The sequence below is a fragment of the Haloferax sp. SDI50 genome (genome assembly GCF_059802635.1).
Genome location: NZ_JBPULL010000003.1, coordinates 55,948 through 284,807, shown reverse-complemented (window position 1 = coordinate 284,807; position 228,860 = coordinate 55,948). Strand labels below are relative to the sequence as shown.

The following is a 228,860-nucleotide window of genomic DNA, read 5'->3' as shown; positions in this document are numbered from 1 at the left end:
CCCAGAACCGTGACCGAGGAGCCGCTTCCCGCCGAGCATCTCTCGCCGCTCGCCGCGCTCGTCGACGAGGTGCTCGCGGGCGTCGGTTACGAGATGGCCGCAGCCACCGACGCCATCGACGACGCGGTATCCGGCTACGGCGGCCTGTTCGACCCCGAGACGACACGGGGAGAGCTGCGACGCGCGCTCGGTGAACTGTCGGCAGCAGAACTCGCCAACCCGCCCGTCGCTGAGTCGATTGACGATTCGTTCGTCCTGTACGTCGACGGCAGTTCACGCGGTAACCCCGGCCCCGCGGGCGCGGGCGCGGTCATCATGGACTCGGAGGAGACCCAACTCGCCCGACTCGGTCGCCCCGTCGGCTCTCGGACCGGGAACAACACCGCCGAGTACGTCGCCCTCCAACTCGGCCTGTCCGAACTGCTGTCCCGCTACGAGCCACACAGCGTGGACGTTCGAATCGACTCGATGACCGTCATCCGCGATGTCTGGGGCGGTAACGACCCTACCGAGGCCGGCGTCGAGACGTACAGCGAGTCCATCGCTGCGGCGCTCTCGGAGGTTCCGAACCACCGGTACACGCACTTGGCCGATAGCGACCCGAACCCCGCCGACGCGCTGGCGACGGTCGGTGCCGATATCGCGGCGTTGGGACCTTGACGGGGGCGACGACACCGCGAACTCCGCGGAGAGCAGAACGATTGTGCCGATTCGGTCGGGTGCTGTCCGCGTCCTCCGACATCCCTTTTCGCCACCCCTCGACGGCTCGTTCCGAGCCTCCCTATTCACGACCCGGGCGCGAACGGCGGCGGCGACGGGTCGAACTCGGCGAGGCGGCCGACGAGCGTGCGCACGGGCATACACTCTGCCTGGGAGAGCGTGCATAAACCAGTATCGGGACGCTGATATATAGGGGACTAAACGCTACATAATCTATGAAGACCAACATATCTGTTGTTGCTGTTACGTACTCTACTGAGCCACACGGACTCGAATGAGTGGTACACATTCAACCGTACCGACCGGACTATCACAAAATATACTTACCCAAACATATCAAAATTACATAACATATATCAGTAGTCAATCCTGCTGTCCACTCGATGACAGACGATAACGGCAGGCGACGGCGGACGTTTCTGAAGACATCGGCGGCCGCGCTCGCCGCTGGCTTTGCGGGTTGTTCCGCGTCCGGCGGCGGAAATAGCGACTCCGGCGGTTCCGGCGGCTCCGGCGGCTCCGGCGATTCCGGTGGTTCGGAGTCCAGCGGTTCCGGCGGCGACCCGATGCTCGCGTCCGCGAGCAGTTTCGACCCGGCGAACCCAGCCTGGGAGGAAAACAACTACTTGTCGACGGCGCTGGTCGACGAGGACTACCAGCGCGGGTCGACGGTCGACCTCGAAACCATGCGTAACCGCGAGGTCGAGGAGATTCCTCACGGCCAGCCCGTCCAAGAGACGCCCGACAACGAAGACGAGTGGCTCGACCCCGACACCCTCGTGTTCACCGAGAGCCCGAGCGAGGACGTTCAGGGCCGGTTCGAAGACGACTTCCGGGCCGTCTTCGACCGCATCGAAGAGGAGACCGGCAAACCCGTCGAGTTCAGCAAGGTCAACAGCTACGCGGCGTCCGTCGAAGCGATGCGCTCCGAACGGGCTCACATCGCGAATTTCTCGACCGGGACGACGGCCTTCGCAGTCAACCTGGCGGGGGCGGTCCCGTTCGCGGCCGGTCTCACGCCCGACGAACTGTTCGGATACCGGCTGTTCGCGACCACGCGCGCCGACGCCGACGACATTCAGAGCGTCGAGGACTTCGCCCGCGACGACGTGAGGGTCGGCCACTCCGAGCCCGCGTCGAACTCCGGACATCAGGCACCGTCGGCGCTGTTCGACCAATACTTCGGCGTGACCGCCGAGGAGGACTACGAGGTCAACTTCTCGGGCGGGCACGGCAACACGACCCGCGGCATCGCCGCCGGCGACTACGACGCCGGCCCCATCTGTTCGACCTGTATGGTGGACACCGTCGAGGCCCAAAGCGACCTCAGCTTCGACGACTTCAAAATCGTGTGGGCGTCCGCGCCGTTCCCGAACGGCCCGGTCGCGTACCGATACAACCTCAAACCCGAGATACAGGAGGGAATTCGGCGGGCGTACCTCGAATCGGACTTCGCGGGGACGGCTTTCGAAAACCGAACCGGCTACGACCAGTTCGTCCCCATCGACTACCGGACGGTGTTCAAAGACATCATGATTATCCAGGGATACAACGGTGTCGAGTACACCGAGAGCGCGCTCGGGTCGTAGATGCTCCGGGTAACCGACCTCCGGAAGACCTACCCGACGGGCGACGAGGCGCTGAAAGGCGTCACGCTGTCCGTCGAGGGAAGCGAGACCGTCGCCATGATCGGCCCCAGCGGGGCCGGCAAGAGCACGTTCATCCGGTGTATCAACCGGCTGACCGAGCCCGGCGACGGCGAGGTCCACCTCGACGACACGGAGCTGACCGAACTGGGCGACGATGCGCTTCGGTCGGCCCGCCGGGACATCGGGATGATATTCCAGGAGTACAACCTCGTCGAGCGGCTGACCGTGATGGAGAACGTTCTCACGGGCCGGCTGGGGTACGTGTCGGCCTGGAAGGCGTTCCGTCGGTCGTTCCCGGCGGAAGACATCGAACGAGCCTACGAGGTTCTCGAACGAGTCGGCCTCGACGGCATGGAGAACAAACGCGTCGACGAACTGTCCGGCGGCCAGCGCCAGCGCGTCGGCATCGCGCGGGCCGTGATTCAACAGCCCAAGATTCTGCTGGTCGACGAGCCGACATCGAGTCTCGACCCGGAGACGTCCGAGACGGTGATGCGGCTGTTGACGGATATCGCCGCCGAGCGCGAAGTCCCGGTGCTCATCAACATCCACGAGGTCGACCTCGCGATGGAGCACGCTGACCGCATCGTCGGCCTCCACGACGGCGAACTCGTCTTCGAGGGACCCCCGGAAGCGCTCGACGACCGCGGGTTAGATCAGGTGTACCGCGGTGCGGAGGTCCCCGACAACGCCGGTGGGAACGCGGACGCACCCGCCGAATCGGGCGAAAAAGAGGCTGTCCTCGCTAATGTTGACCGGTCGCTGCGGGGGGAGACCTAACGTGGCGGCCGGCGAACGAACCTGGGAGCGCCCGACCGTCTTTCGGCGTCGAGAGCTGAAGTGGGCGGTCTACGCCGGCGTTCTCGGCTTCTTCGTGTGGTCGGGGTTCGGAGTCGGTGCCGACCCAGGACGGATCGCACAGGGACTCGGAAGCGCCGTCTCCCTCGTCGGTGATTTCTTCCCCCCGTCTGCGACCCCACGACAGGCCGACCGAATCGTCGGGAAGATGCTCGAAAGCGTCGCGATGGCAATGGTCTCGACGCTCACCGGCATCGTCCTCAGTGTCCCGATTGCGTTCATGGCCGCGGAGAACCTCTCGCCAAAGCCGTTGTACGCGATTAATCGGGGAGTCATCTCAATCTCCAGGGCGTTCAACGCCATCATCATCGCCATCATCGCGGTCAAGGCCATCGGGTTCGGGCCGCTGGCGGGCATCCTCACGATTACGTTCAAGACGGTCGGCTTCTTCTCGAAACTGCTCGCCGAGGACCTCGAAGACATCGACATGGGGTCCGTTGATGCGGTGCGGGCCTCCGGGGCATCGCCGGTTCAGACGCTACTGTACGGGGTCGTCCCGCAGATTATCCCGCGGTTCGCCGGGCTGTCGGTGTATCGGTGGGACATCAACATCCGCACGTCGACTATCATCGGTATCGTCGGCGCAGGTGGAATCGGGTCGGTCCTCCTGACCGCGTTCAACCGTTACGACTACCAGTACGTCACGGCTATTCTGCTGGCCATCATCGCGGTCGTGCTGGTGGCTGAAGGCGTGAGCGCGGTCGTCCGACGGAGGTACAGCTGATGGCGACCGACGAGCGCCGATGGGAACGGTTCGACCGGCGGCGGCGAATCAGCCGCTTCGTCCTCACGTTGGTTGCCGCCGTCGCCGTGGTCGGGTCGTGGCAGTTCATGGACATCGGCATCGTCAGACCGGACACGATTCCTCGGGAGGTAGCCGACCTCCTCACCCGAATGTACCCGCCGGATGTGGCGTACACCACTCGCATCGTCGAACCGCTGGTCGAGACGATTCAGATCGCCGCGCTTGGGACCATCGGGGCGCTGGTACTCTCAGTCCCGGTGGCGCTGCTCGCCGCCGAGAACACGACTCCGAACGCCGTGACCTTCTGGCTCGGAAAGCTCATCGTGACCGTGAGTCGGTCGGTGAACACCATCATCTGGGCGCTGTTCTTCGTCGTCATGTTCGGGTCGGGACCCCTGGCGGGCGCGGTCGCCATCGCGTTCCGCTCGGTCGGGTTCCTTGGGAAACTGCTGGGCGAAGAAATCGAGGAAATCGACTTCGGCCAAGTGGAAGCGGTCCGTGCGGCCGGCGCGTCTTCGGTGCAGGTGTTGCTCTACGGCATCCTTCCGCAGGTGAAACCCGCGTTGGTCGGGCTCTCGATTTACCGGTGGGATATCAATATCCGCGACTCGACCGTACTCGGGTTCGTCGGCGCGGGCGGAATCGGCGTCCAACTGTTCCGAGCGGTCAACGCGTTCGCGTGGCAATCGGTCGCGACAGTGCTGCTCGTCATCCTCGGCGTGGTCGTCGCGACCGAGAGCCTCTCGGCGTACACGAGGGCACTCGTCCGGTGACGGGCGAGACTCCCCGTCGTCCTGTTCGCTGTGGACGGCGTAATGGAGAGCCACGCCGCCGACGCCGCCAGACGAGGCAGTACTGAAACGGAGTCTCCACACCTCTCCCCGTTCGCGTTTGTCCATCGTTGCCTGCCGGATGCACCGTCCGGGACCCGTTTGCTCTCGTTTTGTGCCCCTCAGTCGTGGTTTGTACGGAGCCTGATCCGTTGTTACCCTTCCCTGACGTGGCGAACTCCGTACTCCGCTCCACCCACGACAAGAGCCAGTCCGACGACGATAACCCATCCAGTCAGATACCACCCGAAGGGTGTTGGACCAACAGGGGTCGGAGTAATAGGCGGGGAAACATACACAGACTAGGTTTCATACGCCGAGACAGTACGACGCACCCCGACATTTGGTATAGCGATATATAATTCATCACCTGAACTCGCAGACCTGCCGATATTTTGCTAATCCTCGTTGTCTCTGGACGACAATGAGGTAATCGAAAATAGTAATTCGTTGTCACATTTACGCTAACTCCGAAAACCTTGGTTCTTAGAACGAGTCACTAACGAGCGACGCTTGTTTCCGTGCGATGAGTTGCTCGACCGGTCGGGAGGTTCGAGCTGTGACTTACCTTTGTAGGCTGTCGGTTTTCGCTACCGGACTGTCTGTGAGCGGCTTTTCTGGAATCGGATAGTCGATTTCAGCTTACTGGCACGTCAAGTCGGTACTGTTCCCGATGAGGCCCAGTTGGCCGTCGATGTAGCCGTTGTTGTCGGTACGGACAATCCGGCAGGGGAACGTGTACGTGGTCAATCTCGTCGAGAACGATAATCACGGTCCCGAGAGCTTGTTGAGTGTTGTTGAGTGCATCCCAGAGAAGACGACGGACCTCGAATTGGGGACGACCGATTTCGGTGGATAGTGTTCGAGTCACACGGTCGGCCCACGAGAGGAAATAAACGGTCGAGTTTGGGGGACGGCTGTCGCGTCGCGTCCTGGTCGACGAGGTGACTCGCGCTGTCCGCGAGAGTTAGCGACGTAGTTCCACCAGTGACTCGTCACACTGCGGGCACGTGAGTCGCTCGACGGTCACGGACGCACAACACGTCTCGTGAGTCACCTGCTCGTATTCGGTCGGTTCGTCACACCGAAGACAGCGGTCAACCGTTGCGCGGACGCTTCGGAGGAGGGCGGCGATTTCGTCCGGCGGACGTTCGTTCCACCCAGTATATTGCTCCGAGAGAACCGCTTTCGCCCGAAGGTCCGCGTCAAGCGCAAGCGAGGACGGCCACGCTGCGATAGGGTCGCCGTCGTCCGAAAGCGTGTAGCGACCCTGCTGGCTGGTGAACGAGCCGTCGGTCGGAGGGAGTTCGAGGACGTCGCGTGCGAGCGAAGCCGATGGCGACTGCGGCGGGTCAACCGCGGCCAGCGACGCTTTGAACTCCGGGTCGAGAGCGAAGTCTCCATCCGAGGACTCGCGTAAAAGCCCCTGCGAGAGAAGCCATGCGTCGGTGCTCTCCTCGCGTGACACCGTCAGCGGCTGCTTGCCGAACCACGCGAGGAGCCGTGACGGCAGGTAGCGCTTTGTCAGTTCCGGCGTGCCCGGAACGAGGTAGCCTCGAAAGTACACCGTCGCGAGCGCCCCGGTCAACGCCACAAGGGCCGCGACACCGGACAGCGGAATCAAGACGACCGCGACGAGTGCCGAGAGAGCAACGTTCACCGCCGTACAGGCCCAACACCGATTCGAGCCAGTGTACTCGTCTCGACGCAGTCGGCTACCGAGGTCGTTCGTAACGCGGGATAGAGGCACGTATGTCACTGCCCCTACTTAGCACCAGTTCGTCCGGTCAGCACAGACCTCTTCAGCGACGGCTTCGCCGCATCCGGAGAGGGCGTCGGCCACGTCGCAGATGATACCGACGAAGCCGACACAGGTCAGGCCGGCGATGGGGACTGCAATCCCGGTGAGCCCGCAGATGAACGCGCCGGTCGCCGCGCAGCCGACGCTACAAGTGAGGCCGACGGCGAACCCACAGGCGTAACAGCCGTCGACATCGACGTCGTCGTCGAGGAGGTCCCACGCGAGGTTCGTCAGGTCACTCCCCGTGGTGAACCCGTCGTAAATCTCGTCGATGACGGCGTTCGTGTCGACGTTGTTGACGGCCCGCCGAGTCGCATCGGCATCGAGGTCGAGTTCGGTAGCCACCAAGCCATCGGAGCTGTGTGCGGCGGACACCGTCTGTTCACCAGCCCCGGCGTCGAATCGCTCGATACGGGTGGTGAATCCGTCTTTCGTCTTGTGCGTGTAATCGAGAACGCTCAGAATGAGCGAACCCGACGTGGCGTCTTCGGCGAGCACGACGGCGGCTTCGGCGTCGTCGTTCGGGTGCTTGACCGGGTACTCGACGACGTACCGGTGAATCTTCTCGCCGTCCGGCGCGTCGTCGGCGGCGACCTCGACTTCGCCGACGGTGACCGACTCGCCGCGAGACACCGTCCCGTCACGGGACTTCGCCTTCGCTTCGAGACGGTCGAACTCGTCGCTCTTCGCCAACCGAGTCGCCACTTTCGCCTCGGCTTTGCCGTCGAGAATGCTGATGTTCTCGGCAGCGACGGCGTTCCCGGCGGCGACAGGGGACAACGCGAGCCCCGTCCCGACCGCGCCGGCGCGACGAACGAAACTGCGTCGGTTGAGTCCGCTCGTCTCCTGTTCGTTACTGTCGTGTTCGTTGTCGTTAGCTCGGGTCATCGTGTTACCCAATCGACACCATGGGAGGGACACACATTGCGTCATGGACCGTTAGAGAGCCGCACCGACTGCGGTCGCCGCGCACGAGGTGACGTAACGACACAGCAACTGCACGAATCCGTCGCGCTCTGCGGAGACGGTGCAGTTCGGAAGTGGTGACTGTAATCCGGATTTCAGTCAACAGAAATGTCAAGTAATGAAGGTCAAAAGTTGTCGGTGATGCCGTCTCCAACCACCGAAGAGATAATCGACCTCGTCACCCGCCGGTGGGACGTCTTAGAGTCGCTTTCGGATCGCGCATTATCCAAGCCGGAATTAGAGGTGACGCTTGGGGTCTCTCGTTCGACGGTGGACCGGGCAATCGGTGAACTCGAAGCGGCGTCGATGGTCGTCCGCGACCCGTCGAGCGGCTACCGGCTGACGGAGCTCGGTCAGCCGGTGTATCGGCTGTGCAAACGGACTCGACGGTGTCTCGATGCCGTGACCGAAGCGTACTCCCTCGGGTCGGAAGTTCCATCAGGCGCGAACGGCGAGCTACCGATGTACGACGGGGCGACGCTCGTGTCCTCGGAGCCGCACGTTCCGGACAAGCCACTGCAACATCTCCTCGACACGATGCGCGAGGCGGAGTCGCTACGCGGCTACACCCCGGTCGTGTTACAACAGTACGTCGAGGTGTGCCACGAGCACGCCACGCGCCGAGAGGCCGATGTCGAACTCGTCGTGCCTCCGCAAGTCCATCAGTGCCTGCGGACGACGTATCCTGACGAGTACCGACGCGCGCGTCGGGCCTCATGCGTCCGCCTCCACGAAACGTCGGCCTCGCTGCCGTTCGGACTGCTCCTGTTCGGTGAGGGGGCGGACCGGACGTGCGCGCTCGTGTCGTACTCGAAGGCCGGTGCGACGGGCGTGCTGTTCAACGATACGGCCTCGGCGATTGGTTGGGCGACGCAGACGTACCGCGAGCTCAAGGCCGATTCGACCCCGGTCGACCAGCCGAAAGCGACGCAGTAACCGTGCGCTCATCCGTCGAACTCCGGTGTAAACAGCTCTTCGACGGAACAATCGAAATAGCGCGCGAGCTTGAACGCGAGTTCGAGCGACGGGTCGTACCGCGAGTGTTCGATGGCGTAGATGGTCTGTCGGCTGACGCCGACCGCAGTCGCCAGTTCCTCTTGAGTGATGTGTTCTTCGGCCCGCTTCACTCGGATGTCGTTCTCCATCGGTGTCAGACGCGCTGTCGGAACTCGGTCGCGCCGAGGACACAGAACATCGTCCCGAGACCTGCGACCGCGAGGAAGGTGACTGCGCTCGGGACCGGCCGGGTACTGAGGGCGTACGACGCGAACACGCCGACTAACGACGCGAGCATGACTCCGCCGGTCGTACTGAGCGCGCGGTCGATGTTGCGCACGTCGCGTTCGTCGACCACGCTGTCGGAGGACGACCCGCTTCGAACCGCGTATCCGACGTTCGCGAAGACGGCGATGACCGCGGGAACGACGACTAACGCACCGACTGAGGGTGAGGGTTCCGCACCGAGAAAGGGAGAGACAACCGCCGACAGGAGCGCCGGAACGACGAACAGCAGGAAACTGTACGTCGGTGGGAGCCACCGCGACATCTCACCGCCCCCCACTTCCGAACTCGCTCGACAGGATTCCGGGGAGGTCGGTCAGCCAACTGACGACCGCACAGACGATCATCACGCCGACAGCGGCCATATAGCCCCACACCGTAACCGTGTCGAGCACAAAGTCGATTGCGACGAATCCAGAGAGGATGACGGCGCCGCTGACCGCCGCCGCGACGACGACGAGCAGCGCACCATAAGCGCGCACCGGACTGTTTACCATACGAAAAACGTGTGCCTCCAACAACATAAATGTAAAGGAAGCTTTGCATAATGTCAAGCGGACACGTCACCTGCTCGATGACGACGGCAGTCACAGCGGCGACTCTCGTCGGGTTCGAAATCCCGACAGACTACCCGATACGAATCCGATGAGTCGCCAGACTGCGGTTGATTTGGCTCTGTTGCGGCACGGTTGGCGTTATGAGCGACGCAGTTCAAGACGAGTTCGCGAAATTCTCGGTCGGATGCCGTCGCGGCTCCAGCCGAGAGTACTAGATGGGGCGGTACCACCGTTGAGAGTACGAGACGGGATGGTGCCACCGTCGTGCGTCCTCTCAGATGCCGCGGTCGTGCATCATATCGAGGTTAGAGTCCACCGAGTCACGCGTTGCTTATTTGTAACGTCCCGTCCCGCCAGCGGATATACGCGAGAAGCAAGAGACCACCGAGAATCACGAAGGAGACACGGACGAGCCCCTCTTCGCCGATCAATGTATCCGGGCCAGCGAGATCGAGAACGACGAGTTCGGGCGTGACTTGTGAGACGCCGAGTCCGAGGAGACCCTGTGAGAAGTTGTAGAACACGTGAAAGCCGATTGGAAGTGCGAGGTCGCCGGTGAGCGCGTACGTCCCCCCGAGTACGAGACCCGCAATCGCGTAGTAGCCGTACTGACTGACGTGGGTGACCTTCCCAGCGTGTAGCGCCGCGAAAACGAGCGTACTGAGCAGGACAGCCAGAAGGGCTGCCGGCTTCCGTCCCACATATCCAGCCCCGCCTTCCGCGAGGTTTTTCAACATGGTCGCTCGGAAAATGAACTCCTCCCAGATTGCTGCGACAGCGATCAACGCAAACGTGACGACCACCGCCGGAACGAACGGGAGTACACCGGAAGTTTCGGTGAAGCCTGTCACGAACGCCCAGCCGGCGTAAATCGACACAAGGAGCTCCCCGGCGTTGACTGAGATTCCTATCACGCTCCCGACGGCGACCGCCGTCCACCAATCGCGGTCGAGCGACAGGCCGTAGTCGACGACCGGTCGTCGGTCGATGAGCCTCGCGGCGACGAGGAGTCCACCAGCGAGAACGACTGTCAAGCCGAGCAGTTCGAGCAACTCGCGAATCGGATGCTCGAACCGGGCTCGAACCGCCGTCTGGATAACTGCAAGTGCCGGAAACGTTAGGACGAGCGGGAGCAGAGCCCGGAACGGGGCCCGAAGTCGTCGATCGTCGTGGTTCCAAACCGGCCAAGTAAGCCAGTAACGGACCCGCCACGGAGTCCTCTCTTGGGGTTTTGTGGGGGGCATACTCGACTGGAAGAGCGGTATCACGGTAGCACCCCGGTATCGGCTTCCGATCCAGAAGTCGGGAGGGATTTTTATGTGCCACCGTTTGCAGAGGGACAATATGGACGAGGACGGCGACGATGAACTCCTCGCGTTGCTCGACGACGAGTACGCGCGAGCTATCCTCGTCGAACTCACCACTGAACCGATGTCCGCCTCCGAGCTCTGTACGGCCTGTGAGATGTCCGATCCGACCGCGTACCGTCGCCTCGACCGATTGCGGGAGGCCGGCCTCGTGGCCGAAGCACAGACGGTCGATCCCGATGGCCACCACTACAAACGATACGTGGCGACCGTCGACGAAGTGTCGGTCACGTTCGAGGACGGTTCGTACGAGGTGACTGTGACGAGATCTGCGAAGAACCCAGCCGACCGATTCACCGACCTGTTCGAGGGGTTGTCCTGAATGCTGGGTGTACTGTTACAACTCCGCTCGCCGTCGGCTGACCCGGTGATTGCACTCGCCGTCATCGGGCTAACCGTCCTATCGATTAGTCTGTCGGTCGTCATCGCGATCGTTCTCTTTCGCGGCTATCGTCGGGGGCCAGGACAGTCCGGGATGCTCTACCTCGCGCTCGGCCTGATTCTGCTCACGACTGTTCCGGAGCTCCTTCGGGTCGGATTACCAACCCTCACAAGTGTGGGCCCCATCGGTCGTACCGCATTCGTGAGCGGGTGCGAACTCGCCGGGTTAGGGGTCATCCTCTGGACCGTCTACGGAGGTGGGTCGAAATGACGGGCCTCCCGGAGACAGCGGCGCTTTCCCCCGAGAGTATCGTCTGGCTGTCGCGGGGAGTGACTGCGCTCGTTGGGCTCTTCGTTTCGATTCTGGCGTATCGTGGCTTCAGGCGAAACGACGCTGCAAAAATGCGCTCGCTCGCCGTCGGAATCGGTCTCCTAACGACAGGCGTGTTCCTCACAGTGACCGTCGCCAATTTTGCAGGTGCCAGTACAGGAAGTATCCTACTCGCACGGGGGCTCGTGACCACGGCTGGCCTCTGTGTCGTGCTATTGGCTCTTCTGTATCAATAGCTCAGGCTGGAAACGACTCCCGAGAACAAGTCAGCCGACTGCGCCACGGCTCTTGCAGGTCGTTCGTCACTCGTACTTGGAGCCGCCTCGAATCAAACGACGGCGTATATCGCACACTCGACGGCTCGAACAACCGCTCGTCGAGACGTTCGCTATCAGCTCATTCGACAGCGTTCCTCGCTGCTCCCTCGCCAGAGTGCTGTGAATCCGCTGCCCCATCAGCCCAGTAGTCGGCTAGCGGACCGTCAACACCGGTGAGTTGAATCCACGCCTGCGAAGTAATCCCGAGAATGACGATCGAGATGATCGACGATTCCACCGAGAGTGCCGTCTGAGTGAGTAAGAAGGTCGGTGAACCGAACGTCGCATCCGGCATGACCTGTCCGAGAAGCAGACTGAACGCCATATTGATTCCGTAGGGAACGATGAGGGCGGCACCCAGTCGGAGGCGGTTCCCAGCGACGGTGCGCCAACTTTGGACGAACGCCGTCGTGACCGTCGCATCGCGAACGGCGATTTCTTGCTCGACAAACGCAAACGTCAGCAGGACGAACCCGACTGGCAGCAGACCCACCAGTATCGCTGGAACGACGAGGAGAGGTGTGTACCACGCACCGACGAGCGTCGTGCGCAGTGATTCGGGAAGCACGGCGAAGACCCCGACCGTCCCGAGAGTGACGACGATCACAACGAGGAAGATCAGAACGAACATGGCCAGTACCCTGAGTAACGTGGCGATGAACAGTCGCAGCGTCGCCCAGCCAAGATTTCGGAACACAAGCTGTTCCGGGAGGTGACCGCGCCCGTCGTCGACGAGCGAACGAACCGCAACGATCTGTATCGGTACCGTCAGTACGCCGCCAGTGAGCCCGCCGAGGAGTGCGGCGCTCGCTGAGACCAGCGACGGGAGGGCCGTCCCGGGTGCCGGCGTCCCTGGTGGTGACGCCGCTCCGGCCATCCCGAGCGGGACGTACGTGGTCGCCAACACCCAGACAAACGCGCTTTGGAGAACAGCTGCAACGAAAAACGTCGTCATGAGGAGGACGCCATTTCGCGTGAGAACGCGTCCGAGTCCGTCGGACACAGTCTGTCGAACGTGGAGGACCATGCACCGCGCTTCTCCGTCCCGTGAGTTCAAACCCACGGGTGCTTTTCCGGTTCGGAAAATATCGCGTGCGGGGGAAGGAGGCCCATTCTGGGGGCCTAACGAATGACAGGAGGACCGATACGGAGACCGGCAGGTGGGACGATGGCAGCGAGACGCTAAAGTGGGGCCGTCGACTTTCTGGTCTGGAAAAAGAGTAGAGGGTATTAATTGCTCCGCCCTGAAGTGTTCGACGTGAGTGAGGAGCCCTCCGCCGAGGAAATCTTCGCGCTCCTCGATGACGAGTACGCGCGTGCGATCCTCGCTCAGACGAGCATCGAACCGATGTCCGCCAAAACCTTGAGCGATCGATGTGATGCCTCCCTACCCACGATATACCGGCGCACGGAGCGGCTCATCGACTGTGACTTACTCGCAGAACGGACCGAAATCGGTGAAAGTGGCCACCATTACAGCGTCTTCGAGGCGCGACTCGACAGTCTTACCGTCGAAGTGGACGAGGGAGACATCTCAGTGAGTCTCGACACGGGGCGGGCCGAAGACCCGGCCGACCGCTTCACCGACCTCTGGGAGGGAATCTGAAATGGTTCAACCCAGCATGGACCTGTACGTGAACTACCTCGTGTTGCTGGCGGTGACGCTACTGGCGTTGGTTCTCAGCCTTGCCATCGTTTTTCAAGCCTACCGCGGATACCGACGCAATCGAAGCCAGCCGATGCTGTGGCTCGCGGTTGGACTGGTCCTCCTCACGGTCGTGCCGTTCGTGATATCGTTGACGGTCGCATCGGCCGGAACCGCGCTCGGGTTCGGCCCGGTTGTGTACGCGTACTACGTCCCCATATTGAACAGACTCATCGAAGTCGTCGGACTGGCCTGTATCCTCTATTCGCTTTATAGCCGACCCTGAACCACTGCTATCGCTTCGAGTTCCGCTCGATAGTGCCGTCATCCCGGAACTGTGGCGTCGTTGTATCCATCGACAGGTGATAGCGCCCGGAGGTCGTCCGACAGACCGGAAACGTCTCTCTTGAGGGAGTTGTCTCAATTCTCCGATAAGGAGACATCAGTCAGTAACGGAGGTTCGTCGTTCAGGTCGACCGCTCGTTCGAAGCGACAATCCGCTGGAATCAGAAGTACAAGATAGGGCTCTCCTTGCCGTCGGGTCGTCGCTTGAACGCTCGTACTGCTCCGCACTCGCGTCACGCCGCCCTCGATAAGAGAGCCAGACGACCACGGTCAACGGAACGAACACGATCGCAACGGTAGCCGCCGGTAGAACGGAAACGAAGAGAGCGAACACCGTCCATGAACTGATAGCGTCGCAGGACACGGAGGAAGTGCGTTCGTCGCAATAGACAGGGGCCAATGCGCGCGTTCGAGATAGGAAATCCGTCGAAACCGCTACGCTGAGAAGATCAATAATCTGTTCCACCAGACGGGAACAGAGTGCTTGCGGGCGAACGAACGACTGCGTAGTGCGCCGTGGTTCACCCGGTCAGTTCGTCGTAGACGGCGACGGAGAACGTGAGCATGAACGCCGACGCGACGCTACCGATGACCGCCGCGAGGAGACCCACGACGACGAGGAGGGGCGTCGAGAGCGTCGGCAGACCGGCCGCCGAGGCGGCGTCGGCGCTAGCCAAGAGCGAGACGCCGGCGTAGACACCACCGGAAAGCGCGCCGATGACCAGTGCGAGAAGCAGGTACCCGGCCGTCGCCAGAAGGTTCCCCCGGACCACGCGGTAACTCCGCTTGAACGAGTCGATTGCGGACGCACCGTCGATGACGATGGCCTGGCCGTAGAACTGGACGAAGAACGCCACGACGAGATACAGGAGTCCCGCAATGGCCGCCAAACCGATAAACACCGTCCCGATGGAGCCGTGAGTCAGGAACGCCCCGAAGCCGGCCGCGACACCGACTGCACCGATGACGCCGTTGACGACGAGCAAGAGGACGTAGGCGATCAGCAACGAGAGATAGTTGGCCTTCCCGTCGGCGACGAAACGGGAGAGCGAGCTACGGGTGGTCAGGGCCTCGTCGGCCATCCCGAACATGCCGCCCTGGATGAAGGGCGTCACGAGGAGGAGAACCGCGGAGATACCCAGCGAGTAGAACGTCGAGACGAGTGGATACGACGACTGCAACAGCAGCTGGGGTACTAGCAGCGCGAACACGATCAGTTGTGGGACCAACAGACCCGGAGCACGCTTGAGCGCACCCGGTGTCCGTCGGAGGGCTTGGAGGACTCCCATGGATGAGAAAAAGAGGCCCGATGGTATAACCGCCGACGCTGGTTTTCTGGCTCGGAAAATAAGTCATCAGTGCCGTTGTTTCGGGGGAGGAGAGCGCCACCGAGGAGGAAGGTGAACGGTCTCGACGTGAATTCCGTCAATGAGACGGCTCATTGGAGAGGTCACTCACGGAGACGTTCCCGGCCCCGAATCAGCGTCCGTGGGCATTCACTATCGCCTCCTGATTAAGAGAAACTCTGGCCGTGAATCGCTCAGCTCGTTTCATACCCCTGAAACCCCAGACTGTCCATCGTTGGGGCGGAAGAGACGGCCGATTCGTCGGGCTAGAGTGCCGAGGGCGAATCCAAGGATTCCGATGGGGATACCCCAGAGTAGTGCGAGGAACAGCGCAGTTGCGAGCGTCTCGACGGCACCGACTGTCTCGAAGTGCATCGCCGTCGTGCCGAAAAGCCGATGAAGGTTACTCGGTGAGAAGTGCGCAATCGGCAGTCCGTATCTCGAGAGACCAATCCCGAAGATGGGGCCCATCACGAGAGCTATCGTCGGCACCAACCCCGAGTTTTTCGTCGAGAGGATTGTCGCGAGCGCCACGAGCGTAATCAACCCGAGGAGGGCGACAGCAGTGGGTCCAGTGGTGCTCCAGAGACCTGCAACCCACTGACTGAGGCTGTGGGTGTCACCGATGAGGACGTGCTCGACGTGGCGATACCCATACGTACTCCAAATCAGGAGACCGACAACACTCGCGGTTATCGGTGCCGATAGAACTGCGATAAGCGAAGTCGTTCGGTGTCGTCCGACGATTCCCGTCCAAATCCGTTCAACCGATGGATAGGAGGTTACGACTGCGCTGAACACGGCGTACAGCACCGAAAGCGCGGCGACAAGATGTTTGAACGCGGCGACCATGTGGCTGCGTGCTGTTCGTTCAGATGGGTTTCTCGGAGGGTCGTCATTGCGGGGGGACACGGCGGCAAAACGCGTTCAAAGAAGTAAAAATCTTATTCCGCTTCGGAGCCGGGCCCCCGATACATCGAACAAACAGGATTTTTGTGACGGCTTCGTGTCTCTCTAGTCATGCGGTGGTCCCCGCTTGCACGCAGCGAATACCGGACAGTGCTCACCTCCAAGGGGGCGTGGATACTCGCGCTCGTTGTCGTCCTCTGGGGGTTCCGACCGACATACGCCGGGTGGGACGCAGTCGGGCGAAACATCACCATCGGGTACGTCCAGATCGGCGTCGATCTGTTCCTCCCCATCGGTGCCCTCCTCCTGTCGTATCAGTCGCTCATCAATGAACGAACCACGGGCAGTATCAAGTTCCTCCTCGGGTTGCCGCTGACGCGGACGCAGATTCTCCTCGGGAAGACGGGTGGCCGGTTCGTGGGCGTCGGGACGGCGGCCGTCGCGGCGACGCTCGTTCTCGCCGCTATCGGCCTCATCGAACACGGCACGTTCGCGCTGCTTCCCTTCCTCGGGACGCTCGTCGCGACGCTGTTATTCGCCGGAGTGATGGTCGCAATCGGCGTCTTCGTCTCGACGGTCGCCCGGCGGACCGTGACCGCTGCGACGGGAGTGTTCGCGTACTTCCTCGCGACGGTGTTCTGGAGTCGGATCGTCACGTCGCTCTATACGGCCGTCACCGGCGTTCCGGTCGACCCATACGACGCGCCGGCGAGCGGGCCACTATTTCTCGCGCTCAGACTGACCCCCGACGGCGCGTACAACGTTCTGACGAACTGGTTTCTCGGCGTCGGCAACTCGACGGAGCTATTCCACATCGTCTACACCAAACTCGAACCGGGGGTTTCGGTGAACGCCTTCGTCGTCGAAGCGGCGTTCGACGGCGGTGGCCCGTGGTACCTCCATCCCGCACTGAGCCTGGTCGTCCTACTCGTCTGGGTGGTAGTGCCAGTGGCCCTCGCCCGACGTGCGTTCACCCGGGGTGACGCGCTATGAACTCGGCGGAGCCCGCAATCGAACTCGAAACGGTGACCAAGAAGTACGGCGACGTTCGCGCCGTCGACAGCCTCGACCTCGTGGTCGAGCGCGGCGAAACGTACGGATTTCTCGGCCCGAACGGCGCTGGGAAATCGACGACGATCGGTCTGTTGCTCGATTATCTCCGACCGACTTCGGGAACGGTTCGCGTCCTCGGCCACGACCCACGACGCGATGTCGTGGAGGTTCACGACCGCGTAGGGGTGCTTCCGGACCGATTCGGCCTCTACGAGGACCGTTCCGCACGTCAGCACGTCGCCCTCATCGCAGAGACGAAGCGGGCCGGCGACGACCCGGAGAACCTCCTCGAACGCGTCGGACTCGGTGATGCCGTCGACGACGAGGTGGGTGGCTTCTCCAGTGGAATGGAACAACGGTTGGCGCTCGCGATGGCGCTCGTCGGCGACCCGGACCTGCTCATCTTGGACGAGCCGTTCAGCGGGGTCGACCCACACGGCGTCCGACGCGTCCGGGAAATCGTCCGCGAGGAGAACGAGCGTGGTGCGACCGTGTTCTTCTCCAGTCACGTTCTCGGGCAGGTCGAACTCGTCTGTGACCGGATCGGCGTCCTCCACGGGGGACAGTTGGTCGCCGAGGGAACGCTCAACGACCTCCGAGCACGGACTGCATCACCCAACGACGCGACGATGGAAGACGTGTTCGTCGAACTCACCGACGCCCGTGTCGACGACGGGGGTGACCGGCGATGAAGCGTCGGACGTTCGTGACCGCGAGCACACTGTCGGTCGCTGGTCTCTCCGGGTGTCTGGGTGATACCGAGTATCGAATCGCCAGCACGGCTGTGGAGACGTCTCTGGAAGGGCTCTCGCTGTCAGTGGACCTCGCGGTCGCTGACGCGACGATCGAACATCCTGCGGCGCTCACGCTCTCGCTGGAGAACACGGCCGACAACCCGATTCGAATCCGGAGCTACGGCGTCTGGCCGTTCGGCGTACTCGCACTCGCACCCTCGCTGACGCCAGGCGAAGACACGTGGAAGACGACGCTGTTCTCCCCGTCGTACGAGGCTAGCACCCGCGTCGAAGTCGGTCGCGGCGGGTCATCACTATCGCTGGACGGGACGCCGATAACCCGGCCGCTCGATGCCGGTGAGAGCGTCAGCAGGCGATACGAACTCCGCGGCGACGACCTCTCGGGTGCGGGGACGAAATACGTCATCGATCGGTTCGAGCGCAAAGCGACACGGTACGCGACGGGTGACGACTGGAATGCACTCGATTACCGGCTCCGTCTCAGTATCGACGAGAAGAGACGGTTGCCGTTCTAGCTGAGAGGGAATCATAGCGCAGTTCGGCTTCGTCGGATTCCTCGAAAGGGAAGTCACGTGAATTTTCGAGATTATTTTGCATAGATAGTGCAATACTCTAGCTTCAATACCCCACATCACCATCAGGCCATATTTTATAAATAAAACAATACTAGACAGCTCAGAGTGGTTCAGCAGTGAGCAGACAGCTGATTCGTTCAAACGAGTACATCGCGAGTAGCTCGCATTGATATCGTCTGAGTTCCATTAGGTTTGAGTAATCTGATTGTCCACATATATATTGAATATCCCACATTTAGTGGCCAAAATATCTCAAGATGTGTTGTTATAGTACGTGCGCCCTCCTTCTGGAAATCACCACAACGTTGTGCGACCTCATTGGGCCTCGCAGAGTATATTGTATGATTGTGTCGATTATCGGGGAAAAGAACTAGAATAACGGCAGGCCCCGAGTAGAATAGTGCTCAATAAGTACAAATCCACTTACCGTTCGGCGGGTCGACCTCCTGTCGAACCGCGAGGAGTGGCAGACTGAACAACGAACCAAATGTTACAAGTCTATCTTTGTAACACACCGTGCCACGGAAGCACGACGGAGTAGCCCAGATGCGCTTTGCATACTATCCGAATGCGGAGGTAGCTCAAGCACTGCGGATGAGATAGTGACCCCGTCTGCGTAGCATCTTACAGCGACACCGGACTTTCGTCCGGCCAGTCCGTTATATCGCCCCGTAGATGGGACGAATCAGTCTATCCGCGGGTCCAACGACCCGATAGTCGCGGTCACACGACCGAGCCGTTTGAAACCCGCTGGCGGTATCGACACCGAAGTGTTAGCCCACAGTGAACAATCTACATGGCTAGTCCATCGCCGCGTTCGACGAACCATCGGTCGCGACCCGAACGATGGTCGAGTCGGTCTCGCCGACACTATTGACGGCCGTGAGTCTGTACTCGTAGTCACTGCCCGAATCCACGCCGGCGTCGGTGTACTGGGTGTAAAACGAATTTTCCGCGATTTCGTCCGCGACGACCTCGAAATCACCGTCGGGTGGCCGCCGATGGAGCGTGTAACTCTCCGCGCCTCGCGCCTCGGTCCACGACAGTTCGACACTCGACGACGACTCGTTTGACACCGACAACGAGGGTGCGGACGGGTCGTTCGGTCCCACGATCGAGTACTCCTGCAGTACGAACGCCGTGCCGTTCTCGCGGGGCCGTTCGAGTGGTATCGACAGGACGCTCTCGTTTTCCCACCGATATCTATCGTGTTTTCGACCGTCCATTCCACAGAACGGGCCCTCGTGGAGACAGTAGAGCGTCCAGTCGGTCCACCCCGAGGATGCTGTCGCAACCCCGGCGTAGAGTTGCCCGTCGACGACGGTGTACACGTGGAGCGCGTCGTTGTCGTCGAACAGCAAATCACCGCGGTTTAGCAAGATATCTCCCGCCCGCGTTGGGTCGATTCCGACCGTCGAAAGGTCGACGCTCGTGTCGTCGATGTACTGTTCGTGCCACTGCCCGTCCGTCGTTCGCCAATAGTGAATATAGTGCCGGTTGGTGTCGTCGAAGTCGGTCGTCGAGTCCGTCGAGCGCGACGTGAAGATGTGTGGTTGGTCGCTCGAATCGAGCGCCTGCGTCCCCTGATTTAGTAGCCACGAACCCTCCGGACTGTCGACGACGACGGTCTCATCGTCCACGCGGATCGGGTCGTCCGCGTTCACGTCACCGATGACGGTACCGTCGTTGTTGCACCACGTGTAGCCACCGTCGTCGCTGTACGCGTAATGGATGTCGTGGTTAGAGCGCCACGTCTCCCACGTCTCGCGCCACGTCCAGGTGACGTGGAGGCGGCCGGTGTCGTCGAAGGTCCAGTCGTGATGGTACGCGTTCCGAGACGGGGAACCGTTCCACGGCTCGTACGTCCCCGCACTCGAAAACACCGTTCCGATGCGCGTCCACGAGTTCGACGACGAATCGTGGACGTGAAGGTACGAATCACCGTCGCCAGACGAGCCAATCCGGTACTCGCAGAACAGCGTTCCGCGCTGATCGTTGAAAAACCGAGGGTAGGTTACTGGGTGCTCCGGACCGCTCAGACCCATGTCAGTAGTCTCTGAGAAATCACCGGTGGAGATGTTTGACGGCGGGTCCGTCAGGAATCCAGACGACGAGTATCGGTAGTGGAACGGGTCGTCGTGGTGGTCGTACGCGAGATGAAGACGACCGTCGTTGTCGGTCCCGAGTGCCGTGTTTCTGTGCGAATCCTCGTCTGGAACCCGCCAGTCGAACTGGATGCACTGAACCGAGTCAGTTGACAGCGCTCGTCGAGCGAGTGAGAGAACGCCGTCGTCGTTCCAATACGGAACGTACTGGAACTCACCGGCAGTAACGACTTTCCGTTGGTCCCACGGCGCGTTGTTGAACGCCCACGCCTCACCGCTCAGGAGTCTCTCGCGCGTCAATGAGAACATCTTCCCGGCACTCTCCGTTCCGTCCTGCTCGGCCTGCGTCTCGTTTTGGTCCTCGTGAGTCATTGGCACTCCGGCGCATTCGCGTTATGACGACGCACCTGTGAGGGGATTTACAATTCGTGAGCCATCGCTTAAAACGTTGTGTCCGTCGAGGCCGCTCTCGTCTTCGAGCACGCGATATCCGCCGCTCAGGTCGCGATTCGCCACGTAGCACGCCCGCCGGAGTAACTACCTCCGTCGGCAAATCACCCCACCTAACCAAATCAACTCTCTACACTCATACTGAACGTCAGTCATATATTATCTCATACACCACATAATCAAATATCCAGTCATCTGACCGATTACCACAGAATTAATGATAGATATTTCAGCAGTCAGTCAAGATTGTTCGGCCATCCTGACTACGTGTACGTAATGTTGAGTTCGATGATGTTCGCGACGTTCTGTAATTTCTCCGGGAGCGTTTCTCGGAACCGTTCGTCTTGAAACCGACTTTTCGGGCCCGAGACGCTGATCGCTCCCTCGACCTCGTCGTTATTGTTGATTATCGGGACCGCAACGCACCGGAGGCCTTTGACGCGGGTTTCGTCATCCAGTGCGTAACCGTCTTCAGCCACTCTGTCGAGAGTCTCGAACAGCTCCGAGCGCTCCGTGATGGTGTTTTCGGTGGACGCCGGCATGCCGTGTCGATCGAGGATTTCGTTCACGCGCTCCCGGGGGAGGTGCGCCAATATCGCGTTTCCGAGGCCGGTGTTGTGGAGGTAGACCGCCTGTCCGATGTACGAGTCCGTTTTAACCGCGTCGGCGCCGTGTGCTCTGTGAAGGTAGATGCCCTTCCCGTGTTCTTCCACGAGGAGGTTCGTCAGTTCTCCCGTTTCCTCGGCTAATGCGGTCACTTCGTCTTTTGCGACTTCGTAGAGTCGCCGTCTGTGTCGCGCGTGGCCGCCCAAATCGAGCAACTTCAGACCGACACGATAGGTGTTGTCCTCTTTCACGATGTACCCGTCCTGTTCGAGCGTGTTCAGGTAGTTGTGTATGCTACTCTTCGACAGGTCGAACTCCTGGGTCATCTCGGTGACGGTCGCCTCGTTCTTCTCTTTGAGCACTTCGAGTATCCGGAACGTCGTCCGCGCGGTCTTCACGTGATTCGACTGTTCTCTGTCTGACATACTCTCCCTAACAAGGGGAGCATTGTAAATGTATATCATCAATAAAGGGATGTAATTCATCGATACTGAATCTCGTTCCGAATGACGCGGCGTGAACCCCTGAGAGCGTCGTTCCGAGTCGGAGTGAGAGACGGGCCGGTGGCTTGACGATGGCTTTATAGCGTCTGCCAAGGGAACTGTAGCCACATGGCACGAAAGCCAGCCGCGCTACTGCGACGTATCGACGACACCGGTCTGCCGGACCGATACGCGACGAGACCGGACGTCGCACAGAGCGATATCGAACGGGCGCTCGCTGTCGCAATCGACCGCATCGATGAGAATCTCGACGAGTTCTACGACCGATTTCCCGGACCCTCGAGTGAGAACCTCGTTTATACCCCCACCGACAACACGGACGGCTGGACGACTTCGTTCTGGACGGGACTCTGTTGGCTCGCGTACGAGGTGACGGGCGACCGCGCGTTTCGAGACGCCGCCGAAGCCCAATTGGCGACGTTCGAACGGAGGTTGACGGCCGGTGACGTGAAGACGCACGACCTCGGGTTCCTCTATACGCTCTCTGCCATCGCCGGCCATCAGTTGACGGGCCTCGAACGATATCGGTCGGCGGCCCTCACCGCCGCCGACCATCTCGTCGCACGCTTTTGGGATGCACCCGGGCTCATTCAGGCGTGGGGCGACCCCGAGGAACCCGAGGACTCGTGGGAGCGCGGTCGAATGATCGTCGACTCGATGATGAACCTCCCGTTGTTGTTCTGGGCGAGCGAGGAGACGGGTGACCCCACGTACGCCTCCATCGCCGAGACACACGCGCGGACGAACGCACAGCACGTCGTTCGCGACGACGGCTCGACGTTCCACACGTTCAAATGTGACGTCGAAAGTGGGTCGCCGCTCGGCGGCGAAACGGCGCAGGGCTACGACGCCGGCTCTTGTTGGTCACGCGGCCAGACGTGGGCCATATACGGGTACGCCCTCGCGACGGAGTACACCGACGAGGCCGCGTACGCGCAACTGTCCGCAAAGCTGGCGAACTACTACCTCTCGAACGTCGAAGCGGACCACGTCCCGCGCTGGGACTTCGATGCGCCCGACGAGCAGAACTACCGTGACACCTCCGCCGCGGCGATCGCGGCCTGTGGACTCGACGAGCTTGCCACGAGGCTCCCGCTCGCAGATACTCGCGCCCGGCGCTACGAGAACGCGTCACTCGTAATCCTCCGCAGTCTCACGGAGAATTACACGGCCGACGGAAACCAGTCGAACGGATTGCTGACTGACGGGGCTTACGACCCGACCGAGGGGGACTACGACGAGTGTTGCATCTGGGGAGACTACTTCTACGTCGAAGGGCTCGTTCGAGCCACCCAACAGTGGTCCCGCTACTGGTGAGCGGCCCGCCACCCGCCGTTTCACAGCGACGTAAATTCCCGGTCGGGGCAGGGAAACGCTATTGATGCATGCGATCAACGCACAAACTAGATGAATCCAACGACAGGTAACCCGCTCCAGACACGACGGGATTTCGAACGAGCAGTGTCTCAACTCGTCGAACCGTTGCTCACGCACGCCAGTCCCGGTAACGCGCGGGTGAGGCCCACGGCGACCGGCGCTCACTTTCCAGCCGTCGCAGCCGAACTGGAAGGATTTGCCCGCCCGCTGTGGGGTGTCGTGCCGTTAGGCGTCCACAGTGACATCAACCATTGGGCGTTTTTTCGGACCGGGCTGACCAACGGGACGGACCCGTCTCACGAGGAGTACTGGGGGGACGTAGACGACCACTCACAGAAGCTCGTCGAGATGGCCGCTATCGGCGTCGGCCTCGCGCTCACACCGGAACACCTCTGGGAACCCCTTTCGGAGCCGGAACGCAACCGACTGGTCAGTTGGTTGAACCAAATCAACGATGCAGAACTCTATGACTGTAACTGGCTGTTCTTCCGCGTGATGGTGAACGTGGGGCTTCGGTCGGTCGGGGCGCGCCACGACTGGGAACAGACCCAGTCCGCGCTCGACCGACTCGAAACGTTCTATCGCGGCGACGGGTGGTACACGGACGGTCCTGATGACGAACACAACCCCGTCGATTACTACGTCCCGTGGGCGATGCACGTGTACGGACTCCTCTACGCCGCCGTCGCTGGCGAGGACGACCCCGAACGGGCGGACCGCTTTCGGGCGCGGGCTGAGAAATTTGCGAATGCTCACATCCACTGGTTCGACGAGACCGGGCGAGCGCTTCCGTACGGCCGGAGCCTGACCTATCGTTTCGCGCAGGCGTCGTTCTGGGGGGCACTGGCGTTTGCTGGCGTGGAATCGCTCTCGTGGGAGGTCGTCCGCGGACTCTGGGCCCGGAACATCCGCTGGTGGCTCGACCAACCGATATTCACCGACGGCGGGTTGCTGTCGGTCGGATACCGCTACCCGTCGCTGAAAGTATCCGAAACCTACAACTCGCCGAATTCGCCGTACTGGGCGATGAAGGCGTTCCTCCCGCTGGCACTTCGGCCGACCCACCCATTCTGGCAGGCCGACGAGGAGCCACTCCCGGAGCTTCCGGAGACGACGGCACAGCCCGAAGCCGAGAAAGTCGTGTGCCGCGACGACGACCACCTCTTTGCGCTCTCTCTCACTCGGGACAGCCACCACGGACGAGAGAAATACACGAAATTCGCGTACTCGACGCAGTTCGCGTTCTCCGTTGCTGGTCGGACGCCCGGACCGGGACAGGCGGGACACGACAGCGCCCTCGCGCTCAGCCTCGACGGCGACCAGTTCAAGATTCCCGCGTCGTTCACGCAGACGCGCGTAAACGGGTCGACCCTCGCCGCCCGATGGAACCCGTGGGAGGGTGTCAGCGTCGAGACGTGGCTCGCGCCCGACCTTCCGTGGCACGTACGCGTCCACCGACTGCAAACGGACCGGGTCGTACACAGCGAAGAGGGTGGGTTCGCAGTAGACAAAACCGGTGACGACACCGCGGCCAACGTTACGCACGACAGTCAGAATGGAACGGCGCTCGCCAGATACCCCAACGGTGTTAGCGGTATCTCCGACGGGTTCGGCGACCGCACGCCGGCCGTCGTGGTCGACGACCCTAACACGAACCTGAACTACGCTCGCACGGTCGTCCCGACACTGCGAGCGACGCACGAACCGGGGGCACACTGGTTCGCCTCAGCGGTCATGGCTAGCCCCGACGGGAGCACACCGTGGGAACAGGGGCCGACGCTCGAACGAACTGCAACCGGTGTCGTGGCCGAAACCACGAACGGCGAGAAACTCCTCGATTGCCGGCCTGACGACTTCTGACACCGTCGGGTTACCGGGCTTAGATTTATACTGGTCAGCAAGGCGAATACCCCGACCCACCGTGGTCGGGGATGAAGCCGACAACTCGTGATACAAACCATTAACTGAACACATCGCTAATCAAGAGACAGCGATGGAATGCAGTCACCGCTACCACGCTTACCCAACGCAGGAGGTAGCGGAAGGACTGGAACACCATCTAGACGTTCATCGTCAACTCTACAACCACGTCCGATGGGACTACCAGAACAGTCCCGAGGACGACAAACCGAGCGAGTACGACCAGAACAACAAACTCCCCGAATGGAAACGCAAGTGGTCGGTGTTCGGTGAACTGTACTCGAAAGCCGCACAGACCACCGTCGCTCGTTTCCACCGTAACCTCTCGAATCTTCGCAAGAAGAAAGAGAAGGGGTACAAGGTCGGTTGTCTCAAACGGCAAGCACCTAGCGATTACCGGAGCGTGACGTACAACCAGTCTGGTTTTGACCTCGATGAAAAGAGGGGCCACGACAAGTACGCATACGTGCGCTTCAGCAAAATCGGGTGGGTGAAAATCCGGTACTCTCGCCCGGTTCCCGACCACGCCACTATCAAAGAGGCCACGTTCAAGAAGGAGACGACTGGCGAGTGGTTCGTCTCTTTCGGACTGGAAACCGGAGACGCCGACTTGCCAGAGAAGCCCGACGTGGACTCGCTTGACACGAGCAACAGCGTCGGGATAGACCTCGGCATCCAGAACTACATCCACACCTCCGACGGGAAGACCGTGGATTGGCTTGACCTCGAAGACGACTACGAGCGTCTTCGCCGCGAGCAACGCAAACTCTCGCGGAAGGAGAAGGGGTCGAACAACTACGAGAAACAACGCCAGAAGGTCGCCACGGTCAAACGCCACATTCGTCGGGAGGTACTGGACTACCAGCACAAACTCACAACGTGGCTCGTCAAAGAGTACGACGCCGTGTTCGTGGAAGACCTTGACGTTGCTGGAATGCTTCAGGGCGACGGGAACGCCCGGAACAAGCAGGACGCGGCGTGGCGACAGTTCATCACGCTCCTCGAATACAAGGCCGACCTGTACGGCTGTCACGTCAAACAGGTCGAAGCACGAGGCACGACGAAGGAGTGCGCTCGGTGCGAGGTGGAGACGGCAAAGCCTATCTGGGTCAGGGAACACTCCTGTCCGGCGTGTGGGTTCGAGACGGATAGGGATGCGAATGCGGCGATGAACGTCTTGCAGAGAGGCTTTTCTGAGTTAGGGCTGGGATGGCCCGAAGATACGCCTGTGGAGACTGTGACCGCTACGGACACGGCTCAGTTTGAGTCTGTGTCTGCAAGTCACGTCATCGAAACAGGAAGCCTGACCTCGTGAGAGCAGGATTCCCCGCGCCACCGTGCGCGGGGTAACATTCAATACGTGTGGTAGTATTGCATCAATTAGCGATTGAATACTCGCGCTGGAAGCGGTCCGTCTACCGTGTGGTGGCGGTTCTGCGACTGGACGTGGAGAGTGATCAAGGATGACTTACAGAGCAGGCGTGATCGGAACTGGCGGTATCGCAGGTATGGGTATCCTCGGAATGCACGACGAGGAGGTGATCGGCAAAGAGAAAATCGACGCGAGTCACGCCGGCGGGTACGCCGACGCCGACGAAATCGAACTCGTCGCGATTGCGGACGTCGACTCGGAGAAACTCACCACGTTCGGTAACGCGTGGGACATCCCGACCGACCGGCGGTACGACGGCCACGAAGCGATGTTGGCACGGGAAGACCTCGATGTCGTCTCTATCTGTACCCCGTCTTTTCTCCACCACGAACACACCGTCGACGCGGCGAAATCCGCCGCCGACCCGTCGGTCATCTGGTGCGAGAAACCGATCGCATCGGAGGTCAGCGCCGCCGAAGAGATGGTCGAGGTGTGCGAGGAAACGGAGACGGAGTTGGTCGTCAACCACTCGTTCCGGTTCACCGAGAAGCTACGGCGACTCCGCGACCTCATTCACGAGCGAGACCTCCTCGGAGACGTACAATCGGTCAGTACGCAGTACAGGATGGAGTTGATGCGTAACTCCACACACGTGCTCGATACGCTCGTGTATCTCCTCGACACGCGTGCGGAGCGTGTCAGCGGATACATCACCGGCGAGAACGAAGCGATCGACTCGCTCGGAACGGCACGGGACGTAGTCGATGCGGGCGGCGGCGGCCACGTCGTGATGAACGACGGTTCGTTCGTCACCGTCGATTGCACGATTCCGCGGGACATCTCGTCGATGTCGCTGACCTTCATCGGCACCGAGGGCAAGCTCTACATGAACAACGACGACGGCGAGTGGCGCTACTGGTCGCTCGAAGACGGCGAGCACGTCGAACGACAGTTACCGGGAATCGAAGGAACGTGGACATGGGACGAAGACTACAAGCGGTCGTTTGCGAACGCCGCGAACCACATACAGGACTTACTGAACGGGGACGGACAGAACTACTCGCCGGGAGTCGAAGCCGCCCGCTCGCTCGAAATCATCGTCGGGTTCTACATCTCTCATTATACCGGGTCGACGGTCGATATTCCGCTCGCAGAGCCGCTAAAAGACGTCCCGATAAAGTCGTGGTGAGTCACGGACAGCCGTCGTTTCGGCGCGGGGAGACGTGTTCGGCGGGACGACTCAGTCGTCGAGCCACGGAGCACCCTCTCGCTCGACGAGTCGGTCAGTTCGGCCGATGGCATCGATTCGCTCGATGTCTCGGTCGTCGAGGTCGAGAGACAGCGCGTCAACGTTGTCTCGGAGGTGCGGTTCGCCCGTCGCCTTCGGGATAACGGAGACCGGGTTCTTCGAGAGGAGCCACGCGAGGCTGACCTGTGCCGGGCTCACCCCGTGTTTGTCGGCGATTTCGACCACTTCCGGGATATCGAAGACGGTCCCGCGGGCGAGCGGCGAGTACGCGACGTGGTGGTATCCCCGGCTCTCCGCGTGCGCGATGAGGTCGTCCTGCTGGAGGAGTGGGTGGGTCTCGACTTGGTGTGCGAACAGCGGCGTCTCCAACTGTTCTATCGCCTCTTCGAGAAGGTCGATATCGAAGTTACAGACACCGACGTGGTTGATACGTCCCCGGCCGACGAGTTCGTCGAAGGCGGGAAGCGTCTCCGTCGAGTCGTAGTTCCCGACCGGCCAGTGGACGTACAGCAGGTCGAGATGTTCGAGGCCGAGGCGGTCGAGCGTGGCCGCCAGTCCCTCGATGACCTCGTCGTACGCGAGTCCGAACTTCTCAGCGTGCACCTTCGACGCCACGAATATCTCCTCGCGGGGGACGTCGGCCGCTTCGATACCGTCGCCGACAGCCGCTTCGTTTCCGTAGTACTGTGCGGTGTCGACGTGTCGATACCCCATCTCCAGCGCCGTCCGAACGCTTTCACGACAGGTTTCCGGGTCCGTGTTTTGCCACGTACCGAGTCCGAGCTGTGGGAGACTCATACTCACTTGTCTCCGGTGCGATTCAAATTTCTTTGGATGGTTTGCATCGAAAGCGGGCGTGGTGTCGACGAGTCGGGGGTGGGTCCGACACGGCGGGCAGTCTTGTCAACAAGGCCAAATTATATATATGGAGCCAGTAATTTGCTAAACGTTCGCAATGAAAGATCAAGTAGAATCTCTCAACCGACGGAACGTGCTACAAGCGATTGGTGGTCTCGGTGCCGCGACTCTCGCCGGTTGCGTGGGGACTGGGTCCGGTCCGCAGACCGACGCGACGCAGACGACCAACAGCGACTCTTCCGTCGACGGCACCGCCGACGAGACCGCAACGGAAGCGGCGACGGCCGCTCCGATGGCGGACTCGATAGAGTTCTGGGAGATGGCCGGCTCCTACGGCGGACTCATGGACCGCTACGCTCAGGAGACGGGAACGGAGATATCCCACACGAACATGGGGTATTCGGAGATTATAAACAAGATGCAGACGCGGCTCATCTCCGGACAGGGTGCCCCGAGTACCGCGCTCATCGAACAGAAAAAGACGCTGAAAATCGCGTCGACCGGCGGCCTGCGGGACCTGCGGCCGCGAATGGAGGACGCCGGCATTATCGACGAATTCAACGACGGGGTGTTGTCCGCCGTGACCGGGGACGAGGGACAGATTTACTCGGTCCCGGACGACATCGCACCGACCACGCTCTACTACCGCCGAGACGTGTGGGACGAGCACGGACTCGCACCGCACGACGAAATCGAAACGTGGGACCAACTCATCGAGGAGGGAAAGAAGCTCCCGGACGACGTCTCGCTTCTCTCGCTTCCCGCGTCCGGGTCGAACCTCTACTGGCGGTTCCTGAACCGGATGCAGGGCGGACAGGAGTTCAACGAGAACGGGGAGGTCGTCCTCAACGGTGAGGAGGGCCTGAAGGCGGCCCGGATGATGAAGCGCCTCTCGAACGAGGGGCTCATCGACCGGGGCGCAAACTGGAGCCAACAGTGGTTCTCCGGATTCCAGAACGGGACTATTACCGGCTACGCGACCGGGTCGTGGTTCTACGGAACCATCACCTCCTCGATGCCGGAGACCGAGGGTAACTGGCGCGGCTTCAAGCTTCCCGCGCTTGAGTCGGGCGGCAACCGGGCGAGCAACCGCGGCGGTTCCGGCCTCGTCATTCCGCAGCAGGCGTCCGAGGAGGAGGCGAATCGAGTGTGGGACTACATTAAGTTCGTCACCGCCACCCCCAAACAGAACGCGCTCAGTTACAAGAACGAAGGCCAGATGACGGCACACGAGCCGTCGTGGGACCAAAGCGCGTTCTCGAACGCCGAATTCGACTTCTTCGGCGGACAGCAGCTCGCCAACATCTGGATCGACACCGTTCCGGACATCCCCGGATACCGATTCACCGTCGATTCCCCCATCGTCTCCAGTATCATAAACGAGGAGATGCGAAACATGATCGACGAGGGCGACTCTCCGAAACAGGCCTTAGACCGTGCGGCACAGCGCGTCGCTGACCGAACCGGTCGCGACATCGCATAGAAGATGAGCTCGGAGTCCATCGTCAAACTGTCTGACCGCCTTCGCTTCCAGCGACAGCGGTTCAAGGAGGTGATGCCGACGATTCCCGGGACTGCATACATCTTCCTCGCGCCCTTCTTCATCACGTTCGTCCTGTTCCTGGCGTTCCCGATCTTCTACACGGTCTACCTCTCGTTTTTCACGTATCAGGGCGTGGCGAGTGATCCGCTGTTCTGGGTCCAGTTCGGAAACGTCTACCTCGAAATACCGAAAATCGCGAGCCTAGAGTTCGTTGGACTGGCGAACTACCAACGACTTCTTCGTGATAGTGTGTTCCATCAGTCGATGTTCAACACTATCTACGTCTTCGCAATCGAACTTCCGCTGATGGTCGGGGTCGCGCTCGGGCTCGCCGTGATACTTAACGCGGGGTTCACCCGGTTCAAGGGCGTCTTCCGGAGTCTGATGCTCCTCCCGGTCTCGGCAAACACCGTCGCGTACTCGGTCGTGTTCGTCGTCATCGTCGCCGAGGGCGGACTGCTCGACTTCATCTTCCAACTGTTCGGCATCGCGCCGCTGAACTGGCTCGGCAACGGATTCTGGTCTCGGAACCTGATGGCGTTCATGGTCGTCTGGCGCTGGACGGGGTACAACATGATAATCATCTTGGCCGGTCTCCAGACGATCTCCGAGTCGCTGTACGAGGCCGCGGAAATCGACGGTGCGTCACGCCTCCAAAAGTTTCGGTACATCACCATCCCACAGCTCAAACCAGTGTTGCTGTTCGTTCTCGTGACGACGACCATCGGCAGCTTCAAGAAATTCTCGGAGCCGACGATTCTCATCGGCGCGGGCGCGCCGGTAAAAGAGACCCGAACGGTCGTTTACTACATCTACGAGGTCGCCTTCCAGAACCTTCAACTCGGGTACGGAAGTGCGCTGACCGTCGTTCTCGTTGGAATCGTCATGTCGCTGTCGATAATCCAACTCAAGTGGAGCTAACCATGCACGAAAAATCGAAAACCGAGGCGTTGTGGCGGTTCGGCGGCTACGGGTTCCTCATCGCGGCCGCGCTGTTCATGATCGTCCCGATATACTGGATTGTTATCGCATCCACCCTACCCCAGTCGGCGATTCTGTCGAGCAGCGGTGCGCTTCCGCAGCTCCTCCCCGGCGGGCACTTCGTGGAGAACTTTCAGGCGTTGCAGTCGCGCCAGTACGTCAACTTCATGAGCAGTGTCTGGAACAGCATCTTCATCGCAATCGTCTACACGGTCCTCGCGTTGATGCTGTGTTCGATGGCCGGCTTCGCGTTCGCCAAGTACGAGTTCCGGTTCAAAAAGTCCATCTTCGCCGGTATTCTGGCGACGCTTATCATCCCGGTCAATCTGTTGGTCATCCCTCTGTTCCTCGTCATGTCGACGGCGAACATGACCAACACGTACGCCGCGGTCATCCTGCCGTGGGCCGCGTACCCGGTTGGAATCTTCTTCATGCGTCAGTCGATGCAAGCGATACCCGACGCGCTGTTGGAGTCCGCCCGGATGGACGGTGCCTCGGAGTTCCAACTGTTCTACCGCGTTGCGATACCGTCGATGAAATCGTCGATGGCGGCGCTCGCTGTCATCCTCTTTCTCTTCCAGTGGAACATGTTCCTCTGGCCGTTGGTCGTTCTCGACACGGATAAGTTCACAATTCCGGTAGCGATTACCAAAATCATGGGACAGCAGGTCGTCGCGTTCGACCAACTGATGGTCGCATCGGCGGTCGCAATACTCCCGATGTTCGTGGTGTTCCTCGCGCTTCAGAAGTACTTCGTGCGAGGCATCCTCTCGGGAGCCGTCAAGGAGTAATTCAACATGACACAGATTGACATCGAAGGACTCGTCAAAACGTACGAAGCGAGCGAAGACCACGACGTCGACGGAAACAAAATCGTCGCCGTCGACCACGTCGACCTCCAGATTCGAGACGAGGAGTTCCTCGTTCTCGTCGGGCCGTCGGGGTGTGGAAAGACGACCTTGCTCCGCTGTATCGCGGGTCTCGAAAGCATCACCGACGGGGACCTCCGATTCAACGGCGATCAAGTGAACCACCTGCGGGCGAGCGAACGAGACGTCGCGATGGTGTTCCAGAACTACGCGCTGTACCCGCACATGACCGTCAGGGAGAACCTCGGATTCGGTCTAAAGCTGTCGACGAAACTCCCATCGGACGACATCGACAGGCAAGTCGTCAGCATCGCTGAGCTAATGGGAATCGAGGACCTGCTTCCGAAGAAACCCGGCGAACTCTCGGGCGGGCAGCAGCAGCGAGTCGCGTTAGGTAGGGCAATCGTCCGAGAGCCGGAGGTGTTCCTGATGGACGAACCGCTGTCCAATCTCGACGCGAAGCTTCGCTCCGAGATGCGGACCGAGATTCAGGAACTCCAAAACGAACTCGGCGTGACGACCGTCTACGTCACCCACGACCAAACGGAGGCGATGGCGATGGGCGACCGAATCGCCGTCGTAAACGACGGGCGACTCCAACAGGTCGGTGTCCCGGAGGAGCTCTACCGGAATCCGACGAACGAGTTCGTCGCGGACTTCATCGGAAGCCCGAGCATCAACCTCATCAGCATGGACATCGAGGGCAACCGTCTCGTCTCCGAGTTCGGCTTCGAGTACGAGTTCTCCGACTACCAGGTCGACGACGTCGCGACGGTGCGGCTCGGAATTCGACCCGAAGACCTCGAAATCGACAGCGGCGGGACCGACATCGAGATATCCGTCGTCGAAAAGATGGGGAACGAGAACTTCATCTACGGGAAACTCGGTGACAAAGAGATTGTCGCCCGAACCGACGCGTCGATTCGCCCCGAAACCGGCGACCGCGTCGGAATCAGCTTCCGAGACGAGGCGGCCTACCTCTTCGACGCGCAGTCCGGGACGGCGCTCAAGACGAAAACGGACACCCTCAACGCCCCACAGACGCAGTTGTGACGCGCGTCTGCGGTGACCACGCGAGGAATCAACTTCCCAGTACACCGAAGTCGGCGGCGACAACCAGAAGTGGACGTTCAACGCGCCGTAACGGCGAACCGGCGTCCGGTCGGTGCCTCGTCGGAGCACGGTCCGGTCAGTATTCCTCCGACGTTCGAGAACACGGCGAGCGAGAGCCGCGTTGGCGAGTGGTTCCGTGCCGACTCACTCGGACGCGAGTCCGACGCCTCCGATAGACCCGTCGAGTACCGCGATATCGAACGCGTCGACGGTCGACTCACCGAGCAGGAACCCGGTGGAGTCGGGGACGGTCAACGTCACCGGGTCGCTCGTGAAATTAAGCGCCCACGTGTAGCCGTCGCGCTCCATCACGCGCACGCCGTCCGGGAATCGCTCAGTGTACTCGACGCCGGCGGCGTCCAGTAACTCCGTGACGAGCGCGTCGGCGAGGTCGTCCCCCGGCCAGCAGCCACAGTACGTCACGGTCCCGTCTCCGGCGTCGTTCCGCACGATTGCGGCGTTTCCGGCCGCTTCGCCCGTCCGGTACGCTCCTCGTTGCACTCCGTCTTCGGGAGCCAGCCACGAGGCCCACGTTCGGAACTCGTACGTTGCACCGTCGTAGGAGAGTCGCGTCTCGATGTGGTCGGGCAGCGTTTCGTGACGCGCCACCCGTGCGCCGGTGAGGGAGGTGAGCGGTCCCGGTGCGAGCGACTCGTGAAGCTGGTTGTACGGGTCTTTCTCCCCCGTCCGGGCTCCGAGGAGGAGACTACCGCCCGAATCGACGTAGTCGGTCAGGGCGGTCGACAGTTCGTCGCCGACGAGGTACAAGGTCGGTGCGACGACCGCGTCGTACCGTTCGAGACGCGCGTCCGGCGAGACGATGTCGACCTGCACGCCGCGGGACCGAAGCGCATCGTAGTACGTCCGTAAGTGGTTCCAGTAGTCCCAGTCGGGCGAGAGAGGTTGCGAACGCGTCGCCCACAGGCTCTCGTAGTCGTGGACGAGCGCGACTGACGCATCGACCGAGTCCAAGTCGAACAGCTCGTCGGCGGCGGTCGATGCTTCGCGGTACCCGCGGTCAGGGGAGCCGTCCTGCCGCCGAAGCCCGGCGTGGTACTGTTCTTGCCCCTGACGGCAGCGACGCCAGCGGAAGTAGACGACGGCGTCCGCCCCGTGAGCGACGGCGTGGTGCGCCCACAGGCGCATCGCCCCGTCGGCCGGTTGCGGCGACTGCGGCGGCCAGTTGATGTCTCCCGGCTGTTGCTCCATCACCCAGAACGGCTTTCCTTTCGCGCCGCGCTGGAGGTCGTGGTTCATGCTCACTTGGTCGGGGTTCCCGGCTCGTAGTTCGTCGACCGTCGGCGTGTCCGGCTGTCGGTCCTGCACGAACCCCGTCGGATAGGAGTCCCACGAGAGGAAATCGAGGTCGTCGGCGAGGCGAAAGGCGTCGAGTGAAAAACCACCCATGAAGTTGTGCGTGACGAACCACTCGTCGTTCGCTTCGCGGATGAGGGCTGCGTGCAGGCGGTTGTACTCGGCCACGCTGTCGTTACTAAACCGTTCGTAGGCGAGTACCCGCGAAGGGTGGTTGGCGGCCGGTGTCGGTTTTGGGGGGTCGATACTCTCGAAATCGTCGTACTGCTGGCTCCAAAACGTCGTTCCCCACGCGTCGTTGAGGTCGGCAACGCTCTCATAGCGGTCGGCGAGCCATTCGCTAAACGCCTCGCCACAGTCCTCGCAGTAGCAGGTAACCGTCTCGTGACAGCCGAATTCGTTGTCAGTCTGCCACCCGGCGACGTGGGGGTTGTCGGCGTATCGGTCGGTCAGCACGCTGACGATGCGTTCGGTCTCGGAACGGTAGGTGGGCGAGTTGAAACAGGTGAACCGACGGCTCCCCCACTCACGCGGCGTGCCGTCTTTCTCTCGCTGTCGAACGTCGGGATGTTCGTCGACGAGCCATTTCGGCGGCGTCGCTGTCGGCGTACACAGGACCGCTTTCATCCCGAACTCCCCGATGAGTCCGACGGCCTCGTCTAACCACGCGAAATCGAACGTCCCTCGCTCCGGTTCGATTCGTCCCCACGCGAACTCCCCCATTCGAACGTATTCAATCCCGGCTTCGGCCATCTGACTGATATCGGTCTCCCACCGCTCTCGCGACCAGTGCTCCGGGAAATAGCAGACACCAACTGTCATACACAATGATCAACGTGGTGAGATATAGTTCTTTCCGGTGTCCGGGCACTGGCTGATACCCACCCGTCGAGTCCTGCGCACCAGGCCTGCCGTACGGGGGTGCCATCACAAATTTCGGCCCCACCGCCCGCACTTATGTACCACTGTGAGAGACAGTCGTGCGAACACATGAACGGCTTAACTGTCGGTGTGAACGCCTCCGCTATCGAACGCGAGACCCGGTCGCAAACCGCCGAGGGGCGTCGATGACGGCTGAACTCGTCACGTTCGGCGAGACGATGATTCGGCTGAGCCCGCCGGAGGGCGAGCGAATCGAGACCGCCCGGTCCCTCGAATTCCGGACCGCCGGTGCGGAAAGCAACGTCGCGGTCGCCGCCTCCCGTCTCGGCTGCTCCGCCGCGTGGCTCTCGAAGCTTCCAGACTCGCCGCTCGGTCGACGCGTTACCACGGAACTCCGAACGCACGGCGTCGAGCCGTACGTCCGCTGGGACGACGACGCTCACCAAGGCGCGTACTACATCGAACAGGGGCGCGCGCCGCGTCCGACGAACGTCATATACGACCGCGCCGATGCGGCAGTCACGACCGCGCGACCGGACGAACTCGCTGTCGACATCGTGGAAGACGCGGCGGCGTTCTACACCAGCGGCATCACGCCGGCGCTTTCCGAGACGCTTCGGGAGACGACCGGCAGGCTTCTGCAAACGGCGACCGAAGCGGGGACGACGACCGCGTTCGACCTCAACTACCGGTCGAAGCTCTGGTCGCCGTCCGACGCACGCGACGCGTGCGAATCGCTCTTTCCAAAGGTCGACATCCTCGTCGCCGCAGAACGAGACATCCGCACTGTTCTGGAACTCGACGGCGACGCGCTGACACTCGCATCGGAGTTGGCCGGCGATTTCGATTTCGAGACGGTCGTGGTCACTCGCGGGGAAGACGGTGCACTCGCCCGACACGGCGGAACGGTGTACGAGCAGCCGGTCTTCGAGACGGACACGGTCGACGCCATCGGGACCGGCGACGCGTTCGTCGGCGCGTTCCTGTCGCGGCTCATCGCGGGCGAATCAGTCCAGACCGCGCTCGCCTACGGTGCGGCGACCGCCGCGCTCAAACGGACAGTTCACGGCGACCTCGCGGTCGTGACGCCTGACGAGGTCGAACGCGTCCTCCGCGGAGGCGACGCCGGAATCGACCGATAACGACCACCTTCGCTGAACGTTTCGGTTCGCCGCGCGGACCGCGCTGAGACGGGGAGCGCCGAACTTCTGAGCGGTGGGTGTGCGTCAGTCGCGGCGTGCGTTTTCGACCGCTTCGACGAAGGAACGCGCGTTGTTCTCGATGGTCGCGAAATCGCCGCGCGAGACGGCGTCGTTGTCTACGATTGCGCTTCCGACACCAACGGCAGTCGCTCCGGCATCGAAGAACTCGTCGACGGTATCGAGGTCAACGCCACCCGTCGGAACCGTCGGGATGTGTCCGAGCGGCCCGCCCAGTGCGGAGACGAACCCGGGGCCGAGCGTTCCGGCCGGGAACACTTTCACCATCTCGGCACCGGCTTCGTAGGCGTTGACCGCCTCCGTCGGTGTCGCGATGCCGACCATCGAAGGGGCACCGTACCTGTTACCGGTCCGGATGACCCCCTCGTCGAACGTCGGCGTGACTAAGTACTCCGCACCTGCGAGCAGCGCCGCGCGAGCGGTTTCGCCGTCGAGGACGGTTCCCGCGCCGATGGTGACCTCGTCCGCCGTGAACGACGCGGACACGTCGCGGAGCATGTCGAGGACGCCGTCCGTGTTCGCGGTGATTTCGACGGTCGAGACGCCGCCGCGCGTGAGCGCTTCGACGGTTTCTATCGCCGTGTCGGCGTCGGTTCCACGGATGATGGCGATGAGGCCGGTCTCCCGAATGCGGCGTGCTGGGTGGTGGCTCATACTAGCTCCTCTCGGACGAACGGTTTAAACGCGGTGGTCGCCCCGTCTCTCGATACCATCTCGACCCGTCGAGCCGACGGCTCAGTCGAGCGTGACCACACGGCCGGACTCGCCTGCTTCGTAGATGGCCTCGATGAGTCGCATATCGAGAATGCCGTGTTCGCCGTCGGGACCGATCGGCGCGTCGGTCAAGATGCGGTCTGCGGCGTAGTCGAACAACTCGGTCATCTGATTGACCTGCGGCGTGTCGAGCGTGACCGAAACGTCGTCGCGCGTCACTCGGATTTCGGTTTCCATGTGGAAGGCAGGCTCGACGAGAATCTCGCCGTTGGTCCCGACGATTCGGAGGCTCGTCGTCGCTTGGGCGTTTTGACTGGCGGTCGCGGCCAAGTACGTTCCGTCGTCGAACTCCACCATAAACGAGCTGTGCTCGTCGGGCACCTGGTCGAACGCGTCGTGAGAAGATTGCATGAACGCCTGCGCGGCAACCGGATCGGAATCGAGCAGGAACCGGCAGGTGTTGAGTGGATAGATGCCGATGTCCGTGACGGTCGCCCCCGGCCCCGCCAGTTCGGGGTCGAGCCGCCATTGATTCGGGTCGGAAACCAGTTCGAGCATCGCTTGCGAGTTCGTCCCGATGGCGTGGACCGGGTCGCCGATGACGCCGTCTCGAATCAGCTTTCGCGCGCGTCGAATCGCGGGTTCGGTGTGCATGCGGTAGCCGACGATAAGCGGAACGCCCGCCTCGTCACACGCATCGACCATCTGCTGCCCGCGTTCACTACTGGCTTCGATCGGTTTCTCGCAGAGGACGGCCTTTCCCAACTCGGCGGCCGTCTGCGCGTACGGGAGATGAAGCGCATTGGGCGAGCAGATGTACACCGCGTCGTAGGCGTCGGCGGCGTCGCCGGCGTGGAACTCGTCGTACGAGAGACCGTGTGTCGCCGTTTCGACGCCGGCCGCAACCCGTTTCGCTTTCTCCGAGGTACTACTGACGGTGACGGTCGTCTCGCACAACTCGGACGCGTCGATAGCCGGAATCGCTTGGTCGACGGTCCACCACCCGAGCCCGATGACTGCGATGCGGACCGTCCCGTCGGAAACACGCTGCCAGTTACGGCGCTCGAAATCATCGAGGAACGCTTCTAACGACATACGAGTTCCACATCATGGACGAGTAGGTATAATATCGAGGGTTCGAGGGTGGGCACCGACATCACAGTCCGAGAGAAAGATTTTTTCGAGGGACACCCCAACGCATGCGTATCGAACCCCATGAGTAAGATTACAGAGTATGAACTGTTCGAGGTGCCACCGCGATGGCTGTTTCTCAAGTTGGAGACGACCGACGGCGTCGTCGGCTGGGGCGAACCAGTCGTGGAGGGACGCGCTCACAGCGTCAGGGCCGCCGTCGAGGAGCTGATGGACAACTACATTCTTGGAACGGACCCCGCGGCGATAGAAGACCACTGGCAAGCGATGTACCGGGGTGGGTTCTATCGCGGCGGTCCGGTGTTGATGAGCGCGATTGCGGGTATCGACCAGGCGCTGTGGGATATCAAAGGGAAGCGCTTCGGAGCACCGGTCCACGAACTGCTCGGGGGGGCGACGCGAGACCGAATGCGTGTCTATCAGTGGATTGGCGGGGACCGCCCCTCGGAGGTCGCAGAACAGGCCGAACTGAAAGTCGAGGCGGGGCTGACCGCCGTGAAGATGAACGCTACGGCGGAGCTCGAACGGATTGACACGCCCGCGTCGGTCCAAGCGGCGGTCAATCGACTCGAAGAAGTCAGAGAGGCCGTTGGCCCCGAAATCGACATCGGCGTCGACTTCCACGGGCGCGTCTCGAAGCCCATGGCGAAGCGGCTGGCGAAGGCGCTCGAACCGTACGAGCCGATGTTCATCGAAGAGCCCGTTCTCCCCGAACACAACGACGTGCTCCCGGAAATCGCACACCACACGACGATTCCGATTGCGACGGGCGAGCGAATGTACTCGCGCTGGGATTTCAAGCAGGTGTTCGAGAACGGCGCGGTCGATCTGATTCAGCCGGACCTCAGCCACGCGGGTGGCATTACCGAAGTCAAGAAGATCGCAGCGATGGCCGAGGCGTACGACGTCGCGCTCGCCCCGCACTGTCCGCTCGGGCCGATTGCGCTCGCCTCGTGCCTCCAGGTGGACACCTGTTCTCCCAACGCGCTCATCCAAGAACAGAGCCTCAACATCCACTACAACCAACGGAACGACGTGCTGGATTATCTCGAAGACGAGAGTGCGTTCGAGTACGAAGACGGCTACGTTGCGGTTCCTGACGAACCCGGGCTCGGAATACAGATGGACGAACAGTACATCCGAAAGCAGGCCGAACGCCCGGTCAACTGGCACAACCCCGTGTGGCGTCACGAAGACGGCAGCGTCGCCGAGTGGTGACCGGCCGCCGCGGTCGTTCACTAACTGTTAACAACTTATTTGTACGTCGGTCGAGTGTCGGAGGGTATGCCCAGCGCAGACGACTACGGAATCAAGGCGACGATGACGAGCCATCGAATCCTCGATACGATACGGAGTCGCGACCGGCCGACGTTGACGGAGATTGCGCGGGCGCTCGACCTCTCGAAACCGGCGGTCCACAAGCACCTCGCGACGCTCGAAGCTATCGGCTACGTGATGCGACGCGACGGGGGGTACGAAATCGGACTCGAACTCGTGAGTTTCGGCGTCTACGCGAGGCGACGCCAGCGGATATACGAGGTCGCCCGGTCACGGGTGGTCGAACTGGCCAACACCATGCGAGAGCAGGTCTGTCTGGTCGTTCCGGGACAGGGTAGTGAGTGGAACTGCCTCTACATGTTCACGGCCGTGCCAGCGGATGTAGACACTCCGGACCAAGAGGGAGAGAGACGACCATTGCACGCGACGGCGGCCGGGAAGGTAATCCTCGCCAATATGGACAAAGACGAGGTTGCGGAGTTTCTCGACCACGACTCGCTCTCCTCGGAGACTGCGAATACGATTACCGAACGCAACGAGTTGCAGTCCAAGCTCCAAGCGATTCGCGACCAAGGAGTCGCATACGACAGACAGGAGCAATCGGATGACTATCGCGGTGTCGCCGCACCGGTCCTCGACGACGACGGTCGCCCGTTGGGCGCAATCGAAGTCCTCGGCCCTCCTCCGCGAATGAGCGGAAAGCGTCTCGAAGAGGACACCGTCGGCTTGGTCGTCAGCGGAGCGAAGGACGTGGAGAATAAACTCTCTATCGACTGATGGGTTTTCTATTAGTTAACAACCCCGGCGCGAGAGGTAGAGATACGGGTACGGAGACCCGAATAGAGGCCTATGAAGTTCATGAGGGACAAGATAGTGGACAGATAGGCCGGTCGTGGGTCGGAGAGTATTCTCTAATGGTGAACAACGATGAACTATCTGTATATGTGGCTCTGTGGGGTGGTCGGTGGAAAAAAGGCGAATCAAATTACACGCATAGATATGTAATTAGACATCGTGGATTCGAAGTCGAACTCGTGAACCGGGCAAGTGAGTTTGACAGGTCGTTCGAAGGGGTAGTATTTTGATTAATATACACACGTATAGGCACCACGCGCGCGGCGACTGGCTTACGGTTGTGGGACTGAGTGACTCGCATGTGGTGAGCGTGGGATGCGTTTGGATGAACTTTCGCTCAACGTAGCCAAACAGACTGACCAAGCAAAATCGAAGGGCATCAGTCAACTGATTCCGTAATCTCCCCGAGAGATACGTCGGTTGAGAGGGCGTGTTTCTCCGGGAGTCAGCAGAGAACCGGAGCAGTCTACCGGTGCCATACAGTCCAAACGCTGCATCGTCAAGCAGCAGTTCACGCCAGACACTATTGCTCATTTTAGACAATAATACACCGTGAAGATGTGCCAGCCTGTCCGGTACTGGCGGTCGACATCGACAGTGAAACCTTAATCACGAATATCGTTCAGGTATTCAGTCATGAAGGCTACTGCTCGACTAGCCGAAAAATACTCACAGTCAGTCAGATAGTAACAACTGACGGTCTACAAGGGTAAGTCACAACTCGAACCCACCGACCGGTCGAACAAGTCTTCGATACCAAGAAAACGAGCGTCGCTCGTTAGTGGTTCGTTCTCAGAACCACGGGTTTCGGAGGTAGAATCGAAATGTCACCTTAGTAAATATCTCAAATATCTCACTTTCGAAGGTAGGTACGCATCGAAATGTGAAAGTTGACGTATTAACCCCGAAACCCACATTTCGCGAACACAGCCTCGGCAAGGAGAAGGCTGGCAACCGCCCCCCGCGCGAGACCTCAGCGAAGGCCGTGGTCACTGCGAGACCAAGCCGGCGCCAACAGAACGCTCAGCGGAGGCGAAACAGCCATGACCGTCGGTTTCGAACGGCGAACCCGAGCGTGACCCACGGAACGAAGCGGGCGGCCGAAACGTACGACGCAGTCGAGAGTCACGAGGAGTTGATTCGGTGGTCTCGGGCGTACTGCACGCGCGCGGTCGCAGCGCACGGTTTCGACGTGATGCTCGGCCCCGTCTGCTGGGAAGTGTCCACGCGGGCGAAACGTCGCGCGGCCGCGGTGAAGACCCCGACTATCGAGAACGTCAGCGTCGGGAGGGCTATCGACTGGAGTACACGGGCGAACGGGGTCGGGGAGTCGACGCCGCCCGAATGCACGATGTCGCTGTCGTGGCGGGCGTTCGAGTCGTTCGACCGCGAGGAGTGGTCCGCGACGCTCCGGCACGAACTCGTCCACGTCGAGCAGTTTCAGGCGTTCGGCGCGACCGACCACGGACCGGCGTTCAAACGCCGCGCCGAGGCGGTCGACGCCCCGGTTCGCGTCCGCCGGTTCGCGGAGCCGAAGTACACCCTCTCTTGCGAGGCCTGCGGCGCTGACGTGGCCTACCGCTACCGCGAGTGTAAACTGGTCCGCGAGTCGTCGGCCTATCGCTCCGCGTGTTGCGAAGCGCCGCTACACTGTCGAAAACGGCAGGAGTAGCAGGCGGGAGTCGCTCGCGGGGCGAGCGACTATCGGCTCGGCGGGTGCGCCCGCGCCTCCCGAATCGCCACGAAGGCGACCGCGAGGACGAACACGAGCGCCAAGAAGAACTCGACGCCGGGAACGGTCCCGGCGATAGCCCAAACGTACACGTCCTCCGCGCCGAGGATGACGAACAGCGCGACGAGAATCACCACGCCGGTTCGACCGATGCCGAGTCTCATACGTCGATTTTGCCACCGCGACAACATAAGCGTTGGAGGCGACTGTCGTCTCGTGAGAGACAGCAGTATTGCTGAGTTCGCGAATACTACTCAGCTATTGAAGACAAGAGAGTTAGAGTGTGGCAATAAAATAGATATATGAGAAGAATACAAATATTTGAGGCGGATAGAAAAATATTCGAGTTGAAATAGGTCATGTCTGAGAAATGATTTCGTTAAGAATTGGTGTTTATTCGAAATACTACGAAGTCTGTGAGAAGCGAGAAGAGACTCGAACCCGACGAAATCGGGAGGCCGCCATCGTTACCACGCGCTGCGAGAGGAGAGTATTTACCGCGCGAGCGTGACCGGAAACCAGTATCGAACCCATGCGACACGTCCCAGGAACCTTCTCGATAGCGACGCGCGACACCGAGGCGAACGTCTACGGCGCGGCGGTGACGACCGGCACCGTCGCCGTCGGCGCGACCTGCCCCTACGTGAGCGCCGGCGGCGCGGCGGTCACGCAGTCGTACACGAAGCCCGAACACGGCCGCGACGCGGTCGCCCGCGCGGAAGCCGGCGAGCGCATCGACGGCGCCTTCGAATCGCTCCTCGACGACGACGACCACGCCGCCTACCGACAAGTCCACGGCGTCGGCGCGGGCGGCGAGTTCGCCTTCACCGGCGGCGAGTGCGTCTCGTGGGCCGGCCACCGCGTCGGTGACGACTACACCGTCGCGGGCAACATGCTCGCCGGCGAGGCGGTCGTCGAGGCGACCGCCGAGGCCTACGAATCCGCCGACGGCGACATGGCCGACCGACTCGTCTCGGTGCTCGAAGCCGGCGAGGCGGCCGGCGGCGACGACCGCGGCGAGCTGAGCGCCGCGCTGCTCGTCCACGCGCCGACACCGGAGTTCTACCACAATCTCCGGGTCGACCTCTCCGACGAACCGGTGGCCGACCTGCGCGACCTGCTCTCGGAGGCGCGGCGCGCGAAAGCCCGGATTCGACGAGAGACGGACGCGCAGTTCGGTGACTACCCAGACGAGATTCTGGAGTTCGGCGTCAAGTACTGAGTCGACTGCGGCGCTAAAAAAGTGACCGCGCGGGCGGCGTCAGTCCGAGTCGGCCGGGCTGGTCTCCGCGCGCTTCGACGGCGTGATAAACGAGTCGCGTTGGCTCATCTCCTCTTCGGAGAGGTGACAGGAGATGTAGTGGTCGCCGTCGTCGACGGCTTCGAGCTCCGGAAGCTCCTGTTCGCAGACGTCGCCGATTTTCTTCGGACAGCGCGTCTGGAACGGGCAGCCCGACGGCGGGTTGATGGGACTCGGGACGCTCCCCTCGAGGAGGATGCGGTCCGTCTCGCGGTCCGGATTCGCGTGCGGGACCGCCGACAGGAGGCTCTCCGTGTAGGGGTGGAACGGCGGCGAGAACACCTGCTCGATGCTCCCGAACTCCGCGATTTTTCCGAGGTACATCACGGCCACGCGGTCGCAGATGTGCCGGATGACGCCGATGTTGTGCGAGATGAACAGGAACGAGATGTTCTCGTCGTCCTGAATCTCGTTCAGGAGGTTGAGAATCTGCGCCTGCACGCTCACGTCGAGCGCCGAGACGGGCTCGTCGCAGACGATGAGCTTCGGTTCGACCGCGAGCGCGTGCGCGATGGCGACGCGCTGTTGTTGGCCCCCAGAGAACTCGTGGGGGTACTTGCTCGCGGCGGCCCGCGACAGGCCGACGCGTTCGAGCAGGTCGCCCACGCGCTCGCGCTTTTCCTCGCCGGTGGCGATGCCGTGTTTCTCCATCGCGCGCCCGACGATTTGGCCGACGGTCTTCCGCGGGTTGAGCGAGCTCTGGGGGTCCTGGAATATCATCTGCATCTCGCGGCGCAGACTCCGAATCTCCGAGGAACCGAGCTCGTGGAGCGGCTGTCCCTCGAAGTACACCTCGCCGTCGGTCGGTTCGAGGAGGCGGAGCGCGGTGCGGGCGACCGTGGACTTCCCGCAGCCGGACTCGCCGACGAGCCCGACGGTCTCGCCGGGGTAGACGTCGAAGCTCACGTCGTCGACGGCCTTGACGTGCCGTCGCTCGACGGTCGGCAGGCCGCCGCCCTCCCACGAGAGGTGGACGTTGCCGAGGATTCCCTCGCCGGCGTCGAAGTATTTCTTCAGGTTCCGCACCTCGAACAGCGGTTCGCCGGTGCGGTCGATGTCGCGGCGACCGGCCCCGGCTTCGGGGACCGTGCTCTCCGAGAGGTCGAGGTCGTCGGCGTGGAGACACGCCGCGCGCGAGGAGTCGTCGCCGACGGCGTCGAGCGACGGGTCGCCGCCGGTCCGACACGCCTCGGTGGCGTGGGGACACCGCGGCGCGAAGTTACAGCCGCTCGGGAGGTTCCCGAGGTCGGGCATCGCGCCGTCGAGCGTCGGCAGTTCGTCGTAGTCGGTGTCGACCTCCGGGATGGAGTCGATGAGCGCGCGGGTGTAGGGGTGTCGCGGCCGGTCGAACAGGTCGCCGAGCTCGGCCGTCTCCACGAGGTTGCCGGCGTACATCACGCCGACGTGGTCGCACGTCTGGGCGACGACGCCGAGGTTGTGGGTGATCATCAGCACGGCCGTCCCCTCGCGCTCCTGCATCTCGTTGAGCAGGTCGAGAATCTTCGCCTGCGTCGTCACGTCGAGCGCGGTGGTCGGCTCGTCGGCGATGATGAGATCCGGCTCGCAGGAGAAGCCGATGGCGACGAGGACGCGCTGGCGCATCCCCCCAGAGAACTCGTGGGGGTAGTCGTCGATGCGCTCTTCGGCGTCGGGAATGCCGACGTCGTCCATCGACTCGACCGCGAGGCGACGCGCCTCGGATTTCGTGACATCCTGATGGCGGCGAATCGTCTCCGTAATCTGCTCGCCGACGGTCATCACCGGGTTGAGCGACGACATCGGGTCCTGCGGAATCATCGCGATGCGGTTGCCGCGGATGTCGCGCATCTCGGCTTCCGTCTTCTGCAGGAGGTCTTCCCCGTTGAAGATGACCTGCCCGCCCGTGATTTCGCCGGGCGAGTCGATGAGGCGCATGAGCGACCGCGCCGTCACGGACTTGCCCGCGCCCGATTCACCGACGAGACCCATGGTCTCGCCGCGGTCGAGCGAGAACGACACCTCGTTGGAGGCGACGATGGGGCCGCCCTCGGTGCGGAACTCGGTTCTGAGTCCGCGCACGTCGAGCAGCGGGCCGTCGTCGGCCTCGCCGTCGGTCGCGGTACTGGGTGCGCTCATTCTATCGCCTCCACTTTGGGGTCGAGCACGTCACGCAGTCCGTCGCCGAGCATGTTGAACCCGACGACGGCGATGCCGATAGCCAGCGCGGGGAACAACAACATCCACGGCGCGGTCTCCATGAAGCCGCGACCGGTGTTAATCATCAGCCCCCACGACGGCCGCGGGGGTTGCGCGCCGAGACCGAGGAACGACAGGCTCGCCTCCGCGAGGATGGCGAAGGAGACGTTCAGCGAACCCTGCACCAGCATGGGAGCCATGCAGTTCGGGAACACCTCGCTGAAGACGATGCGCGAGTCGCTCTCGCCGCGGGCGACGGCGGCCTCGACGTACGCCTCGTTGCGTTCGGCCAGCGCCGCGCTCCGCGAGACGCGGGCGATGTACGGCGTGTAGACGAACGCCAGCGCGATGACGACGTTACTCAACTCCGGGCCGAGAACGACGAGGAGCGTGAGCGCGAGCAACACCGGCGGGAACGCCATCGCGGCGTCCATGACGCGCATCAGTATCTCGTCGGTTAGCCCGCCGGCGTAGCCGGCGACGACGCCGACGACCGCGCCGACCGCGAGCGCGCCGGAGATAGCGCCGAAGCCGACGTACAGCGAGATGCGACTCCCCATAACGACGCGGCTGAAGATGTCGCGGCCGAGGTCGTCGGTGCCGAACGGGTGTTCGACCGACGGGGCCTGCGAGCGGTCTTCGATGTTCGTCGCGTCGATTGGGTACGGCGCGATAATCGGCGCGAAGATGGCGACGAGCACGAGCAGCACCACGATGGAGAAGCCGAGCATCGCCTTCGTGTTGCTCCGGAACTTCCGGACGAACCGGGCGATGCGGTCGCGCTGTGACTGCGTGATGGTGAAGCGACCGCGGTCGGTCTCCTGTTCGGTCGCCATCAGTCGTCACCTCCGTAGCGGATACGGGGGTCGAAGTACGCGTACAGCAGGTCTGCGGCGAAGTTCGAGAACATGTAGATGAGTGCGACCACGAGGATGCACCCCTGAATCAGGGGGATGTCGCGGCTCTGAATCGCGGTCAGCGTCAGCCGACCGATGCCGGGCCAGAAGAACACCTCTTCTAACACGACGACCCCGCCGAACGCGTAGCTGAACTGGAACGCGATGACCGTGATGACGGGGATGATTGCGTTCTTGAGCGCGTGTCGGAGGACGATGACCCGTTGGCTCATCCCCTTCGCACGCGCGAGATTGATGTACTCCTCGCTCAGCACCTCCAGCATCGACGACCGGGTCATCCGCATGATGTAGGCGGTGAGCGCGAAGCCCATCGCCCCCGCGGGGAGGACGAGTCGCGTCAGCGACCCGACGAGGTCCTCGCTCGGGGAGACGTACCCCCCGGTCGGAAAGAGGTTCAGCCAGACGGCGAACACCAGGATGAACACCAGCCCCCACAGGAAGATGGGCATCGAGATGCCGACGAAGGCGAACATCGAGGCGCTCACGTCGGGCGCTTCGTTCTGGTTGACGGCGGCGTAGACGCCGAGCGGGACCGACAGCACGACGGCGATGAGCGTCGCTGCGACCGCGAGCATCATCGACCGGGGAAGCCGCTCGGCGATGAGCTGTGCCACGGGCTCACCGAACCGGAGCGATTCGCCCATATTCCCCTGGAGGAGCCCGACGACCCAGTCGATGTACTGCACGTACAGCGGGCGGTTGAGTCCCAGTTGGGTTTGGAGCGCTTCGAGCGATTGTTCGGTCGCGTTGGGGCCCAAGATGAGCAGGGCCACGTCACCGGGCAGGATGTTGGTGACGGCGAAGGCGATGAGCGTGACGAAAAACAGCGTCACCGCCATGAACCCGACGCGCCGAACGACGTAGTTGTACATCGACATTGTGTGGAATCTCTGTTAGCGGTCGAGCCAGTTGTCTCCGAACTGGAGCGTCGACCCGTCGGGCGCGCCGATGTCGCCTTTGTACTGCGAGGCGGCCCCGTAGAGACTCGGCTGCCACCACAGGAAGAGGTGGCCGGCGCGCTCCTCGTGGAGAATCTCCGTCGCCTGGTGGTAGAGGTCGGCGCGCTCCTGTTCGTCGTAGATGGTGCGAGCCTCCTCGACGAGCGCGTTGTACTCGTCGTTCTCCCAGTTGGTGAAGAAGAACGCCCCGTTGGGGTGCAGGAACTTGTAGAACGACACGTCGGGGTACCAGAGCGCGAGGTAGGAGCTCGTCGTCGCCTGGAAGTCGCGGTTGGAATAGACGTCCGAGAGCCACGTGCTCCACGTAATCTGCTGGATTTCGAGGTTGATGCCGACCTCGGCGGCGTCGGCGGCGATAACCTCCGCGGCCTGCACCTGCGTCGGGTAGGACTGCGGAATCTTGAACGTCGCCGTGAAGCCGTCGGACATGCCGGCGGCGTCGAGGTGCTCTTGGGCCTTCTCGAGGTCACGCGGGCGCGGTTCGATGTCCGGGTTGACCCACGGGCTGCCGGGCGTCGCCGGGGACGCGGTGGTCTGGCCGGTGCCGTAGAGCGCCGCTTCAGCGACCTTCTCCTTGTCGATGGTGTAGTCGAGCGCGAGGCGGGCGTCCTTGTTGTCGAACGGGGCCACGTCGCAGTTCAGGCCGAGGTAGACGAGCGATTTCGGGAACTGCTTCTCGAATCGAACGTCGGGGGCCTGCTCGACGCGAGAGACGTCCTTCGGCGCGATGCCGTTGATGAAGTCGTACTCGCCGGCGAGGAACGATTGGAGACGGACGCTCGGGTCCGGCACCTCGCTTTTGACGATGGTGTCGATAAACGGGCCGTCCTCGTCGGACGCGCCCCAGTAATCCTCGTTGCGCGACATCGTGAACGAGGTCTCGATTTCGCGGCTCTCGAACTTGTACGGGCCGGTCCCGATGGGCTCTTCGACCATGTCCTTCTCGGCGTTCTCGGCGGGCATGACCGACAGTTCCGCCGTCGCCATCTTCGCGAGGAACGGCGCGAAGGGTTCGGTCAGTTGGACTTCGAAGGTGTAGTCGTCGGGGGCGCGAAGCTCCTCGACGTAGTCGAAGAAGCCGGTGGCGAGGTAGTCGCCGTTCTGGACGCGCTCGTAGCTCGCCAGCACGTCCTCGGAGGTCATCTCCTTGCCGTTGTGGAAGGTGACGCCCTGCCGGAGGTTGAACGTCAGAACCGTGTTGTCGTCGGACTGCTCCATCGACTCCGCGAGGTGCGGCTCGATGGAGTAGTCGTCCTGCAGCGCGACGACTTCCTCGTAGATGTTCTCAAGAACGCGCTTCGAGGCCGCAGAGGTGTCGATGTGCGGGTCGAGACCCTGCACCGGCACCGCGCCGCCCCACTGGAGCGTGCCGCCCTGCTTCCCGCCGCTCGCGGCAGTCGTCTCGGTGCTTTCGGTGTCGTCGCTTCCGCCCGAAGTGCCCGAATCTGCGGTCGTGCTGTCGTCTGAACCGCCGCCCGTACACCCGGCGAGCGCCGCCGCGCCGGTCGTCGCCGCCGCCCCGAGGAAAGTGCGGCGGTCGAACCGACTGCGACGCACGCCGTCGCCGGTGCTGTCGGAGGAGTCGCTCCCCTTGCCATTCTCTTGCATACAGACCCTCAAATCCGCTACTGTGTGATAAAAATTGTGGTTGTGTGAGTAGGATCATCATATCGAGACGAGAGAGGTGTAACAGCAGATACCATTTCGAGCGCCGGACGAGAGGGAACTGTGGAATGACCAATTCTACCCAGTCACGTCCGGGATTACTCCCAGAACGTCAACCCACCTCCTCACAGGCGACGGTCCAAATCGACGACCCGACGACGGTCCGCAGGTCGGTCGCGAGCGACCGAGCCGTGCCGACAGGCGTCTTCGAGCGACATGGGCGGGGCAGAGTCCGAAAACCCACGTCCAACGCACCGTGCCTGCTGATTTCGGAGAGTTCGCGACTGGTCGGTACTGTCATGCATGTGACCGAATTCCAAACAATAAAATAGGGTGAGTCACGAATCCGGGAACCATGCGAGTCAATCAGCAGCGACTCCGCAGCGACATCGAGTCGAACGCGGAGTTCGGGGCCGTCCCGACGGACGAGGGTCGGGGGCGGACGGTCCTGACCGGCAGCGAGGCGGACCGGCGGGCGAGAGAGTTCTTCTGCGAGCGCCTCCGGGACGCCGGTCTCTCCATCACCATCGACGAGGTCGGCAACATCGTCGGCCGATGGGAACCCGAGAGCGCGGACCCCGAAGCGGCACCCGTCGCCACGGGGAGCCACCTCGATTCGGTCCCCGAGGGCGGCATCTTCGACGGCCCGCTCGGCGTCTACGCGGGGCTGGAGAGCGTCCGCGCGATGCAGGACGCCGGCGTCGAGCCGGTCCGCCCCGTCGAGGTCGTCAACTTCACCGAGGAGGAGGGCCAGCGGTTCGGCGGCGGCCTCATCGGGTCGGCGGTCGCCGTCGGGGAACTCGGCGTCGAAGACGCGCTCGATATCGAGGACGACGACGGGATTCCGCTCGGTGACGCCCTCGCTGACATCGGCTACCGGGGCGACGGGCGCGTCGACGCCGCCGACTGGGACGCGTGGATAGAGCTCCACATCGAGCAGTCCGAGCGCCTCGAAGACGCGAACGTCCCCGCCGGCGTCGTCACGAGCATCGTCGGCCTCTCGCGCTGTGCCGTCGAAATCACTGGCGAGGCCGACCACGCCGGGTCGACGCTCATGGACGACCGCTCGGACGCGCTCGCCGCCGCCAGCGAGTTCGTCCTCGACGTGGAGCGCGCGACGAACGAGCGCGGCGAGGTCTCGGAGACCGCGGTCGGAACCGTCGGCAAACTCGAAGTCTCGCCGAACGCGCCCAACGTCATCGCCGGGAAAGTCGACCTGACCGTCGACATCCGCGACGTGGCGTACGACTCCATCGAGTACGTCATCGACGAGGCGGAAGCGAGCCTCGACCGCATCGAGGCCGAGCGCCCGGTCGAAACCGCGCTCTCGCACCCGTGGGACCGCAAGCCCGTCGAGATGAGCGAGCGCTGCCGCGCCGCGCTCCACGACGCAGGGGCCGACGCCGACCTCGACACCCTCGACCTCCACTCCGGGGCGGGCCACGACACCATGCACGTCGCGGCCGTCACCGACGCCGCGCTGCTCTTTGCCCCCTCCCGCGACGGCATCTCCCACAACCCCCGCGAGTGGACCGACTGGGCGGACTGCGCCGACGCGACCCGCGTGCTCGCCGGGGCGCTCACAGACCTCGCGACCGAGTGACGAGGCCGCCGGACGACGACTGTGTGTTCGTTTCCGTGCTCCGATGGACCGCTGCGACTGGCGAGTCCGAGTCGGTGACTCCCGCATCTCCGCGACGGCCGCGTCGTCGAAACCGCTCGCTCGGGCGAAACACGAATCATCGAGTAGAGCCGCTGAAGACCCGATATTCTCACAATTCGAGGCGAATCGAGTCACGTAACACATCGCATCGTTTGTGGAATGAGAACAGAACTAATTAGCGGTCGAATTCGCTGTTTCAGCCCGTGACAATACCGAATTCAGTTTTATTGACCCCGAGATAGCGCTACGTTGCGGCAATCAGTGCGATTCACCGGTTCTCTCGAAAGTGAACGTTTGTCAAATACAAACATCTATGACGCGGGAGCTTCGAACTGGACTATGGCAGACGAACACACGACCGGTTCGCCGCGGACCCTGAAGACGGTGTCTCGTGCGTTCGATGTCGTTCGGGCGCTCGAGGAGTTGGACGGCGCGCGGGTGACGGAGTTGGCAAACCATCTGGACCTCTCGAAGAGCGTCGTCTACAACTACTTGAGCACGCTGCGGGCCGAGAAGTTCGTCGTGAAGGAGGAAGACACCTACCGGCTGTCGCTGCAGTTCCTCCTCGTGGGCGAGTACGTCCGGTACCAGAACATCCTCTACCGCATCGGCAAGCCCGAAATCGAGGAACTCGCGGAGAAGACCGGCGAGTACGCCCACTTAGCGACCGAACAGCACGGGCTGGGCGTCAACCTCTACAAGGTGAGCGGCGAGAAGGCCGTCGGGAGCGACTACCAGGTGAACAAGCTCCAGCGCGCCGACTACCTCCACTTCTCGGCGACCGGAAAGGCGATTCTCGCCCACCTTCCCAAAGAGCGCGTCGAGTGGATTATCGACCAGTACGGCCTGCCGGGGAAGACCGAGGCGACCATCACGACCCGCGAGGAGCTCTTCGAGGAGTTGGAGACGATTCGCGACCGGGGCTACTCGCTCAACGACGAGGAGGAAATCAAGGGCCTGCAAGCCATCGGCGCGCCGGTAACGAACCGCCACGGACGCGTCCTCGGCTCCATCAGCGTCTCCGGGCCCGTCCGCCGGATGAAACAGCCCGAGTACCACGAACAACTCATCGAGAGCGTCGTCAACACCGCCAACGTCATCGAGGTCAACGTCAACATGGAGGAGTCCGACGACGACTTCCCGACGTTCAGTTAGTCGGTCGCGTCCTCGCCGGACATCACGCCGGAGTCGTCTTCACGTCGGCACCTCCCGTCCGGTTCACAAACGGAGAACCGGCGGTCTCGACCGCGTCGCGGTCGAGTCGGAGACCCCGAAATGGGACGAGCGGTGGGCCGAGGACTCCCCCCGCTCTCAAATCTCGGCGTTGCGATGTCGGAGCCGCACTCGGACCGTCGACGCCGTCCGTCAGCCGAGAGTGACGTTTTCGACCATCGGACGGTCAACACGCCTCGAAAAGTTGCGAGAGCGGAACATCGAGGAGTCCAGAGACAACAACTGACAGCCCGCAGTATTAACTATATAAGAACGCGAATAGATAATCAGTCGACGAATATCCGACGAGACACGAGATTCCAGCTAGTCTCCGAAATCGTCACCGCAACCGAGACGCCTCACCGAAGGGCGGACGACGACTATCACCCCGACGGACGAGACGAATCCGATTACGAGGCTATGTGTGTAATGCAAGTGTGGTCAGCGACGCAGTTCCGCACGCCGAAGTCCGAATGTCGTCCGCGCACGACCGGACCGGCCGAGTTCGTCGTCGGTAGACGAACACTCCGCACCGACCGGACGAGTCGAGACGCGGAAGAGCAGTCTAACACGGTCTTCTGGTCGCGATAATGTTGTATATTATAAGCAACAGTGCGGTGCCAGATAGGGTTTATCCGTCGCCTGGATTTCCAACTGTTTCGAACGGTAACGGCGATACGAGCGGACCGACCCAGTGGTTTATACTAAAAGTACTAAAATGAAATTTCTACAAATTGTGAAATTTGTGAAGTGTCCAAAATTTCTAATTCTTTCTCATCAATCAATCCTCTCCATTAGAAATGTTTTGTTGTTGTAATACTATAACGAGAGTGTCGGAGAGAGACGAAGTGGTTCCCTCACGCCGGGTCGGCGTTGTCGCCGGGGTCGCCGGAGGCGTCAAGTTCGTCGGAGTCATCGGATTCGGTGTCGAGCGGTCGCCGGACCACGAGCACCGGACCGACCGTCTGTTCGGCGACGCGGTCGGACGTTTCACCGAACAGCCGGCCGCGGAGCGTGGGTTTCTCCTCGCCCATCACGACCACGTCGTGGTCGTCCGCGGCCTCGATGAGCGCCTGAAGCGGGTTCTGGGCGACGACGACGACGCGCGAGATGTGTTCGCGGCAGACCCCGAGGGCGGTCAGTTCGTTGGCGACCTCGCTGAGCAGGTCTTCGCCGTCCGAGACCACGGTGTCCTCTTCGGCGGCGTGGAACAGCGTGAGCTCGATATCCTCGTGTCTCCCGACGGCCGCGGCGACCTTGGTAATCGTTTCGAGGTTGATGTCCTCTTTTATCGGGACGATAACGCGGTCGATAATCGGGGCGGGGTTCGAGAGCAACACCGCGTCGCAGTCCGCCTCCGTGGCGATGCGCTCCATCGTCTGGTCGGCGTCGTGGGTGAACACGAGCCGCGTCTCGACGGTCGCACCGGCGGCTTCGAACACCGAGACGAGCTCGTCGAGCTCCTCGCGCGCCTTCGGTTCGAACTGTTCTCTGGCCTGTTCGGGGGCCGTCTGCTCGGGAATCTCGTGATACGCGAGGATGACGACCGTCGTTCCCGAGAGCAGACGGGTCAGTTGGTCAGGAATCACCTGTCCTTCGAGCACCGCGACGGGGACGAGCACGCGAACGTCGTCGGAGTTACGCATCGGAGCTCACCCCCTTGAGGCGCACGTCGCGGGCGTAGATGAAGTACCACGCCAGCGCCGCGAGCGCGACGACGACGCCGACCGCCTGCGAGAGCGGTTGCATGAACGCGACGAGGCTGAAACTCGCGAGCGCCCCGAGCACCGGGACGACCGGGTAACCGGGGACGCGAAACGACGGGTCGTACCACGCGGGGTTCGACCGACGGAGCGCGATGAGCGCCACGCAGATGAGCCCGTAGGTGACGAGGTGCAGGAACGACGCGACCTCTGCGAGCACCTCCGTCCGGCCGACGGCGACGAGGACGACCGTCGGCCCGCCGACGAGCGCGAGCGCGACGTGGGGCGTCCCGTACCGGAGGTTGATTCGCGCGAGCTGCGGCGGGACCAGCGCGTCGCGGCTGAGCGCGTAGAGGGCGCGCGACGAACTGAGAATCGAGGCGTTCGCGCTCGACACCGTCGCCAAGAGCCCGGCGAGGAGGATGGCGACCGCGCCGGGGAAACCGAGGTACGAGCGGGCGACCTCGACGATGGCCGTCTCGCCGAAGGTGGCGAGTCTAGCGCTCCCGAACGCGCCCGTCGAGACGAGGATGGTCACGACGTACAGCACCCCGACGACGACCACGGACCCGACCATCGCCAGCGGGAGGTTCCGGCCGGGCTTCGTTATCTCGCCCGCGACGGTCGCCACCTGCGCGAACCCGAGGTACGAGGTGAACACGAGCGCCGCCGTGGTGAAGATGCTGAGCGTCCCGTAGGGCATGAACTCCTCGGGGACGGTCTGGCGGCCGAACAGCCCGAGCGTGTCGAGCGACCCGTAGACGAGGAACACGAGGAGAATGCCGAGAAGCAGGCTCACGATACCGTTTTGCAGCTTCGTCGCGTTCTCGGTTCCGAACATGCTGAGCGCCGTCAGGACGAGCCCGAAGCCGACGCCGAGCACCGCCACGAGCGGCAGGTCAGAAACCATCGACGCCGCGCCCAACTCCGCCAGCACGGCGATGGCGTACTGCGCGAAGCCGACGAGGTAGAACGCCGAGGCGAAGACGAGCCCCAACCAGAGACCGATACCGACGACCGCGCCGAACGCCGACCCCATCCCGCGGGAGATGAAGTAGTACGCGCCGCCGCTTTTCGGCATCGCCGTCGCCAACTCGGAGGTCGGAAGCGCGACCAACAGGGCGATGACCGCCCCGAGCGCGAACGAGAGCGCGGCCGCGGGGCCCGCCTGCCCGGCGGCGAGACCGGGGAAGACGAAGATACCCGCGCCGACCATGGTCCCGATACCGATTGCCAACCCGCCGCGGAGGCCGATTGTTCGCTCCAACTCGGTCCCGCTTTCGAGGACCGTCACCTCGTCGGCCGCGGCCCCGACATCGACCGCCGGGTCCGCGTCACCGACCGGTTCCCCGCCGTCGGGCGGGTCCGCCCCGAGCACCGAACCGCCGTCGTTTCCATCGGACATTGTAACGCCCTGTTATCACGGCTCCCCAATATATCTAATACCCATCATATTGAGGGTAGTCGGTCGGCCGGTGGGTGCGACACCGCCGCCGACGCGTCGTCGCCCGCGACGAGAGAAAGTGTTAATCCGCCCGCGCCACGCCTCGAATACAGAACGATGGCGCACGGAACGCAACGCGGCGGACGGGTCGGGCGGGGTGAGCCCCGGTGAACTGGTCGCGGAAGTCGCTCGAAGAGCTCGAAGCGTTCTACTGGGAGACCATCGCGCCCGCGATGGACCGCGACGGGATGGACCCGACGCGGGACGTGCCGACCTACGCGTGGCTGACCGAACGCGGCTGGTCGGGCATCGCCTACGCGCTCCGCGAGAAACACGACCTCACCCCGCGGGAGTTCTTCGTCGAGGTCGTCGGCCTCGGCGACGGAGACGACGAGAGCTACGACTGGGGCGTCGACGACGACCGCACCGTCGAGGCGTTCGAGTCCTATCTCGACATGCTCGAATCGCGGCGCGGCCTCGCGGACTCGACGCTGCCGACCCGCCGCACCCACCTCGCGCGGTTCGCCCGAATCTACCGCGACCGGTACGGGTCGGCGGACCTGCTTTCCCGGCTCGACGACCGCGACGCCGAGCCCGACGAGATAGACCGCTGTCTCGCGGTCCTCGACGAGTTCGACGCCGAACTCGCCACGGACGGAACGAAGCTCAAATACCTCCAGACGGTCCGGTCGTTCTACGAGTACCTCGTCGACTTCCGGCGCGCGCGGTACAACCCCGTCGAGAACGCCGCGAAACAGTTCCGCTGGGAGCAGGGCCAACCCGACAACCGCACGATGACGGCCGACCAAGTGAGCGACGTGTACGCCGTCGCCGACGACCTCGAAGACCGGCTTCTCGTCCTCGGACTCGCCGGGTGGGGGCTGCGACCGAACGAACTCGCGTCGCTCCGCGCCTCCCAGCTCGCCCTCTCCGGCGACGACCCCCACATCGCGTTCGACGAGCGCAAAAACGGGCCGGGAACCGTCGCGCTCCTCTACGGCGTCGACGCCGTCGCCGCGCGCATCGACGCGCTCGCCGCGGACGACGACTGGAACGGCGCGCTGTTTCCCTCCTCGCGGGCCGCCTCGGGTCACATCGCCCGCGAGACGGTCAACCGGCGGTTCAAGCGCCTCGCCGACGAGGCGGGCGTGACCGTCGACGGCGAGGTTCCGACCGCGAAACTCTGTCGGCGCTTCTGGTACACGGCATATCAGGAAGCGGTCGACGAGATGCTCGCCCAGTTAGAGGGCGTCGCCGCCGACCAAGGGTCGAAAAGCGCCGGCGTCGTCATGTCGAACTACCTCTCCGAGGAGCGCCGCCGGTCGTTCCGCCGGCAGGCGATGCGCGAGACGTTGGCAGCGGTGTTCGAGTCCGCCGGCGAGTCTGCGACCGTCGAGACGCAGATGCCGCAGTGACTGTCGCGCCGGTCGCTGCGTGAGACACGAGGTGGGTCGGCGGCCTATAAATCATATATCGCGATATACAACTATCTCGTGGTGGGAGTCTCCGAGGGTATGCAGACCGACAGCGACGCGACCGCATTTCTGTACTGAAAAGCCGCCAGCGTTCGGAACGGACCGGCGGTTCGACGGAGACGCTCTGCTCAGTCCAGAGAGACGTTCTTCTCACGAATCGCTGGCAGACTACGCACCCGTCGGACACTCGTCCACCCCCGATAATGATGGCTCACCGACGTTTTTGTTACGCGACTACCTTTGTAAAGTATAGTGACTCTCGTTCCGGGGAGTAAGACACTTGCGAGCGTCGAAACGTCCGTCTGAGGCGGTTCACAGATATTCGTCGCACGTCTCCGAGAGAACGGGACGAGCGGGAATCGCGAAAAGAGTAAACTAACCGCTCCGGAGTGTCCGGCGCACACGTCGTCAGGCGTGGGCGACGCTCTCGGCACCGCGCAGACGGTCACCTGTGGCCGTTCGGAATCTATCCCGCAATCTCCTCGGCGGCGAACGCCTCACGAAGTCGGTCTTCGTCCTCGGGCGAGAGGTTCGTCTCGATAATCTCGAACTCGTCGTCCGACAGTTCCGCCTTGATTCGGTCCATCTGGGCGCCGCGGGACAACAGGAACAGCGCGGAGGTTCCGGGTTCGACCGTGTTCGCGACCTCTTTGATGAACGAGTCGTCGATGCCGATATCCGTGAACTTCCCGCTGAGCGCGCCCGTCACCGCTCCGACCGCCATCCCGAGCCACGGCATCCAGAAGATGACGCCGATGAGGAGCCCCCAGAACGACCCCCCGAGCGCGCCCACGCCGACGAGGCTCTGTGCCTGTTTGACCTTCACCTGCCCGTTCTCTTTTCGAACGGCGATGGCGGCGTCCTCTATCGTAATCAGTTCGCGCTTCTGGAGGTGGTACAGTTTCTCCCGCATATTCTCCGCGCCGTCCATCGTATCGAACGCGAGTACGACTAGTGAACTCATCTCATCAACTCACTCACACGTAAGCGGGAAAGCATAATAAACTGCGTTTACCGCGTCGCTGACTGTCTCGGAGCCAGTAATTCGTCGCGTTCGAAACAGTCAGCCGACGGTCCCCCGAACGAGTGTTTCCCGCGAAGTTCGAAGGATGGCCACCCGGCCCGTCACGGCCTACGCCTCTATACTCGTCGCCCGCCAACGATCCGGTATGACTAGTCGGAACTCGTTCACGCCCGCAGAGTGGCGGACGCTCGCGCAGACGCCGGTCGAGGTGATGTTCGGCGTCGTCGTCGCCTCGAACGGCGGCCTGCGGCGAGAGTTGAAGACGATTCGTCGGACTCTCCGACACACCGACGAGTTCGGTCCGGAGTCGGAGCTCGTCACCCACGTCGCCGGGTTCGTCCGGGTGAACGCCGACCGGGTGCGACGCGACGCGGAGACGCGAGATTTCACTCGCCCGGTGGCAATCGCTCGCGCGCACGACCACTGCCGGGAAGCGACGGCAATCGTCCGAGCGCGGGCGACCCCGGCGGAACGAGACGAGTACGGACGGTTCGTTCGCTGGTGCGCCGAACGGGTCGCGGACGCCGGGGTTGAAGGGGGGATACTCCGACTGGGCAGCCGGCGGGTCAGCCCGGCCGAGCGGGCGTTCATCGACGCCATCGGAGAGACGCTCGCCGTTGCCGATACGCCGAGCGAGACAAGCGGGTGAGCTATCCTATCAAAGCACTCATATTTTTTGTTGCTTCGTGACGTTGGAGTTCGTATGCGGCTCGTTCAGGTGTTAATACCGCGGGGGAGACGAGAGAGCGTGCTGGAGTCGCTCGACGGACAGGGAGTCGACTACGCCGTCTTCGAGGAGGTCGGGCGGGGCGACTTCGAGGCGATGGTGCAGTTTCCGGTCCCACCCAGCGGCGTCGAGACGGTGATGGAAAAGCTGACGAACGCGGGCGTCCGAGACGACAGCTACACCATCGTTCTCCCCACGGAGACGGTCGTCTCGCAGCGGCTCTCGGCTCTGAAAGAGCGCTTTCCCGGGCTCAGAATCTCCCGCGAGGAACTCCACGCCAGAGCCGAGGACCTCGCGCCGGCGAACTCGACGTTCTTCAGTTTCCTGATACTCAGCACGGTCATCGCCGCGACGGGATTGCTTCTCGACTCCGCGGCGACGATTATCGGCGCGATGGTCGTGGCCCCCCTGATGGGACCGGCGGTTTCGGCGTCCGTCGGAGCGATACTGGCCGACCAACGGATGGCGACTCGCGGCGTCGTCCTCCAGGTGACGGGCCTCGCGGCGGCCATCGCGACGGCCGCGGTGCTCGGAGTGGTGCTCCAGCAGACGATTCTCATTCCGCCGGGCGTCGATATTCAGGAGATACCGCAGGTCGCAGAGCGAACCAGTCCGAACGTCCTGTCGCTGTTTCTCGCGTTGGGGTCGGGTATCGCGGGGGCGATAAGCATCATGCGCGGGTCCGGGTCAACGCTCGTCGGAGTCGCCATCGCCGTCGCGCTCGTCCCGCCGGCGGCGACGTCGGGGCTGGGTATCGCGTTCGGACTCCCCGGAGTCGCCGTCGCGGGCGCGGTGCTCGTCGTCGTCAACCTCCTCGCCATCAACCTCTCGGCGCTGATTCTGTTCTATCTGTCGGGGTTCAAACCGCTCGACGCCGACGAGCGGGAGGGCGTCAGAACGTCGGTCGCCACCCGAATCGCCGTCATCGGTGTGGGCATCGCCGTGCTCTCGCTCGTCCTCGCCGGGGTGACGTACGCGTCGTTCCAGACCGCGTCGTTCGAGCAACAGACGCAGGCCGAACTCCAGCGGCAGTTCGACGAGGCGGACATCGAGGGCGTCGAACTCGTCAGCGTCACGGTCGACTACCGGCCCATCGATTACCTCCTCGGGAACCAGCCGCGAGTCGACGTGCTGGTCGGGATTCCGCGGGACCTGCAAGCGCCGCCCGACCTCGCACAGCGGTTCGACGACCGACTGACCGCGGAGTTGGGCCGGGACGTGGTCGTCAGAGTCGGCTTCGTGGAAGCGCAGGTCTCCGACGACACGGCAACACAAGCCTCGACCGGTGTGCTTGCTCCCGTGAATATCGCTCTCGGCCGCCCGTCAGCCCTCCTCGACCGACCCCCGTTCGCCCGCACTCCGGAGGGACGGCCGTGACCGACGCGTACTACTTCATCAGCGACCTCCACATCGGCGGCGACGAGCAACTGGGGAAGGTCGACTTTCTGGACGAACTGCTGTCGTTCCTGCGGACGCTCGAAACGACCGACGAGGACGCCGAGCTAATCATCAACGGCGACGCGTTCGGGCTGTGGGAGTTCACCGATGTCGACGGCCCCGACAAGTTCGACGCGCTCGTCGAGCGCTATCCGGAGCTGTTCGACCAGTTCGAAGCGACCGGCGACCGAGTCCCCATCACGCTCATCCCCGGAAATCACGACTACGAACTCGCCGCCTACCCGGAGTACGTCGACCGGTTGGCCGAGTTCAACGTCACGCTCCGGCAAGAGGTCTCGATAACCCGGCGCGTCGGCGACGCCGTCGTCTACGTCGAACACGGGATGCAGCGGGACCCCCACAACCGGATTCCGGACTTCGGAAACCCCCACGCGAACCCGCCGGGCTACTTCGTCAACAGACAGGTCACGAGCCGCGCCGGCCGGCTCTCCGAGCGCGGGAAGTTCAACTGGCTCAAGGACGTGCAGGCCGTGACGCCGATGACGCAGATTCCCGCGTGGATGCTGTCGAACTACTTCTATCGGGAGATGAGCCCGTGGCTCAGATACGTCTCCGCCCCGTTTCTCCTCCTGTTCAACGTCGGATTTCTCTACGTGCTCGCGTTCGCGCTCGACGCCGCCGGCGTCTGGTCGCTCCCGATGGACCTCATCGAACGGTTCCTCGGGCTGTTCGGCCCGGTCGGGACGCTGGTCGACCTGCTTTTGACCGCGAACCTCGCCGTCACGCTGTTGCTGCTGCTCGTCGCGATACCGCTTTTCGTCCTCGCCAGGGACGTTCGAAAGACGCTCCGGCGGTTCGGCATCGACCGACCGGAAGAACGGGGGTCGGCGGCGGACACCTACCGAGAGGCCGCCAGCGAACTGTTCGCGTCCGACCCGTCGGTCGTGGTGTTCGTCTACGGCCACACCCACCGGCCCGCGGTCACCGAACTCGACGGTGGGGTCGTCGTCAACACGGGAACGTGGCTGAAGCGACTGCGGCGCGTCGAGTCCGCGTTCGGCGTCCTCCCGCCCGTCTTCTACTCGTGGTACCAACTCAACTACGTGCGCGTGTCCGCGACGGAAGACGGCGGGGTCGCCGTCGACTACGAACGCGTGGCGAAGGACGCACCGAACGAGGAGACGTGGTTCCAACGGCTCGTCACACCAGCGCCGAGGCGGGAAGACGATATTCCGTCCCGGACGGTCGTCCGACCGACCACCGAATCAAGCGGCGCGGCCGCAACTCACCCGAGTGGCGGTGACGCGACTACTGAGGCTCCGAGGCGTCCGGTGCGCAGAGAGGGTTATCGAACGAGACGTGGTATCGAGGACGATGGACTCTGACGCGAACGCGCACGTTCTCGACGAGAGGGGAGCGAGGACCGACCCGGCGAGCGGGCTGGCGTACTGGGGGCCGGCCGTGGCGGTGAGTCTCGCGATGTTCATCGGGGTCATCGACTCGACGCTGATGAACGTCGCGATTCCGTCCATCGTCACCGACCTCGACACGACCGTCACGGTCGTTCAGGGCGCGATTTCGTTCTACGCGATGGTCATGGCGGCGCTGATTCTCCCCGGCGGCAAGCTGTCGTCGATGTACGGGGTTCGACGGCTGATGACCGCGACGCTCCTCGTGTACGGCGTCGGGACGACGCTGGCGGCGCTGAGTTGGAACGTCGTCGTGCTCTACGTCGGCTGGTCGGTCATCGAGGGGGCCGCCGCCGCCGTGTTGCTCCCGCTGACGTTCACCGTCCTCCTCGTCAGCTACGAGGGCGCGGACCGGGCGAAAGCGCTCGGCATCCTCGCCGGCGTGAACGCGGCGGGTGCCGCGTTCGGGCCGCTGCTCGGCGGCGCGGTCACGACGTTTGCGAGTTGGCGCTGGGGGTTCGGCATCGAGGTGCTAATCGTCCTCGTCGCGCTCGCGTTCGTCAGGTATCTCCCGGAGGCGTCCCTGAACGAGACGCCGACGAAACTGGACATCGGCGGCACGCTCCTCTCGGTAGTGGGGACGACCGCTCTCGTCGCCGGCGTCCTCTTGGCCGGGCGGTACGGCTGGCTAGCGGCCCGCCGGCCGTTCGTCGTCGACGGCGTGCAACTGGACCTGTTCGGCGCGTCTCCGACCGTCTGGCTCGTCGGCATCGGCGTCGGCGTCTTCGCGGCCTTCGTCCAGTACGAGCGCCGCGTCGAGCGCGACGGCGGGTCGCCGCTCGTCCCGGTCCGCCTCCTGTCGAACGGGGCGTTCACCGCCGGCATCGCCACGAACGCCGTGCGGTCGTTGGTCCTCGCGGGGTTCATCTTCGTCGTCCCGGTCTTCCTCCAGACCGGGGCCGGGTACACCGCGTTCGAGACCGGCGTCGCGATGCTCCCGTTCTCGGTTGCGACGTTCGTCGCGTCCGTCTTCACGACCGGCTGGCGGCGGTTCGTCGCGCCGAAGCTGCTGGTTCAGGCCGGCGTCGTCCTCATGGGAATCGGCGTGCTCGCGCTCGCGTCGCAGACGGCGCTGGACGCGACAGTCGCACAGCTCGCCGTGCCGATGGCGCTCGTCGGCCTCGGGCTCGGCCTCGTGATGGCACAGCTCATCGATATGACGCTCTCGGCGGTCGACCAGCGGGACTCGGCGGCGGCGTCCGGGCTGTTGAACGCGACGATGATGCTCGGCTACTCGTTCGGGACCGCTATCGTGGGCACGTACCTGCTCAGGCGGTTCTACGACGGCGTCGTCGACGGCGTGTTGGCCGCCGCGGGCGCGAGCGTGTCAGCGAGGGAGCGAGGGGCGCTCGTCGCCGCGCTGGAAACCGCCGCCGAGACCGCGACCGAAGGAACCCAACGGGCGTTTCTCGCCGGCCTCACGCCGGCGCAACGGGAGCTACTGGCCGACGTGTTCGACGCCGCGATAGTGCAGGCACAGCGGGCGACGCTGTTCCTCCTCGCCCTTTTCGTGTTGCTCGTGCTCCTCGTTTCGACGCTTCTACCGGACGAAGGGACCAGCGGCGGCCCGTGAGCCGTGAGCACAGCGTCGCTCGCTGCCGTCGCTCTCATCGCTGTCGGCGTCGTGACCAACAGTGCGTCGAATGAGCAGACTGGCGGGAGAGACCACATTCAGAATATCCGTTCTGATAATCTCACTCTGGTTAGTATAGTATATATTAAGCTATATTGAGTTCTGAGTGACTTGGGAATATCATCTGAGAAAGCAATTATAGCCCTCTCAAAGCACAAATTTTAGAATTTGTGAAATTTTTCTAGGAGCGATCATGTCATAATCCGACACAATTATATCTGATTCAAAAATGCTTTTGAAATATTTATATTTAAAGAGTTGCGTTTATTCGATATTATTATATGGTATTCTAGACAGTCTGTATCGCCTAATTATCGGACGTGAATCCGTATTTGGCAGTAGTATGAGATTTCAGGGAATCAGGGGCCACGGCAGGACGGACAGAGAGGCGAACACTCGATGACGAGGGGGGTCGGGATAACGCGATAGCGGGTGAGTACAGTCGCGTTGGCGTTGGTAACGGTGATGTCGCTCGTCGCGTGGGTGCCGGTCGGCGCGGCGGCGGGCGACGAAGCGGCCGCCGGGGCTGACGGCGGTGAGACCGCCAACGGTGAGGCCGACGGCGATGGGAGTGACGGCGGTGACGACGGCGGCAACGCCGCCGGATGGACGCTCGCCGGCGTCGACGTGCTACTCGCCGCCGGGGCGGGCATCGCCTACCGGCGGCGGGAGCGCGACGAATAGCCCCCGAAGTGACCCGATTTTCCGGTGGTTCGTGAACAGAACTATTAGATGGCAGACACGAATACGCGTATGACCGGATTTCGCGCGCCGTCCGACCGCACGTGGCGACGGCGGTACAGTCTCGTCGGCGGACTCGTCGCGGCGGCGTTCGTCTCGTGGAGCTATCTGGACGGACGGTCGTCGATGTCGCTGACCGCGGTGTTCTTCGCCGGCCTCGTCGTCGGCGCGCTGGCGAAACGGCGGCACGGAACGGCGACCGGCGTCGGCGTCCGCACGGGACTCGTCGGCGGCCTCCCCATCCTATGGATACTGGCCACCGTGTTCGGGGCCGCCACCGCGCTGTCCGGCCCGGCGTGGTTCGTCGCCGCGGGCTGGCTGATGGTGCTCGGCGGGGTCGCCACCGTCGGCGTGCTCGGGTTCGGCCTGTCGGCGCTCCTCGGCGAAGCGGGCGCGAGGGTCGGCGCGGCGCTGACGACATATGACCCGCCGTGGCCGGCGACGAGCGAGTGAGCGCGTCGGCGAGCGAGAATCCGCAACCGCCCCGAGTCAGGACGAGAAGAGAGTCCGGGAGTGAGTCCGTCGTCAGCGCTTCTCGCGCGCGGCTTCGACCGACGCGAAGAAGCCGAAGTACGCGACGACGCCCGCACCCATACAGAGGTAGAACGCCCACTGCGGCCCGTCGAGCACGTCGAACAGGACCGAAACGACCGTCACCCACGCCAGGGCGAACAGCAGGTCGGTCAGCATTCCCGAGCGGTGTTCGCGTACGTGGGTTCGAATCGTCTCCGTGAGGCTCATCGGCGGGTCACCTCGCCGGGAGCCGCGGGCGACGTGCTCGTCTTCGCGCGGGTGGTGTCGGACATCGTTACGCGTCCGCTTCCGCGTCTGGTTCCGCGTCCTTTTCGTGGACGTCGACGACGAGCACCGGGAGTCGAGTCCGCCGGAGGACGCGTTCGGTCACGCTTCCGAGAACGACCCGGGAGAGGCCGGAACGGCCGTGGGAACCCATCACGACGAGGTCGATGTCGTTGTCCTCGACGAACTTCCTGATGGCGCGCGCCGGTTCGCCCGGGACGACGTGTTCGCGGACGGCCAGTCCGTGTTCGGCGGCGGCGTCGGCGACGTAGCCCGTGGCCGCGTCGGCCGCCTCCTTCACTTCGGGCATGTCGTCGAGGTGACCCTGCCGGATGCGGTCGACCTGTTCCGTTCCCAGCGAGTAGCTTGTGGCGTCGACGTCGACGACGTACAGCGCGTGGACCGTCGCGCCGTACTTCGAGGCGAGGTCGACCGCCTGTTCGACGGCGTACTCCGCCGCGTCGCTTCCGTCAGTCGGAACGAGAATGTGTTCGTACATTGGTTAATCGTCCGCGGGGGACTGGCCCCCGTCGGCGCTCATGACGACGTCTTCTGCGGACTGTTGCTGACCCATCGGTTCGGGGCTGTGACACTGCCGGACCATCTTCTTGATTCGCTCGGGCGGTTCGTCAGTCGCCATCGAGACGGCGATAGTGACGACGAACACGAGCGGCGTGCCGACCAGCGCCGCGCCGATGGCCGGCACGAACTCGGCAAAGAGGTCGCTGAAGTGGAAGATGAGGTCGTTGACCACGGCGGCGACCCAGAGCGTGAGACCGACGCTCATGCCCGCGAGCGCGCCCTGACGGTTCGTGTTCTCCCACCAGAGACCGAGGAAGAACATCGGGAACAGCACGATGGCCGCAAGGGAGAACGCGAGCGCGACCAGTTCGCCGACGAGCGCCGGCGGGTCGAACGCGGTTACCGTCACGATGATGCCGAGCGCGACGATGGTCGCGCGACCGACGAACACCTGCTGACGCTGGGTCGCGTCGGGGTTGATGATGTTCGTGTAGATGTCGTGGGAAACGGCGGACGAGGCGGTGATGAACAGCCCCGCCGTCGTGGCGATGGCGGCGGCGATGCCGCCGGCGGCGACGAGGCCGACGAACCACGTCGGCAGGTTCGAAAGCTGCGCCGCGAGCACCACGATGAGGTCGCCCTCACCGCCGCTCATGCCGCCGTTGGCCGCGAACGTCGGGCCGTACTGGGAGGCGTCGTAGAGGTCGACGCCGAACGCCGCCAGCGCAGGGGCGCTCCAGTACAGGAGCAGGATGAAAAACAGCCCCCAGACGGTCGACTGCCGCGCCGTCTTCTCGTTTTCGACCGTGTAGAACCGCACTAACACGTGCGGGAGTCCGCAGGTTCCGAAGATGAGCGAGAACGCCGTGGCAATCCAGAGATAGAACCCCGCGTTGACGAACGGTTCGGAAAACTCGGTTGACAACTCACCGATAAGTTGGCCGTATTCGATGTGCGGGAGGACCGTCGAGTAGCCGCCGGTGAAGCCGACGACGTAGACGGCCGTCAGGAACGCGATGATGAGGATGACGTACTGGACGGCCATGTTCTTCGTCGCGCCCATCATGCCGGAGATGGTCAGATAGCCCACCGTAATCGCCATCATCACGATGACCATCGTGACGTAGTCGGTCCCGAAGACGTACAACCCGACGAGACCCATCCCGCGGGCCTGCCCGACCGAGTAGACGAACCCGATGAGGATGGTCGTCAGCGCGCCGATTGCCCGCGCCGTGTCGGAGTTGAATCGGTCGCCGACGAAGTCGGGTGCGGTGTACTTCCCGAACCGGCGCATCTGCGCGGCCAGGAAGATGAGCAGGACGAAGTAGCCGGCCGTCCAGCCGATGATGAACGCGAGCCCGTAGAAGCCCGAGAGGGCGACGAGCCCCGCTAACCCGAGGTACGACGCCGCAGACATCCAGTTCGCGCCGATTGCCATCCCGTTTTCGATGTTGCCAATCGACCGGCCGGCGACCCACATTCCCTCGGTGTCGGCGACCTTGAACACGTAGCCGATGGCGAGAAACAGGGTCAACATCCCGACGACCATGATAGCCGGCACGAGTTTGAACGAGATGTTGAGCGCCTCGGGGAGCAGGTCGCCCGACTGGAGGAACACGCTCGGCGTCATTCCACGCGCCCTCCGTCGGCGACGGCGGCCTCGCTCTCACTCGTCGAGCGCGTCTGCGAGGCGGTGTGGTCGATGCCGTAGCGCTCGTCGAGCTGGTCGCGCTTGCGGGAGTAGATGAACGCGAGCACGAGCGAACTCGTCGGTGACAACACGGCGACGAGGAAGTAATGCATCGGGAAGCCGATGACCGGAAGCCGTGCGGTCATCGTCGCCGGTGCGAAGTAGGTGAGCACCGGCGGTCCGAACGTGAGAAGCGCCCACGCGATGAAGCCGGTCCAGATTACTTTCAGGTGGTCTCGCATGAACGGGGTGCTCGGCTTCAGCAGGTTCACCTCCCGCGACAGGTAGTCTATCTCGTCGTGTCTCGGAGCCGTACTCCGGTCGGTGCTCGCGTCGTGTGAGTCAATCTCTGACTCGGTAGATTCGCGTGACATGGATTCGTGGTCTGGTGGTTACTCTCGATACGTCGGCCGACGAGGGCCGTTCAGTCGCCCCTCGCGCGGACCTTCGCCGCGATTTCCTCGACGATGTCGGGGTTCCGGAGCGTCGAGGTGTTCCCCAGTTCCGCGCCGTTCGCCACGTCTTCGAGCAGGCGACGCATGATTTTGCCCGAGCGCGTCTTCGGCAGTTCCGGCGTGAACACGACCTGTTCGGGTCTGGCGATGGGGCCGATGGCGTCCTCGACGCCCTCGATGATGCGCGAACGAAGGTCTTCGCCCTCCCCGTACCCGTCTTCGGTGATGACGTAGGCGTAGACCGCTTCGCCCTTCACCTCGTGGTTGCCGCCGACGACCGCGGCCTCCGCGACGCCCTCGACGCCGACGATGGCCGACTCGATTTCCATCGTCCCGAGGCGGTGGCCCGAGACGTTGATGACGTCGTCGACGCGGCCGAGGACGGTGATGTAGCCGTCGTCGTCCACTTTCGCGCCGTCTTCGGGGAAGTAGACCCAGTCGTCGGGGTCGTCGCTGTCGGTGTCGGAGTACTCCGCCCAGTATTCGGAGATGTAGCGCTCGTCGTTGTCATAGAGCGTCCGGAGCATCCCCGGCCACGGCTTGTTCACCGTGAGATAGCCCGCCCGGCCGGGTTCGACTTCGTCGCCGTCGGTGTCGACGATTTGGGCGTCGATGCCCGGCAGCGGCGGCCCGGCGGACCCGGGTTTCATGTTCTTGACGCCCGGGAGGGTCGTTATCATCATCCCGCCGGTCTCGGTCTGCCACCACGTATCTACCACCGGGCAGTTCTCGTTGCCGATGTGTTCGTAGTACCACTTCCACGCGCGCGGATTGATGGGCTCGCCCACGGTGCCGAGCAGGCGGAGACTCGATAGGTCGCGCGATTCGGGGTATTTGCTGCCCCACTTCATGAACGCGCGAATCGCCGTCGGAGCGGTGTAGAAGATATCGACCGCGTACTTCTCGACGAGTTCCCACATCCGGTCGCGGGTGGGGTAGTCGGGCGTCCCCTCGTACATCACCGTCGTCGAGCCGAGCGCGAGCGGCCCGTAGACGATGTAGGAGTGACCCGTAATCCAGCCGATATCGGCCGAACACCAGTAGGTGTCTTCCTTCTCGATGTCGAGGACTGCGTGGGAAGTCCACGTCGCGTAGGAGAGATAGCCGCCGGTGGTGTGTTTGACCCCCTTCGGCTGTCCCGTCGTGCCCGAGGTGTACATGAGGAACAGCATGTCCTCGGCGTCGCGCTCGACGGGGTCGACGCGCTCGCCGGCGTGCTCGTCGAGGAGGTCGTCCCAATCGTGCTGGTTGCCCTTCAGGTCGTGGTCGAAGCCGTCGTCACCCAGTCGGTCGACGACGACCGTGGCATCGACGCCGTGGTCGACGCCGTCGAGACCCTCGTTGGCCTTGTCGAGGTGGTCGAGCGGGTCGCCGCGGCGGTAGTAGCCGTCGCAGGTGACGAGGAACCGAGAGTCCGCGGCGTTCATCCGTGTCGCCAGCGCCTCGGCGGAGAATCCGGCGAAGACGACGTTGTGGGGCGCGCCGATGCGGGCGCAGGCCAGCATGGCGATGGGGAGTTCCGGAACCATCGGCATGTAAAGCGTGACCACGTCGTCTTCCTCGACGCCGAGGTCGCGCAGCGCCGCCGCGAACTCGTTGACCTCTCGGTAGAGGTCCTGATAGGTGTACGTCCGCGTCTCGCCGTGTTCGCCTTCCCACTTGATGGCGACCCGGTTCTTGTCCCCGTTTTCGACGTGGCGGTCCACGCAGTTGTAACAGGCGTTCAGTTCGCCGCCCGTGAACCACTCGTAGAACGGCGGGTTCGAATCGTCCAGCACCTCGTCGTACTGTTCGTCCCAGTCGAGCAGGTCGGCCGCGCGCTCCCAACACTCGGGCCAGTTCTCCTCGAACTCGTCGTAGATGTCGGCGTCCGAGACGTTCGCCTGCGCGACGAACTCCTCGGTGGGTTCGAACTCATCTTGTTCTGCCAGCCGTGCCTCCAGTTCAGCGTCACCCTGTGCCATAGTACGTGCTAACGAGTCTCGACAAAGGGCATAAGTAGGGTAACTAATTATCGAAAATTAACACCACGATTATACATAATGGGCTGTGAGCGCGTGTATAGGCTTCAGAGCCACAGATGAACGGTACACACTATTGTCTATAAATTTTGATAAGATATCAATTAATAACGGACGTTCGTGTGCTAATTCGTCGCACGCCTAAGGGTCTAGGGTCGAAGCGCGTTCGTCGGTGTCGTCGTCGAAGAACGCGGTCATGAGTTTCTGCTGTGCGGTTCGGAGGTGCTGGTGGAGCGTCGGCGACGAGATGTCTATCGAATCGGCGAGGTCTTCGGCGGTACTGCCGCGGGGCCACTCGAAATAGCCGGCGAGGTAGGCCGCCCGCAGGACGGACTCTTGCTTGTCGGTGAGTCGCGCCACGAGCGATGCCCGGAAGTCGGCGGTGTTTCGCGTGGGGCGCTCGACCTCCTGTTTCGCGACGAGTTCGGTGGCGGGATACGCGTCGGTCAGGTCGGATAGCACGTCTCGGAGCGGCGTTTCGTTCGAGAACTCGCCGACGAAACGGGCGACGCCGTCCTCCGCGACGAACCGCGAGACGGTGCCGTCGTAGGAGGTGAGCGTCGTAATCGTCGACCCCGCGGAGAGCGCGACTTCGAGGAGCGACTCCGTCCCTCGGTCGCGAATGAGGCGGATGTGCTCGACGGCGTCCGTCGTTTGCAACTCGTCGAACACCGCGTCCGTCGTCGCCTCTCGGACGGTGAGGAAACACAGCAACGACCGCTCTTCGATGGGGACGACGCCGCGGAGCCGAACCGAACAACCGAGGGTCGCGGAGAGTCGAACGAGCACATCCCGTTCGTCAGAGGATTCGAACTCCAGTTGGACGACTGTGTCGGCGAGGAGTAGCTTCCGACGCTCGGCGGCGGCGATTGCCTGTCCGACGTGGCGACCAAGCGTCACCAGTACGTCCGCCTCGGCGTCGGGAACCGCTTGGCCGTCGAGCGCGACGTAGAGCGCTCCATAGGCGGTGTCGCCGTGCGCCAGCGGAACGACCGCAATCGGCCCGGGTTCCGAGTTCGGGAGCGAGTCGGGACGCACCGTCTGCACGTCGCGGGTGTCGCACGCGCGTCGAGTGAAGTCGGTGCCGCGACCGGCGAGCGACCCCCGGACCGCTTCGAACGACATCTCGTCGAGACCGGCGGCGGTGCGCGACGTTCGCGCGTCGGTTTCGCCCGATTCAATCCAAGCGAAACGGTAGCGGTCTGAATCGGTGAGCCGGTCACAGACGGCCTGTTCGACCTCACTTCGCGTGTTCACCGCCGAGAGCGCCGACCCGACGCTTCGCGCGGCTTCGATGATCTGACGCGTTCGGTCGGGGTCGCCGCTGACGGCACGACCGCCGCCGTCCGCGGGGTCCGGCGAGAGCGCATCGAGCACCTCGTCTTCGCTCGGTTCACCGAGGAGCGGCGCGAGGGTCTCGAGACGGTCCCAGCCGCCGATTCGCATGACGACGCTCGGCGGGACGCCGTCGGCGAGCATCGTTCGGGCGAAGTGCCGTCGCAGGTCGCGAGTCGAAACCTCAGCCAGTTCCTCGCGGCCGGTCTCCTCGGCGGCGCGCGTGCCGACCGACGCCACGAGCATCTGGAGACGCCGCGGCGTGACCGGAAGCACTCGCTCCGTCTCGTCGATGCCGGTCGTCGTGACGTACTTCCGAACGTCGTGTTCGACCTCGCTCGGCAGATACGCCTCCCGTCCGTCGGTCGGGACGGCGAGGAAGTAGAGCTCCGTTCCCCCGTGTCGCCGCTGAGTCACGTGTGCGGGTTCGAACCGGCTCATCTCGGCCGGCGTGAGTCCGACTTCCGCGCCGAGACGAAGCACGAGGTCCTCGCGGTACGTCTCGGTCGCCCGTCGCAGTCGCTCGTACCCGTCCGCCGACAGCGGCGTCGGTTCGGAGTTTTCGTCCCGCATCCGTTTCGCAACACTGTCGATAAGCGAACTAAAGCTTCCGATGATAGCACAGAACCGACATGGTGAAAGCGACAATCAGCGTGGAAGTCGCTCCCGAACGATAGTCACTGCGTTTCGCTTAGAGAGAATTGCCCGAAACGTCATCAGCCGTCACGGACGATAGATTCGAGTTCACCGACGATTTCCGGGTTCTGGAGCGCGGACGTGTCGCCGAACTCCTCGCCGTTAGTGATGTTTTCGAGGAACCGGCGCATAATCTTCCCGGAGCGCGTCTTCGGGAGGTCGGGCGTGAAGACGACGGCGTCCGGCGTGGCAATCGGCCCGATGCGCTCGCGGACGTGTGCGGCGATTCGCTCGCGGAGGTCGTCGTCACCGGAGACGCCCGTCTCCAGCGTGACGTAGGCGTGGATGCCGCCCGCCTCGGCGTCGTCGACGCTGACGACGGCGGCTTCGACGACGCCCTCGACGCCGACGATGGCCGACTCGATTTCCATCGTCCCGAGGCGGTGGCCCGAGACGTTGATAACGTCGTCGACGCGGCCGAGGACGGTGATGTAGCCGTCGTCGTCCACTTTCGCGCCGTCGCCGGTGAAGTAGTGCCAGCCGTCCACGTCGAGTTTCGCCGCCTCCTCGCCCCAGCGGTGGCCGTGTCGCAGGGCGAGCGGCATCCCGGGCCACGGGCGCGTGAGAACGAGATAGCCGGCCTCGTCCACGGGGACCTCCTCGCCGCGGCCGTCGACGACCCGCGCGCCGACGCCGGGGAGCGGCGGTCCGGCTGAGCCGGGTTTCATCTTCTCGACGCCCGGCAGAGTCGTAATCATCATCCCGCCGGTCTCGGTCTGCCACCACGTATCGACGATGGGGCAGTTCCCGTTGCCGATGTGTTCGTAGTACCAGTGCCACGCCCGCGGGTCGATTGGTTCGCCGACGGTTCCGAGCAGGCGGAGGCTCGACAGGTCCCGCGACGCCGGGAGCGACGTGTCCCACTTCATGAACGAGCGAATCGCCGTCGGAGCCGTGTAGAACACGTCGACGGCGTTCTCCTCGATGAGGTCCCAGATGCGGTCTCGCTCCGGGTAGTTCGGCGTCCCCTCGTACATGACCGCCGTCGCCCCGAGTGCGAGCGGCCCGTAGACGACGTACGAGTGGCCGCTAATCCAGCCGATGTTCGCCGTGCAGAGATACGTGTCCTCGGGGGTGAGGTCCAACACCGTCTGCGACGTCCACGCGACGTGAGCGAGGTAGCCGCCGGTAACGTGTTCGACCCGCTTCGGTTCGCCCGTTGTTCCCGACGTGTGGATGAGAAACAGCACGTCGTCGGCGTCGCGTTCGACCGGGTCGACCGCCGCGCCGGCGTGGGCGTCGACCAGTTCGTCGTAGGTGTGCTGTCCCGCGCCGAGGTGTTCGGTCTCCCCGAGGTGCTCGACGACCACCATCTCTTCGAGGTCGTGGGCGGCCTTGAGACGGGCGTCGTCGGCCTTGCTCTTCAGGAAGATGGCGCTCCCTCTCCGGTAGTAGCCGTCGCAAGTGACGAGGAACGCCGAATCCGCGCTCTCCAGTCGCGTCGCGAGTGCGTCCGCCGACAGCCCCGCGAAGACGACGTTGTGGGGCGCGCCGATGCGGGCGCAGGCCAGCATGGCGATTGGCAGTTCCGGAATCATCGGCATGTAGAGCGTGACCACGTCGTCCTCCTCGACGCCCTGCGCGCGGAGCGCGGCCGCGAACTCGTTTACCTCGCGGTAGAGGTCCTGATACGTGTACGTCCGCGTCTCGCCGACGTGGCTCTCCCACTTGATGGCGACGCGGTTTTTCGCCCCGGCTTCGACGTGGCGGTCCACGCAGTTGTAACAGGCGTTCAGCGTCCCGCCGGCGAACCACTCGAACGGGGGTTCGTCGTCCGGAAGCACCGACTCGTACGGGTCGAACCAGTCGAGCGTCGCCGCCGCTCGGGCCCAGCAGTCGGGCCAGTTCTCCTCGAACTCGTCGTAGACCGAGTCGTCAGTGACGGTGGCCTGCTCGACGAACGACGACGGGGGTTCAATCTCCTCGTCTTCGGCCATCCTCGTTTCGAAGTCCGGCCCACGACGGTTCGACATACAGGAGGTACGTCGGCCTCATCGCATTAAAACGTTCGTCGGGGTGGGCGACCCGGCGCGTCGAGCGCGTCCGCCAAGCTTCTTGTGGCAGCCGGTCCCAGCCCACGTATGCCGACACCGTCCCCCTTTTCTCGACGCATCGGGAGCGAGCGCGTCGCGGGAACCCGCGAGTCCGTCATCCGAGAGATGACCCGCGAGGCGCACGAACACGACGCCATCAACCTCTCGCAGGGTATTCCCGACGAGGACGAGACGCCGGCGAGCGTGAAGGAGGCCGCCAAAGGGGCAATCGACACGTCGAGCCAGTACACCATCACCTGGGGGCTGCCGGAACTCCGCGAGTCGGTCTCGGAGCGCTACGCCGACTGGAAGGGCGTCCGCTACGACCCCGAAACGGAGGTCACAATCACCACGGGAACGAGCGAGGCGGTCGTCTCGACGCTCCTCGCGCTCTGCGACCCCGGCGACGGCGTCATCTACTTCGAGCCGACCTACGAGAGCTACATCCCGGCCGTCCAGTTCGCCGGGGGAGAGCCGATGCCGCTCGACATCACAGACGGTCTCGAACTCGACGCCGACGCGCTACGGGACGCCGCCGAGGACGCGTCCATGCTGATTCTCAACCACCCGCACAACCCGACGGGGAACGTCTTCTCGCCCGACGAACTCGAACTCGTCGCGGAAGTCGCCGAGGCGGAGGACCTCGTCGTCGTCACCGACGAGATATACGAGCACATCGTCTACGCCGACGACTACGTCAGCCCCGTCGAAATCGACGGCCTCGCCGGGCGGACCGTCGTCTGCACGGGGCTGTCGAAGACGTACTCCGTGACGGGGTGGCGCGTCGGGTTCGCGCTCGCGCCCGAACCGCTGTCGGCCGAGTTGCGGAAGGTCCACGACTACACGAGCATCTGCGCGCCGACGCCGTTCCAGCGGGCGGGCGTCGAGGCGCTGTCGCTCCCGGCGGACTACTACGACGACCTCTCGAAGTCCTACGAGCGCCGCGGCGAACTGTTGTACGACGGCCTCCGGGAGGTCGGCCTCGACCCCGTGAAACCGGACGGCGCGTACTACATGCTGACGCGCTACCCGGGCGACGACGACGACACCGAGTTCGCCCACAGACTCGTCCGCGAGGCCGGCGTCGCGGTCGTCCCCGGGAGCAGTTTCTACACCGAGGGCTCCGCCGACTGGGTCCGGTTTACGTTCTCCCGCAACGAGGCGACCATCGAGGAGGCGCTGCGGCGGCTCGACGAGAACCGCTTTTGGTAGCTCGGCGGCGGTCCAGTAGCGGCCAACTCAGCCGTCGTCAGGCGTCGTCGGACGACGCCGGACTCGGCTCCTGCGCCGAGTCCCCGGCGCGCTCGACGCCGCGAATCACGAACCGCGCGCCGGCGTCCGCAACGTCCTCGTAGCCGACCGACCAGCCGTGAGCGTCCGCGATGGTGCGGACGATGGCGAGGCCGAAGCCGGTGCCGTCGTCGGCCGTCGTGAATCCGGATTCGAAGAGCTTCGGGCGGTCAGCCGGCGGCACCCCGGGGCCGTCGTCCTCGACGTAGAAGCCCGCGTCGTCGTCGAGTCGGCCAACGGTGACGGTCACGCCGTCGCCGACGTGTTCGATGGAATTTCGAAACAGGTTCTCGAACAGCTGGAGCAGTCGGGTTTGGTCCGCGTCGAACGACACGCTCTCTTCGATATCGAGCGTCGCGGCCCCGGTTTCGACGTTCGTCCACGCCTCGGCCGCGACGGCGTCGAGCGAGACCGTCTCGTGTTCGTCGACCGTCCCGCCGCGGGCGAGCGCGAGCACGTCGGCGATGATTTCGCCCATCCGCTCGTGGGCCGACTCGATTCGCTCGACGTGGTCCGGGTCGGGGCGGTCGGCCTCCTTCACCAGTTCGAGGTAGCCCTCCGCCACGTTCAGCGGGTTCCGCAGGTCGTGGGAGACGATGTTGGCGAACGTTTCGAGCTGTTGTTCGTGCTTCAGTCGGTCGGTCACGTCCTGGGCGTTGACGACGACGCCGCCGACGACGGGGTCGTCGAGGAGGTTCCGACACCGGACGTCGAAGATGCGCCACCCGCGGGTCGAACTGCGGAACCGGAGTTCGGCGGTGGCGTCCTCGTCGGGACGCTGCAACGCCTCCCGAAACGTCTCGATGGCGGCGTCCTCGTCGTCGGGGTGGAGGAACCGCCGCAGCGACTGCACCTCGCTCGGGTCCTCGTCGGTCCCGAGCGTCTGGGCGGCCGAGTCGCTCAGATAGGTGACCGAGCCGTCGGCGTCGAGGACGAAGATGAGGTCGGAGGCGTTCTCCGTGAGCGCGCGGAACCACCGCTCGCGGACGCGGCGCTCGGTGATGTCGTGGAGGATGTGCAGGTGGCCGCGAACCGCGTCTCGACCGTCGGTCACGGCCGACCGGTCGACCTCGAAGTGCCGCGCCTCGCCGTTGTCGTCGACGACCCGCAGTTCCCCGCCGGATTCGAGCGCCTCGACGGTCTCCGGGTCGAACGCGTCGGCAACGGGCGAGCCGAGCGACGAGTGTGAAACGTCGAACAGCGCCCTCGCCGCCGGGTTGCTGTCGGCCAGCCTAGCCTTTCGGTCGACGACGATGACGGGGTCGGCCATCCGCTCGATGACGAGGTCGCGCGCGATTGGGCTGATGTCGAGGATGCGGTACCGCGAGAGCCCGACCGCGAGCAGCGACGACGTGACGGCGAACGAGACGGCGATGGGGTTGGCGGGCATAAATGGTCGCAGGAGATAAACGGCGCCGACGACGGCGGGCGTGAGGATTGCGACGAACAGGACGAGCGCCTGTTTCCGGTATATCTGTCGGCTCCGGAGGCAGTGGATACCGAGGACGACGAGCGCGGCCCCGATGGCGACGTAGCTGTAGACCACGTCGGCCCAGAACAGCGGCCCGGGAACGACCTCGGTCGCGGTGATTCCGCCGACGGTCGCAAACGACAGCGACTCCCACAAGAGCGCGTGGACGCCGAGGGCGTTCGTCGTCACTCCCGTGATGGTCAACACGGGCCACACGGCGAGCAGCGCGGCGGTCCGCCGCGAGACCCACCGCTCGTAGCCCGCGATTTCGAGGGCGAAAAGCAGGGTGAAAAACACCGACGATTCCGCGGGAACCGACTCCAAAACGAACCACAGGAGCCGGGTGAACGGCGAGTCAGCGAGGAGGAAAAGCGCCTCGAAAAGCGACCAACAGCCGGCGCTGACCGTGAGGGCGATGAACCACCTACCGCTCGGTTCGTCTCGGTATCGCCACCCGTAGCTCGCGACGCCGGCGGATATCGCGGCCGCGAGGAAAAGCGCACCCACGTACGGTGACAACGAGAAGGTCACTACTACGTCGGTAGCCGACTCGGCTACTTAGAGACACCGGCAGCCGGACGACTGTGGGGTTCTCTGACGGGGAGATTCGCGGTCCAAAGCCTCTTAACTGACCGGTTAGTAAGCCCGACAGAAGATGGACGCAGAGACCAGAGCCGAGATACTCGAAGCGACCAATCGGGCGCTCTGCGAACACGGGTACGCCGGCCTCACGGTACAGCGAATCGCGGACGAGGCGTCGGTGACGAGCGCCGCGATTCACTACCATTTCGACACGAAAGAGGAGCTTTTGAACGCGTTTCTCGACGACTTAATCGGGCGGTTCGAGTCGGAGCTGTCGTGTGAGTCGGCCGACCCGCAGACGCGTCTGGACACGGTTCTCGACGCGGTGTTCAGCCGGAAGAACCCCGGAGCGGACGGCTTTCCCGTGGCGGTCATGGAACTGAAGGCCCAAGCGCCCTACCACGAACTGTTCCGCGAGCGCTTCCTCGACTTCGACGGCGTGATGCGGGAGGTCGTCGCAGACATCGTCCGCGACGGCGTCGCCGGCGGAGAGTTCGACGAGACCGACCCCGAGGAGATTGCGCGGCTCATCACGACCATGAGTAACGGCGCGCATGCCCGCGTCGTCGCGCTCGACGAACACCCCGCCGAGACCCGACGAATCGTCGAGGACGCCCTCGAACTCCACCTCGGCTGGCGGCCGGACGCGAGGGTGGACGAATGAGTCTGTTCAAGGGGCAAGACGAGCTCAACCTCACCGAGGGCGGCATCATCAAGCCGCTTCTCTATCTGTCGCTGCCCATCGTCGTCACGAACCTCCTCCAGACGGCGTACAACCTCGCGGACACGTTCTGGCTCGGCCAGTACTCGACGGAGGCGCTGGCCGCCATCTCGTTCGCCTTCCCGATGGTGTTTCTCCTCATCTCGCTCGGGATGGGGCTGTCCGTCGCCGGGAGCGTCCTCGTCGCCCAGCACACCGGGGCCGAGGAGACGGACAAAGCCGAGTACGCGGCCTCACAGACCGTCACGTTTGCGTTCCTCGGCTCCGCGATGCTCGGCGCGTTCGGCTACCCGCTCGTCCGACCGTTCCTCGATTTCCTCGGGGCCTCGCCGGACGTGTTGCCGGGCGCGACGGCCTACATGCAGGTCATCGCGCTTGGCCTGCCGTTCATGTTCGGCTTCTTCGTGTTCATCTCGCTGATGCGCGGGGCGGGCGACACCATCACGCCGATGCTCGTGATGTTCGGGACCGTCGTCCTCAACGTCGTCCTCGACCCGTTTTTCATCAACGGATGGGCGCTCGGGCCGATACAGTTCCCCCGACTCGGGATTCAGGGCGCGGCCATCGCCACCGTCATCTCGCGAGTCCTCGCGATGGTCGTCGGCGTCGCCATCATGGTGTCGGGGTCCAGAGGCATCCAAATCCACCTCACTGACATGCGCCCGGACTTCCGATATCTGCGGAAGATTCTCCGCATCGGCATCCCCGCCAGTGTCGAGGGGACGGGTCGCGCGCTCTCCATCAACGCGCTTCTCATCGTCGTCGGGCTGTTTTCGACCTCAGTCGTCGCGGCGTTCGGTATCGGGACCCGCGTGTTCTCGGTCATCTTCCTCCCGGCTATCGCCGTCGCCCGCGGCGTCGAGACGATGTCCGGCCAGAACATCGGCGCGGGGAAGTACGACCGCGCGGAGCAGGCGAACTACGTCGCCGCCAAGGGGCTGTTTTTCGTCCTCGGCCTGCTCGGCGTCGCCATCTTCTTCGTTCCCGAACCCATCGTCTCGGTGTTCACCACCAACGCCGAGGTGCTCGACGTGGGCGCGGAGTTCCTGCGATACGTCTCGCTGTCGTTCGGCTTCATCGGCATCATGCGGGCGTTCACCGGCGGCTTCCGCGGCGCGGGCAAGACCCTCATCGCCGCGGTGATTTCGGTCGTCACGCTCGCCGGCATCCGGCTTCCGGTCGCCTTCGTCGCGTCGCAAGGGCTCCTGCCGACCGACTTCTGGTTCCTCGGGAGCACCGACGTTCGGGGCATCTGGATCGCCTTTTTCGTCTCGAACGTCGTGGGCGCGGCCATCGCGTGGCTCTGGTTCCGCCGGGGAACCTGGCGCGAGGGCGACGTGCGCGGGACGCCCACCGGCGGCGAGTTGGAGAACGACGACGTGGAGCTATCGAGCGGGATGGACTAACGAAGAAGAACGGTCCGGCCGAACCCGCTACTCGGCCGAGATACTGAACCCGGAAAGCGAGTCCTTCGCGTCCTTGACGAACGTGTGTTTTCCCGTGATTCGGGCCGACCCGGTGATGCGCGGCGTCGTCAGCGTCACGCCGTCGCGTTCGTCGGCCGCGATGAGTCTGCCTTCGAAGCGCGTGCCGACGATGCTCTCGTGGATGTACGACTCGCCGATGTCGAGCGCGCCCGCGTCGTGGAGGAGCGCCATCTTCGCGCACGTCCCGGTCCCACAGGGCGAGCGGTCGACCTGTCCCTCACCGAAGACGACGATGCTCCGGTCAACCTCGTCAGGCGTGCCGTATATCTCGGTAATCGAGACCGACCCCTCCTCGCCGGTGAGCGGGTGGACGATATCGAGGCGTTCGTTGACGGCGTCGCGGATTTCGAGGCCCCAATCGACGAACGTCGCCGCGTGCCGCGGTTCGACGGGCAGGCCGAGTTGGTCGCTGTCGACCAGCGCGAAGAAGTTGCCCGCGTAGACGACGTCGACGCGGAGCGGCGAGTCGAGAAACGAGACCGAGACGGTCGCCTCGTCGTAGACGAACGACCGGACGTTCTCTATCGTGACGCGCTCGACGCCGCCGTCGGACGCGTATTCGGGCGTCGCCTCGACGAGTCCGGCCGGCGTCTCGACGCGGACGGTCTCGCGTCGGTCGAGTCGGCCCAGTTCGAGGAGCGCGGAGACGACGCCGATGGTCCCGTGGCCGCACATATCGAGGTAGCCTCGACTGTCCATGAAGAAGACGCCCACGTCCGCGTCGGGGTGGTCGGCATCGACGACGACGGCCCCGAACATGTCGTCGTGGCCGCGGGGCTCTCGCATCAGCAGGTCGCGCACCCAGTCGTGGGTCTCGGCGAACGAGTCCCGGCGCTCCCGAACTGAATCGCCCGCGAGCGCCGAGCGGTCGATGCCGTCGACGACGATGCGAGTCGGCTCGCCTTCGGTGTGCGTGTCGATGGTCGTAAACGACGCGTCCGTGGTGAGGTCGTCGAACGCGAGGTCGTCGCGCTCGCGGACGGAATCGGTGTCAGCGTCGGCGTCGCGCCCGTTCATTCGTCCACCAGTTCGAGCCGGGCGATTTCCTCGTCGGACCAGTCGTAGTGCGGCTCGTCTATCCCCCGAAGCGACCGCACACATTCGTTGTAGCGGCGACGGGCAATCGGCGCGTAGGGGTCGTCGGGGTTCGCGCGAATCCACTCGCGGAGGTCGGAAAGCGCCCGCGGCGAGTAGCTATCGATGTCGCCCTGTTCCCGTAAGAGCGCGAGTTTGCGCTCCTCGGTGCGGAGCGACCTGACGAGGACCGCGGCCGCGACGCCGGGCAACAGGAGGAGCGAAACGAGCATCGAGACCCACGTGAGCGTCGAAAGCGCCATGTCAGTCGTCACCTCCCGGGACCGTCGCGGAACCGGACGGTGGCTCGTCGCCGACGACGCTCATCACGAGCGTGCTCACGACGACGAGTCCGGCCATGAACGCGACGCCGAGCAACATCAACCGCTGGTTCGCGGTTCCGATGCTGGAGTAGACGCCGTAGCCGAGGATGAACACCATCACGACGGGGATGACGTACTTCACGACCGGGTTCCACCACGGGCCGACGTAGACGCCGGCGTTACGGTTGAGGTCGAGGACGCGGGCGCGCTCGGGACCGAACTTCCACGCGACGAGCGCGATGATAGACAGCGTCGCCAGCGGGAGGCCGAAGCTCCCGAACATGAAGTCCATCTGCCCGAGGAACGCCGACGAGTAGGCGCTCGGGAGGCCGAACAGCCAAATCGCGCCGCAGGACGCGAGTACGGCCCCCGTCCGCGAGAGGCGCGTCTCCTCGGAGACCGTGGTGACGGCGACTTCGGTGATGCCGAGGCCGGAGGTGAACGTCGCGAAGAAAAATGAGACGAAGAACACGATGGCCCACAGACTCCCGCCGGGGAGTTCGGGGAACACCTGCGCCATCGAGATGAAAAGCAGGTTCGACCCGGCGCTCGGTTCGAGTCCGAACGCGAAGACGACGGGGAACGTGGCGAACACCGCGAGCAGGCCGATGCTCGTGTTGCCGATGGCGGTGAACAGGCCGCCGCCGAGCGGCACGTCGTCGTATCGGCTGAGGTAGCTCCCGTAGGTCAGCGCGATTCCCCACCCGAGGCCCGTCGAGAACAGCGCCTGACTGAGCGCCGCGACCCACGTACTGCCGCGGGTGAGATAGCCCCAATCAGGCGTGAAGACGAACGCGACCCCCTCCATACCGCCGGGAAGCGTGATGCCGCGAATCGAGACCGCCACGAGCGCGACGACGAGCAGCGGAATCATCCACTTCACGACGCGCTCGATGCCGCGGCGGATGCCGAACACGAGGACACCGGCCAAACCGGCCATCGTCACCGTGTGCATCCCGACGACGAGCGCCGGGTTACTGATAAAGCCGTCCCAGAACGCCTGCGGCTGGAATCCCGGCTGAGTGAACGTCATGAGTACCGAATGGCCGGCGTAGTAGAGCGCCCAGCCGATGATGGGCGCGTAGTACGACATCAGCGCCACGTTGACGATGAGGACCACGAGGCCGAGGCCCTGCGCCCGCTTGCTCCCGAGGACCTTCCTGAACGCTCCGATGACCCCGTGGTTCGTGTAGCGGCCGATCATCGTCTCGGCCATCAACCCGGGAACCGCGATGAGATACAACAGGAGAATGTAGGCCACGAGGAAGGCACCGCCGCCGTTTTCGCCCGTCGTAAACGGCATGCGCCAGATGTTGCCCGCGCCCACCATCGCGCCGAGCATCGCCATGAGGAAACCGAACCGGCTTCCCCACTCTTCTCTCGCCGTTCTCGCCTCTGAGTCTGACATGATAATCCTACCCAAACGCTTGAACAGAAGGTAGTTATACGGATGTTCTACTATGGTCGGGGTTGTCAACGAAAGATGTATTGGAACGCTGTTGGGACGATTCGGTAGTTATTGGTAGATACCGGAAATCAGCATGTTTCAGACACCCGAAGCAGAGTCTAAGAGTTCGACATCGAGTGTCAGATAGTGAGAGATTTTCGACCCGAACAGCCGACCGAACCGTATCATAGTCGGGGATGTGTATATAACCGCGAAGCGGGCACCACCGGTATGGTCACGACCAGCGACGAGCGAGTCGAAGACGACCGGACACCGAGGGACGAACGCGGAACGAGACGCGACTCGGAAGCGCGTCGGTGCGCGTGAGAGACGAGCGGACCGACGAGGTCGAGCGGGCGGTGCTCGCGCTTCTCGACCGCCGAGGCCCGACGCCGATAGACGAGATACTCGCCGAGGTGGACGGCCATCCGATCGAGATAGAACACGCCTGTACCCGACTCCAGCGCGCGGGCGAACTCCGAAGTCGGAGTTGCGGCGTGTACGACCGCCCGAGCGACGACCGCGAGCGGCGACGCGCGCGGTGAACGAGCCCTCACGAGGTGCACCCTCCCATGGACAGACACTAGTATAACTCACCCTCCGCCGAGAATCCAGCTATGAGGAACGCGACCACGGAGCGACTGTCGGGCCAGCGGTGCCCGGAGTGCGACTCGGAGACGCAGGTGAGACACGGAATCGAACGCTGTACGGACTGCGAGTGGCGCGCGCCACAGGGGGCCGACTGACCGCAAAGACGCGGCCGCGACCCGGCGATCGGACACCACCGTGTCCGGAGTAATCCGGCGGTTTAGTTATCGAATCGAATAACGAGCGGCGGCGGCGGCGTTACGTAGTTGACTCCGCATACTGGTTGAGGAGTTTCGCCTCGGCCTTCCGGAGGTGTTCGAGCAGCGTGGTCTTCGAGATGTCGAGTTCGTCGGCCAACTCTCGCGTCGTCGTCTCCCGCGGCCACGCGTAGTAGTCGCGCCGGCAGGCCAGTTCGAACACCTCGCGCTGGCGGTTCGAGAGCTTGTCCAGTTGGTGCGAGACGTGGTTTTTCGCGCCGGCGACCGAGGTAACCTTGGTGACGATGATTTCGGCCTGATTCGCCGCCTCCAGCGAGTCGAGGCGTTCGCGGAGGTCGGCCCGGTCGGCGGTGTCGATGACCGGCCAGTACTCCCAGCCGTCGTCGACGCGGACGGGCGCGTCGTGGACGAAGCCGTGTGACAGAAGCGAGTCAGTCATACTGTTTTCGGGGTCGTACTCGACCATCAACTCCCGCGTCGTGTTGCCGACGTTCGACGCGCCGTTGTCGAACTCGTGGCGAGGGCTCAACTCCGAGACGGAGTCGGTCAGCCGCGACCGCTCGGTCGCGCAGACGAAGTCGTCGATGTCCTCGACCCGGTCGGCGTAGACCGTGAAGTGTCCCTTGACGGTGTCGTCGGGCGTGTTGTACACGGTGTGAGCGGTGACGCCGGCGTCGACGTTCTCCGTCACCTCCAGCGTCCAGCAGTCCGGGTGCCAGACCTTGAGCGTGAGTCTGGTCGGGCCCGTGAGTTCGGAAGTCGGTGCGCTAGCGTTCGACATACGAGACGGTCACGCCCCCACGTAGTATATATTCAACCGACCATGGGAGGCCGGTAGTGGAGCGCGACCGACCGTGTTCGTCGGCGGGAGCAGGCCGAGCCGCATATCACATTCGAGAACCGCAAGCCAGTGCGACCGCGGCCACCGGTTAGGGCCCACCTGGTCGGCGGCGGTCACCGGGTCCGCGTTCCGGCGGAGGGAAGCGTTGATAACGACCGCTCGAATAGGGGCGAGTGAATGCCCGCAGACTCTTTAGAGACGTTACTGGACAATCCGGCGATGCGGGAGGCGGTCTCGGTCGTCGTCGAACGGTCGAAACGGGGGACCGAAGAGCTCCGCTGGCGCGACGTGAACGACGCGCTGTCGAGCGGTCAGTGGGGTCGCCTCATCGAGCGGGGCGTCCTGGCCGACGCCGCGGCCGGCGGCTTCGTCCTGTCCGACCCGGACCGAATCGCCTCGAAACTGCAATCGCGCGACCCCGGCGTCGAGGGCGGGAGCGACGACGCCGACTCGTCGTGGTCTCGAAGGGACAAGTTCGGCGCGCTCGGCGTCGTCGTCCTGTTCGCTGGCTACTGGAACGCCGGCGTTCGAAACGCGGTCGCCAGCATCGACAACGTCGTGCTCGGGGCACTGGCGCACTCGATACCGTTCTACGCCGTGGTCATCGTCCTCGCCGCGGCGACCGGCCTCTACTCAACCGTGATGCAGGACCGGCTGAAGGACACGGAACTCCTCGAACGCCACCAGGCCCGGATGGACGACCTGAAGTCGCGCCGGGAGGCGGCGAAAGAGCGCGGCGACGACGATGCGCTCGAACGCATCGAGGCGGAGCAGATGGAGGCGATGGGCGACCAGTGGAGCGTCATGAAAGCCCAGTTCAAGCCGATGGTCTGGATAATGCTCGTCACCATCCCGGCGTTTCTCTGGATGCGCTGGAAGGTCCGCGGCGGCCACGTCGCCGCCGGCTCTGCGCACGTGATTCTCCCGCTCGTCGGCCGAGTGGGCTGGCAGGACGCCGTCTTCGGCCCCATGCCCGCGTGGATCGTCTGGTACTTCCTCTGTTCGTTCGCCGCCAGACAGCTCTGTCAGAAGTTCCTCGGTATCGACCCCTCCGGGACCGCTCGCTCGGACTCGGAGTCCACGACCTCTTCCTGAGCGACGCGAACTGCCCTCGAAACTCGCATCGAGGGGGTTGTGACAACCCCTAAGTGATTTTCAAATCGGTTCGTATAAACCGACGCCGCGACGAGAGTTCGACATGGACCGCGACGAACCCGAGCGGCGAGAGCCCAGCGGCTCGCCCGCGACGACGCCCGAACTCGACGAAAGCGAGATCGAAGCGCTCGTCGAGTACGTCGAAAACGGTCGGGCACGCGGAGCGCCGAGCGGACGCCGCAACAGGGGCGAAAACCGCGACGGCGACGGGGAAGGCGGAGGCGGAGACGGGGGCGAAGGCGACGATCCCGGCGACCGAAGCGGCCACGCGCTCGACCGTGAGGCGGCGATAGAGCGCGTCCGCGGGCCGGACGAGGTGCTCACGCGAGTCGTGCCGCACGCGGGCTACCTCGAAATCCACAAGCGCGCGCCGTGCGCCGAAGGCTGTGCGTCGTGCCCGCACGGACCCGCCGTCTACCACGTCCGGTGGGAGCGCCACCCCGGCGGAGAGGACCGACTCCATTGGATTCTCATCGGCCCCGAGGTCGGCGCGAACTGAGTTTCCGTCGCCGGCTCCGGGGTCGACTCAGCGGTTGAGCGCCGCCCGCGAGGCGGACCGCACCAGCGCACCAGCGCTCGCAGGGGAGACGCATCGCTCGCGTTGTGGAGCATTCGAGTCACTCGCGCGCGAGAAGGCGTGTCTGTGTCGCGTCGAACAGCCGGGCGACGAGCGGCCGCGAAGCGGGTCAGGGGGTGGCACGCGCGAACGCGGCGTGCGTCGTGATGACGCAGCCGCCCGCGACGACGCCGACCCACATCAGGAGGTGACCCGCGCCGGGGTCGAACGACACGCCGACGAGCCACAGACCGATGAGGACGCCCGCGGACTTCGTGGCGTCGGAGAGGCCGCCACGCGCCGCGAGCGGTAACGGGCCGGTACAGGCGACGCCCAACAGGAGGACGCTGACGACGGCGTCGGCGTCGTCCGCCGGGGCCGCGGAACACGACGGCCGCGACGGCGAGCGCCGCCGCCGACGCGAGGTCGGCACCGAGCGTCGTTCGCGCGAGCGAGCGTTCGACCGGCAATCGCGGCTGCGGACTCGTCATGGCTGTCGACCGCGCACCCGCCGACGCGATGCCGAAACAAGGGGGAGTGCGCCGGATGGGGTGTCGCGTGTCGAAGCGGTCAACGGTGGCGACACCGGGCAGGCTAAACCACCGAAGGGGCTGTCAGATCGAAGACGACGGATAGCAGTTGGCCGCTTCGTGGCCGTGAAACACGGCAATCGGTGGTTTGGCGTGGACGCTTATAGTCTTTTTCAAGTACTAGTCTTTCGAAACAGCCGACAACCACTTAGTGATTGTCAAACCGAAAACGACACCGCGGCTGCCCGACCACAGCACACCGATGAACCGCGCTTCCGTCGCCCGTTTCGCTCGTCTCGTCACCGCGGTCGGGGTCGCCCTCGTCCTCGCCGGACTCGCCGTGCAGGTCACGACGCTTCGACTCGGAATTCCGCACCTCCAGTGGGGGCTCCGAGCCGCGAGCGACGCCGAGGTGCTGGGCGTCGGCCTCTGGTGGGTCGCCGTCGCCACCCGCCTCGTCGGACCGTGGCGCACTCAACGACGTGTCGGCCCGGAACGCGACCCGACGCGTCAGGCGGTCTACGTCACTCGCGGACTGCTCGACGCGCTGTTGGACCGGGCCGCGCGGGCCGAACCGAGCCGCGAATCGTTGTCGCTCGGCACGACCGCCGCGGGCGAGTTAGACGGGGCGGAGTCGCTCGACGCGACCCGACCGGTGTTCAGCCATTTCGTCCACCCGAGCGCCGGCGCGGCGGTCCGGGGTGTCTTCGGCGTCGACCTCTCGACCGCGCCGGGACGGACGCCGGGGCAGTTCGTCTCGCACCCGTGGGGACCGCTGGCGGCGACGAAGCGCGACACGCTCCGCGAGGTCGTCCTCGTCGCGGTCCCACCGTGGGACGACGACTGCGTGGCCGCGTTCGACCGAGCGGGGCGGCGACGCCCGCTCCGCGTCGTCGACGCCGAACCGAGCGAGTCGTTCGACGAGGCGGTTTCGGCGGCCGGTCCCGCGGCGTCTCCGCCGACACCGACGCCGGCGGACGGATAGTCACCGCATCGATACAGTTATACACGACGGCTGGCCACGACTGACTGAACCGCCGATTCGCGAGCACAGCGACGGCGTCCGGTGCGGAGTCAGTGCGGAGTCCGCGCAGACGCCGCTCGCGTAGTGACGACGCCGGTCGGCGCGACAGACCATGCAATCGCCAACAGCCACTCGCAATCGACCATGAGTTGGAAAGACACCGCAGCGCCAGTGCTGAGTCGGATGCCCGCCGTGGCCCGCCCGGAGAGTCACGTCCCGTTCCGCCGAAAGCTCGGCTGGACCGCCGGGATTCTCGTCCTGTACTTCTTCCTGACGAACGTCACGCTGTTCGGCGTCGGGACCGGGAGCCAGGACGTTTTCGGACAGTTCCGCTCCATCCTCGGCGGGGGACAGGGAACCATCCTCCAGTTGGGTATCGGTCCCATCGTCACCGCGAGCATCGTCCTCCAACTGCTGCAAGGCGGGGACTTGCTCGGCCTCAACACGGACGACCCGGGCGACCAAATCCTCTATCAGGGCCTCCAGAAACTGCTCGTCTTCGGGATGATTGCCCTCCAAGGTCTCCCCATCGTCTTCGCCGGGGGCTACCTCCCGGCCGACCCGGCGGTCGCGAGCGCTCTCGGCGTCGGCGCGGTCGGCGTGAAGTGGCTCATCTTCGCGCAGATATTCGCCGGCGGCGCGCTCGTGTTGTTCATGGACGAGGTCGTCAGCAAGTGGGGCGTCGGCTCCGGCGTCGGCCTGTTCATCATCGCCGGCGTCAGCCAGCGTCTCGTCGGCGGCCTCTTTGCCGACCCCGCCATCGGCGCGTCGACGACCGGCATCGTCTCCGAGTGGGCCCACGTCCTCGCCGGAACCGAGGCGGTCCCGTCGCTCGCGACGGCGGGCGGGGTACAGGCGCTCCTGTTCGGCGTGGGCGGCGTCGTCCCGCTCGTCACGACGCTTCTCATCTTCGGTATCGTCGTCTACGCCGAGAGCGTCCGCGTCGAAATTCCGCTCTCGCACGCCCGCGTCAAGGGCGCTCGCGGTCGCTTCCCGGTGAAGCTCATCTACGCGAGCGTCCTGCCGATGATTTTCGTCCGCGCCCTGCAAGCGAACGTCCAGTTCGTCGGGCGCATCCTCAACAGCCAGTGGGCCGGCATGCCCGCGTGGCTCGGCCGGTACACGAGCGGGCAGGTCACCGGCGGCCTGTTCTACTACCTGAACCCGATTCACGCGCCCAGCCAGTGGATGTGGTGGCTCGGGTCGGCGTCCCAAGAGCCGTGGCAGATTCTCGTCCGCGTCGCCATCGACCTGACGCTGATGCTCGTGGGCGGGGCCATCTTCTCCATTTTCTGGGTCGAGACCGCCGACATGGGCCCGGAAGCGACCGCGCGGCAGATTCAGAACTCCGGGATGCAGATTCCCGGCTTCCGCCGCAACCCGCAGGTGATAGAGCGGGTCATGGAGCGGTACATCCCGCAGGTGACGGTCGTCGGCGGCGTCCTCGTCGGCCTGCTCGCCGTCATGGCGAACATGCTCGGCACCATCGGCGGCGTCTCGGGGACCTCGCTCCTCCTCACGGTCTCCATCACGTACAAGCTGTACGAGGAGATCGCGGAGGAACAGCTCATGGAGATGCACCCGATGATGCGGACGATGTTCGGCGGGTAGCGCGCCGGAACGCACCCGGTCGAAAAACACCCGCATTCTGCGGGTGAGAACCCAGCGACGGCGGCTCGAACGGGGCCCGTCGCCCATCGGGCTTTTTCTATCCGGCCTTCGAGGGTTCACCTGATGGCCGACACGCAATCGACCTCGGGGAGCGGCGACGCTCCCCCCGAGGAGTCGGTGGAAACGGAGCTCTCGCGCGACATGAGTCTCGCCGACATCACGTTCATCGGCGTCGGCGCGATGATTGGCGCGGGCGTCTTCGCGCTGACCGGATTCGCGGCGGGGCTGGCCGGCCCGGCGCTCACGGTGGCGTTCGTACTCAACGGACTGGTGGCGATGTTCACCGCCGTCTCCTACGCCGAGCTCGGGGCGGCGTTCCCCGAGGCCGGCGGCGGCTACCTCTGGGTGAAAGAGGCGCTGGCCGACCCCAACGGCTTCTACGCCGGGTGGATGAGCTGGTTCGCCCACGCCGTCGCGTGCGCGCTCTACGCCGTGACGTTCGGCGTCTTCCTCACCGAGTTCTTCGTGGTGTTCGCCGGCCTACCCGACGGGTTCGTCCTGTTCGGATTGCTCGACCGCCTGCTCGTCGAGAAACTGCTCGCGGTCGCGATGGTGCTCGCGTTCGCGTACATCAACTACCGCGGGGCCGAGGAGACGGGGAAGGCGGGCGTCGTCGTCACGACCATCAAGATACTCATTCTCGGTGTCTTCGTGGCGTTCGGCATCCTCGCGACGGTGCGCGAGCCGAACTGGACGGCGACGTTTCTCGACAGTCCGTCGTTCGCGCCGAACGGCCTCGTCGGCGTCATCGGCGCGATGGGATTCACCTACATCGCCTTCGAGGGCTACGAGATAATCGTCCAGTCGGGCGAGGAGGTCGTCGACCCCGGCACCAACGTCCCGAAGGCGGTGTTCTACTCGATGGCAATCGTGGTCCCCATCTACGTCCTCGTCGCCTTTGCGGCCATCGGCGGCATCGACGTGACCGCCGAACTCGCGAGTCGCGCCGGGCTCTCGACCGCCGCGCCGACGTGGCAGGTCCTCGGGAACCTCGGCGAACTCGGCATCATCGAGGCCGCCGGGCAGTTCGTCCCGTACGGCGTCCCGCTCCTCCTGTTCGCCGGGCTCGCGGCGACGATGAGCGCGCTCAACGCGACCATCTACTCCTCGTCGCGGGTGTCGTTCGCCATGGGCCGCGACCGCGTCCTTCCGGGCTTCGTCGGGCGCATCCACGGCGACAAGCGGACGCCCCACTGGGCAATCGGGCTCTCGGCGGTCCTCATCGGCCTCATGGCCGTGTTGCTCCCCATCGAGAGCGTCGCGGCCGCCGCCGACATCATGTTCATCTTCCTGTTCATTCAGGTGAACTGGACCGTCGTCAAGATGCGGGCGACCCACCCCGACCTCCCGCGGACGTACGAGATTCCGTACATGCCGTGGCCCCCGCTCGTCGGCATCGTCCTCCAGTTCATCCTGACGCCGTTTTTGCTCCTCGAACTCGGGCTGACGCCGGGGCTCGGCGCGGGCTCCGAGGGCTTCGTCGCGCTCGTGACCACGGCCGTCTGGATGGCGCTCGGCCTCGTCGTCTACTACGGCTACTCCGAGGGCAAGGAGGCCGAAAAGCTCGAAGCAGAGACGCCGACCGTCGTGACCGAACGCGCCCCCGAGCGGCGCGAGTCGCAGGTGCTCGTCCCGATTGCCAACCCCGACAACGCGGCGCAGTTGATGCGGACCGCCATCGACGTGGCTCGCGACCGCGACGCAGAGATTCTCGTGATGAGCGCCGTCGAGGTGCCGTCGCAGACGCCGATTTCGGAGGGGCGGCGGTTCGTCGACGAGAAGCGCGAGACCATCGCCGCCGTGATGGAGCTGGCGACCGACGCCGACGTGCCCGTCAGCGGGACGGTCAGGCTGGGCCACGACGCCGGAACGGCCATCCTCAACACCATCGAGGAACACGACAGCGACGCGGTGTTGATGGGCTGGCGCGGCCGGGGTCGCCGCCGCGACTACATCCTCGGGAGCAACGTCGACGAGGTCGTGACCAAGGCCCCCTGCGACGTGCTCGTCGAGCGCATCGGCCCGACGGACGGCGAGGTGGACTCGATTCTCCTGCCGACCGCGGGCGGCCCGCACGCCGAACTCGCCGCCGAGGTGTGCCGCGCCATCGCGCGGACCAACGACGCCACGGTGCACGTCATGAACGTCGTCGCGGCCGACGCCGGCGAGCGCGACCGCGAGGACGCCCAGCGCCGGGTGGACTCGACGGCCGCGGCGCTCGGTGACGACGTGTCGGTGACGACCTCGGTCCGCGAGGGCGACGACGTGGCGGCGACCATCGTCGCCGCGACCGAGGCGTTCGACCTGACGGTCATCGGGGCGACGAGAGAGGGACTGCTCCAACAGCTCGTCTTCGGCGCGATTCCGGAGACGGTCGGCCGCGACGCCGCGAGCACGGTCATCATGGCGAAGCGCGACCTCGGGGTTATCTCGTGGGTGACGCGGTGGTTCGAGCACCGGCGCGACGACTACCACGTCCCGAACAGTGGCGGCGAGTGAGCGGTCTCACTCACGCCACGGAAGCAGTCGCGCCGAGAGCGCGAACAGCGCGACGGTGAAGCCACAGAGGATAGCGAGGTCGAAGACGGCGGTCAGGAGTTCGCCGCCGGCGACCGTGGTGCGCACGCCGCGCGCGAAGTAGGTGAGCGGGAGCGCGTCGATAACCGGGCGGAGCGCCGCCGGAAGTCTGGAGGCGGGGACGAACGTGTCCGCGAGGAGGACCATCGGGATGCCGACGGCGTTGCTGGCGGCGATGACGCCGTCTTCGGAGTCCGCGAGCGAGCCGACGAGGGAGCCGAGCCCGCAGAACAGGGCGATGCCGACGACGAGAAAGGCGACGACCAGCGCGTCGCCGCCGAGCGAGGGGGCCGCGCCGAGGTCGCCGACGGCGGCGAGGACGCCGACAAGGAAGACGCCCGCGAGGCCGATGAGCGCGACGTTCACGGCCGCGTGCGCGGAGAGCCACTCCAGACGCGAAAGCGGCGTCGTCGCCAGCTTCTCGAAGCGGCGGGACGCCCGGTTTCGCGCGACGGTGCTTCCGACCCGCGACAGCGGCGTCAACACGACGACGACGCCGAGATACGCGGGCAGATAGTAGGTGTCCGAGCGGGAGAACAGGCCGCCGGTCGCGCCGGTCTTCACGAGGACGCCGAAGATGAGGACGATGAAGACGGGGAAGAAGAACGTGAAAAAGACCGCCGTCCGCCGCCGGAGAAAGGCGCGCGTCTCGGCGACGGCCTCCGAGCGGACCCGTCGGGCCGCCTCGGCGAGGGCGCGCGACCGACCGCCGTCGCCCGTCCTTTTCGTCTCGGCCGCCGGGGGCGTCTCGTCCGTTCCGCCCGCCTCCGTCGCGCTCATCGCGTCACCCCCGCGTCGCCAGCGACGCCCGCCGGACCGGCGCTCGCGATGCAGTCGTGGCCGCGCTCGCTGGCGAGGTTGAGGTACACGTCCTCCAGCGTCGGGCGGACGAGGCTCACTTCCTCGTAGGCGACAGCGGCCGCGTCGAGATGGTCGAGCATCGCGGTCAGGTCGTCGGGACCGGCGTCGAAAAAGCGGTACTCGTAGTCGCCGTACCGGCGGCCGTCGAGGGGCGTCGCGTCGAGGTCGAGCGCGCGAGGTCGCTCGGTCCGGACCGCGAGTCGGGTCTCGCCGCCGAAGCGCTCGACGAGGTCCCGCGGCGGACCGACGCGGACGAGTTCGCCGTCCGTGAGGAGTCCGACGCGGTCGGCGAGGTGTTCGGCTTCGGCCATGTAGTGCGTGGTGAGCACGACGGCGGTCCCGTCGTCGGCCAGCGAGTCGACGAGGTCCCACACGTCGCGGCGGCCCGCGGGGTCGATGCCGGTGGTCGGCTCGTCCAGAAACAGGAGCTCGGGGTCGTTGACGAGCGCCGCGCCGACGCAGACGCGGCGCTGTTGACCCCCCGAGAGGTCGGTGTAGGCCGTCGCCGCGTCCTCGTCGTCGAGGCCGACCCGGTCGAGCACCTCGTCGACCGGTCGCGGGTCGGGGTAGAGCCCGGCGTAGTAGGAGACGAGTTCGCGGCCCGTGAGCCGCCGGTGAGGCGAGAACTCCTGCGGGAGCACGCTCAGCCGCGAGCGGTCGACCGCGGTCGGGGACTCACCGAACACCCGAATCGAGCCCTCGGTCGGGGTTCGCGTCCCTGTCAGCAGACCGATAAGCGTCGATTTCCCGGCTCCGTTCGGACCGATGAGCCCGAACACCTCCCCGTTGTGAACGTCGAGCGACACGTCCCGGACCGCAACAGTGTCGCCGTACTGTTTCCGCACGGCCGTCGCCGTGACCGCCGGGCGCGTCGACTCGGCGGCCGCGTGTCTGGACATACTCGTGTTCGAGTCGATATTGACAACGGCTTAGTCCTTGTCAAATAGGCCGGATACGTGTCGGTGACACAACTATATCAACCGTCGGGACGACCGTATCGTAGACAATGCCAAACCGGCGACACCGGCGGACGGCCCCGACGCACCGCGAGTTGCTCTCGGTGACCGACGAGTTAGCGCTCGCGCGGAAGGGAGAACGCATCCTCGAACGCCGACGCGACAGTCTCGTCTTCGTCCTCCTCGACCTCTTGGACCGGTGGACGGAACTGCGCCGCGAGACCGACGAGGCGTTCCGCGAGGCGACGGACCTCCACGTCTGGGGCGCAGAGCGGGAGGGCGAAATCGCGCTTCGCACGCTCTCGGAGGCGCGGAGCGCTCACACGGAGCTCATCATCTCCGAGACGAAGCTCGTCGGGCTGACCGTCCCGTTCTTTCTGAGCACGTCGGCGCGGCGGTCGCTCGACGGGCGAGGGTACGGCGTCCTCGGTACGAGCGCGCTCGACGACGAACTCGTCGGCTCCTACGAATCGGTCGTGGAGGACGCCGTCAGGCTGGCGGAGATGCGGGCGGTTCTCCTGCGCCTCCTCGCGGAGATTCGGCGGCTCCGGCTCCGCGTCAACTACCTCACCCAGCGGCTCATCCCGGAGTTGGAGGTGGAAAAGCGGTATATCCGCCGGTACCTCGACGAGCGCGAACAGGAAGAGCGCTTCCGACAGTTCCGGACCAAACAGCGCAACGAACGACGGCAAGCGGAGCGACGGGAAGCCGAGCAACGAAAAGCAGAACAGCAAGAAAACGAGCGGGGGGTGGAGACGCGACGAACCGACGGCGGCGACCGCGACTGAGACGAGGTCACCCGCCAAGCGTAGTCTTATTACCGTCGCGCCACCAGTTTCGTGCAACGAGACAATGTGCAAGGTCGACGTGGCAATCGAACGGTACGGACTCGCCGCGCCGACCGGCAGGTACGACTCCGTCGACGACTATCTGCTGGCGCGGTGGACCGGGGCCGGCGGCGGCGAAAGCGAGGGGTACAAGTCGCTCACGACGTGGTTCAACAAGCGACTGCTCGCGCGCGTCTACGAGCGGAACGGTCGCGACGTGACCGACGTACGCCTCGACGCGGAGTACGAGGCACTCGTCGGTGACGACGAACTCGACTACGGCGACGTGGCCGCCGACCTCGCCACCGACGACATCGACGCCGACGAGGTGACGGGCGCGATGGCGTCGTGGAGCACGATGCGACGCCACCTCAACGACTGCCTCGACGGCGAGAAGCCGACCGTCGAGGCGTCCTCGGACTGGGAGCGAAACAGCGTCGATATCGCGCGCGAGACGGTCGCAGAGAAGGCCGAGTCGGCGCTCGCGTCGCTGGGGAAGAAAGGGCGACTCGCCGGAGCCGAGGACGCCGGCGTTGACGTGCAGGTGAAGGTGTCCTGCGCGGAGTGCCCGACGCGGGTCCCGCTCGAAGACGCGCTCGACCGCGGGTTCGTCTGTCAGGAGCACCACGCCGGTGCCGACGAAATGGCCGAGGAGGCCGTCCGCGAGACCGGCGTCGCGCCCGACGGCGGGGCCGACTCGGGCGGGCGGCTCCGGGCGGTGCTCCCCATCGGCGCGCTCTCCAGCGCCGGCCTCGCGCTCAGCGAGTACACCGGGACGGCGCTCGAACTCGTCGCGGCCGCCGGAATGGCATGAGCTGGCACCTCGACGTGGAGCACGTCGCCGGGATTCGACGCGGGAGCGCGACGCTCGAACCGGGGTTGAACGCCGTCCGCGCGAGCAATTGGCAGGGGAAATCGAGCTTTCTCGCCGCGATAGCGACCGTCCTCGGGACGGCGTCGCCGCTGACCGAGGGCGCGACCGAGGGGCGCGTCTCGCTTTCGACCGACGACGGAGAGTACGCGGTCGAGTTGGCCCGAGACGGGAGGAACGTCCGGACGACCGGCGAGCCGTATCTGTCCGCCGAGGCCGACCGCGTCTGCGCCGACCTGTTCGCGTTCCTCGGCGAGGAAAACGAGATTCGGCGGGCCGTCCGCGAGGGAGACGACCTCGAACCCCTCCTCACGCGACCGCTCGATTTCGAGGATATCGACGCGAACATCGCCGAGGCGCGCCGCGAGCGCGACCGCGTGGACGAGGCGCTCTCGGAGGCCGAAGACGCGGCCGACCGCCTGCCGACGCTGGCCGGGCGGGTGTCGGAACTCGAAGCCGAGGTCGAGGAGTTAGAGGCGAAGCGCGCGGCGGCCGACGCCGCCGGCGGAGACGAGACGCGCGAGGCGCTCAGCGACGCCCGCGCGGAGCGCTCCCGCGTCCAGAGCCGCATCGACCGACTCGAATCGACCGCCGAGCGGGTCCGAGAACAACTCGACGCGCGCGAGGAGGAACTCGACGGACTCGACGTGGAAGACGACGAGGAACTGGCGCGCGAACTCGACGCGGCGAAGCGGGAACTCGACCGGCAGGAACGCGATATCGAGCTTCTTCGGGGCGTCTACGACGCGAACCGCCGCGTCGTGGCCGAAGACCGAACCGAACTGCTGACCGACGTGACCCACGGCGTCGTCGACGACGAACTCGCGTGTTGGGTCTGCGGTGCCGAGACGGACGCCTCGTCGGTGACCGAGCGGCTCGACGACCTCGCCGAGCGTATCGAACGCCGAACCACGGCGGCCGAAGCCAGCCGAGAGCGCGTCGAGGAACTCACCGAGCGCGTCGAGTCGCGCGAGAAGCGACGCCGACGCGAACGGGAACTTCAGACCGAACTCCGAGAGCTCCGCGAGCGCCGGTCGGACCTCGAACGCCGCCTCGACGACGCGCGCGAACGCGACGCCGAACTCGCCGAGCGTATCGAAGACCTCCGCGAGCAAATCGAATCAGATTCCGAACAGGTAACCGATATCGAAAGCGAGCTGAAGTACGCGAGCGCGCGTCTCGACGACGCGAGGTCTGAACTCGAATCGGCAGAATCGGAGGCCGAAAAGCTCGAATCGCTGCGTTCACAGCGACAGTCGCTGACCGAGGAGATAACCCGCCTCCGACGGCGAAAACAAGAGATAAAGAAAGAGACACGAGACGCGTTCGACGACGCGATTCGCGAAATCGTCCCGCTGTTCGAGACGGGATTCGAGAGCGCGCGGCTGACGAGCGAGTTCGACCTCGTCGTCGCCCGCGACGGCCGCGAGGCGTCGCTCGGCGCGCTCAGCGAGGGCGAGGTCGAACTCCTCGGGCTGGCGACGGCGCTCGCGGGCTACGAGGCGTTCGACGTGGCCGAGCGAGTCCCGGTCATGCTCGTGGACCGCCTCGGCGGCATCGCCGACGAGAACCTCGGGCGATTGACCGACTACCTCTCCGGGAGGGCGACGTATCTCGTCATGACGGCGTATCCCGAACACAGCGCCGTTGCGGGCCGCGATATCGACCCCTCGGACTGGTCTGTCGTCTCGGACTCGGCTGCACAGTGAGCCGAGTGCCGAGACACCCGCGACCGGCTCACTCCAGCGTGAGCGAGAACCCCCACGTCGCCTCCCGTCTCTCGTCGTCGGACCCCGAGAGCCCGCCGGTGGCGAAGTCCGCCTCGAAGCGGAACTCCCCGACCGGGAGACAACTCGCTTCTTCGCCCTTGGACTGGGCGACGCCGTAGAGGTCCACCAGTGCCGACTGTGACTCGCCGGGTTCGAGCGAGAGAACCCGGTACTCATCGGTCACGGCGATGTGGTCTTCGAGCCGCCAACAGCCCGCCTCGGCGGGGTACTCGCCGTCCGCGGGGAGGAAGATGAGGTCGTTCGTCGCGTCCGAGACGTACTGGAAGAGGACCGTTCTTCCCTCACCGACCTCGACGACCTCGTCGCCGGTGTTCGTCAGCGTGATGCGGACCTGCGGCGGGTGCTCGTCGGTCGCGAGGTCCTCCGTTATCTCGATGTCGTGTTCGACGGGCACGTCGGGGGTGTCGTCGACGCTGACCAGTGAGATGCCGGGACCGCCGGACGGGCGGGTGCCGCCGGCTCCGTCGTCGGTGCCGTTTCCGTCCGGAAGGTCGTCCGTCGTGTCCGTCGGCTCGTCGGTCGTGGGGTCGTCAGTCGGCGTGTCCGTCCGTTCGTCGTCAGTCGTCGCGCCGTCGTCCGACCCGCCGTTGCCGACACAGCCGGTGAGGAGGCCAAACGAGAGGAGGGCAGTCGAACCGAGGACGGTGCGTCGTGTCAGGGACATACCTGGAAGTCGTCGCGGACGGAAATAATCCTACGCGAGAGTCAAATCGCGATTTGAGTCACGGGGCGGCGTCGCGGTGGCGGCGGTAGTGCTCCCACTCCGCGTCGGTACCGTAGTGGACGACCAAGTCGGTTGCCGTCCGTTCGGCGACACCGGACGCGCGCCTGAGCGCGGCCGTGTCCCGTTCGAGCACCGCGGCCGCGACGGCGTCCGCGCTCCCGAAGTGGTCGAAGAGCGCCCGCGAGACGCGGTCGCCGGCGTTCGGGACCGGCGCGCAGGCCGTCCGGATGCGCGCCCGCTCGGCCCGGTCGTCCACGCGCTCGACCCACGTCCGCGTCCACGCGGCGACCGCCCCGCGCTCGGCGTCGGACGCCGGCGGGTCGAACTCGCGGACCGAGTCGTCGACGACCCCGCCGAATCGGGCCGAGACGGAGAGACCGCCGGGGTGCGGGAGGACGTGGACGCCCGGCGAGTCGCCGGAGTCGACGCCGACGAGCACCGCGGGGACGGCCTTCTCGAAGCGGAGCGCGAAGTTCGCCGGCCGCGGCTCGCCGGGCGGGTAGATGACCCACTCGTCGCTCGGCAGTTCGACGCGCTCCGGAAGCCAGCCGAGCGCGTCGCTCTCGGCCGGGGTGGCGTCGTCAGTCGCCGGGTCTGTGTCGCGTGTCACGTCGGTTCCTCGGTCCGGGGCGTCGGCAATCGACGCCCCGACGTTCGTCGGGTTGAGGGTCCGACGGAGAACTGATAAGACACGCGGTTGTGACTGACGCGCGACGCGGAGTGTCGCTCCCGACGACAGCTCACGGCCCGACCCCACGACGCGATTACTCACACCCGGTCGCTCAAGTATGTCGAGCACGAACGCGTCTCTATGCCCGTCGTAGAAGTCAATCTCCCGGACGAACTGCTCGTCGAGTTCGAACAGCTCGTCGACGAAGAGTTCATCAGCGAAGAACAGGCCGTCGAGGAGCTCCTCTCGATGGGAATGGACGCCTACGGTGCCCCCGTCGACGACGAGGACGGCGTCCAGTCCGACTTCGTCCAGAGCGCCCAGAACAACCTCTTCGACACCGCCGGCGACCCCGGCGGCCTCGACGACGACGTGCTCTGAGGCGGCGGTCAGGCCGCGCCATCTGAGTCGTCGCCTCGCGCGGCACCGCGCCGAACTGCTAACTGTTCTTTGTCTTTCGGTCGAGAGCGACTGCCTCGCCAACTCGGTCGGTTCGTCCCGGGGCGACAGTTTCGCCAGTGCCCCGGTATGCTGTGGATAACCGACCCGAAACCGTCGGATTGCTCGACGTTCACGAATCGAATCCGGTTCGTCGCGTCCGAATCCACAGTTCGGTCGCCACGGAGATGCTCGCCCGACGGCGCGGTCCGACCCCGTCACGGGTGGACGAGGGCGGCCTGGTCCCCGAGCCACCCGGGACAAATCGGCTCCCGTCACCGACCCCGAATCCGTTAGCAGACCCATACTAATTCGGTCATCGCGCGACGGTTCAAGCATGTCCAAACGCGCGAACGCCCGGGAATCGGTACTCGTTCCGTCGGGCAACTACACCTGCGTCCGGTCGCTCGGCGAGCGGGGCGTCCACACGGTCATGGCCTCCGAACACGACGACACGCCGGCGGCCTCGTCTCGCTTCTGCGACGAACTCGTCCGCATCCCCGCGCCGAAAGACGACCTCGTGGCCTACAAAGACGCCCTCGTCGGTATCGCCGCCCGCCCGGACGTGAAGACCGTCATCCCGACGCGACCGGAAGACGGCTACGTCTTCTCGAAGTACCGCGACGAGTTCGAGCAGTACGTGGACCTCGTCGTCCCCGACTTCGAGACGCTCCGCCGGGTCCACGACCGAGCGCTCCTCTACGAGGCCGCCGTCGAGGCCGGCGTCCCCATGCCGCGGACCCGCCTGTTCAGCGAGGTCGAGGCGTTCGACGAGCCGTCGATTATCAAGCCGCGGTACAACGTCGTCGCCGGCGAGTACGTCGAGAGCTACGACCCCCACGAGTACGACATCGTCAAGAGCGTCCGCCACGTCCGGCCCGGCGACCGACCCGACGCCGACGAGATATACGCCGAGATGAAACACGACCCCATCGTACAGGACTACGTTCCGACCGAGGACAAGTACATGTTCGCGGCGCTGTACGACCACGGCGAGCCCCTCGCGACGTTCCAGCACCTCCAGATTCGAGGGAACTCCTACACCGGCGGCGGCGGCGTCTACCGGACTTCGGTGTACGACCCCGAACTCGAATCAGTCGCGCGAAAGCTCCTCGGCCACATCGACTGGCACGGCCTCGCGTGCATCGAGTACCTCAAAGACGCCGAAACGGGCGAGTTCAAACTCATCGAAATCAACCCCCGGATGTGGCAGTCGCTGCCCTCGACCGTCCGCGCCGGGGCCGACTTCCCGTACTACTACTGGCTCCAGGCGACCGGGCAGAAACACCGCATCGAACCGGGCTACGAACTCGGCGTCGGCACCCACTACCTCTGGGGCGAACTCGGCTACGTGCTGAGCGTCCGCCGCGACGACTCGCCGCTCGTCGAGCGCCCGTCGTTCCTCAAGACCGTCTGGGAGGTCGGCGCGTCCATCTACCGCGAACCGAGATTCGACCTCGCGCGCCTCGACGACCCGGTCCCCTTCGCCCGCTACGTGCACCACGCGCTGTTCAACCGGGGCGACGACGATGGCGACGAGGGAGTGACCGCCGGCCGCGACCGCGGCGGCGACGGGTCAGAAGAACCGAGGACCGGTATCACGCTGACGCCGGGACTCAACGTCAGGGGCCGGTGAGTCATCCGGGTGTCATTACCCGGGCGCCCGCTGCGGCGCTGTGGAACGCCGCGGAACACGGGTAGCAGTCGGTTCGCGTCAGGAGCGCGCCTTCGCGCGCTCGTGATACCATCCGCCGAACGCGCCGAGTGGAACGACCAACCAACCGGCAGCGATAACGGCGAAAACCACGCTCACTGGCAGCAGTAGCGCGGTGAAGACGACCGCGTCCAGTAGAACCATCTCACCGCGGGTGAAGTTCGAGACGCCGACGAGGAAGGCGGGCCCGAATCCGCCCGTGACAAGACTTCCGAGTGCAGTCAGTCCGCCGAAAAGCGCACCGTATCGTTGGCGGTCGTCGTCGGGTCGCAGCCGTCGCCAGAGTAGCGTGCCCACGATAAACGAGGTCGGTATCGCCACCGGAACGGCCACCAGTCCGAGACCGAAGACGAACCCGAGCGTCCCGTTCATCGCGCCGACGAGAGTCAGCAGCCCCGCAGCACCGAACCAGAGGGAGATTGCCAACAACCCGGTTGCAGCCATCGCTATCCCGCCGCCGACGTCGTTTCGCCCGGCGTACGGGAGCCGTCCGGGACCGTACCGATGACAGAGCCGAACCATAGGTCGAACTGCGGCGCACGTCCGGATAAATGTTATTGAAAATACATTTGTCGGTTTGCAGCGGGACCGAGGGACCGACATCACGCTGACGCCGGGACTCAACGTCAGGGGCCATTGAGCGGACCGCTCGTTTCTCTGTCGGCGCTCGTCGCGGCGCTGTTAAACCTAGCGGTACCCCGGTTCGATGCGGTCGACGAGCCCATCGAAATCCGTGTCGAAACTCAACACGGCGTCGATGCCACGAGACTCACACAGCGAGACGATGGTCGCGTCGGTGAAGCTGAGGTCGTGGTCCTCGTATCGACGGAGCGTCTCCAGCGACGCCCGGACGTCGTCCGGTTCGACGTGAAGCGTCTCGAACACGTTCGGAAACGGGTCCTCGCCGAGAATACGACTGGCGACGGTGTCCGCAGCCTCGAACGAACCCGTTCGAGCGCGCGTGAGCGTGACCGTCTCGTCGAGAACGTAGTCGTTCGTGTACGGCTGTCCGAACTCCCCGTCGAACAGTTCGTCGAACGCGCTGACGGCTTGGTCGTGCCGGTCGGCATCCGTATCGTGGTGGGCGAAGAACACGCCGGTGTCGACGAAGACGCTCATCCGTAGAGCACGTCGTCGATGTCTTCTTCCGTCGTCGTGACGCCGGACGAGACCATCCCGTCGTGGAACTGTTCGCGCTCGGACTCCGAAAGCGGGACGCGCTCCTCGCGGAACGAGTCGATGAGGTCCGCCTTGGACTCGACGGCGTTCTCGACGAGTCGTGCCAAGACCTCCTGCTGCGTCACTCGTTTCCCGGTTTGCAGCCGAATTTCGGCCTGTAACCGTTCGAGGCGGGATTTCGTGTCGTCGTCCATCTTCACCGACGTGGCCATATCCGTTGGTAGAACATGCTACTGGGTAAGGTTTGCTACCAGTCCGACGGGAGGAATACGGACCGACGCCCGCTCACTCGTCGCGGAACGCGCAGGTGGCGGTGTAGGACACGTCGTCGAGCGCGAGTTCGACGCCCCGGGCCCGGGTCGGCGGGCCGCTGACGTTGATGCTGGAGTGCTCGATAGCGCAGTCGGACGCGCGGTTGACGAGCACGCCGCCGACCCGGCCGTTCGGCAGGTAGATACAGCTATCGACGATGCGAGAGCCGTTTCGGTTCTCGTCGACGACGACCGCAGAGCCGTAGGGCTGACTCTCGCACGCCCCCGAGATGGTGACGTTTTCGAGGACCACCCCCCACGGCTCCCGCGCGATGTCGGTGTCGACCGGGCCCGCGTAGATGGTCTGGACGCCGGTGTCGTTGATGATGCGGCAGTTACGCATCGTGAAACCGCCGTGGCTCCCGTAGGTCGGGACGGTGATGATGCCCGGCGAGGACGGACTCGACCGGTAGACGAAGTCGCAGTCCTCGATGAGAACGCCCGTGTAACCGTGTCCCGTCGAGTCGATGCGGAGCCCCTCGGGGCTGTCGAGTCGGTCCCCATCCCGGGCGTGCTCGTTGAGGTTGTCGGCGTCGACGATGACGGTCGCACCCTTAATCCACGAGGTCTTAGTCGGGTGGTCGCCCGCGGAGATGCGCATGTTGGTGTTGTCGTTGTTCTTGAACAGTCCGCCCTCGACGCGGAGGACGCCGCGGGTGTGGGTCGCGCGGAACGACGACGACCCGCGCTGTTCGATGTGGCAGTCTATCATCCTGACCTCACCGACCGACCGCTCGGTGATGCGAATCCCGGCGACGCCGTTCGGGTAGCCGGGGAGCGCCGCGCCCTCGCGCATGTAGACGCGCCGGATGACGTTGACGCCCTCGACCGAGGTGCAGTCGAACAGCAGTAGTTGGTCGCGCGCGTGGCTGTCGGTGGGAGTGCGGCCGAGCCACTCGACGTCCTCGATGAGCGCGCCGTCGTCGTTGGCGAGCCAGATGTCGGCGCTCGTGGTGTCGTCGTCGGTCTGCTGGATGGAGAAGTTCTTCAGGACGTGGTCCGTCCCGCTCGTGATGCGGAGCATCCGGAACCGCTCGCCGGGGTCCGCCGGCGGGAAGACGAACTGCACGTCCGTGTGCGAGTCGCCGAGGCCGACGAGTTGGAAGTTCGAGACGCCGCGGTCCCAGTCGTGCTCGCGGGTGATGAGGTACTCGCCCGGCGGAAACTCGACGGCCGTATCGTCGCCGTACGCCCCGTCGAGGATGTCGTCGACCGGCTCTTGGCCCGTCGGGTCCATCCCGAGGTCGTCGACCGCGTCGAAGACGGTGAGTTCCGGCTCCGGCGTGGGCGTCTCCTCGGTCGGCCTCGGCGTCTCGGTCGGCGTCTCCTCGTCCGGCGTGTTACAGCCGGCGAGCGCGGCCCCGACGCCGACCGCGCCGAGCGTCCGCAGATAGGTTCTGCGCTTCACCGGCGGGGAACCTCCGTGCGCTCGCGGCGTTCCGGGCGACTATCGGGCGCCCGTGCATCGGCGTCGAGTCGTCTCGAAGGGCGAGATGAAAGCGGGAGAGAGAGGGACCAACATCGGTTGCACATGTTTCCCGTCAGTTGGACGGGGAAGGTGATTGGTAAACGGTGTGTAACCGCGGCTGACGGCGCGAGGGGCGCGGAATCAAGGCTCGTCGGTGGCGGCGAGTCCGGGGAAGGAGACGTACGAAAACACGGGACAAAACCGGCGTCGCCGCAGTTTTCGACGCGTTCAGTCCGGGGCGACGGAAATTACGAGTCGCATTACTATCCACTCGTGGCGACAGTTATCCGTATGAATCTGTCACGGCGTTCATACCTCGGACTGGGCGCCGCCGTGCTCAGCGGCTGTGTCGCGAGGGGTGGAGAACCGGCCGGAACGCCCGAGGCGACCGCGACCAGCGAGCCGCCAGTTCCGACCCCACGCTTCAACTACGACGACCCGAGCGTCGGCGCGCCGGGCGACCCGCTTGCGGTCGCGTTCAACAGCCGCGAGCGGTTCAGAGACGTGGGATGGCTCGTCGACGACTTCGAGGACGAGCGCCGGTGGGAGACGTTCGCGGGGCGGCTCGCCGTCGAGGAGGACGTCGTCTACTGCGGGTCTCAGTCGCTCCGGCTCGAAGCGACGCCGGCCGACGAACGGGTGTGGATTTACCGGACGTTCGACGGCGGTATCGACCTCTCCGGGGCGGACCTCTCGCTGGCGGTCAACCTCGAAACGCCCGATACCGAGGGCATCACGGTTCGCCTCGCCGCACCCGACTACGACAACACGCTGCTTCTCGGCCGCCACATCTGGCGGGCGGGCTGGCAGCGCCTCGACCTCGGGCCGCGGCGCGTCACCGGGTCGCCGGACCTGACGAACGTCACCGAGATAAGCATCCAGTTGTACACCGGCGGCGGCACGACGGCGCGGTTCTACGTCGACTCGCTCCGTGCCAAACCCCGGGCCGACGCGGGTAAGGTGATGATAACGTTCGACGACAACACGCGGAGCCAGTACGACACGGCGTACCCGATACTGGAGTCCCACGGCTTCCCCGGCGTCGTCGGCGTCATCCCGTGGACCGTGGGGTCGAGCCACCGCATCCCCCGGGACGGGATGGACGAGATGGTCGACGCCGGCTGGGACATGGTGAGCCACCCCCAGCGGTCGGACTCGTTCCGCGACCTCTCGCCGGTCGACCAGCGCGCGAGCATCAGAGAGTCGAAGGCGTGGCTCGTCGAAAACGGGTTCGAGCGCGGGGCCGACTTCATCATCTGGCCGTACGGCCGGTACGACGAATCGGCGCTCGACGCCGCGAGCGACTACCACTACCTCGGGTTCGTGACGGTCGGCGGGCCGACGGGTGCGATTTCCGACCCGCAAATCGTCGGCCGAACCGACGGCGACGACGTGAAGACGGCGAAGCAGGCGCTCGACTTCGCCGCGCAGTACAACCAGCTCGCGGTGCTCATGTACCACGACGTGACCGGGGAGGGGCGCTCCGTCAGCCCGGCGGCGTTCGCCGAGACGATTGACTACGTGGACGAACTCGGGCTGGACGTGGTCACCGCGTCGAGCTACTGGGAGTCGATTCGAGACACGGTCTGACGCGGCGACTCGCCCGGAACGCTGACCCGTGCAGCGCGGGAGACCGATTCGAGCACGGCCGACATATTGATTTTCGGGACAGTCTCGACGGACGTGATACGGATGCTGTCAGTCACGCCTCGCTGAACGTTAGACGGTCGTTCCGACCGTCAGAAACGCCTGAAAGTCGCATTTACGTACGTGTTGCTGACGACTAACAAAGACCCGAACCGCCCAATCTGCGGGTCGAAGTACCGATGTTCCTACGCACACTCCAACTCGATTCGCGGCCGCGGGACGACGCGCCCGGCGGCGGCGGACCGGTCGACACGCCGCGTTCAACACAGGGGTCGCACGCGAGGGGCGATGTACCGCGGTAACGCCGTGGGCGTCGTCGTCCCCGCGTACGACGAGGCGCGGTTCGTCGGCGGCGTCATCGACACGCTCCCCGCGTTCGTCGACCGCGCCTACGTCGTCGACGACCGCTCGACCGACGGGACGTGGGCGGTGATTCGGCGGCACGCCGCGCGCGCGAACGAACGGGAGGCCGCGCCCGTCGTCGCCGCGGCCGACGGCGGCGCGTCTCTCGACCGGCGCGTCGTCCCGATTCGACACGCGGTCAACCGCGGGCGCGGTGCGGCCGTCAAGACCGGCTACGAGCGTGCCCTCGCCGACGGGATGGATATCGTCGTCGTGATGGACGGCGACGGCCAGATGGACCCGGACATCATGCCCGCCATCATCGACCCCGTCGTCGACGGGGACGCCGACTACGCCGTCGGCGACCGGCTCGCGGCTCGGGACACCCGCCGGGGGATGCCCCCGTGGCGGCTGTTCGGCAACCTCCTGTTGTCCGGGCTGACCCGCATCGCCAGCGGCTACTGGCACATCCGCGACCCGCAGAACGGCTACACGGCCGTCTCGGCGGACGCGCTCTCGGAGTTGGAGTTCGACCGGCTGTACGACCAGTACGGTTTCCTGAACGACCTGCTCGTGCACCTGAACGTCGCGGGAAAACGCGTCGCGACCGTGCCGATGCGCGCCCGCTACGGCGACGAGGAAAGCGGCATCAGGTACTCGACGTTCGTCCCCGGACTGTCGTTCCTCCTGCTCAGAGACTTCCTCTGGCGGCTCCGCGTTCGATATCTCGACGGGGGGGTCCATCCGGTGGCGGTCCTCTACGCGCTCGGCGTCGTGGGCGTCCTCGCCGGCGTGCTCCGACTGGTCGGCGGCGTCGCGTCGAAGGACCGCGACGGTGCGGGGCGAGCGACCCTCGCCGGGGTCATCGGGGGGGTTGCGTCCCTGGGCGGTGCAATGTTCCTCGACAGCCGCGCGAACGAACCGCTGCGAATCGCGGCGGCACCGTCCGCGTCGTTCGAGCGGGACGAGCCGAGCGACTCGCAGTCGTCTCGCGTCGGCGGCGACGACGGGAGCGACCAGCGGGGAGACAGCGAGACCGACGGTGTCGCAGACCGCGAGGTAATCGGAGGTTAGTCACCTCGTACCCCCGGAATCGGGGGCGTGAGGCGCTCAATAACAACAGCCTAGTCGCGTCATCTATCCAGTAATGGGGTCCACATCACACAGCAAAGGGCGGTTAAACCGGGCGCTCGGCGAACTCTCGCTGGACGTGCCCTTCGCGCTGGTAATCGTCGTTGCGAGTAGTCTCGTCGCGGCGCTCAACGTCGTTCCGACCGTCCAAGCGCTCGTCGGACTCCCCGTACTGCTGTTTCTCCCCGGATACGCGCTGTTGCTCGCGCTGTTTCCCGCCGGGTCGTCGGACGCGCCCACCGAGGGACCGTCGTTCGGTCGGTTCGAGTGGCAGCCCAACCTCAGCCTCACGGAGCGCCTCGCGCTCGCCTTCGGAATGAGCGTCGCGCTGCTGCCGGTCGTCGGGCTGACGCTCCTCTGGACCGGCGTCGGGCTGGACACCGCGCCCGTCCTCCTCGCTCTGGCGGCGGTCATCGTCGTCGGCCTCGCGGCCGGCGAAGCCCGGCGGCAGCGACTCCCCGAAGCAGAGCGGTTCCGCGTTCCGATTCGTCGCTGGTACACCGACGTGGTTCGGTCGTTCGACCAGCCCTCGCGGGTGGACTCGCTTCTGAACGTCGCGCTCGCTTTCGCGGTCATCGTGGCCGTCGCGAGCCTGAGCTACGCGCTCGTCGCGCCGGGGACGGGCGAGTCGTATTCGAGCCTGTCGCTTCTCACGCAGGACGCCGGGGGCGAGTTCGTCGCCGCCGACTACCCCGAAGCACTGACAGTCGGCGAGCAGACCTCCCTGTTCGTCTCCGTCGAGAACGTCGAGGGCGAGGCGACGAGCTACACGCTCGTGTCCGAACTCCAGCGAGTCGAGCGAGCGAACGGCGAGGTGACGGTCGTCGAGCGGCAAGTCCTCGGGTCGCGGACGGAGACCGTCGAAGACGGCGAGACGTGGCGGACCCGCCACAGCTTCGCCCCGGCGCTGACCGGCGAGGACCTCCGGCTCACCTACTTCCTGTACGAGGGCGACGCGCCGGCGGAGCCGAGCACCGAGACGGCGTACCGCTCGGCGTACGTCTGGGTCACCGTGACCGAAGAGCCGACCGCCGGCGGCGCGGACGACGCGGGCGACGACGCGTAACACGAACTCGCCCGCGGCTCGTCGGCCCCGGCGAAGCTGGCGGTCGCTCGGTCGTCGAGTAGAGCATCGAAAAAACCGCGTCGGAATGCGAACGTGGGTGCCTCTGTCGTCTGCGGCGTCACCGCGCGAGCGGCGCGCCGCGCGTAGTTTCTGTGTCCGTGCTGTGCCGTCGTGTCGTTTTCCTGCGTCGCCTCAGCCGTCGTTGTCTTCGAACGTCAGCGCCGCGTCGCCGGCCAGGTTCATCTTCGTGATGTCGCCCGAGAACCGGAAGGCGTCGATGCCGTCCGTGACCGACCCCTTCGCCTTGCCGTTGGTGAGGCTGTCGTCGCTCTCCGTCGGCCCGACGAGCGGGTCGTTCAGGATGTCGCCGGAGACCATGAAGTCGTACGTCGTCTCCGTGCCGTCGCCCTCGACGACGAGGGTGTTCGGCAGGGAGAACACGGCGGGGTCGACCCGCGTGCCGTTGACGTAGACCTCGGCCTCGCCTTCGAGGAACGACAGCGACGTAATCGTGCCCGTGAAGGCGTACACGTCCTCGACGCCCTCGGTGGTCACCCAGCCCGTCGCGGAGCTTTCGGACACGTCGTCCCACTGTTCGATGGTGTCGCCCGAGGCTTCGAGCGTGCCGCTAACGGTGACCTCGTACTGCGTCTCGGCACCGGTGCCGACGAGGCGCAGTTCGTTCTGGCTGTCGGCGGTGTCGTCGGTCGAATCCGTCGAACCGTCCGTGCCCGAGTCGGTCGAACCGTCAGTGCCCGAGTCCGTCACGGCGTCCGTGACGGTACTCTCGGTCACCTGCTCGCCGTCGACGTAAATCTCGGCCTCGCCCTCGACGAAGCCGAAGGAGGTGACGCTTCCAGCGAAGTTGAACGTGTCCTCGACGCCCGCGGTCGTAATCCACCCGCTGGCGGAGGTTCCGTCGATGGTGTCCCACGTCTCGACGGTGTCGCCCGAGGCTTCGAGCGCGTCGCTGACGGTGAACTCGTACTGGGTCTGCGTGCCCGTACCGACGAGGCGCAGTTCGTGCGAGAGGTCGGTGGAGTCGGTCGTGGAGTCGTCGGTCGAATCCGTCGAGTCGTCGGTGTTCGAATCGGTGGAGTCGTCGGTCGTGGCGTCCGTGACGGTACTCTCGGTCACCTGCTCGCCGTTGACGTAAATCTCGGACTCGCCTTCGAGGAACGAAAACGAGTCGATGTCGCCGGAGAACGTATAGGCGTCTTCGACGCCGTCGGTCGTAATCCAACCGGTCGCGGTGCCGCTTTCGATGTCGTCCCACTCCTCGATGGTGTCGCCCGACGCCTGGAGCGAGTCCGTCACCGTGAACTCGTACTGGGTCGTCGTGCCCGTGCCGACGAGGCGAAGCTCGTTCGGGAGGGGCTCGGTCGTGGAGTCGTCCGTCGTAGAGTCGTCCGTGCTCGAATCCGTCGTCGACGAGTCGCCGCCGGTGCTCCCGTCGGCGCTGGGAAGCGGACAGGAATCGCCGCTCGTGATGTTGCTCGTGTCCACGTCGGCCCCGCTGAACACCGTCGCCTGCCCGGTGACGTTGATGTTCGAGTCCACGATTTCGCAGTTCGTGGCGTCGTTGACGAGGACGCCGTCCACGTCGCCGTTCGGGAAGTGGATACAGCTGTTCTGGACGGTCGAGCCGTTGCGGTCGTTGTCGATGCAGACCGCCGCGCCGGCGGGCTGAGACCGCGTGCTGCCCGTGATGGAGACGTTTTCGAGGTTCACACCCCACGGCTTGTCCGCGGTGTCGGTGTCGACGGAGTCGGCGTGAATCGTCTGGACCGACGTGTCGTTCCGGATGCGGCAGTTGCGCAGGGTGAAGCCGCCGTGGCCGGCCCACGTCGGCGACGAGACGATGCCGCGCGAGGTGGGGCAAGACTTGAAGATGAAGTCGCAGTCCTCGATGAGGACGCCCGCGTACCCGTTGCCGGTGGAGTCGATGCGGAGCCCCTCGGGGCTGTCGAGACTGTCGCCGTCGCGGGCGTGCTCGTTGAGGTTGTCCGCGTCCATGATGACGGTCGCACCCTTAATCCACGAGGTCTTGGAAGGATGGTCGCCCGCGGAGATGCGCATGTTGGTGTTGTCGTTGTTCTTGAACAGCCCGCCCTCGACGCGGAGGACGCCGCGGGTGTGGGTCGCGCGGAACGACGACGACCCGCGCTGTTCGATGTGGCAGTCCACGAGGCGAATTTCGCCGACGGAACCGCCCTGCACGCGGATGCCAGCGACGCCGTCGGGGTAGCCCGGAAGCTCGGCCCCCTCGCGCATGTAGACGCGGCGGGCGACGTTGACGCCGTCGACGGAGGAACAGTCGTACGCGAGGAGCTGGCGGCGAGCGTCGTTGTCGGTGGGGGTGCGGCCGAGCCACTCGACGTCCTCGATGAGCGCGCCGTCGTCGTTTATCATCCAGATGTCCGCCGTGGTGGTGGAGTCGTCGGTCTGCTGGATGGAGAAGTTCTTCAGGACGTGGTGGTCCCCGCTGGTGATTTCGAGGAACCGGTACTTCTCGCCGTTGTTGCCCGACGGGAAGACGAACTGCACGTCCTTGTGAGAGCTACCGGTGCCGACCATCCCGAAGCGGGATACGCCGTCGTTCCAGTACTGCGTCTCGGTGGCGAGATACTCACCCGGAGGGAATTCGATGAGCGTCCCGCTCTCGTACGCGGAATCGAGTTGGTCGTCTATCGGGTCGTTTCCGTTGGGGTCCATTCCAAGGTCGTCCACCGCGTTGACGACGCGGTCCCATTGGATACCGAAGCGCTCCTCTGGTCCAGACGCAGCCGACGCGACGCCGGCAGAGAGGGCAGTCGATGCGGCCATCGCACCGAGTTTGAGGTAGTTCCGCCTGTTGAGTTGCGATTCGAGGATGGAGTCCGAATCCGCGGCGGATTCGTCGTCGTCTCCATCGGTTAGTCGTACCATATCTCAGGAAAGCCCTCGTTAAGGTGATAATCATTATTGCAAGGTATAATCTAATTAGCTGTGATTACTTACGGGATTGGTTCGGATGGAGGCCAGTTAATTACCAGTTGCATTCCAAAGCCACACAATATATTCACCCGGTTAAATATCAACTAAATCGTAGTATATCGCCAATTCGAAGCCCGAAAACAACCGCTTAATCGGGGCGATAGGGGAAGAATCGGCATCCCGTACCGAGCCGCAGTCTCTCCGTGAAACGTCTCTGAGCCGCAAATAATCAGTCGATGAACTGGTAATTACGCTCCCGGCGAGTCTTGCGGGGTGGTTCGTTTCATCGCACCCACATTTTTTGACGGAGTTCTGATAGGTTTGATTCACGGCGAAGCTTCAGCTAGCAATGAGAGTCCGCCGAATCGACTACTCGTCGGTCCCGCCGCGGCGGCCGAGCGCCGCGCCGCCGGCCCGCGTCGCCGGCGTTACTTCGACATCACCGAGACGAGCTCGCGGAGGTTCTGTTTGACCCGCCAGTCGAAAAGCGTCATGAGCGACGCCGCGCTGACGACGTAGGCGACGACGCCGATGGAAACGAGGAGCGCGAACTCGACGAGCGGCGAGCCGACGCGGTTCTGCGCCGCGAGGACCGCCAGCGCCATCGCGCCGCTGGCCGCGACGGGATAGGAAAGTTCGCGGAGGAACCGGCGGTAGGTCGTGCCGAGCGTCCGTTTCATCTCGCGCGCGTAGAGCGGGACCATCGGGAACGCGAGGATGCCCGTGACCGCGAGGGCGGTTCCCTCGATGCCGTAGACGCTCGTCGCGGGAACAATGGCGACGGCGAGCAGGACGACCCTGAGGAAGCCGAGTTTGGTCTGTACGTCGGGACGGCCGACGGCGCGCCAGACGGGGTTGAACGTCGCGAAGAGCGTCCGAAAGAGCCCGTAGGCGACGAGAATCTGCATGGCGAGCACCATCGGAAGCCAGTCCGCACCGAGGAACGCGCCGACGAAGGCGGGCGCGACGAGGTAGATGCCGACCGACATCGGCAGGGCGACGAACGCCGTGAGTCGGAAGGTGCTGAAGAACGCCTCGCGGAGGGCGCGCTGGTCCTCTTGGAGCTTCGAGTACGTCGAGAACATCACGCTGGAGACGACGACGGCGATTTCGGTCGCCGGCGCGTTGGAGATGCGGTAGGCGAGCTGGTAGTAGCCGAGCGAGGTCGCGGTCAGGAGCCAGCCGACGACGGCGTCGTCGCCCTGCCCGTAGAGGAACTCGACGATGGACGACCCCGTGACCCACTTCCCGTAGCCGATGAGCTCGGCGGCGTACGCCCGGTTCAGCGCGGGACGCGGGCGGTACGGATGCAGGAAGTAGGTCGCGACCGACCGGACGCCCGCGTCCGCGAGGTAGCCGAAGACGAGCGCCCAGACCGTCGGGCTGACCGCGGCGTAGCCGAGCGCGACAACGACGTAGGCGGTCGTGCCGCTGACCCGGTAGGCGAACTCCTTGTGGAACGCGAGGTCCTTCTTGAAGTAGACCATCGCTGGGTTCCGGAGTGCGAGGAAGATGGGGACCAGGGCGATGGCGCGGATGAGGTCCCGCGCGGCCGGCTCGCCGAACAGCGAGGCGAGCGACGGGGCGGCGAGATAGAGAACCGAACTCATCAGCAGGCCGCGGAGGAGTTCGAGCGTGAACGTCGTGTTCAGGTAGTCGTCGACGTCGTCGTCGACGCGCTGGATGAGCGCGGCGTCGATGCCGAGGTTCGTCAGGCTCAGAAGCGCAGAGATGGTAAGCAGCGCGATGCCCATCAGCCCGATGGCCTCGGGACCGAGCAGTCGCGCGAGGACGATGAACATCACGACCTTCAGCACCCGGTCGAGGACGTTCATCGCCGACACCCACATCCCGCTTTTCACCGTTCGCTCCGTGAGGTCGCCGTCGTCGTCGCCGGGGACGAACCGGCGGCGAATCGTCCGGACGACCGAGCGTATCCTATCTCTCATCGAAGGCACCTCTCGGGCCGCCGCTTCGACGACGACCCGGCGTATTCACGAACGGTAACACTCGGCTACACATCGGCTCACGAGGCGATTAATTATTGACTCGCTACTGGATTCCGCGGGGGGCGGGGCTCCCGCGGCCGCGGAAATTAGGCGCTGTTTGACGGGACGACGGACCCGACGGCCGGACGGCGAGTGACGGCGACCGAGGGAATCGAGATGGTGGGCGACCGGACGACAACGCCCACGGACGCCGATGAGTGTGGGGGCTCTCGGAGTCGAAGCGGAAGTTGAAAGTCGCGGAGTTTTAGGCCACGCGAAAAATGATAAGAATCAGAGTATAAAATATTCGTGTCGCCTAAAACCGTGCTGCAAGCGCTATGACTGCCTAATTTAGGTACCCCTAATAGACCAGATTTATTACAAATAAAGCCGTACGTTCACCTGTAATATGAGCGCGCAATCACTCGAGCGACGAACCCGGAACTACCTGAGCAACAACGTCCCGCAGATTCAGGAACACGGCGGGCACTTCGAAATCGAAGACGTGAACGACGAGACGGGCGAGGTCACCATCGCAATCGGCGGGGCGTGCTCCGGATGCGGCATCGCGCCGATGACGATGAAGGCCATCAAACAGCGCATCGCCGCCGAGGTCGACGACATCTCCGAAGTGACCGTGCGACAGGCCAGCGGCCCGCGGGCCGCCGTGATGCCGTCGAAGACCGACGAGATGGACCAGATGGAGGAGTACGAGGACTACAACCCGCCGTTCTGAGCCGGTGGGGCGTCGACACCTCCCCTCGTTTTTCTGACCCGCAGGTCGAAGCGGGCGAGCGACCGAACGGAAGAGACAGCGGCGGCACCGGCCGGAGCGGCGAAATCGACGGCAGCAGCTACGGCGGCGAAAAACGAAAACTCGGACTCGGTGTCGCTACCCGGACACGTAGTAGAGGTCGGCCGCGCCGTTCGACATGACGCGGTTCACGTTCGGCTGATTCTGGACCGCGGTGAGGTTCGCCTCGGAGTAGCGGAGCTCGCGGTACGCGACCACCTCGCGGTCGTGATCGGTTTTCGAGACCATCAGATATCGCGGGCCGTCGTAGTAACTCGGCAGGTCGGTGAGTGCCTCGTCCGGCGTCGTGAAACCGAGCGCCGGCGTGGGGCTGTCGGGCAGCGCGTCGACGAAGCGGTCGGGGTTCCCGCGGATACCCACGTACCGAATATCCTCGTCCGACATCCCGAAGGCGGTGTCGTACGCCCCCATCTGCTGGGCGGGGACGTGATTCGACGGCAGGTAGATGTACGGCGACGGGAACAGCACCATGAGCGTGAGCCCGATGACGAGCGCCGACGCGACGGGCGCGCCCGTCCTGACCGCCGCCCCGTACTTCGACCAGTACTCCGTCCCCGAGAGCCACTCGAAGGCGTAGAACAGCCCGACGCTCCCGACGACGGTCGACAGAATCATCGCGAAGCCGACGTGTCGGAAGAAGAAGTTCGTCTCCGAGATGACTCCGAGGAGGTGCGCGAAGAAGTACGGCACCAACACGACGAGGCTGAACGTCAGCGTCCGCAGGACCGACCGGCCCTGAGACGACAGCCGCGAGAACCGCCCGAACAGGACGCCGAGGAAGACACCGAGAGTTATCAGGGCGTACACCGCGTTCACGAGGAACAGCTTCACGAACACGTCGAAGATACCGCCGCCGACGGCGGTGACGGAGCCGGTGCGCTGGGAGATGGCCGTCCCGGCCTCGGAACTTCCCGAGAGGATACCGAGCACCCCTTCGACGAACAGGCCGCCGGTCGAAAAGCCGACCGTGTACTGCGTCAGCCAGTAGACGAACGCCGCGGCGAAGACGAGCGTCAGGCCGTACACCGGGCGCTGTTCAGCGACGGCGTCCGGGGTCCGCCAGCGCTGGACGAGCTGGATGCCCGCGGCGACGGCGAACAACACGAGATAGTTGACGGCGACTTGCAGATGGTACGACACCAGCGCGACCGTCCCGATGGCGAACAAGACGGAGACGGGCGTGACGTGGCCGCGCCACCGGCTCTCGACGGCGTCGGTGCCGGAGAACTGGTGCTTGAAGAAGAGGTACAGAAGCACCAAGCCGAGGAACGAGGCCATCGAGTACGGGAAGAACATGAGCTTGAAGCCGTTGAGGTTCACCGGCAGGAACAACAGCGCCGAGAACACGGCGATGAGAACCGCCCGCCGGTCGGAAACGACGAGCGAGACCAGGAGCGGGACGAACACGAGGTAGACGGCCGAGACGAAAAACACCACCAGCATCATCGCGGTAGTGATTTCGACGCCGAGGGCGGCGCTGACCATCCCCGCCGAGACGTGACCGCTCGGGTAGACGATGTCCAGCGGCGTCAGCGTCTCGGAGACGAGCGACTTCGCCCAGCCGAGGTGCGTCAGCGAGTCGTTGAACCCGTAGAAGTGGTACGCTCGGACGAGCGGGAGGGCGGAGACCGCGGCTATCGCGAGCGCCGCCAGCGCCACCCCGCCGGCCGCGAACCGACTGTTCGGGGCGCGAACGACTACGACCAGCGCGGTCAACACCGCCACCGCCACGCCGACCCAGAACACCGCCGGGGTCGACTGGTAAATCGAGACCTCGTAGGCGCTCGCCGGCGACGAGCGAGCGACGAGGATACCGACGGCTATCGCGAGAAATCCGACGAGGAGGAGCGTTCTCGTGAGCCGCGAATCACGTTGCGTCATCCCGTGAGAAAAGGCGAGTTGCGTAGTTTGTTATTGAGCGTGTAATCGACTCAGACGGCGTTATAGGCGTTCTTCCCGGTGTTTTCTTCGGGCATCGAGCGCCGAGCGGACGAACGCCGAGGGTCCGGCCGGCACAGAGGCCCGATAAAGCCGAGCTACCGTTCGGTTCGGCGGCGTTTGACACCGCCACGCGGCCGTATAGGTGCGTGATAACAAAACCCGACGCACGCGGATATCGGACAACGATGTCACTCACAGCAGTCACGCCGCAGACCGCCGAGCGAACCGAACGCGAGGGCCGTCGATGACCGGCTTCGTCGGCGGCGCGCTCGACGCGGCGACGCTCGACGCCTGCGCGGCCGAACTCCACCGCGAAGACTGGTACGAGTCGGCGGCGCGGTCGACCGGCCGCTTCGGCGTCTCGGTGCTCCACCACGGCGCGAGAGACCCCGGGGGCTGTACCGTCTGGGAGGACGGCCCGCGCGTGGGAGCGATATACGGCGCGGTGACGAACCTCGACGAACTCGAACTCGACGTAGACGGGCTGTTCGCCCGACTGTTCGAGGACCCACACGCCCTGCTGCCCGAACTCGACGGCTCGTTCCTCGTCGTCGCCGTCGACGGCGACGCGGAGCGCGTCGTGCTCGCCAGCGACAAACTCGGGACGCGACAGTGTTTCTACGTCGCGGGCGAGCCGTTCGCCTTCGGGACCGAAGTCGGCGCGCTGACGACCCTCCTCGACGACCCGCAGGTCGACGAACGCGCCATCAGCGACCTGCTCATGATCGGGCACGTCTGGGGCGACAAGACGCTCGTGCAGGGCGTGAAGTTCCTCCCCTCGGGGACCGTCCTCGACTACCGGGCCGACGCGGGGCCCGAACTCGACTCCTACTGGCACCACACGTTCGAACAGAGCGCCGACGACTCCTACCTCGACGACCTCACCGAGGCCTACCGCGAGGTCATCGCCGACATGGCCGACACGATAGACGGCGATATCGGTCTGTGGCTCTCCGGCGGCCTCGACAGTCGCTCGATGGCCGGGGAGCTCAGCCGCTACCACGACCTCACGACCTACACCTACGACTCGAACCCCGCGAACGGGAGCAACCTCGAACTCGCCGCGAAGGTTTCTGCGGTGCTCGGCCTCGAAAACCGGCGCGTGCCGGTCGAGTCCGACGCCCTCGTCGACTCGCTCGACAAATCGGTCCAACTGACCAGCGGGATGGTCGGTCTCTCCACGTTCGTCAACCTCGCGAACGTGTTCAACATCGAGGACATGCCCGACGTGCTCATCGAGGGCTGCGGACAGGGCGGGATGATGGGCGACGGCATCGGCCGAGCCGCCGTCGAGGGGAGCAAGTCGCCCGAGGCGGCGCTCTACCGCGCGAAACACCGAATCGACGTGGACGACGCCCGCCGCCTCCTGCGGACGGAGTTCGACCCGATGACGACCTACCGCGAGGAGGTGCGCAAGAGCGACCAGCCGGACCTCTTCAGCACCGCGATGGACTGCTACTACCGCAACTACTTCCCGCGGTGCGACTTCGCCAGCAACCCCATCGCCGAGAGCCAAGCCGGCACCCGAGTCCCGTTCAGCGACACCGAGTTCCTCGAAGCCGTGACGCGGATGCCGCTGTCGCACCGCGTCGGCTCGATTCCACTCACCAACGGGAAGGTTCCCGCCGGAACGGCCTACCCGAAGGTCGAACTGGTCCGCCGCCTCGACAGCCGACTCGCGGCCATTCCCTACGAACGGACGAAAGTCCCGCCGGCGCGCCCGATGTGGCAACACGCCGCCGGCTTCGTCGTCGGCACCTCCGTCGACCGCATCCGCGAGCGCCTCGTCGGTGACGTCCACACCTACGGTGGCCGCTCCACCATCGGCGACTGGTACCGGACGAACCGCGCGCTCCGCGAGCGCATCGACGACCTACTCGACTCCGCGTGCGAACGCCCGTACTTCGACGCCGACGAGATTCGCCGCCTCCAGCGCGAGGAACGCACGGGCGAAGCCGAACACATGAGCGCCATCTCCGGCATCATCACCGGCGAACTCTGGGTCCGCAAGTATATCGACCGCGAAGGTCGCGGCGTCGAGGAGGGTTCCGTCGGTGCGGCGGAAGCCGAAGACGCGCCGCAACCGGCCGACTGAGTTACTCGAACCACTCGATGGACTGTCCAGTCGTGTGGAACTGCGATTCGTTTCCGTCGACCCCCCGGGAAGCGAGGACTACTGAGGGTCGACGGAAACGTTCTTTTGAATTCGGTTCGTACGCGATGTTACGCCCGTGATTTCGGGATGGTTTCAGACGAACCCTTGTGGGATTGAAGCGCCCGACGCGTTAGTGCCGAGGATGCTGTCCGTCTGTTTCAGACGAACCCTTGTGGGATTGAAGCAGCTGCTCGTCGTACGAAAAGACGAGGTCGTAGGCGGTTTCAGACGAACCCTTGTGGGATTGAAGCCATACGCTTAGAGGTATCGCCACCAATCGCCTGCAGTTTCAGACGAACCCTTGTGGGATTGAAGCGGCACCCACTCCTGCCCGGCGTGCCCGACCGACGACGGTTTCAGACGAACCCTTGTGGGATTGAAGCTCCTCGATGTAGTCGAGAGCGGCGTACACGTCGCTGGTTTCAGACGAACCCTTGTGGGATTGAAGCCTCCGCCGGGTCGTGCATCTCCGGCTCGGTCTCGTCGTGTTTCAGACGAACCCTTGTGGGATTGAAGCCAGAGAAACAGGTTTTCGTCGCTCTGGAGGTCGATAGTTTCAGACGAACCCTTGTGGGATTGAAGCAGCATACTCCCCCGCGGGGGGTACTGACTTTCTGGCTGGTTTCAGACGAACCCTTGTGGGATTGAAGCCACGCCTGGAGTCGCTTTTCTTTGAACGGGTTGTAGTTTCAGACGAACCCTTGTGGGATTGAAGCGGACCGGCGGGCGGACGCGACGAACTCCCGAACGGTTTCAGACGAACCCTTGTGGGATTGAAGCCGTTTACAGACAACGACCTTGATACTGACGACCCAGTTTCAGACGAACCCTTGTGGGATTGAAGCCTCGCGAGCGCCGGCCTTAGCGCCGCCGAGGCGATGTTTCAGACGAACCCTTGTGGGATTGAAGCGACTCGGTCGTGAGCTCCGTCCGGCTCGACGACGCGATGGTTTCAGACGAACCCTTGTGGGATTGAAGCGAGATGACCGCGATGGAGATGTCCGGGTGGGTGAGGTTTCAGACGAACCCTTGTGGGATTGAAGCCCTCCGGGATGGGCGCACAGGCGATGGCCGATGGCGTTTCAGACGAACCCTTGTGGGATTGAAGCGACTTCGATGCGGCAGACATCGTCGGCTCGACCGGTTTCAGACGAACCCTTGTGGGATTGAAGCGTAATCGGCGCGCTGGGTATGTCCGGCATACTCAGCGGTTTCAGACGAACCCTTGTGGGATTGAAGCATCCGAAATGTTGGGTTTGGGGGCGTCTCGTATGCGTTTCAGACGAACTTCAGTTAGCACCAACCCGTCAAATGACGGGAACAACTTTATGTCGAGTAGTCAACAATCCTGGAGACAGCGATGAGTACAGAAGGAGGTGTCGGATAACAGTGCGGGTCATGGCTCACTTATCGGCGCGCGCCGACGCCGAATATCAGAACGATTACCATCACAAGATTCGCGGGCGAATCTGGAACGCGCTCGATGGGACGCCCTACGGAGAGCGGCACGACTCCGGCGAGCCACCGGGGTTCGCTTACTCGAATCCGTTTCCACCCCGCGATATGCGGGAAGGTGACGACCGGAAGTTGCTGGTCGCGTCTCCCGACGAGGAACTGCTTGCGAACGTAGCGGCGAATCTGCTCGACGACCGAGAGTTCAACGTCGGTGAGATGCCGTTTCACGTCGACGAGGTAACATCCCTCGAACCGGACGTGGGCGAACCCGGGACCAGAGGGACGCTCGAAACCGGAACCGGACTCCTCGTTCGAATCCCGCCGTGGCGGTGCGACGAGTACGGAATCGACCACCCCGGCGGCGATACCGCGACGTTCTGGCGACCGGAACACACCACGGCCCCGCTTCGGGAACAATTAGAGGCGAACCTCGACCAGAAACACGACCGATTCGCTCACGACCATCTTCCCGGTCCGAGCGACGTCCCGGGCGACCTGTTCGACGGCTACGAGCTATTGAAGACCTTCGCAATTCCGCTGACCGTGACTGAGGGGCAGGAGATGACCTACGTCCTGAGCAAGTGGAAGTTCGAGTACACCGTGCGCGACGACGACCATCGGAGGCATCTCAACCTCGCGCTCGACTGCGGACTCGGAGAGCGAAATTCGCTCGGTCTCGGCTTCGTGAATGTCGCGGAGCGAACTCGTCCGGGTGAGGCGATGGGAGAGGAGCGCGATGCTTTCGCCTAGCGAGTTTCGCGACCGATATCCAGAAGACGAGTTGGTCGACGAGCTCCCGGACTCACCGGTCGGCTCGCTCCGCGATTTGCAGTACCTCTACGGGAAACTCTATACGCTCGCCACGACGGGTGGCGGAGAGTACGCCCCGTATCTCACACCGGATGCCGCACGGGACCTCGTAGACACGGACGACAGTCTCATCGTCGTTCGCGTCGATCTCTCGGGAGACGAACCACAGTTAGCCGACGATACCCGTGGGCCAGTACTGGTGACGCGGTACACGGAAGACCTGATTCAACAGGTAGGACACTCAAAATACCCGGCTGCGCGCGGAATCGACCACAGTATCACCCACCAAGCCGGACGAAACAGCGACCCCGAAAAGCTCGCGCGATACGCCAAAGAACGGCTCACGAAATGGGCGACCGACGACGTCGTCGCGACTGCTGCCAGTGAACACCCGGACGGCTGGGTTATCGATCGTCTCGCTGAGCTTGGAACACGGGACGCTGCGCTCGAAGCTATCGAAGAAGCGGTCGTTCGAGCGTTAGGTGGCGAATCTGCAACCGCGCTGTTGACGGTCCAAGTAAAGACCGAACGAGATGGCGACTATCGATGGCCCGGCGACATCGCCGCGTTCAACGAGGCGATGCGCCAACGCAAACTATCGAAACTCGTCACGAAGAACAAGGCCGACGACTCGTCGGGAGATGCGACCGATATCGTAACCGGGCGACCCTCCCGAACGGTTGGAACCGCGGAAGATCCACAGAACTACTTCCTCGGCAAGCAACTCGAAAAGTTCCCGGGGCTGGATATCGAACACGCGTGGCGGTCCCATCCGATCTCGGAGGACGCCGCGGTGACGGTGATGAACGCCGAGGCGTTCGTCGAGGCGTGTACCTATCGGACGTTCGGTGCCAAGGTGTACTACCTGCCGTATTTCTTCGGACAGCAGACGGCGGAGAGAGTATACCGCCTCTACGAGATGCTGTGTAGTGCAGTCGAGGGAGACGGCGACGTGACCCCGGTCGAACGGGCGTACATGAGAGAGCGTGAAAGCGACACGGACGACGCCCGACTCCGATTCTACGTCTCGGCGGTCATGCCGCACCAGATGTCTCGGTACGACGTCTTCGGCGAGACGCTGAACGGCCGCTTGCACTACCCGAAAGAGCTCGCGTTTATCCACAATCGACTCGTCGGAGACGCGTCCGCGTTCAACGCAGACACCGACTGGACGGCACCACTCCCGAAAAACGACAAGTGGGGGCTGCTGTCGGTAAACGACGACCAACTCCACGCGGTTTCGACAGGGTGGTACTTCTATCAGACGTTCGCCGAGCGCGACGACGCCGAAGCGGACGCGGACGACCCGCGAATCGAAGCGCTCGTGAGCGTGCTGAGTGGGGACGCGGTCGCCGTCGACGTGCTGCTCGAAGAGTACGTCACCCGCATCATCGACGGGGAGTCAGACGACGACTTCGAGGGGTTCCCGTCGTTTCTGGTCGCCAGCCAATTCGCACAGCTCTGTGCGCTCGCCGATGGTAAGCTCGAACTGTTGAAGACGAGCGACCCCGCGAAAGACCAGATCACCCTCGAACCGACCTACGAGAGATTGACGATGCCAACACTAGACGAGATCCTTATCGCCGACGGGGGCCACCCCGCCGAACAGAAACTCGAATCGTTCATCACCGACACGCCCGCGCTCTCGCCGGCGCACGACGACGAGGAAGACTCCGTGACCAGCGAGCGCCGAGGAGCGTTTCTTCTCGGTGCACTCGTCGGAGACATCGGAAGTTACCAAGAGTACTCCGAGGACCGGTCCACGACGCTCGTCGACCAGTACCCGGTCAAGTCGATCACGCGAGCGCGAATCAAGAAAGTTACGCAGGAGACCGTCGCCAAGACCCTGACCTACACGCGCCAAGAAAAGAAGAAAGGAAAGAGCTACCCGGGGACGAAAGCCGAACACATCGTCGAACGACTCCGAGAGACGGTCCTCGACCCCGACCCCGACGACTGGGAGATCGACACCGACGATCTCCGCTTCTACTACGCCCTCGGCGTGACCTACGGCATGAACGACCATCCGGACTGGAACCAACAGAACAGCGACGCGAGCGACGAACGAACCACCGACGAGGAACACTAAGATGTCAGACACGAACGATGCCGTCACGAATCGCTCGGAAATCGTATTCCTGTACGACGCGGTCGACGCGAACCCGAACGGGAATCCCCTCAGCGGTTCTAATCGACCTCGAATCGACCCGCAGACTCAACAGGCCATCGTCACCGACGTTCGACTGAAGCGCTACCTCCGCGACCAGTTAGACGACGACGGCCACGGCGTCTACATCAGGAACGTCCAGCGCGAGGGGAACCAGTACACGCGGGGCGACCTTCTCGAAGACCGTCTCAAAGACGTCGAACCAGGTGAGTATGATCTCGACGACGACGAGGAGTCCGAACGGTTCCGAGACGACGTGTTCGGCGCGTTCCTCGACAACAGCGTCGACGTTCGATACTTCGGCGCGACGATGTCCGTCGACACCGACGACGTGTACGCAAAGCACCTCCCCGACCACTTCACCGGCCCCGTGCAGTTCTCACCAGGGAAGTCGATGCACGCGGTCAACGAAAACGAGGAGTACGACAGCCTCACGAGCGTTATCGCCACGCAGGAAAACAAACAGCAGGGAGGGTTCGACCTCGACGACCACCGGATACAGTACGGACTCATCCGGTTCCACGGGCTCGTCGACGAACACGGTGCCGCCGACACGAAGCTCACCGTCGGCGACGTCAAACGACTCGACACGCTCTGTTGGCGGGCCATCAAGAATCAGACCATAAGCCGAAGCAAAGTCGGACAAGAACCGCGGCTCTACTGCCGCGTCGAGTACGCCGACGAGAGTTTCCACCTCGGCGGTCTCGACAGGGACCTCGTTCTCGACGACGAGCGTTCAAAGCCGGACGAGGAACTCCGAACGGTTCGGGATCTCACCCTCGAAATCGACGGGTTCGTCGACCGACTTGCGGCCGCAAGCGCTCGGATTAACCGGATTCGAATCGTCGCGAGCGACGTCCTCGACGTCTCGTACGACGGAGACGTGGGCAGTACCGAACTCCTGTACGACGCGCTTCGCGAGGGCGTGGGAGACGACACCGTCGAGGCCGTCGACGTCTACGAGGAGCACACCGAGACGCTTCCGACCGGCGACGCCGCATAAGATGGGACAGGAATCGTTGGACGAGTGGGTCGGTGACGACGGCGGGCGTCCGGACCGCTGTCTGTCGTTCACTGTCAGCGGTCCGTGGGGGCACTTCCGGCGGGTCGAGGGGAACGTCGTCAAGCAGACGTACCGCATCATCCCGCGGACGACAGTGGCCGGACTGCTCGCGGCCGTGCTCGGAATCGAACGCGACGGTTACTACGACCTGTTCGCGCCCGATTCGTCGGAGATTGCAATCGAGCCAGTTCGGGCGGTTCGAACGCTCAATATGCCGATGAACACGCTGTCGACCGCGGGCGGGAACTTACAGTCGCTCAACGGTCGCGGGAAAATCAGCGTGAAGCTACCGAATCCGACGGCGCTCCGCCAACAACACAACTACGAGGTGCTCGTCGAACCCGCCTACCGGGTCGACGTATGGCTCGCAGAAACCGCTCGGTACAGAGAGCTTCGAGAGCTACTGGAAGCCGGGAAGTCACACTACGTTCCGAGCCTCGGTCTGTCGGAACACCTCGCAGAAATCGACTATCACGGCGAGTTCGATATCGAGTCAGGCTCCGAAGCCGGCCGAGTCGAAGTAGACTCCGCCGTGCCGAACGCGGTGGACGATGTCGTGCTGCGAGAGGGGACGCGGTGTCAGGTGGAAGAATCACCCGCGTTTATGCGAGCGGACTCCGGTGGTCGAACGACGACGGATTTCACGACGTACGCGTACAACCCCGACGCGGAGCCGCTGGTACTCGACGGCGTCGACACCGTCGAGGTCGACGGCCGGAACGTGGTGTTCGTCTGATGACGGAGCGGTACTCTCACCCACCGAACGAGGTTCACGACGGCGTTCCGTTGGTCGACCATCTCGAGGATGTCGCCGAACGTGTCGGATACATCGTTCCGGCCGACGCGGAGACTCCGGCCGGCGAACCGCTGCGAGCGGTCGTCGAGACGCTCGCATACGTGCACGACTTCGGAAAGGCGACGACGTACTTCCAGGACTACCTGTTGCGGTCGAAAGAACCGAGATACGAGCAGTATCGCTACCACGCACCGCTCGGGTCGTTCGCCGCGTACTACGCGCTCAGCGCCCAGAATTTCGACTCGGAGGTCTGTCTCGCCGGCTTCGTCGCGGTCGCAAAACACCACGGTCGGCTCCCCGACGTTGCGGCGTACGTCTTCAGTCGGGCGAACCGCCGCGAGAACGTTTCGCGGGGGAACCAAAACGCCGCCGAGATGCAACAGGTGGCGATTGCGAAGCAGCTCAAAGACATCGACGAGCACGTGCCGGAGCTCGCACGAGAGGTGTTCCAGAGCGCGACCGTCGGGGAGGGGTCATGGTCGTCGTTCCGGAGTTCGTTCAGGGAACTCCTGACGGAAGTCAGAAAATCGACGGGGTCGAGCGCAACGACGATTGACCGTGAAACGCTCTCAGAGCGCTGTTACGGGCTTGTATTAGAGTGTTGGGGGTCGCTGGTCCTCGCTGACAAAACAAGCGCTGCGGCGGCTGCGAGCGGTTCCGATGCGTCCGCGGCGACCTACGACGCATCGAAGCCGACGTTCGAGCGACTCGACGAGTACATCGGGTCGATAGAGCGAACCGCCGACTCTGACCGACACGGGAGCCGGAGCGAGCGATTGAATTTTCTCCGGGCGAAAGCGAGGGCGTCCGTCCTGTCGAACGTCGAATCGTTCGCCGACGCCGGCGGTGGGGTTGCGACGGTCACGCTTCCGACAGGGATGGGAAAGACGCTCACCGGCCTGTCAGCGGCTCTCAGCGTTCGTGACCGGCTCGGTCAGAAGCGCGTGATTTACGCGCTCCCGTTTACGAGCATCATTGACCAAGTCGTCGCCGAGGTCGAAAAGATATATCAAGTCGATACAACCGGGCGGTTGCTGACCGCGCACCATCATCTTTCGGAGGCGACAATCGTCGATGAAAGCGACGAGAATGCCGACGAAGCGGACGCGAACGACGACATCGCCGGGATGCTGGCGGAGAGTTGGCGCGCCGGAATGACGGTGACGACGTTCGTCCAACTGTTCGAAAGCCTCGCCGGGCCGGCCAACAGGCAGTCGATGAAGCTCCCGGCCCTCCGGAACAGCGTCGTCGTGCTGGACGAACCGCAGAGTCTCCCGTTGGACTGGTGGAAGTTGGTTCCGCGGCTCGTGAGAATGCTCACCGAGCAGTACGGTGCGACGGTTATCGTCATGACCGCCACGCAACCGCAATTATTCGATGACGCGACTGAGCTGGTCTCCGCACCCGAAACGTACTTCGAAGCGACAGAACGCGTCCGGTACGAACTGGACGACTCGGCGACTCGGTATATCGACTCACGAGAAGAACCGAAATCGTATGCCGAGGCGGCAAGTGAGATAGTCGACGAGAGTGCCGGAGCCAATGGGACCAGGAGCGGCGAGGCTGGTGAAACGGAGTCAGTACTCGCAATCTGCAACACGATCGACAGTGCACAAGCGCTGACGACGCACGTCACCGAGGCCCTGTCAGACGCGATGTCAGTCGGGTCGGTCTACGCCGACGTGCTCGAAAGCACCGACCGAGATAGTACGGACATAGAGGTGGCGACAGTCGCAGAGCGGGTCGCCGACGACGGAGGGCGGCCAGTCCTCCACCTCTCCACTCGATTACGTCCGGTCGACCGGCTTCGGCTCATCGAGACCGCGAAACTGCTCACCGAACGAGGATGCTCGCTCATCGTGGTTTCGACCCAACTCGTCGAAGCCGGCGTCGACATCAGTTTCGACCGCGTCTGCCGAGACCTCGCACCCATAGACAGCATCGTCCAAGCCGCCGGACGTTGCAACCGTTCGTTCGAGAGGGACCGCGGTCGCGTCATCGTCTGGTGGCTCGAAGCGCCTGACGAACAGACGAAGACGCCGTCGGAGGCGGTGTACAACCGAGGAACGGCGCTACTCCCCGTTGCGACCGAGACGCTCGACGATATCGGTGGGGGCGAAGGCACGATTCCGGAAGCGGCGGTTTCGAAAACGGCCGTCGAAGAGTATTACCGTCGACTCCACGACGAGAAGAACGTCGGAAAAGACGCATACGTCAAGTACGTGAACCACGCGAGAGCGGACGATCTCGCGGAGTTGTCGCTGATCGAAAAGCGGCGGAGCGTGGAGGTCGTCGTCTGTCGGACCGCCACTGAACGAAAACGAGTCGAAGCCGCCAGAGCCGCGTGGCGGGACTACGAGTTCGAGCGGGTACGCCAACTTATTGATAGTCTAAAAGAAGCGACCGTATCGATTCCGATATATCGGAGCGATTCGGAGGAGGCACAGGCACTCAGCGGCTTAGCGCGTATTCACGAAGACACTGAAACGCGGTGGATCGACACGAGAGACATCCGGCACGACAGTTACTTCGATTCGACGACCGGACTGGTCGCAGAGAGTAGCGTCGACAACCGGATATTATGACGACGAGCGACCCGGTCGACCGACTGCTCGCGACCGCACGGGGAGCGCCCGTCGACGAGCCGTTTCGCGTCACCGGAGTGATGATGCAGTACTACTACGTCTGCGAGCGGGAGCTCTGGTTCGAAAGCCGGAGCCTCGAAATCGACCGCGAGAACGCGACCGTCGTGAGAGGAACTCGGGTCGACGAAACCGCGTACGACGAAAAACGGGAGAGCCTCCGCCTCGGAATGATCTCACTGGACTTGCTCGACGACGGCCGAGTCGTCGAAGTCAAACCCTCGTCGGCGCTCACCGAGCCCGCCGAAATGCAACTGTCGTACTACCTGTGGTATCTCGACAGAGTCGCCGGCGTTCGTCGTGATGGCGTCCTCGCCCACCCGCGAGAGCGCCGCCGGCAGTCGGTCGAGCTCACGGAAGAACGAGCGAGAAAAGTCGAGTCGTCGATTCGTGCGATTCACGAACTCGTACGTCGATCTTCGCCGCCGCCCGCCGAGCGAAAATCCTTCTGCGAGTCGTGTGCGTACCACGACTTCTGCTGGTGTTGACAATGGACAGGAACTATCACGTATTCTCCGACGGTCGACTCGAACGAAGCGACGACACGCTCAGGCTCGTCACCGAAGCCGGCGACAAGAAGTACGTCCCGATAGAGAACGCGGAGGCGTTCTTCTTGCACGGACAAATCGACTTCAACACCCGACTGATGTCGTTTCTCAATCAGCGCACGGTCGCACTCCACGTCTTTGGCTGGGAGGATTACTACGCGGGCTCGGTGATGCCGAAGCGCGGGCAGACCTCCGGTCGAACAGTCGTCGAGCAAGTCCGTGCGTACGAGGACACCGACCACAGGCGGCGGCTCGCGGCGGCAATCGTCTCAGCGAGCATTCATAATATGCGGACGAACGTCGTCTACTACAACAACCGAAACCGGGAGTTAGAAACCGAAATCGCCGATTTGGACGCCGCGTCGGCGCGCGTCGACCAGACGCGTCCGATTGACGAACTCATGGGCGTGGAAGCGACTGCCAGAAAGGCGTACTACCGGAGTTTCAATCGAATTCTCCCCGACGAGTTCCGGTTGGAGCGCCGGGAATACAACCCGCCGCCGAACGAGATTAACAGCCTGATTTCGTTCGGCAACGCGCTCGTCTACGCCAATTGCGTCACGGCGATTCGCGCGACTGCGCTCGACCCAGCGATCAGCTATCTCCACGAACCCGGAGAGCGTCGCTACTCGCTATCGCTCGATCTCGCCGACCTATTCAAACCCGTCCTCGCTGATCGGGTGCTGTTTCGACTCATCAACAGAAATCAGATTACGCCGGACGATTTCGAGACTGAACTCGGGTCCTGCCTTCTCAACGAAGGAGGTCGACAGACGTACACGAAAGCGTTCGAAGAGATGCTTGAGCGTACCGTCGACCATCCGAAACTCAACCGCAAGGTGAGCTACCAGTACCTGATGCGACTCGAAGCGTACAAACTGAAGAAGCATCTGTTGGCCGGCGAAGAATACGAACCCTTCGAACGGTGGTGGTGAGATGTACGTCGTGATGGTGTACGACCTCGAAGCCGAACGGACGCACAAAGCGCTCAAACTGGGGCGGCGCTATCTGACGCACGTTCAGAATTCCGTGCTCGAAGGCGAGATTTCCGAAGGTGACTTAGTGACGCTTCGAAACGAGGTCGAAGACCTGTTAAAGCCGGGTGAGTCAACGATCATCTACGAACTGTCCTCGGACACACTTCTCGACCGCTCGGTCTACGGCGACGACCCGACCGACGAGAAACGCTTCCTCTGACTTCCGTCGACCCCCCGGTCGAATCGGGTTACTGAAGGTCGACGGAACTTCTTTATCATAGTCTTCCTTTAGAGGGTCTGTGTCCATGATATCGGGCATGGTTTCAGACGAACCCTTGTTGGGTTGAAGCGACCGTCTCGTTGAGTGGCCGGTCGTCCTCCGACGGTTTCAGACGAACCCTTGTTGGGTTGAAGCATCAACTGTGGTCGGTGGCGCAACATGAGGCGGAGTTTCAGACGAACCCTTGTTGGGTTGAAGCCGTCGCTGAGGTCTTGACCGAGGTCGTCGGCGCGTTTCAGACGAACCCTTGTTGGGTTGAAGCGGACACCATGGCAGCCATCGCCCCCATCCCCCCCAGGTTTCAGACGAACCCTTGTTGGGTTGAAGCAGCCGAACAACCCGAGTCGGCTGCATGCCACGGTGGTTTCAGACGAACCCTTGTTGGGTTGAAGCACGAGTCGGGCGAAGCCGAAAGAGATCATGGACGTGGTTTCAGACGAACCCTTGTTGGGTTGAAGCACCGAAGCCGGGTTCGAAGCGCACGCGGCGACGGTTTCAGACGAACCCTTGTTGGGTTGAAGCGACCAGGAGTGGCTTGAGGAGGCCGACGACGACCAGTTTCAGACGAACCCTTGTTGGGTTGAAGCCGACTGAAAGCATCGTGTACGTCATCTGGGCCGCTGTTTCAGACGAACCCTTGTTGGGTTGAAGCCAGTTCTTCGATGCGGTCCTGAATCGCCAACGCTGGGTGTTTCAGACGAACCCTTGTTGGGTTGAAGCGTCGGAGACGACGGCATCATCCTCGCGTGTGCCGATTGTTTCAGACGAACCCTTGTTGGGTTGAAGCGGCCGTCCATGACGGGTCTTCGGCGGCCGGGAACACGTTTCAGACGAACCCTTGTTGGGTTGAAGCACCGCATGGTCCTATTTCAGGGTGGTGAAGATCGCAGTTTCAGACGAACCCTTGTTGGGTTGAAGCCAGGTCGTCACGGCCTCCGGCGTCTCCAACACGTCGTTTCAGACGAACCCTTGTTGGGTTGAAGCAGCGGGTCCTCGGCGTCGAGGAACCACGAATCCATGTTTCAGACGAACCCTTGTTGGGTTGAAGCCGGTGGGGCGCGTTCCTCAAAACCGTCGCAGAAGCGTTTCAGACGAACCCTTGTTGGGTTGAAGCGAGTTGTCCAGCATGTCGAATCGGAGGCCATCGATGGTTTCAGACGAACCCTTGTTGGGTTGAAGCGGCTCTCTCGACTACACCGGCGAACTCACGAAACTCGTTTCAGACGAACCCTTGTTGGGTTGAAGCGGAAGCGACCGAGGAGTCGTCGTCGACGAGCGACCGTTTCAGACGAACCCTTGTTGGGTTGAAGCGTCAGTTGGTCGCCCCCGCCGGGCTGGAGGTTCGACGGTTTCAGACGAACCCTTGTTGGGTTGAAGCTCATCGGCGGCGCGGCGCTTGTCGTGCTCTATCTCGTTTCAGACGAACCCTTGTTGGGTTGAAGCAGCGGATGCTGAGTGACGCGCTGAGGCAGGTTGACGGTTTCAGACGAACCCTTGTTGGGTTGAAGCGACGATGCGGTCCTCCTGCGGCTCGTAGAGTGTGGTTTCAGACGAACCCTTGTTGGGTTGAAGCGATGACCGGGGCGTCGCGTGGCTCGTCGCGCCAGTGTTTCAGACGAACCCTTGTTGGGTTGAAGCGCGCCGAAGCGCCCGGTCGGGAACACCGTCACCGCAGTTTCAGACGAACCCTTGTTGGGTTGAAGCACCCAGACCGACACGGGGAAGTCGTGGTCGGCCTCGGGTTTCAGACGAACCCTTGTTGGGTTGAAGCGCTCCCGGAGAGGATGTCGTCACGTGCGAGTGGCGTTTCAGACGAACCCTTGTTGGGTTGAAGCGTGAGGAACAGACGACGCAACAGGTCGTCCTCGACGGTTTCAGACGAACCCTTGTTGGGTTGAAGCTTCGTGCAACCGGACGGCCTCTACATCCCGATTGTTTCAGACGAACCCTTGTTGGGTTGAAGCGCAACTACCGCTTTTAGATACACGGACGGGCGCGTTTCAGACGAACCCTTGTTGGGTTGAAGCGACGGTGCGGAACTCGTCGTCGGTGAGGCTGGTGTGTTTCAGACGAACCCTTGTTGGGTTGAAGCGTTTTGAGGCATCAGTTTAACACCTCTCGAACGTACGAGTTTCAGACGAACCCTTGTTGGGTTGAAGCTCATTGGTCTGGGCTCAGTCCACTACAAACGAAGAGAGTCCCAGACGAGTCCGTGTAGGACTAAATCGGAGAGTCATCAAGACGAAAGCGCGTGAAAGAAACAGACGCGGGCGCTACGCCGCCTCGGCGTACATCGCCATCAACTCGTCCGCGTTCGACTGCCAGGAGTAGCGCGCTTCGATGACCGCCCGGTTCGTTCGGCCCATGCGGACGGCCTCCTCGGGGTCGGAGACGAGTCGGGTGAGCGCGCGCGCCAGTTCCTCGGCGTCGCCCGGTGTGACGAGAATCCCGCGGTCGTCGGTGATGACCTCGGGGATGCTCCCGACGGGCGTGGTCACGATGGCGTTGCCGCCGGCCATGCCTTCGAGCATGGCGATGGGAAGCCCCTCGGCGTAGGTCGGGAGGACGAACACGGTCCCGCGGCTGATGAGGTCGCGCTTGTCTTCCTCGGAGAGGAAGCCGAGATACGAGACGTTGTCGTGGGCGGCGGCGACCGCCTCGGCGCGGTCGGCGTGGGGGCCGCGGCCGCCGATGCTCACTTCGAAGTCGAGTCCGGGCGTCGATTCGAGTCTCTCGACGGCGTCGAGGAACTCGCGGATACCCTTGCGCTCGATGAGGTTCGAGACGAAGACGAGGTGGACGGGGTCGGTCGGGTACGTCGGGTCGTACTCCGCGGGTTCGACGGCGTTGGCCATGACGTGGACTTTCTCCTCGCCGGCGAGTCGGGAGACGAGGCCGCGCCAGTACTCCGAGAGGACGACCACGTCGTCGACGGCGTCGAAGACGAGCGACTGGAGCCGGCGGACGACCCGCGAGTCGGTGGCGAGGAAGTCGTCGAACGACGAGCCGTGGATGTGGAAGACGACCGGGACCCGCCAGACGTACTTCGAAAACAGGGCGAAGAACGCCGCGCGGTAGAACGAGTAGGTGTGCGACGAGTGGACGTGGACGATATCGGGGCGTCGCTGGAAGGGAAACAGGGCGACAGCGACGAGCGACGAGAGGAGCATCCGCGCGGCGAGTTCGAGCCCCTCGCCTTTCGGTGCGGTGTAGCGGGTGTAGACGCGCACGTCCATCCGGTCTTCGAGGTAGCGACGCTGTTCGGTGATGTAGCGGTCGATGCCGCCGGTGCCTTTCGGGCCGACGATGAGGAGTGTTTGCTTGGGTGTCATGGGTTAAGTTTGGGGTCGCAGTCGAGGAGTCGCGGACCGAGTCACGGGACGCGGCGCGGACGCGAGGTGAGGTGAGACGCGTCGAGACGGGCGCGGGCGCGCCGGTCACTGCGGGAAAATTCGGTGGTTCGGCGGTTAGTTATGGGTCGATTGAACGACCGCGGAGAGGCGAGGAACGCGCGGAGGGAGACCGACTACGCCGGGACACTGTGTCGCGTCAGCGAGTCGACCGTCTCGACGGAGCCGTAGTTCAGCGCCACCTGGACGATGACGTCGGTGAGGTTGACTTTGTCCGCGAGGAACGCGTCGCGCTTTGCGGCCCAGCGGGCCTTCGCGCCGTCGTCGGCGAGGAGTTCGTCGGCGCGGGCCAGCACGTCGTCGAACGATTTGAGGTTGGAGATGAGCCCCCGCCGTTCGAGTTCGACGAAGTTGCCCATATCGTCGTCGCCGACGAAGGAGTTCGACCGGATGGCGGGCGTCCCGAGGAGCGCCGCCTCGGTGACCATGGTCTGGGTGTCGGCGACGAGCAGGCTCGCCTCCGCGAGCACGTCGTGGACGAGCGCGGGGTGGAAGTCGAACGGCCGAGTGTCGAGGTCGCCGTCGCGGCGCTCCTCGCTCTCGTCGAGGACGAAGACGGTCGCGCGCTCGCCCAGCAGCTCGATGAGTTCGCGGCGGCGCTCGGGCGTGAAGCCGCCGTGGCCAACGTCGTGGTGCGAGCCGAACGCGTTGAACCGGACGACGACGAACTTCTCGTCGGGGTCGAGGCCGAGTTCGGCGCGCACGTCGACCGAGGGCTCGTACACGTCGGGGTGGAGGTAGGCGGTCTCTTTGAACCCGCGGAACTGGTAGTGATTGTCCGCGAGTTCCTTCCCGAAGGTGTGGGGCGTCAGAATCGCCTTGGCGAACGGCCGGGAGACGACGTGGTCCAGCGAGGTCGGCTCGGAGTCGAGGAGGAGTATCACGGGCGTCCGCGAGACGGCCCCGGCGTGGGCCGCGTAGCCGCCCATTCCGAAGATGAGGTCGGGCTTGAACCGCCGCACGGCCCGGAAGATGTTGACGTAGTGGAACGGGAGCGATTTGAAAAGGGAGTACTTGGTCGTCCCGCAGGAGCCGTAAATCTCGTGGGGGAGGTCGTAGTATTCGAGGAGGTCCTTGGTACAGCCGTAGTCGCGGCCGAGGACGAGCACGTCGTGACCCATCGCCTGAAGCTCTCTGACGGCGTACTTGTAGAGGTGGACGTGCGCGGGCGTGTTGGTGAAGAACAGGTATCGCATACTCTCTGGCAGTTCCACGCGCCCCGCGGGAGTAGTTATACGGCGTCTACCCGCTGCGAGCGGTCGGAGAGACGCCGAGTCGCCGCCGCGACGACCGACCCGAGGCCGTTACGGTCGCCATAACAAAATCCGGACGAGCACTCGGGTTCCCTGACCGGGCGCTCGCGCGCCGTTTCGCCCGTCTGCGTCGACGCGGACAGCATCCCCGCCCTCCAAACCGACCGCGACGCGCCCCACAAGCCAAATGTTTCAGACGCCTATTTCGACGCTTACCCCGCGACGACGAACCGCCGACGCCAACGCGACGACCCGGAGCGACCGCTGATGTTCCCGTGGGAACACGCCGCCGTCGGCTACATCCTCGTCTCGCTGTGGGCGCGGGTGACCGGCCGGCGACTCGACGGCTGGGCCGCGCTGGCGGTGGTCGTCGGAACGCAGTTTCCCGACCTCGTCGACAAGCCGCTGGCGTGGTCGTTCGGCATTCTCCCGAGCGGTATCTCGATGGCGCACTCGATTCTCGTCTCGGTTCCAGTCTCGATAGTCGTCGTGGCCGTCGCGCGACGGTACGGGGCGGCCACGGTGGGCGTCGCCTTCGCCCTCGGCTACCTCTCGCACATCCCCGCAGACCTGCTGTATAACGGCTTTTTCTTCGGGAACTACGGCGTGATTCGGGCGTTCCTCTGGCCGCTGTCCCACGGCAGCGAGTCGTCGATGGGGGGCTTCTTCGCCCAGACGTGGTTCTACCTGCGCCGCTTCGTCGTGTTCCTCCGCCGGCCCGAGGCGTGGGTGCTGATCGCGTTCGAACTCGCGTTGCTCGGGAGCGCCGTCTGGCTCTGGCTCGGCGACGGCGCGCCCGGCGTGGCGCTTCTCAAACGCTCCGTGACCGGAATCCGCCGCGGCGTTACGAAGTGACTGCGACCGGAATCCGGGCGGCAATCACTCCATAACAAAGCCCTCACCGAGACTGAATTTCGCTAAGGCAGGCAGACTCCCCGCCGACATGATATGAGATTCCAGATTTTCCAGTCGATTCGGCCGACCGCCGAGTCGACACAGACGGCCGACGGAGCGCGACCGACGCGAGGTGAACGACGATGAGCGCCGAGGTGGGCGTCGAGTCCCACGTCGACGACGGCGTCACCATCGGCTACGGCGACGGCGACGACCCGGTCATCGGTGACCGGGCGCGAATCCGCGCCGGCACCATCGTCTACGACGACGTGACCATCGGCGACGACTTCGTCACCGGCCACAACGTTCTCGTCCGCGAGCACACGACCATCGGCGACGGGGTCCTCCTCGGGACCGAGACGGTCGTCGACGGCACCACGACCATCGGGTCGCGCGTGAGCATCCAGACGAACGTCTACATCCCCACCAACACCCGCATCGGCGACGACGTGTTCGTCGGGCCGGGCGTGGTGATGACGAACGACCCCTACCCGGTCCGCACCGACGCGGAACTGGTCGGCCCGAGAATCGAAAACCACGCCTCAATCGGCGCGAACGCGACGCTCCTCCCCGGCGTGACGGTCGGCGAGGGCGCGTTCGTCGCCGCCGGCGCGCTCGTCGTGAACGACGTGCCGCCGCGAACCCTCGCCGTGGGCGTCCCCGCCGTCCACCGCGAGTTGCCGGAACAACTGCGGGGAGAAAACAGGATACGACGATGAGCACAGACCACATCACAATCGCCGCGCCCCAGCTCGGGGCGGCGGAACGGGACCGAATCGCGGCCGTCCTCGAAAGCGGCATGATAGCCGACGGCCCCGAGGTTCGGAGCTTCGAACGGGAGTTTGCCGACTACTGCGAAGCCGACCACGGCGTCGCCACCTCGAACGGAACGACGGCGCTCCACGCCGCGCTCCACGCGCTCGGCGTCGGCCCCGGCGACCGCGTCCTGACGACGCCCTTCACGTTCATCGCCACGGCCAACGCCGTCGCCTTCGCGGGCGCTGAGGTGGGCTTCGTCGACATCGACCCCCGAACGTACAACATCGACCCCGACGCGCTCGAAGCGCGACTCAGAGCCGGCGAGCGGGTGGACGCGGTTATCGCGGTCCACCTCTACGGCCTCCCGGCGGACATGACGCGCCTCGCGGAGCTCGCCGAGGAGTACGACTTCCTGCTCGTCGAGGACGCCGCGCAGGCCCACGGCGCGGCAGTCGAGGGGCGGCGCGTCGGCTCCTTCGGCGACGCCGCGTGCTTCTCGTTCTACCCGACGAAGAACATGACCACGAGCGAGGGCGGCATGATTACGACCACCCACGCCGACGTCGCCGAGCGCGCCGCCCGGTTCGTGGACCACGGCCGCGTCTCCGGCTACGAACACGCCGAGGTCGGCCACAACTTCCGCATGACGAGCATCGCCGCGGCCATCGGCCGAGTCCAGCTCGAACGCCTCCCCGAGTTCACCCGCGCGAGACAGGCCAACGCCGCCGCGCTCACCGAGTACCTCGAAGACTCGCCGGTCACGACGCCACACACGCCGCCGGGCCGGACCCACGTCTTCCACCAGTACACCGTTGCCTGCGACGGCATCGAGCGCGACGCCCTCAAATCGTACCTCGACGCGAAGGGCATCGCGACGGGCGTCTACTACCCGAAGCCCGTCCACAAACAGCCCGCGTACGAACACCTCACGGTGTCGGCCCCCGTCGCGGAAGAGGCCGCGACACGGGTGCTCTCGTTGCCGGTCCACCCCGGTCTCAGCGAGGCCGACGTGGAGCGCGTCGGAACTGCGGTCGCCAACTACGCGGAGGTGGCGAGGTGAGCCGAAAATCCGCCGGACTCCGCGCCGACGGCGGCCGCGAGCGCCCGGTTCGAGCGGGCGTCATCGGCGTCGGGTCGATGGGGACCAACCACGCGCGGGTCTACGCGGAGCTTCGCGGCGTCGAACTGGTCGGCGTCGCCGACGCGGACACGGAGCGCGCCGCCGAGGTTGCGGCCGACTTCGGCACCGACGCGTACGGCATCGACGACCTACTCGACCGCGTCGACGTGGTAACCGTCGCGGTGCCGACGCCCTACCACGCGGCGGTCGCCCGGCAGTGTATCGACGCGGGCGTCCACGCGCTCGTCGAGAAACCCTTCGTCGACGACCTCGGCGTCGGCGCGGAGTTGGCCGCGCTCGCAGAAGAGCGCGGCGTCGTGCTCCAAGTCGGCCACATCGAGCGGTTCAACCCGGCCGTCCGCGCCCTCCCCGACCTCCTCGACGGCGTCGAACCCATCGCCATCACCGCGAACAGACTCGGCCCGCCGCTGAACCGCGAGATGGGCGACGGCGTCGTCATGGACCTCATGATTCACGACATCGACGTGGTGCTCTCGCTGGTCGACGCCGAGGCCGACCGCGTGGCCGCGACCGCCACGCCCGACGAGCAGTACGCGACGGCGCAGGTGACCTTCGAGAACGGTGTCATCGCCTCGCTCACGGCGAGTCGGCTCACCCAGCAGAAGACGCGGACCCTCGACATCACCGCGCGCGACCGGCTCATTCGGGTCGATTACCTGAACCAGTCGGTCCAGATTTTCCGCCAGTCGCGCCCGGACTACCTCCGTGACAACGGGGGCGTCCGCTACCGCCACGAAGTGGTGATGGAACAGCCGATGATTTCCACCGGCGAGCCGCTGAAACGCGAGTTACAGGCGTTCGTGGACGCCGCGACCGACGGCGGCCCGGTCCTCGTCTCGCCGGCCGACGGCCTGCGCGCCATCGAACTCGCCCGGCGCATCGAGGTCGACGCCGAATCGACGGTTCAGAGCATCGAGACCGCGGAGAGCGCGGAGAACGCTGAGACGACGGAACCCTCGGAGGGTCAACGGTGAGCCGCGAGCATACCGGACTGTACGGCTCCGACCGCTCACCCGACGAACAGACGCGGGCCCTGCGCGCCGGCGAGGTCCCCGTCGCGGTGTACGGCCTCGGGAAGATGGGCCTCCCGCTGGCGGCCGTCTACGCTCGTGCGACGGGCAACGTCACCGGCGTCGACATCAGCGAGGACGTGGTCCGCGGCGTCAACGACGGCGAGTGCCACGTGGCGAAGGAGCCGGGACTCCCCGAATTAGTCGCAGAACAGGCCGACCGCGGCGCGCTCCGGGCGACCACCGACGGCGTCGCGGCGGCCGAGGGAGCCGCGGTTCACGTCATCATCGTTCCGACCCCGCTGACCGACGACCGCGAACCCGACCTCGCGGCGTTCGAGGCCGTCCTCGACAGCATCGCGCGGGGCCTCGCGCCCGGCGACCTCGTCGTCGTCGAGTGCACCGTCCCGCCGGGGACGAGCAAAGACCTCGTCGTCCCGTATCTCGCGGACCGAAGCGGCCTCTCGGCCGGCGCGTTCGGCGTGGCGTTCTGCCCCGAACGGACCTCGTCGGGCCGGGCGCTCCGCGACATCACCGAGTCGCACCCGAAAATCGTCGGCGGCGTCGACGCCGAGAGCACCCGCGTCGCGGCGCTCGTCTACGGCGAGCTTACCTCGAACGAGGTGATTCCCGTGCGCGACGCGACGACCGCGGAGGCCGTGAAACTGTTCGAGGGCGTCTACCGCGACGTGAACATCGCGCTCGCCAACGAACTCGCGCGGCTCCGCGACGACCTCGGCATCGACGTGACCGAGGCCATCGACGCGGCCAACACCCAGCCGTACTGCGACATCCACGCGCCCGGCCCGGGCGTCGGCGGCCACTGCATCCCGTGGTATCCGTACTTCATCACGAGCCGGGTTGCGGCCGAGACGCCCCTGCTCCTGACCGCCCGCGAAGTCAACGACAGCATGCCGGCGTTCACCGCCGACAAGCTCCGCGACGAACTGGCCGCGGCGGGACGCGACATCGAAGGCGCAACCGTCGCCGTCCTCGGCGTCACCTACCGCCCCGGCGTCGCCGAGACCCGCGCGACGCCCGCCGCGGGCGTCATCGACCGACTGAACGACCTCGGCGCGACCGTCCTCGCGGTCGACCCGATGCTCTCCGACGAGGTCGTCGCCTCGTTCGGCGCGACCCCCGTCGCGCTCGCCGACCTACCGACTCACGCGCTCGACGCGGCCGTGGTCGTCACGCCGCACGAGGAGTTCGACGGCATCGACTGGACCGCCTTCGACGACCTCGTCGTCGTCGACGGCCGCGGCGCCCTCGGCGACATCGGCCACCGCGTGTACGAAATCGGCGGCGGACCGCGGGGCGGGTCGTCGGCCGACACCAACGCCGACGACGACGCCGACACCGAGATTGCGGCCGACGCGCCGCACGGAGGGTCGGGCCGATGAGCCGTCTCAAGGTGCTCTCGGTCGTCGGCGCGCGCCCGCAGTTCATCAAGGCGTTTCCCGTCTCCGACGCGCTCAGACGCGACCACGACGAGGTACTCGTCCACACCGGCCAGCACTACGACGAGTCGATGTCGGGCGTGTTCTTTGACGAACTCGCCATCCCCGAGCCAGACTACAACCTCGGGGTCGGCTCGGGCGGCCACGCCGCCCAGACCGCCGAGATGATGACCCGGCTGGACGCCGTCGTCGCCGACGAGGAGCCCGACGTGGTGCTCGTCTACGGCGACACCAACTCCACGCTCGCGGCGGCGCTCGTGGCCGCGAAGCGCGACCCCGCGCTGGCGCACGTCGAGGCCGGCCTGCGGAGCCACAACTGGGCGATGCCCGAGGAGGTCAACCGCGTGCTCACGGACCACTGCTCGGACCTGCTGTTCGCGCCCTCCGAGTCGGCCGCCGAGACGCTGGCGGCCGAGGGCATCCGCGACGGCGTCTCCGTCACCGGCGACGTGCAGTACGACGCCGTCCTCCGGGTCCGCGAGGCCGCCCGCGAGCGGTCGTCGATACTCGACGGACTCGACCTCCGAGACGGCGAGTACGTCCTCGCGACGGTCCACCGCGCCGCCAACACCGACGACCGCGACCGCCTCGAAGGCATCGTGGAGGGGCTCGTATCGTCGGAGCTCCCGGTCGTGTTCCCGGTCCACCCCCGGACCGAGGGCGCGCTCGAAGCCAGCGGCCTCTGGTCGCGGCTCGCCGACGCCGAGAACGTCGTCCTCGTGGAGCCGGTCGGCTACCTCGACTTCGTCCGCTTGCTCGACGGCGCGGAGCGCGTCGCCACCGACTCCGGCGGCGTCCAGAAGGAGGCGTTCTACCTCGACACCCGGTGTCTCACGCTCCGCGACGAGACCGAGTGGACCGAGACCGTCGACGCCGGCTGGAACGCCCTCGTCGGCGCGGACGCGGCCGCGATTCGGGCGGCGCTGGCCGACGACGACCCGCTTCCCGAAAAGCCCTCGCTGTACGGCGACGGGAGCGCCGCCGAGCGAATCGTCGCCGCGCTCTCGGAGTACGAGTATGCGTGAGCGGAAGGGGGACGGAGATGCGGACGCGCGAAGTGAGTCGCGCGTGACCGCCTCGGAACCGAGCGGGCCCGGCGAACCCGGCTCCGGTCCCGGCTTCGCGGTCTGTCTGACTCACGACGTGGACCGCCCGTACAAGACGTATCAGGGGTTGTACTACGCGGCGAAGTCGAACCCCGGCTACCACCTTCGGACGCTCCTCCGGCGGGAGAACCCCTACTGGCAGTTCGAGGATATCGTGGCGCTCGAACGCGACCTCGGCGTCCGCTCGTCGTTCTACTTCCTCAACGAGCCGAGCCTCCTCGAAACGGGGTCGCTGTCGGACTGGCTCGAACCGAAAAACTGGGTCGAGCACCTCGGCCGGTACGACCTCGATTCGGCGTCGATAGCCGACGCCGTCCGCGACCTCGACGAGGGAGGCTGGGAGGTCGGCATCCACGGCTCGTTCCGGTCGTGCGACGACTTCGACCGCCTCCGGACCGAGAAGCGCGAACTCGAAGCGGTGCTCGGCCACGAGGTCGTCGGCGGCCGCCAGCACCACCTCAAACTCGGGCCGAACACGTGGCGCTACCACCGCGAACTCGGCCTGAAGTACGACGCCAGTCCCGGGTCGAGTTCGGAACACGGCTTCCAACACGGTTACCGGCCGTTCAGACCCTTCGACGACGACTTCGTCGTCTTCCCGCTGACGCTGATGGAGGTGTCGCTTCCCGACCCCGGGTCGGCGTTCGACGAGGCGTGGGCCGAGTGCGAGCGCCTCCTCGACGAGGCCGAGGCGAACGACGCCGTGATGACGGTGCTGTGGCACCCGCGGTACTTCAACGAAGACGAGTTCCCCGGCTACCGCCGGCTCTACCGCCGCATCGTCGAACGGGCGCTCGACCGCGGCGCGTGGGTCGGCCCCGTCGCGGACTACTACCGCGAGTTCCTCGCCGAGCGCGATTCCAGCGACTCCGACGATGCCGGCGAGGAATCGGACGGGAGAGCGACCGACAGCGCGACTACCGACAACGCGACCGCCGGCGGCGCGAACCGCTCGCTCTCGCCGTAGAATCCGGCGTCGTCGGTCGGTATCGGCCCCATAACAAAGCCACGAGCGGGCGACCTCTCGGACAGCCAACACCCTTCAGAGAGGCTATTCTGTACCATGAAACAACCAACGCAGTATCACCGCGACGGGGACGACGCGGCCGACACGGAACGACTCCAGCGGTACGTCGACGTGCTCGACGACGTGCTCGACTACGCCCGCGACCGCGACTACAAGGGTTGGGACTACGGCGACGGCATGAGTAGCAGGCTCCTGCTTTCGGTCCCCATCGACAACCGCTGGTTCAACCTCGCGGTCCAGGAGTTCATCAAGCGCTCGCCCGTCAACGTCCGCCCGCTGTTCCTCGTGGAGCAACGCCGGAATTTCAAGGGCATCACGCTGTTCGCCATGGCGAACCGGACCCGCGCCCAGTTGGCCGAGTGGTTCGACGGCGACCGCCCGGCGGAGACGTACCGCGAGGACGCGGCGGCGCTGACGGAGTGGCTCGTCGAGAACCAGGCCAAAGGATACAGCGGCTTCGCCGGCAGCCACCGCCACGTCATCCAGCACATCTCCGGTCGCAACGGCCCGCGGTCGGGGATTCCGCACTCACCGAACATCGTCTCGACGGCCTACGGCGTCAAGGCGCTCCTCGCGGGCCGGGAGTTCGACCCCGACTACCCGGACATCGCCAAGACCGCCGTGGACGTGATGCTCGACGACCTCAACTACCGGCCGAAAGACGACGGCGCGGTCATGGACTACTACCTCTCGCACCCGAAGGACAGCTACACGCTCAACGCGCTGGCCATCGGCGCGCGGCTGTTCGTCGAGCTGTACGACCACTTCGGTGACGAGGAACTGCTCGAACGCGCCGAGAAGGTGTACGACTTCGTCGCGTCGAAGCAGACCGACCGCGGCGGGTGGTACTACCGCGAGCCCGCGAGCGCCTCGCATCTCTCGATGGACAACCACCACAACGGCTTCATCATCGAGTGCTTCCAGCGCTACGAGCAGGTCGTCGAAAGCGGCCGGTACGACGAGACGCTCGCCCGCGGCCTCGACTTCTACGCCCGCGAGCTGTTCGACGAGGACGGCGCGCCCAACTTCGACGAGGAAAACCCCTACCCCCGAGACATCCACGCGACGGCGCAGGGCATCCTCGTGTTCACCTACGCCGGGCAGTACGACCGCGCCGAGCGCGCCATCGACTGGGCGCTCGCGAACATGTACGTCCCGTCCGAGGGGCGGTTCTACTTCCGCAAACACCGCTTTTACACCAAGCGCATGACGCTCATGCGGTGGTGTCAGGCGTGGATGGCCTACGCCATCGCCGAGTACGTGGCCACCAGAATCTCCGGGGTACCGACGCACGGCTACGGCATCGACGCCGACGGTATCGAGCGCCTACGGGCGGCGGCAGAGAGTCCCTGACGGCGTGTAGGCCGGCGCGAACGCCGGCTAGTCGCTTCATAACAAATCCCCGTCCTCCCGTCACAGTAGTTCGAGAATGTCTTTTCGAATGATACACGCCGACGCGACCCGGCCGAATCGCGGGTCGATTTACGGGGCCGCCGAATCGGCCGGTGAATCAGCTTATTTCGGCCGGTTCTGTCGGTCCGGACGCCTCGGAGGCGTCGCCCGGAACCGATGCTGTCGACGACAACGGACGCAGTGCGAAGACCGCCGGTCGGCCCGCAGTCTATGACCATCGAAATCGTCGAGTTCGACGACCGCGACCGCGACGAGTGGGACACGTACGTCGAGCGGTCGAGTCAGGCCAGCCTCTTTCACCAGTACGAGGCGCTTCGGCTCCAAGCGAACTACTCGAACTCGAAGCTCCACCTGCTGGTCGGCTACAAGACCGAGGAGCCGGTCGGCCTGTTCCCCGTCTTCGAGATTCGAAAGGGGCTGGTCAAGACGGCGTTCTCGCCGCCGCCGCACATCGGCGTCCCCTACCTCGGACCGGTGATGCTCGACGCCGGCAACATCAAGAGCCGGAAGTTCGAGCGCCGCCGGAACCAGTTCATCGACGGCTGTACCGAGTGGCTGGGCGAACACATCGGCCCGAGCTACACGCACGTCCGCGTCGGTGACTACTACACCGACATGCGGACGTTCCTGTGGGGCGGCTGCGACGTGTCGCCGAAGTACACCTACAACGTCGACCTGACCCGCGGCGAGGACGACCTCCTCATGTCGTTCAGCCGGAGCGCCCGCCGGAACATCCGCGACGGTCGAAAGCTCGTCTCGGGTATCGAGGAGGGCGACCGCGACGACATCTGTTCGATTCTCACGCTGGTCAAGAACCGCTACGAGGAACAGGAGTTGTCGTTCGACGTGCCGCCGCAGTTCGTCATGGACCTGTACGACGCGCTTCCGACGGGGCAGGTCCGGCCCTACGTCTTCCGGTACGACGGGGCGTTCGTGAGCGGAATCGTCGTCCTCCAGTACGGGGACACGCTCTACCGCTGGCTCGGCGGCGTCCGTCCCCAGTTCGATTTCGGCATCGATGTCAACGACCTACTGGACTGGCGCATCATGCGCGACGGCATGGACGCCGGGATGCGCCGCTACGACCTCGTCGGCGCGAACAACCGCCGGCTCAACCGCTACAAGAGCAAGTACAACCCCGAACTCGTCACGTTCTACCAGATAGAACACGGCGCGCTCCCGGTCAGAACCATCGCGCACCTGTACAAGAGCCGCCTCGGCCCCGGCATCGAGATGCTGTCCCGGGGAAACGGGACGAGCCTCCCGTCGCGGCTCGTCTCGGGGTTCCTCCACCGATGACGACCCATCCGACGTACCGCCCGACGCACCGACCGACGCGTCAACCTACGCACCGACCGATGACCACCCACCCACACGACCACGACACATGTCACAACTCCGTATCGAACCCCTGAGCCTCGACGAGTGGGGAGCCGCGCTCCCCGCGTCGGGCACCGAAGTCTTCCACACCCCCGCGGTGCTCGCCGCCATCGACGAGCACTTCGACGGCGAAATGCACCTGTTCGGCGTCTTCAAGGGCCAAGAGCCGGTCGCGCTGTTCCCGACGTTCGTCCGCCGAAACCCCCTCGGACGGGTCGTCGTCTCGCCGCCGCCGTCGATGGCGATTCCGTACATCGGCCCGGTGATGATGCCGAGCAGCCCGAAACAGAGCGCCTACGAGTCGGTGAACCGCGAGTTCGCTGACCTCGTGGTCGAGGAGCTCGGCATCCGCTCGAACCGGACGTTCGTCCGCCTGCTCTGTTCGCCGGCGTACCTCGACCCCCGCCCGTTCGAGTGGACCGGCTTCGCGGTCAAACCCTCGTTTACCTACCGGCTCGACCTCGACGGGCGCTCGCTCGACGAGATACAGGCCCGGTTCAGCAGCAGCCTCCGACGCGAGATTCGACAGGCGCGCGAACTCGACATCACCATCGCGGACGAGGGACTCGACGGCGCTCGCGTCGTCTACGACGACGTGGTCTCGCGGTACGACGAGCAGGACGAACCGTTCGGGATGCCGTGGGAGTTCGTCGAGTCGCTGGTCGAGAACCTCGGCGACCGGTGCCGGGTGTACGTCGCCCGCGACCCCGACGGCGAGTATCTCAGCGGGATGATAGTCCCCTTCTCCGCCGAGGTGGGCTACTTCTGGCTCGGCGGCGCGCGCGGGGAGTACGACGGCGTCAGCATCAACAGCCTGCTCCACTGGACCATCATCGAGGACATCGTCGAGGACGAGGCGCTCGCGTCGGTCACGAAGTACGACCTCGTCGGCGCGAACACGGAGCGGCTCTGCAACTACAAATCCAAGTTCGGCGGCGAACTCGTCCCGTACTACGTCGTCGAGTCGACCGGCGTCGGGATGAACCTCGCAAAGCGGACCTACCAGCTCCTGAACAAGGGGTCGGAGCGAATCGCCACGAAGTGAGTCGTCGGGGTCACACGACGCGCCGCAGCGCCCGCGAGACGCGGGCGACCGCGCTCACGCCATCTGCTGTGTTTGGATGACGTGCCAGATGTTCTCGGCGTCGTCGGTGATACCGTACACCCGCCCTTTTCGGCGCTGTTCCGGGACGAGCAGTTCCACGAGCGAGCGGTCTCTGAGTTCCTGTAACGCCCGCGAGACGTGGGCGACCGCGCTCTCGGAGTCGGTGGCGATTTGCGTCGGCGTCGCCGGCCCCTCCGAGAGTCTATCGAGAACGGAGACGCGGTAGCGAGAGCTGATGACGAAGCCCACGTCGTCCCACGGCACGTCGTCGGTTCCACCGACGGAGCTCACGCAACGCTCACCTCGCTTAGGGCGGCGGGGCGGTCGGCGGTCGTGACAGCCAACGAGGACGGGACCGCCGACCGTGACAGAGACGAAACTACCGAAAACAGACGAGTTAACGGAACGTTAACCGCGATGTCGGCGGGTGCCCGGCGTGCCGGCCGCATCGGTTCGGTGCGCATTCGTTCGTTAGTACGAACTTAATTACATAAAGTCATCGTTTGAATTATATTCGTCTATTCCTGAGTGTCTCGGTTTTGTGGATGTCACGCTGACAGGAGTTCGGTCGAGCGGCCGTCGGCATGGAGTAGGCTCGGCGGTCGACGACGACGCGGCGGTGCAGCGGCGCGGCGACGCGGGGGAGGACGCGACCTCGGCTCAGAATCCGGAATAGCTACGGCGACCGGCGGAAATGCACGACTCGATGACCGACTCCTCGTCTTCGCTTCGAATCCTCCTCACCAACGACGACGGCATCGACGCGCCCGGCATCGCCGCCATGCGCGAGGAACTCACCGCCGTCGGCGACGTGACCGTCGTCGCGCCCGCCGAGAACCAAAGCGGCGTCGGCCGCGCCCGCAACGAACACGCGGTCCGCCGCGACCACCCGTGGGGGTACGCTCTCGAAGGAACCCCCGCGGACTGCGTCGCCTACGCCCTTCGCGGCCTCGACGCCGACTTCGATATCGTCGTCTCCGGTATCAACGACGGCCCGAACGCGGGCAACTACGTCGTCGGCCGGTCGGGAACCGTCGGCGCGGGCGTCGAGGCCGCGTTCCTCGGGACGCCCGCCATCGCCGTCTCCAGCTACCACGCCCGGGACTTCTTCTGTCACCCGCCCGAAGAGTACGACTTCTCCCGCCCCGCGCGGGTCGCCCGCGCCCTGACCGAGCGCGTCTTCGGCACCGACGTGTTCGACGAAGTCGACCTCCTGAACGTCAACGCCCCCGCCGACGTGCCGAGCCCCCGGATGCGCGTGACCCGCCCCTTCGCGGACTACGACCAGCAGGTCGACCACGACCCGGACGCCGGCGCGCTCCCGGACGGCGACCGCGAGCACGACCTCGACGACGACGAGGTGTACGTCCGGTTACAGGACATTTCGTGGCCGGACTCCGTCGGCTTCGAGAACCCGTTCCCGCTCGACGACGAACACCGCGACCGCTATCCGGTCGGGAGCGACCGCCGCGCGATGGTCGACGGTGAGGTAAGCGTCTCGCCCCTCGCGGTCCACCACGGCCACGCGACGGACCCGCGGCTGGCGAGCATCGTCGAGAGCCTCTCCGAACAGGTGGAGTAGCGCGGAAGTCAGCCGGAAGCGACCGCGTTACGACCGCGCCAACTGCCCGGTCTGCGAGAGGTACGCGGCGAGGTCCGACGTGGCAACCATCCCGATGACGCCCTCCTCCTCGTCGACGACGGGCATGTGGTGAAAGCCGTGTTCTGTCATCGACTCTGCGACGGAGAGGATGGAGTCCTGCGCGCCCGCGGTGATGACGTCCGTGGTCATGTACCGCTCGACGGTCGTCTGCGCTTTCGGCTGGCTCTTGGCGACGATGTCGACGAAGTCCGTCGTCGTCAGGATGCCTTCGAGCCGGTTGTTCTCGTCGACGACGATGACCGAACTGATGTTGTTGTCGAGAATCAACTGCGCCGCGTCTTCGACGAGCGTGTCTGGCGTGACCGTGTGGAGAGTCGTGGACATGAGTCTCGCGACGAATACGTCTTCCATGGTAATTGCTGACAGACGGGGCGGATAAATGTTGGCTTCGCGTACAGTTTCGTGGGGGGTACATCGGGATGACGACCGCGGGCCCCGGCCGCGACTGCCCCCGCCGCGGGGCTTAATTCCCCGGCGACGTAACCGAGGCTATGGGAAGCACACAGACTGCGACGTTCGGCGGCGGCTGTTTCTGGTGCGTCGAAGCCGCGTTCAAGGAACTCGACGGCATCAGCGAGGTCACCTCTGGCTACGCCGGTGGCGAGACGGAGAACCCGAGCTACGAGCAGGTCTGTTCGGGGAGTACCGGCCACGCCGAGGTCGTGCAGGTCGACTACGACCCCGCGGTCGTCGGCTACGACGAACTGCTCGACGTGTTCTTCGCGGTCCACGACCCGACCCAACTCAACCGACAGGGGCCGGACGTGGGGACGCAGTACCGCTCTATCGTCCTGTTCCACGACGACGACCAGAAGCGACAGGCGTCGGCCTACATCGAGGCGCTTGACGAGGAGTACGACGACGAGGTGGTCACGGAGTTAGTTCCGCTTGAGACCTTCTACGAGGCGGAGGAACACCACCAGGACTACTTCGAGAAAAACCCCAACGACGCCTACTGCCAGTTCCACGCGAGCCCGAAAGTCGAGAAAGTCCGCGAGAAGTTCGCCGACAAACTCGCCAACTGAGCCGGCGCGGCGACCGAGGAACACCACGATGTCCGCAGTATTCTACCGATAGCGCCGCTGAATATTCGATTTCTGGTGAAATAGTGACCCGTGCAACGTCGGAGGCGGCGTTCGAACAGTCGAAACCGGGCGGACTTCGAGCGCGGTGGAACCCGTGAGGAGAGCGCGGACAGTCGGGGCAGTCTGAACAGTCAAAGCGGTCTCGACAGTCAGAGCAGTTCGAACGGTGCGAACAGCGAAGGCAGTCGAAACCGTCCACGCGGTTCGAACCGCTCACGAATTCCGTACTGCTCCCGAATTTTAGAAGGCATACACGGTCCACAAATTGTAGAAATTGTAGATTCTTTAGGCAGTCTGCACCGCGTGAGATTCGTACACTGTGAGAACAGCAAAGAATGCGAGCGATGCCCGAGAATCGCACACGGTGAGCGAAGTAGAGAGTTCTCAGGCCGGAACGGAGGCGAGTCACCGGCCGTCGACGGCCGAACGTTTACAATTTGTAGAAATTGTAGAAATTATAAAGAGTTCAGAATGTAGACGAAGTCCCAACGGTTCAAAAGTCGTGGATAAAATTATGTGGCATGCCGCAGAACGTCCGTTCGAGCCTCCAGATGTCCGCACAGTCCGCAGTTCAGACGGAGTTTGCACCGCCCAAACAGCAGACACAGCGTAGACTGTGTACAATGTGTGAACATCGCGTTCCGCGGGAGGGCAGATAGGTGTCGCGAGCCGTGAGCGTCTCCCTCCAGAAGGGCGGAGTCGGAAAGACGACGATAGCCATCAACCTCGCCGACGCGCTCGCCGCGCGGGGGAACGACGTGCTGTTGGTCGACCTCGACCAACAGGGGAACGCGACCGAGGGCGTCGGGCTGAAAGACGACTACGAGTCGTTGGAGCCGAACATCGGCGACGTGCTGACCGACGACGACCCCATCGACGTGCGCGAAGTGATACGCGACCGCGAGGGCTTCGACGTGCTCCCGTCTCACGTCGACCTCGACGACATCGAAGACCGCGTTCGGAACTCGACGTTCGGCATGCTCTGGGTCCGTCGTCGAATCGTCGACCCGCTTCTCGGCGACGACTACGACTACATCGTCATCGACTCGCCGCCGAGCCTCGGCCCGCTGTCCGACGCGGCGCTCATCGGAACCGGGAACGTCGTCGTCCCGCTCCTCATGAGCGAGCCGAGCGTGAGCGGCTTCGAACGGATGTTCGAACAACAGATCGGCCCGATTCGCCGCGAGGTCGACCTCGACATCCTCGCTATCGTCCCGAACGACCTCACCGGAAACAACGAGGAAAAACGGATCATCCGCGACCTCGAAGACTCGCCCTTCGAGCAGTTCATCCCGCCGTTCGCCCGCTCGGACCTGTTCGACGACCCCGACTCCAAGGGGCCGGGCATCAGACACCGAATCGCGTTCAGTCGCGCCTGGCGCGACGGGAAGACCCTCCGAGAGTACGACCCGTCGAACGACATGTTAGACCGGCTCGACCGGCTCGCGGAAATCGTCGAGCACGGAGGGACCGACGATGCCTAAGGAGAACCGATTCGCCGGCCTCGGCGAGGCGATGGAATCCGAGTCGGAACCGGACGCAGAATCCGACGACGAGCAGACCGCGGACGAGGGCACCACTGACAAATCCGAGAAGTCGGAACCCGAACCAGCGGTCGAATCCGAATCCGAGGGCGACTCTGCGCCCGACTCGAAAGCCGAATCCGACCCGGAGTCAGACGAAGCGAGCGAGAGCGATGACGCGGGCGAAGGCAGCGAAGTCGTTGAGAGGAACGACGGCGACGAAGCCGAAGAGGCAACTGAATCGAACGCCGAGACAGACGGCGCAGAAAGCGCCGTCGACACGGAGCAGGCGACGGAGACGGCGGACGGCCCGGCGTTCGAGTTCGAGGCGACGACCGCAAAGAGCATCTACGTCCGAACCGCGACGCTCGACCGACTTGACGACGCCGAGTTCGAAGTCGAGTCGCTCCTCCGCCGAGAACACGACGTGCGCGACCTGACCGGCCGCGAGTTCCACGACGCGCTCGTCCGCGTCGCCGCCGAGTACCCCGAAGAAATCGCCGATGCCGTCCTCGAAACGCGAGACGAATGAATGAGTGAGTGAGCGAGACGTGGAAAATCGAGAGGAATCGACTCGAACACCCGAATAACAGCGGACAATGTGGTGTTCGAGACGGAAGGCGACACCCGACCGTCGAAGCAGTCGGCGACAGTCGGAGCCGAATCCGACGCGAATTCGATGCGAATCCGACGCGAATCTAAGACGAACGGCGGTCGAACACCGGGGCGTCCGCTGTTGTCGCAGCGATGGTACGGACGCCGGTTTCGAACGTCGAAAAAACGCGAAACCGAACACCAGTATGTCCGCTGTTGTGCCGATACCGAGCCACGAAGAAGGCCGCTACCGGTGAAACAGTCCGTCGCGACGGGACGGCAACACGATAATGTCCGCAGTTCTAGTAAGCGGCGAAAATAGCCGATTTACTGCGGACATTGTGGTGTTCCAAACGTTCGGAGGAAGTAACGAAGGTGAGCATCGCGTCCAGCCGAACACGCGCTTCTGCGAGACTAGTCATATTACAGTCAGTTCCGTGGTGCGGTGGAGAGCCGTTCCGACGGGCCGGGCGGAGGGCAACACCACGATGTCCGCAGTAGTCCGTGTCGGAGTGGGTGGGTTACTGCTCGATGAAGTCGTCGAGCGTGCTCGTCTTGTCGCCGTCGAGGAACGGTTCGACCGTCTCGTGAACGCCGACGAGTTCGATGGTGTCGCGCATGGCCGAGACGATAAGCCCGACGTCCATATCGAGGGCGTATTCGCGGTACGTCCCGCCGCGTCGACCCTCGTTTCGCTCGGTGACGGAGACGATACCGAGCATCGCGAGCTCGCTGAGGTGGTCGCGCATCCGCCGCGGGACGAGCGGGTCGCGGTTGGCGAGTTCGGTAAACCGGGTGTAGCGGGGGCGAACGTCGCGGGAGCGAATCGGCGTCTCGTCCTCCAGTTCGAGCGTCAAAAGCGAGTAGAGCACGAGGTGGCCGTGTTCGGTGAGTCCGTTGATTCCCTCCTTGATGCGGCCGCGTTCGAGGGCCCGCCGGCCACGTTTGACGTGCTCTTCTTCGATGCGGTCGGTGTCGTCGTCGCGGGCCAAATCGCCGGCTTTCATCAACAGGTCGATGGATTGGCGGGCGTCCCCGGCGTCTTTCGCGCCGTAGGCGGCACAGAGCGGAATCACCTCGTCGGAGAGGACGCCCTCGCGGAACGCCACTTTCGCGCGCTGTTCGAGGATGGCCCGGAGGTTCTTGGCGTTGTACGCCGGGAAGTGAATCTCCTGTTCGCACAGGGAGCTTTTGACCTTCGGCGAGAGGTCATCGCGGAACGAGAAGTCGTTGGAGATGCCGATGAGTCCGACCTTCGCCGCGTCGAGGTTCCCATTGGCCCGCGCTCGCGGAAGTTGGTAGAGGATGCTGTCGTCGTTGACGTGGTCGATCTCGTCGAGGACGATGATTATCGTCCCGCCGCAGTCGTCGAGTTCCTGCCAGAGCATCTCGTAGACGGAGCCGAGCGGGTAGCCCGTCGTGCTAATCTGGTTCGACTCCGACCGGAACTCGTTGACGAGGCGGGTCGCAATCTGATACGAACTCGTGAGTCCGTCGCAGTTCAGGAAGACGACGGTGAGGTGGATGTCGTCGTAGTGGCTCGCGTCCTCGCGGAGGTGACCGAGTAAGTACCGCGACGCGGCGGTCTTGCCGACGCCGGTCTTCCCGTAGAGGAAGATGTTGTTGGGCTGTTCGCCGTTGATGACCGGTTGCAGCGCAGCCTGGAAGGTGCGGAGTTCCTCGTCACGCCCCACGAGTTCCTCGGGCTGGTAGTCCTCGCGGAGGGCGTCCCGGTCCCGATAGATCTCGGTGTCCCGCTCGAATAGGGGCATACTACCACGGTTCGACCACTTCATTGATAAAACCACCGCGTCCGGAGTGTCCGCTGTTCTCGCTCTTTATATACTTAGGCGGGGACACACCCCCTCCACTTTGTCCGCTGTTCTGGGAGACGACGGTAACCGGTGGAACAAGTGGACGAGTTTGTTTGTCTTGATATAGAGAAAGATTTATAATACTGTAACTTAAACTAAGTCCGTAGTACAGACAAATATACTAGTTATATAGCAGCTGTTTGAGGACGGCTTGTTTTATTCGACTGTCTTTGAATCTAAACTAACTTCCCCGATTGGAAATCCGTGGGAAAGAGCCGTCTCACGCCGACGGGGGGTACCGCTTCGCACCGAGAACAGCGGACAAAGTGGTGTGAGTGTTCCCCGTCGCACCAACCGTCTCGTCTTCACACTCCCATTCGTCGAGAACAGCGGACAACGTGGTGTCTGTGTCAACACTCACCGAACACGTCTCGGCCGCTCGTCGACGCGGGTCGTCACACAATCGCGTGGTTTGTCTCGTCCGGTCGAGTCGACTGACTTCGTCGCTCGTCTTCGGTTACCGACGGAATCCGTTCTCCGTGGTTCTCTGTGACTCTACGAAGTTCCGTGAGCCGGTAAAAGCGTCTTTTTAGGGGCTGAGACGACGAACAACTGCGGACGAAGTGGTGTTGTAGGGGAATCGTGGATGACCTCGTCACCGCCTGCTCTCAGCGACGACTCAGTGTCGACTCGGTGGCCACCCAACGACGAACCGGCGATGGCCGACCGCGAACATGGCCCCCAACGGAATCTCCACCGAAACCTCGAACCGTGTTTGTGAGTCGTTATCACGACGTATCTTCCTCTCTTGGCGGCCAAACTGTCGGAAAACAGCGGACAACGTGGTGTTCGAAACTGCAATCACTCCGTTTCAATGCTGTGACATTTGCTATCACGAGTATCCGATAAGTTATCCGTCTCCGTCCCTGAGCAAGAATGTGAGTGAAAATCAAGGGCGTCGAAACCTTCGAATGCCCAACGACAACGAGCTGTTCGCAGTCGTCACAGAACACAACGGTGGCAACCACGTCCGAATCCGCTGTGAAGACGGAAAGAACCGCATGGGCCGCATCCCCGGCCGAATGAAGTACCGCACGTGGATCAACGAGGGCGACGTCGTGCTCGTCGAACCGTGGGACTGGCAGGACGAGAAAGCCAACATCGAATGGCGCTACACCGGCGAGGACGCGGACCAGCTTCGGCGCGAAGGCCACATTCAGTAATCATTTTCTCCGAAAGGAGAGTTTATCTCGCCTGACGACCAGCCGCGGCTCTACGATAGCCTCGGAGTTTCTCTCCAACGATACTCACTTCACGCCGACCGACCAGAACAGCGGACATAGTGGTGTTGTTCTCGTCGCGGTCCGCGGCGGACCGCATCGGGTGTCCGCTTCGATTCTGCGCTCGCCTCACTCGAACACGTCGACGAACCGCGGCGCGGAGAGCGCCCGCAGGTCGTCCGGCGTGAGTTGGAACACGGCTTCGGGGGTTCCCGCAGCGGCCCAAATCCGGTCGAACGACTCGAACGTCGGGTCCGCGAGCACGGGGCAGTCCGTCGCGTGGCAGGTCGGCGGTACGCCGCCGATGCTCCAGCCGGTCGCCGCTTTCACTTCGTCGGGGTTGGCGCTTCGAACCGAGCCCTGTTCGGCATCGAACTCGGAGCCGAGCGAGGCTTCGTCAACGCGGTTCGCACCGCTCGTGAGGACGACAACCGTCTCGTCGCCCACGCGCATCACGATGCTCTTGACGATTTGGGCGACGTCGCAGCCGACGGCCGCAGCCGCGTCGTCGGCCGTCTTGGTTCCCTCGGGGAACTCCTCGATGGTCGCTTCGAAGCCGTGAGAATCGCGTACTCGGTCGGCAAACTTGCGTGCCGTGGGATGCATGCTCAGGGCTTCCACGTCGGTGGATATGAACGTTTACCGCCGTGGCAGATACTGCGCTGCACTCACCACTCTCCGTCAAGTCCGTCGCGAAGCGCCGCCACGTCCGACTCGTCGTTGAAATTGTGGAACGACGCCCGGACCGCCGTCGGTTCGGGAAGCGTCCGGACGACAACCCCCGCCGATTTGAGCCGTTCGACCGTCCCCTCCGGGTCAGGGACTTCGAAGGAAACCAGCCCCGACTCTGGGTCGTGCGGGCTCAACAGCCGTCCCTCCGGGACGGTTTCGATGAACCGGCTTGCGAGGTCGCGAACGTGTTCCTCGGTTCGGTCGAGGCCGACGCGCTCGGCGATGTCGATAGCCTCTCGGAGCGCGACGTGCGGCGCGGGGTTGGTGGTTCCGACCTCGAAGCGTTTCGCTCCGGGCGCGAAGTCGAGCCCGTCGGCGTTCGGCTCCGTGACGCCGCGGTAGCCGACGGCGTGCGGTTCGACGCCCTCCGCGACCTCGCGCCGGACGTAGAGGAAGCCCGCGCCCCACGGCCCGAGCAGCCACTTGTGGCCCGCGCCGGCGACGATGTCAGCTCCCCAGTCGTCCACGGCGACGGGGTACTGGCCGAACGACTGGACCGCGTCGACCACCGACAGCGCGCCGGCGTCGCGGGCGATATCGGTGAGTTCGCGCACGGGGAGTCGCGTCCCGTAGTTCCACGTTAGGGCGCTGAAACAGACGAGTTTGGCGTCGCTGACGGCCTCGGCGTACTGGTCCATATCGAGCCGCCCTGCCTCGCTCTCGACGACGCGGACTTCGACCCCCTCGCGTTCGAGTCGCCGCCACGGGAGGATGCCGGCCGGGTGTTCGAGGTCGGTTCGGACGACCACGTCGCCCGGCTCCCAGTCGAGCGCGGTGGCGATGCGGTTGATGCCGTCGGTGGTACTCTGGGTCAGCGCCACCTCCTCCGTTTCGGCACCGATGAACGCGGCCACGTCCTCGCGGACGGCCTCGTAGGCGTCGAACGCGGTCGGATAGGGGCCGTCGTCGCCCGGCGATTCGTACTCGTGGTATTCGAGGAACTCGGTCGCGCGCTCCACGATGGGGCGCGGACTCGGGCCGTGCGCGCCGGTGTTGAGATACGTGACGTCGTCGAGAGCCGGAATCGTCGTTCGGAGTTCGTCGGGTGTCATAGTGCGTTATCGGGTGTCATCGGAGGTGTTTTCTCGTCGGTTGCGCCGCGAAGGAGTCGTGTCTGCTGGTGATACGCCCGTCGAATCAAACGTTCTGGTACCACTATCGAATTGCCGCAACAACTCGTCGGGGAGGCGGGCGTACACCTCGGCGTTGCCGACGAGCGCCTCGACGGTGGTGAACTCGTCGACCGCGTGCGCCGTCTCGGTCCCCAGACCGAACTCGACGGTCGGGACGCCAGCGTTTCGCATTCGCTTCGCGTCGCCGCCGCCGGTCGCGCTCCGGCGGTACACGCGCCCGCCGGTGACGCCTTCAACGACCGAGACCACGGCGTTCGCCAGCGCGCTGTCGGGGTCTTCGAACGTCCCGACCGACCAGTCCGCGTCCGAAATCTCGACGCCGTCGTGACCGGCGACGACCTCCCGAACGCGGTCGAGCACCGCCGCCGTCTCGACGCCCGCCGTCACGCGAATATCGAGTTTCGCCCGCGCCGTATCGGGGACGACGTTCACCCGGTCGCCGCCCGAGAGGACGCCCAGATTGACCGACGGCCGCTCGAACAGCTCTCGCGCCGCGTCCGCGCCGAACCGCGGCGCGTAGTACTCGACGGACTCGTCGACGAGCGCCCGCACCGCGGGGTCGAACTCGAACCGGTAATCAGCGAGCGTCGATTCGATGTCGCTCACGGCGCGGCAGAGCCGGTGAATCGCGTTCTCACCGAGCATCGGTCGGGAGCCGTGGGCGGCGGTCCCCGTCGCTTCGAGTTCCAACCAGATGCTCCCCCGGTCCGCGACGGTCACCGAGTGGCGGTCGCTCTCGCAGGTCGTCTCGCCGATGACGCAGGCGTCCGCGGCGAGCCCGCGCCGGTCGAGCAGCGTCGGCAGCCCCGCGCTCCCGGCGACTTCCTCGTCGCTGACGAACGCGAACACGAGGGTCGTCGCCGGCGTCGTGTCGGTTTCGACGTACGCGTTCGCCACCGCGAGCATCGCGGCGACTGCTCCCTTCATGTCGGTCGCGCCGCGCCCGTAGAGCCGGTTTCCCGCCCGCCCACCGAGCGGGTCGCGCGTCCACTCGGCCGCCTCGAACGGGACCGTATCGAGGTGTCCCAACAGGACGAGCGTTCGGTCTGTCGCGCCCGGGAGCGTCGCCACGAGATTCGGCTTCGTCGGGTCCGAGGCGACGCGCTCGGTCTCGATACCGAGCTCCGAAAAGAACGATTCGACCCACGACGCGAGGTCCCGCGTGTCTCCCGGCGGGTTCTGCGTGTCGTGGCCGACGAGCGTCTCCGCGAGGTCGACGACGTCCTCGCGGTGCTCGCGGAGGGAGGCGACGACGGCGGGTGGGTCGCTGGACATGAATTCTCTGTCCGGATGTACGTACTGACGACGAATAAGTTTGTGCTAAAAACACAATACCGGTGGGGCGAGATACGGGTGCCTCTGTGGGACAGGTCCGAAAGAAATCGTCACTCCGAGTGGGGGAGGGTGGGGTGCGGTGCTGATTCCGGTATCAGGCGTTGTAGGTCCACCGCTGGAGGGTCGCGGAGTTGGAGCCGGATTCGGAGGTCCAGACGATGCGGACGGTGTCGCCGTTTTCGAACCCATCGCTTGCAGTGTCGTCTTGGACGACGACGGACTCACCCGCGCTGATGGTGTCTGAGCCGAGGCTCGACCACTTGTTTGCGTCACTAGCATCACTGACGTTGACATTTCCCGCGATAGTGACTAAATCGCCGTCAATCTGCGCGCCGCTTTCGTGCGTGATGGTCAGTTCCGTCTGCCCGTCGTAGTCGAACGTGAAGCTCGCTTGGGGAGCGGTGTCGCCGACCTGGTCGCCGAGACCGAGGACGAAGGTGCCGATGACGGCCGCGAGGATGACGGTAATCGCGACCATGAGGATGACGCCGATGACCGGCGAGACTGCGCGGGACTCCGTGAAGATTCTCTTGATTTGCATAGTTGTGTTTCTCCTAGGTGTGCCGGACGAGAGGCGACCGTTGAGAAAAATTCGAATCGGTCCTCGAACGCCTGCGTTCTAACCTAACAGATTGCCTGACGTTCTCCGAAGCTATAAACTAGTATTGAGAAGGCGTTTCACGTCTCATGCGTGATTCGTACCAGAATCGGCTGGTGCTGCCGCTCACGGAGTGACGTTCGAAAAATCGAGGTTCGGTTGGCTGTGTCGCCGCGGACCGTTTAGTGCGTGTACGTTTGTAGGGTCGCGGAGTTGGAGCCGGACTCGGAGGTCCAGACGAGGCGCACTTCGTCGCCGTCGTCGAGCGAGCCGCCGAACGTGACTTCGATACTGTCACCGGCATCCATGTTGCCGTCACTGTCTCCGTCGTTGTCGACCGTACTGCTGGTCTCGTCCGAAGTTTCAGACACGCTCAGACTCTCGAAGTCGATTGCGTCACCGCTTTCGTGCGTGATGGTCACGGTGTCGATACCGTCGTAGTCGAAGCTGAAGCTCGCCTGCGGGGCGGTGTCACCGACCTGGTCGCCGAGACCGAGGACGAAGGTACCGATGACGGCCGCGAGGATGACGGTAATCGCGACCATGAGGATGACGCCGATGACCGGCGAGACTGCGCGTGATTCGCTAAGGAAGTTCTTGATATCCATTGTTCTACCCAGGACCGGCCTCTGACCCACCCACCTCGTGCCCACCTGCACGGGACTTCGAGCGGCCACATGTTCCGGCTCCTGTTGGCCTTCCGTATGTTCCGGATATATTTAATTTCGCAGCGGCTTACCGGTCTATTCGAGGGGTTAGGGCGCTCCTAACCGCCGAATTCGGGATTTAAGCCGTTCCATCCCACCTGCGTACCACCCGAAGGGGCGGTCGGTGCTGAACCGCCGACCTGACGCGCTACACACGCGAATCCGACTCTCTCGCTCGCGCGACGCACCCGCTCGAACTGTTGCGCTCCCGATTTCTGCGGACATGGTGGTGTGGGTTCGGGAGGGTGTCGGCCGCGGCGCGCGTCCCATACGCGTCGCTCACGCGACTCGAAACGCCGAGGCGGTCGAAAACGTCGGGAAAACGGCCTACTGGGAGGCGTTCCAGAAGCGCGGCGTCGACTCGAAATCTATCTTCGCGTCGGAGGGCGCGCGCTCGTAGAGCGCGTCGTGGACGGCCTCGTAGGCCGCGTGCGGGCCTTCCTGTGCGAGTTTCGGGTGGTCGCGCGTGTCGAAGACGACGCGCCACGTCCCGTTCGTGAGGTGCAGTCCGAGGATGTACTTCCCGCGGACGTTCACGACCAGTTGGTAGGCGTGCTGGACCGTCTCGCCGTCGCGTTCGATGTTGTAGCCGCGGACGGCGACGGCCTGCTGAATCGCCTCCTTCGTCTCGAGTTCGGCGACGAACGATTTGGGGACGGCCCGTCCGGGGAGCGACTCGACGAACGGTTCGCTCACGGTCGCACCACCTCGCGTCGCGCACCTGTCGGTTCCATCGTACCCTATCTGGGCGGCCGAGCGGGTATATGCGATACGGTCTCCGGCGGCGCGGGTCCGGACACCGACCGACTCGCGTCGCCCCGCGTTCCGAGCGAAGCGCCTTTGGGGCTCTGCGCGCGCAGACGAACCGTGAACTCCAGCGCACACCACGTCGGTCTCACCGTCTGCGACCTCGATTCGACGCTCGAATTCTACCGCGACGCGCTCGACCTGCCGGTCGTCTCTCGCTTCGAAGTCGGCGGCGAGGAGTTCGCCACCGCCGTCTCCGTCGACGGCGCGTCGGCGCGCTTCGCCCACCTCGACGGCGGCGACGTGCGCGTCGAACTCGTCGAGTACGACCCGGTCGGCACCGACACCGACGAACCGACGCTCAACCGTCCCGGCGCGACCCACCTCGGGCTCTCGGTCGAGGACGTCGACGCCGCGGTCGCTCAACTCCCGGCCGACGCCGAGACGCTCAGCGAACCGCAGACGACCGAAACCGGCACGCGAATCGCGTTCGTCCGCGACCCCGAAGGGAATCTCGTCGAACTCCTCGACGCCTGACCCGGCCGCTTCGTTCGACGGGCTCGCCGCTCGAAACTCGCCGTCGAATTGTTCTCGAACTGCAATACTGGGCGGTAGTGTGGTCACTCGTCGGTCGGAGACTACGCCCGCGGCCGCTCCGACCCGATTGGAAGCTTCAGCGTCACGGCCGTCCCCCCGAGGGAAGACGGTTCCAACTCCATGCTCCCGCCCGCTTTCTTGACGACCCAGTGGACCAGCCACAGGCCCATCCCGGTCCCGTGTTCGAGCGGCGTCTCCTCGCCGCGCTTGATGACACGCCACTCCTCGTCGGGGATTCCCGGCCCGTCGTCGTCGACGCGCACGACGAGTTTCGAGTCGTCGGCTTCGGTTCGGCACACGTCGATATGGACCGTTTCGCCGCCGTGTTTGAGCGCGTTCGCGATTAGCTCGTCGAGCGCCGCGCCGACGCGGCTGTCGACTCGCGCGTAGAGCCCCGTCTCGATGTCCGTCCGCACCGCCGCCTCCGGATACGTCGATTCGGCCCTCGACACGGCGTCTTCGACGAGCGTCGAGACGCGCCGCGGCGTCCCCTCGGATTCGAGGGCGTCCGAGACCGTCTGCGCCTTCTCGGAGAGCGACGCGAGGTCGTCCGCCGCCTCGACGATGGCTTCGGCAGCCTCGGCGAGTTCCTCGTCGGTGTCCGTGGCCTCGTTCTGGCGAATCAGCTCCGCGTAGCCCTCGATGACGTTCATCCGGTTTCGGAGGTTGTGCCGGAACATCCGGTTGAGGACGCCGAGTCGCTGTCTGGTCACCTCCGACTCGGTGACGTCGGACTGGATGGCGACGTAGCCGTCGATGTCGCCGTTGCTCTCGATGGGCGCGATGGTCTGTATCGCGGTGTAGAGCTCGCCGCTTTTCCGTCGGTCGATGATTCGCTCTTGCCACGTCTCGCCGGACTGGAGGGCGCGCCACAGTCGCTCGTAGTACGTCTCCGGCATCTCGCCCGAACTGAGTATCGACGCCGGTTCGCCGATGACCTCCGCGGCGTCGTAGCCCGTCGTCTCCTCGAACGCCGGGTTGACGTACGTAATCTCCCCGTCCGGCGTGGTGAGGTAAATCGCGTGGCCCGCCTGCTCGACGGCCTGCTCGAACTCGCGGAGGCGGCGCTCCCGCCGCTGCTGTTCTGTCACGTCGACGAAGACGCCGACGACTTCGGCCACCTCGCCGTCGGCGTCGCGGACGACCGCCGTCGAAAGCCGAAACTCGCGGAGGTCGCCGTCCGCCGGCTGTCGCTCGACTTGAACGTCCGAGAGGCCGTTTTCTGCGATGGTTCGCCGGATAATCTCCTCGCTATCCTCGCTGTCCTCGCCCGCGTTGTAGGGGAGCGGTCCGCCGAGCACCTCCTCGCGCCCCCAGCCGAACGTCTCAGTGGCGGCGTCGTTCCACCTCGTCACGCGCCCCTCGGGCGTGACCGCGATAATCGGCACCGGGGACGCGGCGACCACGGTTCGAAGCTGGTCCAGCGACGACCGAACCGACGCCTGCTGGCGCTCGATTCGACGGTTCTTCCGGGAGACGAGCGCCCAGACGAACGCGGTGGAGACGGCGACGAACGCGAGTCCCTTGACGAGTTCGGCTTCGGGGGCCGGGGGCGCACCCAGCGTGGCCGACAGGAGTAGCTCGCCGCCGAGGATACCCGCGGTCCCGAAGCCGAGATACGCCAGCGCGATGGCGCGGGCGTCGAGACCGTCGAGCGGCGAGTCGTTCATCATCCGAACGGAGCGCGAGCGAAAATATAAACGTGGTGCGGTAATCCGGCGGTTGATAACGACGGCACCACCCCTCGAAACCCGACGCGGAAGCGCAACCGACATTGCCACCGGGACGCTAGCGACGGTGACTACCGCTTCCCGAGACGCGCGACATCGTAACCATGCCCACCACGAGCCGGCGGGACGCCATCGAGACACCATGAAACGACGAGACGCACTCAAGACACTCGGCATCGGCGCACTCGCCGCCACCGCGGGCTGTCTCGGCGGCTTCGAACAACAGTCGGCGTGGCGCGACCCGCCGCTCGTCGACGACCGGCCGGCGGCGGTCTACCTGCCCGCCGTCACCGAGGGGATGAAGATGTACGGCAAGACGACCGCCGGCCCGTACGGCGTCGCGCTCACCTACTCGTACCCCCATCGCTTCTGGACCGCCGCCGGCTCCGACCTCGGGAAGACCGTCGTCGAGGCCGACGACTCGATTCACCTCATGGCGTCGCTGTGGGACGCCGAGACGGGGACCGTCCTCCCGCTGGACGCCGGCGTCTCCATCGAGATTCTCCGCGACGGCGACCTCGTGAGCGAGGAGGTCGCCTACCCGATGCTCTCCCAGCAGATGGGGATGCACTACGGCTCGAACTACGTCCTCGACGGCGAGGGCGACTACGAGGCCCGCGTCCACGTCGGCGGCACCTCGCTTTCCCGAACCGGCTCGTTCGCCGGGCGGTTCGAGTCGGCCGAGACGGCGACGTTCGAGTTCGCGTTCGACACGGACGACCTCTACGACGTGGAACTGCGCCGCCTCGGTGACGAGGCCGGGTCCCGCGGCGCGGTCCCGGCGATGGAGATGATGGGCGTTCCGACCGGCAAAGCCCCCGCCGTCAGCGACCTTCCCGGTCGCCACCTCGGCCGGCGGACGAGCGCTGACGCCCTGTTCGACGCCTTCGTCGTCGACGACGGCTCCCGCTTCGGCGTCGACGGTGCGTACCTCTACGTGTCGGCGCGGACGCCGCACAACGAGTTCGTCCTGCCGATGATGGGCGTTCGGGCCACGCTCGAACGCGACGGAACGACGACCCTCGACGGCGCGCGACTCGCCCGGACGCTCGACCCCGACCTCAGCTACCACTACGGAACGGGCGTCGAGGCCGTCGAATCCGGCGACGCGCTGACGCTCTCTGTGGACGTGCCGCCGCAGGTGGCCCGCCACGACGGCTACGAGACGGCGTTCATGGCGTTCGAGCCGATGCGGTTCGAGGTCTGAGGTGTCGCTTCGTCGCCGCCTCACCCCCCCGTCGGGCGACCCGGACACCCCGACGCGGACGCCCGCGATGGAAACGTTCAGAAGCCAACAACCCCGAACTCTCGGTGACTCTCGGATGACCACGGACACAGACGCGACGCGCGACCGCCACACCTGCACAGCGTGCGGCGAGGCGTACCCGACCGAGCGACTGCTGGTCCTCCACCGGGGCGCGAGACACCCCGACGACCTCGACGCCGCGGAGGTCGAGGCGTACCGCGAGGCGTACCACGAGGAGGAAGCGGAACTCAAGTCGTTCCGCGTCCGTGCGCTCGGCGTCATCGTGCTGCTGTACTTCGGCTTCCTCATGCTGTTTATCGTCTTCGCATCATGACCCGACTCCGACCCATCTCCCTCAGACGATTCGGTCTCGGTCTCCTGCTGGCGAGTCTCCTGTCGCTCCTCGCGGACCCGGCGGCCGCGAGCAACGCCGCGGTCGGACTCGCGGGCGCGTCGCAGGACAACCTCGCGGTCCCGCGGTGGCTCTATCTCGCCACCGGCGGCGCGACCGTCGGAGCCTCCGCGCTCCTCGCCAGTTTCGTCACCGACCGCCGATTCATCGAGCGCGTCCACCTGTGGCAGACCGGTCCCGATGCGGGCGTCTCGGACGGACTCCTGCGCGCGCTCCGAGTCGCGGGCGGCGTCCTCGGCCTCGCGCTCCTCGCGCTCGCGGTTTCCCTCGGCTACACCGGCCCGCAGGTCCCGACCGTCAACTTCGCCGTCATCGTCGTCTTCGCGGGGCTCCGCGCCGGCTACACGATGCTCTCGTATCTCGTCGCTGATACGTGGCGCGCGCTGAACCCGTGGCGGACCGTCGTCTCGGCGGTTCCGAACGGCTTCGTCTCGTACCCCGAACGACTCGGTCGCTGGCCCGCGGTGGCGGGCATTCTCGCGCTCGTCTGGGTCGAGACCGCGACCGCCGTCACGACCCGGCCGTCGGTCCTCGCGACCGCGCTCGTGGCCTACTCGGTCGTCACGCTCGTCGGCGCTGTCACCCTCGGCGCGGACGCCTGGTTCGATAAGGTCGACCCCGTCTCGGTCTTCCTCCATTTCTACGGCCGGGTCGCGCCGGTTCGCCTCGACGACGACGGCCTCTCGTTCCGTCTGCCGGGGATGCGACTCGTCACCGACGACGACCTGACCGACCTCGGTGACGTGGCCGTCGCGGTCGTCCTCGTCTGGGAACTCACCTTCAGCGGCTTCGTCACGACCGAACAGGGCGCGGCGGCCATCCGGTGGCTCGCGGGCGTCGGCCTCCCGCCGCTTTTCGTCTACGGACTGCTCTACCTCGGCGGCTTCGGGGTCTTCCTCGGTCTCTACGTCCTCGCCGCGCGGGTGACCGCCCGCCGCATCGACACCTTCGAAACGCCGCTCGACCTCGCGGTCACATTCGCGCCCTCGTTGCTCGCCATCGCCGCGGGCTACCACCTCGCGCACTACGTCGGCTTCTTTGTCTCGCTGTCACCGATGCTCGTCCACGCGCTGTCGTCGCCGCTGTCGTCGCCGGCGAACCCGGTCGTGCTCACGCTCCCCGCGTGGTTCGGCGGCCTGAACATCGCGTTCGTTCTCCTCGGCCACCTGCTCGCGGTGTGGGTGGCGCACTCGCAGGCCTACCGAACCTTCCCCAGCAGACTGCAAGCCGTCCGGAGCCAGTTCCCCTTCGTCGCGGTGATGATTCTCTACACGATTCTCAGCCTGTGGCTCATCTCGCTGCCGACCGCGAACCCCCCGTTCCTCTGATTATTAACTGATTGGCTTCAATTTGTGAAGACACAATATCTAACCCCCGTTTTCTAACAGGTGAATTATTAACCAGTCGCTGACTACTGCCGAGTATGAGCGAACACGACGGACGCGACCCCGGACCCGGTGACGGGGCGGACGCGTCCACGGACCCGCAGGGCGGCGACAACTGCGGGTGCGACGACGCCTGCGAGGTCGAGGGCGCGTCGGAATCGGGAGTGCCCGGCGAGACGGAGTCCGGCGACTCGGAGTCCGGCGACTCGGCCGGCGAATCCGCCGGTGCGGTCCGCGCGGAGTTCAGCGTCCCCGACATGGACTGCGCGTCCTGTGCGAGCAAGGTCGAAACGAGCGTCCGGAAACTCGACGGCGTCGGTGATATCGACCCGCGGGCGACGACCGGCCGACTCGTCGTCGAGTACGACCCCGACCGGACCACGCCCGACGACATCCGGGGCAACGTCGAGGGCGCGGGCTACGCCGTCGAAGACGGCCCCTCGACGCGCGAGGTCTCCTTCACCGTGCCGGACATGGACTGCGCCTCCTGCGCCGGGAAAGTCGAAAACGCGCTCCGCGGCGCGCCGGGCGTACTGTCGTACGAGACGCGTCCGACGACCGGGACCGCCGTCGTCACGCTCGCGGTCGACGCGGATCTCGATGCGGTCGTCTCGGCCATCGAGGGCGCGGGCTACGAGGTCACCGGAACCGACGCCGACGACGGGGACGAGGATTATGGGCACTCCCACGGCGGCGGCGACGCCGACGCGGACCGCGAGAGCGTCTGGCGCAGCACGCGCGCGGTGAAAACGTGGCTAAGCGGCGGCTTCCTCGCGGCGGGCATCACGGTTGAGTACCTGCTCGGGCTGGAACTCGTCGTCGCGAGCGTCCTCGGCGTCTCGTTCACGGCCGCCGAACTGCTGTACGTCCTCGGGGCCGCGGTCGGCGGGCAGGCCATCCTCCGCAACGGCTACTACTCGGCGAAGAACCGCAGCCTCGACATCGACTTCCTGATGTCGACGGCGATTCTCAGCGCCGTGGCCGCCAGCCTCATCTCCGGGCCGACGAGCCTCTACTTCGAGGCCGCAACGCTCGCGTTCCTGTTCAGCGTCTCCGAACTGCTCGAACGCTACTCGATGGACCGCACGCGCGACTCCCTCCGCGAACTGATGGACCTCTCGCCCGACGAAGCGACCGTCCTCCGCGACGGCGTGGAGACGGTCGTTCCCGTCGAGGAACTCGTCGTCGACGACGTGGTCGCCGTCAAGCCCGGCGAGAAGATTCCCGTCGATGGGACGGTGGTCGAAGGCGACAGCGCGGTCAATCAGGCTCCCATCACCGGCGAGTCCGTCCCGGTCGATAAGGCCGAAGGCGACGAGGTGTTCGCGGGCACGGTCAACGAGGCGGGCTACCTCGAAGTCCGCGTCGAGTCCGCCGCGGGCGACGACACCCTCTCGCGCATCGTCTCGATGGTCGAGGACGCGCAGGCCAACAAGACCGAACGCGAGCAGTTCGTCGAGCGCTTCTCGTCGTACTACACGCCCGTCATGGTCGTCGTCGCGGTCGCGGTCGCGGCGATTCCGCCCATCGCGTTCGGCCTCGACTGGGTGACGTGGTTCGTCTACGGCATCACGATGCTCGTGCTCGCCTGCCCCTGCGCGTTCGTCATCTCGACGCCCGTCTCCGTCGTCTCGGGCATCACGTCGGCCGCGAAAAACGGCGTGCTCATCAAGGGCGGCACGCACCTCGAAGCGATGGGCTCGGTCGAGGCCGTCGCCGTGGACAAGACGGGCACGCTCACGAAGGGCGAACTCACCGTCACCGACGTGGTCCCGCTCAACGGCAACTCCGAAGCGGACGTGCTGCGGTGCGCCCGCGGCCTCGAAGCCCGGAGCGAACACCCCATCGGCGAAGCCATCGTCTCCCACGCCGAGGGCACGGGCGTCGCCGCCCGCGAGGTCGACGACTTCGAGAGCGTCACCGGCAAGGGCGTCCGCGCCGACCTCGACGGCGTCCCGCACTTCGCCGGCAAGCCCGGCTTCTTCGAGGAGCTCGGCTTCGACCTCGAACACGTCCACGTCACCGGCCCCGGCGAGGAGCTCTCGGCGGAGGTCCGACAGCTCTGTGACCGCCACGGCTGTCTCAACCTCGTCGAGGACACGATTCCGCGCCTCCAGTCGGAGGGCAAGACGGTCGTCGTCGTCGGGACCGAAGACGACCTCGAAGGCGTCGTCGCCGTCGCCGACGAGGTCCGCCCCGACGCCCGCGAGACGGTCGCAAAGCTCCGCGAGGCCGGTCTCTCGGTCGTCATGCTCACCGGCGACAACGAGGGGACCGCCCGCGCCATCGCCGAGCAGGTCGGCGTCGACGACTTCCGCGCGGGCCTCCTCCCGGAGGACAAGGTCGCCGCCGTCGAGGGCCTCCTCGACGAGTACGGCTCGGTCGCCATGGTCGGTGACGGCATCAACGACGCCCCGGCGCTCGCCACCGCCACGGTCGGCGTCGCCATGGGCGCGGCCGGCACCGACACCGCCCTCGAAACGGCCGATATCGCCCTCATGGCCGACGACCTCTCGAAGCTCCCGTACCTCTACGAACTCTCCCACCGGGCGAACAACGTCATCCGGCAGAACATCTGGGCGTCGCTCGCCATCAAGGCCGTCCTCGCGGTCGGCGTCCCCTTCGGCTACGTCTCGGTCGCGCTCGCGGTCCTCGCGGGCGACGCCGGGATGACCATGGGCGTGACGGGCAACGCGATGCGACTCGCTCGGATTCGCCCGGACGACTGAGTCGCGGGAGGCTGACCGTCTCCGTCTTTTCCGTCCGTCCCTGCCAGATTCGCGTATCTGTGCCACTCGGTGGCGTGACACTATCAACGCGTCCGCAATTCTTGCCACACGAGAAACGGCTGGTTCGGTTTTCCCGACGCCACGAGTCAGATATTAGCATGGAAGACGACGAGCGGACGCCACGCAGAGACGCGAGCGAGCGACCGGCCCGACCGATGCGGAGCCGAGACGCCCGCGACGCCGGCGATTCCGACCGCACTCGACGACGGTTCATCTGGCTCGCCGGGACCGCCGCGATGGCCGGATTGGCCGGCTGTTCCGGCGGCGGTGGCGGCGGGGCCGAGACGACCGCGACCGCAACCACGACGCAGTCGTCGGGTTCGACAGGGGGCGTCCCCGAGGCGTACGCGACCGCCACCTCGCTCGACGGCACCCAGCGCAACCCAGACAGCCTCTCGTCGCAGGAGGCCGTTTCGTACCAAGAGGAGCCGAAAGACGGCAAGCAGTGTTCGACCTGCCGGTACTACATCGAGGATAAAAACGGGGACGGCGCGGGCGCGTGCGCCATCGTCGCGGGCGAAATCGCTCCCGAGGGCTACTGCGTCTCTTACGTCGAATACGAGGGATAACGCTCCGAACCGCGGTCGCGGTCAGGAGTCGTCGCCCGTCGGGCCGACGGCGCTCTGAATCCGACAGCGGATGGACTCCTCGACGCCGTCGCGCTCGACCGGAATCACCCACTTCTCGCCGCAGCCGAGGACGGTCACCATCTCGCCGTCCTGTCGGTGTTTCACCGAGACGAACACCTCGCCGCGCTCGGGGTCGTAGTCGACGAGTTCGACGAGCACGTCCTCGCCGGCGATGAGGAGGTTCTTCGCGCCGTCCAACTCGGTGACGTAGGACTCGGTGTTCCCGTTCGGGTCGGTGACGAACAGTTCGACCACCGGTACGTCCTCCCCGTCGGGGTAGCTCGCATCGACTTCGAGCGCCCCGTCTTCGAGCCGGATGCCGTGTATCTCGACGAGCGACGCCGCGACGCCGAAGCTGTCAGCGACCTGCTGACGGAGGTCCCCCAACGGGATTCGAACCGACTCTCGAATCGTTCCCATGCCCGCCCCTACGAACGGGGGGTGTATGAGCGTGTCCGCTAGTCGTCGCCCCAGAGGGCGTCGGCGAGGCGCGACCCCGACGGGACGGCCTCGCGGAAAGAGACCGAGTCGAACGCGAGCGGCCCGTTGAGAGAAAGAAAGCCGAGTTCGCCCTCGGGCGCGCGGTCGAGGTTGGTCAGAAAGGCCACCTTGCGGACCGCCTCGACGCCCTCGACGGTCGCCTCGGGGTCGACCGACTCGTACAGGGCGGCGTGTTCCCGGACGTGTTCGACGCAGCGTTTCGTCGGCGCGAACAGCAGCAGCGCGTGGACGCCCGGCCCCTCGCGGCCGAGTTTCGTCCGGATGGCGTGCTCGTCGTCCTTGTAGAAGTAGCGCTCCATGCGGCGGTACTGGCGGAGTATCTCGTTCGCGCCGGTGGCGTGGCGGACGGCGGCGTCGGCCTTGAGTTCGATGAGGTAGTCCACCGGTTCGGGCGTCCGCACCCTGACGTACACGTCGGCGACGCCGCGGTTCCCGTAGTGGTCGTACGGCTCTTCGAGGTGAATCTCCACGTCGTCGAAGGCCGCCCGGAAATGTTCGACCACCCGCGTCGCCAACTCGTCCTCGCGCATCTGTCGGTCGAGACGAGGCGGCCGTCGGGGAAATGTCCCGCGGTTCGCCCGCCGGCGGCCCGACACACCAGAAGGCACATACCGCCGGCGTCCGGTTGGAAAACAGACACATGTCCCTGCCGACCCGCAGACAGGTCCTCCAGGCTGGCGGCGCGTCCCTCGTCGCCGCACTCGCCGGGTGCTCTGGTGAGGTGTCGAGTTCCAGTTCGGACGGGCCGCACGGCCCCACCCCGGACGAACTCGTTACTGACTACGACGCTCTGACGGTTCGCAACGAGGCCGAGAGCGCCATCTTCCGGGACGCCGCCCGGGAAGACGAGGATACGGAATCATCGTACCTCGACGACTTCCTCGTCACCACCGACGAGGAACGCGCGGACGTTGAGTTCGCGGCCGAGCCCGACGGCATCGACGAGGCCCGCGCGTTCGTCGACGAGACGGACTTCGACGCGCAGACGCTCGTCATCACCCAGCACCGGACCGACGCCTGCCATCGCGTGAAACTGCTGTACGTCACGCACCCGCCGGACAGCGCCGTCCACCTCGACTTCTGTTACCCGCTCCGGCCGGCGTCGGTCGAGTGCTCCGTCGAGGACCGTCACGTCGTCGCCTCGCTGGTCCGACTGCCCTACTCCTCGGAAGGCGAGTCGAGTTGGGGACACGGCGGCGGAAGCAGTTGTCGCCTCCCGCCGTCGCTCCGAACCGAGACGGAGGACGCCTGAGATGCCTCGGACGCGACGCGACGTGCTCGCCTCGCTCGCCGGAGTCGGCGTCGCCGGGCTCGCGGGCTGTACCGCGCTCAATTCGGGCGAATCCGAATCGGACGACCCGGCCCTCGACCCGGCGGCGCTCCGGGAGGTCATGGAACTCGGGTCGCCGGCGTTCCCGGCCCGTGTTCCGGCCCCGATTGCCGAGTCGTTCCTCGAACGGGGCCGCGCTCGCGCCCGCGAACTCCTCGATTCCGTCCCCGAGACGATGTCTCCCGAGGAGGTCCCGAACGAGGCCGTCCGAGACGCCTACGCCGAGGCGTACGCGGACGCCGCCGAGGACCTCGAACGGACGGCGGTTGACGAGTCGCCCTTCGAGGCGCTTCGGGGACTGCGCTACGCTCGCGGGGCCGCGGCGATGGCGAAGGGGACCTACGACGCCGCGGTCGGTGACCTCACCGAGGCCGACGTGCGTGACCAGGCCGAATCGGTCCGCGCGGATATCGAGTCGTTCCAGCGCGCCACGCGCTACCTCGGTGACGACCCCGACCGGGCGCTCGTCGTGTACGAGGCCGTCGAGAACCTCGTCGCGGGGGCGGTCCGGTCTCTCGACAACGCCGACGAGTACGGCCGCTACGCCGACAGCGCCCCGCGAGTCGGTGAACTGCTCGACGCGGTCGAGTCCGCGCGGGCGTCGCTCGACGGCGCGCGCCACGTCCGCGACCGCTATCTGGCGTCGATTGCCGACCCGGTGGACTTCACCGGCCCGTTCGAGGCGACGGCCTCCTCGCTCGCCGAGATTATCGCGGACCGCCTGTCCGAGTATCCCGAGGAGGAAGGGCTCGAACCCGTCGTCGAGGCCGAGGGATTCGACACGGAGGAACTCGAATCCATGCCGGCCAAAGACCTGCTGGTGGAGACGTTCGTCGAGTTCGGTTCGGGCGTCCGCACCGTCCGCGAAGCCCTCCGAAGCGACCGCTTCGCCACCGCACTCGTGGGTGCCCACACCGCCGAGACGCACCGCCGCGCGTTCGAGGACGCAGTCACGGCAATCAAGCGAGGCCGGTACGAGTCGGTCGAGTCCGCCGCCGCGGTTAGGGACGCGAAACTCGGCGCGCTCGAAGCCCTCGAAGCCGCTCGGTCGGACAGGTCGAACCCCCACCTGACGCGGCGCGCGCTGGTCGATATCGCCCACCAGATCGGCCGCGGGGACGGTTACTTCCGCGACGACTACTACGAGGACGGCGACCCTCGGGCCGCGCGAAACGCGCTCGCGCAGTACGCGACTACCGAGTTCGCCGCGCGCGAGACGCCCGGTGCGAGCGCGTGGGTGATCGGGACGCTCGCGGCCGAGAGCGGCGGCGTCGGCCGGTGACGGGCCGTTCCCTTCGTTTTGTGCTCGCCCCCGCGAATTGTTTGGACGGTAACCGGTCCGACTGTCGCGTCTCTGCATCGACTCTCGAAACCTCTCGAGACGACCGCTTCGATAACTCGTGGACGGCGAGTCATGGGGCGCCCACAAGTGGTTCATGCAATCCGCGTACTACTATCGCGCTCGACCGAGTCGAGCGCTCGATGGACGAACACCGGGTGAGGTGCTCCTTAGATAGCACCTCCTCGCCTCGGTGGAACGCGGGAGATTGGCAACGTTTGGGTGTCCTCCGTCGCAACGCTACCCAATCAGGTAATAAGGTTTAACATTTGATGGCGGTTTGATTGTTATATGGCCGTCGTTAGCGTTTCGATGCCGGAGGAACTACTCGAGCGAATCGACCAATTTTCCGAGGACCACGGATATACGGGTCGGAGCGAAGTGCTCCGAGAGGCGGGTCGGAACCTCCTCGGTGAGTTCGAGGACAAAAAACTCGAAGACCGCGAACTGATGGGCGTCGTCACCGTCGTCTTCGATTACGAGACGACGAGCGTCGAAGAGAAGATGATGCGACTCCGCCACGAGCACGAGGACATCGTTGCGTCGAACTTCCACAGCCACGTCGGCGGGCACCACTGTATGGAACTGTTCGTTCTCGAGGGGTCGCTCGAAGACATCTCGACGTTCGTCGGAAAAATCAGAGCGACGAAAGATACGCTTACCGTCGACTACTCGGTGCTTCCGGTCGACGACTTCGGTCCGCTCGCGGATATGCGCTGAATTCTCTATCCCACGTTCGGACCCCACGCTGTCGCCTCACCCGGACAGATTGGTCGTAGCGCTTGGGTAGTTTGTTATCGGGGCTCTCTCTTCATCAGTGGACCGCTGTAGCGAACGCTGAACGGGTAGATGCTCTGTTCGACCGGCGAGAGGTGTCGTCGTCGGTGTATCGTTCGACCGTGTCACTCCCAATTTAATAATACCTAATGTTAGAATCACAGAAGTTATTATATCCTAGTCCAGAGTTAGCAACACGATGGTCGAACTCACGCGACGAAGACTGCTACGGGGGGCGGGCGCAAGCGCGGTTGCTGGGACGGGAGTCGCCGGCTGTCTCGGTCGGGGTGGTGGCGACTCACTCGGCTCTCTGACTGTCGCGTACGTCCCTATTTACCCGAACATGCAACACTACGTGATGGAACAGGAGGGTTACTACGATGAACTCCCGGCGGATGTCACCATCGAGCGGTTCAGCTCCGGGCCGAGCGTCGTCAAGGCGTTCGCCAGCGGGGACGTCGACGTTGCGCTCTTCGGAATCACGCCGGCGATGGTCCTCGCTGACAAGGGAACCGACGCGGGGATCCTCGCCGCGAACTCGCGAAACGGGTTCAAAATCCTCGGCACTTCCGATCTCGTCGACCGCTACGAACGGGAGGGGAACGTCGCGTTCGAGAGCTTCGAACAGGAACACGGTCGCAAGGTGAGGTTCGGGGCTCCGCCGGACGGGAGCGTTCCGGACATCGTGCTTCGGTACTGGATTCAGGAGGTCCTCGACCTCGGCGAGATGGACGCCGTCATCAACAAATCGAAAGTCCCGCCGGCGAAGGCGGTCCAGACCATCCAGTCGGGCGACATCGACGCGACGATTATCCAAGAGCCGTTCGCGACGATTATCGGCCGCGAAGACGGCTTCGGCGAACTTGCCTGGTCCGGAGACATCTTGGAGGACCACCCGGTCACGGTGCTGTTCGCCAACCAGCGCGTCATCGACGACAGCGACGTCTCGCAGGCGCTGGTCGAACAGCACGTCGCAGCGACCGAGTTCACGGCCGGGTCGCCCGACGCCGCCGCCGCCGATGCCGCGTCGGTCATCGGGTCCGGTGTAAGCGAGGACCTCGCGAAGGCCGCGATGGATTCGCGGGCGTCTGATTTCCTCTCGGACCCGCACGCGGTTACCGAGCAAGCCGCCACGATGGGCGAGTTCGTCACCGACGTCGGCAACATCGAGGAGCCGGTCGCGACCGATGACCTGTTCGCAGTCGACGCCTACGACGCTATCCAGCAATGAGCACCCGCACGACCGGTACTAAGCTGGTGACCGCCGCTGTTGGCGGGGGTGACCGCAAGCGGTATCTACGTGGCTTCGGCGGGTTGCTCGCGTTTCTCCTCGTCTGGTGGATCGGCGCGGTAACGACCCAGCCGTCGTATCTCGTCCCGGGGCCGCTCGAATCGGTCCGCGCCTTCGTCACCCTGTTCACGACCTCGGCCGCAATCGCGGTTCCCCTGGTCGGCTCGGAGCTGGTGTTACCGACGGGGCTCGCGCACCTCGCGGAGACGCTGTTCCACTACGTTCCCGGCCTGCTTCTCGGTGCCGGCTGCGGAATCGGGCTCGGGCTGACGATGGGTTGGAACGGCGTGCTCGACGACTGGCTGCGGCCGCTCGTTCGAGTGCTGCGGCCGATTCCCCCGTTGGCGTGGGTCGTCTTCGCCATCGTCTGGTTCGGCATCCACCACACCGGGGCGGCGTTCATCGTCTTCGTCGGCGCGTTCTGGATTAACTTCTACGGGGCGTACGGCGGTGTCGAGGGCGTTTCGACCGAACTGACCGATGCCGCGTCGACGCTCGGCGTGGAACGGGACCGCTCGATGCTGAAACTCGTTGCACTCCCGAGCGCGGCTCCCCAAGTGTTGACGGGGTTCCGGACGAGCATCGGACGCTGCTGGATGATCGTCGTGGGCGCCGAGTTGTTCGGCGCGCCCGGTGTCGGCTACGAGATTATCAACGCCTCGAACAACCTCGCGATGGCGACCAGCGTCGCCTACATGTTTCTGATCAGTCTGGCGTTCCTCTGTATGGACGTCGGATTTCGCCTCGTCGAACGGAGTGTGCTCGCGTGGCGATGAGCAAGCTCCCAGCCGCCGACCGAGAGTCCGAGGAAAAGATCAGTGTCCGGGGCGTTAGCAAGGCGTACGAGTCGACGAACGCGCTCGATGACGTCTCGTTCTCGGTCCCGGAGGGCGAGTTCTGCTGTGTCGTCGGGCCGTCCGGCTGCGGAAAGACGACCCTGCTGCGGGCCATCGCCGGCCTCGACGACGTGGATAGCGGCTCGATTCTGGTCGACGGCGACCCGGTTGCCGAACCGAGTCTCGACCGGGGCATGGTGTTTCAGGAGTACGCCCTGTTCCCGTGGCGAACCGTCCGCGGGAACATCCGATTCGGCCTCGACCGCCCCGCCTGCGAATGCGCGGACTGCGAAGCGCGGGTCCGCGAACTGGTTGATCTCGTCGGCCTCGAGGGCTTCGAGGACGCCTACCCCAAGGAGCTGTCCGGCGGGATGAAACAGCGCGTCGGCATCGCTCGTGCCCTCGCTGTCGACCCGGAGATTCTACTTATGGACGAACCGTTCGGGAGCGTCGACGCGCGGACGCGTGACCGCCTACACGCTGAACTGCTCGATATCTGGGCGCAGACCGAACAGACCGTCGTGTTCGTCACCCACGACATCGACGAAGCGGTGACGCTGGCCGACCGCGTCGTCGTGATGGACGCCGACCCGGGGACCGTTCAGTCGACCATCTCCATCGGCTCAGAGCGGCCACGCGAACGAACGGCCCACGAGTTCGTCGACTACGTCGCGAGAATCAGAGACGAGCTCGGAAGTCCGGTAGACATCAGTCAGAAACAGCGTCACCGCTAGTGTGTAGCTTCGTCGTGACTCCCGCGGTAAATGGGTCGATAGACCCGCAGCGATACTATGCGTGACACTCACTGTCTTTGGTGCCGTAGACCTCGGAAACTTCGCTTTCCACGAGCTTGGGGTGTTGTTGATAGGTTCCCAGCGACGAGCCCAGACACGCATCCGATATTAAAAACTAGTGTGACTAACCACTATCTCTATCATCTCGGAATATATATTTAATATATGCCGATTGTAAGCTCCTCGATGGATGAGCGACTCCGTGACAACCTCGATACGTTCGCCGCGGAACATGGATACAGCGGCCGAAGCGAGGTCATTCGTGAAGCGTGCCAGTCGCTCCTTGCGGAGTACGAAGAGACCGATCACGAAGGTCAACGTGTCTTAGCGACGGTAACCGCCGTCTTTGGGTACGATAAACCGAAGATAGAGGGCCGAATGATGGAAATCCGCCACACGTTCGAAGCGTCGATTCGGTCGAACTCGCACAACTGCCTCGGCGACAACGCGGGCTGCGTTGAGACGTTCGTCGTCGAAGCCGCTTACGACGATGTCTTGCGGTTCATTGCGACTGTCCGGGGGGCGGATGAGTCAGTCTCCGTCGAATACACCCTCGTCCCCGTCGACGTGATGAGTGCCGAAGTCAGTGACTCGGACTCGTTTTGACTCGAGAGAGCCGGCGCCCTCTTCGAACTTGGGTAAGCACTAGTCGGTGGCGGGTCGACAGAGCTAGTCCGAAATACTAATGAAATAATCTCTAATAGCTATACTTATTATCCTATGAATTTCAGTACAATATATTTATTATTCAGAATCACCAGATTAGTAAGCACGCTATGGCACACATTCACCTCGGAGAAGGGTCGTTCCCGTTGTGGGCGCTCCTTCTGTGGACGCTCGTCGGCGCCGGGCTAATCAGCGCCATCGTGTACCGAATCCGGAACGGCGGTATCAAGACGCGTCAGATCGCGCTCGCGGGTATCGGTGCGGCCGCGAGTTTCGCGGTCTTCCAGCTGAATATCCCCGTGTGGGGCGGCATCCACATGAACCTCACCGGACTAGTGGGTATCCTCGCCGGCCCGCTGCTCGGGGGACTCATCGCGCTGGTCGTGAACATTTTTTCGGCGGCGCTCGGACACGGTGCGGTCGGCCTGCTCGGGGCGAACACCCTCATCAACGCCGCTGAAGCTATCGTCGCCTACTACGCGTTCAAGGCGCTGATGGGAGTGGACTGGGATGTCTTCCCCGCCAGCGCTAGCGCCGCGACACTCGGCCTGTCGGCAGGAGCGGTCCTGATGGGCGCGATCATCGTCATCAGCGGCGTGAACGGGAGTGCGCTCCCCCGGGGCGACCTGACAATCGCCGTCGCCGGCCTCGTCGGACTCAACCTCGGCGTCCCTGTCATCGAAGGTATCCTGACGGGCTTCGTCGTCCAGTTCCTCGCGTCGGTCCGTCCCGATCTTGTCGGCCTCACCGACCAAGAGACTCGTGAGGAGTCAACCGGGGTGACCGCGTGATGCAGCGCTGGCAACAGTACGGGGGTCTCCTCGGTCTGATCGCGGTCTGTTTCGCAGCCGGGCTCTGGGGGTTCACCTCGACCGGCGGCGCGCTCCCGTGGGCCAAGCGGTCCGCGAAGGCGCTCCAACGCGGGGTGCAGGAAGGCGGCGGCGCACTCGTCGACCTCGGCCGCGGCATCGTCGTCGCCGGGCCGATTCGGAAGGGCGGGATGATGCTCGAATTCGGGGGACTCGTCGCCCTGTTGTTTGTCCTCGGTATCGGACTGTACGTCTACGTCGACCGCTGCGGCGGCTTCGGCGAAGAGGGACGCTCGGCACAGTAACTCGTGACGACGCTCTCGAACCACGTTCCCGACCCGCGGCTCATCACGGCGTTCGCCGAGCGGCGAGACGGACCGCTGCACCGCGTCAACCCCTGGACCAAGGTGGGGATCGTTGGCGCACTCGTCCTCGCGGTCACTGTGTTCGACCGCGTTGTACTCCTCGCTGGACTGTACGGCGTGGTCCTCGCAGTCTACGGGTTAGCGGGGCTTCCGTACCGACGCCTGGCCGGTTGGTACACGCTTCCGCTCCTGTTTATCGTCTCGGTCGCCGGCCCGTTGGCGTTCCTCGAGCCGGGCACGCCGATCGGCGGCGCGCTCTCGACACCGCTCGGTGAACTCTCGGTCACGTGGTCGGGCCTCGAACTCCTCTGTGAACTCAGTTTCCGGTCGCTGGCAGTCGTGACGTTCACGCTGGCGGCGTCGATGACGACGCAGTACACCGCGGTTGCGTACGTGCTCGGGCGCTTGCTCCCCCGACCGATCGACCAGGTCGCGCTCCTCACCTATCGGTTCACGTTCGTCATGGTCGAGACGCTCGAAGACCTGGTGCAAGCCGTGCTCTCTCGGGGCGCGAATCTCTCGGAGTTCTGGTCGAACAGACGACTGTACGCGAGAATCTTCGGGATGACGATGCTATCGGCCATCGAGCGGTCCGAACGGCTCGTCAAATCGATGGAAGCCCGCGGCTACGACGGCGACATCACGTTGTACGGCGATGTCTCGCGGCCGCCCCTTCGCGAGTTACTTGTCGTGGTCGGTTCGTACGCAGTTGTCGTCGGATACGCCGTTGTCTCGGTCACCGGGGTGGGACTGTGACTCACGCTGAGACGCCACTTGTCGACCTCCGGTGTGAGGCGCATACGTATCCGGACGGAACGGTCGGGATGCACGACGTCGAGTTCAGCGTCTTCCCCGGCGAGGTCGTCGCGCTCGTCGGCGGCAACGGCGCGGGGAAATCGACGCTCCTCGAACACCTGAACGCCACGCTCGTCCCCGACGATGGCGAACTGGCCGTCTGCGGCACACCGATCAGCGAAGCCAACAAGGCACGCGCGCGGAAGGAAGTCGGCTTCGTCTTCCAGGACGCCGATACGCAACTCGTCGCACCCACGGTCCTCGATGACGTGATGTTCGGCCTCCAAAACTACGGCGTCCCCGCTGACGAAGCGAAACAGCGCGCTCGCGAGGCGCTCGAAACGGTCGAGGCGGGTCACCTCGAAGACCGGATTCCGCACTACTTGAGCGGCGGCGAGAAACGCCTCGTCGGTCTCGCCGGCGTGCTCGTCCTCGAACCGAGCGTCGTCGTGCTGGACGAACCGCTCGCGGGCTTGGACCCGGAGCGGTCGCGACTGGTCGCCGAGCGGGTCCAGAAGATTCACGCGAACGGCATCAGCGTCGTCCTCTCGACGCACGACCTCGACTTTGCCGCCGAGGTCGCCGACCGCGTCTGCGTGATGACCGACGGCAATGTCGTCGGGGGCGGGACCCCGAGCGAGGTATTCTACGATGACGCGCTGTTGGCCGAAGCGAACCTGCACCCGCCGAGTGCGGTTCGTGTGGCCCGCGATGCAGGGCTGGCGGCGGCACAGCCAGTAACGGAAGCGGAGCTCGTGTCTCTTCTGACGGAGACGGGCGGCTTGGACGCTGCACGGACTCCCGCTCCTGATGGCCGCGGGCGCGACTGAGCGCCTTCGTCGGCCTCTTGCCGAGTCGTACTCTTCGATGTGCCGTGTTGGGCCCGACGAACTCGACTGTTTGTCGCGCCGTCAGAGCTGCCACGGTGCCGAATATGTTATTCAAATAGATTAATTTACTAGTGATTCATATATCTATACAGTAGATTACTATTCGATGCGCACGAGTTTCAACGTCTCCGACGACCTCCTTTCCGACTTTGACGTGACGTGGCAAGCGGAGGGACTGGATTCGCGTTCGCGCGGCGTCCGCGAAGCGATGCAGGAGTACATCGAGCGACACACCAGATTGGAAGGTGTCGAAGGCGAGGTGGTCGTTACCATCGCCTTCGACTACGAACACGAAGCGGTCATCGAGACCATCCACGACGTGCAGCACCGATTTCAGGGCGTCATCACGGCCACAAACCACGTTCACGAAGATGAATGGTGCCTCGAGGCGATCTTCTGTCGTGGCCCCGCAGCGCGTGTCCGCGAACTCACGTACCGGTTGCGCGATTTCGATGCGGTAAATCGGGTCAAACTGCTGTACTTCGCCAAGCGCTGAGCGTCGCTCACGATCGGAGCGGGTGGTTGTGATGCGATTCGCCGAGCGACGTGAGCGAGTAATCAACGGCCCGTGCATCCGACACCGCCCAAGGGAGTCCACGAACGCAGAAAGCGCTTCTGACTCCCTTCCAAGACGAACAGTCCCATACAGTACTGGTTCACGCGGTGTGCGTGGGTGGTCGCGGTGACGACGGAGCCATTTTCGTGTCGTATCTCCGCGAGGTACTGTTGAACCGTGGAGTGACAATATTCGAAGACGACGGTCACTGTTCCTACGTGCGGCCCCGTCGCACGCTCTTCCGTCAAATTCTTCGAGCAACACCCGTGCTCCTCCGTGCACGACCTCGCTCCGACCGCTGTACTCGTGTTCGTCGGCGAGCTCGCCGATACGGTCGAGTAACGCCTATATACTAAAATACACTTAGATATTATTAATTATTGATATTAGATCAGCAGTTAGAGGATAATAATTAGTATTTTAGTGTAGTAGCTTCATAACTTTCGTATGTCGGTCAACAACGACCCGATTCCGGTGACGATCCTGAGCGGCAGTCTCGGCGCCGGAAAGACGACGACGTTGAACCACCTCCTCGGTAGCGAACGGGACTTGAACGCCGCAGTGCTCGTCAACGACATGGGTGAGGTAAATATCGACGCCGAGCTTGTCGAGCAGGAATCAGAACTCACTCAAAGCGACGAGGAGATCATCGAGCTATCAAACGGCTGTATCTGCTGCCGGCTCCGCGGAGACATGCTCGATGCAGTGGGGCGATTAGCCGAAGAACGAGACTTCGACTACCTCCTCGTCGAGTCGTCCGGAATCAGCGAGCCGATTCCGGTCGCCCAGACGTTCGCCCGCGGCTTCGAAGACGCGGAGTTCGACCCCACGGGCGTGTACGAACTCGATACGATGGTGAGCGTCGTCGATGCGCACAGCTTCTGGCGGGGCTTCGATTCGGGACAGGCACTTACTGACGACTCCATCGAACCGCAGGGCAATCGCGTCCCCGAAGAAGCGCTCATGGATCAAATCGAGTTCTGTGACGTGCTTCTTCTGAACAAGTGCGACCTCGTACCCGATGACGAACTGGAGCAGATCGAGGCTGTTCTGAAAACCCTCCAGCCGTGGGCGGAGCTCATCCGAACGGAACACGGCACCGTCGCCCCCGAAGAAATCCTGAACACGGGGCGGTTCGACTTCAACCGCGCCAGCCAGTCGGCCGGATGGAAGCGCGAACTACAGGAGGGCCACCATCACGATGCCGCCGCCGAGGAACACGGCGTCACCTCGTTCGTCTTCGACGCGGACCGACCGTTCCACCCCGAGCGAGTCGCCGACCTCTTCGCCGGCCTCCCCGACGGTGTCGTCCGCGCGAAGGGCTTTTTCTGGTCGGCGGGTCGCGAAGACATCGCTATGGGCCTCGACAAGGCGGGCCAGTCTGTCCGTGCCGGCCCGAAAGGAACGTGGATCGCCACGCTCCCGAAGGCCCAACGGCAGCGATACTTCGCCGCCCGGCCGGGTATCAAGGCGGACTGGGACGACAAATGGGGTGACCGCGGGGTCCAACTCGTGTTCATCGGTCGGGAGTTCGAGCAGGAATCACTGGTCGAACGGCTGAACGACTGTCTCCTCACGGACGCCGAAATGGACGAGGATTGGGGCACGTACCCGGACCCGTTCGGGTCTGATGAGCAGCGCGAACTGGCGTTGGCCGACGACTGATGAGCCTCGACAACCAACCCCCAGTCACGGTTCTGAGCGGCGGCCTCGGGGCCGGCAAGACCACCTTGCTCAACCACCTCCTCACCGTTGGCGGAGAACAGTACGATATTGCTGTCCTCGTCAACGACGTCGGCGAGGTGAATATCGACGCCGACCTCATCGAGAGCGGAACCGACCTCTCGATGGACGACGGCGGCGTCACGGAGCTCTCGAACGGGTGCATCTGCTGTGGGCTCCAAGACGAACTGGATCAAGAGCTCCGCCGTCTCGCGTTCGACGAGGAGTTCGATTACCTCGTCATCGAAGCCTCGGGAATCAGCGACCCGGTCCCGATTGCGCGACGATTCGTCTCTCCCGCGCGGGCTTCTGCGCTGTACGACCTCGACACGACCGTTACCGTGGTTGACGCCCACCAGTTCCACCGGGCGTTCGTCCTCGGGGAGACGCTCACGTCGAGCGACGACGACACCCGACCGCTTTCGGATCTGCTCGCCGAGCAGGTCGAGTTCTGCGACGTCCTCGTCCTCAACAAGTGCGACCTCGTCTCTGACGAGGAGCGCGAGGCGGTCGAACGCGTCATCCGAACACTCCACCCCGGAGTCGACATCGTCCGGACGACCGAAAGCGCTGTTGACCCGGATCGAATCCTCGGAACCGGGAAGTTCGACAAGGACGAGGCGAGCAACGCCGCCCGGTGGAAACAGGTCATCTCAACCGACCACGAGGACGATACGGACGCTGAGCCGCACGAGCACGACGATAACGGGACGGACACAGACCATGGGCACGGCGAGGATCACGACCACGACCATGGTGACGACCACGACCACCTCCACCCACCAGAGGAGTTCGGCGTCGAGTCGTTCGTCTACGAGCGTCACCGACCGTTCCACCCCGAGCGGTTCCACGAATGGCTCCGCTCGTTCCCCGATTCCGTCGTCCGGGCGAAAGGCCACATGTGGGTTGCCGGACGCGACCGCTACGCCCTCAACCTGAGCCAAGCGGGCGCACAGATCCACGTTGAGGTCAACGGTCGATGGGCGGCTACGCTCTCCGAATCTCGGCAGGAGTCGTACCGCGAGTCGCATCCGGGACTCCAGTGGGACGACCGGTGGGGTGACCGCGAAGTGAAGTTCGTCTTCATCGGTGCCGGAATGGACTCGATCGGTATCGCCGACGAACTCGACGACTGTCTCCTCACCGACGAGGAGATGGACGCCGACTGGAGCGCCTTCGAGAACCGCTTCCCGGGCCAGCGGTCGTATTCGAAGCCCCCGACCGAACAGCGGCTCATCCTTGGTGGGGAGCAATGAACGGTGCCAGTCGTGAACTCCCACCGATAGAGTCGCGACGGACGACCGACGCCGACGGCCACGACTGTATCGACCCGCTCGGCGTCGCCATCGTGACGGTGTCGTCATCCCGGGGGACTGACGTGGAAAAGGACCTCTCAGACCCTAGTGGCGATGCCATCGCCAGTATCCTTGCCGAAGCGGGTCACGTCATCACGGCGCGTCGGACGGTCCCGGACGACTACGTCCGAATCAAGACGACCGTGAGCGAGTGTCTGGAGCGATCCGACGTCGATATCCTCATTACCACGGGCGGAACGGGGGTCACTGTCGACGACGTCACACCGGACGCAGTCGGCGATCTCTTCGACCGCGAACTGCCGGGGTTCGGCGAGGCGTTCCGGTGGCTCTCGTGGGGAGAGGTTCGAACGCGCATCGTCTCAACCCGTGCAACCGCGGGTATCACCCGCGGCGTCCCCGTGTTCGTACTGCCCGGAAGTGAAAACGCCGTTCGGCTCGCAACCACCGAAATAATCTCTACGGAAGCACCGCATCTCGCCGGACTCGCGACCCGACACACACACCGATGAGAACTGAGTGACTTTTGGCGACCACTCTGGTCGCTCGATAACTCCCTCTCGTCGACACATCTAGAAAACAAATAGAGTTTAGAAAGAACTATTAGAATTGTATAGAGTTCGTAACTCGTGCCGGAGAGACGCTTAAGGCAGCAGTCTGCCGGACTCCACAGCGGGTGTTTTAGTACTCCCTCCACGCCAAATTATGAAAAAGTATTCCTAATTTAGTAAGAGTTATTATATACAGCTTATAAATTATTATTCATGCCCGGTCGATGTTCGAGACAGAAGTCGCATACTGACCCCGCAGCCGGGGCTACGGGAGCCGTTACAGGATGTCGTGGCGGAGAAGGGACTCCGCCCACGATTGCGTCTCCTGGCATCCTCACAGGGGTGGAACTGCACAACGGCGTTGTCCCCTGCTACGCGGCAGCCGACTGGATGACGCGGAGTGGTCGTTCGTGAACCTCACGGAACAGACGTGGGTCGATGTGGAGGGGTCCGACGCTGATGTCTGCCTCCTCCCCGTCGGGAGCATCGAACAGCACGGGCCGCACGCCCCGCTCGGAACCGACGTGCTTGTCGCAGATGCAATCGCTGACGCCGCCGTCGAACGCGCCGAAGCGTTGAAACTACCGCCAGTACACATCGGTGTCGCGCCGTATCACCGCCATTTCCCGGGGACGCTTCACGTCCCTCCGGACGTGTTTCGGGCGTACGTGTTCCACCTGTTGGAATGCGTGGACGCGTGGGGCGTCGAAACTGTCCTGATAGTCAACGGACACGGCGGAAACCGAGAGCCGCTCAAGCACGTTTGCCGACGCCTCTCGGACGAGACCACGCTCGATGCACAGTACTGGGAGTGGATGAAGGCTGTCGACGTGGACGTACAGCACGCGGGAGAGATCGAGACGAGTGTGCTGCAACACTTGGTCCCCGAACACGTCGGCGCGCCACAGCCGGGCGACGCCGATAGCTGGGGCGAGTGGGTCCACGGCGCACAAGTCGCAACGTACACCGACGAGTTCAGCGAGAACGGCGTCGTCGGAGACCCGACGGCCGCGACCGCCGAAACCGGCCGGGACGTGTTCGAGACGGCCGTCGGTGAGCTACTGGAACTCATCGCATGGCTCGGAGATCAAAACGCGCCTTCGACCGGCCGGCAGAGAAGCGAGGACCGCGAAGAATGCTAACGCTACGAAACCGCAGACTCAGTCGACGAGACGCATTGAAGGGAGCGACGGCGGGCCTCATCGGACTCGCGGGTTGCAGCGGCATCTCGCAGGACGGTGAGCGGACCTCCTCCTCGGAGCAGACGGAACGGGAGACGACGTTTCGTGTCGGGACGCCGTGGAATCCAGACTCTCTCGACCCGCTCGTCAAAGGGTGGATGTTCCGAAAGCTGAACGTCATCGAACCGCTCACGACCGCGGGGTACGACGCATCGGTCAAACCGGGGTTGGCCTCCGAGTGGACCACGAGCGACGACAATCTGACGTGGAAGTTCACCCTCAAGGAGGGCGTTTCGTTCCACGACGGAACGCCGCTGACCGTCGATGCGGTCGTCGCCTCCCTCCGGCGGAGCTTCGAATCGGATTCGTTGGCGAGCCTCCCGGTCGAGTCCGTCTCCGGCGGCGGCGAACGCGTCGTCGAGATCGGAACGAGCACCCCGTTCGCACCGCTTCCAGCACATCTCACCCGCGCCCCGACCAGCATCATCGCGGAGAGTTCGTACGACGACGACGGCAACGTCACCGCGCCGGTCGGAACGGGGCCGTTCCAGTTCGACTCGTGGAAGCCAGGCGAGCGAATCACCGCCGTGTCGAACCCATCGTACCGCGGTCAGACGCCGGCCATCGACACCCTCGTCTACGAGAGCGTGCCGGACGACCAGACGCGACTCTTGAAGCTCGAAAACGCCGAACTCGAGATGGCACGAGCCTTTTCCGGGTCGGCAATTTCGACCTTGAACGACCGACCTAACGTAGACCCGGTCACCTACGCGGTTCCTCGGTCTCGCTACCTCGTGTACGACACGACGTCGTCTCCGTTCGACGATCGAAACGTACGCCGCGCGGTGATGCACGCAATCGATCAGGAACAGATCGTCGAGAGCGTGCTGAACGGTCTCGGGCCGGCCGCTGTCGGCCCCTTCCCACCGGAAGTCACCGACTGGGCCAACACCGACCTCGAACCGTACCCGTACGACCCCCAGACTGCGAGGCAGTTACTCACTGACGCGGGATGGGAGCCGGGTGGGGACGCGCGAGAGAAGGACGGTGAGCCGTTGGAAATCGACCTCTGGACGTACGACGCGCGGGCGTTGCCCATCGTCTCCGAGGCCGTTCAAGCGCAGTTGTCGCAGATCGGCTTCGATGTCAGCCTCCGAGTGATGGATTACGGAACCATCGAGGAGCGCGCCAACAGCGAGGCGTTCGACCTCGTCATGTGGTCGAACTCGCTTCTGTGGTATCCAGACCCGGACCGACTCACGGACTTCGTTCACTCCGAAGATGCGACGATGTTCAGCGGCTACGCGAACGATCGAGTCGACGAACTGCTCGCGGAAGCGAGGGAGATTACGGACACCGCGGAGCGAAAGCGCCGCTACGACGAAGTGCAGTCGATCGTCCAACGCGACGTTCCCATCGGCTGGTTGACCTACGTCACGAACGTCGTCGGGGTGGACACCGACGTTACGGGATACAAGCCGCTGCCGACGGAGACGTGCTATCACCTGGAAAATATCGAGTTCGGCGCGGACGGAAACGCCCGTGCGACCGATACGGCGAATGCACGGCATCGCTCGCCGGACATCCCGCTTCAGAACGGTCCGAGATCAGGAAAATGAGTCGATACCTGCTGAAACGACTCGGGACGACGATGCTGGTTCTCGTCGGCGTGTCGGTCCTCACGTTCAGTATGACCGCCCTCACGCCGGGAGACCCCGCCGTGGCCGTGCTCGTCGAACAGACGGGGCATCAACCGTCCGAGGAGGCGGTGGCGGCGTTCCGAGCGCAACACGGCCTGAACGAACCGTTCCCGATCAGATACGCGGACTGGGCGACCGACGTGCTGGGTGGCGACCTCGGGCAGTCGTACAGCTCCGAGCAAACCGTGGCGTCGATGCTCGTCCAACGTCTGCCTAACACGATAGAACTCGCCGCCGCGTCGATGGTCATCGCGATCGCTATCGCGGTACCCGCCGGCGTGGCGAGCGCGGTGAATCCGGGCGGTCGAATCGACTACGCGGCCCAGTTCGGCGCACTCGTCGGCGTCTCCATGCCGAACTTCTGGCTCGGCTACCTGCTCATCATCGTCGCGGCCCTCTGGCTCGACCTGTTCCCGGTCGCGGGCTCCGGCGGTCTCGACCACCTCGTCCTTCCGGCGGTAACGCTCGGGTCGGGTATGTCCGCGGTCATCGCCCGGTTGGTCCGAACGACGATGCTGGACGTTCTCGACGCGCCCTACATCCGGACCGCCCGTTCGAAGGGTCTGCGCGAGCGGATCGTCGTCTACAAACACGCCTTACGGAACGCGCTCGTCCCCGTCGTGACGATAGCCGGGCTACAGCTCAGTTACGTCCTGAACGGGGCGGTCGTCGTCGAAGCCGTGTTCCAGCGACCGGGACTGGGAACGTTACTCGTCGACGCGATCTTCGCGCGGGATTATCCGGTGATTCAGGGAGCGACCCTTCTCGTGGGCGTCATTTTCGTTCTGACCAACTTGGCGGTCGATCTGACCTACCGCTATCTCGACCCGCGAATCGACCGCAGGGGTGAGCCGGCGTGAGCGAAGACGTCGCGAACGGAACTTCCCACCGACCTGCCGACGCTCGCTGGCGACGGTGGTACGAGGCCCTGACGACGACACGGCTCACGCAGCTCGGTTCCGGTCTCGTGTGCGCCCTGTTCGCGCTCGCGGTGTTCGGCCCGATCGTCTCACCGTACGACCCGACCGCACAGGCGCTCTCACACAGGCTGGAGGCCCCATCGCTCGCGCATCCGCTCGGAACCGACCAACTCGGGCGCGACGTGCTCACCCGGCTGCTCCACGGGGCCCGTCTCTCGCTGGGTATCGCCATCGCCGTGACGGCCGTGCGGCTCTCTCTCGGGACCGCGGTCGGACTCGTCGCCGGATACGTCGGTGGCTGGGTCGACGAGGCGTTGATGCGACTCGTCGACACGCTGTTGGCGTTCCCGGGTATCGTCCTCGCGCTCGTGATCGCCGGTATTCTCGGACCGAGCCTCACGAACGTGATGGTCGCACTCGCGGTCGTCGGCTGGGCTTCCTACGCCCGACTGGTCAGGAGCAGCGTCCTGTCGGTTCGAGAGCGAGAGTTCGTGACCGCGTCGCGGCTTCTCGGCCGCTCGCGCGCTCACGTGCTCGGCCGACACCTGATTCCGAACGTCGTCGCACCGGTGGTCGTGCTGGCGACGCTTGATGTCGGCGGCGTCATCTTGGGAACGGCGGGCCTCTCCTTTCTCGGGCTGGGCGCGCAGCCGCCGACGCCCGAGTGGGGGACGATGCTCGCGTCGGGTCGGAACCATCTGCGGACCGCCTGGTGGCTGGTGAACGCACCCGGCGTTCTGATCATGCTCACCGTCTTCGGGTTCAATCTCCTCGGTGACGGGCTCAGAGTCGTGCTCTCGCCGACGCAGTCGGCCCACATCGAGCAACTATGACGAACGAACTCCTCCGCGTCGAGGACCTGCACACGCACTTCGACTCAGACCAGGGTACAGTCCACGCCGTCGACGGGGCCTCCTTCGGCGTGGACCGCGGCGAAATCGTCGGCCTCGTCGGCGAAAGCGGGAGCGGCAAGTCGGTCACCGCCCGGTCGCTCGTCCGACTGGAAGACCCGGGGCAAATCGTCTCGGGACGGATCAACTTCGACGGGCGGGACCTGACCGATGCCGACGAGGCGACGCTTCGTCGCGTTCGCGGCGAAGACGTCTCCATCGTGTTTCAGGACCCCCACGAGACGCTGAACCCGGTGTTCCCCGTCGGGGAACAGATCGCCGAGGCGGTTCGAATCCACGACGAGGACCACTCACAGGGGCTCCTCGATTTTCTGGGCGTCCCGCCGTTCCGAAACCGCACCGCGTGGAAACGGGCCGAGGAGCGCGCAGTCGAGTTGATGGAACAGGTCGCGATTCCGGATCCGACCGGGAGCGCGAACGAGTATCCCCACGAGTTCTCCGGCGGGATGCGCCAGCGGGCGATGCTCGCCGTGGCGGTGGCCAGCGACCCCGACCTCCTGATCGCAGACGAGCCGACGACGGCACTGGACACGACGACGCAAGCGGGAATACTGCGACAGATACGGAGACTCCGTGACCAACGAGACTTGGGCGTCCTCCTGATATCTCACGACATCGGCGTCATCGCTCAGACCTGCGACAAGGTTGTCGTCATGTACGGCGGGCGGGTGATGGAGGCCGGACCGGTCGAGGACGTGTTGACCGAGCCGAAGCACCCCTACACCCGAGCACTCCTCGAGTGCTCACCGCGGACCCTCGACCGTGGCGACCGAGTCAGGACGCCCGCCGGAAGCCCGCCTGACGTTATCGGCGGTCACGACGGCTGTCCGTTCGCGGACCGCTGTGATCTCGCGACCACCGACTGCCGAAGCGGGGATATCCCGGTCATCGAACACGCCCCCGGCCACCGCGTGGCCTGCATCGAGACGCCCGTGCAGTCTCGGGAAGGACCGACCGCCACCGGCGGTCGTGTGAACGGGAACAGGGTCGCTCCCGACGGCGGTGACGACGAGTGAACGCGCCCACCACGAGCAGCCTCGGTCGGCAACGCGACGTGCCGGTCGTCGAACTACGGAACGTCGAAAAGGAGTTCGAGACGGCTCGGTCGGTCCTCGACCGACTGCTTGACGACCCGAAGCCTGCGAAAGCTGTGTGCGGAGTCTCACTTTCGGTCCTCCGGGGAGAAACCGTGGGAATCGTCGGGGAAAGCGGCTGCGGCAAGTCGACGCTCGCGAAGCTCGTCACCGGACTGTTGACACCGAACCGTGGAACCGTCCTACTCGATGGCGACCCCGTCGGTGGCTACACGACCCGGACCGACGGGCAGCTCCGCCGCGTCGGCGTCGTGTTCCAGAATGTCCGCGAAAGCTTCGACTCCAGGTGGTCGATTCAGCGGTCTCTCGCAGAGTCGTTCGGCCACGAGCAGCACCCCGACGCGACGGTCGACCGCGTCGAAGACCTGTTAGCGCAGGTTCGTCTCGACCCACAGGTCGGAGAACGGTATCCGAGCGAGCTCTCGGGCGGACAGCTCCAGCGCGTCGGTATCGCACGTGCACTCGCTCACGACCCTGATCTCGTGGTGCTCGACGAGCCCGTTTCCGGACTCGACGTAGCCACTCAGGCCACCATTCTCGACCTGCTCGCGGACCTCCAGCGCCGACACGAGGTCGGATATCTGTTCATCTCTCACGACCTCGATGTCGTCCGGTATCTCGCCGACCGACTGGCGGTGATGTACGCCGGAGAGCTCGTCGAACGCGGGCCCGCACCGGACGTCTTCGACCGGCCGAGCCACCCCTACACGGAAGCGCTACTGCGCGCGATTCCGAGCGACGACCCGGCCGACCCGCCGCCGGAGCCCTTGCCGGGTTCCCCGCCGGTCCCGTCAAACCGACCGACCGGCTGCCCGTTTCACCCCCGGTGTTCGTACGCGGATGAGCAGTGTGAACGACATCACCCCGGGTTCGAACGGGTCCGCGATGTCCGATCGCGGTGCCACTACGCCGGCCAAATCTCAGACGGTTCCCGGACGAACGACCGCAGAATGGACGGGGAACGGTGACCTCACCAATCCGATTCGTGACCTCCAGCCCGTACTCTGAGAGAGAACTCTTCTGGGTTCCGGACCCGGACCGGGCGATGTCGTTTTACCACTCCGAGGACACACAACACTACACCGGGTGCGAGGATTCGGAAGTAGACGACCTGATCGAACGGGGGCGGCGAACGACGGGCGTCGACGAACGGAAACGGATCTACGACTGGGTTCAGGAACTCGTTCGTGACGATACCCCGCTTGGGATGTTAACTCACAGCGAGATCGTCACGGGGATTCGAAACCGCATCGAGGACTTCACGCTTCATCCTACGATGTACTCTCACGGGGTGCGGAACGTACGACCTCGGTGAGAGTTGCGTGGCGGCCGTCAGCTCCTCCCGCATCTACTCCGATAGGTTACGGGGACGGCCGACGAAACCGCCACGACGGTGATTGAGTCGAACAGGAGCTTAGAATCGAACGGCCTTCAGGGCACGTCTCCGCCGATAATGTATTGCTCGTACTCCGGCACTTCTCCCCAGAGCGTTTGTTCCATCAGGGGTTCGTGGGTGACGTTTTCGAGACCGTGCTCTCTCAGCAGCTCCGCCAACTCCTCGGGAGGACGGCCGTCGTACAGTGGAAGGTCTTCGTGAATCTGTTCGTATCCATCGAACGGACCCGAAAAGTCCCAGTGGCCCTCGATGAGGACGATACGACCGCCGGGGCGGACGACCCGGCACCACTCCCGTATCGCCTGTGGTGGCGTCGGGAGCGTCCAGATGAGATGTCGAGCCGTCACAAAGTCGTAGGCGTCGTCCGACGCGTTCAGCGATTCGGCGTCTCCCACGCGGAACTCGATGGAACGGTCCCGTTCCCGGCGTTTCTCGCGGGCCTGTTCGAGCATCCCGGCCGAGTAATCGACTCCCGTGACCTCGTGACCCAACTCCGCCAACAGCAACGAAATCACGCCGGTGCCACAGCCGACATCGAGTATGCGCTGGGGCGACTCGCCGGTCCAGCTACGCAACACCGATAACCACGCCGCGCGTTGCTCCTCGCTGTGGAGCGCGTGGTGACTGTCGTCATCGTACGTCTCGGCTCTGTCGTTCCAGTAGGCTTGGACCGATTTTTTGACTTCCTCGGGCGACTGTTCGGATTCCTTCACGGCCGGTTCCCCCCACGGTCGGCATCGCTACCGCGCCCCGTTTGCGAGCACAGCGCGTCCGCGGCGCGACCGCGTAACCACGTTACGTTCTCGACGTTCGGTGACATCATTATTAAAATTATACTCGGTGTTATTATAGTTATCCGTTTTGCCATTTTAGTCGCGCTCGTCTCTTCCTTTCCGGCGAGCCGCTGGATGGCGGATGCGACGCGTCGTTGACGTTCAGCGATACGGCAGTAGTCGGTTCCATCGACGGGTGAGTGTTCCGCTCTCTCCTCTCCTTCCCCTTCTGTCCCTTCCCTTCCCTTCCCTTCCCTCCAGCCTGTGTCCGCAGTTCCTGTTATAAACGAACTAGCCGATTCACGACCTGTCGGCCCACGAAAGTTGTTAATCATGAAAATCATAATCACAGTTTTTATTATAGTTATATATAGTTTTAATACTAGATGTTCCAGTACGCGCGGCGATTCGCTGTGAGTGGTCTCCGTACCACCACAACTTTCCCCTCGGAACCAGGCCGCCGGTACGGTCGTGTCTCTCCCGAAGACTGGGGGATGACAACACTCGCCGCAGAGACCGGCACCGCGGAGAAGCGCCTGTCAATGCTGGTTCCCGGTCGGAGTCCGGGGTCGGAAAATGACGACCGAAGAGACGTCGAGGCCGTGGAGAACGCTCCGTTCGAGACGCTACCGGGGGTCTTTGAGACAGCATGACCGACCGACCAACCGACGTCTCGGACCCCGAACCGAGGTGGCTCGGAGACGCCGAGCCCGGCTCGTCCGCTCGGCCGCGCTCCGAACTGATGTCCCTCGTCGTCGGCTCGGCTGACCGACCGGTCTGCACGCTCTATCCACCAGATGTTGCGGTTCCGTACCGGACGACCACGTGGATAACGGCGTACGGTGACTCGTTCGTCGACCTCAGCGACTGCCGATGACGACGACAGCGACGCAAAAACGGTTCGCGTCCCCGACCACCCACGTCCACGGAGGCGAACGAAAATGAACGTCGACGAACCCGGCGTCCGCCGCGCTTCGCCCGCCAGCCGGCCGTACGAGTACGTAATCGTCGGCGGCGGCGTTCACGGGACCTGCGTGGCGAACTACCTCCTCGACGAGGGCGGGTACGACCACGAGGAACTGTGCCTAATTGACCCTCACGAGCGGTTACTGGGGTCGTTCGAGACGAAAGCCCGCAAGTGCGGGATGCGGACCCTTCGGTCGACGTTCGTCCACCACATCGACACCGAGCCGTTCTCACTCGACTCGTTCGCGGAGGGTGCACACCGGGAACACGAACTCGTCCCGGCCGAGGACTATCCGAACCGACCGACGCTCGACCTGTTCCTCGACCACGTCCGGTACGTTATCGACCGGCGCGGTATCGACGACTGTCACTTCCAGTCGGCAGTGACGAATATCGAAAGACCCGAATCGCAGGGCCCGCTCCGCGTGGAAACGGGCCGCGGGACCTTCCGTGCTCGACGTGTGGTTTTGGCCGTCGGGCTCGGCGGTCAGCTGACGGTCCCCTCGTGGGCGACGTCGCTCCCCGACGGCGCGAGACTCGCGCACGTCTGGGACGACGACTTCGACCCGACGACGGCCGCGGCGTTCGACGGCCGAACGTTCGTCGTCGGGGGCGGTATCACGGCGGCGCAGCTCGCCTGTCGGCTGTCGGAAGGCGCGGACGTGACGCTCCTCTCGCGTCACGACCTCGAAGTCGAACTGACCGAAGCCGACTCCCGCTGGATAAACTGGCGGCACATCGAACAGGAGATTCACTCGCTTCCGCCGGGCTCCGCGGCCCGTTGCGACCGGATTCGCGCCGCGCGTCACGACGCGACGATACCGCCGTACGTCGAGCGCCGACTGGCAGACGCCCGTGACTGCGGCGCTCTCGACGTTCGACACGGCGAAATCGAGTGCGCACGCGCGTCTGGCGACGGGTTGCACCTCCGGTTCGACGACGGTACAACCGAGACGGACGCACAGGTCGTGCTCGCGACGGGGCACGACTCCGCCCCGAAGCACCCGCTCGTCGGAGCGCTCGCCGAGTCGCTGTCGCTCGAACGCGGTGCGAACGGCTTTCCCGTCCTCGACGACCGGACGCTCGCGTGGCAGCGGAGCGACGGCGCCGATTCGGCGCTGTACGTCTCGGGCGCGCTCGCGGAGATGAGCGTCGGCCCGTTCGCCCGAAACGTCGTCGGCGCTCGCCGAGCCGCGGAGCGCCTGCTCGACTCGCGCGACGGTGTGGATTCGAAGGCCGCCGCACCGCCGTCACGGGGGCGGTCCTGAGATGCCGTCGAACGACCTCACGCTCGCGATTTCGTTGCGGGCGCTCGACGAACTCGCGCGACCGAGCCGCGCGCTCGAAGACGCCGTGCGGTGGACGAGCCACCTCGGTATCGTCTCCTCGGAACCGTCGTTCATCGAACGGCGGCGCGTCCGGGAAGCCGGGTACGAACAGGAGTTCCTGTCGGGGCCGCGCTCGATAGAGGAGGCGCTGACGAGCGTGCGAACGCATTTCGACACGGCGCGGTACGTCTTCGTCGGCACGGACGAAACCGGCGAGGTCGTCGCGCGGGTTCCGGACTGGACGTACCAGTCGGTGACGGACGCCGCAGCAGCCGCGGATTGGCAGCTTACGTCGACCATCGACGCCGACGAGGAGTGGCCCTATCGCGAAAAAACCCGCTTCGAGTGAGCTGCGGTCGGCTCCCCTCCCGGACCTAGAGCGCTTCTTGGGCCCGTTCCCGAAGCGGGGGTGCGAGGCTCGTGTCGTTCGCGAGCTTTGCGAGCGCGTCGAGCAGGTCGCCCCGGAGCTCACAACAGATACAGCCGTTCGACAGCTCGATTAACTCCTCGTCGCCCTCCGAGATATCGGAGTGCTCGGCGACGCGGTCGGCGTCGACGTTCACCTCGCCCATGTCGTTGACGAGAACCGCGATATCGAGGTCCGTTCGCGTGTTCAGGAGGTTGTTCAACACGGTCGTTTTCCCCACGCCGAGGTTGCCGCTCAGCACGGTAACGGGAATCGTCTTTCGACTCATTTGTTATTAACTCTAGACCGTATCTTATTTATAATTAGCTAACTAGATTATTCTCTTGTTAATGGAGGCCCCAACTACCCCCCGAACGGACGAGTCGCTCGACGCGGTAATCGTCGGCGCAGGAGCCGCTGGCGTCGGTATCGGCGTCGTTCTCGAGGCCCTCGACCTCGACTCTTACGCGATTCTGGAGCGAGACGAGGTCGGCGCGTCGTTTCGACAGTGGCCCGAGGAGATGCGGTTCATCACCCCCTCGTTTCCAAGCAACAGCTTCGGCTGTCGAGACCTGAACGCCGTCACGACGGACACGTCACCCGCGTTCGCGCTCGACTGCGAACACCCGACCGGCGAGGAGTACGCGCAGTACCTCCGCGGGGTCGTCGAATTTCACGCCCTTCCCGTCCGGACCGGCGTGGATGTCGAATCCCTCCAACGCCACGACGACGGGTTCGTTCTGGACACGTCCGCCGGCGTCGTCCGGAGCCGGTTCGTCATCTGGGCGGCCGGACAGTTCGGCCGACCGAACGACGAGCCGTTCCCCGGCGCGGCTCACTGCGTCCACAACTCCCGAATCGACTCGTGGCACGCGTTCGCCGACGAGTGCGTGGACGACCCGGTCGCGGTCGTCGGCGGATACGAAAGCGGCATCGACGCGGCGCTCACGCTCACCGAGCTGGGCCGCGAGGTAGTCGTCCTCGACGAGGAGGGTCCGTGGCAGTATCGCGGGCCAGACCCGAGCGAAGTCCTGTCCCCGTACACCAGCCAACGCCTCCGAGAGGCGCTCGAACGGGACCGACCGATCACTCTCACCGACGGCGCCCGCGTCGAACGCGTCGACAGCGACGACGGCTCGTTCGACGTCGTCTGTACGAACGGCGAGACGCTCACGACGCGGAACCGACCCGTTCTCGCGACGGGGTTTCAGTCGGGCCTCGGCCCGGCGAACAGCTATTTCGAGTTCGATAACGGCCACCCTCGGCTGACCGACCGAGACGAATCGACGGACACGCCGGGTCTGTTCCTCGTCGGCCCCCAGGTCGCGCACAACGGTCAACAGTTCTGCTTCATCTACAAGTTCAGACAGCGGTTCGCGGTCGTCGCCGACGAAGTCGCCGCGAGACTCGGTGTCGACCGCGCTCCCCTCGACGAGTACCGTGAGAAGAATATGTTCCTCGAGGACGCGTCCTGCTGCGAACCCGATATGTGCGACTGCTAACCGTGACACGACAATCATCACAACCCGACAGCCGAACCGAGCGCCCGAACGACGCGCGAGACGACGACCGACACGCGTGTCGGATGACCGGCAGAGAGCAGGGCCTCGTCAGTAAGTACGACATCTGGCTCTGTCGGCAGTCGTTCCGTGAACTCGCGCCGAACATGGGGTTCAAAAAATATGACTGACACACGGCCCCGGTCGGACAGTCGCCCCGCGGCGGGGCGTGACGGAACGGGAAGCGACCGGAGAGAAACCGTCGTCGTCGTCGGCAAAGAGAGCGTCGGCAAGTCGGAACTCGTCGCCGGCCTGACCGGAACGACACCGACGACCGGCAACTTCCGCGGAACGACCGTCGACGTCGAGCGATACGAGTCGGACGAGTTCGTCTTCGTCGACACGCCCGGAATCCTGCTCGGGACCGACACCCAAACGACTCGAACGGCGATCAGCGCGGTCGAAGACACCGAAACGGTGCTCCTCGTCGTTCGCGCGACGAACATCGACGACGACCTCGGGGACCTGCTGCCGCTGGTGCAGGGAAAAGTCGGCGCGATTGCCGTGACGTTCTGGGACAAAGTCGAGAACCAGGCCGAGGCTCGCGACGAACTGGACGCGCTCGCCGACGACCTCGGGGTGCCGCTCGTTCCGGTGGACGCGCGAAACGTCTCCCGCGCCGCGACCGACGGCGGCGGGTCGGCGGTCGACGGACGCGAGCGGACGCACCTCGTCAGCGCGCTCCGCGATGCCGACGAGTTCCCCGGGCAGGTCACCCGGCGGACGGGCATTCATCTCGATCCGCCGGCGACGGTTCTCGAACGCCCGCTCGCCGGGCCACTCGTCGGCATCGCGTTGCTCCTGTTGCCGGCCGCGGCCGCGGTCCACTTCGCGAACGCCGTCGCCGCGGAACTCTCTCCGGGGGTACGCTCACTGCTGGCCCCCGCGGTCCGGTGGACGAGCGACCTCCCGGGTCCACTCGCGGCGGTGTTGGGCGGCGATTACGGTCTGCTGTCGATGGGACCGTTCCTGTTCGTCTGGGCCGGTCCGACGATTCTCCTCTTCGCGCTGTTCATGGCGGTCTACAAGAACAGCGGGCTCGTCACGCGGATTACCGCGTCGCTCCACCCCTCCCTTCGACACGTCGGCCTCACCGGTCGCGACCTCGTTCGCGTGGTCATGGGATTCGGGTGCAACGTCCCGGCGGTCACCAGCACCCGAGGGTGTTCGGACTGCACGCGCCGGACGACCGTTTCGGCCATCGGATTCGGGTCGGCCTGTTCCTACCAGTTTCCGGCGACCCTCGCCGTGTTCGCGGCGGTCGACATGCCGTGGCTCGTCCTCCCCTACGTCGGTGTTCTCGCCACTACGACGCTCGTCTACGCTCGTTTGATTGCGCCCGAACGGGCGCGGACGGCGTCTCTCGCCGCCGAAAACCGCGCGTTCATCCAGTGGCCGAGTCCGCGCTCGGTGTGGCGAGAAGCCAGCACCGTGGTCCGAAGCTTCTTCCTGAAGGCGCTTCCCGTCTTCGTCGGAATCGTCGTTCTCGCATCGCTCCTCGACTACCTCGGCACCTTGGACGCGATGGGCACGACCCTCTCGCCGGTGATGGCGCTGTTCAACCTCCCCGGTGAGACGGCACTCGTCGTCGTGCTGGGGTCGATTCGAAAGGACGGTCTGCTGTTGCTGCAGTCGGACGGACTCAGCGCGACGCTCTCCGCGATGACTCCCGTACAGGTGTTAACGGCCGTCTACCTCGCGGGGGTGTTGCTCCCCTGTCTGGTCACGGCGATTACGGTTGCGAGGGAGCTCTCACCGAGATACGCCGGTCGAATGCTGCTCCGTCAGGCCGCCGCCGCTGCGGGCTTCTCGCTCCTCATCGGGTGGGGTGGTGCGGCCCTCTTCTAGCCGATGGTCGACGAACACATGACGCTCGCGTTCGAACTGGCCGCGCTTCGGCGGACTCGCGACCCGCAGGCGGTGGTCGCCGACGCTCGCCGATGGGCGCAATACGTCGGGCTTCTCTCGACGAACCCCGAGGCCGCTCACGCGTTCAGCGCTACGCACCTGATCCGCCGAGATTTCCAACTGGGACCGACCGCATCGAGCTTTCGAGAGCTCTCTTCACGGGTCGAAACGGGGAGGTACGTGCTGGTCGGTACCGCTTCGAATCGGCCGGCGTACCTCCCTTCCCAGCGCTGGGAGTATCTCCGTCTCGAAGCCGCTGCTACTGCCGCTGGCTGGGTGCTTGAGAGTCCGAACACGACACGACGGGAGCGATGGTCCGCCTGGCTGTCGGGTCTCCTGAGAGTACACGAATGAAAATTGGTATCTTTCGGTATTCGTACAATCCAGTATGGCTGACGAATCGGTAGACATCGAACTCGACTTCGGGGACGACGGGCTGGTTCCAGCAGTCGCACAGGACGCGGAAACTGACGAGGTTCTGATGCTCGCGTACGCCTCGCCGGATGCGGTGGCTGCGACGCGGGAGACGGGATTGGCCCACTACTACTCTCGGAGTCGAGATGAGCTTTGGAAGAAGGGCGGGACGAGCGGGCACATCCAAGAGGTACGGGAGATTCGGGTCGATTGCGACAGAGATGCGCTCCTCTACCGCGTCGAGCAGGAGGGCGGTGCCTGTCACACTGGCTATCGTTCGTGCTTTTCGCGAACGATTGATGGCGAGGAAGTTGGTGAAAAGGTCTACGACCCCGATGAGGTCTACGACTAGGCGGAATACAGTCGCGTTGGATGGTCGTAGCACGCGAATACGGACGACCTGAGCCAGTCGCTGGTCGCTTCTGCCTTGGCGTTCTGAAGACCCAGGCCGAGAACACCGTCGAGACTAGCGTTTTCGGGCAGGTGTTCGGAAAATGCTACGCTTCTCCGTTCCCCCTTATCCGAACACCGCCGTCTCGCTCGGCCAAGGAAGTTAGGTGTCGGCGGGCGTACCACTCTCTCACGATGTCTGCCGAACCATTCGTCGTCGTCGGCGGCGACGCCGCCGGACTCTCCGCCGCGAGCAAGTTCACCCGCGCCGACGCCGACCGCGAGGTCGTCGTCTTCGAGAAGGGCCGCTGGGTCTCCTACGCCCACTGCGGCACGCCCTACTTCGTCAAGGGCGAGGTCGACAAGCTCACCGACATGCTCTCGCTGTCGCCCGAGGCGGCCGCCGACCGCGGCATCGACCTCCGGCGCGAACACGAGGTCGTCGCCGTCGATGCCGACGAGCGAGTCGTCACGGTCGAGGGCCCCGAGGGGACGTTCGAACAGCCCTACGGCGACCTCCTCGTCGCCACCGGCGCGCGGGCGCTCCGCGAACCGATAGACGGCATCGACCTCGACGGCGCGTTCACGCTCCACGGACTGGACGACGCGGCGGCGATTCGGTCGTTCCTCACCGACCCGGACGAGGCCTCGGTGGCCGACCTCGGCGGCGGCGGGTTCGTCGACGAGGCGCGGGCGGCCCGCTTCGGCGCGATGGACCCGCCCGAGTCGGTCGCCATCGTCGGCGGCGGCTTCGTCGGCGTCGAGATGGCGGAGGCGTTCACCGCCCACGACCTCGACGTGCATCTGTTCCAGCGCTCCGGCCACGTCCTCGGTACGTTCGGTGACGCCGTGGGCGAGCGGGTCGAGGAGCATCTCGAAGCCTACGGCGTCACGCTCCACCTCGGCGCGTCGGTCGAGCGACTCCGCGGCGACGACGCGGACCGGGTCGAGGCCGTCGTCTGCGAGGGCGACGAACTCGCGGTGGACGCGGCGATGGTCGGCATCGGCCTTCGCCCCAACGCGGACCTCGTCGCCGACGCGGTCGACCTCGGTGAGACGGGCGCTATCGCGGTCGACGACTACGGGCGGACGAGCGCCGAAAGCGTCTACGCCGCGGGCGACTGCGCCGAAATCGACCACGTCGTCACCGGCGAGCCGAGGTGGAACACGCTCGGCCTGCCCGCGAACCGCGCCGGGCGCGCCATCGGGCAGACCGTCGCCGGCGACCCCGAACCCATCGGGACCGTCGCGAACACCTCGGTCGTGAAGGCGTTCGACCTCGAATGCGGCCGCGCCGGCGTGACCGACCTCGACGAGGCGCGCGACGCGGGCTTCGACCCCGTCTCGGAGACCATCACCGCCGGCTCGCGGTCGGGCTACTACCCCGGGTCCGCCGAGACGACCGTCACGCTCGTCGCCGACCGCGACACGGGGCGACTGCTCGGCGGCACCATCGTCGGAGCCGACCGCGCGGCCGTCAGAATCGACACCGTGGCGACCGCGCTCGCCTCCGAGTTGACCGTCGCCGAGGTGGAGCGTCTCGACCTCGGCTACGCCCCGCCCTTCAGTCCCGTCTGGGACCCGATTTTGACCGCGGCGAAGGTTCTCCGCGGCTCGCTGTAAGCCGCGAGCGGTTCGAAATTCGAACCGAACAAAACGACTATTATCGATTGTGTGGTAACGATACGCTCACATGCTGGATATACCTCCAACAGAGCGCGAGTGTGTCGAAACGAAACCGACGCGGCTGACGAGTCGGGCGCGGCCGCGCCGCCGCCCGTCGAGCGGAGCGTGGTGTCGGTGAACGGCCGGGTCGCCGCCGGACTGTTCGTCCTGTTGGGACTGCTCTGGGGGAGTTCGTTTGTCGCAATCGAAGTCGGCCTCGCGTACTTCCCGCCGCTCCAGTTCGCGGCGCTTCGGTTCTTCCTCGCGGGGCTCATCGTCCTCGGCTACGCCGCCGTCTCGACCGACTACTGGCGGCCGCACAGCCGGACCGACTGGACGCTCGTCGGCGTCTCCGGCGGCCTCCTCATCGGCGCGCACCACGCGTTTCTCTACCTCGGACAGGAGCACGTCCCCGGGGCGGTGGCGGCCATCGTCATCAGCCTCGGGCCGGTCCTGACCGCGCTGTTCGCCACGGGCATCCTCGGTGACCGCATCTCCCCGCTCGGCGTCCTCGGCTTCGGCTTCGGCTTTCTGGGTGTCGGCCTCGTCGCCCGACCGGACCCGAGCGCGCTCCTCTCCAGCGACGTGGTCGGCGTCGCCACCGTCCTCGTCGCCTCGGCGTGCTTCGCCCTCGGTGCCGTCCTGACGCGCCCCTTCTCCTCGGACATCCCGGCGCGGACCCTTCAGGCGTGGGCGATGCTGTTCGGGGCCGCGCTCCTGTCCGTCGCGGGCGTCGCCACCGGCGAGTCGCTCGCGACCATCGAGTGGTCCGGCGTCGCCGTCGGCTCCCTGCTCTACCTTGCCGTCGTCAGCGGCGCGGGCGCGTTCCTCATCTACTTCGAACTGCTCGGTCGCTTCGGTCCGACGCAGATAAACCTCATCGGCTACCTCGAACCCGTCTCCGCGACGCTTCTCAGTTGGGCCTTCCTCGGCCAGCTCATCGACGCCGTGACCGCGCTCGGCTTCGTCTCCATCTTCGCCGGCTTCGCGCTCATCAAGCGCCGGGCGCTCGGGGAGTTAGTCGCGGGTGCACGCGACGGGGCGGTGGAGTGAGGCCGCGGTCGCGTCCCGCGTCCCGCGTTTCACCCCCGGAGCAACGGGCACAAGTAGTCGAGCCAGCGAACACTCACTCACCATGCCCGCCGACTCCGTGCCGCCCGAGCAGAAAGCACAGATTGCGAACGCGGTCCGCGCGGCGCTCGCCGAGCACGGCTACGCTCGGCTGACGACGAAGAAGGTGGCCGCGGAGAGCGACAAGAGCGAGGCGGGGCTGTACTACTACTACGACTCGAAAGACGAGATGATAGTCGCGTTCCTCGAAACCTCCGAGGACTATCTCGCGCGGAGCCTCGACGATATCGACGCTGAGGGCCCCGAAGCGCGGCTTCGAGCGGTCTGCGACATCCTCCTCGTCGACGAGGGCGACGCGGCCGCCGCCGGCGTCAACATCGCCGTCATGGAACTCCTCTCGCACGCGCCGCACAACGAGACGCTCCGCGAACCCCTGCTCAGGATGGAGCGCCACACCCTCGGCGTCATCGCCGACATCGTCCGCGACGGCGTCGAGCAGGGCGTCTTCCGCGAGGTCGACCCCGAGGGAACGGCCGCGTTCGTCCTCTCGGCGACCGACGGTTACACCGGCTTTGCCCTCGCGCTCGGGATGGAGGGCGTCGGCGACGACCTCCGAGCGTCGCTGTCGGCGTACATCGACTCGTTGGTCGTCGCGTGAGCGCGCCCGTCTGTTTCCGTCGTCCCCGCTCGGTCTGGCACTCATCTACCGAAACGGCCGTAATCGGGTGGACGAATGTCTTTCGAAGAGTCGTGGTACCTTGACCCTCGGAAGGGTTATCCGTCGTCCACCCATTGATTTGTTTGTAATGGCACACGGCAAAGTTGATTTCTTCAACGACACTGGCGGCTACGGTTTCATCTCTACTGACGACGGCGACCTCGACGACGACGAAGACGTGTTCTTCCACATGGAAGACGTCGGCGGCGACGACCTCACCGAAGGTACCGAAGTCGAGTTCGACATCGAGTCCTCGCCCAAGGGCCCCCGCGCGGCGAACGTCGTTCGGCAGTAACACCGAGACGCGACTGCTGTTTGTAGCGGCAGACGACACCTCGACTTTTCAGACGACTACGCCCCGAGCAGACGCGCTCGACGCGACGATTTCATCCCCCGTCGCACTCCTACTCGTCTCTAAGTAAGTACTTACTCAGTAGATTTATATCGCTTCTCGAACGACTCGGTTCCATGCCGAACCCGTTCAGCGTCCGCGTCCCGCCACATCGAACCCGGCATCCGCGCCCGGCCACAGCTCTCGGAGTTCCCCGATGACGTTCGTCGAGGACGCGACGCTCGGCGTCCACATCCTCGCGGGGTTCGCGGCGCTGTTCGCCGGATTCGGCGCGATAGTCACGACGAAAGGTGGTCGTCGCCACCGGCGTGCGGGGAGAATTTACGTCGCGGGGATGACCGTCGTCGCGGTCACGTCGCTCGTGTTGTTCGCCCTCGCGCCGACCCGCGGGCGGACGTTCCTCGCGCTCGTCGCGGTGTTCAGCTACTACTTCGTCTTCTCGGGCGACCGCGTCCTCTCGCGGAAGCGCCCGACCGACGGGCCGGAACCGCTCGACTGGGTCGCGGTCGGCCTGCTCACCGCCGCCGGCGTCGGCCTCCTCGCCATGGGCGCGCTCCGGTTCCTCGCCGGTGACGGTTTCGCCACCGTGATGCTCGTGTTCGGCGCGGCGGGTACCGGCTTCGGCGTCCGCGACCTCGCCACCTTCCGCCGCGAGCGCGCCGCGTCGCGCGAGTGGTTCTTCGAGCACATCGGTCGCATGGGAGGCGGCTACATCGCCACCGTCACCGCCTTCTCGTCGGTCAACTTCGACTTCCTCCCGACCGTCGCCGCGTGGCTCTGGCCCACCGTCGTCGGTACGCCGCTCATCTTCGTGGCCATCCGGAAGTACAAACGCGGGCCGTCCGGTGCGGCCGCCTCGTCCGCGGATTGACGCCGGTCCGAGGGTGGTCGGTCGCCTCGCAGTCTGCGCATTCTCTCTTATCGACGTTCCGCTCACCACCACGAACAGCGGCGCTCACCGGCGAATCCGTCACCAGCACAAAATAACAATATATGGATACAGAATAACAGCACTTATTATCTTTAACAGATTTTCTAATAACATGAGAACGAAGACCCGACGTGGGTTCCTCGCGACAGTCGCCGGAAGCGCCGCCGTCGGCCTCGCGGGTTGTCTCGGCGGTGATAACTCGTCCGATTCGGCCGGTTCGACCGACTCACCCGCCGCCTCGGAGACGACGGCGACGGCTTCCTTTTTCGTCTTCGGCGACGTGGCGCGCCACGTCGCTGGCGATGCCGCGTCCGTCGAGACGCTCGTCCCCATCGGCCAGCACGGCCACGGCTGGGAACCCGGCCCGGACGTGCAGGGTCGGGTGCTCGAATCCGACCTGTTCGTCCACGGAATGCCCGGTTTCCAGTCGTGGGCCGACGACATCCGCACCTCGCTCGAAGCCGACGACTCGGGTGTCTCCGAAGTCGACGCTTCCGCCGACGTGGAACTCCACGAAATCGGAGCGGACGGCCACGTCCACGACGACGAGACGGAACACCACGACGAAGAGGCGCACGCGACCGAGACGCACGAGGAGACGCATACGAACGAGACGCACCACGAGGCGACCGAACACCACGACGACGAGCACGCCGAGGAGTCGGAGACCCACGACCACGGCGCACTCGACCCGCACTTCTGGCTTGACCCCACGCGGGTCGCCACCGCGACGGAGACGCTTCGCGACGCCTTCCAGTCGGTCGATGCCGCGAACGCCGACGCCTACGCCGCGAACGCCGAGTCCTACCGCGAGACGCTCTCGGAACTCGACGCCGCGTTCGAAGACGGCCTCGCGGACCGCGACCGCGACGTGCTTCTCGTCGCCGGCCACGACGCCTACGGCTACCTCGCCGATCGCTACGACCTCGAAATCGTCGCGCTCACCGGCATCTCGCCGGACGAGGAGCCGTCGCCGCGGGACATCGAGCGGGCGCAGGCGACCGTCGAGGAACACGACATCCGACACGTCCTCGCCGACCCGCTGGAGTCCGACCGCGCCGCGCAGCAACTCGTCTCCGAGACGGACGCCGAGGACGTGCTCCCGCTCACGCCGCTTCCCGGCGTAATGACTGAGTGGGAGGAAAACGACTGGGGGTACGTGGACATCATGCGCGAGGTGAACCTCCCGTCGCTCCGGACGGCGCTCGGCGCGCAATGACGGCCGTCTCGCTCAGCGACGTGACTTTTTCGTACGGCGACGTCCCGGTCGTGGACGGGGTTTCGCTCGACGTGCCCGAAGGCGAGTTCCTCGGGCTCGTCGGCCCGAACGGGTCGGGAAAGAGCACGCTCCTGACGCTGATGCTCGGCCTCCAGCGCCCGACCCGCGGCGAGGTGCGACTGTTCGACCGCCCCGCCCACGAGTTCTCCGACGGCGAGCGCGTCGCCTACGTCGCACAGGACGCGACGGACGCGGCCCGCGACATGCCCGTCACCGTCCGCGAAGTCGTTCGGATGGGGCGCTACCCGCGGAACCTGTTCGGCCGCTTCTCGGCCGCCGACCGCGAGGCGGTCGCCGCGGCGCTCGACCGCGTCGATATCGCGGATCTCGCTGACCGCCGGGTCGGGGCGCTCTCCGGCGGCCAGCGACAGCGCGTGTTCGTCGCCCGCGCGCTCGCGGCCGAAGCCGACCTGCTCGCCCTCGACGAGCCGACGGTCGCCCTCGACGCCGAGTCCCGCGCGGCGTTCTACGACCTCCTCGGCGACCTGAACGAACGTGGGATGACGGTCGTCCTCGTCGAACACGACATCGGCGTCGTCACGGCCCGCGCGTCCCGAATCGCCTGTCTCAACAAGCGGCTGTACTTCCACGGCGACCCCGACGACTTCGCCGACAGCGACGCCCTCGCCGCGGCCTACGGCGCGAACCAGCGCGTGCTCGACCACGACCACGGTCACGCCCACACCGAACCGGAGCGCGACCCGTGACCGGTCTCGTCGCGCTCGCGGCGACCGACCTCCTCGCGGTCGGCCCTTTCGCAGTCGATTTCCTCGCGTCCGACTTTCTCGCGTCCGACTCCCTCCCGCCGCTCCTCGTGGCCGACGCGTTCACGGGACTGTTCGATTGGTTCCTGACGGCGGTCGTTGGCGGCGCGTTCTCGTGGCTCGCCGGCGTCACCGGCCTCGACTTCCTCGGCTATCCCTACATGCAGCGGGCGTACCTCTCGGTGCTCTGTATCGGCGTCGTCGGCCCGCTCGTCGGGTCGTTCCTCGTCTACCGCGACCTCTCGATGGTCGGGGACACGCTCGCCCACACCGCCTTCGCCGGGGTTGCGCTCGCGCTCTTTCTCGACGCGACGCTCGGCCTCGCGGTCCCGCCGCTCTTGGGCGCGCTCGTCGTCGCGGTCGTCGCGGCGCTCGTCGTACAGGCGCTCATCGAGTACACCGATGCCCGGAGCGACGCCGCGCTGGCGATGGTTCTGACCGGCGGCTTCGCCCTCGGGAGCGTGCTCATCTCGCTGACCGGCGGCGGCATCTCGGTCGGCATCAACCAGTATCTGTTCGGCTCGCTGGCGACCGTCTCGCGGGCCGACGTGGGCCTCCTCGTCGCGATGGGGCTCGTCGTCGTCGGCTCTGTCGCGGTCGCCTACCGGCCGCTCGTCTACGTCACGTTCGACGAGACGGCCGCCCGCGCCTCGCGGCTCCACGTCCGCGCCGTCAACACGCTCCTGTCGATTCTCACCGCGTTCGTCGTCGTCAGCGCGATGCGAATCATGGGCGTCATCCTCGTCGCGGCGCTGCTCGTCATCCCCGTCGTCACCGCCTCCCGGCTCGGGCGGAGCTTCAAGCAGTCGCTCCTGTACGGCGTTCTCGCGGGCGAACTCGCCGGTCTCGCCGGCGTCACCGTCGCGTACCTCTACGGGCTCGCCGCCGGCGGCTCCATCGTCCTCGTCGCGCTCGCGGGCTTCGTCGCCGTCGCCGCCGGCCGCCGTCTGGCCTGAACGCGCCTCGTTTCGGCCCTCCCACCGAACCCCGGCCGCGCCGACTCCAGAGCGACTCCGGAGAGCCCGGCTGCGACTCCGGAGAACCCCCGCCGCGACGCCGACCTTGCCAGAACAACTGATTTTACCACGACCCGACGATTTCCGGTTCTATCAGCGCCGGTAGTCTGGTATCCATATTGCAATATCCCTCCCGTATCTGTGTTCTCAGGCCGCCTCAAGGCAATTAGCGGCAATACGGGGTTATCTCGTTTGATACCGCTCGCGAATACTTATCACTTTACTCTCACACTCGTTCGTATGGAACTCGAGCGAAACGACCGGGAACCGGCCGCCGGAGACGGGCCCGCCTCCCGACAGCACGACGCGTATTCCGGCCCCGGTGCCGCCGGCGCGGCGACAGACGAGGTCCTCGACGACGTGGACGACGTCGACGACGCGACCGACGAAATCGGCACGGCCGTCGCCGAACTCTCCCGCGCCTCCGAGAGCGTGGCCGTCAGCGCACAGGAGATAAGCGACCTCGCGGGCGACCAGTCCACTAACATGCGGGAGGTCGCCGGCGAGGTGTCGAACCTGAGCGCCAGCGTCGAGCAAATCGCCTCCAGCGCCGACCAGACGAAGGCGATGAGCGACCAGGCGCGCGACCTCGCCGCCGAGGGCCGAAGCTCCGCCGACAACGCCGCGGACGCGATGGAGACCGTCGACGACGTGACCACCGACGTGTACGACGAAATCACCGCCCTCCGCGCGAAAGTCGACCAGATAGACAGCGTCGTCGAGGTCATCAACGACATCGCCGACCAGACGAACCTGCTCGCGCTCAACGCCTCCATCGAGGCCGCTCGCGCCGGCGAGGCGGGAGCCGGCTTCGCCGTCGTCGCCGACGAGGTCAAGAGCCTCGCCGAGCAGTCCCGCGACAGCGTCTCCGAAATCGAGGCGGTCGTCGGTGACATTCAAGAGACGACCGAGACGACCGTCGACAACATCGAAGAGGCAAACGAGGAGGTCAACGACGGCATCTCTGAGGTCGACGCGGCCGTCTCCGCGCTTCGGAACATCGACGCCGCGGTCGGCGAGGCGGCCGCCGGCGCGGAGGAGGTCGCCCGCGCGACCGACCAGCAGGCCGCGAGCACCGAGGAGGTGGCGAGCCTCGTCGACGAGACCGCCCGGGGCGCGGAGGAGGTCGCCAACGAAATCGACCAGGTCGCCGCGGCCACAGAAGAGCAGACGGCGAACATCTCGGAGGTCGCGCTCCTCGTCGACCACATCGACGACGAGGTGGACGACCTCGAAGACGAACTCGACGCGGCCGAAGACGGGCGCTTCGCCCGGGGTGCGTAGATGTCGCACACCGACGCGCCCGACGGCGCGCTCGCGGAGCCGACGCAGGTCCTCGAATTCGAACTCGGTGAGGAACGGTACTGCGTCATCCTCGACGCCGTCACCGAAATCATCGACCGCACATCGGCGCGCTCGCTGCCGGACTCGCCGCCGCACGTCGTCGGCGCGATGGACTACCGGGGCGCGACGACGATGCTCGTCGACACGGCCTCGCTCCTCGGCGTGGGTTCGAACCCCGACGCCTCCCGCGTCGTCGTCTTCGACGCCGCCGCCGAGGACGCGACCGCCTTCGGCTGGCTGGTCGACGAGGTCGACCGCGTGACGGAAATCGACCCCGAGGCCGTCGACGACGCGCCGTTCGGTGACGAACTCACCCGCGGCGTCGTCAGGACCGACGACGGCCTCGTCGTCTGGGTCGACCCGCCGGCGGACGAGTAGGCCGACCGCACCGTAGCAGGTCGGCCGGCACGGTTGCAGCCCGACCGCACCGTACTTTCTTGAACGCTCCCGCGAACCACTCGGACGATGAATACGCGTCGGGATGCCGCCGTCGATAGCTTCGATTCCTTTCGGCAGTTCATCGGGCTCGAACGCGACGTGCTCGTCCTCTCGGTGGCGATGTTCGCGTTCAGTCTCTCGTTTCAGATGACCGGGCGGTACGTCCCCGAGTACCTCCGAGTGCTCGGAGCCGGCGCGACCGTCGTCGGCCTCTACGGGAGCGTCGGCAACCTCATCGGCGCGCTGTACCCGTATCCGGGCGGCGCGCTCTCCGACCGACTCGGGTCCCGCCTCTCGCTCACGCTGTTCGGCACACTCTCGTCGGCCGGCTTTCTCTTCTGGTTCGTCGCCCCGCAGGTCCCCGAGGTGACGCTCGCGGGCGTCTCGCTCGAACCGTGGCTCTGGATTTTCGTCGGCCTGTTTCTCACGCAGGCGTGGAAGTCGTTCGGCCTCGGCGCGACGTTCGCCATCGTCAAACAGAGCGTCCCGCCGGAGCGGCTGGCGATGGGGTTCGCCAGCACCGAGGTGTTCCGCCGCATCGGCTTCCTCCTCGGACCGCTCATCGCGGCCGCGCTGCTGGCGGCGACGGCGACGTTCGTCGAGGGCTTTCGGTACGTTCTCATCGTCGCCGCGGCGTTCGGCATCGTCGCCACCGTCGCCCAGCACCTCCTCTACAACGCGGGCGAGGACTCGCTGGGCAAGTCGTTCGAGGGGCTCGCACAACTCCGCGACGACCTCCGGTCGCTCCCCGAGACGCTTCGGCCGCTCCTCGTCGCGGACACGCTCGTCCGGTTCGCAAACGGGATGGTGTACGTCTTTTTCGTCATCGTCGTCACGGAGTTCCTCGAAGTCGGCTTCACCGGCTTCGGCGTCTCGCTCCGCCCGGACGCCTTCTTCGGCGTCCTCCTCGGCGTGGAGATGGTCGTCGCGCTCCTGACGAAGCTCCCCGTCTCGAAGCTCGCCGAGCGAACCGGACTCAAGCCGGTCGTCGGCCTCGGGTTCGCGGTGTACGCCGTCTTCCCGGTCCTCCTCATCTTCGCGCCGGCGGACCAGTGGGTCGTCGTCGCTCTCTTTGCGTTCTCCGGGCTCCGGTTCGCCGGCCTCCCCGCGCACAAGGCGCTCATCGTCGGCCCGGCGGAGCGAAACGCCGGCGGGCGGGTGACGGGCGCGTACTACTTCGTGCGGAACACCATCGTCATCCCGAGCGCGGCCCTCGGCGGCTGGCTCTACGCGCGCGACCCGACGCTCGCGTTCTCGGTCGCGTCGCTCGTCGGGGTGGTCGGCGTGGTCTACTTCGCCCTTCGCGGCAAGGAGTTCGCGGCGTACGCCGGCGGGGCCTGACGCTCAGATACCGGGTGCGCCCCGCGATAGAGACGGTCTGAGCCGCCGATACGGCATTTTAACGGCAGTGTAACCAGTTCGGCTGGTGGCCGGTCGCTCCGCCTCCGACCACACAAAGATTGAACTTCGTTAACATACATCTTTGTTCATGGATATAGGAATCCTCGGTGCTGGTCGACTCGGTGGGACGTTGGCCCAGCTTTTGGTGGAGTCGAACCACGAGGTGGCGATAGCCAACGACAGCGGAGTCGAGTCGCTCGAAGACCTCTCGGAGACGCTCGGCCCGCAACTGCGCCCGGTGGAACCGAAGCAAGCCGTTCGGTTCGGTGACGTGGTCTTTCTCGCGATTCCGTTCCGCGAGCGCGACTCGCTGCCCGACGCGGCCCGGTTCGCGGAGAAAATCGTGGTCGACGCGATGAACCCCTACACGGAGAACTTCCACGTCATCGACCTCGGCGACGACACCTCCTCGGAGCTCGTCGCGTCTCAACTCCCGGACGCGAAGCTGGTCAAGTCGTTCAACACCATCCACTGGGAGACGCTCCGGGACCTCGGCCACCCGGACCTCCCCGAATCCGAGCGCCTCGCGGTCTTCCTCGCCGGTGACGACTCGGACGCCAAAACGCGCGTCGCCGGTCTCATCCGTGACATCGGATTCGGCCCCGTCGACGTCGGCGGTCTCGTCTCCGGCGGCGAACTGTTGGAGCCCGGCTCGGCGCTCTACAAGCGCGAAATCACGGTCGAAGAGGCGCAAGACACCGTCCAAACGCTTCGTGCCCGGCAGGGATGACCGTCGTCACCGCAAAACTATCATGGTTTTTGATTGTGTATGTTCGGCACCAGATTCCCCGCGTCGAGTACCACTCCTGTATCCGTTCGATTCCGTGACAGTCACGAATTACAACTGTTCACAAATAGCATGGATTTAAGGGTCACCGTCGCACACAGACGCCTGTTAAGGCACCCATGATGGCACAGACGAACGACTGGAAGGACTCGCGCGTGACGTACGACGAGTCGACCGGCTCATACCGGGTCGACCGCGATTCTTCCGAACTCCTCAGCACGAACGTTGTATTGAGTATTGCGGCAATCGAGGGCGTCCGCCCCACGCAGCTTCCGCCGCTCGCACAGACTATCGACCCCGACGCCCTCGAAACGGTGTTCGGCTGTTCCGAAGACGCGATTCTCTCTTTTTCTTACGCGGGCTACCGCGTGACGCTCGACGCGCTCGGTTCTATCGAAGTGGTCCCCATCGGCGACTCCCAGCCCCTCCAGTGAGGCGACTCGCCGCCTAACCGCCGACCACTCACCGCTCACTCGCCCCGACGAGTGGCGACGCGCCCCCGATTCGGTACGCCGACCCCGCGACTCGTCCGCGCTCGCGGTAGGTGCCGCCTGACCGACTGGTCGTGACAGTAGGCGAAACATACCAAAACGTCCTGTCACCGTCTCCCACGGTATGTTCGGAACGAGTGGAATCAGAGGTCCGGTTGGCCGAACCGTGACCGCCGAACTCGCCCTTCGAATCGGCCGCGCGGTCGGCTGCGACGCCTGCACCGTCGTCGTCGGCCAGGACGCTCGGCTCAGCGGCGATGTCCTCGCTGACGCCGTGAGCGCCGGGGTCCGCGAGTGCGGCGCGAACGTGGTCCGACTCGGCGTCGTCTCGACTCCGACGGTCGCCCGCGCGGTCGGCTGGGCCGGCGCGGACGCCGGCATCGGAATCACCGCGTCTCACAACCCCGCCGCCGATAACGGCCTGAAGCTCTGGACGCCCAGCGGCCGCGCCTTCGACAAGGCCCAGACGCGCGACATCGTCCACCGGCTCAACCGCGACGAAGTGTCGCTCGCCCCGTGGGACGAACTCGGAGCAGAGCGCGCGTGGCCCGACGCGGCGGCCCGCCACGTGAGCCACCTCGTCTCGTCGTTCGACGACCTCGACGACGTGTCCGTCGCGTTCGACCTCGGTAACGGTACGGGTCGCGTCTCCGTCGACGCGCTCTACGAACTCGGCGCGACGGTCAACACCATCGACGGCCAGCAGGACGGTCGGTTCCCCGCCCGAAAGAGCGAGCCGAACGCCGAGACGCTCACGGCGCTCCGCCGAACCGTCCCCGCGCTCGGCGCGGATGTTGGCCTCGCCCACGACGGCGACGCCGACCGCCTCGTCGCGGTCGACGAGACCGGCGCGTACGTCCCCGGCGACGCACTGCTCGCGCTGTTCGCGCGCGACGCCGTTTCCCCGGGTGACGCCGTCGCCGTCCCCGTCGATACGAGCCTCCTCGTGCAGGACGTGGTCGAATCCGCCGGCGGCCGCGTCACCTACACCCCGGTCGGTGACGTCCACGTCGCCGAGGCGGTCGCCGAACCCGGCTACGTCTTCGGCGGCGAACCCTCCGGCGCGTGGATTTGGCCCGACGAGACGCTCGCGCCCGACGGTCACTACGCGGCGCTCAAACTCACCGACCTCGTTGCCCGCGGCGCGCCGCTGTCCGAACAGGTCGCCGACCTCGGCGGCGCGGGGTACGCCACCCGCCGCGCGAGCCTCTCGTTCGACGACAAACACCAGGCGATGGACCGCATCGCCCGCGACATCCACGCGACCTACGACGAGGTCGACACCATCGACGGCATCCGCGTCGACACCGACGACGGCTGGTTCCTCGTTCGCGCCAGCGGGACCGAACCGCTGGTCCGCATCACGGCGGAGGCCCGCGACGAGGACGACGCCGACCGCCTGTTCGAGGACGTTCGCTCGCTCGTCGAGGGCGCGCGCATCGTCGCCTGAAGCGCTCGATTTTGTGACCCGTCCGCCTCCTCGCCCGAGGGTAGTTCAGTTCGCGCACGCGAGCGACCGTTCTCACGGTTTATGTACCGTGACGCCCGACCTCCGCGTAGAGCGACGATGCACCACGACTCTCCGCCGCGCGACTGTTCGACGGGTTCGCTCACGCGCCGCGCCGCGACGAAAGCCGTTTCACTCGGCGCGCTCGCGGCCCTCGCGGGCTGTCTCGGCGGCGGTTCGAACGCGGGGCCGACGCCCGAACCGGTCGACCTCTCGGGCGGGAAGGAAGACGACCAAGGCGGGATGGTCATCGGCCTCCACGCCGGCCCGAACGGACAGATTTTCTACCGCGACAACGCGCCCGAGAGCCACGATACCCCGGCGTGGTTCCACACCCTCAGCATGGGGCTGTTCCCGTACTACTTCGAACACCGGGAGCGGGGTTGGGAGGCGACGGCGGTGTACGTCACGGACTACTCGACCGTCGACTACGAACTCTCGACCGAGGGCGGTGACACGTTCATCTCGACGCACACCGGCGCGGACACGTTCGGTGACGCCACCGAGATGACCTACGTCGTCGAAAGCGAGGTGCTCGGAGGAATGGGTAAAGACCTGATTCCCTTCTCGTCGGAGTCCGACGCCGACGGATTCGCCGCCGAACACGGCGGGAAGACCGTGGTGTTCGACGACGTGGCGCCCGAGTGGCTTCGCGGCTACATGCGGTCGTAGCGCCTCGCACCGCCGCTGTCGTCGGGTGAAAACAACGAGCCGCTCGGCGGCGCTCAGAAGGAGTTGTCGGGGACGCGGACGCCGTCGACGTAGACCGACACCGCGTCGGTCGACCGGAAGTCGGTGATGTCGCCCGCGAACTGGTAGCGCCGCGAGTCGTCGCTGACGGTTCCCTCGGCGGCGGGCCCGACCGTTCCGGTCGTGCTGAGCGCGCCGTTCGACTGGAGCGGTGAGATGGACCCGCTGACCGTCACTTCGAACGACGAGATGGAGCCAGTGCCGGCGACGACGAGCGTGTGCCCGTCGCCGTCGGCCGACTCGCCTGTCTGTTCCGTCGCCGAGCCGAGCCCAGAGAACCCCGCGAGCGCGCCGGCGGCCGATACCGACCCGCACAGCGCGAGGTATTTGCGTCTACCGACGTCGTCGTCAGTCGTCGTCTCTGGGTCCTGCCCGGTGGACCGTTCTCTTACCATGTCTCAGGGGTTGCGGATTACACCCATAAATGTTGCGATAATTACATTAGTAGGAATACATGAATGTCTATCGATGATATTATTGGCGGTGTTACTGTTCGATTTGACGACAAATCCTGTCGATTCGTTCGAGGGACGAAAACGCTTGACTGCGCTCTCTTATTCTCGAATTAATCCGTTTCTTATGGCCGCATTAATCCCGTATTTAGGACGCCGGTTCGAATATCCGAGTTCTGATATTTTTGGCGTTCCCTGAGTGTACTAACTTCTGATACGAATGCTCGGCGTGGTGCGCCGCAGTCCGCTGCCCGCGGGTATCACGCCGCTTCACGCCTCGATCTCCGCTTACACTCCGACCGGGTCGGCCGGGGCGGCTCGGCGTCGAGCGTCGTCGGATGCGGTCGCGCTCGGTGTGGGTTCGGTGCGGTCAGCTCTCGACGGGGTCGGACGGAATCAGCGCTCGGTGCGGTCGCTCGGGTCGAACCGGCGGCGAAAGGAGGAGGGGGCCAAACGAGACCGCGGGGACCGATGCGGCCACCAGCGACGAGCCGTTCTCGTCTTCGGTTTCTTCGGGGGCGAGCGTCCCACTCGCGCCCGCGAGCGTTCGAACGGACGGTTCTTCTGTTCTGCGGGCGTGCGCTATCCGAGGAACCCGACGCGTCGGTTTTCCCAGTCTCGGCGTTCGACGATGGACTCGCGCCCTTTCTCGGACATCTCGTAGAAGTTCGTCCGACGGTCGTGTTGTCCCTTGTTGACGTACCCCTGTTCGACGAGGGCGTCGAGGTTCGGGTAGAGCCGACCGTGATTCACCTCCCCGACGTCCTTGCTGATCATCTCTTTAATCTCCTGCCCGGACGGGCGCTCTGCGCCGGCGATCACGTACAGCAGGTCGCGCTGGAAGCCAGTCAGTTCGAACATGTAGTCTCGAATCTAAGTATCGCCGCCATCGGGTATTGTTAGCCACCTCTATACTGGACAATTGGCTTCCTTACCGCCGTTGTCGCGAGTTTGCTCCCGTTTCGGCGTGAGGGCTTTTCTCGAAATCCACGAGATGTGTAATCATCTCCGAGACCGAGATAACTCCCTCCCGCTGACGGTCTGCATCCCGGTAACTATCGCGTGAAGATGAGCTTAATATCCGAGAGTGAGTGACTCGTTGCCTCCCGGAAACGTCACGATAACAAAGGTCGGGTGCGGTGTAGTACGACCCAACCGGGTCAGGTCCCCCTTTCGCACCGCGTGCGGGACCACCCCCGCACACGACGATGAAAACGCTATCAAAAGACGAGCTATTCCGCATCCTCAGCAACTCCCGGCGGAGGCAGATTCTCTACTTCCTCCATCGGGCGGGCGAGGCGATCTCGCTGAAGGAACTCGCAGCGATGGTCGCTGCTCGGGAGAACGGAACGGCGGTCGAAGACGTGACCGACGAAGAGCGACAGCGCGTGTACATCTCGCTGTACCAGACGCATCTCCCGAAGCTCGAAAGCGCCGGGCTGGTCGATTACGACGACGAAGAGCGGTCGGTCGAACTCGTCCCGAACGTCGCCAAGCGGGGGTTCTTCTGGATGCAGTCCGGCGCGAGCGAGTCGTGGAGTCGGTACTACGCGCTGCTCGGCGCGCTCAGCTGGGCGCTCATTCTCGGTCTGTGGGCGGGGCTCCCCGGATTCGCGCTCGTCTCGTGGAGCGCCGTCGCGGTGTTCGTCTCCGCGGCGCTTCTCGCGTTGGTGCTCGCGCAGTATCTCTCGGAACGGAACGGGGGAACTTCGGCCGACGCCTTCGAGGCGCTCGTGGAATAACCGCGCAATAAACACCGTCTTCTCACGACGCCCGAAAGCCCCGTCCTGGACGGTTCGCGTATTCTCAGTCGATGCTACTGTCCAATCGTCGTGTTCACGTCCCTAACTGACAGCCCAGAATTAACTCCCCGCTCGGTGACCATGTGTGTGCACGAGAAACCGACACACGTCGTCGTCTCCTGGTAGGATTTCCGTACTATCGGATCTATTGAAAGTCTGAGTTGGTATAGATTGTTACAGCCACTTTACTCGCAGATTTTGAGACCCTAACAGTCGGAGAAATCAGAGTGTGGGATTGTCAGACAAGTATATATCCTCGTTTAACCTATTAGTTCACTGACCCTCTGTATCTGGGGCGCGCTTGGTGGGGCGCATCCAAAGGTTGTGGTCTGTGCAACGCGTCTCGTGGTCTCCCCTCTCGACGACCATGTCACGCGGTAGCACCCGACTACACAGTGGGGGAGGAAGGAACAATGGTTACCGATTCACTGCAAGCCGACACCGACGTTGCTGACCAGACGACGAACGAACAGCTCGCGGAGACAACTGGTGGGTCTCACGCGATTGCAGAACAGCAGCAACAACCCGAAGTTGAAGCGCTCTCGAAGGACATCGTCTTCGAGATTCTGAAGAACCAGCGCCGACGCGACGCGCTCCGATATCTCAAGGAGAACGACGGCGAAGCGAAGCTCGGCGACATGGCCGAGTTCATCGCCGCGAAGGAAAACGGCATCGAGATTAAGGCGCTGTCGTCGAGTCAACGAAAGCGCGTGTACATCGGTCTGTACCAGTGCCACCTGCCGAAGATGGACTCGGCGGGCATCGTCGACTTCGAGAAGAACCGCGGTGACATCACGCTTCTCGACACCGCGAAACAGCTCGACCAGTACCTCGACGGCGACATCGTCAGCACCGACGCCGACGACGAGCAGTCGGCGTCGCTCGCCGCGTCGCCGAAGCGGAACCTCGCTATCGCCGCCGGCGTGGCCGCGACCGTCTCCGGCGGACTGCTCGGCGTCCCCGGACTCGAACAGGTCCCGGCCGCCGGCTGGGCCGTGTTGAGCACCGCGACGCTCATGGCCGTCACCGCGATGGAGTCGTACAAGGACCGCCTCGACCTCTGAGTGGGTCAGTCCTCGTCGCGTCCGCGACGATACCGATTTCGAACGACTGCACCCGGATTTTACTTCGCTCCGCTTTCGAACAGCCGCGGTGCTCGGCCCGACTCTTTCCGTTTCCTCTCCCCGCTGTCTGCCCTCCTTTTCCCTCCTCCCGCCGAATCAGCTCTCCCCGGCTCCCCCACCGCTGTCAGCTCTCACTCCGCGGGTGTGATTCGCAGTCCATGCGACCGACGCGGCGGCTTCGTCGCGCCGCGACACTGTCGGGGGGACACCCTCCGATTAGGCGCGTCCGAACCGTCTGCCCCGTCGATTTCGGACTGTGGTCTCCGCTTGCAACAGTCTCACACGCGACCCTAACGCGAGACCGGTTCGGGGAACTCGCTGTATAACAATCCCCGTCGCGGTCCCTGTTGCTTTCATGACTCGCACACCGTCACGGTCACGTTCCGAACGCCCGTCGCTCGCGGGAGGGTGCGCATGAACGACCGTCTCACCGAGGCGGTCGTCCTCGCGGCCGGCGAGGGGCGGCGGCTCCGCCCGCTCACCACCTTCCAGCCGAAGCCGATGCTCCCGGTCGCAAACCGACCGGTCGTCGAGTACGTCCTCGACGCGCTGTTCGAGTCCGGTATCGAGCGGGCCGTCGTCGTCGTCGGCCACCGCGCCGACCGCATCCAATCGCATCTCTCTGCGACGTACCCCGACGCGGACATCGAGTTCGTCCACCAGGACACCCGGCTCGGAAGCGGTCATGCGCTCCTCCTCGCCGAGGAGCTCGTCACCGGCCCGTTCGTCGTCTGCAACGGCGACAACGTCATCGACGCCGACATCGTCTTGAAGGCGCTCGAACGCTTCTCGACGACCGACTCGGTGGCGACCATCGCGGTCGCCGAGTCCGACACGCCCGAGGAGTACGGCGTCGTCGTCGAGGACAACGGTCGCATCGCCGACATCGACGAACACGCCGTCGACAGCGAGGGCTATCTCGTCAACGCGGGCGTCTACGTCTTCGACGACGCCGTCTTCGAGGCGCTCCGGCGCACCCCGCCGCACGACGGCGAGACGCGGCTTCCCGACGTGATTCACTACCTCGACGGGCACGTCACGTCCGTCCTCGTCAACGGCGGCTGGCTCGACCCCTCCCACCCGTGGGGGCTCCTCTCCGTGACCGAGACGCTCCTCGCGCGCAGACACGACGACGCGGTCGCCGCGTCGGCGCGGGTCCACGAGCGCGCGCTCCTCGGCGACCACGTCGTCGTCGGCGACGACTGCGACGTGGGGCCGGGCGCGGTCGTCAGCGGTGGCTCGTGCCTCCAGAACAACGTCTCCGTCGGCGCGAACAGCGTCATCGAGCGCTCCATTCTCTCGACCGACGCGCGGGTCGGCGCGGGCGTCGTCCTCCGCGACTCCGTCGTCGGCCCCGGCGCGACCGTCGGCGACGGCGTCGTCTCGCCCGGCGGCCGCGCCGATGTCATCCTCGAAGGCCGGCTCTACACCGACCGCCGCCTCGGGAGTATCATCGGTGACCGCGCCGAGGTCGGCGCGAACGTGACGCTCACGCCCGGGAGTCGCGTCGGTGCTGAGGCCGTCGTCGGCCCCGGCACGGTCTTACACGGCGACGTTCGCGAGCGCGTGGAGGTGACTCACTGATGTGCGGCATCACCGCCTGCATCGGCGCGGACGACTCCGTGGACTCGCTCGTCGACGGCCTCCAGCGACTGGAGTACCGCGGCTACGACTCGGCCGGTATCGCCGTCAAAAACGGCTCGGGCATCTCGCTGACGAAGCGCGTCGGCGAGGTCTCCGAACTCGTCGCGGCCGTCGAGCAGAACCCCATCGCCGGCGACTACGGCATCGGTCACACCCGCTGGGCGACCCACGGCGGCGTCACCGACGGCAACGCCCACCCGCACACCGACGAGTCGGGCCGCATCGCCGTCGTCCACAACGGCATCATCTCGAACTTCCAATCGCTCCGGAGCGACCTCGAAGCCCGCGGCCACGTCTTCAGCAGCGAGACCGACACCGAGGTCGTCCCGCACCTCATCGAGGAGAACCTCCGCGACGGCGCGACTCCCGAGGAGGCGTTCCGCGCCGCGGTCGGCAGTCTCTCGGGGAGTTACGCCATCGCGGCCATCATCGGTGACGAGGAGGCCATCTTCGCGACCCGCTCCGGGTCGCCCCTCGTTCTCGGCGTCGGCGACGACGAGTACTACCTCGCCAGCGACGTGCCCGCGTTCATCCAGCACACGGCGCGCGTCATCTACCTCCACGACGGCGACTTCGTCGTCACTCGCTCGGACGGCTACGAAATCACCGATTCGGCCGGCCGCGCGGTCGACCGCCCCGTCGAACACGTCGAGTGGGACCCCGAGACGGCGACGAAGGGCGGCTACGAGCACTACATGTACAAGGAGATTCACGAACAACCCGGCGCGCTCCGGCGGACCACCCAGAGCCGGCTGAACACCCACGCCGGCGGCGTCGAACTAGAGGAGTTCCCGCCGGAGTCGTTCGCCGACGTGCAGCAGGTCCACCTCCTCGCGATGGGCACCTCGCACCACGCCGGAATGTACGCGGCGTCGCTGCTCAACTCCCGGGGCATCCCCGCCTACGCGTTCATGGCCGGCGAGTACTCGGTCATCAAGCCGCCGGTGACGCCCGACACGCTCGTCGTCGCGGTCAGCCAGTCGGGGGAGACAGCCGACACCCTCGACGCCGTGCGCCGCGCCCGCGCCGCCGGCGCGCGGACCCTCGCGGTCACGAACGTCGTCGGCTCGTCGATAACCCGCGAGTGCGACGACGAACTGCTCATCCGCGCCGGCCCGGAAATCGGCGTCGCGGCCACCAAGACGTTCTCGTCGCAGGTGACGGCGCTGACGCTCCTCACCGAGCGCATCGTCGAGGACGTGACCGGCGCGAAGTCGCCCGCCGCGCGCGACCTGATGGAGGCGCTGTCGCGGCTCCCGGGCGACGTACAGGAGGTGCTCGACACCTCGATGGCCCGCGAAATCGCCATCGAGTACGAGGGCAGCGACGCGTACTTCTTCATCGGTCGCGGGGTCGCCCACCCCGTCGCCCTCGAAGGCGCGCTGAAGTTCAAAGAAATTTCCTACGAGCACGCCGAGGGGTTCGCCGCCTCCGAACTCAAACACGGCCCGCTGGCGCTCGTCACGCCACTGTCGCCGGTGTTCGCTATCTTCACGGGCCACGAGGACGAGGCGACGCTGAGCAACGTCAAGGAGGTCCAAGCTCGCGGCGCGCCCGTCATCGCCATCACGAGCGACCGCTCGGGCGAAGTGACCGAGTTCGCGGACCACGTACTCAGAATCCCGGACACGCATCCCGACATCGCCGGCGTCCTCGCCAACGTCCAACTCCAGCTCGTCGCGTACCACGCCGCGGACCTGCTCGAACGACCCATCGACAAGCCGCGCAACCTCGCCAAGTGCGTCACCGTCGAGTGAGCCGTGAGCGAGCGGTGCGGTCGTGGCGGGTCTCACCGGCGCGTTCCGACGTTTCGAACCCATTAATTCGCCGCAGTCGTTCGGTTTCGGTCCCCGGTCGCTGTTTTCAGAGATTCGAGACTGTTCGTGGATAAGCGAAGCTTATCTCGATTGTAGGCACCGATTACATATTACCCGCCCGCGTCAGGTAACATGCGATGACCCGACGCGACCTCGTGGACGACGTTCTTTCGGCTTCTGACGGGCCTCCCGGCCCACTGACCGACGAGAGCGACGCCGCGGCGGCGGCCGACGAGACCGATATCACCCCAGAGTCGTCCGACGACGACCTCCTCGACGCGCTCGGAGACGACGTTTCCCGGAGCGTGCTGTTGGCGTGCAACCGCGCGCCGATGACCGCCGAGGAGCTCGCCGAGAGCTGCGAGGTCTCCGAATCGACCATCTACCGCCGACTGGAGACGCTTTCGAGCCTCGGCTTGGTCGAACGGACCCAGCGAGTCGACGCGCCGAGCAAGACGTGTTACGAGACGGCCGTCGACGGCCTCTCGATTCACCTCGGCGACGGCCTCCGCGTCGAGGCGGGGTCGAGCAACTACGTCGTCGACGCGATGCGCACGCTTCTGGCCGCGATAGACGTCCAGCAGCTCGCGTACGACCGCGAGCAAAACAGCGTTGACGTTCGGTTTCGACTGGCTCCGACCCTGCTCGACTCGCTGGTCGAACTGTACGTCAGAGACACGAATTCGCGCGAGAAGTAATCCGCCGGCCGCCGAGTCCGCGTCGCTCGCCGCGACGAGCGACCCTATCGCCGCCACGACCCGTCGACCTCGCCGAGGACGAGCGCGAGCGCGTCCCTCGCGCGGCCGACCGCGATGAGTTGGCGGGCGGCCGCCGCAGTGACCGGACCGATGGACTGCGAGGCTTCGAGTCCGGCGACGATGTCGGGGACCTCGGCGGCGAACCACGAGCGAACGTCGGCCCCGAGTTCGTCGTCGACTTCCGCGGGGGTCCGAGAACGGGGCGCGTCGGAAATCATACTGAACGTACACGCTTGTGGGGCATAGTTAGGACGCTGTTCTCTCCCGGTAACGACTTCCTTCCGGGCGAGTCGACCGGTTTCGCGTCCCGACTCGCCGGTCTCGCATACCATATTATTGCAAAGAATGATAACCCGTTGTAGCGTTCTCCCGGTAATGTCTCTCAGCGAACTCATCTCCGGCGTCGCCGCCTCGGAACGAACGCTGACGGTGTTCAATCCGACGCCAGGCGTCGTCGAGCGACTCGCCGAGCATTTCGCGGAGCGAAACGTCTCGGTGGTGTCTGCGAGTTCCGACGAGGGTCCGTCGAACTACGCGGTGCTGGGTACCGGCGACGAGTTCCACACGGCCGTCTCGGTCGACGACCTCCTCGCGCACCCCGAGGACGTCGAACCGGGGTTCGAACGCGACTCGTACGCGCCGATTCTCGACCACCTCGACGAGACGCTGTTTACCTCCTACGACCGGCAGCAGATGCTCAACGCCACCCGCGAAATCGAGGACCGCGCGTGGCGCGTCGGCGCGGGCGAACTCCACTCGGGCTTCCAGTCGGGCGGGAACCTCCGCCCGCAACTCGAAACGTACCGCCGCCTCGGCAGCCGCGACGACCTCTCGGTCCACGCGTACATCTACCCGAACGGCGAGGTCCCGCAGGCCGACCAGTTCCAACTCCATCTCGCGCGCTCCGACGAAATTCGGCGCTCCTGGTTCGTCGCCTACGACGGCAACGGCGTCGGTGACTACAAATGCGCGCTCGTCGCCGAGGAGACCGAACCGGGGTTCGGCTTCACCGGCTTCTGGACGTACGACCCCTCGACGGTCGACTACATCGTCAACCACCTCGTCTCGTCGTACTCGATTATCGAATCCGATGGCTCTGGCGACGACGCGGACGACGGCTGCCAGCTGACTGCTTGACCGAGCTCTCGTCGGCAGCCGAGTGCTCCCCGGAACCAAGAAAATCAATTCGGAGAACTGGACGCGAATACTTAGGAGCGCCCGCTTGGAATCGGGCGTATGGTTGACGGAATTCTCCTCGACGCCTCGCACCTGAAAGGCAAAGTCAAGGGCGGTCGCGCCGGGGCCGAAATCGCCGGGATGAGCTACGTCGGCTACGAACTCGCGGTCACGGAGCGGAGCATCCACGTCTACGGCGACCACTGTAACGCCGACATCCAAGACGAGGAGTACCGCTACCTCGTCATCCCGCTCGATTCGGTCCGGGGAATCGAGTTGAAGGACCTGTCGGACCGGGGCCGCTGCGTACAGATTCACGGGCCGGACGACGGCGTGACGCTCTACTCGGAGAATCAATCGAGCCTCTCGAAGAACCTCAAGCGCGTGTTTCTCCTCCTCTCGCGGCTGCTCGCCTGAGCGACCCGGTCGGCTGGTCGGCAGCCAGCCGGTAGTCGGTCGGTGATGGGTCAGTCGGAAGCCGGCCGGCCGATCTGTCGGTCCGGAGCCGAATCAGGTAACGTTTCGAAAGCAGGTGTACTAACCGAACTGCTAAAGAGGGTCGAACTCGATGTGGGGATATGGCCACGGATATGACCCTCGACGACGCCCCCTGCCCCATCATCGACTCGCTGAAGCAAATCGGGTCGCAGTGGCGTCTCATCGTCCTCCACGACCTCCAAGACGGTGAAAAGCGGTTCAACGAGCTGAAGCGTTCGACCGGCGCGAGCTCGCGGACGCTCTCTCGCGTCCTCGACGACTTGCAGGAACACGGCTTCGTCGACCGCCGGATGGAAGAGGACGCGCCGGTGGCGACGTACTACTCGCTGACCGACAAGGGCGTCTCGCTGTGCCCGGTGTTCGACGAGATACAGGAGTGGGCCACCGAGTGGCTCGACGCCGAGCGCGAGGAGTCGGCCGAGAGTGAGACGGTGCAGTCGACGGCCTGAACCGCGCTCCGCGCCGCGCTACGCTTCGAGCGGGTCGCCGTCCGCCGTCTCGACGATTTCCGCGTGGACGTCCGCGACGGTGACCGAGTCGAGTTCGTCGAGCATCGCCTGAATCGCCGGTTCGAGCAGTTCGCCGAGCACCGGCTGGATGTGTTCGCCGACGGTGCACTCGTCGTTCGGTTCGTTCGTGTGGAAACAGAACGGCTCGGCGTCCTCCACCGCCTCGTAGATGTCGCGAAGCGTGATGGCGTCCGGCTCGTGGGCCAGCGTGAAGCCGCCGGTCGGGCCGCGCTTGGAATCGACGAGGTCCGCCTCCCGAAGCGAACACAGGAGCTGCCGGATGACCACCGGATTCGTGTTGACGCTCCACGCGAGACGGTCGGAAGACAGCCGCTCGTCGCTCCGCACCGCCAAGTTAGTCAGCACGTGCGTCGCGACGACGAATCGGCTGCTGTTCGACATACACGTTCTTTGGAGCTACGGGCATTTTAGATTTCACGGTGCTGCGCCGATTTCGCCGGATTCGTCGCGGAACCGACGTTTCTCAACCCCTCTCTCGACTCGGAGACCCGATGTTCGGCTTCGACGACGAGAACTGACCGAATGGAGGCTTCGAATCGTCGAAACGGAGACTCGGGGTGGTGCCGTCGGCCGGTCGCTCAGCGCGACGGCCGATTCAGCCTTCGTCTCGTCCCGGTCGCGTCTCGTCTGTGCCGTCCTCGTCGGCGCTCGTCGGGAGCGCGTCGACGTCGGTCGCTCGCATGAGCGCGATGACCACGTTGTCGGCGACCTCGGCGGCGAACCGCCGTTCGTCGCTCCGCCACCGTCGCGGCTCGCCGACGTGTTCGTGACAGACGACGCCGACGACTTCGCCGCCCGACCTGACCGTCGCGTCGAGCAGCGACGTGATGTCCTTCTGTTCGAGGTAGCCGTCCCGAAGCTCTGCGGTCGCGGGGTCGGTCCGAACGTCGTCGACGCCGAGCGCTCGATTCGTCTCCAGCGCCGCGAAGTACGACGGGTAGTTCGAGGCAGTCAGCGTCGTCCCGACGTTGTGCTCGCCCGACAACCGGTCGTACTGGTCGACACAGCGGAGCGTCTCGGCGTCGTCGAACAGCCAGACGCTCGCGCGCTCGACGTCTAACACCGTCGCCATCGTCTCGGTGATTCGCGGCAGCGCGTCCTCGAACGAGCCCGCGATGACCGTCTCGTCGGTCGCGAGGTCGATGAGCGCCCGCTGTTGGCGCTCCCGTCGCTCTCGCTCGCGGTAGGCCTCGGTCACGTCGCGGAACACGGCGACGACGCCCTCGACCGACCCGTCGTCGGTCCTGATGGGCGACATGCTGTCTTCGATGTAGCGCTCGTCGCCGTCGCTCGTCACGAGTTTCGTTCCCGCGGCGAGTTCGACCGGCCCGTCCGCGTCGGCGACGCGTCGCACCGGGTCGATGCGCTCGCCGGTCGCGCCGTCGACGAGGTGGAGCACGTCCGAAAGCTGCTTGCCGACGGCGGCCTCGGCGTCGTAGCCGGTTATCTCCTCGGCGGTCCGGTTCAGTTGGACGACCGTCCCGTCGGCGTCGGTGGCGACGACGCCCTCGGCGATGGAATCGAGGGTGACGCGGAGATACGCCTCGCGCTCGCGGAGTCGCCGTTCCGCGCGCCGGTGTTCCGTGATGCGGACGAGCGTCTGCCGGAGGACGCCGTACTGCGCCGTCGGGTCGCCGCCCTTCTGGAGGTAGCTGTCCGCCCCGAGGTTCAGCGCCTCGATGGCGACCTCCTCGCGGCTCCGCCCGGTGAAGATGACGAAGGGAATGCCGGAGTCGCGCCCGTCGCGGAGCTCCGACAGCAGTTCGAGTCCAGACATTTCGGGCATCTGATAGTCGGAGACGACCGCGTCGAACGACTCCGATTCGAGGAGTCGCAGCGCCCGCCGCGGCGAGTCGGTCGTCTCGACCTCGATACCGTCGTCCGACGATTCGAGAAACCGCTTCGTCAGCGCCAACAGCCCCTCGTCGTCATCGACGTAGAGCACGCGTATCGCTGACGACTCCCCCTCGATTACGTCCATGCGCTGTGGCTGTTGTTCGGCGGTCTGTCTGATAACTGTTTGGCAGATTAACTGTTATCCGATTGTCAAAACCTATCCGACGCGTGTTCGTTCACGCCTCGCTCACTCGTCTCTCCCGTCCGTCTCGTCCGCAGCCTCTCGCTCGTCGATGCGGTCGTAGAGGACGGACTCGCCGGGTTTGACCGTGCCGCCGGTCGGGATTCTGACGCCCGCGTTCAGCGAGGCGTTGATGCCGGTTTTCACCCCGTCGCCGAGGACGACGCCGTACTTCCGGCGACCCGAGGAGACGAGTTCGCCCTTGAGCATCTGCCGGACCGGCTCGCCGTCGTGGCGGAGGTTCGCCACCTTCGTCCCCGCGCCGAAGTTCGCGTCGCGGCCGAGGAGGCTGTCACCGACGTACGAGAGGTGGCCGACCGTCGCGCCCTCCATCAGGACGCTGTTTTTCACTTCGACGGCGTGGCCGACCTTGGCGTGTTCGCCGATAAGCGTGCGCCCGCGGACGTAGGCGTTCGGCCCGACCGTGGCCCCGCTGCGGACGAGGACGGGTCCCTCGATGACCACGCCCGAGCGGACCGTCGCGCCCGCCTCGACGACGACCGGTCCGTCGAGTTCGGCGCGCTCGGACACGTCGCCGTCGATTCGCGGGTCGAGTTCGTCGAGTTTCCACTCGTTGGCTTCGAGGAGTTCCCACGGCCGCCCCACGTCGAGCCAGCGGTCGAAGGCGACGCCGCGCACGTCGTAGGCCTCGCAGGTCGCCGCGAGCACGTCGGTCAGTTCGAGTTCTCCCCGGTCGCTCTCGGCCACGTCGAGCCAGTCGTGGGCCTCGGCGGGGAAGACGTACGCGCCGGCGTTGACGAGGTCCGACGGTGGGTCGGCGGGCTTCTCGACGACGCCGGTGACGAAGCCGCCGTCGTCGGTGTCGAGGACGCCGTAGGAACTCGGGTCGTCGACGCGGAACGACCCGACCGCGGGCGTCCCCTCGTACAGCGTCGAAAGCGACGGCACGTCGTACAGCGCGTCGCCGTTGAGCACGACGAACGGCTCGTCGGGGTCGAGGTGGGAGGCCGCGGCGCGGACCGCGTCGGCCGTCCCGCGCTGTTCCGACTGGACGGCGAACTCGACGGGGACGCCCCCGCGCTCGTCGCCGAAGTAGTCGCGCACGTCAGCGGCCTCGTAGCCGACGACGAGCGTGATGTCCGTCGCGCCGGCCGCGACGGCGGCGTCGGCGGTGTGCGCGACCAGCGGCCTGTCGGCCACGGGGAGCATGGGCTTGGGTCGGCGGTCCGTGAGCGGACGCATCCGGGTGCCGCGGCCGGCGGCGAGAATGACTGTCTGCATACCCTCCTAAGGGACTGCGCGGAAGAAATGTCTTCGGTCGGAGAAGTACTGAGGCGGGGACCAATCGTGACGTTGTGGGTTGCCTCTGATCCACCTACCGATACCGACTCGAGGTGGCACGGCCGGTACGGCAACTATCCGTCAATATCAGCCTACCAAAACGCTTGCGAACTCCGCGCCGGATTCGAGTCCGATAGCTCGCTCTCGCGCGGTGCGGTCGCTCGTGGACGGTTCGAACCACACGGCCCGCGAACGGCGACTGTGTTGGGGTTACGATGGGTCGGAGATTCGCACGAAACGCGGCGCCGTGTGTTAGTGAACGGACGAACGCCAACGTGTAATAGTTTCGTTCCGCGGCGACGCGAACCGCGTTCGTCGGCGTTATCACCCTCGCACCCTTCGGCTGTGGAGGGTTACGATGGAGATTCGCACAGGACTCTCTTACGGAGACGTATTGCTGGTTCCGCAGCGCTCCCCGGTCGACAGCCGGAGCGACGTGGACCTCTCGACCAACGTGACGCCCGACTTGCGCCTCGACACGCCGCTCGTCAGCGCGGCCATGGACACCGTCACCGAAGCCGACCTCGCGGGGACGCTCTCGGGCCTCGGCGGCCTCGGCGTCGTCCACCGCTTCCTCGATGTGGACGAGCAGGCCGAACAGGTCCGACGCGTCGACGAGGCGGGCGGGACCGTCGCGGGCGCGGTCGGCATCAACGAGGACTACCTCGACCGGACCGAGGCGCTCCTCGACGCCGGCGCGGACGCGATTGTGATGGATATCGCTCACGGCCACATGGAGCGGTGTCTGGACGCAGTCGCGCGGATTCGCGACGAGTTCGACCCCGAAATCGTCGCGGGCAACGTCGTCACGCCGGCGGCCGTCGAGGACCTCTGGAAGGCCGGCGCGGGCTGCGTGAAAGTCGGCGTCGGGCCGGGGTCGCACTGCACGACCCGCGAGGTCGCGGGCGCGGGCTATCCGCAGCTCACGGCCGTCTCGGAGTGCGCCGAGCGGGCGCACGACCTCGGTATCCACGTCATGGCAGACGGGGGGATTCGGACCTCCGGCGACGCCGCGAAGGCGCTCATGGCCGGCGCGGACACCGTCATGATGGGTAGTTTCTTCGCCGGGACCGACGAGGCACCGGGCCGGGTCGTCGAGGTCGACGGCGAGACGTACAAGCGCTCCCGCGGGATGGCCTCCACGGAGGCCGCCGCCGACCGCGAGGACAAACAGAGCGACGTTGACGCCGGCGAGGGCGTCGAGGCGCTCACGCCCTACAAGGGACCGGTCGAACCGCTCGTCGAGGAGTTCCTCGGCGGGATTCGCTCCGGCGTGAGCTACTGCGGCGGTCACACGCTCGCGGACGCCCGGGATAAGGCCTCCTTCGTCCGCGTCGCGGCGAGCGCGAAGAAGCGCGAGGGCGCACACGGCGTCGTCTTCGCCGAGGGTCCCGTCGAGATCGACGAGGAGGCCGAACGCGAGTTGCAGGCCCCGATGGCCGACTGACTCCGGCGTCGTCGCGGCCGACCCGCGACGCGATGCGACGCGATAGAGCGAGGGTGAAACCGCCACGCCGGCGACCGCGCCCTCGCGGAGCGACAGCGCTCGCCTCGACACGTCGGTAGCGTCGCGCTCGTCCGATTGTCAGATTAACCGCTGTTCCTACGTTCATTTTTGAAAACTGCCACGTACTTCGAGTCGATATATACTCCCGGACCGACTCGAAACGCTCGACACCCGAACCGAAAACGGGCCGCCCTCACCGAATCACTCGTCACGACGACAACCGACTTTTCGCTCGAATACACCGCGTGTAGCATCAAAACGCATCGTTCGTCCCGTTTGCGTCGCCCCGAGTGGAACTCGCCCCCGGCCGTCGAAACGCTGACCTCAAATCGAGTGTCCTCTCCTCACGAGAGTCGGTGACGGAAACATATCATACTCGCATGTGTTCCAACCTTAGTGATATGTCCGCCGACGTGCTCGCTCGACTCCGGCCGTGGCGCGTGACGCCCGTATCCGTGTCACGGGTCGTGCCGAGTCGATTCGATTACCATTACAGAGCTATCTTTGTAATTCAAATCGGACTTCGTCGGTTCGTCCGAGCGACGCTGAGACCGACGCGTCCGTCGTCAACTATCGCTCGGAATACGGCACTGCCGAACAACTGTTCCTCACAACAAGACGCTACGAGTACGTCGCGCGGATGCCGATGACGCGGGCGGCCTGCGTCACCATCTCCGGGACCTCCGTGTGGTACCACTCGCCTTTCATCCGGGTGGTCGGGCCGGAGACGCTAATCGCGCCGAGGATGGTTTCGTCGTCGGAGAGAATCGGCGCGCCGACCGCCCGCATGCCGGTGATGCGCTCTTCGTCGTTGAAGGCGTAGCCGCGCTCGCGAATCGTCGCCAACTCGGCTTCGAGGGCGTCGCGGTCATCTATCGTCTTCGTCGTCAGGCGCGTCAGTTCGCCGTCGAGTATCTCGTTTCGACGCTCCTCGTCGCAGAACGCGAGGTAGGACTTGCCGACCGCCGTGGTGTGGAGGTCCACGGTCGTGCCGATGTGCGAGTCGGTCTGGAGGCCCTGTTCGGACTTCACCTGATAGATGTAGACGCCGCGGCCGTTCTCCTCGACCATCACCTGCCCGCGCTCGCCGACGGCCTCGACGAGGTCGTCCATCTCGCCGATGGAGGCGTGGTACAGCGCGTGTCGCGTCCGGGCGTGGTCGCCGAGGTCGAGGAACTTCAGGCCCAGCGCGTACTCGTCGCCCTGCCTGACGACGTAGCCGAGTTCCGCCAGCGTCTTGAGGTGGTTGTGGGCCGTGCTCTTCGAGATGCCGAGGTCGTTCGCTATCTCCGACACCCCGCTCGCGTCGTGGTCTCTGATGTGTTCGACGATGCCGAACGAGGTTTTCGTAGCGCCGATTGTTCCCGCCGCACCGTTTCCGTCCGTGTTCATAGTTATCACTAATCGAGTGCGGTAATAATTGTTACCGTCTCGTTCGGACTGGACGAACGAGTGTTCGGTTTATCGCCGCGTCAGCGCGGCGACGGTTTCCCGGACCGGCCTCGAACCGACCGACGAGAGCGCGTCGAGCGCCGCGTCCGCGGCGTCCTCGCCGAGACCGAACGCGAGCAAAGCGCGGTTGCGCGCGGCGAGGTCGGCTTCCGACAGCGGGTCGCGGGAGTCGCCGCGGGGGTACTCGCGCTCGCCGACGTAGCGGCTCCCGTCGCGGGCGGTCACTTCGACGCGCGCGCCCCAGTCGTCGGGGAAGGCCCGCTCGAACGCCTCGTCGGCGTGGAGGTGGACGCGCTCCGAGAGCGCCTGCACGGCCTCGTCGTCGAGCGCGTCGTCGAGGAAGTCGTCGAGTTCGACGCGCCCGTCTGCGACCCAGCGGGCGAGGACGTACGGCGTCGAGAACTTCGCCGCGGTGAGCGTCTCGGGCCGCGCGTGACTCATATCGACGCCGTTGCGGTAGGTGTACACGTCGATTCGGTCCACGTCGTCGGGTGCGAGGTCGGCCGCGCCGGCGTCCCGAAGCGCGTCGAGCGGGGCGTGGGTGTAGCGACACGACGGGTACGGCTTCTGGTAGGCCTCGGTGAGCCACCAGTCGCCGCCGAGCGAGTCGAACAGCGCGGCGAACTCGCCGTCCGCGAGGAGCGTTTCGAACGGGTCGTAGACGGCCTCCATCGCCGCGGGCGACCCGCGGAGGCCGGCGGCGGTCAGCGTCGCGGCGCTCACGCCGGCCTGCGCGGAGAAGCCGGCGGTGACGTTCCGCGACGGCGCGCCCTCCGCGAAGGGGTCGTGCATGGAGACGACCGCGAGGTTCAGCGCGGTGCGAACCGTCTCACGCACCTCGTCGGGCGACTGCCCCGCGCAGACGGCGGCAGTCAGCGCCGGGCCGAGCGTCGTCCACGTCGAGTGCGGGTTGCGGACGAGCCACGGTATCGCCTCGTTCATCCGGGCCTTCATCGCGAAGATGGCGTACTCGAAGCGCGCGCACAGCTCGTACGAGCGGACGCAGGCCTCCACGAACGTCTCGCCGTCAACGTCGTTGGCCTCGGCGACGCCGACCGCGCCCGCGACGACGCTCGCGCCCACGTGGCCGCCGCGGTTGTGGCCCTCCTCTATCTCCTGTGTTATCGCCGCCGTCGCGTTCAATAGCGCCGCCTGCGACGGGTCGACGCGGCGGTCGGTCCCGAGGACGGACGCCGGGCCGTCGGCCAGTTTCGCGTCGCGGAAGACGCCCGCGTGTTGGGGCGCGGCCGCTCCCGCGACGGTCGCCGCGAGTACGTCCGCGACGATTCGCTCGCCGTCGGCGCGCACGTCGTCGGGGAGTTCGTCGGTCAGAAAGCCGTACAGCTGTCGTTCCCAGTCTCTGACTGGCTCGTGTGAAATCATGGTCTGAATGCGTGGTCGAAGGGCGGCTCAGGCCCGAGTGAGGGCGCAGAGCACGCGGGGTGCGGCGGGCTCGGTCGCCGCGGTCCAGAGGCCGTCGACGCCGTCGTCACCGATGACGGGCGCGACGAGTCGGTCGAACTTCGCTCGGAGTTCCGATTCGGTGAACGGGTCGCGTTCGCCGCCGCGGGCGGCGCGCACCTCGCGGGCGTACCGTTCGCCATCGACCGTTTCGACGGTGACGCGCGCGCCGCGCTCGTCGGGGGCGCGGGCCGCGAACTCCTCGGTGGCGACCACGTCCACGCGCCGGGCGAATCCGAGGGCGGTCTTCGTCAGCGCCTCGTCGGTGAACGCCTCCTTGCCGGTCTCGCCGGCCGTCAGCGCCGAGGCGACGGCGAAGGGAACCGAGAACTTCGCTTGCAGGGCGTTCTGGGGTGCCGGCTCCGATAACGCGGCCGCGGCGGGGTACGTCTCGACGGTGACGGCGTCGATGTCGGCCGCGCCGACGCCCGTCTCCTCGACGAGGAGCGCCACGGCGTCGAGGGCGGCGTGGGTGTAGCGGCAGGCCGCGTGGACCTTGAAGTAGCCGCGCTCGATTTCCCAGCGCTCGCCGAGGCCGTCCGCGAGGGCGCTCCGGTCGGGGCCGTCCGCGGCGACGGGTTCGAGGTGGCGGACCACGCCGTCGTCGAGGCCGGTGAAGCCCGATTCGGCTTGGTCGACCGCGAGGACCCCCGAGAGGTTGCTCATACCCACGTAGCCGTTCCTGACGGTCGCGCCCTCGGTGGCCGCCTCGAACCGGGTGTGCTGGGCGTAGTTCGCCGCCATGCGCATCGCGTCGAGCGTCGTCTCGGCGTCGAGGCCGCGGAGCCGGGCGACGGCCGCGGCGGTCCCGACGCCGCCCCACACGCCGTGGGGGTGGAGGCCGTCGGCGAGCGGGACGACCGCCCCGGCGGCGCGGACCGCCGCCTCGTAGCCGGCGACGAACGCCGTCAGGAACTCGTCGCCGCTCCGGTAGGCCGACTCGCCGTCCGCGAGGAGCGCGGGCAGGACGTGAATCGCCGGGTGGCCGGCCGCGAAGCGGTGGCCCTCGTCGAGTTCGAGGACGCTCCCGGCGGCCGCGTTGACGAACGCGGCGCGGTACGCGGTGGTCCGCTCGCCCGCGGTCCCCATGATGGTCGATTCGCCGCCGTTCTCGTCGGCCCAGCGGCGCGCCAACGCGGCGACCGCGGGGTCCGACGCGCCGCCCAGTACCGCGCCGATGGTGTCAGCGACGACGAGGGACGCGCGCTCGACGACCGACGCGGGGAGGTCGGTCCGGTCGAGGTCGGAGACGAACGACGCGAGCGCTTCGTCGGTCATCTCACACCCCGAGGTACGCCTCGACGACGCCCTCGTCTTCGAGGAGTTCGTCGCCGTCGGCGGTCATGCTGATGCGGCCGTTCTCCATGACGTAGCCGCGGTCGGCCAGCTTGAGCGTCTGCTGGACGTTCTGTTCGACCATGAGGACGGTCATGCCCTGCGCGTGGATGTCCTCGATGACGTCGAACACCTCTTGGACGAGGTGCGGCGCGAGGCCGATGGAAGGCTCGTCGAGGATGAGCAGGTCGGGTTCACCCATGAGCGCGCGGGCGAGGGTCAGCATCTGCTG

At 64.9% G+C, this 228,860-nt stretch carries 212 protein-coding genes, 2 pseudogenes and 2 CRISPR repeat arrays (1 of these 216 running past the window's edge); of the genes and pseudogenes, 139 read left to right on the top strand and 75 right to left on the bottom strand.

All coding sequences use genetic code 11. The features are described from left to right. Nucleotides 1-9 precede the first annotated feature (9 nt). The 5 genes from ACSR87_RS18325 to phnE (ACSR87_RS18305) all read left to right on the top strand — a co-directional run bounded on the left by ACSR87_RS18325 (nt 10) and on the right by phnE (ACSR87_RS18305) (nt 4,745). On the top strand, nt 10-660 hold the full coding sequence (locus ACSR87_RS18325) for a ribonuclease HI family protein (RefSeq protein ID WP_498531628.1): 651 nt from the start codon (nt 10-12) through the stop codon (nt 658-660). Between the two features lie 626 nt (nt 661-1,286). Further along, on the top strand, nt 1,287-2,309 hold the full coding sequence (gene phnD, locus ACSR87_RS18320; protein WP_498531693.1) for a phosphate/phosphite/phosphonate ABC transporter substrate-binding protein: 1,023 nt from the start codon (nt 1,287-1,289) through the stop codon (nt 2,307-2,309). Beyond that, nucleotides 2,310-3,149 (top strand): phosphonate ABC transporter ATP-binding protein, encoded by an 840-nt coding sequence (phnC, locus tag ACSR87_RS18315; protein ID WP_498531627.1) that lies wholly within the window; start codon nt 2,310-2,312, stop codon nt 3,147-3,149. It begins immediately after the preceding gene. Nucleotide 3,150: 1 nt separating this feature from the next. After that, nucleotides 3,151-3,951, top strand: coding sequence for a phosphonate ABC transporter, permease protein PhnE (gene phnE, locus ACSR87_RS18310; protein ID WP_498531626.1), 801 nt, complete (start codon nt 3,151-3,153; stop codon nt 3,949-3,951). Continuing rightward, a complete protein-coding gene (gene phnE / locus ACSR87_RS18305; RefSeq protein ID WP_008572575.1) occupies nt 3,951-4,745 on the top strand; it encodes a phosphonate ABC transporter, permease protein PhnE in 795 nt (264 codons plus the stop codon). The genes phnE (ACSR87_RS18310) and phnE (ACSR87_RS18305) overlap by 1 nt, the downstream gene beginning before the upstream one ends. Nucleotides 4,746-5,453: 708 nt before the next feature. Here phnE (ACSR87_RS18305) and ACSR87_RS18300 read toward each other — a convergent pair. The 3 genes and pseudogenes from ACSR87_RS18300 to ACSR87_RS18290 all read right to left on the bottom strand — a co-directional run. Continuing rightward, nucleotides 5,454-5,652: pseudogene (locus tag ACSR87_RS18300) on the bottom strand (cell division control protein Cdc6); the annotation flags it as partial. A 117-nt stretch (nt 5,653-5,769) separates the two neighbouring features. Further along, nucleotides 5,770-6,552, bottom strand: coding sequence for a DUF8054 domain-containing protein (locus tag ACSR87_RS18295; RefSeq protein ID WP_498531625.1), 783 nt, complete (start codon nt 6,550-6,552; stop codon nt 5,770-5,772). 18 nt (nt 6,553-6,570) lie between these two features. Further along, nucleotides 6,571-7,491 carry a halocin C8-like domain-containing protein gene (locus ACSR87_RS18290; RefSeq protein ID WP_498531624.1) on the bottom strand — a complete coding sequence of 307 codons (921 nt, stop codon included), beginning with the start codon at nt 7,489-7,491 and terminating at the stop codon, nt 6,571-6,573. 219 nt (nt 7,492-7,710) lie between these two features. Here ACSR87_RS18290 and ACSR87_RS18285 point away from each other — a divergent pair, with 219 nt between their 5' ends. Next, the gene (locus ACSR87_RS18285; protein ID WP_498531623.1) at nt 7,711-8,505 is read left to right on the top strand and encodes a helix-turn-helix transcriptional regulator; all 795 of its coding nucleotides are present in this window, start codon (nt 7,711-7,713) and stop codon (nt 8,503-8,505) included. Between the two features lie 8 nt (nt 8,506-8,513). On the opposite strand, the gene ACSR87_RS18280 is transcribed toward ACSR87_RS18285, so the two are convergent. The 4 genes from ACSR87_RS18280 to ACSR87_RS18265 all read right to left on the bottom strand — a co-directional run bounded on the left by ACSR87_RS18280 (nt 8,514) and on the right by ACSR87_RS18265 (nt 10,675). Next, nucleotides 8,514-8,714 carry a helix-turn-helix transcriptional regulator gene (locus ACSR87_RS18280; RefSeq protein ID WP_004043228.1) on the bottom strand — a complete coding sequence of 67 codons (201 nt, stop codon included), beginning with the start codon at nt 8,712-8,714 and terminating at the stop codon, nt 8,514-8,516. 5 nt (nt 8,715-8,719) lie between these two features. Continuing rightward, nucleotides 8,720-9,115, bottom strand: coding sequence for a hypothetical protein (locus tag ACSR87_RS18275; RefSeq protein ID WP_498531622.1), 396 nt, complete (start codon nt 9,113-9,115; stop codon nt 8,720-8,722). A gap of 1 nt (nt 9,116) precedes the next feature. Further along, nucleotides 9,117-9,347, bottom strand: coding sequence for a hypothetical protein (locus ACSR87_RS18270; RefSeq protein WP_049897151.1), 231 nt, complete (start codon nt 9,345-9,347; stop codon nt 9,117-9,119). Between the two features lie 380 nt (nt 9,348-9,727). Next, nucleotides 9,728-10,675: a CPBP family intramembrane glutamic endopeptidase gene (locus ACSR87_RS18265; RefSeq protein ID WP_498531621.1), complete on the bottom strand. Its 948-nt coding sequence runs from the start codon at nt 10,673-10,675 to the stop codon at nt 9,728-9,730. A gap of 76 nt (nt 10,676-10,751) precedes the next feature. Between ACSR87_RS18265 and ACSR87_RS18260 the strand changes: the two genes are divergently transcribed. Genes ACSR87_RS18260 through ACSR87_RS18250 form a run of 3 tightly spaced genes read left to right on the top strand, consistent with a single transcriptional unit; the run spans nt 10,752 to nt 11,722 of the window. Then, the gene (locus ACSR87_RS18260; RefSeq protein WP_498531620.1) at nt 10,752-11,096 is read left to right on the top strand and encodes an ArsR/SmtB family transcription factor; all 345 of its coding nucleotides are present in this window, start codon (nt 10,752-10,754) and stop codon (nt 11,094-11,096) included. 45 nt (nt 11,097-11,141) lie between these two features. Then, complete coding sequence (locus ACSR87_RS18255; protein WP_498531619.1) at nt 11,142-11,426, top strand: hypothetical protein; 285 nt, start codon at nt 11,142-11,144, stop codon at nt 11,424-11,426. Continuing rightward, on the top strand, nt 11,423-11,722 hold the full coding sequence (locus tag ACSR87_RS18250; RefSeq protein ID WP_498531618.1) for a DUF7521 family protein: 300 nt from the start codon (nt 11,423-11,425) through the stop codon (nt 11,720-11,722). Before ACSR87_RS18255 ends, ACSR87_RS18250 begins: the two co-directional genes overlap by 4 nt. Before the next feature lie 160 nt (nt 11,723-11,882). Here the strand turns inward: ACSR87_RS18250 and ACSR87_RS18245 are convergent, their stop codons facing one another. Beyond that, nucleotides 11,883-12,830 carry a DUF7847 domain-containing protein gene (locus tag ACSR87_RS18245; protein WP_498531617.1) on the bottom strand — a complete coding sequence of 316 codons (948 nt, stop codon included), beginning with the start codon at nt 12,828-12,830 and terminating at the stop codon, nt 11,883-11,885. A gap of 222 nt (nt 12,831-13,052) precedes the next feature. Here ACSR87_RS18245 and ACSR87_RS18240 point away from each other — a divergent pair, with 222 nt between their 5' ends. After that, on the top strand, nt 13,053-13,409 hold the full coding sequence (locus ACSR87_RS18240; protein ID WP_498531616.1) for a helix-turn-helix domain-containing protein: 357 nt from the start codon (nt 13,053-13,055) through the stop codon (nt 13,407-13,409). A 1-nt stretch (nt 13,410) separates the two neighbouring features. Further along, the gene (locus ACSR87_RS18235; RefSeq protein ID WP_498531615.1) at nt 13,411-13,734 is read left to right on the top strand and encodes a DUF7521 family protein; all 324 of its coding nucleotides are present in this window, start codon (nt 13,411-13,413) and stop codon (nt 13,732-13,734) included. Between the two features lie 580 nt (nt 13,735-14,314). Here the strand turns inward: ACSR87_RS18235 and ACSR87_RS18230 are convergent. Both ACSR87_RS18230 and ACSR87_RS18225 read right to left on the bottom strand, forming a co-directional pair. Further along, nucleotides 14,315-15,082 carry a DUF7847 domain-containing protein gene (locus tag ACSR87_RS18230; protein WP_498531614.1) on the bottom strand — a complete coding sequence of 256 codons (768 nt, stop codon included), beginning with the start codon at nt 15,080-15,082 and terminating at the stop codon, nt 14,315-14,317. Nucleotides 15,083-15,343: 261 nt separating this feature from the next. Then, nucleotides 15,344-16,051, bottom strand: a complete 708-nt coding sequence (locus ACSR87_RS18225; RefSeq protein WP_498531613.1) for a DUF8071 domain-containing protein — start codon at nt 16,049-16,051, stop codon at nt 15,344-15,346. A gap of 108 nt (nt 16,052-16,159) precedes the next feature. Between ACSR87_RS18225 and ACSR87_RS18220 the strand changes: the two genes are divergently transcribed. Genes ACSR87_RS18220 through ACSR87_RS18210 form a run of 3 tightly spaced genes read left to right on the top strand, consistent with a single transcriptional unit; the run spans nt 16,160 to nt 18,371 of the window. Then, the gene (locus ACSR87_RS18220) at nt 16,160-17,041 is read left to right on the top strand and encodes an ABC transporter permease (RefSeq protein ID WP_498531612.1); all 882 of its coding nucleotides are present in this window, start codon (nt 16,160-16,162) and stop codon (nt 17,039-17,041) included. After that, nucleotides 17,038-17,793: an ABC transporter ATP-binding protein gene (locus ACSR87_RS18215; RefSeq protein WP_498531611.1), complete on the top strand. Its 756-nt coding sequence runs from the start codon at nt 17,038-17,040 to the stop codon at nt 17,791-17,793. Before ACSR87_RS18220 ends, ACSR87_RS18215 begins: the two co-directional genes overlap by 4 nt. Next, on the top strand, nt 17,790-18,371 hold the full coding sequence (locus ACSR87_RS18210) for a DUF8130 domain-containing protein (protein ID WP_498531610.1): 582 nt from the start codon (nt 17,790-17,792) through the stop codon (nt 18,369-18,371). The genes ACSR87_RS18215 and ACSR87_RS18210 overlap by 4 nt, the downstream gene beginning before the upstream one ends. A gap of 860 nt (nt 18,372-19,231) precedes the next feature. Here the strand turns inward: ACSR87_RS18210 and ACSR87_RS18205 are convergent. Both ACSR87_RS18205 and ACSR87_RS18200 read right to left on the bottom strand, forming a co-directional pair. Then, nucleotides 19,232-20,908, bottom strand: coding sequence for a BNR repeat-containing protein (locus tag ACSR87_RS18205; RefSeq protein WP_498531609.1), 1,677 nt, complete (start codon nt 20,906-20,908; stop codon nt 19,232-19,234). Nucleotides 20,909-21,249: 341 nt separating this feature from the next. Continuing rightward, nucleotides 21,250-22,017 carry an IclR family transcriptional regulator gene (locus ACSR87_RS18200; protein ID WP_498531608.1) on the bottom strand — a complete coding sequence of 256 codons (768 nt, stop codon included), beginning with the start codon at nt 22,015-22,017 and terminating at the stop codon, nt 21,250-21,252. A 186-nt stretch (nt 22,018-22,203) separates the two neighbouring features. On the opposite strand from ACSR87_RS18200, the gene ACSR87_RS18195 reads away from it, so the two are divergent. The 4 genes from ACSR87_RS18195 (at nt 22,204) to ACSR87_RS18180 (ending at nt 27,953) form a co-directional block, all read left to right on the top strand. Beyond that, nucleotides 22,204-23,412 carry a glycoside hydrolase family 88 protein gene (locus ACSR87_RS18195; RefSeq protein WP_498531607.1) on the top strand — a complete coding sequence of 403 codons (1,209 nt, stop codon included), beginning with the start codon at nt 22,204-22,206 and terminating at the stop codon, nt 23,410-23,412. A 90-nt stretch (nt 23,413-23,502) separates the two neighbouring features. Next, nucleotides 23,503-25,332, top strand: coding sequence for a DUF2264 domain-containing protein (locus ACSR87_RS18190; RefSeq protein ID WP_498531606.1), 1,830 nt, complete (start codon nt 23,503-23,505; stop codon nt 25,330-25,332). Between the two features lie 133 nt (nt 25,333-25,465). Then, nucleotides 25,466-26,707 carry an RNA-guided endonuclease InsQ/TnpB family protein gene (locus tag ACSR87_RS18185; protein ID WP_498531605.1) on the top strand — a complete coding sequence of 414 codons (1,242 nt, stop codon included), beginning with the start codon at nt 25,466-25,468 and terminating at the stop codon, nt 26,705-26,707. 148 nt (nt 26,708-26,855) lie between these two features. Beyond that, nucleotides 26,856-27,953 carry a Gfo/Idh/MocA family protein gene (locus ACSR87_RS18180; protein WP_498531604.1) on the top strand — a complete coding sequence of 366 codons (1,098 nt, stop codon included), beginning with the start codon at nt 26,856-26,858 and terminating at the stop codon, nt 27,951-27,953. 51 nt (nt 27,954-28,004) lie between these two features. Here the strand turns inward: ACSR87_RS18180 and ACSR87_RS18175 are convergent, their stop codons facing one another. After that, nucleotides 28,005-28,811 (bottom strand): aldo/keto reductase, encoded by an 807-nt coding sequence (locus tag ACSR87_RS18175; protein WP_498531603.1) that lies wholly within the window; start codon nt 28,809-28,811, stop codon nt 28,005-28,007. 241 nt (nt 28,812-29,052) lie between these two features. On the opposite strand from ACSR87_RS18175, the gene ACSR87_RS18170 reads away from it, so the two are divergent. From ACSR87_RS18170 to ACSR87_RS18155, 4 genes are read left to right on the top strand one after another with little or no spacing between them, the layout of a single operon-like run. Further along, the gene (locus tag ACSR87_RS18170) at nt 29,053-30,354 is read left to right on the top strand and encodes an ABC transporter substrate-binding protein (protein ID WP_498531602.1); all 1,302 of its coding nucleotides are present in this window, start codon (nt 29,053-29,055) and stop codon (nt 30,352-30,354) included. A 3-nt stretch (nt 30,355-30,357) separates the two neighbouring features. Next, nucleotides 30,358-31,335 carry a carbohydrate ABC transporter permease gene (locus ACSR87_RS18165; RefSeq protein ID WP_498531601.1) on the top strand — a complete coding sequence of 326 codons (978 nt, stop codon included), beginning with the start codon at nt 30,358-30,360 and terminating at the stop codon, nt 31,333-31,335. 2 nt (nt 31,336-31,337) lie between these two features. Beyond that, a complete protein-coding gene (locus ACSR87_RS18160) occupies nt 31,338-32,186 on the top strand; it encodes a carbohydrate ABC transporter permease (RefSeq protein WP_498531600.1) in 849 nt (282 codons plus the stop codon). A 6-nt stretch (nt 32,187-32,192) separates the two neighbouring features. Continuing rightward, on the top strand, nt 32,193-33,317 hold the full coding sequence (locus ACSR87_RS18155; protein ID WP_498531599.1) for an ABC transporter ATP-binding protein: 1,125 nt from the start codon (nt 32,193-32,195) through the stop codon (nt 33,315-33,317). A gap of 204 nt (nt 33,318-33,521) precedes the next feature. Here the strand turns inward: ACSR87_RS18155 and ACSR87_RS18150 are convergent, their stop codons facing one another. Next, nucleotides 33,522-35,513, bottom strand: coding sequence for a beta-galactosidase (locus ACSR87_RS18150; RefSeq protein ID WP_498531598.1), 1,992 nt, complete (start codon nt 35,511-35,513; stop codon nt 33,522-33,524). A 245-nt stretch (nt 35,514-35,758) separates the two neighbouring features. On the opposite strand from ACSR87_RS18150, the gene kdgK2 reads away from it, so the two are divergent. After that, the gene (gene kdgK2, locus ACSR87_RS18145) at nt 35,759-36,715 is read left to right on the top strand and encodes a 2-dehydro-3-deoxygalactonokinase KdgK2 (RefSeq protein ID WP_498531597.1); all 957 of its coding nucleotides are present in this window, start codon (nt 35,759-35,761) and stop codon (nt 36,713-36,715) included. 84 nt (nt 36,716-36,799) lie between these two features. On the opposite strand, the gene ACSR87_RS18140 is transcribed toward kdgK2, so the two are convergent. Then, nucleotides 36,800-37,447 carry a bifunctional 4-hydroxy-2-oxoglutarate aldolase/2-dehydro-3-deoxy-phosphogluconate aldolase gene (locus ACSR87_RS18140; RefSeq protein WP_498531596.1) on the bottom strand — a complete coding sequence of 216 codons (648 nt, stop codon included), beginning with the start codon at nt 37,445-37,447 and terminating at the stop codon, nt 36,800-36,802. An 81-nt stretch (nt 37,448-37,528) separates the two neighbouring features. Next, a complete protein-coding gene (gene gfo6 / locus ACSR87_RS18135) occupies nt 37,529-38,602 on the bottom strand; it encodes a D-xylose 1-dehydrogenase Gfo6 (protein ID WP_498531595.1) in 1,074 nt (357 codons plus the stop codon). 120 nt (nt 38,603-38,722) lie between these two features. Here gfo6 and dgoD point away from each other — a divergent pair, with 120 nt between their 5' ends. The 3 genes from dgoD (at nt 38,723) to ACSR87_RS18120 (ending at nt 42,464) form a co-directional block, all read left to right on the top strand. Next, on the top strand, nt 38,723-39,877 hold the full coding sequence (dgoD, locus tag ACSR87_RS18130) for a galactonate dehydratase (RefSeq protein WP_498531594.1): 1,155 nt from the start codon (nt 38,723-38,725) through the stop codon (nt 39,875-39,877). A 66-nt stretch (nt 39,878-39,943) separates the two neighbouring features. Continuing rightward, nucleotides 39,944-40,714: an IclR family transcriptional regulator gene (locus ACSR87_RS18125; RefSeq protein WP_498531593.1), complete on the top strand. Its 771-nt coding sequence runs from the start codon at nt 39,944-39,946 to the stop codon at nt 40,712-40,714. A 1,153-nt stretch (nt 40,715-41,867) separates the two neighbouring features. Beyond that, complete coding sequence (locus tag ACSR87_RS18120; protein WP_498531592.1) at nt 41,868-42,464, top strand: SprT-like domain-containing protein; 597 nt, start codon at nt 41,868-41,870, stop codon at nt 42,462-42,464. A 29-nt stretch (nt 42,465-42,493) separates the two neighbouring features. Here the strand turns inward: ACSR87_RS18120 and ACSR87_RS18115 are convergent, their stop codons facing one another. Then, nucleotides 42,494-42,688 (bottom strand): hypothetical protein, encoded by a 195-nt coding sequence (locus tag ACSR87_RS18115; RefSeq protein WP_004043247.1) that lies wholly within the window; start codon nt 42,686-42,688, stop codon nt 42,494-42,496. A 368-nt stretch (nt 42,689-43,056) separates the two neighbouring features. On the opposite strand from ACSR87_RS18115, the gene ACSR87_RS18110 reads away from it, so the two are divergent. Beyond that, nucleotides 43,057-43,746, top strand: a complete 690-nt coding sequence (locus ACSR87_RS18110) for a DUF1028 domain-containing protein (RefSeq protein ID WP_498531591.1) — start codon at nt 43,057-43,059, stop codon at nt 43,744-43,746. A 39-nt stretch (nt 43,747-43,785) separates the two neighbouring features. Here the strand turns inward: ACSR87_RS18110 and ACSR87_RS18105 are convergent, their stop codons facing one another. The 4 genes from ACSR87_RS18105 to ACSR87_RS18090 are packed head-to-tail and all read right to left on the bottom strand — an operon-like array spanning nt 43,786 to nt 49,483. After that, entirely contained in the window at nt 43,786-45,939 is a 2,154-nt protein-coding gene (locus ACSR87_RS18105; RefSeq protein WP_498531590.1) for a dipeptide ABC transporter ATP-binding protein, read from the bottom strand. Further along, nucleotides 45,936-46,835: an ABC transporter permease gene (locus ACSR87_RS18100; protein ID WP_004977945.1), complete on the bottom strand. Its 900-nt coding sequence runs from the start codon at nt 46,833-46,835 to the stop codon at nt 45,936-45,938. Before ACSR87_RS18100 ends, ACSR87_RS18105 begins: the two co-directional genes overlap by 4 nt. Beyond that, a complete protein-coding gene (locus ACSR87_RS18095) occupies nt 46,835-47,794 on the bottom strand; it encodes an ABC transporter permease (RefSeq protein WP_498531589.1) in 960 nt (319 codons plus the stop codon). The genes ACSR87_RS18100 and ACSR87_RS18095 overlap by 1 nt, the downstream gene beginning before the upstream one ends. A gap of 15 nt (nt 47,795-47,809) precedes the next feature. Beyond that, nucleotides 47,810-49,483, bottom strand: a complete 1,674-nt coding sequence (locus ACSR87_RS18090) for an ABC transporter substrate-binding protein (protein ID WP_498531588.1) — start codon at nt 49,481-49,483, stop codon at nt 47,810-47,812. Nucleotides 49,484-49,895: 412 nt separating this feature from the next. Between ACSR87_RS18090 and ACSR87_RS18085 the strand changes: the two genes are divergently transcribed. Beyond that, entirely contained in the window at nt 49,896-51,143 is a 1,248-nt protein-coding gene (locus ACSR87_RS18085) for a Zn-dependent hydrolase (protein WP_498531587.1), read from the top strand. A gap of 399 nt (nt 51,144-51,542) precedes the next feature. Then, the gene (locus ACSR87_RS18080) at nt 51,543-52,358 is read left to right on the top strand and encodes an IclR family transcriptional regulator (protein ID WP_004043255.1); all 816 of its coding nucleotides are present in this window, start codon (nt 51,543-51,545) and stop codon (nt 52,356-52,358) included. Nucleotides 52,359-53,272: 914 nt separating this feature from the next. Here the strand turns inward: ACSR87_RS18080 and ACSR87_RS18075 are convergent. Continuing rightward, nucleotides 53,273-54,061, bottom strand: coding sequence for a universal stress protein (locus ACSR87_RS18075; RefSeq protein WP_498531586.1), 789 nt, complete (start codon nt 54,059-54,061; stop codon nt 53,273-53,275). Further along, nucleotides 54,054-55,523: an APC family permease gene (locus tag ACSR87_RS18070; RefSeq protein WP_498531585.1), complete on the bottom strand. Its 1,470-nt coding sequence runs from the start codon at nt 55,521-55,523 to the stop codon at nt 54,054-54,056. The genes ACSR87_RS18075 and ACSR87_RS18070 overlap by 8 nt, the downstream gene beginning before the upstream one ends. A 206-nt stretch (nt 55,524-55,729) precedes the next feature. Between ACSR87_RS18070 and ACSR87_RS18065 the strand changes: the two genes are divergently transcribed. Then, on the top strand, nt 55,730-56,977 hold the full coding sequence (locus tag ACSR87_RS18065) for a tyrosine-type recombinase/integrase (protein ID WP_498531584.1): 1,248 nt from the start codon (nt 55,730-55,732) through the stop codon (nt 56,975-56,977). A gap of 526 nt (nt 56,978-57,503) precedes the next feature. Here ACSR87_RS18065 and ACSR87_RS18060 read toward each other — a convergent pair. After that, entirely contained in the window at nt 57,504-57,968 is a 465-nt protein-coding gene (locus ACSR87_RS18060) for a DUF1269 domain-containing protein (protein ID WP_498531692.1), read from the bottom strand. Nucleotides 57,969-58,206: 238 nt separating this feature from the next. On the opposite strand from ACSR87_RS18060, the gene ACSR87_RS18055 reads away from it, so the two are divergent. The 6 genes from ACSR87_RS18055 (at nt 58,207) to ACSR87_RS18030 (ending at nt 64,482) form a co-directional block, all read left to right on the top strand. Beyond that, entirely contained in the window at nt 58,207-58,710 is a 504-nt protein-coding gene (locus ACSR87_RS18055) for a hypothetical protein (protein ID WP_498531583.1), read from the top strand. 54 nt (nt 58,711-58,764) lie between these two features. Continuing rightward, complete coding sequence (locus tag ACSR87_RS18050) at nt 58,765-60,165, top strand: TIGR00341 family protein (RefSeq protein WP_498531582.1); 1,401 nt, start codon at nt 58,765-58,767, stop codon at nt 60,163-60,165. Continuing rightward, on the top strand, nt 60,162-61,571 hold the full coding sequence (locus ACSR87_RS18045; RefSeq protein WP_498531581.1) for a metallophosphoesterase: 1,410 nt from the start codon (nt 60,162-60,164) through the stop codon (nt 61,569-61,571). The genes ACSR87_RS18050 and ACSR87_RS18045 overlap by 4 nt, the downstream gene beginning before the upstream one ends. Beyond that, a complete protein-coding gene (locus tag ACSR87_RS18040; RefSeq protein ID WP_498531580.1) occupies nt 61,561-63,228 on the top strand; it encodes an MFS transporter in 1,668 nt (555 codons plus the stop codon). Before ACSR87_RS18045 ends, ACSR87_RS18040 begins: the two co-directional genes overlap by 11 nt. 492 nt (nt 63,229-63,720) lie before the next feature. Continuing rightward, the gene (locus ACSR87_RS18035) at nt 63,721-63,972 is read left to right on the top strand and encodes a hypothetical protein (RefSeq protein ID WP_498531579.1); all 252 of its coding nucleotides are present in this window, start codon (nt 63,721-63,723) and stop codon (nt 63,970-63,972) included. A 69-nt stretch (nt 63,973-64,041) separates the two neighbouring features. Continuing rightward, nucleotides 64,042-64,482 carry a DUF5518 domain-containing protein gene (locus ACSR87_RS18030; protein WP_498531578.1) on the top strand — a complete coding sequence of 147 codons (441 nt, stop codon included), beginning with the start codon at nt 64,042-64,044 and terminating at the stop codon, nt 64,480-64,482. 72 nt (nt 64,483-64,554) lie between these two features. Here ACSR87_RS18030 and ACSR87_RS18025 read toward each other — a convergent pair whose 3' ends face one another. The 7 genes from ACSR87_RS18025 to acs (ACSR87_RS17995) form a co-directional block, all read right to left on the bottom strand. Next, nucleotides 64,555-64,770: a DUF8119 family protein gene (locus ACSR87_RS18025; RefSeq protein ID WP_498531577.1), complete on the bottom strand. Its 216-nt coding sequence runs from the start codon at nt 64,768-64,770 to the stop codon at nt 64,555-64,557. Nucleotides 64,771-64,837: 67 nt separating this feature from the next. After that, nucleotides 64,838-65,326 (bottom strand): universal stress protein, encoded by a 489-nt coding sequence (locus ACSR87_RS18020; protein ID WP_498531576.1) that lies wholly within the window; start codon nt 65,324-65,326, stop codon nt 64,838-64,840. A gap of 3 nt (nt 65,327-65,329) precedes the next feature. After that, a complete protein-coding gene (locus ACSR87_RS18015; protein ID WP_498531575.1) occupies nt 65,330-66,979 on the bottom strand; it encodes a VC_2705 family sodium/solute symporter in 1,650 nt (549 codons plus the stop codon). Next, nucleotides 66,976-67,413 (bottom strand): DUF4212 domain-containing protein, encoded by a 438-nt coding sequence (locus ACSR87_RS18010; RefSeq protein ID WP_498531574.1) that lies wholly within the window; start codon nt 67,411-67,413, stop codon nt 66,976-66,978. The genes ACSR87_RS18015 and ACSR87_RS18010 overlap by 4 nt, the downstream gene beginning before the upstream one ends. A 50-nt stretch (nt 67,414-67,463) precedes the next feature. After that, nucleotides 67,464-69,458: an acetate--CoA ligase gene (gene acs, locus ACSR87_RS18005; RefSeq protein WP_498531573.1), complete on the bottom strand. Its 1,995-nt coding sequence runs from the start codon at nt 69,456-69,458 to the stop codon at nt 67,464-67,466. Nucleotides 69,459-69,656: 198 nt separating this feature from the next. Continuing rightward, nucleotides 69,657-71,423, bottom strand: coding sequence for a bacterio-opsin activator domain-containing protein (locus tag ACSR87_RS18000; RefSeq protein WP_498531572.1), 1,767 nt, complete (start codon nt 71,421-71,423; stop codon nt 69,657-69,659). Between the two features lie 143 nt (nt 71,424-71,566). Beyond that, nucleotides 71,567-73,483 (bottom strand): acetate--CoA ligase, encoded by a 1,917-nt coding sequence (acs, locus tag ACSR87_RS17995; RefSeq protein ID WP_498531691.1) that lies wholly within the window; start codon nt 73,481-73,483, stop codon nt 71,567-71,569. 144 nt (nt 73,484-73,627) lie between these two features. On the opposite strand from acs (ACSR87_RS17995), the gene ACSR87_RS17990 reads away from it, so the two are divergent. After that, nucleotides 73,628-74,791, top strand: coding sequence for a pyridoxal phosphate-dependent aminotransferase (locus tag ACSR87_RS17990; RefSeq protein ID WP_498531571.1), 1,164 nt, complete (start codon nt 73,628-73,630; stop codon nt 74,789-74,791). A gap of 37 nt (nt 74,792-74,828) precedes the next feature. On the opposite strand, the gene ACSR87_RS17985 is transcribed toward ACSR87_RS17990, so the two are convergent. Beyond that, nucleotides 74,829-76,847 carry a sensor histidine kinase gene (locus tag ACSR87_RS17985; protein WP_498531690.1) on the bottom strand — a complete coding sequence of 673 codons (2,019 nt, stop codon included), beginning with the start codon at nt 76,845-76,847 and terminating at the stop codon, nt 74,829-74,831. Between the two features lie 148 nt (nt 76,848-76,995). On the opposite strand from ACSR87_RS17985, the gene ACSR87_RS17980 reads away from it, so the two are divergent. Together ACSR87_RS17980 and ACSR87_RS17975 are read left to right on the top strand one after the other, a co-directional pair. Next, a complete protein-coding gene (locus ACSR87_RS17980; RefSeq protein ID WP_498531570.1) occupies nt 76,996-77,586 on the top strand; it encodes a TetR/AcrR family transcriptional regulator in 591 nt (196 codons plus the stop codon). Beyond that, nucleotides 77,583-79,049 (top strand): MATE family efflux transporter, encoded by a 1,467-nt coding sequence (locus tag ACSR87_RS17975; RefSeq protein WP_498531569.1) that lies wholly within the window; start codon nt 77,583-77,585, stop codon nt 79,047-79,049. Before ACSR87_RS17980 ends, ACSR87_RS17975 begins: the two co-directional genes overlap by 4 nt. A gap of 27 nt (nt 79,050-79,076) precedes the next feature. Here the strand turns inward: ACSR87_RS17975 and ACSR87_RS17970 are convergent, their stop codons facing one another. From ACSR87_RS17970 to ACSR87_RS17960, 3 genes are read right to left on the bottom strand one after another with little or no spacing between them, the layout of a single operon-like run. Further along, on the bottom strand, nt 79,077-80,147 hold the full coding sequence (locus ACSR87_RS17970) for a proline racemase family protein (protein WP_498531568.1): 1,071 nt from the start codon (nt 80,145-80,147) through the stop codon (nt 79,077-79,079). Next, nucleotides 80,144-80,467, bottom strand: coding sequence for a DUF8026 family protein (locus ACSR87_RS17965; RefSeq protein WP_498531689.1), 324 nt, complete (start codon nt 80,465-80,467; stop codon nt 80,144-80,146). The genes ACSR87_RS17970 and ACSR87_RS17965 overlap by 4 nt, the downstream gene beginning before the upstream one ends. Before the next feature lies 1 nt (nt 80,468). Further along, on the bottom strand, nt 80,469-81,935 hold the full coding sequence (locus tag ACSR87_RS17960) for a sodium-dependent transporter (RefSeq protein ID WP_498531567.1): 1,467 nt from the start codon (nt 81,933-81,935) through the stop codon (nt 80,469-80,471). A gap of 356 nt (nt 81,936-82,291) precedes the next feature. Between ACSR87_RS17960 and ACSR87_RS17955 the strand changes: the two genes are divergently transcribed. After that, on the top strand, nt 82,292-82,519 hold the full coding sequence (locus ACSR87_RS17955; RefSeq protein ID WP_498531566.1) for a hypothetical protein: 228 nt from the start codon (nt 82,292-82,294) through the stop codon (nt 82,517-82,519). A 301-nt stretch (nt 82,520-82,820) separates the two neighbouring features. Here the strand turns inward: ACSR87_RS17955 and ACSR87_RS17950 are convergent, their stop codons facing one another. Then, nucleotides 82,821-83,561 carry a helix-turn-helix domain-containing protein gene (locus tag ACSR87_RS17950; RefSeq protein WP_498531565.1) on the bottom strand — a complete coding sequence of 247 codons (741 nt, stop codon included), beginning with the start codon at nt 83,559-83,561 and terminating at the stop codon, nt 82,821-82,823. 237 nt (nt 83,562-83,798) lie between these two features. Between ACSR87_RS17950 and ACSR87_RS17945 the strand changes: the two genes are divergently transcribed. Both ACSR87_RS17945 and ACSR87_RS17940 read left to right on the top strand, forming a co-directional pair. After that, complete coding sequence (locus ACSR87_RS17945) at nt 83,799-84,716, top strand: DUF106 domain-containing protein (protein WP_498531564.1); 918 nt, start codon at nt 83,799-83,801, stop codon at nt 84,714-84,716. A gap of 103 nt (nt 84,717-84,819) precedes the next feature. Then, nucleotides 84,820-85,275 (top strand): hypothetical protein, encoded by a 456-nt coding sequence (locus tag ACSR87_RS17940; RefSeq protein WP_498531563.1) that lies wholly within the window; start codon nt 84,820-84,822, stop codon nt 85,273-85,275. A gap of 187 nt (nt 85,276-85,462) precedes the next feature. Here the strand turns inward: ACSR87_RS17940 and ACSR87_RS17935 are convergent, their stop codons facing one another. Then, entirely contained in the window at nt 85,463-85,765 is a 303-nt protein-coding gene (locus tag ACSR87_RS17935; protein ID WP_498531562.1) for a hypothetical protein, read from the bottom strand. Between the two features lie 359 nt (nt 85,766-86,124). Between ACSR87_RS17935 and ACSR87_RS17930 the strand changes: the two genes are divergently transcribed. The 3 genes from ACSR87_RS17930 to ACSR87_RS17920 all read left to right on the top strand — a co-directional run bounded on the left by ACSR87_RS17930 (nt 86,125) and on the right by ACSR87_RS17920 (nt 91,056). Beyond that, the gene (locus ACSR87_RS17930) at nt 86,125-86,847 is read left to right on the top strand and encodes a JAB/MPN domain protein-containing protein (RefSeq protein ID WP_498531561.1); all 723 of its coding nucleotides are present in this window, start codon (nt 86,125-86,127) and stop codon (nt 86,845-86,847) included. Nucleotides 86,848-87,030: 183 nt separating this feature from the next. Beyond that, nucleotides 87,031-88,497 (top strand): preprotein translocase subunit SecY, encoded by a 1,467-nt coding sequence (secY, locus tag ACSR87_RS17925; protein WP_498531560.1) that lies wholly within the window; start codon nt 87,031-87,033, stop codon nt 88,495-88,497. A 123-nt stretch (nt 88,498-88,620) separates the two neighbouring features. Next, on the top strand, nt 88,621-91,056 hold the full coding sequence (locus tag ACSR87_RS17920; RefSeq protein WP_498531559.1) for an amino acid permease: 2,436 nt from the start codon (nt 88,621-88,623) through the stop codon (nt 91,054-91,056). 6 nt (nt 91,057-91,062) lie between these two features. On the opposite strand, the gene ACSR87_RS17915 is transcribed toward ACSR87_RS17920, so the two are convergent. Then, on the bottom strand, nt 91,063-91,914 hold the full coding sequence (locus tag ACSR87_RS17915; protein WP_498531558.1) for an ABC transporter permease: 852 nt from the start codon (nt 91,912-91,914) through the stop codon (nt 91,063-91,065). Then, nucleotides 91,911-92,894, bottom strand: a complete 984-nt coding sequence (locus tag ACSR87_RS17910) for an ABC transporter ATP-binding protein (protein ID WP_498531557.1) — start codon at nt 92,892-92,894, stop codon at nt 91,911-91,913. Before ACSR87_RS17910 ends, ACSR87_RS17915 begins: the two co-directional genes overlap by 4 nt. 107 nt (nt 92,895-93,001) lie before the next feature. Here ACSR87_RS17910 and ACSR87_RS17905 point away from each other — a divergent pair, with 107 nt between their 5' ends. The 3 genes from ACSR87_RS17905 (at nt 93,002) to ACSR87_RS17895 (ending at nt 96,358) form a co-directional block, all read left to right on the top strand. Next, nucleotides 93,002-93,739: a V-type ATP synthase subunit D gene (locus ACSR87_RS17905; RefSeq protein WP_498531556.1), complete on the top strand. Its 738-nt coding sequence runs from the start codon at nt 93,002-93,004 to the stop codon at nt 93,737-93,739. A gap of 64 nt (nt 93,740-93,803) precedes the next feature. Next, entirely contained in the window at nt 93,804-94,592 is a 789-nt protein-coding gene (gene rdfA, locus ACSR87_RS17900; RefSeq protein WP_498531555.1) for a rod-determining factor RdfA, read from the top strand. Beyond that, nucleotides 94,589-96,358, top strand: coding sequence for an archaea-specific SMC-related protein (locus ACSR87_RS17895; RefSeq protein WP_498531554.1), 1,770 nt, complete (start codon nt 94,589-94,591; stop codon nt 96,356-96,358). Before rdfA ends, ACSR87_RS17895 begins: the two co-directional genes overlap by 4 nt. A 28-nt stretch (nt 96,359-96,386) precedes the next feature. On the opposite strand, the gene ACSR87_RS17890 is transcribed toward ACSR87_RS17895, so the two are convergent. Together ACSR87_RS17890 and ACSR87_RS17885 are read right to left on the bottom strand one after the other, a co-directional pair. Continuing rightward, a complete protein-coding gene (locus tag ACSR87_RS17890) occupies nt 96,387-97,103 on the bottom strand; it encodes a hypothetical protein (protein ID WP_498531553.1) in 717 nt (238 codons plus the stop codon). A gap of 58 nt (nt 97,104-97,161) precedes the next feature. Further along, on the bottom strand, nt 97,162-97,773 hold the full coding sequence (locus ACSR87_RS17885; RefSeq protein ID WP_498531552.1) for a hypothetical protein: 612 nt from the start codon (nt 97,771-97,773) through the stop codon (nt 97,162-97,164). A 201-nt stretch (nt 97,774-97,974) separates the two neighbouring features. On the opposite strand from ACSR87_RS17885, the gene ACSR87_RS17880 reads away from it, so the two are divergent. Both ACSR87_RS17880 and ACSR87_RS17875 read left to right on the top strand, forming a co-directional pair. Next, nucleotides 97,975-98,214, top strand: a complete 240-nt coding sequence (locus tag ACSR87_RS17880; RefSeq protein WP_004978002.1) for a DUF7120 family protein — start codon at nt 97,975-97,977, stop codon at nt 98,212-98,214. A gap of 394 nt (nt 98,215-98,608) precedes the next feature. Continuing rightward, the gene (locus ACSR87_RS17875) at nt 98,609-99,907 is read left to right on the top strand and encodes a carboxylate--amine ligase (protein ID WP_498531551.1); all 1,299 of its coding nucleotides are present in this window, start codon (nt 98,609-98,611) and stop codon (nt 99,905-99,907) included. A 78-nt stretch (nt 99,908-99,985) separates the two neighbouring features. Here the strand turns inward: ACSR87_RS17875 and ACSR87_RS17870 are convergent, their stop codons facing one another. The 4 genes from ACSR87_RS17870 to ACSR87_RS17855 form a co-directional block, all read right to left on the bottom strand. Beyond that, nucleotides 99,986-100,429 carry a hypothetical protein gene (locus tag ACSR87_RS17870; protein ID WP_498531688.1) on the bottom strand — a complete coding sequence of 148 codons (444 nt, stop codon included), beginning with the start codon at nt 100,427-100,429 and terminating at the stop codon, nt 99,986-99,988. 243 nt (nt 100,430-100,672) lie between these two features. Beyond that, nucleotides 100,673-101,104 (bottom strand): type II toxin-antitoxin system VapC family toxin, encoded by a 432-nt coding sequence (locus tag ACSR87_RS17865; RefSeq protein WP_405311673.1) that lies wholly within the window; start codon nt 101,102-101,104, stop codon nt 100,673-100,675. After that, nucleotides 101,101-101,376, bottom strand: a complete 276-nt coding sequence (locus ACSR87_RS17860) for a hypothetical protein (protein ID WP_498531550.1) — start codon at nt 101,374-101,376, stop codon at nt 101,101-101,103. Before ACSR87_RS17860 ends, ACSR87_RS17865 begins: the two co-directional genes overlap by 4 nt. A gap of 73 nt (nt 101,377-101,449) precedes the next feature. Beyond that, nucleotides 101,450-102,883: a twin-arginine translocation signal domain-containing protein gene (locus tag ACSR87_RS17855; RefSeq protein ID WP_498531549.1), complete on the bottom strand. Its 1,434-nt coding sequence runs from the start codon at nt 102,881-102,883 to the stop codon at nt 101,450-101,452. Nucleotides 102,884-103,276: 393 nt separating this feature from the next. Between ACSR87_RS17855 and ACSR87_RS17850 the strand changes: the two genes are divergently transcribed. From ACSR87_RS17850 to ACSR87_RS17840, 3 genes are all read left to right on the top strand, one after another. Continuing rightward, entirely contained in the window at nt 103,277-104,533 is a 1,257-nt protein-coding gene (locus ACSR87_RS17850; RefSeq protein WP_498531687.1) for a polysaccharide deacetylase family protein, read from the top strand. 345 nt (nt 104,534-104,878) lie between these two features. Beyond that, a complete protein-coding gene (locus tag ACSR87_RS17845; RefSeq protein WP_498531548.1) occupies nt 104,879-106,006 on the top strand; it encodes a glycosyltransferase family 2 protein in 1,128 nt (375 codons plus the stop codon). Nucleotides 106,007-106,079: 73 nt separating this feature from the next. Continuing rightward, nucleotides 106,080-107,129, top strand: coding sequence for a DUF1616 domain-containing protein (locus ACSR87_RS17840; protein WP_498531547.1), 1,050 nt, complete (start codon nt 106,080-106,082; stop codon nt 107,127-107,129). Between the two features lie 192 nt (nt 107,130-107,321). On the opposite strand, the gene ACSR87_RS17835 is transcribed toward ACSR87_RS17840, so the two are convergent. Both ACSR87_RS17835 and ACSR87_RS17830 read right to left on the bottom strand, forming a co-directional pair. Further along, nucleotides 107,322-110,057: a hypothetical protein gene (locus ACSR87_RS17835; protein ID WP_498531546.1), complete on the bottom strand. Its 2,736-nt coding sequence runs from the start codon at nt 110,055-110,057 to the stop codon at nt 107,322-107,324. Nucleotides 110,058-110,533: 476 nt separating this feature from the next. Further along, entirely contained in the window at nt 110,534-112,054 is a 1,521-nt protein-coding gene (locus ACSR87_RS17830) for a lipopolysaccharide biosynthesis protein (RefSeq protein WP_498531545.1), read from the bottom strand. Nucleotides 112,055-112,502: 448 nt separating this feature from the next. On the opposite strand from ACSR87_RS17830, the gene ACSR87_RS17825 reads away from it, so the two are divergent. Then, nucleotides 112,503-112,829, top strand: a complete 327-nt coding sequence (locus ACSR87_RS17825; RefSeq protein ID WP_498531544.1) for a NifU family protein — start codon at nt 112,503-112,505, stop codon at nt 112,827-112,829. A gap of 156 nt (nt 112,830-112,985) precedes the next feature. Here ACSR87_RS17825 and ACSR87_RS17820 read toward each other — a convergent pair whose 3' ends face one another. After that, nucleotides 112,986-114,788, bottom strand: a complete 1,803-nt coding sequence (locus tag ACSR87_RS17820) for a hypothetical protein (RefSeq protein WP_498531543.1) — start codon at nt 114,786-114,788, stop codon at nt 112,986-112,988. Nucleotides 114,789-115,092: 304 nt separating this feature from the next. Here ACSR87_RS17820 and ACSR87_RS17815 point away from each other — a divergent pair, with 304 nt between their 5' ends. The 9 genes from ACSR87_RS17815 to cas2 all read left to right on the top strand — a co-directional run bounded on the left by ACSR87_RS17815 (nt 115,093) and on the right by cas2 (nt 127,681). Next, nucleotides 115,093-116,943 carry an asparagine synthase-related protein gene (locus ACSR87_RS17815; protein ID WP_498531542.1) on the top strand — a complete coding sequence of 617 codons (1,851 nt, stop codon included), beginning with the start codon at nt 115,093-115,095 and terminating at the stop codon, nt 116,941-116,943. Between the two features lie 150 nt (nt 116,944-117,093). Beyond that, nucleotides 117,094-118,243: a CRISPR direct-repeat array (repeat unit 30 nt; unit sequence GTTTCAGACGAACCCTTGTGGGATTGAAGC). A 158-nt stretch (nt 118,244-118,401) separates the two neighbouring features. Beyond that, nucleotides 118,402-119,208 (top strand): CRISPR-associated endoribonuclease Cas6, encoded by an 807-nt coding sequence (gene cas6 / locus ACSR87_RS17810; RefSeq protein ID WP_498531686.1) that lies wholly within the window; start codon nt 118,402-118,404, stop codon nt 119,206-119,208. After that, entirely contained in the window at nt 119,195-121,357 is a 2,163-nt protein-coding gene (cas8b, locus tag ACSR87_RS17805; RefSeq protein WP_498531541.1) for a type I-B CRISPR-associated protein Cas8b/Csh1, read from the top strand. Before cas6 ends, cas8b begins: the two co-directional genes overlap by 14 nt. A 1-nt stretch (nt 121,358) precedes the next feature. Beyond that, nucleotides 121,359-122,438, top strand: a complete 1,080-nt coding sequence (gene cas7b, locus ACSR87_RS17800; RefSeq protein WP_498531540.1) for a type I-B CRISPR-associated protein Cas7/Csh2 — start codon at nt 121,359-121,361, stop codon at nt 122,436-122,438. Nucleotide 122,439: 1 nt separating this feature from the next. Then, complete coding sequence (gene cas5b, locus ACSR87_RS17795; RefSeq protein ID WP_498531539.1) at nt 122,440-123,234, top strand: type I-B CRISPR-associated protein Cas5b; 795 nt, start codon at nt 122,440-122,442, stop codon at nt 123,232-123,234. Further along, entirely contained in the window at nt 123,234-125,879 is a 2,646-nt protein-coding gene (locus tag ACSR87_RS17790; protein ID WP_498531538.1) for a CRISPR-associated endonuclease Cas3'', read from the top strand. Before cas5b ends, ACSR87_RS17790 begins: the two co-directional genes overlap by 1 nt. Next, entirely contained in the window at nt 125,876-126,424 is a 549-nt protein-coding gene (gene cas4 / locus ACSR87_RS17785) for a CRISPR-associated protein Cas4 (protein WP_498531537.1), read from the top strand. The genes ACSR87_RS17790 and cas4 overlap by 4 nt, the downstream gene beginning before the upstream one ends. Before the next feature lie 2 nt (nt 126,425-126,426). After that, complete coding sequence (cas1b, locus tag ACSR87_RS17780; RefSeq protein WP_498531536.1) at nt 126,427-127,419, top strand: type I-B CRISPR-associated endonuclease Cas1b; 993 nt, start codon at nt 126,427-126,429, stop codon at nt 127,417-127,419. 1 nt (nt 127,420) lies between these two features. Next, complete coding sequence (cas2, locus tag ACSR87_RS17775; RefSeq protein WP_498531535.1) at nt 127,421-127,681, top strand: CRISPR-associated endonuclease Cas2; 261 nt, start codon at nt 127,421-127,423, stop codon at nt 127,679-127,681. Between the two features lie 100 nt (nt 127,682-127,781). Continuing rightward, a CRISPR array of direct repeats spans nt 127,782-129,901; the repeat unit is 30 nt; unit sequence GTTTCAGACGAACCCTTGTTGGGTTGAAGC. 113 nt (nt 129,902-130,014) lie between these two features. Here the strand turns inward: cas2 and ACSR87_RS17770 are convergent. Together ACSR87_RS17770 and ACSR87_RS17765 are read right to left on the bottom strand one after the other, a co-directional pair. Then, nucleotides 130,015-131,073: a glycosyltransferase family 4 protein gene (locus ACSR87_RS17770; protein ID WP_498531534.1), complete on the bottom strand. Its 1,059-nt coding sequence runs from the start codon at nt 131,071-131,073 to the stop codon at nt 130,015-130,017. A gap of 194 nt (nt 131,074-131,267) precedes the next feature. Beyond that, a complete protein-coding gene (locus tag ACSR87_RS17765; protein ID WP_498531533.1) occupies nt 131,268-132,347 on the bottom strand; it encodes a DUF354 domain-containing protein in 1,080 nt (359 codons plus the stop codon). 324 nt (nt 132,348-132,671) lie between these two features. Between ACSR87_RS17765 and ACSR87_RS17760 the strand changes: the two genes are divergently transcribed. The 10 genes from ACSR87_RS17760 to ACSR87_RS17715 all read left to right on the top strand — a co-directional run bounded on the left by ACSR87_RS17760 (nt 132,672) and on the right by ACSR87_RS17715 (nt 143,639). After that, complete coding sequence (locus ACSR87_RS17760) at nt 132,672-133,259, top strand: metal-dependent hydrolase (RefSeq protein WP_498531532.1); 588 nt, start codon at nt 132,672-132,674, stop codon at nt 133,257-133,259. 182 nt (nt 133,260-133,441) lie between these two features. Further along, nucleotides 133,442-134,017, top strand: coding sequence for an acyltransferase (locus ACSR87_RS17755; protein WP_008572437.1), 576 nt, complete (start codon nt 133,442-133,444; stop codon nt 134,015-134,017). Beyond that, a complete protein-coding gene (locus tag ACSR87_RS17750) occupies nt 134,014-135,117 on the top strand; it encodes a DegT/DnrJ/EryC1/StrS family aminotransferase (protein ID WP_498531531.1) in 1,104 nt (367 codons plus the stop codon). Before ACSR87_RS17755 ends, ACSR87_RS17750 begins: the two co-directional genes overlap by 4 nt. Further along, on the top strand, nt 135,114-136,172 hold the full coding sequence (locus ACSR87_RS17745) for a Gfo/Idh/MocA family oxidoreductase (RefSeq protein WP_498531530.1): 1,059 nt from the start codon (nt 135,114-135,116) through the stop codon (nt 136,170-136,172). The genes ACSR87_RS17750 and ACSR87_RS17745 overlap by 4 nt, the downstream gene beginning before the upstream one ends. After that, nucleotides 136,169-137,611 carry a nucleotide sugar dehydrogenase gene (locus tag ACSR87_RS17740; protein ID WP_498531529.1) on the top strand — a complete coding sequence of 481 codons (1,443 nt, stop codon included), beginning with the start codon at nt 136,169-136,171 and terminating at the stop codon, nt 137,609-137,611. Before ACSR87_RS17745 ends, ACSR87_RS17740 begins: the two co-directional genes overlap by 4 nt. Beyond that, nucleotides 137,608-138,693 carry a non-hydrolyzing UDP-N-acetylglucosamine 2-epimerase gene (gene wecB, locus ACSR87_RS17735; protein ID WP_498531528.1) on the top strand — a complete coding sequence of 362 codons (1,086 nt, stop codon included), beginning with the start codon at nt 137,608-137,610 and terminating at the stop codon, nt 138,691-138,693. The genes ACSR87_RS17740 and wecB overlap by 4 nt, the downstream gene beginning before the upstream one ends. Before the next feature lie 43 nt (nt 138,694-138,736). Next, a complete protein-coding gene (locus ACSR87_RS17730; protein ID WP_498531527.1) occupies nt 138,737-139,741 on the top strand; it encodes a polysaccharide deacetylase family protein in 1,005 nt (334 codons plus the stop codon). 96 nt (nt 139,742-139,837) lie between these two features. Further along, entirely contained in the window at nt 139,838-141,154 is a 1,317-nt protein-coding gene (locus tag ACSR87_RS17725) for an antibiotic ABC transporter permease (RefSeq protein ID WP_498531526.1), read from the top strand. 270 nt (nt 141,155-141,424) lie between these two features. Further along, nucleotides 141,425-142,513 (top strand): lipid II:glycine glycyltransferase FemX, encoded by a 1,089-nt coding sequence (locus ACSR87_RS17720; RefSeq protein WP_498531525.1) that lies wholly within the window; start codon nt 141,425-141,427, stop codon nt 142,511-142,513. A gap of 88 nt (nt 142,514-142,601) precedes the next feature. Next, entirely contained in the window at nt 142,602-143,639 is a 1,038-nt protein-coding gene (locus tag ACSR87_RS17715; RefSeq protein ID WP_498531524.1) for a lipid II:glycine glycyltransferase FemX, read from the top strand. Between the two features lie 54 nt (nt 143,640-143,693). Here the strand turns inward: ACSR87_RS17715 and ACSR87_RS17710 are convergent, their stop codons facing one another. Beyond that, nucleotides 143,694-143,990, bottom strand: coding sequence for a winged helix-turn-helix domain-containing protein (locus ACSR87_RS17710; RefSeq protein WP_004043146.1), 297 nt, complete (start codon nt 143,988-143,990; stop codon nt 143,694-143,696). Between the two features lie 403 nt (nt 143,991-144,393). Here ACSR87_RS17710 and surE point away from each other — a divergent pair, with 403 nt between their 5' ends. Continuing rightward, complete coding sequence (gene surE, locus ACSR87_RS17705; RefSeq protein ID WP_498531523.1) at nt 144,394-145,281, top strand: 5'/3'-nucleotidase SurE; 888 nt, start codon at nt 144,394-144,396, stop codon at nt 145,279-145,281. A 27-nt stretch (nt 145,282-145,308) separates the two neighbouring features. On the opposite strand, the gene ACSR87_RS17700 is transcribed toward surE, so the two are convergent. Further along, nucleotides 145,309-145,713, bottom strand: coding sequence for a CBS domain-containing protein (locus ACSR87_RS17700; protein WP_498531522.1), 405 nt, complete (start codon nt 145,711-145,713; stop codon nt 145,309-145,311). 140 nt (nt 145,714-145,853) lie between these two features. Here ACSR87_RS17700 and msrA point away from each other — a divergent pair, with 140 nt between their 5' ends. From msrA to ACSR87_RS17685, 3 genes are all read left to right on the top strand, one after another. Then, complete coding sequence (msrA, locus tag ACSR87_RS17695; protein ID WP_008572415.1) at nt 145,854-146,387, top strand: peptide-methionine (S)-S-oxide reductase MsrA; 534 nt, start codon at nt 145,854-145,856, stop codon at nt 146,385-146,387. 719 nt (nt 146,388-147,106) lie between these two features. After that, on the top strand, nt 147,107-147,931 hold the full coding sequence (locus ACSR87_RS17690; RefSeq protein ID WP_004040993.1) for a ParA family protein: 825 nt from the start codon (nt 147,107-147,109) through the stop codon (nt 147,929-147,931). After that, the gene (locus tag ACSR87_RS17685; RefSeq protein ID WP_498531521.1) at nt 147,924-148,502 is read left to right on the top strand and encodes a DUF7970 domain-containing protein; all 579 of its coding nucleotides are present in this window, start codon (nt 147,924-147,926) and stop codon (nt 148,500-148,502) included. The genes ACSR87_RS17690 and ACSR87_RS17685 overlap by 8 nt, the downstream gene beginning before the upstream one ends. Before the next feature lie 583 nt (nt 148,503-149,085). Here the strand turns inward: ACSR87_RS17685 and ACSR87_RS17680 are convergent. Further along, entirely contained in the window at nt 149,086-150,336 is a 1,251-nt protein-coding gene (locus ACSR87_RS17680) for an orc1/cdc6 family replication initiation protein (protein WP_004040991.1), read from the bottom strand. Nucleotides 150,337-151,316: 980 nt separating this feature from the next. Here ACSR87_RS17680 and eif1A point away from each other — a divergent pair. Then, a complete protein-coding gene (eif1A, locus tag ACSR87_RS17675) occupies nt 151,317-151,601 on the top strand; it encodes a translation initiation factor eIF-1A (RefSeq protein WP_013035036.1) in 285 nt (94 codons plus the stop codon). 186 nt (nt 151,602-151,787) lie between these two features. Here eif1A and ACSR87_RS17670 read toward each other — a convergent pair whose 3' ends face one another. The 6 genes from ACSR87_RS17670 to ACSR87_RS17645 form a co-directional block, all read right to left on the bottom strand. Then, nucleotides 151,788-152,264, bottom strand: a complete 477-nt coding sequence (locus tag ACSR87_RS17670) for a YbaK/EbsC family protein (RefSeq protein WP_498531520.1) — start codon at nt 152,262-152,264, stop codon at nt 151,788-151,790. 62 nt (nt 152,265-152,326) lie between these two features. Next, nucleotides 152,327-153,442, bottom strand: a complete 1,116-nt coding sequence (locus ACSR87_RS17665; RefSeq protein ID WP_498531519.1) for an aminotransferase class V-fold PLP-dependent enzyme — start codon at nt 153,440-153,442, stop codon at nt 152,327-152,329. Nucleotides 153,443-153,448: 6 nt separating this feature from the next. Continuing rightward, entirely contained in the window at nt 153,449-154,798 is a 1,350-nt protein-coding gene (locus ACSR87_RS17660) for a M20 family metallopeptidase (protein ID WP_498531518.1), read from the bottom strand. 154 nt (nt 154,799-154,952) lie between these two features. Next, entirely contained in the window at nt 154,953-155,399 is a 447-nt protein-coding gene (locus ACSR87_RS17655; protein ID WP_498531517.1) for a type IV pilin domain-containing protein, read from the bottom strand. A gap of 239 nt (nt 155,400-155,638) precedes the next feature. After that, nucleotides 155,639-156,064: a type IV pilin domain-containing protein gene (locus ACSR87_RS17650; protein WP_498531516.1), complete on the bottom strand. Its 426-nt coding sequence runs from the start codon at nt 156,062-156,064 to the stop codon at nt 155,639-155,641. A gap of 426 nt (nt 156,065-156,490) precedes the next feature. Further along, nucleotides 156,491-156,859, bottom strand: a complete 369-nt coding sequence (locus ACSR87_RS17645; RefSeq protein WP_498531515.1) for a DUF7964 domain-containing protein — start codon at nt 156,857-156,859, stop codon at nt 156,491-156,493. A gap of 171 nt (nt 156,860-157,030) precedes the next feature. Between ACSR87_RS17645 and ACSR87_RS17640 the strand changes: the two genes are divergently transcribed. Then, on the top strand, nt 157,031-157,447 hold the full coding sequence (locus tag ACSR87_RS17640) for a VOC family protein (RefSeq protein ID WP_498531514.1): 417 nt from the start codon (nt 157,031-157,033) through the stop codon (nt 157,445-157,447). A gap of 101 nt (nt 157,448-157,548) precedes the next feature. On the opposite strand, the gene ACSR87_RS17635 is transcribed toward ACSR87_RS17640, so the two are convergent. Further along, on the bottom strand, nt 157,549-159,180 hold the full coding sequence (locus ACSR87_RS17635; RefSeq protein WP_498531513.1) for a PAS domain S-box protein: 1,632 nt from the start codon (nt 159,178-159,180) through the stop codon (nt 157,549-157,551). Nucleotides 159,181-159,379: 199 nt separating this feature from the next. Here ACSR87_RS17635 and ACSR87_RS17630 point away from each other — a divergent pair, with 199 nt between their 5' ends. The 5 genes from ACSR87_RS17630 to ACSR87_RS17610 all read left to right on the top strand — a co-directional run bounded on the left by ACSR87_RS17630 (nt 159,380) and on the right by ACSR87_RS17610 (nt 165,638). Further along, on the top strand, nt 159,380-160,444 hold the full coding sequence (locus ACSR87_RS17630) for a DUF7350 domain-containing protein (RefSeq protein ID WP_498531512.1): 1,065 nt from the start codon (nt 159,380-159,382) through the stop codon (nt 160,442-160,444). A gap of 115 nt (nt 160,445-160,559) precedes the next feature. Continuing rightward, a complete protein-coding gene (locus tag ACSR87_RS17625; protein WP_008572395.1) occupies nt 160,560-160,817 on the top strand; it encodes a hypothetical protein in 258 nt (85 codons plus the stop codon). After that, complete coding sequence (locus ACSR87_RS17620) at nt 160,814-162,223, top strand: hypothetical protein (protein WP_498531511.1); 1,410 nt, start codon at nt 160,814-160,816, stop codon at nt 162,221-162,223. The genes ACSR87_RS17625 and ACSR87_RS17620 overlap by 4 nt, the downstream gene beginning before the upstream one ends. A 95-nt stretch (nt 162,224-162,318) precedes the next feature. Continuing rightward, nucleotides 162,319-165,009: a heavy metal translocating P-type ATPase gene (locus ACSR87_RS17615; protein WP_498531510.1), complete on the top strand. Its 2,691-nt coding sequence runs from the start codon at nt 162,319-162,321 to the stop codon at nt 165,007-165,009. Between the two features lie 158 nt (nt 165,010-165,167). After that, the gene (locus tag ACSR87_RS17610; protein WP_498531509.1) at nt 165,168-165,638 is read left to right on the top strand and encodes a high-potential iron-sulfur protein; all 471 of its coding nucleotides are present in this window, start codon (nt 165,168-165,170) and stop codon (nt 165,636-165,638) included. 21 nt (nt 165,639-165,659) lie between these two features. Here ACSR87_RS17610 and ACSR87_RS17605 read toward each other — a convergent pair whose 3' ends face one another. Both ACSR87_RS17605 and ACSR87_RS17600 read right to left on the bottom strand, forming a co-directional pair. Beyond that, on the bottom strand, nt 165,660-166,118 hold the full coding sequence (locus ACSR87_RS17605; RefSeq protein ID WP_498531508.1) for a hypothetical protein: 459 nt from the start codon (nt 166,116-166,118) through the stop codon (nt 165,660-165,662). A 38-nt stretch (nt 166,119-166,156) separates the two neighbouring features. Then, the gene (locus ACSR87_RS17600) at nt 166,157-166,729 is read right to left on the bottom strand and encodes a hypothetical protein (protein WP_498531507.1); all 573 of its coding nucleotides are present in this window, start codon (nt 166,727-166,729) and stop codon (nt 166,157-166,159) included. Between the two features lie 110 nt (nt 166,730-166,839). Between ACSR87_RS17600 and ACSR87_RS17595 the strand changes: the two genes are divergently transcribed. From ACSR87_RS17595 to ACSR87_RS17540, 12 genes are all read left to right on the top strand, one after another. Continuing rightward, nucleotides 166,840-167,451, top strand: a complete 612-nt coding sequence (locus tag ACSR87_RS17595; RefSeq protein ID WP_498531506.1) for a hypothetical protein — start codon at nt 166,840-166,842, stop codon at nt 167,449-167,451. Nucleotide 167,452: 1 nt separating this feature from the next. Continuing rightward, nucleotides 167,453-168,811, top strand: a complete 1,359-nt coding sequence (locus ACSR87_RS17590; RefSeq protein WP_498531505.1) for a hypothetical protein — start codon at nt 167,453-167,455, stop codon at nt 168,809-168,811. A gap of 348 nt (nt 168,812-169,159) precedes the next feature. After that, complete coding sequence (gene nikR, locus ACSR87_RS17585) at nt 169,160-169,588, top strand: nickel-responsive transcriptional regulator NikR (protein WP_498531504.1); 429 nt, start codon at nt 169,160-169,162, stop codon at nt 169,586-169,588. Nucleotides 169,589-169,844: 256 nt separating this feature from the next. Then, nucleotides 169,845-170,876, top strand: coding sequence for an ABC transporter substrate-binding protein (locus ACSR87_RS17580; protein WP_498531503.1), 1,032 nt, complete (start codon nt 169,845-169,847; stop codon nt 170,874-170,876). Then, entirely contained in the window at nt 170,873-171,712 is an 840-nt protein-coding gene (locus ACSR87_RS17575) for an ABC transporter permease (RefSeq protein WP_498531502.1), read from the top strand. The genes ACSR87_RS17580 and ACSR87_RS17575 overlap by 4 nt, the downstream gene beginning before the upstream one ends. Further along, nucleotides 171,709-172,506 (top strand): ABC transporter ATP-binding protein, encoded by a 798-nt coding sequence (locus tag ACSR87_RS17570; protein ID WP_498531501.1) that lies wholly within the window; start codon nt 171,709-171,711, stop codon nt 172,504-172,506. Before ACSR87_RS17575 ends, ACSR87_RS17570 begins: the two co-directional genes overlap by 4 nt. A gap of 246 nt (nt 172,507-172,752) precedes the next feature. Further along, the gene (locus ACSR87_RS17565; protein WP_498531500.1) at nt 172,753-173,172 is read left to right on the top strand and encodes a CopG family ribbon-helix-helix protein; all 420 of its coding nucleotides are present in this window, start codon (nt 172,753-172,755) and stop codon (nt 173,170-173,172) included. Nucleotides 173,173-173,342: 170 nt separating this feature from the next. Further along, nucleotides 173,343-174,023 (top strand): energy-coupling factor ABC transporter permease, encoded by a 681-nt coding sequence (locus ACSR87_RS17560; RefSeq protein WP_498531499.1) that lies wholly within the window; start codon nt 173,343-173,345, stop codon nt 174,021-174,023. Next, complete coding sequence (locus tag ACSR87_RS17555) at nt 174,023-174,346, top strand: cobalamin transport operon protein (protein ID WP_498531498.1); 324 nt, start codon at nt 174,023-174,025, stop codon at nt 174,344-174,346. Before ACSR87_RS17560 ends, ACSR87_RS17555 begins: the two co-directional genes overlap by 1 nt. A 3-nt stretch (nt 174,347-174,349) precedes the next feature. Continuing rightward, on the top strand, nt 174,350-175,162 hold the full coding sequence (locus ACSR87_RS17550; protein WP_498531497.1) for an energy-coupling factor transporter transmembrane component T family protein: 813 nt from the start codon (nt 174,350-174,352) through the stop codon (nt 175,160-175,162). 68 nt (nt 175,163-175,230) lie between these two features. Next, entirely contained in the window at nt 175,231-176,031 is an 801-nt protein-coding gene (locus tag ACSR87_RS17545) for an energy-coupling factor ABC transporter ATP-binding protein (protein WP_498531496.1), read from the top strand. A gap of 166 nt (nt 176,032-176,197) precedes the next feature. Continuing rightward, complete coding sequence (locus tag ACSR87_RS17540) at nt 176,198-176,587, top strand: CopG family ribbon-helix-helix protein (protein ID WP_498531495.1); 390 nt, start codon at nt 176,198-176,200, stop codon at nt 176,585-176,587. A 62-nt stretch (nt 176,588-176,649) separates the two neighbouring features. Here the strand turns inward: ACSR87_RS17540 and ACSR87_RS17535 are convergent, their stop codons facing one another. Further along, nucleotides 176,650-176,856, bottom strand: coding sequence for a hypothetical protein (locus tag ACSR87_RS17535; RefSeq protein WP_498531494.1), 207 nt, complete (start codon nt 176,854-176,856; stop codon nt 176,650-176,652). Between the two features lie 238 nt (nt 176,857-177,094). Between ACSR87_RS17535 and ACSR87_RS17530 the strand changes: the two genes are divergently transcribed. From ACSR87_RS17530 to ACSR87_RS17485, 10 genes are all read left to right on the top strand, one after another. Continuing rightward, nucleotides 177,095-178,312, top strand: a complete 1,218-nt coding sequence (locus tag ACSR87_RS17530) for a GTP-binding protein (protein ID WP_498531493.1) — start codon at nt 177,095-177,097, stop codon at nt 178,310-178,312. Then, entirely contained in the window at nt 178,312-179,625 is a 1,314-nt protein-coding gene (locus ACSR87_RS17525; RefSeq protein ID WP_498531492.1) for a GTP-binding protein, read from the top strand. Before ACSR87_RS17530 ends, ACSR87_RS17525 begins: the two co-directional genes overlap by 1 nt. Then, nucleotides 179,622-180,194 (top strand): MogA/MoaB family molybdenum cofactor biosynthesis protein, encoded by a 573-nt coding sequence (locus tag ACSR87_RS17520; protein ID WP_498531491.1) that lies wholly within the window; start codon nt 179,622-179,624, stop codon nt 180,192-180,194. The genes ACSR87_RS17525 and ACSR87_RS17520 overlap by 4 nt, the downstream gene beginning before the upstream one ends. A 449-nt stretch (nt 180,195-180,643) precedes the next feature. Then, nucleotides 180,644-181,375 carry a creatininase family protein gene (locus tag ACSR87_RS17515; RefSeq protein WP_498531490.1) on the top strand — a complete coding sequence of 244 codons (732 nt, stop codon included), beginning with the start codon at nt 180,644-180,646 and terminating at the stop codon, nt 181,373-181,375. Nucleotides 181,376-181,410: 35 nt separating this feature from the next. Then, the gene (locus tag ACSR87_RS17510; protein WP_498531489.1) at nt 181,411-183,033 is read left to right on the top strand and encodes an ABC transporter substrate-binding protein; all 1,623 of its coding nucleotides are present in this window, start codon (nt 181,411-181,413) and stop codon (nt 183,031-183,033) included. Next, the gene (gene nikB / locus ACSR87_RS17505; protein ID WP_498531488.1) at nt 183,030-183,974 is read left to right on the top strand and encodes a nickel ABC transporter permease; all 945 of its coding nucleotides are present in this window, start codon (nt 183,030-183,032) and stop codon (nt 183,972-183,974) included. The genes ACSR87_RS17510 and nikB overlap by 4 nt, the downstream gene beginning before the upstream one ends. Beyond that, nucleotides 183,971-184,867, top strand: coding sequence for a nickel transporter permease (gene nikC, locus ACSR87_RS17500; RefSeq protein WP_498531487.1), 897 nt, complete (start codon nt 183,971-183,973; stop codon nt 184,865-184,867). Before nikB ends, nikC begins: the two co-directional genes overlap by 4 nt. Beyond that, on the top strand, nt 184,864-185,961 hold the full coding sequence (locus ACSR87_RS17495; protein WP_498531486.1) for an ABC transporter ATP-binding protein: 1,098 nt from the start codon (nt 184,864-184,866) through the stop codon (nt 185,959-185,961). Before nikC ends, ACSR87_RS17495 begins: the two co-directional genes overlap by 4 nt. Beyond that, nucleotides 185,958-187,007, top strand: coding sequence for an ABC transporter ATP-binding protein (locus ACSR87_RS17490; protein WP_498531485.1), 1,050 nt, complete (start codon nt 185,958-185,960; stop codon nt 187,005-187,007). Before ACSR87_RS17495 ends, ACSR87_RS17490 begins: the two co-directional genes overlap by 4 nt. Next, nucleotides 187,004-187,354 carry a hypothetical protein gene (locus tag ACSR87_RS17485; protein WP_498531484.1) on the top strand — a complete coding sequence of 117 codons (351 nt, stop codon included), beginning with the start codon at nt 187,004-187,006 and terminating at the stop codon, nt 187,352-187,354. The genes ACSR87_RS17490 and ACSR87_RS17485 overlap by 4 nt, the downstream gene beginning before the upstream one ends. A 116-nt stretch (nt 187,355-187,470) precedes the next feature. On the opposite strand, the gene ACSR87_RS17480 is transcribed toward ACSR87_RS17485, so the two are convergent. Next, nucleotides 187,471-188,148 (bottom strand): class I SAM-dependent methyltransferase, encoded by a 678-nt coding sequence (locus ACSR87_RS17480; protein WP_498531483.1) that lies wholly within the window; start codon nt 188,146-188,148, stop codon nt 187,471-187,473. Nucleotides 188,149-188,594: 446 nt separating this feature from the next. Between ACSR87_RS17480 and ACSR87_RS17475 the strand changes: the two genes are divergently transcribed. The 4 genes from ACSR87_RS17475 (at nt 188,595) to ACSR87_RS17460 (ending at nt 190,851) form a co-directional block, all read left to right on the top strand. After that, on the top strand, nt 188,595-188,861 hold the full coding sequence (locus ACSR87_RS17475) for a hypothetical protein (protein WP_498531482.1): 267 nt from the start codon (nt 188,595-188,597) through the stop codon (nt 188,859-188,861). Beyond that, nucleotides 188,858-189,085, top strand: a complete 228-nt coding sequence (locus ACSR87_RS17470) for a DUF7511 domain-containing protein (RefSeq protein WP_498531481.1) — start codon at nt 188,858-188,860, stop codon at nt 189,083-189,085. The genes ACSR87_RS17475 and ACSR87_RS17470 overlap by 4 nt, the downstream gene beginning before the upstream one ends. 64 nt (nt 189,086-189,149) lie before the next feature. Beyond that, a complete protein-coding gene (locus ACSR87_RS17465; protein WP_498531480.1) occupies nt 189,150-190,442 on the top strand; it encodes an FAD/NAD(P)-binding protein in 1,293 nt (430 codons plus the stop codon). Between the two features lies 1 nt (nt 190,443). Next, nucleotides 190,444-190,851 carry a DUF7124 domain-containing protein gene (locus ACSR87_RS17460; protein ID WP_498531479.1) on the top strand — a complete coding sequence of 136 codons (408 nt, stop codon included), beginning with the start codon at nt 190,444-190,446 and terminating at the stop codon, nt 190,849-190,851. Between the two features lie 79 nt (nt 190,852-190,930). Here the strand turns inward: ACSR87_RS17460 and ACSR87_RS17455 are convergent. Next, a pseudogene (locus ACSR87_RS17455) lies at nt 190,931-191,197 on the bottom strand (CobW family GTP-binding protein); the annotation flags it as partial. Nucleotides 191,198-191,258: 61 nt separating this feature from the next. On the opposite strand from ACSR87_RS17455, the gene ACSR87_RS17450 reads away from it, so the two are divergent. The 20 genes from ACSR87_RS17450 (at nt 191,259) to ACSR87_RS17355 (ending at nt 209,615) form a co-directional block, all read left to right on the top strand. Beyond that, complete coding sequence (locus tag ACSR87_RS17450) at nt 191,259-192,410, top strand: NAD(P)/FAD-dependent oxidoreductase (RefSeq protein WP_498531478.1); 1,152 nt, start codon at nt 191,259-191,261, stop codon at nt 192,408-192,410. Nucleotides 192,411-192,412: 2 nt separating this feature from the next. After that, nucleotides 192,413-192,598 carry a 30S ribosomal protein S14 gene (locus ACSR87_RS17445; protein WP_498531477.1) on the top strand — a complete coding sequence of 62 codons (186 nt, stop codon included), beginning with the start codon at nt 192,413-192,415 and terminating at the stop codon, nt 192,596-192,598. Beyond that, a complete protein-coding gene (locus ACSR87_RS17440; RefSeq protein WP_498531476.1) occupies nt 192,591-194,315 on the top strand; it encodes a nucleoside recognition domain-containing protein in 1,725 nt (574 codons plus the stop codon). Before ACSR87_RS17445 ends, ACSR87_RS17440 begins: the two co-directional genes overlap by 8 nt. Before the next feature lie 3 nt (nt 194,316-194,318). Then, nucleotides 194,319-194,729 (top strand): DUF7124 domain-containing protein, encoded by a 411-nt coding sequence (locus tag ACSR87_RS17435; RefSeq protein ID WP_498531475.1) that lies wholly within the window; start codon nt 194,319-194,321, stop codon nt 194,727-194,729. Between the two features lie 34 nt (nt 194,730-194,763). Beyond that, nucleotides 194,764-195,141, top strand: coding sequence for a phosphoribosyl-AMP cyclohydrolase (gene hisI / locus ACSR87_RS17430; protein WP_498531474.1), 378 nt, complete (start codon nt 194,764-194,766; stop codon nt 195,139-195,141). A gap of 233 nt (nt 195,142-195,374) precedes the next feature. Then, entirely contained in the window at nt 195,375-196,802 is a 1,428-nt protein-coding gene (locus ACSR87_RS17425) for an FAD-dependent oxidoreductase (protein ID WP_498531473.1), read from the top strand. A 177-nt stretch (nt 196,803-196,979) separates the two neighbouring features. Next, a complete protein-coding gene (locus ACSR87_RS17420) occupies nt 196,980-197,897 on the top strand; it encodes a DMT family transporter (RefSeq protein ID WP_498531685.1) in 918 nt (305 codons plus the stop codon). A gap of 82 nt (nt 197,898-197,979) precedes the next feature. Further along, a complete protein-coding gene (locus ACSR87_RS17415) occupies nt 197,980-198,573 on the top strand; it encodes a TetR/AcrR family transcriptional regulator (RefSeq protein ID WP_498531472.1) in 594 nt (197 codons plus the stop codon). Nucleotides 198,574-198,721: 148 nt separating this feature from the next. Continuing rightward, nucleotides 198,722-198,928 carry a cold-shock protein gene (locus ACSR87_RS17410; RefSeq protein WP_004040969.1) on the top strand — a complete coding sequence of 69 codons (207 nt, stop codon included), beginning with the start codon at nt 198,722-198,724 and terminating at the stop codon, nt 198,926-198,928. A 253-nt stretch (nt 198,929-199,181) separates the two neighbouring features. Beyond that, the gene (locus ACSR87_RS17405) at nt 199,182-199,856 is read left to right on the top strand and encodes a hypothetical protein (protein WP_498531471.1); all 675 of its coding nucleotides are present in this window, start codon (nt 199,182-199,184) and stop codon (nt 199,854-199,856) included. 172 nt (nt 199,857-200,028) lie between these two features. Further along, on the top strand, nt 200,029-201,135 hold the full coding sequence (locus ACSR87_RS17400; protein WP_498531470.1) for a metal ABC transporter substrate-binding protein: 1,107 nt from the start codon (nt 200,029-200,031) through the stop codon (nt 201,133-201,135). Then, the gene (locus ACSR87_RS17395) at nt 201,132-201,902 is read left to right on the top strand and encodes a metal ABC transporter ATP-binding protein (protein WP_498531469.1); all 771 of its coding nucleotides are present in this window, start codon (nt 201,132-201,134) and stop codon (nt 201,900-201,902) included. Before ACSR87_RS17400 ends, ACSR87_RS17395 begins: the two co-directional genes overlap by 4 nt. Continuing rightward, complete coding sequence (locus ACSR87_RS17390) at nt 201,899-202,915, top strand: metal ABC transporter permease (RefSeq protein WP_498531468.1); 1,017 nt, start codon at nt 201,899-201,901, stop codon at nt 202,913-202,915. Before ACSR87_RS17395 ends, ACSR87_RS17390 begins: the two co-directional genes overlap by 4 nt. A 300-nt stretch (nt 202,916-203,215) precedes the next feature. Then, entirely contained in the window at nt 203,216-204,259 is a 1,044-nt protein-coding gene (locus tag ACSR87_RS17385) for a methyl-accepting chemotaxis protein (protein WP_498531467.1), read from the top strand. Then, on the top strand, nt 204,260-204,697 hold the full coding sequence (locus ACSR87_RS17380; RefSeq protein ID WP_498531466.1) for a chemotaxis protein CheW: 438 nt from the start codon (nt 204,260-204,262) through the stop codon (nt 204,695-204,697). Between the two features lie 87 nt (nt 204,698-204,784). Beyond that, a complete protein-coding gene (locus ACSR87_RS17375; protein WP_498531465.1) occupies nt 204,785-206,098 on the top strand; it encodes an MFS transporter in 1,314 nt (437 codons plus the stop codon). Between the two features lie 148 nt (nt 206,099-206,246). Beyond that, on the top strand, nt 206,247-206,888 hold the full coding sequence (locus ACSR87_RS17370) for an NADPH-dependent F420 reductase (RefSeq protein ID WP_049897163.1): 642 nt from the start codon (nt 206,247-206,249) through the stop codon (nt 206,886-206,888). A gap of 176 nt (nt 206,889-207,064) precedes the next feature. Further along, entirely contained in the window at nt 207,065-207,379 is a 315-nt protein-coding gene (gene ddfA, locus ACSR87_RS17365; protein ID WP_008610372.1) for a DdfA family disk-determining factor, read from the top strand. Between the two features lie 181 nt (nt 207,380-207,560). Then, entirely contained in the window at nt 207,561-208,886 is a 1,326-nt protein-coding gene (gene glmM / locus ACSR87_RS17360; protein WP_498531464.1) for a phosphoglucosamine mutase, read from the top strand. Nucleotides 208,887-209,003: 117 nt separating this feature from the next. Continuing rightward, nucleotides 209,004-209,615 carry a nitrous oxide reductase accessory protein NosL gene (locus tag ACSR87_RS17355; protein ID WP_498531463.1) on the top strand — a complete coding sequence of 204 codons (612 nt, stop codon included), beginning with the start codon at nt 209,004-209,006 and terminating at the stop codon, nt 209,613-209,615. Between the two features lie 53 nt (nt 209,616-209,668). Here the strand turns inward: ACSR87_RS17355 and ACSR87_RS17350 are convergent, their stop codons facing one another. Continuing rightward, nucleotides 209,669-210,088 carry a hypothetical protein gene (locus tag ACSR87_RS17350; RefSeq protein WP_498531462.1) on the bottom strand — a complete coding sequence of 140 codons (420 nt, stop codon included), beginning with the start codon at nt 210,086-210,088 and terminating at the stop codon, nt 209,669-209,671. Between the two features lie 639 nt (nt 210,089-210,727). Then, nucleotides 210,728-211,006 carry a PadR family transcriptional regulator gene (locus ACSR87_RS17345; RefSeq protein WP_498531461.1) on the bottom strand — a complete coding sequence of 93 codons (279 nt, stop codon included), beginning with the start codon at nt 211,004-211,006 and terminating at the stop codon, nt 210,728-210,730. Nucleotides 211,007-211,353: 347 nt separating this feature from the next. Here ACSR87_RS17345 and ACSR87_RS17340 point away from each other — a divergent pair, with 347 nt between their 5' ends. The 5 genes from ACSR87_RS17340 (at nt 211,354) to ACSR87_RS17320 (ending at nt 217,230) form a co-directional block, all read left to right on the top strand. Next, complete coding sequence (locus ACSR87_RS17340) at nt 211,354-211,887, top strand: DUF7344 domain-containing protein (RefSeq protein ID WP_498531460.1); 534 nt, start codon at nt 211,354-211,356, stop codon at nt 211,885-211,887. Between the two features lie 473 nt (nt 211,888-212,360). Beyond that, on the top strand, nt 212,361-213,011 hold the full coding sequence (locus ACSR87_RS17335; protein ID WP_498531459.1) for a DUF7344 domain-containing protein: 651 nt from the start codon (nt 212,361-212,363) through the stop codon (nt 213,009-213,011). Nucleotides 213,012-213,485: 474 nt separating this feature from the next. Then, nucleotides 213,486-214,655 carry a sugar phosphate nucleotidyltransferase gene (locus tag ACSR87_RS17330; protein WP_498531458.1) on the top strand — a complete coding sequence of 390 codons (1,170 nt, stop codon included), beginning with the start codon at nt 213,486-213,488 and terminating at the stop codon, nt 214,653-214,655. After that, on the top strand, nt 214,655-216,472 hold the full coding sequence (gene glmS / locus ACSR87_RS17325) for a glutamine--fructose-6-phosphate transaminase (isomerizing) (RefSeq protein ID WP_498531457.1): 1,818 nt from the start codon (nt 214,655-214,657) through the stop codon (nt 216,470-216,472). Before ACSR87_RS17330 ends, glmS begins: the two co-directional genes overlap by 1 nt. A gap of 197 nt (nt 216,473-216,669) precedes the next feature. Continuing rightward, entirely contained in the window at nt 216,670-217,230 is a 561-nt protein-coding gene (locus ACSR87_RS17320; RefSeq protein ID WP_498531456.1) for a helix-turn-helix domain-containing protein, read from the top strand. Between the two features lie 44 nt (nt 217,231-217,274). On the opposite strand, the gene ACSR87_RS17315 is transcribed toward ACSR87_RS17320, so the two are convergent. Further along, a complete protein-coding gene (locus tag ACSR87_RS17315) occupies nt 217,275-217,508 on the bottom strand; it encodes a harpin-binding protein (RefSeq protein WP_498531455.1) in 234 nt (77 codons plus the stop codon). Between the two features lie 157 nt (nt 217,509-217,665). Between ACSR87_RS17315 and ACSR87_RS17310 the strand changes: the two genes are divergently transcribed. From ACSR87_RS17310 to ACSR87_RS17300, 3 genes are all read left to right on the top strand, one after another. Further along, nucleotides 217,666-218,427 carry a DICT sensory domain-containing protein gene (locus ACSR87_RS17310; RefSeq protein ID WP_498531454.1) on the top strand — a complete coding sequence of 254 codons (762 nt, stop codon included), beginning with the start codon at nt 217,666-217,668 and terminating at the stop codon, nt 218,425-218,427. A 99-nt stretch (nt 218,428-218,526) separates the two neighbouring features. Further along, nucleotides 218,527-218,883, top strand: a complete 357-nt coding sequence (locus ACSR87_RS17305; RefSeq protein ID WP_004040947.1) for a hypothetical protein — start codon at nt 218,527-218,529, stop codon at nt 218,881-218,883. Between the two features lie 161 nt (nt 218,884-219,044). Continuing rightward, nucleotides 219,045-219,413 carry a winged helix-turn-helix transcriptional regulator gene (locus ACSR87_RS17300; protein WP_008572290.1) on the top strand — a complete coding sequence of 123 codons (369 nt, stop codon included), beginning with the start codon at nt 219,045-219,047 and terminating at the stop codon, nt 219,411-219,413. An 18-nt stretch (nt 219,414-219,431) separates the two neighbouring features. On the opposite strand, the gene ACSR87_RS17295 is transcribed toward ACSR87_RS17300, so the two are convergent. From ACSR87_RS17295 to glmU, 3 genes are all read right to left on the bottom strand, one after another. Continuing rightward, nucleotides 219,432-219,875, bottom strand: coding sequence for an Rrf2 family transcriptional regulator (locus ACSR87_RS17295; protein ID WP_004040945.1), 444 nt, complete (start codon nt 219,873-219,875; stop codon nt 219,432-219,434). A 214-nt stretch (nt 219,876-220,089) separates the two neighbouring features. Next, nucleotides 220,090-221,475, bottom strand: coding sequence for a response regulator (locus tag ACSR87_RS17290; protein WP_498531453.1), 1,386 nt, complete (start codon nt 221,473-221,475; stop codon nt 220,090-220,092). 102 nt (nt 221,476-221,577) lie between these two features. Next, the gene (glmU, locus tag ACSR87_RS17285; protein ID WP_498531452.1) at nt 221,578-222,813 is read right to left on the bottom strand and encodes a bifunctional sugar-1-phosphate nucleotidylyltransferase/acetyltransferase; all 1,236 of its coding nucleotides are present in this window, start codon (nt 222,811-222,813) and stop codon (nt 221,578-221,580) included. A gap of 418 nt (nt 222,814-223,231) precedes the next feature. On the opposite strand from glmU, the gene ACSR87_RS17280 reads away from it, so the two are divergent. Next, entirely contained in the window at nt 223,232-224,320 is a 1,089-nt protein-coding gene (locus ACSR87_RS17280; protein WP_498531451.1) for a guanosine monophosphate reductase, read from the top strand. 681 nt (nt 224,321-225,001) lie between these two features. Here ACSR87_RS17280 and ACSR87_RS17275 read toward each other — a convergent pair. From ACSR87_RS17275 to ACSR87_RS17260, 4 genes are all read right to left on the bottom strand, one after another. Then, nucleotides 225,002-225,772, bottom strand: coding sequence for an IclR family transcriptional regulator (locus ACSR87_RS17275; protein ID WP_498531450.1), 771 nt, complete (start codon nt 225,770-225,772; stop codon nt 225,002-225,004). A gap of 69 nt (nt 225,773-225,841) precedes the next feature. Continuing rightward, nucleotides 225,842-227,215 (bottom strand): MmgE/PrpD family protein, encoded by a 1,374-nt coding sequence (locus ACSR87_RS17270; RefSeq protein ID WP_498531449.1) that lies wholly within the window; start codon nt 227,213-227,215, stop codon nt 225,842-225,844. Between the two features lie 27 nt (nt 227,216-227,242). Next, complete coding sequence (locus ACSR87_RS17265; RefSeq protein WP_498531448.1) at nt 227,243-228,571, bottom strand: MmgE/PrpD family protein; 1,329 nt, start codon at nt 228,569-228,571, stop codon at nt 227,243-227,245. 1 nt (nt 228,572) lies between these two features. After that, on the bottom strand, nt 228,573-228,860 hold the 3' end of the coding sequence (locus tag ACSR87_RS17260) for an ABC transporter ATP-binding protein (protein ID WP_498531447.1). The gene runs 417 nt beyond the window's last position; only the last 288 of its 705 coding nucleotides appear in the window; its start codon lies off the right edge, out of view; it ends in the stop codon at nt 228,573-228,575.

Coding starts and splice junctions, on each gene's coding strand:
- ACSR87_RS17615 (WP_498531510.1), top strand. CDS start 162,319: ATGAGCGAACACGACGGACGCGACCCCGGACCCGGTGACGGGGCGGAC.
- ACSR87_RS18165 (WP_498531601.1), top strand. CDS start 30,358: ATGAGCTCGGAGTCCATCGTCAAACTGTCTGACCGCCTTCGCTTCCAG.
- ACSR87_RS17265 (WP_498531448.1), bottom strand. CDS start 228,571: ATGACCGACGAAGCGCTCGCGTCGTTCGTCTCCGACCTCGACCGGACC.
- ACSR87_RS18230 (WP_498531614.1), bottom strand. CDS start 15,082: ATGGGAGTCCTCCAAGCCCTCCGACGGACACCGGGTGCGCTCAAGCGT.
- ACSR87_RS17525 (WP_498531492.1), top strand. CDS start 178,312: ATGAGCCTCGACAACCAACCCCCAGTCACGGTTCTGAGCGGCGGCCTC.
- ACSR87_RS18185 (WP_498531605.1), top strand. CDS start 25,466: ATGGAATGCAGTCACCGCTACCACGCTTACCCAACGCAGGAGGTAGCG.
- ACSR87_RS18235 (WP_498531615.1), top strand. CDS start 13,411: ATGGTTCAACCCAGCATGGACCTGTACGTGAACTACCTCGTGTTGCTG.
- ACSR87_RS18080 (WP_004043255.1), top strand. CDS start 51,543: ATGGCAGACGAACACACGACCGGTTCGCCGCGGACCCTGAAGACGGTG.
- ACSR87_RS17555 (WP_498531498.1), top strand. CDS start 174,023: ATGCAGCGCTGGCAACAGTACGGGGGTCTCCTCGGTCTGATCGCGGTC.
- ACSR87_RS18095 (WP_498531589.1), bottom strand. CDS start 47,794: ATGTCGATGTACAACTACGTCGTTCGGCGCGTCGGGTTCATGGCGGTG.
- ACSR87_RS17400 (WP_498531470.1), top strand. CDS start 200,029: ATGAGAACGAAGACCCGACGTGGGTTCCTCGCGACAGTCGCCGGAAGC.
- ACSR87_RS17975 (WP_498531569.1), top strand. CDS start 77,583: ATGAGTCTGTTCAAGGGGCAAGACGAGCTCAACCTCACCGAGGGCGGC.
- ACSR87_RS17470 (WP_498531481.1), top strand. CDS start 188,858: ATGACCGACCGACCAACCGACGTCTCGGACCCCGAACCGAGGTGGCTC.
- cas8b (WP_498531541.1), top strand. CDS start 119,195: ATGCTTTCGCCTAGCGAGTTTCGCGACCGATATCCAGAAGACGAGTTG.
- ACSR87_RS18040 (WP_498531580.1), top strand. CDS start 61,561: ATGGACTCTGACGCGAACGCGCACGTTCTCGACGAGAGGGGAGCGAGG.
- ACSR87_RS17830 (WP_498531545.1), bottom strand. CDS start 112,054: ATGAGAGATAGGATACGCTCGGTCGTCCGGACGATTCGCCGCCGGTTC.
- ACSR87_RS18025 (WP_498531577.1), bottom strand. CDS start 64,770: ATGAGCCTCACGGAGACGATTCGAACCCACGTACGCGAACACCGCTCG.
- ACSR87_RS17305 (WP_004040947.1), top strand. CDS start 218,527: ATGGTTGACGGAATTCTCCTCGACGCCTCGCACCTGAAAGGCAAAGTC.
- ACSR87_RS17950 (WP_498531565.1), bottom strand. CDS start 83,561: ATGTCGAACGCTAGCGCACCGACTTCCGAACTCACGGGCCCGACCAGA.
- phnC (WP_498531627.1), top strand. CDS start 2,310: ATGCTCCGGGTAACCGACCTCCGGAAGACCTACCCGACGGGCGACGAG.
- ACSR87_RS17545 (WP_498531496.1), top strand. CDS start 175,231: ATGCACGACGTCGAGTTCAGCGTCTTCCCCGGCGAGGTCGTCGCGCTC.
- ACSR87_RS17650 (WP_498531516.1), bottom strand. CDS start 156,064: ATGGATATCAAGAACTTCCTTAGCGAATCACGCGCAGTCTCGCCGGTC.
- ACSR87_RS17665 (WP_498531519.1), bottom strand. CDS start 153,442: ATGACACCCGACGAACTCCGAACGACGATTCCGGCTCTCGACGACGTC.
- ACSR87_RS17940 (WP_498531563.1), top strand. CDS start 84,820: ATGGACCGCGACGAACCCGAGCGGCGAGAGCCCAGCGGCTCGCCCGCG.
- ACSR87_RS17460 (WP_498531479.1), top strand. CDS start 190,444: ATGCCGTCGAACGACCTCACGCTCGCGATTTCGTTGCGGGCGCTCGAC.
- nikR (WP_498531504.1), top strand. CDS start 169,160: ATGGCCGTCGTTAGCGTTTCGATGCCGGAGGAACTACTCGAGCGAATC.
- ACSR87_RS18020 (WP_498531576.1), bottom strand. CDS start 65,326: ATGTACGAACACATTCTCGTTCCGACTGACGGAAGCGACGCGGCGGAG.
- acs (WP_498531573.1), bottom strand. CDS start 69,458: ATGGCACAGGGTGACGCTGAACTGGAGGCACGGCTGGCAGAACAAGAT.
- ACSR87_RS18090 (WP_498531588.1), bottom strand. CDS start 49,483: ATGCAAGAGAATGGCAAGGGGAGCGACTCCTCCGACAGCACCGGCGAC.
- ACSR87_RS17870 (WP_498531688.1), bottom strand. CDS start 100,429: ATGGCTGCAACCGGGTTGTTGGCAATCTCCCTCTGGTTCGGTGCTGCG.
- cas4 (WP_498531537.1), top strand. CDS start 125,876: ATGACGACGAGCGACCCGGTCGACCGACTGCTCGCGACCGCACGGGGA.
- ACSR87_RS17335 (WP_498531459.1), top strand. CDS start 212,361: ATGGTTACCGATTCACTGCAAGCCGACACCGACGTTGCTGACCAGACG.
- ACSR87_RS18015 (WP_498531575.1), bottom strand. CDS start 66,979: ATGACGCCGAGCGTGTTCCTCCAGTCGGGCGACCTGCTCCCCGAGGCG.
- ACSR87_RS17845 (WP_498531548.1), top strand. CDS start 104,879: ATGTACCGCGGTAACGCCGTGGGCGTCGTCGTCCCCGCGTACGACGAG.
- ACSR87_RS17495 (WP_498531486.1), top strand. CDS start 184,864: ATGACGAACGAACTCCTCCGCGTCGAGGACCTGCACACGCACTTCGAC.
- ACSR87_RS17315 (WP_498531455.1), bottom strand. CDS start 217,508: ATGATTTCCGACGCGCCCCGTTCTCGGACCCCCGCGGAAGTCGACGAC.
- ACSR87_RS18205 (WP_498531609.1), bottom strand. CDS start 20,908: ATGACTCACGAGGACCAAAACGAGACGCAGGCCGAGCAGGACGGAACG.
- ACSR87_RS18140 (WP_498531596.1), bottom strand. CDS start 37,447: ATGAGCCACCACCCAGCACGCCGCATTCGGGAGACCGGCCTCATCGCC.
- ACSR87_RS18175 (WP_498531603.1), bottom strand. CDS start 28,811: ATGAGTCTCCCACAGCTCGGACTCGGTACGTGGCAAAACACGGACCCG.
- ACSR87_RS18105 (WP_498531590.1), bottom strand. CDS start 45,939: ATGAGCGCACCCAGTACCGCGACCGACGGCGAGGCCGACGACGGCCCG.
- ACSR87_RS17835 (WP_498531546.1), bottom strand. CDS start 110,057: ATGGTACGACTAACCGATGGAGACGACGACGAATCCGCCGCGGATTCG.
- ACSR87_RS17720 (WP_498531525.1), top strand. CDS start 141,425: ATGACCATCGAAATCGTCGAGTTCGACGACCGCGACCGCGACGAGTGG.
- ACSR87_RS17520 (WP_498531491.1), top strand. CDS start 179,622: ATGAACGGTGCCAGTCGTGAACTCCCACCGATAGAGTCGCGACGGACG.
- ACSR87_RS18260 (WP_498531620.1), top strand. CDS start 10,752: ATGGACGAGGACGGCGACGATGAACTCCTCGCGTTGCTCGACGACGAG.
- ACSR87_RS18180 (WP_498531604.1), top strand. CDS start 26,856: ATGACTTACAGAGCAGGCGTGATCGGAACTGGCGGTATCGCAGGTATG.
- ACSR87_RS17590 (WP_498531505.1), top strand. CDS start 167,453: ATGCCTCGGACGCGACGCGACGTGCTCGCCTCGCTCGCCGGAGTCGGC.
- ACSR87_RS17280 (WP_498531451.1), top strand. CDS start 223,232: ATGGAGATTCGCACAGGACTCTCTTACGGAGACGTATTGCTGGTTCCG.
- ACSR87_RS17980 (WP_498531570.1), top strand. CDS start 76,996: ATGGACGCAGAGACCAGAGCCGAGATACTCGAAGCGACCAATCGGGCG.
- ACSR87_RS18115 (WP_004043247.1), bottom strand. CDS start 42,688: ATGAGACTCGGCATCGGTCGAACCGGCGTGGTGATTCTCGTCGCGCTG.
- ACSR87_RS17405 (WP_498531471.1), top strand. CDS start 199,182: ATGACGTTCGTCGAGGACGCGACGCTCGGCGTCCACATCCTCGCGGGG.
- ACSR87_RS18075 (WP_498531586.1), bottom strand. CDS start 54,061: ATGCGTAACTCCGACGACGTTCGCGTGCTCGTCCCCGTCGCGGTGCTC.
- ACSR87_RS18190 (WP_498531606.1), top strand. CDS start 23,503: ATGAATCCAACGACAGGTAACCCGCTCCAGACACGACGGGATTTCGAA.
- ACSR87_RS17330 (WP_498531458.1), top strand. CDS start 213,486: ATGAACGACCGTCTCACCGAGGCGGTCGTCCTCGCGGCCGGCGAGGGG.
- ACSR87_RS17880 (WP_004978002.1), top strand. CDS start 97,975: ATGCCCGTCGTAGAAGTCAATCTCCCGGACGAACTGCTCGTCGAGTTC.
- ACSR87_RS17625 (WP_008572395.1), top strand. CDS start 160,560: ATGACCACGGACACAGACGCGACGCGCGACCGCCACACCTGCACAGCG.
- ACSR87_RS18010 (WP_498531574.1), bottom strand. CDS start 67,413: ATGTCACGCGAATCTACCGAGTCAGAGATTGACTCACACGACGCGAGC.
- ACSR87_RS18245 (WP_498531617.1), bottom strand. CDS start 12,830: ATGGTCCTCCACGTTCGACAGACTGTGTCCGACGGACTCGGACGCGTT.
- ACSR87_RS17930 (WP_498531561.1), top strand. CDS start 86,125: ATGAACCGCGCTTCCGTCGCCCGTTTCGCTCGTCTCGTCACCGCGGTC.
- ACSR87_RS17345 (WP_498531461.1), bottom strand. CDS start 211,006: ATGTTCGAACTGACTGGCTTCCAGCGCGACCTGCTGTACGTGATCGCC.
- ACSR87_RS17910 (WP_498531557.1), bottom strand. CDS start 92,894: ATGTCCAGACACGCGGCCGCCGAGTCGACGCGCCCGGCGGTCACGGCG.
- ACSR87_RS17920 (WP_498531559.1), top strand. CDS start 88,621: ATGGCCGACACGCAATCGACCTCGGGGAGCGGCGACGCTCCCCCCGAG.
- ACSR87_RS17670 (WP_498531520.1), bottom strand. CDS start 152,264: ATGCATCCCACGGCACGCAAGTTTGCCGACCGAGTACGCGATTCTCAC.
- ACSR87_RS17630 (WP_498531512.1), top strand. CDS start 159,380: ATGAAACGACGAGACGCACTCAAGACACTCGGCATCGGCGCACTCGCC.
- phnE (WP_008572575.1), top strand. CDS start 3,951: ATGGCGACCGACGAGCGCCGATGGGAACGGTTCGACCGGCGGCGGCGA.
- ACSR87_RS18160 (WP_498531600.1), top strand. CDS start 31,338: ATGCACGAAAAATCGAAAACCGAGGCGTTGTGGCGGTTCGGCGGCTAC.
- glmU (WP_498531452.1), bottom strand. CDS start 222,813: ATGCAGACAGTCATTCTCGCCGCCGGCCGCGGCACCCGGATGCGTCCG.
- msrA (WP_008572415.1), top strand. CDS start 145,854: ATGGGAAGCACACAGACTGCGACGTTCGGCGGCGGCTGTTTCTGGTGC.
- ACSR87_RS17425 (WP_498531473.1), top strand. CDS start 195,375: ATGTCTGCCGAACCATTCGTCGTCGTCGGCGGCGACGCCGCCGGACTC.
- cas2 (WP_498531535.1), top strand. CDS start 127,421: ATGTACGTCGTGATGGTGTACGACCTCGAAGCCGAACGGACGCACAAA.
- ACSR87_RS17570 (WP_498531501.1), top strand. CDS start 171,709: ATGAGCAAGCTCCCAGCCGCCGACCGAGAGTCCGAGGAAAAGATCAGT.
- ACSR87_RS18220 (WP_498531612.1), top strand. CDS start 16,160: ATGCGGTGGTCCCCGCTTGCACGCAGCGAATACCGGACAGTGCTCACC.
- ACSR87_RS17865 (WP_405311673.1), bottom strand. CDS start 101,104: ATGAGCGTCTTCGTCGACACCGGCGTGTTCTTCGCCCACCACGATACG.
- ACSR87_RS17380 (WP_498531466.1), top strand. CDS start 204,260: ATGTCGCACACCGACGCGCCCGACGGCGCGCTCGCGGAGCCGACGCAG.
- gfo6 (WP_498531595.1), bottom strand. CDS start 38,602: ATGTCGTTAGAAGCGTTCCTCGATGATTTCGAGCGCCGTAACTGGCAG.
- ACSR87_RS17760 (WP_498531532.1), top strand. CDS start 132,672: ATGTTCCCGTGGGAACACGCCGCCGTCGGCTACATCCTCGTCTCGCTG.
- ACSR87_RS18150 (WP_498531598.1), bottom strand. CDS start 35,513: ATGACAGTTGGTGTCTGCTATTTCCCGGAGCACTGGTCGCGAGAGCGG.
- ACSR87_RS17320 (WP_498531456.1), top strand. CDS start 216,670: ATGACCCGACGCGACCTCGTGGACGACGTTCTTTCGGCTTCTGACGGG.
- phnD (WP_498531693.1), top strand. CDS start 1,287: ATGCTCGCGTCCGCGAGCAGTTTCGACCCGGCGAACCCAGCCTGGGAG.
- ACSR87_RS18110 (WP_498531591.1), top strand. CDS start 43,057: ATGCGACACGTCCCAGGAACCTTCTCGATAGCGACGCGCGACACCGAG.
- ACSR87_RS18125 (WP_498531593.1), top strand. CDS start 39,944: ATGCCCAGCGCAGACGACTACGGAATCAAGGCGACGATGACGAGCCAT.
- ACSR87_RS17600 (WP_498531507.1), bottom strand. CDS start 166,729: ATGCGCGAGGACGAGTTGGCGACGCGGGTGGTCGAACATTTCCGGGCG.
- ACSR87_RS17680 (WP_004040991.1), bottom strand. CDS start 150,336: ATGCCCCTATTCGAGCGGGACACCGAGATCTATCGGGACCGGGACGCC.
- ACSR87_RS17565 (WP_498531500.1), top strand. CDS start 172,753: ATGGATGAGCGACTCCGTGACAACCTCGATACGTTCGCCGCGGAACAT.
- ACSR87_RS18155 (WP_498531599.1), top strand. CDS start 32,193: ATGACACAGATTGACATCGAAGGACTCGTCAAAACGTACGAAGCGAGC.
- ACSR87_RS18290 (WP_498531624.1), bottom strand. CDS start 7,491: ATGACCCGAGCTAACGACAACGAACACGACAGTAACGAACAGGAGACG.
- ACSR87_RS17270 (WP_498531449.1), bottom strand. CDS start 227,215: ATGATTTCACACGAGCCAGTCAGAGACTGGGAACGACAGCTGTACGGC.
- ACSR87_RS17750 (WP_498531531.1), top strand. CDS start 134,014: ATGAGCACAGACCACATCACAATCGCCGCGCCCCAGCTCGGGGCGGCG.
- ACSR87_RS17415 (WP_498531472.1), top strand. CDS start 197,980: ATGCCCGCCGACTCCGTGCCGCCCGAGCAGAAAGCACAGATTGCGAAC.
- rdfA (WP_498531555.1), top strand. CDS start 93,804: ATGTGCAAGGTCGACGTGGCAATCGAACGGTACGGACTCGCCGCGCCG.
- ACSR87_RS17340 (WP_498531460.1), top strand. CDS start 211,354: ATGAAAACGCTATCAAAAGACGAGCTATTCCGCATCCTCAGCAACTCC.
- glmM (WP_498531464.1), top strand. CDS start 207,561: ATGTTCGGAACGAGTGGAATCAGAGGTCCGGTTGGCCGAACCGTGACC.
- ACSR87_RS17355 (WP_498531463.1), top strand. CDS start 209,004: ATGCACCACGACTCTCCGCCGCGCGACTGTTCGACGGGTTCGCTCACG.
- ACSR87_RS17530 (WP_498531493.1), top strand. CDS start 177,095: ATGTCGGTCAACAACGACCCGATTCCGGTGACGATCCTGAGCGGCAGT.
- ACSR87_RS18100 (WP_004977945.1), bottom strand. CDS start 46,835: ATGGCGACCGAACAGGAGACCGACCGCGGTCGCTTCACCATCACGCAG.
- ACSR87_RS17375 (WP_498531465.1), top strand. CDS start 204,785: ATGAATACGCGTCGGGATGCCGCCGTCGATAGCTTCGATTCCTTTCGG.
- cas5b (WP_498531539.1), top strand. CDS start 122,440: ATGGGACAGGAATCGTTGGACGAGTGGGTCGGTGACGACGGCGGGCGT.
- ACSR87_RS17770 (WP_498531534.1), bottom strand. CDS start 131,073: ATGACACCCAAGCAAACACTCCTCATCGTCGGCCCGAAAGGCACCGGC.
- ACSR87_RS17295 (WP_004040945.1), bottom strand. CDS start 219,875: ATGTCGAACAGCAGCCGATTCGTCGTCGCGACGCACGTGCTGACTAAC.
- ACSR87_RS18030 (WP_498531578.1), top strand. CDS start 64,042: ATGACCGGATTTCGCGCGCCGTCCGACCGCACGTGGCGACGGCGGTAC.
- ACSR87_RS17915 (WP_498531558.1), bottom strand. CDS start 91,914: ATGAGCGCGACGGAGGCGGGCGGAACGGACGAGACGCCCCCGGCGGCC.
- ACSR87_RS17660 (WP_498531518.1), bottom strand. CDS start 154,798: ATGTCCAGCGACCCACCCGCCGTCGTCGCCTCCCTCCGCGAGCACCGC.
- glmS (WP_498531457.1), top strand. CDS start 214,655: ATGTGCGGCATCACCGCCTGCATCGGCGCGGACGACTCCGTGGACTCG.
- cas1b (WP_498531536.1), top strand. CDS start 126,427: ATGGACAGGAACTATCACGTATTCTCCGACGGTCGACTCGAACGAAGC.
- surE (WP_498531523.1), top strand. CDS start 144,394: ATGCACGACTCGATGACCGACTCCTCGTCTTCGCTTCGAATCCTCCTC.
- ACSR87_RS17385 (WP_498531467.1), top strand. CDS start 203,216: ATGGAACTCGAGCGAAACGACCGGGAACCGGCCGCCGGAGACGGGCCC.
- ACSR87_RS17755 (WP_008572437.1), top strand. CDS start 133,442: ATGAGCGCCGAGGTGGGCGTCGAGTCCCACGTCGACGACGGCGTCACC.
- ACSR87_RS17410 (WP_004040969.1), top strand. CDS start 198,722: ATGGCACACGGCAAAGTTGATTTCTTCAACGACACTGGCGGCTACGGT.
- ACSR87_RS18270 (WP_049897151.1), bottom strand. CDS start 9,347: ATGGTAAACAGTCCGGTGCGCGCTTATGGTGCGCTGCTCGTCGTCGTC.
- ACSR87_RS17575 (WP_498531502.1), top strand. CDS start 170,873: ATGAGCACCCGCACGACCGGTACTAAGCTGGTGACCGCCGCTGTTGGC.
- ACSR87_RS17820 (WP_498531543.1), bottom strand. CDS start 114,788: ATGACGCAACGTGATTCGCGGCTCACGAGAACGCTCCTCCTCGTCGGA.
- ACSR87_RS18280 (WP_004043228.1), bottom strand. CDS start 8,714: ATGGAGAACGACATCCGAGTGAAGCGGGCCGAAGAACACATCACTCAA.
- ACSR87_RS17475 (WP_498531482.1), top strand. CDS start 188,595: ATGTTCCAGTACGCGCGGCGATTCGCTGTGAGTGGTCTCCGTACCACC.
- ACSR87_RS17840 (WP_498531547.1), top strand. CDS start 106,080: ATGGGGTCCACATCACACAGCAAAGGGCGGTTAAACCGGGCGCTCGGC.
- ACSR87_RS17895 (WP_498531554.1), top strand. CDS start 94,589: ATGAGCTGGCACCTCGACGTGGAGCACGTCGCCGGGATTCGACGCGGG.
- ACSR87_RS17395 (WP_498531469.1), top strand. CDS start 201,132: ATGACGGCCGTCTCGCTCAGCGACGTGACTTTTTCGTACGGCGACGTC.
- ACSR87_RS17465 (WP_498531480.1), top strand. CDS start 189,150: ATGAACGTCGACGAACCCGGCGTCCGCCGCGCTTCGCCCGCCAGCCGG.
- ACSR87_RS17815 (WP_498531542.1), top strand. CDS start 115,093: ATGACCGGCTTCGTCGGCGGCGCGCTCGACGCGGCGACGCTCGACGCC.
- ACSR87_RS17960 (WP_498531567.1), bottom strand. CDS start 81,935: ATGTCAGACTCAGAGGCGAGAACGGCGAGAGAAGAGTGGGGAAGCCGG.
- acs (WP_498531691.1), bottom strand. CDS start 73,483: ATGGCCGAAGACGAGGAGATTGAACCCCCGTCGTCGTTCGTCGAGCAG.
- kdgK2 (WP_498531597.1), top strand. CDS start 35,759: ATGACGGCTGAACTCGTCACGTTCGGCGAGACGATGATTCGGCTGAGC.
- ACSR87_RS18200 (WP_498531608.1), bottom strand. CDS start 22,017: ATGTCAGACAGAGAACAGTCGAATCACGTGAAGACCGCGCGGACGACG.
- ACSR87_RS17370 (WP_049897163.1), top strand. CDS start 206,247: ATGGATATAGGAATCCTCGGTGCTGGTCGACTCGGTGGGACGTTGGCC.
- ACSR87_RS17540 (WP_498531495.1), top strand. CDS start 176,198: ATGCGCACGAGTTTCAACGTCTCCGACGACCTCCTTTCCGACTTTGAC.
- ACSR87_RS17725 (WP_498531526.1), top strand. CDS start 139,838: ATGAAACAACCAACGCAGTATCACCGCGACGGGGACGACGCGGCCGAC.
- ACSR87_RS17655 (WP_498531517.1), bottom strand. CDS start 155,399: ATGCAAATCAAGAGAATCTTCACGGAGTCCCGCGCAGTCTCGCCGGTC.
- ACSR87_RS17435 (WP_498531475.1), top strand. CDS start 194,319: ATGGTCGACGAACACATGACGCTCGCGTTCGAACTGGCCGCGCTTCGG.
- ACSR87_RS18275 (WP_498531622.1), bottom strand. CDS start 9,115: ATGTCGCGGTGGCTCCCACCGACGTACAGTTTCCTGCTGTTCGTCGTT.
- ACSR87_RS17945 (WP_498531564.1), top strand. CDS start 83,799: ATGCCCGCAGACTCTTTAGAGACGTTACTGGACAATCCGGCGATGCGG.
- ACSR87_RS18250 (WP_498531618.1), top strand. CDS start 11,423: ATGACGGGCCTCCCGGAGACAGCGGCGCTTTCCCCCGAGAGTATCGTC.
- ddfA (WP_008610372.1), top strand. CDS start 207,065: ATGATGGCACAGACGAACGACTGGAAGGACTCGCGCGTGACGTACGAC.
- ACSR87_RS18085 (WP_498531587.1), top strand. CDS start 49,896: ATGCGAGTCAATCAGCAGCGACTCCGCAGCGACATCGAGTCGAACGCG.
- ACSR87_RS17350 (WP_498531462.1), bottom strand. CDS start 210,088: ATGGTAAGAGAACGGTCCACCGGGCAGGACCCAGAGACGACGACTGAC.
- ACSR87_RS18000 (WP_498531572.1), bottom strand. CDS start 71,423: ATGCGGGACGAAAACTCCGAACCGACGCCGCTGTCGGCGGACGGGTAC.
- ACSR87_RS17700 (WP_498531522.1), bottom strand. CDS start 145,713: ATGGAAGACGTATTCGTCGCGAGACTCATGTCCACGACTCTCCACACG.
- ACSR87_RS18055 (WP_498531583.1), top strand. CDS start 58,207: ATGACTAGTCGGAACTCGTTCACGCCCGCAGAGTGGCGGACGCTCGCG.
- ACSR87_RS17605 (WP_498531508.1), bottom strand. CDS start 166,118: ATGGGAACGATTCGAGAGTCGGTTCGAATCCCGTTGGGGGACCTCCGT.
- dgoD (WP_498531594.1), top strand. CDS start 38,723: ATGAGTAAGATTACAGAGTATGAACTGTTCGAGGTGCCACCGCGATGG.
- ACSR87_RS18215 (WP_498531611.1), top strand. CDS start 17,038: ATGAACTCGGCGGAGCCCGCAATCGAACTCGAAACGGTGACCAAGAAG.
- hisI (WP_498531474.1), top strand. CDS start 194,764: ATGGCTGACGAATCGGTAGACATCGAACTCGACTTCGGGGACGACGGG.
- secY (WP_498531560.1), top strand. CDS start 87,031: ATGAGTTGGAAAGACACCGCAGCGCCAGTGCTGAGTCGGATGCCCGCC.
- ACSR87_RS17765 (WP_498531533.1), bottom strand. CDS start 132,347: ATGCGATACCTGTTCTTCACCAACACGCCCGCGCACGTCCACCTCTAC.
- ACSR87_RS17790 (WP_498531538.1), top strand. CDS start 123,234: ATGACGGAGCGGTACTCTCACCCACCGAACGAGGTTCACGACGGCGTT.
- ACSR87_RS17290 (WP_498531453.1), bottom strand. CDS start 221,475: ATGGACGTAATCGAGGGGGAGTCGTCAGCGATACGCGTGCTCTACGTC.
- ACSR87_RS17620 (WP_498531511.1), top strand. CDS start 160,814: ATGACCCGACTCCGACCCATCTCCCTCAGACGATTCGGTCTCGGTCTC.
- ACSR87_RS17560 (WP_498531499.1), top strand. CDS start 173,343: ATGGCACACATTCACCTCGGAGAAGGGTCGTTCCCGTTGTGGGCGCTC.
- ACSR87_RS17685 (WP_498531521.1), top strand. CDS start 147,924: ATGCCTAAGGAGAACCGATTCGCCGGCCTCGGCGAGGCGATGGAATCC.
- ACSR87_RS18195 (WP_498531607.1), top strand. CDS start 22,204: ATGGCACGAAAGCCAGCCGCGCTACTGCGACGTATCGACGACACCGGT.
- ACSR87_RS17440 (WP_498531476.1), top strand. CDS start 192,591: ATGACTGACACACGGCCCCGGTCGGACAGTCGCCCCGCGGCGGGGCGT.
- ACSR87_RS17965 (WP_498531689.1), bottom strand. CDS start 80,467: ATGGCGCTTTCGACGCTCACGTGGGTCTCGATGCTCGTTTCGCTCCTC.
- wecB (WP_498531528.1), top strand. CDS start 137,608: ATGAGCCGTCTCAAGGTGCTCTCGGTCGTCGGCGCGCGCCCGCAGTTC.
- nikB (WP_498531488.1), top strand. CDS start 183,030: ATGAGTCGATACCTGCTGAAACGACTCGGGACGACGATGCTGGTTCTC.
- ACSR87_RS17875 (WP_498531551.1), top strand. CDS start 98,609: ATGTCCAAACGCGCGAACGCCCGGGAATCGGTACTCGTTCCGTCGGGC.
- ACSR87_RS17310 (WP_498531454.1), top strand. CDS start 217,666: ATGTCTCTCAGCGAACTCATCTCCGGCGTCGCCGCCTCGGAACGAACG.
- ACSR87_RS18210 (WP_498531610.1), top strand. CDS start 17,790: ATGAAGCGTCGGACGTTCGTGACCGCGAGCACACTGTCGGTCGCTGGT.
- ACSR87_RS17990 (WP_498531571.1), top strand. CDS start 73,628: ATGCCGACACCGTCCCCCTTTTCTCGACGCATCGGGAGCGAGCGCGTC.
- ACSR87_RS17580 (WP_498531503.1), top strand. CDS start 169,845: ATGGTCGAACTCACGCGACGAAGACTGCTACGGGGGGCGGGCGCAAGC.
- ACSR87_RS17715 (WP_498531524.1), top strand. CDS start 142,602: ATGTCACAACTCCGTATCGAACCCCTGAGCCTCGACGAGTGGGGAGCC.
- ACSR87_RS17595 (WP_498531506.1), top strand. CDS start 166,840: ATGTCCCTGCCGACCCGCAGACAGGTCCTCCAGGCTGGCGGCGCGTCC.
- ACSR87_RS18070 (WP_498531585.1), bottom strand. CDS start 55,523: ATGTCCGATGGAAACGACGGCGGTTCGGTGCTCGGGGCGGACCCGCCC.
- ACSR87_RS17825 (WP_498531544.1), top strand. CDS start 112,503: ATGAGCGCGCAATCACTCGAGCGACGAACCCGGAACTACCTGAGCAAC.
- ACSR87_RS17610 (WP_498531509.1), top strand. CDS start 165,168: ATGGAAGACGACGAGCGGACGCCACGCAGAGACGCGAGCGAGCGACCG.
- ACSR87_RS17890 (WP_498531553.1), bottom strand. CDS start 97,103: ATGTCCCTGACACGACGCACCGTCCTCGGTTCGACTGCCCTCCTCTCG.
- ACSR87_RS17635 (WP_498531513.1), bottom strand. CDS start 159,180: ATGATGAACGACTCGCCGCTCGACGGTCTCGACGCCCGCGCCATCGCG.
- ACSR87_RS17450 (WP_498531478.1), top strand. CDS start 191,259: ATGGAGGCCCCAACTACCCCCCGAACGGACGAGTCGCTCGACGCGGTA.
- cas7b (WP_498531540.1), top strand. CDS start 121,359: ATGTCAGACACGAACGATGCCGTCACGAATCGCTCGGAAATCGTATTC.
- ACSR87_RS17905 (WP_498531556.1), top strand. CDS start 93,002: ATGCCAAACCGGCGACACCGGCGGACGGCCCCGACGCACCGCGAGTTG.
- cas6 (WP_498531686.1), top strand. CDS start 118,402: ATGGCTCACTTATCGGCGCGCGCCGACGCCGAATATCAGAACGATTAC.
- ACSR87_RS17300 (WP_008572290.1), top strand. CDS start 219,045: ATGGCCACGGATATGACCCTCGACGACGCCCCCTGCCCCATCATCGAC.
- ACSR87_RS17970 (WP_498531568.1), bottom strand. CDS start 80,147: ATGAACGGGCGCGACGCCGACGCTGACACCGATTCCGTCCGCGAGCGC.
- ACSR87_RS18050 (WP_498531582.1), top strand. CDS start 58,765: ATGCGGCTCGTTCAGGTGTTAATACCGCGGGGGAGACGAGAGAGCGTG.
- ACSR87_RS18285 (WP_498531623.1), top strand. CDS start 7,711: ATGCCGTCTCCAACCACCGAAGAGATAATCGACCTCGTCACCCGCCGG.
- ACSR87_RS17275 (WP_498531450.1), bottom strand. CDS start 225,772: ATGAACACGGACGGAAACGGTGCGGCGGGAACAATCGGCGCTACGAAA.
- ACSR87_RS18060 (WP_498531692.1), bottom strand. CDS start 57,968: ATGGACGGCGCGGAGAATATGCGGGAGAAACTGTACCACCTCCAGAAG.
- ACSR87_RS17860 (WP_498531550.1), bottom strand. CDS start 101,376: ATGGCCACGTCGGTGAAGATGGACGACGACACGAAATCCCGCCTCGAA.